The following is a 212,795-nucleotide window of genomic DNA, read 5'->3' as shown; positions in this document are numbered from 1 at the left end:
CAGCAGCCCAGGAGGTTCAAGCCTCCTGCTCCACTGCACTTTGCGCACACCGCGCAAACAAAAAGGCCTGAGATCACCCCTCAGGCCTTTTGCTTTATCCGGCGACTACAGAGCACAGGCCAATCAACGATGCCTTGCAGCCGTCTCCGGGGGTGCTATCTATTTGCAAGCCAGCTCCCACGCGCTGCAACGCCTTGTGAGCCCAGGCCAAGCCCATACCCAGGCCTTCAAACTGCGCCTTGTGGTGCAGACGCTGAAACGGGGGAAATGCGACGTCCAGGGTGGCGATGTTGAAACCGACACCGTTATCGCGCACCGTCACCACGACAGCATCCGTCCCGGCATCAACAGACGCCACGACCTCAATCACGGGCGATTCCTGTGACCTGCTGAATTTGACCGCGTTCCCCAGCAGCTGTGCCAGCGCAAGGCGCAGCAAGGCCGCATCCGCCTGCACCGTGGGCATGGCGGGCGCGATTTTCCATACGATGGGATTGCTGGAATGGCCATGCTCTACATCAGCCACCACGTCTTGCACCAAGGCTTGCAGTGGCACCGCTCCCGGCTGCAAAGGCGCCGTGCCGATACGCGACAGCTCCAGCAGCGCGTCCAGCATGGCGCCCAGATGCTTGGCTGAATCCGTGATGGTGGCCAAAAATCCCTGCACCTCTGCATCCAGTTGTGGGCCCGCGTCTTCCTGTACCAAGTGCGCGTACGACACGATGTGGCGCAGCGGCGCACGCAGGTCGTGCGATACCGCGTAGGTGAAATCGTGCATCGCGCGCCGCGCCGCGGCGAGCTCAGCTTCCAGTTCGGTAATGCGTTCCTGGGAGTCGGACATACGAAACGGAATCAGGCCTTGGGCTGTTTGGCGGGCCGCGTCCAGTTGGCAATGCTCACCTGCTTGCCACGCGCCACGCTCAGGGCGCCGGGCTCCGTATTCTTGGTGATGGTGGACCCACCACCCACCGTGCCGCCTGCGCCGATGGTGACTGGCGCCACCAGCACACAGTTGCTGCCCACATGCACGTCAGCCTCGATGACGGTGCGGTGTTTGTTGGCACCATCGTAGTTGGCCGTAATGCTGCCCGCGCCGTAGTTGACACGCTCGCCTACTGTGGCGTCGCCCAGGTAGGCCAGGTGATTGGCCTTGGCGCCCTTGGCCAGCGTAGAGTTTTTCACTTCCACAAAATTTCCAATGTGCACCTCGGCACCCAGCTTGGCACCAGGCCGCAGCCGGGCAAACGGGCCAATCAGTGCGCCCGCACCTACGGTTACGCCCAATTTCTCGCCGTCAATATGGGTAAATGGATGGATTACTGCACCCGCCTCGATCACCGCATTGGCAATCACACAGTGGGCACCGATGGACACACCCTCGCCCAAGCTTACCTGGCCCTGGAAAATGCAATTGATGTCGATGCTCACGTCGTGCGCGCAGAGCAGGTCGCCGCGCACATCGATGCGCGCCGGGTCGGCCAGGCGCACGCCCTCTTCCATCAGGCGGTGGGCCTGGCGCAACTGGTAGGCACGCTCCAGTTCAGCCAGCTGCACCGGGCTGTTGACGCCCGCCACCTGCACCGCGTCGTCAATCTTGTGCGCCACCACCCCCACCCCGTCGGCCACCGCAAATTTCACGATGTCGGTCAGGTAGAACTCTTTTTGCGCATTCTGGTTGTCCAGGCGCGCCAGCCAGCGCTTGAGCTGGGCCGCGGGCACGGCCATGATGCCGCTGTAAATCTCGGTAATCTGGCGCTGTGCGTCGGACGCGTCCTTGTGCTCCACGATGGCCTGCACCGCGTCGCCCGCCCGCACGATGCGGCCGTAGCCCGTGGGGTCGCGTTGCTCCAGTGTCAGCAGCGCCAGCTTGTCGCCGCCACAGGCCGTGATGAGGTGAAACAGGGTGTCGGGCTGGGTCAACGGCACATCGCCCGACAGCACGACCACCACACCATCGTCAGCCAGCGCAGGCACGGCCTGCTGCACCGCGTGACCCGTACCCAGTTGCGGCTCCTGGCGCACAAAATTCAAATCAAAATCGGCTGCAGCCCCCGTATTCATTGCGCAAGCTGCTTCCACTTCGATAGCACCATGGCCGGTGATGACCACCACCTTACGCGCCAGCAACTGGGCGGCCGTGTCCAGCACATGCTGCAGCAGCGGGCGTCCGGCCAGCGTGTGCAGGACCTTGGGGGTCTTGCTCTTCATGCGCGTGCCTTTGCCCGCCGCCATAATGACCACGTCCACAGCGGCGCGCTGAGCCATTTGCCCGGAACTCTGTCCGGAAACCTGAAAACTAGAAGTCACAACATGCCCCTGCTGATGTCTGCATTGCCAAACGATAGCCGCCAGCCGTTGCGTTTCAACGGCCGCCGCTGGTGCGCCATTATCGGGCTGGTCATGGGGCTGTTGAGCCTGAGCGGTTGCAGCGCCGTGCGCTTGGCCTACAACAACGCGCCCGACTTCACCTACTGGTGGCTGGACGGCTACTTCGATTTTGACGGCGCCCAAAGTGTGCGGCTGCGCAACGACCTCCACAGCCTGCAGGACTGGCATCGCCAGGGCGAACTGCCGCAACTGGCCGAGACCCTGAAGAACCTCAACACCGTCGCGCCCCAGCCTGTGGCGCCAGAGCAGGTCTGCAAACTCTCCACGTACCTGGAGGAACGCATACAAACCGTGCTGGACCGGGCCGCGCCCACCGCCGTGGCGCTGGCGCCCAGCCTGACCGCGACACAGCTGGACCATCTGGCCCGCGCATTGGACAAGCGCAACCGCGAGTGGCGCGAAGAGTGGCTGGACGGCACGCCGGAGCAACGCAACGAACGCCGCCTGAAAAAGCTGGTGGACCGCGCCGAAGGCTTTTATGGCCGCGTGAGCGACGAGCAGCGGGCACTGTTGCAAAGCCAGCTGGACGCATCCGCCTTCGACGCCAGCCTGCAGTACCGGGAAATCCTGCGCCGCCAGCAGGATGTGCTGCAAACCCTGCGCACCCTGCGGGCCAGCAATGCAGCAGACATCCACGTCCAGGCGGAAGTACGTGCCCTGGTGGCGCGCAGCCTGCAGTCGCCTGACCCGGTGTTCAAACAGTACACCGACCGGATGCGCACCCAGGCCTGCGGCGCCATTGCGGCCTTCCACAACAGCACCAGCGCCAGCCAGCGCAACAAGCTGCAACAAACCCTGCAAGGCTACGAAGCCGATATCCGCGCGCTCATGGCGCGCAGCTAACCCACCGACGACACCATGGCCATCCAGAACCCCGACTTCGCCGACTACTGCTGTGAGCTGCTGAGCGGCTTGGGTCCCTGTGTAGCCAAGCGCATGTTTGGTGGCTGGGGCATCAGTGTGGACGGGCTCACGGTGGCCATCCTTGCCAACCTGGGGGGTGGCGACACCCTATGGCTCAAGGCGAATGACGAAACGGCACCGCGTTTTGTGGCCGAGGGTTGCGAACGCTTCAGCTACGGATCCAAGACCGGCACGCGCGGTATCAACTATTACAGCGCCCCGGCAGATGCCATGGAGTCCCCCGCCTTGATGCTGCCCTGGGCCCGGCTGGCCCTGGAAGCGGCGCTACAGGCCAAGAAACCCGCGCCCCGGGCCAAGGCGCCTGCCAAGAAAAAAACTACAGCACCTAAATTGGCCAAACAATCCCGTGGTCGTTGAGGATGGTGTCCAGCGGCATGTCGTGCGGCTCAGGCTCAAAGTCATCGACAAAATCGGTGCCAAAGCCCAGCCCTACGGTAAAGGGCTTGGGGTCCAGGCTGCCCAGCATGCGGTCGTAAAAGCCACCACCATAGCCCAGCCTGTAGCCACCCGCGCTGTAGCCCACGCAGGGGACAAACAACAGCGTGGGCACGATGAGCTCGGTGTCCTTGGGCTTGGGAATGCCATAGGCATCCTCTTCCATCGGGCAGCCCGGGTACCAGGCGTGGAAGGTCATCGTCTTGTGTTCGCGGTTCACCACGGGCAAGCCAATGCGGCGCGGCTGCGGCTGGTCGATCAGCTCGCCATCTTCCTTCCAGCGGTGCAGTGCCGGCAGGGGGTCAAATTCGCCCTTGATGGGCCAATAGGCACCGATCACGGCGTCGGGCCGGCCCACCAGCCAAATGCGCATCACGCGCTGCAAAAGATCGGCCCGCTGTAGGCGGTCCGGCAGGTTCAGGCGTTGTTCCAGAAGCACCTTGCGAAGGGCTTTCTTTTGTGCGGCTTTGCTATCGTCTGAGTTGTCCATAATCCCCACATGCAGTTTTCAGTCATTCTGACATCCCTGGCGCTCAGCGGCGCGTTGGTGTCCTCCGTTCTCGCACCAGCATACGCGCAGGCGCGCGACCTTCCCCGCGATCCCACCCGTGCCGATGAAGTGCTGCTGGACATGGCACAAGCCTACAAGCAGCGCGACCGCAAACGCCTCACCGCACTACTGCCCCAGCTGCGCACTCACCCCCTGGAGCCCTGGGCCGCCTACTGGGAACTCTCGGCCCGGCTGGACGATGCCAGCACCAACGACATCCAGGACTTTTTCTCCCGCCACAGCGGCACCTACCAGGAAGACCGGCTGCGCGCCGAATGGCTGCAGCAACTGGGCCGCAATCGCGACTGGGATACCTTCAACCGCGAGTACCCGCTGTACCGCATGAGCGACGACCGCTCGATACGCTGCTATGGCCTGTTCGCCAGCTATGCCACCCAGGGCGCCGACATCACCAATGCCGTGCAGGACAACTGGCTGGCGCTCAAGGATGCTGACGATGCATGTGCCAGCGCAGCGGGCCAACTGATCAAGGACAAAAAGCTCAACCCGCATATCGCCTGGGTGCGTGCGCGCCTGGGCATGGAAAACGACAAACTGCGCATTGCCACCCAGGCCGTGGGGCTGATGGACCCGGACTGGGTCAAGACCGTCAACAACATTTACCTGAACCCCGGCAAATACCTGAACGACAAGCTGACAGCGCTGCGCCCGCAAACGCGCGAACTGGTGTCGTTGGCGCTGATCCGCCAGGCCTTTCTGGAGCCACTGGATGCCGCGGTCGAAGTGGAAAAACTGCGCTGGAAAGCCCAGCTCACCCAAGAGGAACGCAGCTGGATCTGGGGCGTGATTGGCAAGCGCGCGGCGCAAAAACTTTCGGACGATGCTCTGGGCTACTTTGCCAAGGGCCAGTTTGCGCAGATGCATGAAGACCACTTGGTCTGGGCCGCACGCGCAGCGCTGCGCGCCGGTCGCTGGGCACAGGTGGCCGACGCCATTGCCGCCATGCCAGAGGGGCTGCGCAACGACCCTGCCTGGGTATACTGGCGTGCCCGTGCCCAACTGGCCCGCGCCACCACCGATGTGGCCCGCACCGAGGCCTTGCGCCCACTGGAGAGCATTGCCAGCATCAAAGGCTTTTATGAAATGCTGGCACTCGAAGAACTGGGCTACAAGGTCGTGGCCCCAACCCGGCCCCTGCCCCTGACCCCTGAAGAAAAAGACACGGCCAAAGCCAACCCCGGCCTGGCACGCGCGCTGTACGCCATCCAGATCGGCCTGCGCACCGAGGGCGTGCGCGAGTGGAACTACACCACCAACCTGCACGTACGCGGCGGCATGGACGACCGCGGTCTGCTGGCCGCCGCCGACCTGGCCTGCAAAAACGAGGTCTGGGACCGCTGCATCAACACCAGCGAACGCACCAAGGGACTGATCGACCTGGAACAGCGCTTCCCCATGCCGTTCAAGTCGGCCGTCATGGCCCGCACCCAGATGATTGGCCTGGAGCCCGCCTACGTGTACGGCCTGATCCGCCAGGAGAGTCGTTTCATCATGGACGCCAAGTCGGGCGTAGGTGCCTCCGGCCTCATGCAGGTCATGCCCGCCACCGCGCGCTGGACCGCCAAGAAGATTGGCCTCACCGACTTCCAGGCCCACCAGATTACCGACCGCGACACCAACATCGCCATCGGCACCGGCTACCTCAAGCTGGTGCTGGACGACTTTGGCGGCTCCATGGCCATGGCCGCGGCCGCCTACAACGCGGGCCCCGGCCGGCCACGCCTGTGGCGTGGACAGACTGGCAGCCCTACGCTGGAGGCTGCCATCTGGGCCGAAAACGTGCCGTTCACAGAGACCCGTGACTACGTGAAAAAGGTGCTGGCCAACACCACCCTGTATGCCGCCCTCATCACCGGCCAGCCCCAGTCGCTGAAAGCGCGCCTGGGCACCGTGGGCCCCCGCGACACCTCCACACCCGACCCCGGTCTGGAACTGCCCTGAACCTGGCCCTGGAGGCGCCCTCATCAATGGGCGCCCTTTTTTTCATCAATGAAAATACCGGGGTCTTTTACGATGGCAGACCCGTTCACAACCAAGGTGCCCCATGCCCCAGCTCTACATCGGCAACAAAAACTACTCCTCCTGGTCCATGCGCCCATGGGTGCTGATGAAGCAGGCCGGCATTGCGTTTGACGAGGTGATGGTCCGCTTCGACTCGTTCGACAACGACTCGCAGTTCAAGGCCACCTTGCGCAGTCTCACCCCCACTGGCAAGGTACCGCTGCTGGTGGACGGCGATCTCGCTGTGTGGGACACACTGGCGATTGCTGAATACGTGGCCGAACAGTACCCCGACAAGCAGCTCTGGCCGCAGGACAAGGCGGCCCGTGCCCGCGCGCGCAGCGTCTGCGCCGAGATGCACTCCGGCTTCACCGCGCTGCGCGGCAACTGCCCCATGAATGTGGAGGCCAACCTGGCCCAGGCAGGTGCGCTGATCTGGCGCGACAAGGCCGGCGTGCGGACCGACGTGGCACGCTTGGTCGCCATGTGGGAAGGTCTGCTGGACCAGTATGGCGGCCCGCTGCTGTTTGGCCAGTTCAGCGTGGCCGATGCGTACTTCGCGCCCGTCTGCACGCGCCTGAAAACCTACGCCCTGCCGCTGCCGCCCAAGGCTGCCGCCTATGTGGACCGCGTGCTGGCCCTGCCCGGCGTGAAAGCCTGGACCGACGCGGCGCTGGCAGAAAAAGACTTTCTGGACTTTGAAGAGCCCTACCGGCTGACGCCATGAGACACCCATGAGCACCGCGCGCACGCCCCTTGCCATCCCTGGCCAGACCTACCTGGTAGGCGGCGCCGTGCGCGACGCCCTGCTGGGCCTGCCGGTGAAAGACCACGACTGGGTGGTGGTGGGCGCCACGCCGCAGGCCATGCTGGATGCCGGCTTTGTGGCAGTGGGCCGCGACTTCCCGGTTTTTCTGCACCCGCACAGCAAAGAGGAATACGCGCTGGCACGCACCGAGCGCAAGACCGCCCCCGGCTACCGCGGCTTTGCGGTGCACGCGGAGCCCGGCGTGACACTGGAAGAGGACCTGGCACGGCGTGACCTTACTATCAATTCCATAGCTACTCGCGCAGATTTCACGGGGGCCAATGGCCTGTTTGATGTTCAATCTCTGGTGGACCCGTTCAACGGCAGGGCCGACATTGCGAACCGCGTGTTGCGCCATGTGACGCCCGCCTTCCGCGAAGACCCGGTACGCATCCTGCGGCTGGCACGCTTTGCGGCCCGCTTCACCGACTTCACCGTGGCGCCCGAAACCACGGCACTCATGCAGACCATGGTGAGCGAGGGCGAGGTGGACCACCTGGTGCCCGAGCGCGTGTGGCAGGAGCTGGCCACCGGCCTCATGGAGGTCCAGCCTGCGCGCATGTTCGAGGTGTTGCGCAGCTGCGGCGCGCTGGCACGCCTGCTCCCCGAATTGGACCGCCTGTGGGGCGTGCTACAGAGCCCTCAGCACCACCCCGAAGTGGACACCGGCGTGCACGTGATGCTGGTGCTGGACCGCGCCGCCCAGCTGGGCGCGCCATTGGCCGTGCGCTTTGCCTGCCTGGGTCACGACCTGGGCAAGGGCACCACGCCAGCCGATGTACTGCCCCGGCACATCGGACACGAAGAGCGCAGCGTGCGCCTGCTCAAGACCGTGTGTCAGCGCTTGCGCTTGCCCACCGATTGCGCCGAACTGGCCGAGGTGGTGGCGCGCGAGCACGGCAACATCCACCGATCGGGGGAACTCAACGCCGCCGCAGTAGTGCGCCTGCTGGAACGCTGCGACGCCTTCCGCAAACCAGGCCGCTTTGCCCAGGTGCTGCAGGCCTGCCAGTGCGACGCCCAAGGCCGCCTGGGGCTGACCGACACCCCCTATCCGCAAGCCGACCGCCTGGCCGCGGCACTGCAACGCGCACAGGCGGTTGCTACAGATTTGGTAGCTGCCCGCGCAATATCCACGGGGGCTAGCGGTCCAAAAATAGGCCAAATGATCCAGGCGGCGCGTACCGAAGCGGTTGCCGCTGGCCTGTAAACCGCGCGCTTTCCCCCTCCCTGCGGCACCGGCTGCCTTGGTATGCTCGGCCCATGGCCCATTTACTGATTGTTGAAGACGACGAATTGCTGCGCGACGGCCTGTGCGCGCAGCTGGTCCACGCCGGTCACAGCGTGAGCAGCGCCAGCGATGGCGCGCAGGCCCAAAGCCTGCTGGAAGGCAACCGCTTTGACGGCGTGGTGCTGGACCTGGGCTTGCCGCTGATTGACGGCATCAGCGTGCTGCACTGGATACGCCAGCGCCTGACCGCCCTGCCCGTACTGGTGCTGACCGCACGCGACGGCGTGGACGACCGCGTGCAGGGCCTCAACGCCGGAGCCGACGACTACCTTACCAAACCCTTCAATATGGCCGAACTCCTGGCCCGACTGCAGGCCATGCTGCGCCGCTCGCGCCTGCCGGCCTTTGGTGGCTCGCTGGAGGTGCAGAGCAGCACCCACGCGAACCTGCGCCTGGACCCGGTACTGCCGCTGGCCTGGCTGGGCGAGGAGCCCATGGACCTGACACAACGCGAGTGGTCTTTGCTGTCCCTGCTGGTGAACAACATGGGCCAGGTGGTAGGCCGTGAAGACGTGTTGGCCGTGTGGCAAACCCAGCCGCAAGACGGCGCCGCGGTGGGGTCCAACGCGCTGGAGGTCTATGTGCACCGGCTGCGCCGCAAGCTGTCCGACAGCGGCCTGAACATCCGCAACGTGCGTGGCTTGGGCTACATGCTCGAAACCGACGGCGCATGAGCGCGCCGGGCCGCTTCTCGCTCAAACGCCAGCTACTGGTGTGGCTGCTGCTGCCCCAGTTGGTGCTATGGCTCATGGGCGGGGTGCTGGCCTTTCGCGTGGCGCTGACCTATGCCGAGAAAACCATAGACCAGTCCCTCACCCAATCGGTGCGCTCACTGGCGCGCCAGGTCAAGCCGCTGGGTTCGGGTCTGTTGATCGATTTCCCGCGTGCCGCCCAGGACATCATGGAGCAGGACCCCAGCGACCGTGTCGCTTACATGGTGTCTTCACCACCGGGCAGCTTTTTGCTGGGCAACACCAAGATTCCCGCCATGCAGCCGGACCTCTATATGCCCGACAACGAACCACGGCTCTACGAAGTGGTGCTTGACGGCAAGCCCATGCGCGTGGCGACCATGGACCTGAGTTTTGGCGATGGCTTTACCGACCAGCGCATGCGTGTGCAAGTGGCCAAGAGCCTGGTGGTGCAGCAGCGCATTGCGCGTGAACTGGTGCGCGATGTGCTGTTTCCGCTGCTGCTGCTGGGCGCCGTGCTCAGCGTGCTGGTGTATGAGGGCATACGCCGCGGCCTGGCCCCGCTGGAACGGCTGGAGGCGCAGCTGGCACACCGCACCACGGCATCCCTCTCGCCCATCGAGATGACGCAGGCGCCCGAAGAGGTGCATTCACTGGCGAACGCACTGAACCAACTGCTGACCACGCTGCGCCGCAGCCTGAGCCAGGAAAAGCGCTTTCTGAACGACGCTGCCCACCAGCTGCGCACGCCGCTGGCCGGGCTCATCAGCCAGACCGAACTGGCCATGCAGGAAAAAGACCCCGAGGCCCTGCAACAACGTCTGGCCAAGGTACACACCGGCGCTCAGCGCAGTGCCCACTTGGTGCACCAGCTGCTGTCCCTGGCGCGTACCGAGGCCGAGGTGACACTGCACCCCGTAGACGCCGCCGCACTGGCACGCGAGGTGGCCCGCGAATGGACGCCACGCGCCATGACCGCAGGCGTAGACCTCGGCTACGAAGGCGAAGACAGCGTGGTGGTGCCCGCCGACAAGCTGCTGCTGCGCGAGGTGCTGAGCAACCTCATCGACAACGCACTGCGCTATGCGGGCAAGGGCAGCAACGTGACGCTGCGCACCGAGGTGCGCGACGGTTGGTGCTTTCTGGAAGTAGAAGACAACGGCCCCGGCCTCACGCAGGAACATCTGGAGCGCGTGTTCGAACGCTTCTGGCGCGCCAGCGAACTGCCCGGCGGCTGCGGCCTGGGCCTCTCCATCGTGGCCGAAATTGCCAAGCGCCACCGCGGCACCGCCACAGCGCGCACCACGCTACCGCATGGATTGACGATCAGCTTGCAGTTGCCATTGCAGGGGTGACGGATAACTGTTTTGCGGCGGAAGCGGTCTTCGAAAAGAGCTATCTCTTTGAGAAGGAAGGAACTTCAAAATGCACAATATCTCAGCGAGTACTAAATTTTCCGGCATTCACTCAAATGGGGAAAAAATTACCATCCATCTTGAGATTGGTGTGCCATATCTCAGAACGAAGAATGGTCACGATGACTGGGCCTGCCCAATCTCGCTCACACCGTTGTATGAAAATTTAGCTGATATCGCCGGAGTGGACTCATTTCATTCACTGTGCCTTGCAAGCTCGTTGGCGCTCGATTTATTGCGAGGATTCATAGACGACGGGGGGCGCGTTTTGCATGAGGATGGGACCGAAGTGGAATTCCAAGCCTATAAATAACCCAGACGACTGCTTTCAGTCTCAAGCCAGCGTCTAACTTTCAAAACATGGTGAACAGAAACCAACCCAATTGATACGCGCAGGGGGCTTTTAGTGTTCAAAAAATATACGATGACGCACGAAAACGGCAGGGCGTTGAGACTTAACTCAGGATTCAGCTTGCTTGGTTTTTTGATTCCGCAGTTTTGGGCGCTTGTGAATGCCCAATGGCGTCTTTGGGCAATCAGCCTCACCCCAATTCTCCTCGTGAATCTCGGAAGCATGTTTCAAGAATACTGCGACAAAACTGGCAAGACTGCAGTACATCAATGCAGTCTGCCAACTGATAGTCTGGTACTTCTCGCACTCGCCACGCAAGCCCTGCTTATGGGTATTTACGGCTTTAGTGGAAGTTCGATTTTGTTCAAAGACGCAATCAGACTTGGCTTCAAATTGCATGAATAACGGAGACTATGAGTTCAGCGTAAATGCCTTCTTCATTCAGTCTTTTGAAAAAGACCGCTACCAACTATTTAACTGATAGCGATTGCATTCACTTTGCAGTCGGCATCACAAACTCGGCGCCTTTGCCGATGCTCTCGGGCCAACGCTGCATGATGGACTTTTGCTTGGTGTAGAAGCGAACGCCCTCTTCACCGTAAGCGTGCATGTCGCCAAACAGGCTCTTCTTCCAGCCGCCAAAGCCGTGCCAGGCCATGGGCACAGGAATCGGCACGTTGATGCCCACCATGCCCACCTGCACGCGGCGGCTGAATTCGCGCGCCACGTTGCCGTCGCGCGTGAAGCAGGCCACGCCGTTGCCGAACTCGTGGTCGTTGATGAGCTGCAACGCCTTGGCAAAGTCGGGCACACGCACACAGGCCAGCACGGGGCCGAAGATTTCTTCCCTGTAGATGCGCATCTCGGGGGTCACGTGGTCGAACAATGTGCCGCCCAGCCAGAAACCGTCACCACATCCCTCGCCGGCCTTGTTGCCGTCAAAGCCGCGGCCATCGGCCAGCAGCTTCGCGCCTTCTTGCACACCGAGGTCGATATAGCCGCTGATGCGGGTATGCGCAGCCTTCGTGACGATAGGGCCCATCTCGGCCGCCAGGTTGGTACCGTTGAGCACCTTGAGCGTCTTGGTGCGCTCCAGCAGCTTGGGCACGACCTTGTCGGCCACATCACCCACCAACACGGCCACGCTGATAGCCATGCAGCGTTCTCCGGCAGAGCCGTAGCCCGCGCCAATGAGTGCGTCCACCACCTGGTCCACATCGGCGTCGGGCATAACCACCATGTGGTTCTTGGCGCCGCCCAGAGCCTGCACGCGCTTGCCTTGGTGGGCGCCGGTCTCAAATATGTAGTTGGCAATGGGCGTGGAGCCCACGAAACTCACGGCCTTGACATCGGGGTGTACCAGGAGTGCGTCCACGGCTTCTTTGTCGCCCTGCACGACGTTGAACACGCCATCCGGCAAGCCGGCTTGCTTCAGCAGGTCTGCGATGAACAGGCTGGGCGACGGGTCGATCGGGCTGGGCTTGAGCACAAAGGTGTTGCCCGCAGCAATGGCCACAGGGAACATCCATGCCGGCACCATGACCGGGAAATTGAACGGGGTGATGCCCGCCACCACGCCCAGCGGCTGGCGCAGGGTCCAGTTGTCGATGCCGGTGGAGACCTGGTCGGTGAAGTCGCCCTTGAGCAGCTGCGGAATGCCGCAGGCGAATTCGACAATGTCGATGCCGCGGGACACTTCGCCCTGCGCATCGGTGAACACCTTGCCATGCTCGGCGGTGATCATACGGGCCAGCGCGTCCTTGTGTTCATTCAGCAGCTGCAGGAAGTTGAACATGGTGCGCGCACGGCGGATCGGTGGCGTGTCCGCCCATTTGGGGAAAGCGGCTTGCGCGGATGCTACAGAGGCGTTGACTTCAGCCACATTGGCCAGGGCCACCGAGCCGGTGACCTGGCCGGTGGCGGGGTTGAAGACATCCTGGGCGCGGCCGCTGGTGCCGGGTGTGACCTGGCCGTGGATGTAGTGGGCGATGGAAGTTACGTGGGACATGCAGTGTGTTTCTAATAAAGGTTCAGGTGCCAGCCGCCGGGGCCAGCATCCATTCGTGGGCCGGGTCGTTCTTGAAGACCCAGAAGCGGTTGGGGCCCGCCATCACATTGAGGTAGTACGAGTCATAGCCATGCGGGGCCACCACCGGGTGGTAACCGCGCGGAACCATGACGACGTCATGGTTCTCCACTGCGCAGGCCTCGTCGATGCTGCGGTCATCGGTGTAGACGCGCTGAAAGGCAAAGCCCTGCGGCGGGTTGAGGCGGTGGTAGTAGGTTTCCTCCAGCAATGTTTCCACAGGCGGCTGCTCCACGTCGTGCTTGTGGGGCGGGTAGCTGCTGCTATGGCTGGCGGGGGTCATGACCTCCACCACCAGCAGGTGGGCGGCCGTGGGGTCGTCGTGCGGCAGGATGTCGCACACATAGCGGGTGTTGGTACCCTTGCCGCGCACGCTGCGGCGCATGCTGGTGGGGTCGATGACGCGCACGGTGCGCTCTTGTGCGTCGGTGGGTGCGGTGCACAGGCCGACTTCGGCATTGCGCACACCGCGCAGCGTGACCGTTTTGCCGGCGGGCACATAGACGGCGGCGGGAGACTTTTCGTCAAACACGCTGTCGCGGGTGCCGAGGTTGGCATAGGTGGTGCCATCCACCGTCACATCTACAGAGCCTGTAAGAACCACCACGCACAGTTCACGCGCGCCGGTAGCTACGATTTCGATATCACGAGCTTCGAGGCGCACGGCGCGGAAGCCCACGTGCGTCCAGCCCGCACGCTCGGGAGTGACGTTGACAATCTCGCGACCCGACGGCGCGGCCTTGGCTAAGAGGGGGCTGACCATGGTGATGTCCTTTGCAGATCAAGTGAGGCTTTTGACCAAGGCATTCAATGTTTCGTAGCCCTTCTTGGCGTACTGATAGCTGGGGGCGACTGCAGGGTCTTGCTCGGCTTCGACCACCAGCCAGCCTTCATAGCCGGCGTCGCGCAGCACTTTCAGGGCGGCGGCGTAGTCGATGGTCCCGTCACCGGGCACGGTGAAGGTACCGTTGAGCACGCCGTGCAAAAAGCTCCAGCCGTCGTTGCGAGCTTGCGCAATCACGGGAGTGCGCACGTCTTTACAGTGCACATGCACCACGCGCTTGACGTGTTTCTTCAATAGGGCCACGGGGTCGGCGGCGCCACCAAAGTAGGCGTGGCCGGTGTCGTACAACAAGAGGACCTTGGCGGGGTCGGTGAGCGTCATCAGCTTGTCGATATCGGCCGGGGACTCCACATAGGCGCCCATGTGGTGGTGGTAGGCCAACTTGATGCCGTAGGTTTGGATCAGGTGTTCGCCGAATGCATTCAGGCGCTCGGCATAGCCTTGCCAGAGGGCTTCGCTGGCGAACTGGGGGCGCTTGTTGACCGGGGTGTCCATCTGGCCTTGCACCGTGCCTGCGCACTCGCCATAGACCACCACGTTCACGCCGTTGTATTGCAGCTTGCTCATGTGCGCTTTGCAGCGCTCTATTTCGGCAGCCACGGCGTCGGCATTGCTTTGGCCGGGTACTACTTCGGCCAGAAAGCCGGAGTACCAACCGGAGACACAAGCCAAGCCGTATTCATCGAGCTTGGCTTTTAGCGAGGGGCCGTCTTTGGGAAATTTGTTGCCCAGCTCAAAACCGACGTAGCCGATTTCCTTGCCTTCGCGCAGCGCGGTTTCCAGCGGTGTTTCTCCACCTAGCGAGGGCATATCGTCGTTGAACCAAGAGATGGGGTTGATGCCGATGCGGACATTCCAGGTCATACCAATGCTTCTTTCAAAATCAATTAATCAAACACGTTGTTCTTGCTTGCCAGCCACATAGCGGGCGTGGGCGTCCAGCACCTCGCTGCGCGCAGACACTTCGGGAATCGCCACCTCCCACCAGCAGCCACCCTCGGTGGTGCGAGTGTGGGTGGTGTCAATCACCAGCACCTGGCTGCGTTTGGCGGCGCGGGCTTGGACCATGGCGGCCTTGAGCTCGGCCACATTGGCCACATGCACGGACTCTGCGCCCATGCTGCGGGCGTGCATCGCGAAATCGATGCTGCTGGCCTCGCCGCCCTCGCCAATGCAATCGTCCAGCAGGTTGTTGAAGGCGGGACTGCCGGACGCGGTTTGCAGGCGCTGGATGCAGCCATAGCCCCGGTTGTCCAGCACCACCACGATGATCTTTTTGCCCAGCATGACCGAGGTGGCCAGCTCGGAGTTCATCATCATGTAGGAGCCATCACCTACCATCACGATGACTTCCTGTTCGGGTCGGGCCATCTTCACGCCCAGGCCGCCTGCAATCTCGTAGCCCATGCAGGAGTAGCCGTATTCCATGTGGTAGTTGCCAGGTTTGCTGGCGCGCCAGAGCTTGTGCAGCTCGGCCGGCAGGGTGCCGGCGGCGCAGATGGCCACGTCGTGCACACCACTGTCACCACCCGCATCGTTGAGCGAGTCGCGCACAGCGCCAATCACTTCGGCGTCGTAGGGCAACACGCCGGGCTGGGGGGCTGCTGTGGTGAGCTCGGTGACCCGTGCGTTCCACAGCGCTGCTTGTTGTTGGGCGCGTGCAGTCCAGGCGCTGTCTGCCGCCCATGTGCCGAGAGCGGCGCTCAGGGCTTGCAGGCCCACCAAGGCGTCGGCCACCAAGGCGGTACCGCTCCACTTGCTGGCGTCAAAGCTTTGGACGTTGAGGCTCAGCAACCTGGCGTTGGCAAACAGGGCGTGCGAGCCGGTGGTGAAGTCTTGCAGGCGTGTGCCCACGGCAAACACCACATCGGCCTCGCGGGCCAACACGTTGGCGTTGGGCGCACCGTCCACGCCGATGGCGCCGAGATTCAAGGGGTGGTCCCACGCCAGGCTGCTCTTGCCGCCATGCGACTCGACCACAGGCACGCCATGCGCGTCAGCAAAGGCACGCAGCGCCTCGCCCGCGTGGCTGTACAGCACACCGCCACCGGCCACGATCAAAGGGTGCTTGGCCGCCTTCAGGAGCGTGACGGCCTTTTGCAGCTCGCGCGCATCGGGCGGCGGGCGGCGGAACTGAATCAGCTCGGGGTGCAGGAAGCTTGTCGGGCAATCAAACGCATGGGTCTGAATGTCCTGAGGCAGCGCCAGGCACACCGGGCCGCACGCGGCAGGGTCCGTCATGATCTGGATGGCGCGGGGCAGTGCGGTGAGGATTTGCTCCGGGCGCGTGATGCGGTCAAAGAAACGCGTGACGGGGCGGAAGCAATCGTTGGCGCTCAAGTCGCCCTGCTGAAAGCTCTCGACCTGCTGCAGCACCGGATCCGGCGCGCGGGAGGCAAAGGTGTCGCCGGGCAGCAGCAGCACAGGCAGGCGGTTGACCTGCGCTACCGCTGCGGCGGTGACCAGGTTGGTGGCGCCGGGGCCGATGCTGGTGCTCACCGCCATGATGCGCTGGCGCATCTGCGCCTTGCTGTAGGCGATGGCCGCGTGCGCCATGCCCTGCTCGTTGTGGGCACGGTAGGTGGGCAGGGCTTGGCGCTCGGCCCAGAGGGCTTCGCCAAAGCCGGCCACATTGCCGTGGCCAAAGATGGTGAATACCCCGCTGCAATAGGGCTGGATGCTGCCGTCAAACATTTCCACACGCAGGGCTGCCAGGTGTTTCACCAGTGCCTGCGAGAGCGTGAGTCGTTGGGTTGTAGTCATGGTTGGGGTTCTACCGAAATTTCAGGCTGCAGCACGCACATGGGCGTGGCGATTGCGCCAGGCATCCACCAGGATGGTGAAGTTACGCGCTACCTCGCCCACAAAGGTCTGGTCGTCAATGTCGCCGGCCAGCCAGCGCAACGAGGCATCGGCCCATAGGCTGCGGCCCACCATGAAGCCTTTGACAACCGGGTTGGTGGCATCGCAGAAGCTGTCCACCAAATGGGCGATGGGCTGGTTCAGGCCCAGAATGACGGCACCGCGGCAATAGGGGTCGCGTTCGGCCAGCAGGGCCTCCAGGGTAGCCCAACCCTTGGGCTGCATGGGGGCCAACTTCCACCATTCAGGCTTCACACCCAGGTTGTAAAACCGCTTGACGGCACGTAGCACCGCGTCGTCCTCCGAGCCGGTCACTGTCAAGGCCTTGGGCAGAATGATTTCGAGCAACAACTCGTTGCCGCTGGCGCGGGTGGCTTCCCACAACTCCAACACTTTCTGCTCCTGCTCCAGGCGCAGGACATAGTGGTCGTCCGGGTGGTAGTGCACCAGGCACTTCACCACTTGCTCGGAGGGCCAGTGGATGAGTGCGCTGCCCACGGAGCGGGTACCGTCAAAACGCAAGGGGCGCGACCCCGGAAGCTCCACCGGGCGGCCGACCCACCAGCCGCGGCCGGTGGCACTGGCCAAGGCATCCGCGCCATAGCTGCCACCATCTACCAGCACGCCGGTAGCTCCTTGCAGCCGTGATTGCGCCTCCACTTGCGCAGCCGCTTGCACCAGCAACTTCTTGAGTGCCGGAATGCGCGCTTCAGACGCACCAGCCTCCACGCACAGGTCGTAGAACTGGCTGCGGTGGTCGAACGCCATCACACACAGCTCATTCCAGACGGGACGGGCAGCACTCACGCGGTGCAGGTGGGCGAGTTGCGCGTCGGCGTCCACCTTGGGATTGCGGCTGCCACCAAACCAGTGGGCCAGCTCCGCCGGAGTGGGCATGGCGTCGGAACACGCGTGGCGCGACACCACGATGGCACCACAGGCGTTGGCGGTCTGGGTGGCCTCTGCCCAGTCCTTGCCTTGCAGCAGGCTGGCCATCAGGCCCGACAAAAATGCATCGCCCGCGCCCAGCACGTTCAGCACCTCTACGCGTTCGCCCTGGAAGGTGGGTGCGTCGTCAATGGCTGCAGGAATCGCACCTTCAATCACCGTGCAGCCGGCCGCGCCGCGCTTGACCACCAGCACGGCGTGACTCAACCCACGCACCGCGCGCAGGCTGGCCATCAGGTCGTTGGGCACGCCGCCGGCAATGAAGAACTCTTCTTCGGTGCCGACCAGCAGGTCGAACTGCGGCAACATCTCTTGCAGCTGCTGTGTCACGGCCGCATCGGGCACATAGCGGTTCTCGCCTGCGCCGCGGCTGGTCAGACCCCAGAGTACCGGGCGGTAGTCGATATCCAGCACGCGCACCACGCCGTGCTTGCGGGCGAACTCCAGGGCACGTGTGGACGCCGCACGGGTACCCGGGGTGGAGAGGTGGGTGCCGGTGATGGCCAGAGCGCGGCAGCGGGTGATGAAGGTCTCGTCGATCAGCGACGCATCGATGGCCATGTCGGCGCAGTTTTCTCGCACGAACAGCAGGGGGAAAGTGTCGCGGTCCTTGATGCCCAGCAGCACCAGGGCCGTAAGGCGCTGGGGGTCCACCTGCACCTGGCTGATGTCACAGCCATTGGCCTGCAGGGTCTCGGTCAGAAAGCGCCCCATCTGCTCATTGCCCACCCGCGAGACCATGGCGCTGCGCAGGCCCAGCCGTGCCACGCCAAATGCCAGGTTGGCAGAACTTCCGCCCAGGTACATGGCCATGCTGCGGGCGTCTTCCAACGCGCTGCCAAACTGCTCCGCATACAAATCGACCGCAAGGCGGCCCAGACAGGCCAAATCAATGTCGCGCCCTTGTGGAAATTTCAAGTGTGTCATGGTGTCTTTAGATCGTTACGCCTTCAAGGTCGGCCATGAGTTTTTGCATTTCCTCACCACCGGCCATCATGTCCAGCACTTCGTCTTTGCTCACATCTTTTTTCAGGTAGGTGCCCAATGACTTGCCGCGGTTCAACAGTGTGAAGCTGTCCGCAATCGGGTAGGCATGGTTCACATTGTGGGTAATGAAAATAACCGAGATGCCGCGGGCCCGCGCCGTGGCAATGAGCTTGAGCACATTGGCCGACTGCTTGACGCCCAGCGCTGCCGTCGGCTCATCCAGAATCAGCACCTTCGCGCCAAAGTGGATGGCACGCGCAATAGCCAGGCATTGCTTTTCACCACCGGACATGGTGCCGACCATCTGGTTGGCATCGCGGATGCGGATGCCCATGTCGCGCAACTTGTCGCCCGCCGTCTGGGCGGCCAGGGTGTGGTCCATGACGGGAAGAAAACCGAACAGCTGTTTGATGGGCTCACGGCCCATGAAAAAGTTGCGGGCCACGCTCATCAGGGGCACCAGTGCCAGGTCCTGGTACACGGTACCGATGCCCGCATCCAAGGCCTCACGCGGAGACGCAAAACGCACCGGCTTGCCTTCCAGGAGGTATTCGCCCTTGTCGGGCGTGTGCACGCCGGCCAGGGTCTTGATCAGTGTGGACTTGCCGGCACCGTTGTCGCCCAGCAGGCAGTGCACTTCGCCGCGGCGCAGGCGCAATGTCACACCACCCAGCGCGATGACGGGGCCAAAAAATTTGCTGATGTCTTCCAGCTGAAGAATGTAGTCGCTCATGGTGAATTCGGTAGGGGGTTAGCGGCGGCCGCCTGCGAAGCGGGAACGGATGTAGTTGTTGAACAGCACCGCAATCAGCAGCATCAGACCGAGAAAGACGCGGTACCAGTTGTTGTCGATACTGGTGTAGCCGATGCCGATCTGCACCATGCCGAAGATCAGTGCACCAAACGCCGCACCAATCACCGAGCCGTAACCACCGGTAAGCAGGCACCCCCCAATCACTGCAGCAATGATGGCTTCAAATTCCTTCTGCAAGCCGCGGTCCGCCGCTGCAGAACCCGCATCGGCCACCTGCAGCACGGCAAACACGGTGGAGCAAAAAGCCATGGCGATGAACAGGCTGATCTTGACCTTGGCCACCGGGATGCCCACGTTCTTGGCAGCGTTCGCATCACCACCTACGGCCTGGATCCAGTTGCCCACGCGGGTACGCGCCAGCACAAAGGCACCTGCAGCCGTGAGTGCCAGCCACCAGACCACGGCTTTGGGAATGCCGGTTGCCAGCGCCGTACCGTCGTCTCGGGCTGCAATCACGCCCATGTGGGCCAGGCCATCAAATACACCGGTCAGGGTGTAGCCGTTGAACAAAAAGGAAATCACAGGGTCCTGGGTGAACATGTCTCGCAACACCAGATCGCCGTTGCCACTCAAAATCGTCTTCCCCGTGAAGATGACCGATACGGCAAGCGACAGGCCGCGCAGGATGAAGAAGAAAGCCAGCGTCACGATGAACGAGGGCAAGCCGGTGCGCACGACCAGCCACCCGTTGAGCCATCCCAGACTCATCGCCACCACAAACGCAAACACCACAGACAGCCAAATGGGCCAGCCCCAGTACAACGCGGGGATGGCCAGCAGCATGCCTGCAAAGCCGATCATGGAGCCCACTGACAAGTCAAACTCACCGGCAATCATGAGCAGGGCCGCGCCCACGGCCAGCACGCCCAGATACGCGGCCACCGTGCTCCAGTTGATGATCCCTTCGGGATTGAACATGCCGGAGCCGCCGGCACTGAACGCAAACATGGCAAAAACCAGCAAAGTGCCAGCCAGCGCGCCGAATTCCGGGCGTGCCATGAGCTTGCGCAACAGGCTGACCTCACGAACCCGGTCGTCGACGGGGGCTTTGGAGGCAAGAGGGGGGGCGATGGGGGTCATAAGAATCACACTGGAGTACAGGGAAAAACGGGAGTCCGGCAACCGGCAGGGAGCGCATGCTCCCCGCCTGTTGCCATTTGCAAGTGCTTAGCGGTACTGGCCTGCGTACTTCTCGACCTTGCCGATGTTGTCCTTGGTGACAAAGCCCGGGCCGGAACCAATGTGGCGAGGACCGTAAGCCGGTGCCAGACCGTATTCGGTGAAGCGCGCCGTGGTCTTGGCATTGCCTTTCACCGCGGCAGACACTGCGGCCAGGTCTGTGCTCTTCATGGACTTCATGGTAGCCAGCACGGCAACCGGGATATAGCCCTGCAGGTACGGCTGCTGGTCGATACCGAACTTGATGGAGCCGTCCTTGATGCCCTTGGAAATTTCGTCTGACAGGTCAAAGGTGGCCATCCACATCTTTCCCTTGAGACCAGCTTTTTCCAAGGCCTTGAGCGTGGGGTGTGCCGAGGTGGGGCCCAGGGTCAGCACGGCACCGGTGGTCGGGTTCTGGCGCAGATAAGCAGACACCTTGGCTTCAATGCCGGTAGGGTCATCACCCGAGTCGATGGTGCTCTTCTTAAAGTCCGCACCGATGGCCTCGGCAAAACCGCGGCAACGTTCAAACGATGCAGGGTTGGTAGCGTAGTGGTTCACACACAGGAAGGACTTCACACCATCGGCCTTGGCGCGCATGCCGGCGCCCTTGCCGGCTTCGTACTCAGGCTGGCCCACATGCATCACGGCGCCGAGCTTTTCGCTCTGCTCAATGGTGCCGGAATTGATGGTGATAACAGGAATCTTTTTGTCGACCAGCTTTTTGATGGAGCTTTGCAGCACGTTGTAGTCGGCAATCGTCACCACTACCCCGTCGTAGCCCTGGGCTGCGGCCTGTTCAATCAGGCGGGCCATGTCGGCCAGGTCGCCGTTGGGCGGGTTGCGGTAGTCCACCTGCACGCCATAGTCTTCGCCGGCGTGCTTGACGGAGTTCTTGATGGTGTTCCACCAGGAATCAGAGTCGGGCGCGTGGCTGATCAGCGCGATCTTGGACTGCGCAGCGGCCATGCCGCTCACAGCCAACAGGGCGCTCAGCAGCACGGTTTTTGCGAATGTCTTGCGGGACAACTTCAGGTTCTTCATACGGTCTCCAATTTTTTAATGTCAGTCGGGGAAGGTGAAAACTTCACTGCAAAGCAGCGGACGCAGGGCTTGCCGGCATCTGCAAAGAAGTTTATCTATTCCGACTCAAAATAGAAATATATTTCTAATAGGTGAAAACCCTAGAACAAATTTTCGTTCTATAACGCACCTCTGACGGATAATTTGTTCTAGAAACTACCCGTACGGCATGAGCACATCCCCCCCACCCCACGCCCCCGAAAGCGAAGAAGCCCTGATTGCCGCCATGGCCCGCGAGTACCCCTGCCTGAGCCGGCAACTCAAGCAAATTGGCACCTATGTGGAGCAGCACCGCGGCCAGTTGGGCATCCAGTCCATCCAGCAGGTGGCCGAGCTCTGCGAAGTTCAGCCCTCCGCCGTGGTGCGGTTTGCCAAGCATTTCGGCTTCAGCGGATTCACCGAAATGCAGAAGCTGTTTCGCGACGGACTGGCCAAGCAGATTTCCCCCAGCCGGGACTACCAGTCGCGCATCCGGGGCGCCATCGAGTCCGGCGCCAAGGATCTGAGCAGTTCCGACATCGTGCATGCCGTCATTGGTGGCGGCATCGCCGGCATGGAAGAGCTGCAACGCAGCCTGCAGGAGCCCGCGTTTGAAGCGGCGGTGGATTTGCTGTTCCGAGCCGACACAGTGTGGCTCATGGCTTCGCGCCGCTCGTTTGCCATTTCCACCTACCTGACCTATGCGCTGCAGCACACCGAAAAGCGCGTGCAGCAGATCACCGCCATGGGCAATATGCAGGACGGCCAGTTGCGCGGTCTGCGCCCCGGCGATGTGATGGTGGCGATTTCGTTCGCCCCCTACGCGCCGGAGACCGAGCACATCGTGTCCGAAGCCCATGCGCGCGGTGCACGCGTCATCTGCATCACCGACAGCAGCCTGAGCCCGATGGCGCGCTATGCCCACACCTCGATTCTGGTGAACGAAACCAGCGTCTTCGGCTTTCGCGCACTGACCAACACCATGGCCGTGGTGCAAAGCCTGTTCATGGCCCTGGCCTACCGGCTGGAGCTGCAGTACCAACCCACCCGTCCCCGCCAGTCTTGAGACTGGACTCCATTTCCCATCCCTGAACTGACATCCTCATGAAAAAAGTAGCCCTCTTTGGTGCCGGCCGCATTGGCCGCATCCACGCCGCCAACCTCGCCGCCATGCCCGGCATTGAACTCACCGCGGTGAGCGACCCCATGGCCACCAACGCTGCCGCCTTGGCACAAGAACACGGCGCCCGTGTGGACAGCGTGGAAGCCATCTTTGCCGACACGTCGATTGACGCCGTCGTCATTGGCAGCCCCACCACCACGCACAGCGACCTGATCACGCGCGCTGCCCAGGCGGGCAAGCACATCTTTTGCGAAAAACCGGTGGACCTGTCGGCCGAGCGCGCCCGCGCCTGTGCAGCCGTAGTGGCCCAGGCCGGCGTGGCCTGCATGATCGGCTTCCAGCGCCGTTTCGACCCCACCTTCAACGAGGCCAAGACGCGCCTGGACCGTGGCGACATCGGCAACCCCGAGATGCTGGTCATCACCAGCCGCGACCCCGGCGCGCCACCCGTCGAATACATCCAGCAGTCCGGCGGCATCTTCCGCGACATGCTGATCCACGACTTTGACGTGTTCCGCTGGATTCTGTGTGGCGACGGCGACAAGGCTGCGTGGCTCAGCGCCACCGGCTCTTGCCTCACCGACCCCGCCATTGGCAAGGCCGGCGACTTTGACTGCACCGCCGTCACCATCAAAACCGTCAAAGGCCGCCTGTGCCAGATCAACACCACACGCCGCGCCGCCTACGGCTACGACCAGCGCTTTGAAGTCATCGGCTCCACCGGCATGCTGCAATGTGGCAACCACAAGCCCAGCGAGGTGACCCAAGCCACGGCCCAAGGCACCTCGCAGGACAACCCCGAAGCCTTCTTCCTGCAGCGCTATGCCGCGGCCTACCGCCTGGAGATAGAGCACTTCTTCACGCAGTTGCAAAACGGCGGCAGCTTCCGCACCACGGTGCAGGACGGTGTGGATGCGCAAATCCTGGCCGATGCCGCCGCCCAAAGCGCTGCCAGCAACCAGATCATCACCTTCTGAGACACCGCATGACCACCTCTTTACGAATCGGCATCGTCGGTCTGGGCCGCCTGGGCCAACGCCATGCACAAGCCCTGGCCTTCAGCACCCGCAACTGCACCCTCACCGCCGCCTGCAGCCCGGTCGAATCCGAGCGTGTCTATGCCACGGAACAACTCGGCATCGCCCAGGTCTATTCCCGGTATGAAGACCTGCTGGCCGACCCCAACATCGATGCCGTGGTGCTGGTCACGCCCACCTCCCTGCACGCCGACCAGGCCATTGCAGCCTTGCAGGCCGGCAAGCACGTGTTCGTGGAAAAGCCCCTGGCCCTGAATGTGCCCGACTGCGAACGCGTGCTGGCGGAAGCCGCCAAGCACCCGGAGCTGGTGGCCATGGTCGGCTTTGTGCGCCGCTTTGACCCCAGCTACCGTGCGGCCCAGGCCAGCATCGAAGCGGGTGAGATCGGCCGCCCCTTCCTCGTGCGCTCGCAGACCTGCGACCAGAACGACCCCGACGGCTTCTTTGTGCGCTTTGCGCCCACCTCGGGTGGCATCTTCATGGACTGCAGCGTGCATGACATTGACCTGGCGCGCTGGATGCTGGGCCGCCCCAAGGCCCTGCGCGCCTACGCCACCGGCACCATCGCCCTGCACCCCGGCCTGGCCGAGTTTGGCGATGTGGACAACGGTCTGGCCATTGTGGACTTTGAGGGCGGCTCCAAGGCCGTGTTCTACGCCTCGCGCACCATGGCCCACGGCCACGAGACCACCACGGAAGTCATTGGCACTGTCGGCAAGCTGCTGGTGGGCGAACATGCGGCCCGCGACCGCGTGGTACGCAGCGATGCCCACGGCGTGCGCCACGCGGTGCTCAAGGACTTTTACGAGCGCTTTGAGACGGCCTTTGCCGCCGAGATGGGCGACTTTGTGGCGGCCTGCCGCGGTGAGCGTGCCCTCACGCTCACGCTGGACGACGCCATGGAAGCCACGCGCATTGGCCTGGCCATCTCCCGCTCCCTAGCCAGCGGCATGCCGGAGCTGATTGCAAATGTCCACACAGACAGTGGCAAGGGGAAGATCAACGCAAGCTAACCGTACTGCCTTTCCAGACTGGGTCCTGCCAGCGATAGAAGACGCTCAAGCTTCCGGGCTTGTCGGCCTGCTTCTCCACCTCCAGCGTGGCAATGCGCAGCACCTCAAAGCTGCTTTTGTAGCGCCCGTCTATCCTGGCCTCGCGTGCGGCCAGCATCTGGGTGCTGCCGGGTACCCAGCCGGCAAATTCCACATAACCCAGGCCCGGGTTGTCGAGCGCGGGCGGGGCCACGTCGGCAGTCCAGCCGCCAGGGCCTTGCTGGAAAACCCACATTTCGCGCCAGGTGTCCTGCTGCTGCACGGCAACCGCCAACGCCGTGCCCTGCCGGTTCGTGGTGATGGAGGCGGGCCACACCACGCCATAGGTGCAGCACGTCAGCAGCGGATTTTTCAGGTCGTGTTTCGCATCCACCAGGTTCATGCAGGTCTGCCCCGGCTGGCCTGTGCTCAGGCGCAATGACAACTTGGTGATGGCCTGGTCCACAGGCGCAGGTTCGGCGGCCCAGCGGGATGCGCCCACGCGCACGGCGGCGTCGCTGTAGGCAAAGGCGTCGTAGTCGCCCAGTTCATTTTTGTTGATGCTGGCAAGCTCCTGCACCGCGCGGCTGGCCGCGGCTTGCACCGCAGCGGGCGCTGTGTCGGTACGGCGTGCGCGCTGGTAGGCCAGGCTGGCCCAGACACCGGCCTTGCGCAGGTGCAGGCGGTTCTTCGTCACCTCGGGCAGGTCACGCATCTCCACACGCTCCAGCACCTCGGCGCGCCAGTTGTCCAAAGCAAAGCGCTCCACCGGCGTCAGACTGGGCGCCACGCAGTCGTGGCGTGTCAGCGCCAGGGCAGCGGTGGCCTTTTGCACGTTGGTGGACGGCAGGGCCAGCACGCGGCGGAAGGCGTCACCGTTGTAGCAGAGTTGCACCTGGCCATCACGCTCAAAGCTGGTCATCTCCACGCCATAGCCAGCAGCCACCTCCAGGTGCGCCGCCAGCGTGTCGCCAGCGGCCTTGCCCTGGCGGGCCGAGGCGCGGCGGGCCAGCCGCTCCGACATGGCACCCAGCGCGTCAAATGCCTCGCCGTTGATGGCTTCTGGCGGCGCGGCACGCAGGTAGGCCGCGGCATAGCCAATGCCCAGGGCTTCGGACCCCGGTGTGTCGCGCAGGAAACGTACGACGGACAGCAACTCCGGTGCGGCCTCGGGCTGGAGCGACTGGCTGCGCACCTGCACGACGCGCACATAGCCGGCGCGTTCGCGGCGGTGGTCGTATACCTGAAGGTAGTCGCCCTTCTGGCCGCGAATCTCCAGGCTGTCGCCCTGCGACAGCGACACCTGCTGGGGCGCCGATTCACGTGGGGCGGAGCGCAGGGCCGACTGATCCTGGGTGACGATGGCCATCACCAACAATGCAGTGCTCAACATGTTACTGGGCTCCTTCGCCGGTAGCTTGTGCAGCGTCATCTGCATTGCGCACAGGCTGGAGGGATGCCTGCTTATCACTGCCCAACAAACCTGAGCCAATAAAACCACCACTCACCGAGGGCGGCGCGATAATCACGGTGATCTTGTCGGACAGCTTGTCGGCCATGGTCTTCTGGATGAGCAACGGGTTTTTGGAGATCAGCGCGCCATCGCGCGCCAGTTGCTCGCTGGTGATCTTGCCGATGCGGTCCTGGCGATACGCTTCCGCATCCGCCAGGTTCTTGCGGGAATCGGCTTCACCCGACGCTTCGATGCGGCGGGCCTGGGCCGTGCCCTCGGCGGTCTTGATGCGCGAGACCTTGTCGGCCTCCGCCTCCAGCGCACGTTGTTCAATCTGCTTTTGCTTGAAGGGCAGCACGTGCTTCATGGCCTCGGCCTGGGCCTTGGCCGCAATGATCTGCTCTTCGCCCGCGGCCTGGGCCGAGGTCTCGCGGCGCACCTTGTCGGCCTGGGCTTCCAGCTCCGTCTGCTTGACCTGCTTTTCCTTCAGCTCCAGCGTGTAGCGCATCTTCTCAGTGGCCAACTCTTCGGCCAGCAGGTTTTCCATGCCCGCCTTGTAGTCGCGGGGCAAGTCCACCTTGCCCATGGTCACGGCGGTGATCTTGATGCCGTCCTGGGCCAGACGGGGTTTGAGTTCGGCCTCGATCAGTTGCTGGATTTCGGGGCGCTTGCTGGAGAAAATTTCGCGCACGGTGTAGCGTGCCAGCGTTTTGTAGAGCACGCCCTGCACCACGGGCTGGACGATTTCGCCGTTGATGTCATCAGGCAGGTCCCGCGCCATGGTGGCAATTTTCGAGGGATCCAGCGCGTAGCGCACCGAGATGTCCACGCCAATGGACAGGCCCTCCACCGATTGGAAAGGCGCAGTGCCGCTGGCACTGGTGTTGTCAGTGGGGCGGTACACCTGGTCGCGCAGCGAGAAGCGGCGCAGCGTGTGCAAGCCAGGAATGATGAACACGGCACCGTCACGCACCTCGGTGGAGGAACCCGTGAGCTGGTTCAGGCGCATGCCCACTTCGCCGCGGCCAATGCTTTGCATGGGTGGGTGGGCGTACAGCGCGTAGCCACCTGCGGCCAGCAAGCCCAGTGCAATCAGGGTGCCGCGCCCGGGCAGGCAGGCCACGGTTTTGCGGCCCACCGACCCCACGCCTGCCGCCACGCCCGCGGAAACTTTGCGCAGTGCGCCGCGGAAACCGTTGACGAGATGCTGGACACGATCCGACATGAAGAACTCCTTGGTTGTTGAGGCCTCTATCGTGTTTCCGGGGGGCAGAACCAATCAATGCCGCCGCAGGGCGGGATTGCACACGGGGTGTGAATAAACGCTCACAGGCCACACATGCGGTGGCAGCGCAGACAGGAGATACTTGCCGCATGAAGGACGCTCCCCCACCCAAGGTTGCGGTCATCGAAGATGACCTCCCCACCAGCCAGCAGCTCACCGAATGGATACGCGCGGCGCGCCCCGGCATCCAGGTGGACACCTGGTTCACCCGTGACGAGGCGGAAGCCGCCATTGCCCGTGAGGCCTATGACATGGTGGTGCTGGACATTGAACTGGGGCGGGAGCGCAGCGCAGGCATTGCCATCATCAACGCCATCAACAAGGGACGCCAGGGTACGCCGGTGCTGGTGGTATCTGCCATGCCGGCGGCCATTTACCGCAGCATCATGAAGGCGCTGGATGCGTGGGACTACCTGCAGAAAACCACCTTTGCCGAGAGCGATTTCGTCGACACTTTTCTGGAAATCCTGCGTGCCACCCGCGACCGCGGCGTGCCGGAGGCGCCGGCACCGGCGGGCGACGAGCTGTCCATTGACCCGCTGCGCCAGCGCAGCGCGCTGTGGCGCGGCAAGCGCATCAACCTGCCGCTGACGGCGCAGCGCATTCTGGCCGCGCTCTACCAGCAGCGTGGCCAGGTGGTGTCTTACGACGCGCTGTTTGACGTGGTGAAAAGCGGGCGCAACCGCGACAACATCCGCAAGCACATCAGCACCATCCGCGAAGCCTTCCGCGAGTTGGACGAAAGCTTTGACCGCATCGAAAACATTCCCATGCGCGGCTTTCGCTGGTCAGATGTAGCGCTGCCGAGCAAGGCGGCATGAACACGGCTGCGCGCGCGGCGTGGGTCTGGCTGGCGTCGTTCCGCCTGCGCCTGCTGTTCAGGGCCGCCTTCCTATTCCTGGCGCTGGCCACACTGGTCATGGCGGTCTATGTGCTGCAGGAGGAAAAACAGCGCAGCTACGACCACTACCAGCAAAGCTTTGCCAAGACCCAGCAGCAGATTGCGGCCCAGCTGCGCCACCCCACGGGCCAGCTGGCCCTGCTCAACCCCACCGACGGGCTGGCCCCGGTGACGCCGCTGCACCCTGTGCTGCTGCCCTTCTCGGCCATTGACTTCGACGACCAAACCAAGGTGCGCAATGCGGTGGAGATGACAGGCTGCCTGGTGCAGTACCCGCATTACGGCAGCCTGTGTGTGGCCATTGGCAACAACCCCTGGGCGGGTGGATTCATCTATGCCGCCGGCACCTTCGCCAGCCCGGCCCTGGTGGCACATTCCATCGGCGACAAGTACCTGGACACGGCACACCGCCTGCGGGTGGAGGTGAGGCTGCGCGGACAGACCTACCGCTGGATTGCCCCGTTCGAGCATCTGCCCGTCACCAGTGACCCCAAGCGCGAGGGCACGCGCGGGCGCTTCACCGGCTATGTGGACATTGGCAGCCGTGACTACACCGGCGCGCGCACCGTGCGCGACTTCCGCGGCTGGGTGTGGCAAGGCGGCAAATGCCTGGGCGGTGAAGCAACCGACGACGACTGCGAGAAAAAATCCTTTTTCTCATTGCGCCTGCCGGTGGACGTGCTGCGCGACGCCCTGTTCCAGAAAACCGAGCCCGTCTGGCCGCCCGCCGACCTGGCGCAGATGCAGGTGCGTGTGGAGGTGCTGGCACCTGGTGACGACACGGTGGTCTTCGACAGCAATGCCGAGGGCGCCGTGCCGCCGTTTGCGCTGGGCGACCTGCGCACGCAGCTGCTGCCGGGCGAGACCCTGCGCATCCGAAAGAGCGGTACACACCTGGCAGGCGACCTGGTACGCCTGAGCGGTGCGGAGTCGTCCGCCGCAGAGTCGTCCCCTTTGCTGACCCGCCTGATACGCCGCCTGCCGGTGGACAGCTATGACGCGCCCCTGGCGCTGCAGGAAGAGGTGGCGACGCCCCTGGGCAACTACACCATTGCCCTGCAGGGCGACGCGCGCAGCGTGAACAAAAGCCTGAGCGCCGTGGCCACGCGCCTGTCGTGGTTTGTGGTGGCCATGCTGCTGGCCATCGGCCTGGCCTGGCTGGTGATTGAGATGGGCATCATCCGGCGCATTGCACGGCTGACACGCCGCTCACGCGAGTTGTCCAAAACCGTGAAGACCACGGTTGGCCTGGAACACTTTGACCTGGCAGACCTGCGCGGCAACGACGAATTGGGTATTTTGGCCAATGGCCTGAACGACCTGCTGCGCAGGGTGAAGGAAGATGCCGAGCGCGAAAAAATCCGCGCCGAGCAGGAGAAAGACATGTGGCACGCCGTGGGCCACGAGATCATGTCGCCGCTGCAGTCGCTCATGGCGCTGCACCGGGACGATGCCGACCCCAGCCTGCGCTACATCCACCGCATGCAGCAGGCCGTGCGCATTCTGTACGGCAGCGCCAGCCCCAGCGAGGCGTTTCAAAGCAGCACGCTGGCGGTGCAGACGGTAGATGTGAACGCGTTTCTGGCCACCGTGGCCGCCAACTCCGCCAGCGTGGGCATTGCGCAGGTGGAGTACGCCAGCGAGCCCGACGCCGTGTGGGTGCGTGCCGAGGAGTATGCGCTGGAAGACGTGGTGACCCACGTGCTGCACAACGCCAACCGCCACCGGGTACCTGGCACCCCCATCCGGCTGCTGCTGCAGGCCACCGAAACCGAGGCCACCGTCACCATCCACAACACCGGCCCGCACATAGCGCCCGAGCTGCTGGAGACGATTTTTGAATACGGCGTGTCAGACCAACCCGAGTCCGCAGCCCATGGCAACCGCGGCCAGGGCCTGTTCGTGGCCAAAACCTATATGGCAAAGATGGGCGGCACCATCGCTGCGCGCAATGAGGGTGACGGGGTGACGCTGGTGCTGAGTCTGCAGCGAGCGGGGCCCCTATGACGCAGCACCAGCTGCCAACAGGCACGTCACTCCATATCGCCACCGGCCATGACGCAGAAGCGATTGCCGAGGTGCACGTTCACACGTGGCAGCATGCCTATGCCGGCATTCTTCCTGCTGATTTTCTTGCTGGTCTCTCCATACCCCAGCGCGCAGCCATGTGGAAGGAGTCGATCGCCGGGGGACATTCTCAGGTGCTCATTGCCGAAGTCGCAGGGCAGCTCGTTGGCTTTTCAGCATTGCAGGATGGGGAGCTGCTGGCTCTGTACGTTTCGCCGCACTACTGGTCACAGGGAGTCGGGCGTGCACTCTGGCTCTCGTCACGCCAGCATGCCATCGCACACGGGGCAACCCGCGTCAGCCTTTGGGTTCTTGCACAAAATCCACGGGCCATCGCCTTCTATAGGGCTGCGGGATTTGACGCCGTGAAAAACTCTTCCAGGACGTCCGAACTGGGCGGTATTGCCGTGGAAGAGCTGCGCTACGTCCACCCACTTACCGACTGAGGTCTCACGCCAGCTCAGACTGAATGTGGATCTCACCACTGAGCAATTTGTGGATCGGGCAGCTGTTGGCGATCTCCAGCAGGCGCTGGCGTTCCGCATCGGTCACGTCGCCTTCGATGAAGAGGCGGCGCTGCATTTGGTAGCGCACCACACCCTGCGCATTCTTGTCTTCCACATGGTCGATGGTTACGCGCAAATCGGTCACTGGCATTTGTTTGCGGCGGATGTAGAGCTCTAGTGTCAGGGTGGTACAGGCGGCCAGCGCAGAGTCCAGCAGATCGTGCGGGCCTGGCGCTCGGTCCTCCGACCCCAAGGCCTTGTCCACATCCGCATTCCAGACGTGGCGGCCATTGCTCAGTGTGGTGAGTGCGCCATTCGCGCGGTGCAACTTGGCTTCAATCGTCATAGGGTGTCCTCTCAGGGTGAATGTTCGGCAGCGGCTGCACGGTAGAAGCTCTTGAGCATGACGACGAACAGCCGGTGCGCACCCATGGTACCCACCGGACTAGCCATTTGCGGAATACCGGGGCCGTCATAGCCAATGACCACTACGCGGTTCTTCAGCGCAGACACCGGCAGGCTCCCATCCAGCAGGTCGCTGACGTCGAAGGTGGTGAGCGCACTGCCCACCTCCAGCGTGAGCGAGACCTGGTTCGACGCATTCAGAGGTAGCGCTTGGTGGCCCAAGGAAATGTCTTGTGCCGAACGGATGCTGGCCTTGCGGCCCGCGGCCAGTTCTGCAGCACAGACGAGCAAGGACTTCACAGTCTTACCCTGGTAGGTTTCGACCACCGGCACGGGCAACGCGTTGAAGTCCACGAAACATACATCGTGGGCTGGCGCGGCAAATTCCGGCAGTGGAATCCACCCGCTGCGACCGGACACGGCCGTTGGCAGAGCGGCACCTGCCTGGGTGAATCGTGCATCCAGCGGATTGGGCGTCTTTTCAGCATCGTCCATCCGCGCCTGCAGCACCACGGGGAGCCGCGACAGCGCGGCTGCAAGGCGCCGGTCTCCTTCCGGCACTCTGGGCAGATCGAGAAAGAATTTGAGAATGACACCCTTGGCACCCGCGTCCGCGGCCTTCTCGATCGCCTGTGCCACGAGGGCGCGGTCCAGCGGAAAGCGTCCGTGTTTCGCCTCCGTCGCCGCAGTGATGAACACCACGGCGAAGTCCTGTTCAAAGTCTCCACACCAAGCGACCATGGGCAGAGACAAGAGCAACAGAAGCGCCCAGTGCAAACGCGGCTTCATGGTGTCAGCGGCTCAGCTCTTCTCGACCTGCTGCTTGGCGTACCCTGCCCCAGGTCCATTCGGTGCCAGCTCCAGGTAGGTGGAGAAGGCTTTCTTCGCCTTGTCCGCATTGCCTGCCTTGGCATGGGCGTCGCCCAGGTTCAGGTAGGCCACGGCGCGGGACGGATCGATCTTGACGGTGTTCTCGAACCAGCGCGCGGCTTCGGCAAACTTGTCTTGCTTGTAGTACACAAAGCCCAAGTTGTTGGCGGCCAGCGCAAAGTCAGGGCGCAGTTTCAGCGCCTCGGTGAACTGGGCTTCGGCCTGTGCGTACTGCTTTTCCTTGTAGAGCTGCAAACCACGGTCATTGGCGCGCTGCGCGAGTTGGCGGGTAGACGAAGGAACCGCCACAGGGGTGACGATTTTCTGCTCGCCACCCTGCAGGTCTTTCACCACCACCGTGGTCGTGGCCGGTGCGGCAGCAGGCTTGTCGCCGCTGGCCGGCACCGCTGCCGGGCGCGTAGCGTCCAGCTTGCTGTTCAGTGCAATGGCGTCGCCCGACAGCTGGGCCGTCTGGCCGCTCAAGAACTCTCCATCGGCCGGCAGTTCAAACACAAAGTCACCGCCCTCCGAGCCAGGCAGGCTGCCGAATGCCGGTGTCTGGCGCGACACGGCCGCCACGGCCGGGGCCACATAGGCAGCCAGCTCGGTCGCCGTAATCAGACCATCACCATTCAGGTCACCCTTGCCAGCCAGGCCTTGCAGCAGCGTCCAGGTAAAAACCGAGTGTCCGTTGGGCCCACCGTCGGCCACCAGCTGGTCCGCACCGCCGGCGGTCAGCATCTGGCGGCCCATGCGCTTGGCGTTGTCGCGCAGAAAGTTACCCGAACCACCGCCGCGCGTCAGCCCCAGGCCGCTATAGCAAGCGTCCATCACAAACAGCGCGTGCTTGGCGGTCAGGCTCTCCGCAATGTTTTGCAGCTCGGTCATGGGGATGGCATCGGTGGCGATCTGGTTGGGGTCCGAGTCCACGGGAATGATGTAGCCCAGATCACGGCCCGAGCTGAGCTGGCGCGTGGCGCCATGCCCCGCAAAGAACACGAACAGGCGGTCGTTCTTCTTCATGCCGCTGTGGGCCAGCTTGTCATGGAAGGCCGCGAGGATGCCGGTGCGCGTGGCTTCCTTGTTGGTGAGCGACACGATGTGGTCCGTGGGGAAGTTGAACTTCTGGATCAGGGTCTCGCGGATGGCCTGGGCATCGCGCGCGGCGTACTGCAGCTTGGGCCACTTGGCGTAGTCGTCGATGCCGATGACGATGGCCCACGAGTCGCTGTAGCCGGGGCTGACGGCCACCGGTGCCGGTGCCGGCGCAGGTGCCGTGCCCTTGGCCACCACGAAGCCATTGCCGTCCCAGCCAGCAAATTGGTAGCCCTCTGCCACCAGCCGGTCCAGCACGGCGGGCAGGGCCTTGACCGTGCGCTCGTGGATGTCATGGAACAGCACAATGCCGCGCCCTTCCTTGGCCACGGTTTGCAACACGCGGTCGGCAATGGAGCTGGGCACCGGGTCCGCCCAATCGAGCGAGTCGATGTTCCACATGATGGAGCGCAGATGCGCCGTGGCCAGCAAGTCCAGCCCTTCCTCGTTGCGCGCACCGTAGGGAAAACGGAACAGGGCCGAGCGGCGCGCGTCCACCGCGGTGAGCAAGGTGTCGGTTCCCAGAATCTCGGTCTTGAGCGCATCGCCGCTGCGCTTGGACAGCTGGGCGTGCGTCATGCTGTGGTTGGCCAGCGTGTGGCCGGCGTCCAGCAGCTTGCGGTCCACGTCGGCCGATTTGGCGTTGAGCTTGACCTTGCCATCAGCGCCCACGGCGCCCAGGTTGCTGCCCACCTGGAAGAAGATGGCTGGCGCGTTGTACTGCTTGAGGATGGCAGCGATCTCGGCGGTGTAGACGCCGTGCGGGCCGTCGTCAAAGGTGAGCGCGATGGTCTTGGGCGGCAGGCTGTTGCCGAACACCTCACCCTCATCTTCATTCTTGCTTTTGCGGGTCACTTCCTTGGGCGCCGGGTACGGCAGCACCACGCCATAGTCCTTGAGGATTTTTTCGCGGCTGTAGAGCTTCTTCAGGCTGGCCAGGTAGTCTTCCCAGCGTTCACGCTTCAGATCGATGGCGCGCGTATCAAAACGGCCAAACACCAGGCGGATTTCCTTCTCGTAGTTACGCTCGATTTCGGCCATGGCATCCAGGTCTTCGGCCATGCGCTTGTGCAGTTTGATGGCGGGCAGCGACGAATCCCGCGCCACGCTGGCCTGCAGGCTGCGCAGCAGCTCTTTGAAGGCCAGGCGGTCCGCATCAAACAGTCCGGCACCGCTCTCCACATAGTCCAGCACACTGGCTATCGCGTCAAAGCGCTGTGGGCTGCCCGAGTTCGCCCACGCCTCCCAATGGGTTTCCATGTCCACCACGCGCTGGCGGTTCTCATGAAACAGGCCCTGCCCCACCTGGTTGGCCACCGTGCGCTCGGCCGGGCTCAACGTCTTCTCGTCGGCAAACAGCACGATGATCTTGCGGTAGGCCGCCAGCACATCTTGCACGCCCGCCATCACGGCCTGGGTGTCCAGCGGTGTGGCGGTGACTTCGGGCGTTTTGGCGGCCGGCGCCTCCCTCGGCGTGGCCCTCCAAGCCCACCCTGCCGCCAATGCCAACGCCACCAATACCACCGCGGCGCCACCCCAGATACGTGCAGATTTCATCGTGCGATCGCCTCAGCCGAATGACGCCACCGGAGTTGGCAAGGCATCGTCCAGGTACAGCTCGTACTCGTCCCACTCGCCCGGGCCAAAGTTGTCGTCGCATTGCTGGGCGGTTTCCTCAAAGGAGACGAACTCCGTGCAGAACATCAAGGTGCTGAACACCCGGCTGAAGGGGCGGCCTGCCTCGTCCCGCAAATCGCCCTTGGGGTGCATCAGGATCTGGCAGCAATGCACCCAGACATATTGCCCCGCCAGCGCACGCTCCACCTCCAGTGCGCTGAGTGCTTCTGCATGTTCGGCATCGTCGCCGGCAAACCGGCTCAGGCGGTAGGTCCGGCCATGGCAGGGGTGGTGCGGGTCCAGCTCCAGGTCAATGGTTTGCCAGTCGGGGGATATCTGGTCGGCCACTTCGCGAAGTTCCTGCTGGGTGATGTCACCCTCCCAGTACACATCGGTGATGTGGATAGACGTGCCAACGTCGCCAAACCAGAGGCTGGCCTTGTGTTTCATGGTGTCAGGATGCATGCGTGGGCTCCAAAGTACGTGGAGCTGACTGTACCGCCGTTCCCATCGCTCAGTGAAAGTCCCGGCTGGTGGTGATCAGCTCGCCCAGCAGGGGCGTCAGGTCCACCAGGCGCTTGGCGACCACGTGGCGCACCTGGCCGCCGCTCTCATCATCGCGCTGCCAGATGCCATAGACGGCCATCAGCCGCGCGCGGTACACCTCCTGGCGGAACTGCTCGCGCACGCTTTTCCACACGATCACGTTCACGCTGCCGGTCTCGTCTTCCAGCGTCACAAAAATCACACCCTTGGCCGTTTGCGGGCGCTGGCGCATGGTGACGATGCCGCAGGCCCGCACCAGCCGGCCACTGGGGTAGTCACGCATTTGCGCGGCCGTCAGCAGCTTCTTTTTTGATAGCTGCTCGCGCAATAACAGCAAGGGGTGGGAGCGCAAGGTAAGCCCCACCGCCGCATAATCAAAGGTCACTTCTTCGCCCTCGCCAGCGGCGGGCAGTTCCAGCTCGGTTTCTGCGATGGGCACGCCCTGCAGCAGTGCGGGTGCGGGCAACAGGGCCGATGCGTCCCACACCTGCTGGCGGCGGTGGCCGCTGAGCGACTGCAGCGCGTCTGCACTGGCCAGGGCCTTGAGATCGCCCGTGTCGAGCTGGCAGCGCAGGGCCAGGTCTTGGGTGCTGGTGAAGGGGGCCAACTGGCGTTGGTTCATGATGCGCTCGGCAACCGCTTTGGTGAGCCCACTGACCAGGCGCAGGCCCAAACGCACATCATCCGCCTCGATCCTACAGTCCCAGTCGCTGCACATCACATCCACCGCACACACCGTCACACCGTGGCGCTGTGCGTCCTGCACCAGTTGCGCAGGGCCGTAAAAGCCCAGCGGCTGGCTGTTGAGCAGGGCGGCCAGAAAGCAGGCCGGTTCGTGCCACTTGAGGTAGCTGCTGATGTAGACCAGGATGGCAAAGCTGGCCGCGTGGCTTTCGGGAAAGCCGTACTCACCAAAGCCCTCCATCTGCTTGAAGATGGCCTCGGCGAACTCCAGCGGGTACTTGCGCTCCACCATGCCGCCCACCAGCCGGTCATGGTACTGGCTCACATTGCCGTTGCGCTTCCACGCGGCCATGGAGCGGCGCAGCGCATCGGCCTCGCCCGGCGTGAAGCCGGCGGCCAGCACGGCAATCTGCATCACCTGCTCCTGGAAGATCGGTATGCCATGTGTTCGGTGCAAGGCTTCTCTCAGCGCGGGATAAGGAGATTCCGTTTTGACCGGGGCGTTGCGCGCCTTCAGGTAGGGATGCACCATGCCGCCCTGAATCGGCCCCGGCCGCACGATGGCCACCTCCACCACGAGGTCGTAGTAGGTGCGCGGTTTCAAGCGCGGCAGCATGCTCATCTGCGCGCGGCTCTCGATCTGGAACACGCCCACGGTATCGGCCGCGCAAATCATGTCGTAGGTGGCCTTGTCTTCGCGCGGAATGTCTTGCATGCGCATCGGCGCTGCCAAGCCGCGCCGATGCGTCACCAGCTCCAGGCAGCGGCGGATGGCGCTGAGCATGCCCAGGGCCAGCACGTCCACCTTCATCAGGCGTGCGGCCTGCAAATCGTCTTTGTCCCACTGGATGATGGAGCGGTTCTCCATGGCCGCGTTCTCCACCGGCACCAGGCGCGTGAGCGGGCCCTGCGTGAGCACAAAGCCGCCCACGTGCTGGCTCAGGTGGCGCGGGAAGCGCTGCAACCCGATGCTCAGTTCCAGCCACAACTGCAGCCGCCTTTCAGAAGGAAATTCAACGCCCACCCCCGTACTCCCTGCGCCATCAGCTACTCTTTTCATAGCGTCCTGCAGTCGCCCGGCCAGCACTTCGCGGCTGTACATGCCGGGGTGCTCCTTGGCCATGGCAGTGATCAGGTCCTCGGGGATCTCCAGCGCATGGCCCACATCGCGCAGCGCGCTGCGGGGGCGGTAATGGATCACCGTGGCCGCAATGGCGGCGCGCTCGCGGCCGTACTTGGCGTAGATGTACTGGATGACTTCTTCACGCCGCTGGTGCTCAAAGTCCACGTCAATGTCGGGCGGCTCGTTGCGCTCGCGGCTGATGAAACGCTCGAACAACAGCGAGGTTTCTTCCGGGTTGGCCTCGGTGATGTGCAGGCAGTAGCAGACCACCGAATTGGCCGCCGAGCCGCGGCCCTGGCACAGGATGTGGATGCTGCGCGCAAAGCGCACGATGTCGTGCACGGTGAGGAAATACATCTCATAGCGCAGCTCGGCAATAAGCGCCAGTTCGTGCTCCACGCGTGCGCGGATTTCTTCCGGCATGCCGGCCGGGTAGCGCTCCCGCGCGCCCTCCTCCACATAGTGGCGCAGGGTCTGCGCGGCCGTCTGGCCCGGCAGCACCGCCTCCAGCGGGTAGTGGTAGGCCAACTCGTCCAGGCTGAACGTGCAGCGCTGCGCCACGGTCAGCGTGTTCGCCAGCCACTCGGGCGGGAACAGCGTGGCCAGCCGTGCGCGCGAACGCAGGTGGCTTTCGCCATTGGCCTGCAGCGCAAAGCCGCAGGCCGACACGGGCCGGCCCAGGCGCACGGCGGTCAGCACATCGTGCAACGGCTTGCGCGAACGCACATGCATGCGCACGCCGCCCGTGGCCAACACCCGCAGGCCGCTGAGCGCCGCAATCTGCTGCACGCGCAGGCGCTGCGTGGCCTCGCCCGCCACCATCCCCACGCTGGCCGCCAGCCAGCAATGCATGCCAAACAGGCACCTGGCCCGCATGGACATTGCGCAAGCAGCTTCTGTTTTGATAGCAGACGGAAAGGCCAGCAGCACCTCGCAGTCTGCCAGCAGGGCCCAAGGCGACTCGGCCCAGCTGGTGCGGTACTGCCCCTTGGGCGCGGCCATGCGCGCCTGGGTGATGAACTCGCACAGGTTGCCCCAGCCCTGCAACGAGTGCGGCAATGCCACCAGCGTGAAGTGCCCGCCGTCCGCCAGCGCTACCGAAAACTCGGCGCCAGGCAGCAGCTGCAGGCCCAGCTCCTTGGCCCGGACATGCGCGCGCACCACGCCGGCCACCGAGCATTCGTCGGTGATGGCCAGCGCGCGGTAGCCCAACGTGTGGGCGCGCGCCACCAGCTCTTCCGGCTGCGAAGCGCCGCGCTGGAAGCTGAAGTTGCTGAGGCAGTGCAGCTCGGCATAGGCCGGCGCACGGCGGTCAGGGGGTGGGGCGGAGGCCATGAATACTGTTTAAATAAACAGTATATCAACTCCCCCCATGGTTTGCCGGTGTTTAGAGCGCCCTGGGGTGGAAGTAGGGGTCGCCTTGCACCGCGCTCAGCGGTAGCACCAGGGTTTTGACCGGCTCCATGGGCGGCGGGCCGTCACGGGGTTCGTCCTCGTCATCCGGGTCCACCGGCCGCGCGCGCGGCTTGCCGGGCAGCAGCACGGGGGAGACGCAGACGTTGCGGATTTCGTCCACCAGCGCTTTGGGCAATACATCGCGGCTGCCAAAGCGCTGGCCATCCACCTTCAGCACGCCCTCCTTGATCTGCGCCACCAGGTTCAGCGGCGGGCGCGCCTGCTGGGTGTTGAAGCCCATGCGCACCAGGCCCTGGTCCGCGGGCAGTTGGTACTGCGTCACCCGCAACTGCAGCGGCTTGCCTCGTGCGTCCATCTCCACATGGCCGATGTAGAAGTAGCGCGCCGCCGCACGCGCCATGGGCGGGAGCTTGTAGCTCTCGGCCCAGCTGTGGTTGTCATCGCCAAACAGCGGGCGCAGTGTGCGCGGAGGCTCGGCCGTGGTGGATACGCCAAACACTGGCGTGTTGGCCTCGCCCAGCGTGTAGCCATGAAAATCAAACACCACCTCCTGGCCTTCTGCGTGTTTGGAGAACGCGGGGAAGATCGTCTTCTGCGGAAGGCGCACCTCCTGGATCTGCACGCCTGCGTCCTTGCCCGGCAGGGCCTTCCAGCGGCCGGCCACCATCATGTCCAGCGCACCGCCCATGAAGCGAAAGCAGAAGGTGTTGTCGTCCAGCAGCATGAGCTGGCTTTGTGCGTCGGTGGAGCTCTGGGTGTAGCCGCCCATATAGGCGCGCTCGGCCGGGGTGAGCGCATGGGCGCCCCCGTGCAGCACCAGCAGCAGCAGCCCGAACAAGCAGGCACCCGCGGGTCGTTTCATCATAGTTTTCTCCCGGTTAGAGAGGGCTGACTATAGGTGACGCCATACCCATCTTGCCCGCGCAGGAAAGGCGTGCGCGCACGACGCCGTGGAATAATGGGTGATGCATTTGTTCAAGCTTCCGGCCATCCCGGTGTCCCCTGCGCTGCACGCTGAAATCGAGGCGTTGCTGGGCCCGCACGAGTCCCTGGCCGGGTTTGTTCAAAGCGCCATTGAAGAGAGCCTGGCGCGCCGCCGCCAGCAACAGGTCATCGACCACGCGCAGGCCGCGCTGGCCGTGGCCGCCCTGCCCTTGAGCGTGCTGGTGGTGGACGACGATGACTTCAGCCACGCGCTGCTGCGCGAGGTGCTGACCAGCTTGGGCGTGCATGCCGTACACAGCGCCATGGATGGACGCAGTGGCGCCGACGTGCTGGACCAGATGCAGCGTGCGCCCGACTTTGTGATTTGCGACATGCTGATGCCCGAGACCGATGGCATCGACTTCCTGGGCCACCTGGCCAAGCGCCAGTACCAGGGCGGGGTCATTTTGCTCAGCGGGGAGGACAGCCTGATGCTCTCCATTGCCGCCGAGGTGGCCGTGTCAGACGGCCTGAAGGTGCTGGGCTCGTTCTCCAAGCCCCTGCGCCGCCAGGACCTGGCTGACCTCCTGGGCTTGGCCCACGAGGCCTGAAGCCTTGGCTAGACGGCCGAAGCGCGCCAGCGTTTGAGGGCCTGCACGATGGCCGGGCCGTACATGATCATGGCCAGTGCGCCGCCAATCAGCGGCAGTGCCAGGAACACCCAGCCCGTGAGCAATTCCTTGCCAATCACCACACCCACCACCAGCGCCACGGCGGGGTTCACAAACGAGTAGCTGCCGGCTACGGCGGCCGTGGTGTTTTGCAGCAGCCACAGGTAGGCGTTGAGTGCCACCAGCGTGCCAAACACCAGCAGATACCACCAGGCCAGCCAGGCCTCATGCGTGACATTGCTCAGCGCCCCCTGCGGCTCCACGAAGTACGCGGCCACCACGCCCATGAGCCCGCCCGCCAACCATTCGGTGGCCGAGGCCATGGCCGGCCCCGGCAGGTCCAGCTTGCGGGATGCGTACGAGCCCACGCTCCAGCACAGCGGTGCGCCAAAGGCCGCCAGCGCGCCCAACCAGCTGGCCGAAAAATCGCCTTCCAGCGCGAGCAGCAGCGCACCGGCCACGCCCAATACCAGGCCCACCCAACTCGTCACGGGCACGCGCTCGCCACCCAGGCGGGTCCACAACGCCAGCCACATGGGCATGGTGGTGATCACCGTGGCCATCAGGCCCGAGCCAATGCCCTGCTTTTGCGCAAACACCACCAGGTTCATGGCCATGAAGGCCATGAACCCGCCCACCAGCGCCGCATTGCGCCACTGGCGCCAGCTGGGCAGCTTCTCGCCACGCCACAGCGCCCAGGCCAGCATGATCACGCCAGCCAGCGTGAAGCGCGTGGCGTTCATCCACAGCGGGGGAAAGCTGTGCACAGCAATGCCGATGGCGAAGTAGGTGGTGCCCCAGACGATGTAGACCAGCCACAGCGCCACCATGAGGCGCCAGAACGGCGAAAGTCGCCACGACTGCTGAATATTGATAGTCGAAATCATGAATAGTCCGTAAAATTTACGGCAACCAGCGCCGTCAGGCGTGATATTACTAAAAAATCCACCCAATGCAAGTAATTGTTCAGACAGACGCCATCGACGCCAAAATTCTTACGGCCTTGGGGGAAGACGGCCGACGTTCTTACGCCGAGGTTGGGGCCGAGGTGGGCCTGTCTACCGCCGCCGTGCATGAGCGTGTGAAAAAGATGCTGGAGCGCGGCGTCATCCGACGCTTCTCCATCAGCGTGGACCCGCTTACCGTGGGCCTGAACTTCACGGCGTTTGTGGCCATCCGCAACGACGGCGGTGCCCACTGCCGCGAGATGGCCGCCCAGTTGCGCAAGGTGGACGCTGTGCAGGAGCTGCACAGCGTGGCCGGTGAATACGATTTGCTGGCCAAGGTGCGCACGGCGCATGCGCGCGACCTGGAGGCCGTGCTGCTGCAGATCAAGGCCATCCCAGGCGTGGCGCGCACCACCAGCACCGTGGTGCTGAACACCGAGTTTGAAGACCAGCCGCTGCGCTTGAACGACTAGCGCCGCAACATCAGATCAGCCACTGCTGCATGTCCAGCGTGTTGCGATGGCCGACTGCGCTGGCGTGTGCAGTGAGCCATTGCTGGCCGCGCAGCAGGCCCTGCTCATGCAGCAGGTTCAAGAACGGCGCGTGCGCCAGCATCTTGGTGTCGTTGCGCTGCAGGCTCTCCAGCTGGCTGGAATCAATCATGTGAAAGCGCAGGCCCTGCAGCCGCTCTTCCAGCGGGCCGGGCTGCGGCGCGCTGTGGGCCAGGCTTTGCACGCGGGCGAACATCTGCATCTCGCGCATGAAGTGGGCCTTGAAGCCCAGCTCCTCCAGGCGCGTGTCAATCTCGTCCTTGGTGTGCGGCGTGCTTTCGCGCTTCAGCGGGGCCAGCAGCACCAGCAGCACATCGCCCGCCGTGCAGTCGTAAAACAGCGGGAACACCGCGGGGTTGGCCGCAAAGCCGCCGTCCCAGTAGGGCTCGCCATCAATCTCCACCGTGTGGTGGATCTTGGGCAGGCAGGCCGAGGCCAGCAGCATGTCCAGCGTCAGCTCGTGTTCGCGGAACAGGCGCAGCTTGCCGGTGTTCACCTGCGTGGCGCCCACAAACAGCTTGAACGGGCTCTCCGCGCGCAGGCGCTCAAAGTCGATCTGGCGCTTGAGCACATCGCGCAGCGGGTTCAGGGCCAGCGGGTTCAGCTCGGTGGGGGAGAAAAAGCCGGCCCACTGCGCCAACATCTTGGTGGCCGGTGAGAGGCTGATCGCATCGCCCCCGCCCGTGGTCAGCATGACCCAGGGCAGCTGCTGGCTCACCTCGGTCCAGAACTGGGCCAGCGCGGCGCGTGCGCCCTCGCGCCCACCCACCATCCAGCCCTGCGCCATGACCACCGCGTTCATGGCCCCCGCGCTGCTGCCGCTGATGCCGTCAAAGTGCATGCGCGGGTCTTGCAGCAGCGCGTCCAGCACGCCCCAGGTGAAGGCACCATGCGCCCCGCCGCCCTGCAGCGCCAGGCTGAGCCGGGCCGGTGTGGCCGCGGCGGGCGTGCGCCGGCTGCGCCACAGGCGCTTGAACAGGCGGCCGCTGGCCGAGGGCAGCAGGCGCCGGACGGAAAGGGGGAGCTTGATCACAGGGGTCCTTTCGGTGCACAAGAGGACATGCAGTGCGGACCAGTATAGGGTTCCCCCCTAGGTTGTGCCGCCCTGGCGCGTCTGGCGGAACTTCTGTTCCAGCTCCTGGCGCAGTTGCTTGCGCATCTGCGCGGCCTCAAAACGGCGCTTCTCGTCATCGGTCTCGGGCTGCAGCGGCGGCACGGGCGCAGCCTTGCCATGGTCGTCCACCGCCACCATGGTGAAGAAGCAGCTGTTCACATGGCGCACTTCCTGGGAGCGGATGTTTTCGGCAATCACCTTGATGCCGATTTCCATGGACGACTTGCCGGTGTAGTTGACGCTGGCCAGAAAGGTGACCAGCTCGCCCACATGGATGGCCTGCAGGAACAGCACCCGGTCCACACTGAGCGTGACCACGTAGCGCGAGGCATAGCGACTGGCGCAGGCGTAGGCCACTTGGTCGAGCAGCTTGAGGATGGCGCCGCCGTGCACATTGCCGGAAAAGTTGGCCATGTCGGGCGACATGAGCACGGTCATGCTGAGTTGGTGGGTGGGGAGGTTCATAGGCAAGAGTGTAAAAGAGCGCCATGCCGGTGTACCCTTGTTCCAGCGTGAGGGACTTGCATGAAGACTCGGTGCTATCTGCTGCTGGTGAGCGCGGCCTGCGTGCCTTGGGCCGCCTGGGCCGACGCAGGGCCACCGCCAAACGAAGAGGCACTCTGGGTCAATCTGGGCGGTTTCTCCAGCCATGTGAACCGTGACAAGGGCTACAACGAGAACAACGTAGGCCTGGGCATGGAGTACCGGCTGCAGCCCGAGGTGGCGCTGATGGCCGGTGCCTTCAACAACAGCATTCGACAGACCACCACCTATGCCGCTGTGAGCTGGCAGCCCCTGTCGCTGGGCGGATGGAAGCTGGGCGCGGTGGTGGGCGTGATGAACGGCTACCCGGCCATTGAAAACGGTGGGGTCTTCTTTGCAGCGTTGCCCATGGCGACCTACGAGGGCACACGCTTTGGCGTGAACCTGGGGCTGATCCCCAATGTGGACAAGGTGGACGGGGCGCTGGTTGTGCAGTTCAAGTTCCGGCTGCGCTAGGCCGGCTCAGGCAAACAGCCCGTGCAGGTACCACGCCTGAGCACCCATGCGTTCGCGAAACACCCACACCAGCCCGGCCTGCGGGCTGCGCGCCACAAAGTAGTCGCGCAGCGCGGGCGCGCCCTCCAGCCAGCCGGTCTCCAGCCGCTGCGGGCCGGCCAGCAGCGTCAGCGGCCCCTGGTACTGCGGGCACTGCTGGTGCACCACCAGGCGCTGCGGCTCGGGCAACAGCCAAGTGGGGTACAGCGCGGCATCCTCGCCCAGCAGCTTGGAGTCAATTTGGCCTCTAGCCCCCGTATTTATTGGGCTAGCAGCTCCTGATTTAGGAGCACCCTTGTTTGCCTGCGGCGCCTGCCAGGGCACCCAGCGTTGCATGTGCTCGGGCCGGTGGTCGGCCAGCGGCAGGGCGCAGAGCACCTGGTCGGCGCCCAGCCGCGCGCCCAGGCGCTCCAGCGTCTGGTGCAGGCTGTCGCCCTTGCGCAGGTCATCGGGCAGCAGGCTGTGGCTCTCGCCCGTCAGCGGCTGCGTCTGCAGGCTGCGCAGGCGCAGGGTGAGCACGGGTGCGGGCAGGGTCACGCGCGCCAGTTGCTCACCCAGCAGGCGCTGCAGGTGGGCCATGTCCTGCGTGGCGTGGGCGGTGCGCAGTTCCAGCCGGCCCTGCTGGCCGCCCGTGTGGTGGGCGTCCACATGGCGGGTGTTAGCGCGGCGCGCATCCAGATCCCACCGCAGTTCCAGCGCCAGCACACCGCGCTGCCGTGCGCGCAACCACGCCAGCAGCTGCGCCAGCAGGCGGCGCGCACCAAACAATAGCGCCGGAGCGGACTCCACGCTGGCGGCCAGCTCCAGCGGCGCGTCGAACACCTCGGGCAGCATGCACCAGGGGTAGACCTCGGGCCGCTGGCCATAGGCGCGGTCCAGCGCGTCCACCAGCTCGGCGCCAAAGCGGCGCACCAGCCCGCCGCGCGGTAGCGCCCGCAGCTGGCCCCAGGTGCGCACGCCCAGACGCGCCAGCGTGGGCAGGTGCGGCCGCGTGGCGGCCAGGGTGTACACCGGCAGGGCGTCGGGCGCGGACTGGGTTTGACTCCACAGCCGTGCCATTGCTATCAAAGAAGTAGCGCCTTGCGCATATTCGACGGGGTCCAGCGGCTCATTGGGCATTAAAAACTGCTGCAGCAGTGCTATGCGGCCGCCAAATAGCCGCTCACTGCCCGAGACCTCCAGCACCAGCGTGTCCTCCACCTGCGCCACCTGCGGCGTGAAGCGCAGCGCCCACCAGGTGAGTGCGGCCAGCGGGTCGCTCAGCGCCGCGGTGTCGGGCGTGGCGGCTGCGTCAGGCAAGGGCCGCAATGCGATCCAGTGCATGGTCTGCCTCCATCTCCACATCGGGCACTGCGGCCTCTGCTGGCACCTGCACGCGCTGGCTGGCTGCCAGCCACACGGCCAGGCGCGCCGGGCGGGCCTGCACGCACACGGGCTGCGTCAGCGGCGGGCCACGCCGCTTGAGGATGCGCACGGCCAGGGTGTCGATGCTCGCGGCCTGCGCCGGCGTCTGCGGGGCCAGCTGCAGACGCAACAGCGCGGGCGAGGCATCGGCCTGCGCCTGCTGGGCGCGCATGACAAACAGCAGCTTGTGGTGCTCGGCCGCGGCCATTTGCAGGCGGCGCAGCTGGTCGCCCCGGGCTTGGGGCAGCCAGGCCAGCACCGCATCCACCTCGGCACAGCGCAGCGCCTGCTCAGCCGCCCACAGGCGTGCGGCGCCCGCCTGCGCCGTCACCCACACCAGGCGCGACACGGCCAACCCCTGCGCCGCCAGCGCGGGCACAAACGGCGGCTGCGGCGCGCCCACCAGCACCACCGGCCCCTGGCCGCTGCGCGCCAGCGCGGGCAGTAGCAACCGCCATTCGCTGTGCACCCCGGCGGGCTGCAGTAGCTCCACCAGCGCGCCCACGGGCCAACCACCACCGGGCAGTTGCGCATCCAGCAGCGCCTCGCCCGTGGGCTGCACGGCCTGCGGACTGCCCGCCAGGGCGTGCGCATGCCAGACATCGGCGTGGATGCCTTGCAGGTCCGGAAATTCGGAGGAAATGCGCGCAGCGCTAGCCATGGCAAGGGGTTTTCTTGATAACTGTATTTATAAACAGTATATGGAAAACGCCCTTGCTATCAAAATCGAGAACAGGGTTTCAAGCCCCCGCGGGGCTGCAGCACTCCTGGCTTTTGGTGGCTTTGCTAGAGTGGGCCGCATGACCACCCTGCCCGCTTTCTTTACCTCCGTTCCACTCGACAAAGCCTACCGCCTGCTCAACCACGGCCCCACCGTGCTGGTGTCATCCGCCCACGCGGGCCAGCACAACGTCATGGCCGCCGCTTGGTCCATGCCGCTGGACTTCAACCCACCCAAGGTGACCGTGGTGATCGACAAGGCCACGCGCACGCGCGCACTGGTGGAAGGCAGCGGCTGGTTTGCGCTGAACGTGCCCAGCCGCGCCCTGGCCCAGGCCACGCTGGGAGTGGGCAGCGACAGCGCCGCCCACACGCCCGACAAGTTGCAACGCCATGGCATGAAGACCTTTGCCGTGGAAGACAGCGCGCTACCGTTGGTGCAGGGCTGCGTGGGCTGGTTGCTGTGCAAGGTGCTGCCCGAACCGCACAACCAGCAAACCTACGACCTGTTCATTGGCGAAGTGACCCAAGCCTGGGCCGACAGCCGCGTGTTCTCTGGCGGGCGCTGGCATTTTGAAGATGCGCCGGATGAACTGCGGACGCTGCACTATGTGGCGGGGGGACAGTTCTATGTGATTGGGGAAGGAGTGAAGCTAGGGGAGTGAGGGGCGACAGCAAAACCGTGTTCGGGTCAGGCTCGGTCACTCGTCAAGGACCACTGTCGAGAATATGACAGCCATGTCATGAAACGTCGCCAACACTCCGGGGCCTATATTTCTCAAATCACTGAGAGTCGCTCATGAACTTCCGCTTCTGCCGCGAACCGGAGACGTCTAAAGACTGGAAGCGCTCTTTCGCAGCGCTCCAAAGCGGTCGTTAACATCGTAGTAAGTGAACTGCAGAGGCGCGCATACCTTTGAATAATGTCGACCCGACTGGCTGCCAGTACGGGTGCATTCGAAGAACTTGTTAGCGCCCAGGATCATTTCAACTTGGTTACCAGATTAGGAACACCAGGGCAACACCCAAAACCAGCGCACCTCCAATCGAAACAAGCTTTCGCGGCCATGCCGTTACGTCCCGTTGGACCCAACAATAGACAACGGAGGATGGCAAGAAACACAACATACCAATACCCCAAGCCCACTGTCTATTACCTAGCGCTGTTAGCACCGCCACCAAGGATCCGACAAACCAAAGAGCTAATCCGACCGAAAGCATCAATACAACCAAGACTGTTATAAAAGTTTCCATATCTTGAGCTTTACCGTTCGCGCTCAGCGCTCCCATTGAATTGATTGTGTATTCTGCACCCGCCTCATTTTCTAGCGATATCAGAATGGACAAGCCCTGCAACTACCTATGACTGGATGGTATTTTGGATGGTTGCCTTCGCCTCCGAGTAGAGACGTCAACAGACTGGAAGCCGACTTACATTTCGCTCCTAAGCGGATACTCTTGTGCTGCGCTGGTGTTCGAAGCAAAGCGTGGCACTCTGGCCTCTCATAAACCAGTTATGTATCACGTAGCAGCCACTCAACTGCCTCCACGGTAGGTCCAACTGGGGAAAAAACGCTAACGCAACCGTTTCCGGTGACCACAAGCCACTCTCGGCGGCGGTTCTCGTAATGCTGTAACACAGCTTCCTCATCGCACCAGCCGCCTGACACAACTTCCAGCACCGGATAACCGCGCAGGAAACCTTCAGAGCTCCAGTACCTCGCTAGGTCGAGCTCATCGAGATAGCGGAAGGCGGATGCGCCAGGAAACGAAATATCCAATCCACCAACCTGCCCCTCCTTGCTGATTTCACACGCAACGCGCACGGTCAGCCCTTTTGATGAGAAATTCAAACTTTCAACATCAGAGCCCCAGTGGATTTCAGCGGGCGGGTCGTAGGCGCGGGTCTTAAAACTCATAAATAGTTGGGCTGTGAGTGACTGCTATCGCCGTCTAGCTGAGGCGTCTGCAGACTGATAGCCGACTTTCATTCTGCTTCAAAGCAGTCGTTAACGTTTGAGCTGATCGGACCACGGAGGCAAGGCGCCTTGCCGGAGAGGGGCCACTCGAGCAAAGTGTTAGGCATCGCTGCCCTGTTGACTGTCACTTGCGCACGAGGAACGTGAATCCAGTACCCAACAAGACGAACGAAAAGACGGACTGTGCAATCAAGACAAGCTCCGCCAAGAAATGGTTGGGGACAATTTGCGTGTAAGTGCCGAACGCAACAAGATTTGCCACTGAGAGATAGACGGGTGTGACAAACGGAGTGAACGGCGCTCCGTTTGCGAGCTTGACGCCCTCTGTGACAACCAAGATCCAGTAGAGGACCGAGAAGACGCCTAGGGATGCAAGCAGCCAGACAAACCATTGTCGTGCACTGGTGCCGTAGCCAGTCACTCCACGCCATACCGACATTACGTGCCGAATAGGACTGCGCTGAAGATGCATCTGCCGCCGAAAAAGTTCCTGCTGCAACCGGTGTGTCGAACTGGACTCATCGTCCATGCCAATGGCGGCGAACTGGGCCTTTGCTCGGCCTGCCGAGCGAAGTGCAAGCGACAAGACCTTATCAACGCGCTCGCGCTCCGCGTCGTCGGGCGGGTACTGGAGTGGCAACTCGTTGAACGCTACGGCAGCGGCTGCGGCATAGCACTGCGCAGACTTGTCGAGAGCATCCACGCTTCGAAGGTCATTTCCCGCGCGGTGGTAGCAATCGGCCCGCGACAGGCTGGGTGGCCTATGCTCGCCTTGAGCAAGTCGCAGGTATGTGCAACCGGACTTGGCTTGGCTGTCCCGTCCCTTGCCGCGCAACTTCTCGAGTTCCTCCAACACCGTGTTGAGGTTGTCCTTGCTGATGTCGAGCGCGTCCGGGCTCACCATGTAGCGTTGAATCGACTTGTCCGTGAAGTCGGCGAGGGGTTTGACGGTTGGGGTATCCCAGCCAAAGATCGAGTTCATGCATGCCTCGTTGAAGAAGACGATGGTATGGGACGCACTATAGACCACGGGCCTATGCGGCCGTAAGACCGCTATAGCCGCGAAGCCGAGGCGCCTACAGACTGACTGCGGACATTCCCTCTTCTCCAAAGCAGAAGTCCAACACTAGGATTTCCAGTACTGTTCTAGCTGATCCATTGATAGTGGCGTTTCACCCTGCGCAGCTACTACGATAAATCTTCTGCTCGACACCCAAGTGAACAACTGTCGCGCCATCGCTAGTCCCTCGGCACCTGCCGGAAAGTGCAGCCAAGCGAGCGGTTGTCCAAACGCATATGCCAGAAACCGACCAGCACTTAGAGGGGCGTGTCGATCGTGCAAAAGATTGTGTTTTGCACAAAATTCTTGAAACGCTTGTGTGGCGACTTCACCGCGCGAAATTGAAATTTCAAGATTTGTTATGTCCGTGGCATCGGGAATGAAATTCAGCCCAAGCACAACGTCGTCGGGAAGACCGGTTGATGTCCTGCACTCTTCAGCAATGAGCTTTCCGTCAAAGGGCATCTGCGCCTCAAGTGGGAGTGACCACAGCTCAAGGTCGACGATACGCTTCATGCTTGTTTACTCCTTCTCAATGTTTGAGGCGTCTACAGACTGACTGCAGACATTCACGCTGCTCTAATGCAGTCGTTAAGGTTGTGGAGTTGACCGGAAGGTGCGCCGCAGGCGCTGAACGCCTTGGGCGTCCGTGTCGAATGACCGGCTAGCCCTCATACTCTCCCCAAGAGTTGATCTTGCAACTTTTCGTGGAATTCATTTAATCGAAATCGAGCGTCGTTGATGAAGTTGACGTCATCCTCCAAACGCACTACGTCGAATTTACGATAACGGTGAACCACGCCCGTCGTCTTTGAAAGTGACTTCACTCGAACGAAACGTTCCGTTCGGACTCCAATCCAGTCACCGTGCGCGTATTCATTCCGGCGAGTTGCGCACTCATTGAGCATCGTTTCAATCCGTTTCACGTCTTCGTGCGTGTACTTGCCGGGTTGAGTTGAAATAATTTGGGCGTAAAGTTGGATCAACGCGCGACTCTTCGCTGCGAACATCATTTCACACAGAAAGGGCTCCAAGCGCTCGTCTTGGTACGGATCGCGAAGAACGACTTCACGAATGAAATCAGCGACGTGGTCTTCAAGGGAATTGAAGTACACGACGATCCAGCCAATCGAGGAAACGACGGACTTCAAATAGTCATCAAGCTCAGGTCCATCCACAAACTCTAGTTCATGATATTCGTTGTGGCCAACGGTACGTTCGGACATGAGGGCTAATGTTGGATGCCACCGGTACGCAGCAACTGCAGCTCAACGGCAACCTGCTGCTGCGTGTCCGTGTGGGCCGACCCGTTAGGTGTGCTTGTTCGTAACAAAACCAGTCTCCCAGTGATCCATATTGAGATGGCTCTCATCAATATTGAAGCCATGTCTTGGTGGACTTGCAGCATGGTCAATCATATTCGGGTGCGCTGAGAAGCCTGGCAACTTCTTTGCTCGGTCAATTGCGGCCAATGCATCTGTTCGAGTGCGATAGATGCCTATTCGCTTCCAATCTTCTTCTCCATCATCTTGGGTATGAAGGTGTTCCACTACAAATACTGTTTCCATGCTCAACCCAATTAACGTAGAAATGACCGGCGTACATTGGAAGGTGCGGCCAAAAGGAGCGGTCACACTCGTGCATCCGTGTCGGTTGCCAAGTTAAATCTCATGAGACGTCTCCACCCAGATTCGCTCGCCCGGATGATGCTCTTCGATTGTCTGCATAGCGTCAGCCATTACGGCTGCATCTGAGCCGTCGATGGGATAAACGAACCGACTGAGATTGCTGTCAGCTCGCGCACGGTCTTCGTCTTCTGAAATTGCGTTGGAACCACACCAAACAGCGCCGCCGACAGGACCCGCCAGTTGCAGCGCCTCTGCAAGGCCTTCTTTAGAAATCGCAAGAAACACCATGGTTAGATTTAACGAATAATGTACTTAAGCGCCAGCGCAATCGTATCAAACTAGGCCTTGCGGCGGGAAGTCCGCTACCGCCGCATTCCGGCTGTCCATCTTACCCACCTAGCGTTCCAGTCTTAAATGTCTGCTATCCGGCTATGAGTCCTAAGCCACCGAATTCCGCTTTAGGTCAACCGCTGCTAGGGATCAATTCCGAGTGTTCACGAATGACCGCACTGCAGCATCTAGCGCCGGCCTGATTTCACTCGACCTACGCGATGCCCGCTTTAAGCTACGAACTCATTTCTTGTCTAAAGGTGCAAATTTCGTCCAATACCTCAAAGCTGGACGTTAGTGCGAAGCAACGCTGTTCTCAACTCGCGGTTGGCTGGTTTTGAAACATCCACGCCCTGCACCGCAAGGTCGAACTGTGAGCCGGGTCTGATACTGGTTGGGACTATTTTTTTCACGGGGTTCGTCATGGGGTACTTGCTATCCGCAGGGCACATGCGAACAGAAAACCCGAATTCGTCAAGTACACCTTTCGCGTACAACTCCACCAATTGCTGAAACGACACGAATGTTGAACGTTTCACTTCTTTAGCGCCTGGCTCGCGGATGCCACGAACGATCTCGAACTTTCCAAGCGAATCTCGTTGCGTATTGGTAAAGGGATGCAGCAGCAACGTGACACGCTGCCCCCCCTTTGGGAGAACCAGTGTGTGCTCAACAGCGATATCCGTTAACAACATTTTTTCCTCGTAATCCAATAAGGCACCGTTGATCCAAGCACACCGGTCTTCATCCCCCCAAGTGTCAGCTCGCGTTTATTCAGACAGTCACAACATGCTGCCCAATTTCCGGCCACTTCCGCCGGATAAACACCCAAGCCCCCAGCCCCAGACACATCATCAGCACCGATGAAGCAGCCAATGCCACGGTGGAGTGCATAACCAGCGGCGAGATGACGCCGGCCACGATGCCGTTGGCCGTGGATCCCACAAACATCTGCAGGCTGGACGCCATGCCACGCCGATCGGGGTGCAGGTCCAGCACCAGCAGGGTCACCACGGGCACCATCATGGCCCAGCCGAACGCGAAGATGCCAATGGGGAACAAGGCCCAGCTCACGTGCGCCTTGAACAACAGGTTGGCCCCCAGATTGACGACACCGATCAGCAGCATGATGAGGAAACCATTGCGGATCTGCCGCTTGGGGGTAACCTTGCCGGCCACGCGGCCGCTGACAAAAGCACCGCCCATGATGCCGCTGATGGTGAGAATGAAGAACCAGAAGAACTGCTGGGGCTGCAGGCCCAGGTGGTCCCCCAAAAACACGGGCGCACTCAGCACATACAAAAACATGCCGTTGAATGGAATGCCACTGGCCAGCGCCAGCAGTACAAAGCGTGGGTCCGAACCCAGCTTCCAATAGCCGGCCATCAGGTTCTTGATGTGAAAGTGCTGGCGCTGCGTGGCGTGCAGGGTTTCGGGCAACAAGAAGAAATTGGCCACCCACAAGAACACGCCCACGCCGGTCAGGAACCAGAAGATGCCGTGCCAGCTAGCGTGCACCAACAGCCAACCACCCACCATGGGAGCAATGGCCGGCGCCACGCCAAAGAAGATGGTGACCTGGCTCATCACCTTTTGCGCTTGGGATGGGGGGAACACATCACGAATGACGGCACGTGACACCACAATGCCTGCGCCGGTGGACAGGCCCTGCATGGCGCGGAAGAAGATGAGCTGCCCAATGCTTTGCGCCAGTGCACAGCCGATGGAGGCGATGGTGAACGCGGCCAGCCCCCACAGCACCACGGGGCGACGGCCAAAGCTGTCTGAAAACGAGCCGTGGAACAGCGCCATGAAAGCAAAGCCAAACAAATAGGCCGACAGCGTTTGCTGCATCTGCACTGGCGTGGAGCCCAGCGACTGGCTGATGCCCGCAAACGCGGGGATATAGGTGTCGATGGAGAACGGGCCCAACATGCCCAGCAGGGCCAGCAGGATGGAAAACGCCCACTGCGGGGCGCGCCAGAGTTTGAGGGCGTCGGGGTTCATGAATGGGTAGCGGATGTGGCCAAAAAAGCAGCATACTCCGCAAAGTTGGAAATCTACCGAACCCACCATAACGAAAAGAATGGAATGAAACGATTCATATCCGCCGTATTGGGTCTGACATGCGCCGTTGCAGCCTGGTCTGCAGACATCACCATCTACGGTGGGGACAACTCTGCGCCCAAAATGTTTTTGCAGGACGGTCGGCCCCGCGGCATTCTGATCGACATCCTCAAATACGCTGACCAGGAGCTGCGCGACGACAGTTTCAGGATTGAGCTATACCCTTGGGCCCGCGCCTACCGCTATGCCAGCGGTGGCATTGGTGGCATCGTGGGCTTGTCATGGACACAGGAGCGCGCAGCACTGTTTGACTACTCCGACCCGGTGTACGTAGACGATGTGGTGATCGTGGTGCACAAGGGCAAGGAATTCAGCTTCAAGGAGATGGCCGACCTGCGCGGCAAGCGTGTAGGCCTGGGGCGCGGTGGTAGCTATGGCGAGGCATTTGAAAAAGCCGTGGAGGCTGGCGTGTTTACGGTAGATGGTGACGGCGGAGCCGTGGAGCGCCTGAACAAGCTGGTGCTCGACCGTATTGACTGCGCGCTGTTCAATGCGGGCAAGGCCGGATTTGAGGAAATTCTGCGCGCCAACAAGGGGCTTGACTCCTTGCGCGATGCGCTGGTGGTACTACCCGTGCCGCTGCGCAGCGACCCCAACTTCTTGGCCTTCCCCAAAAGCATGCAGATGAAAAACTGGCTGAACGACTTCAACCAGATCATCAAAAAAGGCTACGGACGCGGCGAGATCCAGAAGCTGATCGCGCAAAACCTGGGCCCCTGAACCCGTCACCGCACGGCGTGGCAACTGGGTATCGAAAGATGCCAGCGCAATACGCACGCCATTGGCTCCAAGTTCGATACTGGAATGCATAGCTTCGGCTGCAACCTCATGTATTTCTGGAGAATATTTGTGGTGAAGAGACTTATAAGTATCTGGTTGGGACTGTCGTTGGTCACCTCTTCTTCTGTCTGGTCTGCCGACATCAGGGTGTTTGGCAGCGACAGCACGCTGCCCAAAATGTTTCTGCAAGAGGGGCAAAGCCGCGGCATCCTCATCGACATCCTGAAGTACGCCGACGAGGCACTGCCCGACAGCAGCAATGTGAAGGTGGCGCTCTACCCGTGGCTGCGCGCCTACCGCTATGCGGCGGCCGGCGTGGGCGGCATTGTGGGCCTGTCGTGGAGCCAGGAACGCACCAAGACGTTTGACTTCTCTGATCCGCTGTACGTGGATGATGTGGTGATCGTGGTGCTCAAGGGCTATGAGTTCCCGTACAAGGAACTGGCTGACCTGCAGGACAAGCGCGTGGGCCTGGGCCGGGGGGACGGCTATGGAGAGGCGTTTGAGAAGGCGCGTGCGGACGGCATATTCACGACCGAGGAAGACAACAGCGTAGCCAACCGCCTGAACAAACTGATTCTGGGCCGCGTGGACTGTGCGCTGTTCAACGCGGGCAAAGAGGGCTTCGAAGAACTATTGCGCCACCACCAGATTCCGGCTGCCATCCGCGATGTGCTGGTGGTGCTGCCGGTGCCTCTGCGCAGCGAGCCGAACTTTCTGGCATTCCCCAAAACCATGCAGATGAAGAGCTGGCTGACCGAGTTCAACCAGATCATCAAGCGCGGCTATGCCAGTGGCGACATTCCTAAAATTATTGCCCAGAACCTCGGCGTGCCGCCGCCGGTGCGCAGCGTTGCCACACCCGCCGAAAATCCCGCGCAGAGCCAAAGCCACACGCCTGCGCCAAGCGCTCTTGCGACAGCGTGGGGTTGTGCGTCAGCATCTCCTGCGCCCGCGCGATGCGCAACTGCTGCTGGTAAGCCACCACGCTGATGCCGGTGTGCAACGCAAACAGCCGGCTCAGGTGGCGGGCGCTCACGCAGGCCACGGCTGCCAACTCTTCCAGTGTCCAGGCTCGCTCGGGTTCGCGGGCCACGGCGTCTTGCGCGCGGTGCACGGCGGGGTGCATGTGGTTGCGGTGGGCCAGCCAAGGGGACATCTGCGGGTCGTGCGCGCTGCGGCGCTGGTACATGACCAGGCGGCGCGCCACGCGGGCTGCCAGCTCGGGACCCGCTGCCTGCTCCACGATGTAAAGCGCGAGGTCAATGCCTGTGGTGATGCCGGCGCTGGTCAGCACACGGCCATCGTCCACAAAGATGCGGTCGGTTGCCACCTGCGCAGTGGGGGCGTGGGCGCGCAGGGCCTCGATCAGCGTGTGGTGGGTGGTGCAGTGCCGCCCGTCCAGGCAACCCGCCTGCGCCAGCAGCAACGCGCCGGAGCAGATGCTGGCCAGCCGTGTGTCAGCCTGTGGGGCGGCCTTGAGCCACTGCACCACAGCGCGAGCGGCGTCAGTGGCGTAGTCCTCCGCTTCATTGCTGTTGCCCACGATGAGCACAAGGCTGCTTGGCGGCAGTTGCGCAGGCAGCGGCTCCAGCCCCGACAGGCTGGTGGCCAGTGAGGTGCTGATATGCGCCTGCGGCCCACAGGTATGCAGTGTGATGGGGGCGCCCATGTCGCGCGCCATGCGCAGCGCCTCGGCCGGGCCGGCGTAGTCCAGCATCAGCACATTGGGTGTGAGCACTAGGTAGATGGAAAGTGTTAGGTCTTCCACGCAGCTCCTTTTAGGCGCGCAAACAGCGGGGCACCGAATACATTCACCAGCAAGCCCGCCATGAGCAGTGCGCCGCCCGCAAAGTGGATGGGGCGCAGTGCTTCACCAAAGACCACCCATCCCGTCGTCAACCCCACCAGCGGCACCAGCAGCGTGAACGGGGCCACGCGGTTGGTGGGGTAGCGCGACATAAGGTGCGTCCACAGGCCATAGCCCAGCAGCGTGGCGGCCCAGGCCAGATAGGCGATGGCACCCACGGCAGCCAGGTTGATGTGCTGCAGAGCCTGCAGCATCGCGTCTGGACCTTCCAGCCAAGCGGACAGGCCCAGGAACGGCAGCGGCGGCACAAGGCTGGCCCAGACCACAAAGGCCAGTTGGTTCATAGGGCCGTAGCGCCCGACAGCGCGCGTGACGATATTGCCGCAGGCCCACATGACCGCGGCGGCCACGGTGAGCAAAAAGCCCAGCAGCGGCATAGAGACACCCTGCGCACCGCCATGGGCGCTGCCAATCAACAGCAGCCCCGCGGCGGCCAGCACCAGGCCCGCCATCTGGTTGGCCTGCCAGCGCTCTCTCAGCCACCACGCCGCCAGCAGCAGCGTGAAGAAGGACTGCGACTGCAGCACCAGCGAGGCCAGGCCCGAAGGCATGCCCACATGGATTGCGCTGAACAGAAACGCAAACTGCCCCACCGAGATGGTGAGGCCATAAGCCAAGTACAGGCGCAACGGTACCTTGGGCGGCTTGAGGAAGAGCAGCGCAGGGAACGCAGCCAGCATGAAGCGCAGCGCACCCAGCAGCAGCGGCGGAATACCCACCACGCCGACCTTGATGACTGCAAAGTTCACCCCCCAGACCAGGATAACCAGCAGCGCCAGCCCCAGGTCCTTGGGTCGCATGGGCAGACCCGTACTCATGCGCTCACCGGTGCAGGCTGTGGCTCCGTGGCGCAGCCTTGCGGCTTGAACACGCGCGTGGTGGACGGCGGGTTGTTTGCCAGCTTGCCCGCAGGGCGGATGGGGCGTGGCACAAAACCCCCGCCGCAGTTAGGGCACACGCCCAGCAGGCGCGTGTCCACACAGTCCGCACAGAAGGTGCATTCAAAGGAACAGATGCGGGCGTTCGTGGCTGCCGGAGGCAGGTCCACATTGCAGCATTCACAGTTGGGGCGCAGTTGCAGCATCGCAGTTCCTTGATGTTCAGGCGGCCAGTCCGTCCAGGCAGGTGTCCACATCCACGATACGCGCAAAGCGATCCGCCAAGACCAGCTCGGTGCGGGTCGTGATCTCTTCGGCGCTGAAGGTGCGGCCGGTGCCGGCGTGGGTCATGGGGAAAGTGAGCGTGGCTTCGGACACAAAGTCCACCGCGTAGCCCAGGTCAGAGCCCACGCGGGCCGTGGTTTCACAGCACTGCTCGGTGCGGATGCCGCTGATAAGGAGCTTGGTCACCCCTTGGCGGCGCAGCCAGAGGTCCAAGCCGGTGTCAGTGAACGCGTTGTGGGTGTGCTTGTCAAAGCGCACGGAAGGGTTGCCGGGCAACCATGGCAGCGGTTTGATGAAGCCGGACTCGGGCAGGAAGGGCCCTGCACGCCCCACGTGGTAGATGTGCACCACGGGCACGCCAGCGGCGCGAGCACCGGCGTCCAGCTTCAGCAGCGCCTGTTGGAAAGGGGCGTGGATGCCCTGCTCCCAGAACGGCATCTGGGCGAAGGACTCCTGCACGTCGATGATGATGAGGGCGGACTTGGATGCGTTGGTAGAGGACATTTTTTGAAACACTCGGTTGGTTGCGATGTCCGTACTTTAGCCCTCACCAGTATGTCCGAAAAGGTCCGCAATCGCCAACTAGAGGACAAAAAATGCCAACCATATTGCAATAGGTTCAAATCAGGCCATTGGCCTGCAGCTCGCGCTTGGCATAGGCGTAGTACAGCGGCGCGGCCACCAGCCCGGCCACACCAAAAATCGCCTCACCGACAAACATCACGGTAAGCAGCTCCCAGGCCGAGGTGCCGGTGCGCTTGCCCACCACCTTGGCATTGATGAAGTATTCAAACTTGTGGATGGCCACCAGAAACAACAGGCAAGCCAGCCCCACTGTGGGCGAGATGGATACGCCAGCCAGCGTCAGCACGCTGTTGCACAGCAGATTGCCGACGATGGGGATCAGTCCTGCAAAAAAAGTGAGCGCCACCAGCGAGCTGGCATATGGCATGTCCACGCCGAACTGGGGCAGCGCCACCATCAGGAACACGCCGGTGCACACGGCATTGAAAGCCGCAATCCAGAACTGGGCAATCACGATCTGGCGGAACGACTCCATGAAATGCGTGGCACGGTCGCGCATTTGCAGCCGCAAGGGCGCATAGCTGATCGCAGATGGCGTGCCCACAATGAGCGCCCCAATCACCAGCCCCACATACACCAACAGGCCACCGTGCAAACCCGCCGAACCGATACCTGTGAGGGCATGGGCCTGGGACTGCAGATAGCTGGCAAGCCAGGTTTGCGCAGCTACCAGTTCGTCGGGCAGATGGCTGGCCAAGTCGGGCGGAAGTTTTTGCCGAATTTCGAGCACTGTGCCGGCCAGGTGGCGCAGCAGCGCCTGGTACTGGGTCACGGCGCCAAACACCATGCCTTTGGCGTTGGCCATAAAGAACCCGATGGCCACAATGGGCATGAGGATGACCAGCGTTGCGGCCCAAATGGGCGACAAACGCAAACGCCCCACGCCGCGCCAACGGGTCAGCGCAGAGGTAACCAGGAACCCCACGCACACCGCCAGCAGGCCCGGCAACAGCCCATAAATCAGCACCGCCACACACAGCAGTGCGGTCAGCACCAGGCTGGAGACCTTGACGACGGGAACGGAGACGTTGGGGCGATAGGCGTTGGCTGTGGGTTTGGGCATGCGTGGCTTAGAGAGGACAGAAGCTGCGAATCTAACCGACCGCAGGGGGTCAACTGTCCCAATCGCTGGAGCCGCTGTCCATGGAGCCGGCATCATCCCAAGCATTGCCATCAATGACACCAAAATCCTGCCCCCCCATATCGGCGTTGCCCGTAAGGGGTTGGTAGTCATCAACCGACAGCCTGTCTGGCGCTAGCGCCGTATGGCGCTCACCCATCAGGTTGCGGCCAATCGCCTCTGCCGCCATCACGCCTGCGCCCACGGCCAAACCGGTGGCCACCCCACCCAGGATCTTGCCGCCCAGGCCACTTCCACCGGGCTGATCGTAGGGCGTGGGGCCATAGGTGGGCGACATACCTGCGCCGTTGCCAAACGACTGGGGACCGTTCAAACCCGCCCCGTAACCCGCGGCCTGCACAGGGGCGGCCGGAGGACGACGGCGAAAGATAAAGAAACCTACCACCAGCACCAAGCCCGCCAACAACGCAGGCAAGAGCCATCCTGCCTGCCTGGCAGGTGCAGCGACACGGGTTTGCAAGGGGTTGGTGGCTGCAGCCATGGCAGGAGACGCCAGCTGCGCACGCAAGGACTGCACCGCCTCGGGCTTGGCAAAGGGCAGGCCCGGGGCCAAGGACTCAGCCTTTGCCAAAGATTCCTGCGCACGCGCACGGTTGCCTTGGCGGGCAAACAACTCGCTCTGCACAAAGTAGGCCTTGGCACTGCCGGGATGTGACACCAGCACCTGCTGCATCATGACCTGGGCTTGATCGATCTTGCCGGCCTGGGCCGTGGCATAGACCTCGTTGAGGGTTGGCTCTGCCTGGGCCATGGCCAGGCCTGTGCCGAGGCACAGGGCGATGACCAAGCCTCTAATCACACGTTGAACCAAGGAGATGTATTGCATGGACGTTCCTCACAGAGTTGGCGGGTTTCCACCTGCCAAATGACGGTCTGCCCTGAAAATTCAAGCCACGAGGCGGTGAAGCTTGTGTAAAGCCCGCGGGTATCACACGGGTTGGGCCATCGCATCCATGTGCGCAGCAATAGCGCCCGGCGTCGTAAACCAGATATCACCCCGGTCGCGCGCGCGGGCCAATTGGGTGAGTGCGGCACGCAGGTGTCGCAACCGGTAGGGCTGCCCCACGATATAGGGATGCAATGCCACGCCCATCACCAGGGGTTGCGCAGCTGACTGCACCAGCATTTCGTCAAAGTTGTCGACAACCAAGGCAGCAAAATCCTTGGCGTCCATGAGCCGCCCCACGATCATGGGAATGTCATTGAGCTCTTGTGGATAGGGCACAGACCAGATTCCACGGCCATCACGCGTGCGCATGCGCACGGGCTGGTCATCGTGGCACCAGTTCAGGGTGTACCCGTAGCCCGTTTCAGCCAACAGATCGGGGGTAAGGCGACTCTCGGAAATCCAGGGCGAGAGCCAACCTTGCGGCGTCTGTCCGCTCTCGTGCTGCATACGCGCACGGCAACTGTGCAGCAAAGCACGTTCCTCCGCCTCGGTCAAAGTGCCTTGCCGCTCGGCATTGCTGTGGCCGTGGCCAATCAGCTCATCACCACGCGCGACACAGGCTTGCACGAGCTCGGGACAGTGGTCGTACAAAGCGGTGTTGATCAGTGCCCCCGTGGGCAGGTCCAGGGTATCGAAGAGCTCCAGGCAGCGCCAGGCACCCACGCGATTGCCGTATTCGCGCCAACCGTAGTTCAGCACATCCGGCTGTGGGGACGCAGGTCCTATGCACGCGCCCAGGCCTTCGCCAAATGCGAAATGCTCCAGGTTGAAGCCCAGGTAGACCGCAAGCCGTGCGCCGTTGGGCCAGACAAAATCCGGACGATGCGTGATGGGCTGGTAATCAAATCGGTGGTGGTGCGGGAGCAGACCGGGCCAGGAAGTAGACACCGACGCGGTGGATGAAGGCATGGGGTTTCACTCTTTCCAGAAAACGCGGCATTCAACAGGTGCACCGCATCCAAAGGCCAGCAACATGCATGCCACGCCTGTAGGCAAAAGCAACCTGGCATGCGGTTTGCGTCCCGCTTGGCATGACCTCCGTTCACCCTCGCAACGCCGTCTCCTCCCGTGGCATGGTGACCAGCCCCCACGCCCTCGCAACCCAAGCAGGATTGGACGTGTTGGCCCAGGGCGGCAACGCCATTGAGGCTGCTATTGCCATTGCCACCTGCCTGTGCGTGACTTACCCCCACTTTGCCGGGTTGGGAGGCGATGCGTTCATGCTACTTGCAGACAAAGACGGGGCGGTGCACAGCATTTCGGGCATTGGCCAAGCACCGCTGGTGTTGCCCAGCACCAGCGGTGGCATTACCCAGCGCAGCCCGCAGTCCATGCTGACCAGTGCAGCGGCCGTGGATGTGCTGGGGCAGGCCTTCGAGATGAGCCGCGACATATGGGCAGGGCAGCTCAGTTGGGAGCATCTGCTCACCCCCGCCATTGCGCTCGCACGTGACGGGTTTCCGATAACAGAGTCCGAACGCTTTTGGCTGAACTTTCGGCTGCCACAGGCAGCCCTGCTGCCCGATGTCTACCGCCACTTTATGGCTGGCGAGCAGGTGCCCGCACCGGACACAATGCGCCGACAGCCGCAACTGGCCAGCACGCTGGAGACGCTGGCGCAACGCGGCTACCGCGACTTTTACGAAGGCAGATTGGCCGCACGCATTGCCCAAGGCTTGGCACAGGCCGGCTCCCCCCTTACCGCAGCAGACCTGGCACGCACACGGGCGCGCATGGAGGTGCCGCTGCAGGTGCCCTACCGCGGCGGCACACTGGTGGCACATCGCCCGCCGACCCAGGGCGTCACCACGCTGGAGATCATGGGCATTCTTGACCGCTTTGATGTAGGCGGCGTGGCCGAAGGCAGTGCCGATCACTACCACCTAATGGTGGAGGCCGTGAAGCAGGCGTTCAACGACCGCAATCGCTATGTGGCGGACCCGGAGTTTGCTGCCGTACCTGTGGAAAGGCTGCTCTCGCCCGCGCATCTGGACGCGCACGCCCGAGCCATCCGCATGGACCGCGCCCTGCCCTGGCCACAGCCATTTCAAACCGGGGACACGGTCTACATCGGCGCAGCCGACGGTGCCGGCAATGCGGTTTCCATGCTGGCTACTATTTATTTCGACTGGGGCAGTGGCGTGCTGGTCGGTGACACGGGCATGCTGTGGCACAACCGGGGAGCGGCGTTTTCCGCGGACCCGCGGCACCCCAATTGCCTGGCGCCCGGCAAGCGCCCATTCCACACGCTGAACCCCGGTATGTACCTGCAAGACGGCAAGCCAAGCATTCTGTACGGCACACAAGGTGCGGACGGCCAACCGCAGACGCTGGTCGCCGTCCTTACCCGCATGATCGACTACGGCATGGACCCGTACACGGCGTTGGCACGGCCCCGCTTTCTGCTGGGCAAGACGTTTTCCGACGCCGAGGATTCTCTCAAGCTTGAGGGTGACGTGCCGCCGCGGGTGCGCCATGAACTGACAAGTCGGGGCCACGTCATCAGCAGCATCCCCGCGCAAAGCCCCCTCATGGGTCACCCAGGTGCTATCCGCCTGGATCGACACACGGGTACCATGCAGGGCGCCCACGACCCGCGCAGCGACGGGTTGGCGATGGGCCTGCCGGACTTTGCCCCTACCCCACCCGCACCATGACACGCTCCCGTTTTCTCCCCGACAACTTCACCTTGGCCTTGCTCGCCGTAGTCGCCGTTGCCAGCGTTTTTCCCGCTCAGGGCCAGGTCGCTCACGGCTTTGAGATCCTGACCACCGCGGCCATCGCGTTGCTGTTCTTTCTGCACGGCTCCAAACTGTCGCGGGCGGCAGTCGTGGCGGGCCTGAGCCACTGGCGGCTGCACCTGCTGGTACTGCTGTGCACGTTCGCAATGTTTCCCATCTTGGGGCTGCTGTTGCGTCCGGCGTTCAACCTGGCCCTGACGCCAGACATCGCTACCGGCATGCTGTTTCTCTGCGCGCTGCCGGCCACCGTGCAGTCCGCCATCGCATTCACCGCCTTGGCCCGCGGCAACGTATCGGCTGCGGTGTGCAGCGCTTCGGCATCCAGCCTTATAGGTGTTTTCGTCACACCCTTGCTGGTCGGATGGCTGGTGGTTCCCGGTGGCGTATCAAGCGCCAGCGAGCTGGATGCTGTCGTCAAAATCATGCTGCAGCTGATGCTGCCTTTTGTCGCTGGGCAAGTGCTGCAGCCGTGGGTCGGCGGTTTTGTAAAACGCCACGCCGTCGGGTTGAAGTTTGTGGACCAGGGATCCATCTTGCTGGTGGTCTACACAGCATTCAGCGCTGCGGTGATCGAGGGCCTGTGGAAGCAGGTGCCGCTGCCTGTTTTGGCAGGCCTGGTGGTGGCGTGCTGCATCTTGCTGGCCTTGTCACTCGCTATGACCACGTGGGCCAGCCGCGCGCTGGGCTTCAACAAGGAAGACGAAATCACCATCGTCTTTTGCGGGTCCAAAAAGAGCCTGGCCAGTGGCGTGCCCATGGCCAAGGTGCTGTTTGCCGCGCCCGTTGTGGGCGTGATGTTGCTGCCGCTCATGCTGTTCCATCAGATTCAGCTCATGGTGTGCGCCGTGCTCGCGCAGCGCTATGCCAAACGGCAAAGCTGAGCCCGGAAACTGCCTGCCCTGCACTTTGTGTCAGAATTTCACTCACCCCTTTATTTTTCTGGAGTATTAGATTGAACAAAGCTGGATTGATTGAAGCCCTGGTCAAAGAGACCGATGTGTCCAAAGCCGCCGCAGGCCGCACGATCGATGCCCTGGTGCAAATCATCACCAAGACCGTGGCCAAGAAAGAAGACGTGCAGCTGATTGGCTTTGGCACCTTCAAGGCGACCAAGCGCGCCGCACGCAAGGGCAAAAACCCCCGCACCGGCGAAGCCCTGAAGATCGCGGCTGCCACTGTGCCAAAATTCACCGCCGGCGCCGCCTTCAAGGCCGCGGTGAACAAAAAGAAGTAAGCCGGTCCGTTACCAACAGAGAGGCGGCAGTGGTCCATCACCACTGCCGCCTTTTCTTTTGATGGCCTCTCGTATTGTTTCAGGACTACCATCTTTTGTATGAGCTCATTGATCAACTCCCTCAAGTCTGAAATCGCCCGCGTGGCGCGCAAAGAGCTCAAGGATGAGCTATTGGCGTTGCGCAAAGCGACAACCACCCATCGATCGGAAATTGCCGCCTTGAAACGCCAGGTCAAATCGTTGGCCTCTGCGCTCAAGGCGACCGCCAGGGCGGCCAAGGCGAACGGCAAGGAAGTCTCCGCAGCGGACGCGCCGACCACACCCGGCATTCGCTTCAGTGCCGCCCGGCTGGCGGCCCTGCGCGCCAAGTGGGGAATCACCCAAGCCCAGATGGCGGCCGTGCTGGATGTGTCCTACCTGTCGGTACACAAGTGGGAGGCCGGGGCTGCCAAGCCCCGGGCCGCACAGCTGCAGAAGATTGCCGCCGTCATGAAGCTGGGCAAGCGCGAAATCCAGAAGAAACTGCAGGGATAACTGCGCTACAGCGTTACGGGCATTCATGATCGACAAGGCTGTTCAGCCCTCTTCCGGACAAACGCATGTAGGGGCACTGCTCCTGCTGACGGCCGCCGCGATGCTTGGTGGGTTAACAGGATGCTCCAGCCCGCCCCAGCAGACGGTTGAAACGAGGCCGCCAAGCACCGTTAACTCCAGGCTCACGACGGAACAGGCCAACGAGGTCACACTCATGGCTATCGGACTTGTGGGCACACCCTACCGGTATGGGGGCAACACACCAGCAGGCGGATTTGACTGCAGCGGACTCATTGCGTACGTCTACAAGCACCGGGGTGGGGTACTCGCTCCGCGCTCTGTTGCTGCCCTTGTGGGCTGGGGACAGGCAGTGCCGGCAGACTCCATCCGCACCGGAGATCTGACCATCTTTACGGAGGGTGGTCGCGCCACCCATGCAGGCATCTACGTGGGCGAAGGTCGCTTCGTGCATGCCCCGTCCACTGGGGGAGAGGTGCGGCTGGACCAGTTGCAGTCGAAGTACTGGTCCAGACAGCAGGTGAGTTTTCGCCGGCCTTGACCCTGTTCAGCTCAAGGCTATTGCTGTCACAAAGCCTGCTTTGACAACCAGCCAGGTCAGCAAGACCAACAGCCAAGTCTTCCACTTCACACGCGGGGTGTTGAACTTGTTTTCACAGACGGTGAAAACCACGGCCGCAACCACGCCAAACAAGATGCCGAGTGCCGCCTGAATGGCCTTGAGCTCCCAGTACTGGGAGGGGTCTTCTTGCACCGGTTGGAACAAGCCCACCACAATGCCAAACACCAGCCAGCGCACGAGATAGCCCCACCAGCGGGTCCATAACCCTGTGCCAACCTGTGGCCAGTGTTCCTTGCTTGCATCTGCGTTATTCATGGGCAGAGTCTACAAAATGCAATCGTTGAATGCGTGACCCCGCAAGCAAAAAAATCCAATACTTCTTATAATTCGTGCATGACCGCTATCAAAGATTTGATCCTCACCTAGCCTTACCGCTCTGTCGGCAAGGCTATACGTCTTGCCGGTCTTTGACCCCAAACCCCGGCAGTTTTTCTGTGCGGGGTTTTTTGTTTTTTGGGAGTATTTCCTATGCGTACCTTTGACAAGCTGATTGCCACAATTCATTCACACCAGTGGATGGTGGGCTTGCGCTCGTCCATTGGTGCCCCCGCCTCAGCGCAAGACTTGAGCCCCTAGTTCGGGGTTTTCTCAATGGGCAGATTGCCAAAGCAATCGCCCCAGAAAACCCTGGTTCGCACACACAACGACCAGGGTTTTTGTCTTTTAGGAATACAACTATGACCAAGCGACAACTTCGCAACATCGGCATCATTGCGCACGTGGATGCCGGCAAGACCACCGTCAGCGAACGGATCCTCTATGTCACGGGTGCCATCCACCGCACCGGTGAAGTCCATCTGGGCACTACCACGATGGACTACGACCCGCAGGAACGCGCACGCGGCATCACCATCAACAGCGCGGCGACCACGGTGGCGTGGCGCGCGCACCAGATCAACCTGATCGACACACCGGGCCACATCGACTTCAACATCGAAGTGAACCGCTCTTTGCGGGTGCTCGACGGAGCGGTTGTGGTGTTTGATGGCGTTGCCGGCGTGGAGCCGCAGACGGAAACCAACTGGCGCCTGGCCGACCAATATGGTGTGCCGCGCATTGCCCTGATCAACAAGCTGGACCGCACCGGTGCGGACTTCGCGCGGGTCGTGGCAATGATGGCGGATCGCCTGGGCGCCAAGCCTCTGGTCATGCAACTGCCTTTGGGGCATGAGGCCGAGTTTGAAGGCGTGATTGACCTGGTCAGCATGCAAGCGCTGCGTTGGCCGCGCAATGCGCACGGCCAGCCCGAGCTGACGCGCGGTGCCATACCCGAGCACATGGTGTTAGCCGCACAGGCGGCGCACGACGCTCTGGTAGACACTGCGGTGGAGCAAGACGACACGGTACTGGCCGCGTATTTGAATGGCCAAGACGTGTCAGAGGCGCAGCTGCGCGCGTGTATCCGCCTGGGAACCTTGAAGCAGGCGTTTGTGCCGGTGTTTGCAGGCTCCGCGCTGAAGAACAAGGGTGTTGAGCCTCTGCTGGATGCCGTAGTGGACTACCTGCCGGCACCGGAGGACCGCGCGCAGGCGCTGGGTGACGGTGACGGCTTTGCTGCGCTGGTGTTCAAAGTGGTCCATGACGAACATGGGGCACTGAGCTACTTGCGTGTGTACCGTGGGCAGGCGCAGGCCGGCAGCATGGTGCTCAACAGCAGCACTGGTCATAAGGAACGCCTGTCGCGCGTGGTGCAAATGCATGCCAACCAGCGTGAAGAGCTGACGCACGCCACGGCCGGCGACATTGTGGCTGTGGCCGGGCTCAAGGCGAGCAAGACGGGGCACACCCTGTGTGATCCAGAGCAGCCGTTGGTGCTGGAGGAAATTCACGCACCCGAGCCCGTCATCACGATGGCGGTGGAGCCCCTGGCCCGCGAGGACCAGGCCAGCTTTTCCAAGGGACTGCACACCTTGGTGGACGAAGACCCCAGTTTGCGTCTGGGCCAAGACAACGAGTCTGGGCAAACCCTGCTGTCAGGCGTGGGCGAGCTGCAGCTGGAAGTCACGCTGGAGAAGCTGCGCAGCCGCTTTGGCGTATCGGTGCATACAGGGCAACCGCAGGTCGCCCTGCGTGAAACGGTGACCCGGCAAGCCCAAGTGCGCTATGTGCACAAGAAGCAGTCAGGTGGACCTGGCCAGTTTGCGGAGGTGGCGCTGCGTCTCGAACCTTTGCCACGTGGCGAAGGCCTGCACTTTGCGAGTGAAATCGCCGGAGGAGCAATCCCCCGAGAGTTCATTCCCAGCGTGGAGGATGGGGTTCGGCGCGCGGCGCGCGCAGGCGTACTGGCGGGCTACCCGGTGGTGGATGTGCGGGTGGTTCTGGAAGACGGCAGTTTCCATGACCGTGACTCGTCCACACTGGCCTTCGAGTTGGCGGGCAGTGCGGCCTTTGCGCAAGCGCAAAAGGCGGCGGGGTCCGTCATGCTGGAGCCGGTGATGGCAGTGCAGGTCACTACGCCGCTGGACTATGTGGGCGACTGTATTGGCGACCTGAACCGCCGGCGGGCCCTGGTGCGCCAGCAGGAACAGCTGGGCAATGCGGCAGTCATCCACGCGATGGTGCCGCTGCAAAACCTGTTTGGCTACATCGGCAGCTTGCGCGCCTTGACTTCGGGGCGGGCCAGCTACTCAATGCAGTTTGACCACTATGCAGAAGCGCCCAGGGCGCTAGCTGCCGCGGCCTAAGGCTATGGGTGAAGGGCGAATCCGTTGGATTCGCCCTTTGTTCTTGCCTCTCAGCCCTGCTGCAACAGCGCTGTAGTCGCGGCTGCCAGAACTTTACGGGTCAATCCGTCGAGCAACGACGACGTCGCACGGGCCTGCTGCCAGTACAGCGGAACGTCCATGGCACTGTTGGGAACCAGTTCAACCAGTGTCCCGTCCTTGAGGTGTTCATGGACCAAGGCTTCGGGGTGCAGGCCCCAACCCATACCGGCAACGGACGCGGCGACGAAGGCATGCGATGAAGGCAAGGTGTGCCGCGGCAACTCCACATCCTGGTGACAAAAGCGCTGCACCCAGCGCGACTGCAATTCGTCTTTGGAATTGAACAAGAGACTGGGGGCCAGCGACAAACTTGGTGCGCCAACCCCTGTGGCGAAATATCGCGCCACAAACCCCGGGCTGGCGGCTGCCACATACCGCATGGAGCCCAATGACCGCACATTGCAGCCCGAGGAGGGGCGTGCAGTGCCGGTGACTGCGGCCAGTACCGCGCCCGTGCGCATCCATTCTGCGGTGTGGTCCTGGTCATCGACTGCGACCTCCACAAGCACAGGCGCATCGGCCGCAAAGGCGGTCAATACGGGGGCAAACCAGGTTGCGAGGCTGTCGGCATTCACGGCAATGGGCAAAGGTACGCGCGCACCGCCCTCTTGCTCCAGCGTGGGCAGCTCGCCATGCAACTCGTGCTCCAGCAAACGTACGCGGTCCACATGCTGGCACAGCCGCCGCCCCGTTTCCGTGGCGCGGCAAGGCTGCTCCCGGATCACCAGTGCGCAACCTACGCGCTCTTCCAGCAAGCGGATGCGCTGCGAGACCGCGGAAGGCGTGACATGCAGGGCGTGGGCGGCACGCTCAAAGCTGCCTTCGCGCACCACGGCGGCCAGCGCCGCCAACGAGGCATAGTCGAGCATAGGTTAGAAATTCTTAATTAAATGAAGCAAAGATAGTTTGCCTTCATTTCGGTGTAGCGGCAAGCTTGCGGCATGACGAATCTGCCCTACACCCTTGCAAATGTTTTGCCTGTGTTTATTCAAGGCCTGGGCCTGAGCCTGGGACTCATCGTGGCCATAGGCGCCCAAAACGCCTTTGTGCTCCGGCAAGGTCTGCGCCGTGAACATGTGGGAGCGGTCGTGCTGTTTTGTGCCTTGGCGGATGCCCTTCTCATCACCGCGGGGGTGATGGGTATGGCGCAGGCGCTGGGAGAACGCCCGGACGTCGCACGTGCGTTGGCACTGGCGGGAGCCGTATTTTTGGGCACCTATGGATGGCAAGCCTTGCGACGTGCGCAACACGCCAGCCAGTTGCGCGCGGCGGAAACAGGGGCCCTATTGAGTCTGGCCGGCGCCATGGCTCAGGCCGCAGCATTCACACTGCTCAACCCCCATGTGTACCTGGACACCGTACTGCTGGTGGGCAGTATTGGCGCACAGCAGTCCATAGCGCTGCGCCCCTGGTTTATCGCGGGCGCCAGCCTTGCCAGCCTGTTCTGGTTCGGCCTGCTGGGGTTTGGGGCACGTTGGCTGGCGCCCTGGTTTGCGCGGCCCAAAGCCTGGCAAATACTGGATGGACTGATTGGGTTAACCATGTGGACCATTGCTCTTTTGCTGGTGCGGCAGGTGTGGGCCGGACTCTAGTACCGGCGCAAGCGCACGCAGCACCAAAACTTTACAAAAAAACATCCTTTTTCTATCCAGGACATTGAACCAAGCAATTAGCACTCAACTCCTACGAGTGCTAATATTTGGCCTACGAACACAAGGAGGTTCTGAATGTCCGCTTTGCTTGCTACCCCCCAAACCGCTGTGGCCGTGGCCAATCCGTGGTCGCTGGTACCGCCGCTGGGGAATCTGGACGCCTATATTTCCGCCGCCAACCGCCTGCCCATGCTCACGCTGGAAGAAGAGCAGGAGTTTGCGCGCAAGTTCAAAAATGATAACGACCTTGAAGCTGCCGGTAAGTTAGTGCTCTCTCACTTGCGTCTGGTGGTGTCCGTATCCCGCCAATACCTCGGTTATGGCCTGCCCCACGGCGACCTGATCCAGGAAGGCAATGTGGGCCTGATGAAGGCGGTCAAGCGCTTTGACCCCGACCAGGGCGTGCGCCTGGTGAGCTACGCGCTGCACTGGATCAAGGCCGAGATCCACGAATACATCCTGAAGAACTGGCGCATGGTCAAAGTGGCCACCACGAAGGCCCAGCGCAAGCTGTTCTTCAATCTGCGGTCCATGAAGCAGCGCTTCAAGAGCGACGACGCGGCTGCTGACCTGGGCACGCACCGCGACACCATGAACCCCGAGCAGATCGACGCGATGGCGCGTGAGCTGAACGTGAAGCCCGAAGAAGTCATCGAGATGGAAACCCGGCTATCGGGCGGCGATGTGCTGCTGGACCCCTCTCCGTCTGACGACGGCGAAGACGCGTTTGGCCCCATCGCCTACCTGACCGACACCAACCACGAACCTGTGGCCATGATCGAAGCGCGCCAGCGCGACGTGCTGGCCACCGATGGCATTGCCACTGCGCTGAACAGTCTGGACGAACGCAGCCGCCGCATCGTCGAAGAGCGCTGGCTCAAGGTCAATGATGACAATTCCGGTGGCATGACATTGCATGACCTGGCGGCCGAATACGGTGTCAGCGCCGAGCGCATCCGCCAGATTGAAGTGGCCGCCATGAAGAAAATGAAGGCTGCGCTGGCCGAATACGCCTGAGCACACCGGCGCGACACCCCTGTGTCACGCGCTTGGTAGACAATGCCCCCTGCCGGCTTAGGCCACAGGGGGCATTTTTCCGACTGGAGACTTTTTTCATGCGACGCAACGCCGCCAAGATTGCTACACTTTTAGTAGCTGCCTGCGCAATATCGACGGGGGCTATAGCCCAAAACAACACAGATACCAACGCGCCGTGGCCGAACCGGCCGCTGCGCATCATCGTGGGCTTTCCCGGTGGCTCATCACCTGACCTGACCGCCCGTGCCTTTGCCGATCCGCTGTCCAAGGCGCTGGGCCAGCCGGTGATTGTGGAAAACAAAGTGGGGGCGGCCGGCAACATTGCCGCCGACTACGTGGCCAAGGCCACGGACGACCACACCATCGGTTTGATGATCAACGGCAACATGACGATTGCCAAGCTGCTGAACCCCAAGCTGCCCTATGACCCGCTCAAGGACCTGCAGCCGATCAGCCTCATCGGCGTTTCGCCGCTGGTGTTGGTGGCGCCCCTGAATGCGCCAGGGAATAACGCCGCCGAGTTTCTGGCCGCGGCACGCAAGTCTGGCGACAAATGGAACTATGGCACGCCCGGCGTGGGCACGGTTGGCCACCTTGGCATGGAGCTGCTCAAGACCAAGGCAAAAATAGCCCCCCTGCACGTGCCATACGCTGGCTACCCACAGGTGGCGACGGCTCTGATCGCAGGTGACCTGCAGCTCAGCCTGCTGCCACCGGCGTTGGCGAATGCCCAAATCAAGGCCGGCAAGCTCAAGGCCATTGGCGTCACCGCGAGTGTGCGCAGCCCATTGGCGCCCGAGATCCCAAGCCTCTCAGAGGCCGGGGTGAAAGATTTCAACTTGGAGATCTGGAATGCGGTGGCCGCGCCCCTGCATCTGCCCAAGCGCGAAGCGGTGCGGCTAGCCAGCCTTTTCAGCGAGATTGCCCGCTCGCCGGAAATGCGGCAGAAGCTGTTTCAGCAGGGCTGGACGGTGCTGGGTACCTCGGCCGAAGGCTTGAGCAACCGCGTAAAAGGCGACACCGCCGTGCTCGGCAGCATCATCACCAGCCAAAAAATCTCGGTCGATTGACACCTCAGCCGCCGTTTCAGGCTGCCAAGGGCATGGGCAAGAGGCGGCGGTACTCTTTTTGGGCCGCGGCATAACACTCGCAGGCCTGGTGCTCCAGGCGGTGGCGGTCCAGCACCACAATATGGCCCCGGTGGTAGCGGATCAGCCCAGCCTCTTGCAGCTTGTGGGCGGCGATGGTAATGCCCTCACGCCGCACCCCCAGCAGGCTGGCCGCCAACTCGTGGGTCATTTCCATTTCGTCGGAATACGAACGGTCCAAGCCCAGCAACAAGCGTCGGCAGAGTTGCTGGTCGATCGAGTGGTAGCGGTTGCACACCGCCGTTTGGGCCACTTGCCCCAGCACTGCCTGGGCGTAGCGCAGCATGAGCTTGGCGATGGCCCCCGAGCGCTCCACCTCACTTTTGAAAAACGCGGCACTGAGCCGTAGGGCCCGGCCCGCGCTCTGCACCACCGCTTCGCTCGGCGCGGAACCGCCCCCCAGCAGCAGGGACACCCCCACCACACCGTCGTTACCGACGACCGCCACTTCGGCCGAGGCGCCCTCTTGCGTCAGATACACCAGCGAGACAATGGCGGTAGTGGGGAAGTACACATACTCCGGCGTACTGCCGGCCGCGCACAACACCTGGTTCAGGGACAGCTCCACCGGTTCCAGCTGACCGCGCCACCGGTCCAAATCGGCTTGGGGCATGGCGGCCAGCAACTGGTTGCGTTGTAGATCGCCAAAGTGGCGGTAGGTCGATGTCATGGGGCGCTCCCTGTAAGGATGGATGCCTCCATGGTCCCGCATTCGGGTTTCTACGGATATCAGCGTTGACCGCTTGCTGGGGTCGGTCCAGTCCTACAAGGTGGGTGCGCTAGCGCACATTCACGATGTCTGCTTGAACAACTGGGCAATATCCGCCGCCAGCACCTTGGCACCGCTGCCGTAGCGGGTGAACAGGCGCAGGCGGCCCTGTGTGTCATACACGTAGCTGCCTGCCGAGTGGTCCATGGTGTAGCTGGTAGGTGTCTTGCCGTCCACTTTCTTGTAATAGACCTTGTAGTCCTTGGCCAGCTCGGCCAGCTTGTCGGGCGTGGTGTACAGCGCCAGGAAGGTGGGGTCGAAGTTGCCCATGTAACCCTTGAGCACCTCGGGCGTGTCACGTGCAGGGTCTACCGTGACGAACAGGCCCTGGAGGCGATCACCGTCCTTGCCCAGCAGTTGCTTCACTTCGGCCAGCTCGGCCATGGAGGTGGGGCACACATCGGGACACTGGGTGTAGCCAAAGAACATGACCACCACCTTGCCCTTGAAATCCGCCAGGTGGCGCAGCTGGCCATTGTGGTCAGTCAGTGCAAAGTCCTGGGCATAGTTGGCACCCGTCACATCAATGGACGAAAACGAGGGTTTCTGCTCCGAGCATGCAGAAAAGAGGCCTGCAGCCCCCGCAATCATTGCGCTAGCAGCTACGAATTTAATAGCATTTCGTTTATTCATCTCAGGCTCACAAGAGGTAATGGTCCAACAGCAGTGCAGCAAACAGCACGCTGAGGTGGATCAGGGAGAAGCGGAAGGTGGCGCGTGCCAGCGTGTCTGAGTAGTTGCGCAGCAGGCGCACGGCATACCAGCAAAAACCCAGGCTCAGCACCACAGCCACCACCAGGTACAGCCAGGAGCTCATGCCATACACAAACGGCAGCAGGCAGGCCGCCAGCAGCATGAAGGTGTAGAGCAGGATTTGCAGGCGGGTGAACTCGCTGCCATGGGTCACGGGTAACATGGGCAGGCCGGACTTGCGGTAGTCCTCGACCCGGTACAGTGCCAGCGCCCAAAAGTGCGGCGGCGTCCACAAGAAGATGATGAGGAACAGGATCAGCGCCTCGGGGCCCACATCGCCCGTCATCGCCGCCCAGCCCAGCACCGGTGGCATGGCGCCTGAAGCGCCGCCGATCACGATGTTTTGTGGCGTCAGCGGCTTGAGGATCACGGTGTAAACAACGGCATAACCCACAAAGGTGGCAAACGTCAGCCACATCGTCAGCGGGTTGACCCAGACATAGAGCAGCACCGAACCCGCAATGCACAACGCGGCGGAGAAGATCAGCGTCTGTGTATCGCTGAGCTCACCGCGCGCCGTGGGACGCCAGGCGGTGCGCTTCATCTTCGCGTCAATACCTTTTTCCACAATGCAGTTGAAGGCCGCGGCCGCACCGGCCACCAGGTAAATGCCCAGGCAGGCCACAGCTGCCAGGCCGATCTGCGGGAAGGTGGGCACACCGGGCACAGCCAGCACCATGCCAATCAGTGCGCAAAACACGATGAGCTGGATCACCCGGGGTTTGGTCAGCGCATGGAACTGGCGCAGCACCGAGGGAGGGGCAGGAGAAACATTCACAGTCATTCAGAAATTCCAGTTGAAGGGGCCGCGGCCGCCCGGGTGCAAATCCACACCAGCGTAACCAGCAGGGCACCGGCGCCCCCGGTGTGCATCACGGCAGCCACCAGCGGCCACCCCAGCACCACATTGCTCAATCCCGTGGCCAGTTGCAACAGCAACAAACCACCCAGCCAGCGCGCCGGACGCTGCAACGCCACGATGCCGCGCAGCCGCCACGCCAAACCTCCCAGCACCAGCACGGTGGCCCCCGCCAGCAGGCGGTGCGCCCAGTGGATGGCGGTCAGCGCCTGGAAGCTGATGGGCTCCCCGCCCTGCGACAGACCTAGGGGGCGCCACAGCGTAAAGCCGCTGGCGAAATCCATGTGCGGCCACCAGCTGTTCTGGCATCGGGGAAATTCGGTGCAGGCCAACACCGCATAGTTGGTGCTGACCCAAGCGCCAGACGCAGCCTGCAGCACCAGCATGCCCAACGCCATCCAGGCCGCCGGCGCCACCCAGGACGGAATGCGCCCAGACACCATGGCACTACCGCGTGCCACCTGCAACGTCAGCAAGGCCAGCAGCACATAGGCGCCCAACAGGTGCAGGCTTACGATGGCGGGAAACAGCTTCATGGTGACGGTGAGCGCACCAAACGCGCCCTGCACGCAGACCCACACCAGCGTGAGCGTGGGTAGCCAGGGCCCCGGCGTGGACCACAGGGGACGCGTGCGGCCCAGCCAGGCCGTCAGTGCCAGCACCAGGATCAACCCGCCCACGCCCGTGGCGAGATAGCGGTGCACCATCTCGATCCAGGCCTTGCTGTGCGTCACCGGCCCGGTGGGCATGGCCTGCTGGGCGTTGGCAATGTCGGCATGCGCACCCAGCGGACTGGCGCTACCGTAGCAGCCAGGCCAATCGGGGCAGCCCAGACCACTGTCGGTCAGGCGGGTGAAGGCGCCAAACAGCACCAGGTCGAAGGTCAGGAACAGCGTGATGATGGTGAGCGCCTGAAAGCGCCCGACCGGACTGCTGCGGCCGTGGCGCAATAGCACCCACAGCAGCGGGCCCGAAGCCAACAAGGCACCCACCAACAGCACGCGCAGCAGGGGCGAAAGGTCGTACAAAGAAGCTTGCATGCGGGGTTCAGGCGCTATTCAACGGCCAGCTTTGTCCCACGACGCCGCGGCACGCAACAGGCGGTCCAGATCGCGCTTGGCCTGGGGCGCGGTCTCTGGCGTCAAGTTGGGCGGGAAACGCATCATCAGATTTCCCATCGGGTCCACCAGATACAAATGTTCCTGCAGCTGGGCGCCGTCTTGCGCGGGCAGCCATTGGGCCAATGCGTCGGCCGGTAACCGCAGCACAGTGGCACCCTGCAGGGCGGGACGCAGGGCATCTGGCACAGGCGCCGCGTCGTTGACCAGCCAGACCCAATCCACGCGGTCTTTGTCCTTGCCCAGGGTCTCGCGCAACTGGCGCTGGAGGTACAGGCGCTGGGCGCACGCATCGTCGCAGGCGGCACCGGCCACGCTGATGAACAGCCATTGGCCCTTGAGGTCGCGCAGGTTCACGGGCTTGCCATCCAGGGCCGTGCCCACCAGATTGGGCAAGGGCCGCTGGGGTTCGATCAGCGCACCAAAGTTGCGGCGGCCTTCCGGGCGTACCACGTAGTAGCTGAAATACGAGGCCACCACTGGGGCCGCACACACCAACATCACCAGCACCATCTTCCAGCGGCCCAGACGGGTACGCGCGACGGCCTGGGTCAGCCCCTGGTCGGCCATCGGCATGGAGTGCACAGTCATCCCCAGTGGGTGGTCGTCTTGGGGGTTGGCGCTAGACATGGGAATCCTTGATCTTTTGAAAAAACGGTCGAATTTGAAACCAGGCGAACAGCACCACAATCAGCACGGCCAGCGCAAACCATTGCGCCGCATAGCCATAGTGCTTGTCCACACCCAGGTTGATGGCGGGCCAGTCGCGCAGCAGCCCTTCGCTGGCGGCACCGGTCTGCTGCAACGTGATATCGGTGCGCAGGGACAGGCCGGTCTCGGTGCGGAATTGGTCCAGGTCGAGATTTTGCCGGATTGCACCCAACGCGGGCGCGCCGGGTTCGTAAAGCTTGGACGGCGGGGGGGCAATACGCCCCTGGACCTCCACCGTGCCTGCCGGCGTCAACAGGTCAGGCAATTTGGTGCGATCTTCAAAATTACGCGGCAACCAGCCACGCTGTACCAGCACAACCGTGTCCGTACCGGCCAGTCGCAGCGGCGTGAGCGCAAAGAAACCCACGCGGGCCTGCATCTGCCGGTTGTCCAGAAATACGGTGTGCTGGGGCACCCAGGTCCCGGTGAGCACGGCAGAGCGGTGTACCAAGGCCTGCACCTCCGGGCCAGGGCGGGCAGCCAGCAACTGGGCGGCGGGCAGCGGTGCCAGTGCACCCTGCTGCTGGATGGAAGCAGCCAGTGCCTCTTTTTGTGCGGCGCGGTCCAATTGCCAGCGCCCCAACGACACGGTCACGCCCACCCCCAGCAAAGCCGCCAGGCCTACCAGCAGCAACCGACTGCGCGTACTCATCCGATAATCCTGTTCATGACCTACCTCGTAATCTTGGCGTTCATCGCCATTCTGGGCAGCCTGGCCACCGCGCTGTACTTCATGCTGCGCGGTGGCCAGACCGCAGCATCCAAATCCCGCGGTATGGCACGTGCACTCGCGCTGCGTGTGGGATTTTCCATTCTGCTGTTCGTCTGCATCCTGGTGGCGTGGAAGCTGGGCTACATCCACCCCACCGGCATTCCGCCAGGCCGGTAAAGCCGAAACGCCCCGCCCCACAAACCTGCATTAAAAAAGGCACCGCAAGCGGTGCCTTTTTGGGTTGTGCCGTTGGCAGCTTAGAACCAGTACACCAGGATGTACAGGCCCAACCACACCACGTCCACAAAGTGCCAGTACCATGCCGCGCCTTCAAACCCGAAGTGCTTTTCGGATGTGAAGTGGCCTTTTTGCAGGCGCAGGGTAACGAACAACAGCATCAACATGCCCACGAACACGTGGAAGCCGTGGAAGCCCGTCAGCATGAAGAAGGTGGAACCAAACACACCAGAACTCAGCTTGAGGTTCATCTCGGTGTAAGCCTCGTGGTACTCATAGCCCTGCAGGCAGAGGAACAGCACGCCCAACAGCACGGTGGCCCACATGAAGCGGATGGTCTTGCTGCGGTTGCCATCGATCAGCGCATGGTGGGCGATCGTGAGCGTCACACCGGAGGACAAAAGCAACGCCGTGTTAATGGTGGGGATGGGCCAAGGGCCCATGGTCGTGAACGACTCCACAATGCCGCCAGGCGAGGCAGTGGCTCCGGCAGCCAGACTAGGCCACACGGCCTTGAAGCCAGGCCACAGCAGCGCATTGTCCAGGCTGCCCAAAGCAGGAACCGAGTGCGAACGTGCCCACCACAGTGCCGTGAAAAAGGCACCAAAGAACATCACTTCAGAGAAGATGAACCAGCTCATGCTCCAGCGGAAGGAGATGTCGATCTTGCGACCGTACTGACCGCCTTCGCTTTCGCGGATCGCATCGCCAAACCATTGGTACAACACGGCCAGCCACCAGACCAGGCCCAGTGCCAGGGAGTACTTGCCCCAATCGGCGCCGTTGACCCATTGGCCGGCGCCCAGAATCACAAAAAACAGTCCGGCAGCCGCCATGACCGGGTGACGCGAAGGACCCGGTACAAAGTAGTACGGCGTGCCACCATGTGTTGTAGAACTCATTTTTGCTCCATTCCTTCTCTAATCCAAATCTCTGAAATCGGGCGGGGGCTCACTCAGGAGGCCACGGCCCATTTCGCCAAAGTAATCAATAGAACCACCAGCAGCAACGCACCCACGATGCCCACCACCACCACATGCATGGGATTGACCTTGGCCAGGTCATCCCGGTAGCCCTTGTTGCTGCGTATGCCCAAAAACGACCACGCCACCAGCTTCACACTGTGGAGGAAAGAGGCCTTAGGGGGCACCTTGGGCTCCATCACGAACCTGCACTTTCCGCGGTCGGCATTTTCACGCTGGCCACCGGAGCCGCAGGCGTTTTGCCACCCACCTCAAAAAAGGTGTAAGACAGCGTGATGGTGCTCACGTCCTTGGACAACTTCGGGTCAATCACAAACACCACAGGCCATGCCTTCTTCTCACCCGGATCCAGCGTGTACTGGTTGAAGCAGAAGCACTCCAGCTTGTTGAAATGCGCAGACGCTTGCAGCGGCGCATAGCTGGGGATGGCCTGCGCCGACATGCGGCGGTTCTGAATATTTTGGAACTCGTACATCACGGTGGTGATTTCACCAGGATGCACCTGTACCGAACGCTGTGCGGGCTTGAAATCCCAGGGGCCCCGGGAGTTCGCATCGAACTCCACGGTGATGGTGCGCGAAGTGTCCACCTGGGTGTTCACCACATTGGCTTTTTGCCCGGACACCACCTGCTCGCCCAAGGCCAGGATGTTGATCCCGGTCATCTCGCAAATGCTTTTGTATATCGGCACCAGCGCGTAGCCGAAGGCAAACATGCCAACGGTGACCACCGCCAGCTTGCCCACCATCCGTGAGTTTTCGCGCTTCAAGCCCATGTATTACTTTCCGAGGAACACCATCTTGGCCATGAAACCAATGAAGAACACCGCTGCCACCGAGGCCAGAATCAGGCCCAGGCGCACATTGGCTTTCTTTTGCTCCGGCGTAGACATCAGCCAATCACCTTGGTGGCGGTTGCGTCCAGCTTGGGCGGGTTCTCGAAGGTGTGGAACGGTGCAGGCGAAGGCACTTCCCACTCCAGGCCTTCAGCCGCTTCCCAAGGTTTTTGTGGGGCTTTTTCACCCTTGCCCAACATGATGGGCAACACCACGAACAGGAAGAAGTACACCTGTGCCAGGCCGAAGGCGAAGGCGCCTACCGAAGCCACGGCGTTGAAGTCAGCGAACTGCATGGGGTAGTCGGCGTAGCGACGGGGCATACCGGCCAGACCCAGGAAGTGCATGGGGAAGAAGGTCACGTTGAACGCGATCAACGACCACCAGAAGTGGATCTTGCCGCGGGTTTCGTTGTACATCACGCCAGTCCACTTGGGCGACCAGTAGTAGAAGCCGGCAAACATGGCATACAGCGAACCTGCCACCAGAACGTAGTGGAAGTGGGCCACCACGTAATAGGTGTCCTGCAGCTGGATATCGATGGGGGCCATCGCCAGGATCAGGCCGGTGAAGCCGCCCATTGTGAACACGAAGATGAAGCCCACCGCAAACAGCATGGGGGTTTCAAACGTCATGGAGCCTTGCCACATGGTGGCGATCCAGTTGAAGATCTTCACGGCGGTCGGCACGGCGATCAGCATCGTGGCGTACATGAAGAACAGCTGTCCGGTCACGGGCATGCCGGTGGTGAACATGTGGTGGGCCCACACGATAAAGGACAGGATCGCGATGGAGGACGTGGCGTACACCATGGAGGCGTAGCCAAACAGCTTCTTGCGGGCAAAGGCGGGCACGATTTGGCTGATGATGCCGAAGGCCGGCAAGATCATGATGTACACCTCGGGGTGGCCAAAGAACCAGAAGATGTGCTGGTACATGACGGGGTCACCACCACCTGCGGGGTTGAAGAAGCTAGTGCCAAAGTGGCGGTCCGTCAGCGTCATGGTGATCGCGCCAGCCAGCACGGGCATCACAGCAATCAGCAGGTAAGCGGTGATCAGCCAGGTCCACGCGAACATGGGCATCTTCATCAGCGTCATGCCAGGCGCGCGCATGTTCAGGATGGTCACGATGATGTTGATCGAGCCCATGATGGACGAGGCACCCAGGATGTGCATGGCAAAAATACCAGCATCCATGGAGGGGCCCATTTGCAGGGTCAGCGGCGCGTACAACGTCCAGCCGGCAGCGGGTGCTCCACCAGGCATGAAGAACGAGCTCACCAGCATCAGCGCCGCAGGAATCATCAGCCAGAAGCTGAAGTTATTCATACGGGCAAACGCCATATCGGACGCACCAATTTGCAACGGGATCATCCAGTTAGCAAAGCCCACGAAGCCCGGCATGATCGCGCCGAACACCATGATCAGACCGTGCATCGTGGTCAGCGAATTGAACAACTCAGGGTTCACCAGTTGCAAGCCGGGCTGGAACAGCTCAGCCCGGATCAGCAAGGCCAGAATGCCGCCGATGATCAGCATCGTGAAGCTGAACAGCAGGTACAGGGTACCGATGTCCTTGTGGTTGGTCGCAAACACCCAGCGCTGCCAGCCCGTAGGGGCATGGTGGTGGTCGTCATGGGCGTGATCGTGGTGGTCTAGTACGGCGCTCATTCTGCTGTCCTTCTCAATTCTCTTCGTTCAGTCTGGGGAACATTACTTGCGCAATGCCAACACGTCGGCTGGCTGCACCAGTTGACCCGTCTTGTTAGACCAGTTGTTCTTGGTGTAGCTGATAACCGCCGCGATGTCGGTGTCGCTCAAGGCCTTCCAGGAAGGCATGGCACCGTTGTTCTGGCCATTCAGCAGAACCGCGATTTGTTTGTTCTTGTCAGCGTCGAGCACCACAGCAGCACCGTCCAGGGGCTTGACCGGGCCAGCGCCCTTGCCGTTGGCCTGGTGGCAAGCGGCGCAATTCTGTGCGTACACTTTTTCGCCACGCTTGGTGATGTCGTCCAGTGTCCAGACCTTGGTGGGGTCATCGGCCTTGGCAGCCATTTTCTTTTGCTCCACAGCTACCCACGCCGAGTAGTCTTCTGCAGACAACACCTTCACGTGGATGGGCATGTAGGCGTGCTCCTTACCGCACAGCTCGGCGCACTGGCCGTAGTAGTCGCCCACTTTTTCAGCACGGAACCAGGTGTCACGCACAAAGCCGGGAATGGCATCCTGCTTGATACCGAAAGCGGGCACCATAAAGGCATGGATCACGTCGTTGGCGGTGGTGATGATGCGGACCTTTTTGTCCACAGGAACCACCAGCGGGAAATCAACCTTCAGCAGATAGTTATCGACCGACTCGCCCTTCTTGGGGCCGCCGGCGTCGGACATGGCGCGCTGGTCGCTGTCCAAGGTGGATACAAAGCCGATGCCTTCGCCTTCGCCCTTGAGGTAGTCATAGCCCCATTTCCACTGCATGCCGGTGGCCTTGATGGTCAGGTCGGCGTTGGTGGTGTCTTTCATGGCCACCACCACCTTGGTGGCGGGCAGCGCCATCAGGATCACGATGACGAAGGGAACAATGGTCCAGATCACTTCAACGGTGACCGACTCGTGGAAAGTGGCGGCTTTATAGCCCTGGGATTTGCGGTGCTTCCAGATGGAATAGAACATCACCGAGAACACGGCCACGAAGATGACCGAGCACACGATGAGCATGAACCAGTGCAGCCATTGCTGCTCGCGGGCGATGTTGGTGACCGCAGGGGCCAGGTTCAACTGGTTCACAGCCGGCCCGCCGGGCAGGTCGTTGACGGCATGCGCCAGGGTGAATGCTGCAGTGCCAGCCCATGCACCTGCTGCCAGCAGCAGTGAAGCCAATTTGTTCAATATGCTCTTCATCGTGTTCACTTTTCTAAGCCCCAAAAATACCAAATGCGCAGCGCGGGCACGCCCTTCAGGCGGCACGCAATGCAAGCCGGATTTCACGGGCCAGCAGCGGTCGCAGCTCTGGCCGGATAAAACGCCCTACCCGGATGGTTCGCCCCCGCCCAGACAACTCGATCAACGACCCGTCGCCCGCACGCGGCTCCACCCTCACCCAATCCCTCTGAAATTCGGCCCGTTCGAGTTTGCCCGCACTCTCCAACTCAACCACCAGCTGCCCCTCCTGCAAGGAGATGCGCTCGCCGTCGGTGGCATGCCGGGCATACACCACAAACGCCAACCCCACTGCCATCAGTTCGAGTGATGCAAAGGGCATCACCAGCGTTGCGCCCTGGGACCAGAAGAAGATTCCGATGCCCAGAGAGACCACACACAGTGACACATACAGCCAGACCAGTTGGGTGGGCGTGACTGAACAGTTACGCCTGAGAAACCACTGAACGTGCCGCCCTTGTACCGTCGCAAAGCGAAAAACCAGATTCGTCATGCGTCTTGCCCGAAATGGCCCAGCCATTCACTGGCCGAGTCGAGACTGCAGGGGAAATGCCTTACCTCTAATCCACGCATTGTAGTCGAGCCGGCTTCTGAATCTGCCCCCAAAAGGCAAAACTGCGCCCCGGATTCGTCGCTCAGGCGCCCGTTTTGGCGCCTGTTGGGCCGTGCTTGAGAACGGATCGCATCTGTTCCAGCGACACCGTGGTCTCGGCTTGCACTTTCAGCCGGGGCCGGGGTTTGAAGGCGTGTCCATAGACAATTTCGAAAGTCACCTGCAAGCGACCATCGCCCGCAGACGTTGCCAACCCTTGCGACAGGGCCGCATGCAAACGCCCGAGCCAGGCGCGCGAACGCAGGCCGGCAAAACGCTTCGGGTGCAAATTGCGCCCCAGGCCTCGCAGCTCAGCCAGCAGGCTTTGGGGCGTGGAGTAGGTCAGCGTGATGCGCTCCATGTCCATCACCGGCTCGGCAAAACCGGCATGGACCAACATGTCGCCCCAATCGTGCATGTCGGTGAACTCATGGCCGGGCACCGGCCAACCCATGCGGGTGTACACCGCATGCAGCTCGCGCAGGGTGTCGGGCCCCAGACAGGAAAACATCGCAAACCCCTCGACCGCCAGCAAGCGGTGCCACTCGCCAATCAGGGCCTCGGGGTCAGCGGCCGTGTGCAGGGCCATGTTCGCCCACAGCATCTGCACCGGCTGCGCAGGCGCGGCAAAGTGCAGCTTGGGGCCGCGCCAGCGGGCCGGTTGCCACCAGGGCTTTGCTATCAAATCATGAGCGGCCTGCGCACGTTCTGCGGGGGCTTCGAGCACAAAACACTCGGAATCGGGATAGCGCTGGCTTAACAAGGCCTGGGCTTGCACGCCGCCTTGCAACGGGCCCCAGTGCACCCATTGCCGGGGTTTTTGCACGATCCATTGCAAGCGGTCTTCCATGCGGCGTGCCACTTCCTCATGCAACCAGGGCGACGTCTCTCCCGGTGCCGGGCGCCGCTGGGCCCAACGCGTGGCGGCAACGGGGTCGATGGTAGGGGGGCGCTGGGTGCTCATGGAGGTGGTACAAAAGGCGGTCGCGAGTATATTGCCTGCATGTTCCGCGAGCTGCTTCAGGGGGTATCGCAGCGCCTGCCCAGCCGGTGCGCTGTCTGCCATGCTTGGCCCGCCCAGGCCGTGTGCGAGGACTGTGTGACGCAGTTCGCCCAACCCGTGCACCGCTGTAGGCACTGTGCCCTGCCCCTGCCAGCGGGCATGCCGCGCTGTGGCGCCTGCATCAGCTCCCCGCCGCCATGGGATGCCGCTTTGGCCGCGGTGGCTTACGCCTACCCCTGGTCCGGACTGGTGGTGGATTTCAAATTCCAACAGCATCCGGCCTGGGCCAGCACGCTGGCCACCCTGCTGCACAGCGCGCCATGGGTCGAGCCCGCGCTGGACGCTGCCGACCTCGTGCTGCCCCTGCCCTTGTCACGCCAGCGGCTGCAGAGCCGGGGCTTCAACCAGTCGCTGGAGCTGGCGCGCCGCCTGGCCCCGCACAAGCTGCGCACCGACCTGCTGCTGCGCGTGAAAGACACACCACCCCAAAGCAGCCTGCCACGCAAGGAGCGGTTGCACAGCGTGCAGGGCGCGTTTGCGGTGGAGCCACTGCGCGTCCATGCGCTACGGGACCGCCGCGTGGTGTTGGTGGACGATGTGATGACCAGCGGCGCCTCGCTGCACGCGGCCAGCACGGCGTTGCGCGGTGCCGGCGTGGCGCACATCACGGTGCTGGTGTTTGCGCGCACGGAATAGGCCCATGCCCGCGCGACAATAGCGGCCATGTTTCATATTGTTCTGGTTGAACCCGAGATCCCGCCCAACACGGGCAATGTCATCCGTCTGGCCGCCAACACGGGCTGCACGCTGCATCTGGTGGAGCCGCTGGGGTTTTCCATGGACGACAAGCACATGCGCCGGGCCGGCCTGGACTACCACGAGTACGCGGCGCTCAAGCGCCATGCAAACTGGCAGGCATTTCTGGACACGGAGCAGCCTGCCGTGGACCGCATGTTCACGCTGACCACCCGCGGCACGCGCAGCCCCTATGCGGTAGCGTTTCAGCCTGGCGACTGGCTGGTGTTTGGCTCAGAAACCAAAGGAATCTCGGACACGGTGCGCGCCCAATTCGACGGTGAACGCAGCCTGCGTCTGCCCATGCTGGCGGGGCAGCGCAGCCTGAACCTGTCAAATGCTGTGGCCGTAACGGTGTTCGAGGCCTGGCGACAGCAGGGCTTCGCCACCCCCGACGTTTAGGGGTACTGGCGCGCCAGCGATTCGGCCACGCAGACCGGTTTGGGCGCGCCTTCGCGCTCCACGGTCACTTCCCAGGTCTGCTGGCGGCCTCCGTTGTCGATGGGGTCGCTGGCCAGCAGCTTCATGTGCGCGCGCAAGCGGCTGTTCACGGGCACCGGCGCAATGAAGCGCACCTTGTTGAGCCCGTAGTTCACGCCCATGCGCGCTTCGGTCACGGTCAGGGCGCTCTCAAAAAAATGGGGAATCAGCGACAGCGTCAAAAACCCGTGCGCGATGGGTGCGCCAAACGGACCCGCCTTGGCGCGCTCCACGTCCACGTGGATCCACTGGTGGTCGCCCGTGGCCTGGGCAAACAGGTTGATGTGTTCCTGGGTGACGGTGGTCCACTCGCTGGTGGCCACGTGCTGGCCCACCAGGGCGGAGAGTTCGGCAAGGGTGGCAAAGGTTTTCATGCCGCCCACTGTAGCCAGCCGCGGCGCACCGGCGTGTCCGCCGCGTGACAAACCGGTGCCGTAGTTACTTTGCGTCCAGCCACTGGCAGATAGGCTGCCACTGTGCCAAGTCGCGCTCCACCCGACCTGGGGCTACGTCAAATACCGTGAGCCCGCGGGCCGCCAGTTGGATGTAGTTCTGCGTGTCGCGCACAAAGCCCAGCACCGGCAGGCCCAAACTCTGTACAAAGGTATGCAGTTGGTCTGCCGCACGGGTGCGCTCGTCCACGCGCATGCCCACGATGCCGATTTGCGTCTTGGCAGCTTGGGTGCTGGCGGCCAGTTCGTCCAGGAATGCGCGCGTGGCAAAGATGTCGAATACGCTGGGCTGCAGCGGCACGACCACCTTGTCGGCCAGCTTCAGCACTTCTTTCAGGCGCTTGCCATGCAGGCCGGCGGGCGTGTCCAGCACCACGTGGGTGGTGCCCTTGGGCGGCTTGGCCATCTGGTCATCGCCCACATCCCAGCTTGCAATGGGCCGGGCCGCCGTGGGCCGCAGCGTAAGCCAGAGCCGGGAGGACTGTTGCCGGTCGGCATCCCCCAGCATGACAGCATGCCCCTGGGAGGCAAAGTAGCCCGCGATCTGGGTGGACAGGGTGGACTTGCCCACCCCGCCTTTGGGATTGGCGACAACAACCACGGGCATACACGACTCCTCGGAGGGTGGAACTGCGCTATGTTATCGGGATGGACACCGAACACCAAGCACCGCCCGCCACAGATGCGCCTGCCCGACCCCGCCCCATCTACGTGGTCGCGGCCCACCCCAACTGGCGTGAGTCCCGGGTCAACCGGCGCCTGCTGCAGGCCGCGCACGCCGCCGACACGGCCACGGTGTGCGACCTGTACGCACATTACCCGGACTACCACATTGCAGTGCCTACCGAGCAGGCTCGACTGCAGGACGCCCAACTGGTTGTGCTGCTGCACCCGGTGCAGTGGTACTCCATGCCCGCGCTGCTCAAGCTCTGGCTGGACGATGTGCTGGCCCATGGCTGGGCCTATGGTGGCGGCCACGCGCTGCAGGGCAAGGACCTGTGGCTGGTGGCCACCACGGGCGGGACCGAAGACTCCTACCACCCCCAGGGCTACAACCGCTATTTTTTCGACGCCTTCATGCCGCCCTATGAACAGACCGCCGCACTCTGCGGCATGCGCTTTTTGCCCCCCATGGTGCTGCACGGCGCGCACAGCGTGGGCACGGCCGAAGTGGATGCCCACGTGGCCATGTTTGCCGAGCGCCTGGCCAGCTACCCGCAGTGGCCCGAGTTGGACGATATGGAAAGCTGCATCGCCTGCGTGGTGCCCGACAGCGACCGCCCCACCCATGACACCGTGGAGGCCAAAGTCTGATGGAACACGCACCGACCTGGCTGATCAACAGCTTTATCTACCTGAGCGCGGCGGTGATCGCCGTGCCGCTCTCCAAGGCCGTGGGCCTGGGTTCCATCATCGGCTACCTGGCCGCCGGCATTGCCATTGGCCCCTGGGGCCTGGGCCTGGTGACCAATGTGGAAGACATCCTGCACTTTGCCGAGTTTGGCGTGGTGCTGATGCTGTTCCTGGTCGGCCTGGAGCTGGAGCCGCGGCGGCTGTGGAACCTGCGCCGCTCCATCTTTGGCTGGGGCAGCATGCAGGTGCTGGGCTGTGCGCTGCTGCTCACCGTAGTGGCCATGGCCTGTGGCGTGGGCTGGCGCCTGGCGCTGGTGGCCGCACTGGGCCTGGCCTTGTCCAGCACCGCCATTGCGCTGCAGGTGATGGACGAACGCAACCTGTTACCCACCGGCAGCGGGCAGGCGGCGTTTTCCATCCTGCTGTTCCAGGACGTGGCGGCCATCCCCATTCTGGCGCTACTGCCCTTGCTAGGCGTGGTTTCTACAGGAAGTGAGGCCTCAGCCCCCGTGGAATATGCACAAGCAGCTATCAAAATCGTAGTAGTCATCGCCGGCATCGTGCTGGGTGGCCGGCTGCTGATGCGTCCACTGTTCCGCTGGATTGCGCGTTCCAAGACGCCCGAGATCTTCACCGCCACGGCACTGCTGCTGGTGGTGGGCATTGCGGGGCTGATGCAGTTTGTGGGCCTGTCCATGGCGTTGGGCGCCTTTCTGGCCGGCGTGCTGCTGGCCGAGAGCGAGTACCGCCGCGAGCTGGAGACCGACATCGAGCCCTTCAAGGGGCTGCTGCTGGGCCTGTTCTTTATCGCCGTGGGCATGAGCATTGACTTTGGTGTGCTGCTTGCATCTCCTGGCCTCATGGCACTGGTGGTGGTGGGCTTTCTGGCCATCAAAGCCGTGGTGATCTACGCGCTGTCCCGGCATATCGAGCTGCCCTTTCAGGAGCGGCCGGTGTTCACGCTGCTGCTGGCGCAAGGGGGCGAGTTTGCGTTTGTGGTGTTTCAGGCCGCGGCCGGGGCCAATGTGTTCCCGGCACAAACGGCTTCGCTGCTCATAGGTGCGGTTGCTGTGTCCATGCTGCTCAGCCCGCTGATCCTGGTGGCGGTGGACCGGCTGGTGCTGCCGCGGTACGCCCACTGCGGTGTGCCGCAATTGGAGGAAATCTCCGAGCAGCAAGAGGCGCCCATCGTGATTGCCGGTTTCGGCCGCTACGGGCAAATCATTGCGCGCGTGATGCTGGCCGAGGGCATTCCCGCCACCGTGCTGGACCACGACGCCGAGATGATTGAGGTGGCACGCAACATCGGCTACCGCGTGTACTACGGCGACGCCACCCGACTGGACTTGCTACGCACCGCGGGGGCTGCCACCGCCATGGTGCTGGTGGTGGCGGTAGACGATGTGGAGCAGTCGCTGGAGATCGTGGACCTGGCGCAGGCCCACTTTCCGCAGCTGAAGATCGTGGCGCGTGCGCGCGACGTGATCCACTGGAACAAGCTGCGCGATCGCGGCGTGATGCTGGTGGAGCGCGAGCTGTTCGAATCCAGCCTGCGCAGCGCGCGCAGCGTGCTGGAGCTGCTGGGCCAGGAACCCCACGCCGCACGCCAGACCACCATGCGCTTTCGCCAACACAACCTGGAGCTGTTCGAGAAACTGCACCCCCATTACAAGGACAGCTCCCAGTTCATCGCCGGGATCAAGCAGGGCCGCCAGCAGCTGGAGGAGCAGATGGCGCAAGAGCGTGCGGAACGCGACAAGCGCGCACCGCACCGCTGGGACCAATAGTGGCATCGCACGGGTGGACTCAGACCAGCCCGTCCCACAGCAACTTCACGCCGGTCAAAAACATGCCGGCATATAGAAAGCGATAAAACAGTTTCTGGCTGATGCGCCGCGCCAAGCGCACACCGATCCACACGCCCACCGGAGCAATGGGCAGCAGCACCAGGCTGGTGGCCATGTTGCGCATGTCCAGCAGGCCCAGCAGGCCATAGGGAATCCACTTGCTGAGGTTCACCACAAAGAAGAAAAACGCCATGGTGGCGGTGAACTTGACGGGGCTGAGCTTGAGCGGGATCACATAGGCGTTGATGGGCGGGCCACCCGCATGGGCAATGAAGCTGGTGAAGCCCGAGGTGGTGGTGAGGATGGCACCCAGCCAGCGCGGTGGCGGTGCGCTGTCGGGCTTGGGCGGAAACAGCAGGCGCTGCGCCAGAAACAGCAGCGTGAAGCCGCCCACCATGGCCGCCACCGTGTGTGCATTCAGCACCTTGAACAGCAGCGCGCCAATGCCTATGCCCAGCATGCCGAAGGGAATCAGAAACTTCAGCAACGTGAGGTCAAAGTCCTTGCGAAACGCCGCCATGCCCAGCACATCCATCACGAACAAAATCGGCATCAGGATGGCCGCTGCCTCGGGCACGGTCACGGCCAGCGCCATCATGGGCACGGCCAGTGAGCCAAAGCCCGCGCCAAAGCCGCTTTTGCTGATGCCCAGCAGCAGCACGGCGGGAATGGTGACAGCGTAGAAAAACGGATCGGAGATCAGCGGAAAGTTCATGCACGCTCCAGCACCACTGCGATGCCCTGCCCCACTCCTATGCACATGGTGCACAAGGCGTAGCGCCCGCCCAGCGTGTGCAGCTGGTTCACCGCCGTGGTGGCCAGGCGCGCACCGCTGGCGCCCAGCGGGTGGCCCAGCGCGATGGCACCGCCCCAGCGGTTCACGCGCGCATCGTCGTCAGCCAGCCCCAGCAGGCGCAGCACCGCCAGGCCCTGGGCGGCAAAGGCTTCGTTCAGTTCGATCACGTCCATCTGCGCCAGCGTGAGCCCGGTTTGCGCCAGCACCTTCTGCACCGCGGGCGCCGGGCCTACGCCCATGACGCGCGGCGCTACGCCGGCCGTGGCCATGCCCACCACGCGGGCGCGGGGTGTCAGGCCATGGCGTGCGGCCGCATCTTCGCTGGCCAGCAGCAGCGCGCAGGCGCCGTCGTTCACGCCGCTGGCATTGCCGGCCGTTACTGTGCCGCCAGGGTGGACGATGGGCTTGAGCTTGGCCAGCACCTCCAGCGAGGTGGCGCGCGGGTGTTCGTCCTGGCGCACCACCACAGCCTCGCCTTTTTTGGCTTTCAGGGTGACTGGCGTGATTTCGGCGTCGAAATACCCGGCCTGCTGCGCGGCCAGCGCTTTTTGCTGGCTGGCCAGCGCAAAGCGGTCTTGTGCCTCGCGGGTGACACCGTGCTCGGTGGCCACGTTCTCCGCCGTTTCGGGCATCGAGTCGGTGCCGTACCGCGCCTGCATCTGCGGGTTGATGAAGCGCCAGCCAATCGTGGTGTCATAGACGGCGTTGCTGCGGCCAAATGCGACGTCCATCTTGGGCATAACGAACGGGGCGCGGCTCATGCTTTCCGCGCCACCCGCTATCAAAAAGCTAGCTTCACCCGCTTTAATGGCGCGGGCTGCAGTGCCAATAGCATCCAGACCCGAGCCACACAGGCGGTTCACCGTGGCGCCGGGCACATCCAGCGGCAGGCCCGCCAGCAACGCCGCCATGCGCGCGACGTTGCGGTTGTCTTCGCCGGCCTGGTTGGCGCAGCCCAGCAGCACTTCGTCCAGTTGCATCCAATCCACGCCGGGGTGGCGCGCCATCAGCGCCTGCAGGGGCGCGGCCGCCAGGTCGTCGGCGCGCACGCTGCTCAAGGCGCCGCCGTAGCGGCCAATGGGGGTGCGGATGGCGTCACAAATAAAAGCATGGGGCATGGCAATCGTCCGGCAACAAGAGGTGCCCGCACTGTACCCAAGGACACGCCCACTAACTGACGCCGATGTGGCAGGCCCGTGCTAACCTTGGCCCATGTTCAGTCCCTCTCAAGAAGACGTCCGTCGATTCTTTTGCTCTACCTATGCCAAAGCCCGCACGGGCGTTGCGCTGGAAGCTATTGAAACCATAGCAGCCCAATGGATGGACGAGCACCCCGAGTACGCAGCTGACTTTGCCGATGTGGACACCGCGCTAACCACCATGTACGAAGCGACCGAGGGGCGCACCAACCCGTTTTTGCACCTGAGCATGCACCTGTCGATCAGCGAGCAGTGCAGCATCGACCAGCCGCGCGGCATCCGCCAGGCGGTGGAGCTGCTCACGCACAAGCGCAATTCGCTGCACCAGGCGCACCACGAGGCCATGGAGTGCCTGGGCACCATGCTGTGGGAAAGCCAGCGCGCCGGTCGCCCGCCGGACGGCGATGCCTACATCGCCTGCGTACAGCGGCACGCCACCAAGGACTAAGGCCTCAGGGCGCTGCCAACAGGCCCTGCAGCCAAGTGTGGGCCACCTCAACCGTCTCAAACACCTGAAACGCTGGCCAGCCCGCATCGGCATAGCTTTGGGCCAGGAGCGCAGGCATCACATGGCTGCCCTCGACCTCGGGCGCAATGACAAAGGCCGTGCCCCGCGGCGCCAAGCCAGCCTGCACCAGTTGCCGCAGCCCCTGGGCCAGCGCTGCTAGCACTTCAGGCCCCGCCATGGCGCTCCCCTGCACCACCACTAGCTCGGCACACGGGCCCTGCGCCGTGAGCTCGGAAAACGCCTTGTGCAGAATCGGCCCCACCAACTGAGCCAGTTCCTTGTTGAAGGGCCCCTCCACCTCGCTGCGCAGCAACTGGCCATCGATGTGCCACTGCACCCGGCCATGCGGCGGAAACAGGGGCGAGCCCAGGCCCTGGGTGGAAAAAGTGGGCAAGTCGTCGTGCATGGTCCGTGCAGTGTAGGAGCGATGCCCCGCGCCTACAAGCCGGGTTACGCGCATGAAAAAAGCCGCTCAAGAGCGGCTTTTCGGAGGGTGCCAGAGATCGGCTCAGCGGAAGCGGCTTTGCGGCACGGTCTTCAGCTCGCTGGGCAGGCTGCCCATGTAGTTGGCCAGCTCTTTCAACTCGGCGTTGGAGAACTGTTTGGCGACGCCGCCCATGATGGCGTTGCCGCGGCCGATATTGGCGTTACCTTCTGTCTTGTAGGCCTTCAGCGCGACATAGAGGTAGTCGCTGTGCTGGCCAGCAATCTTGGGGTAGGTGGGGTCGATAGGCTTGCTGAACGAGTCGCCGTGGCAGGAAGCGCAGTTGCCCTTGGTCAACAAAGCATTCACTTTGTCGTTACCAGCAGCGGCCTTTTCCAGGGCGGGGGCGCCCTGCACAACACCACTGGCTTCGTAGTAGGCAGCCAGGTCGGCGATGTCCTGGTCAGACAGCGAATCGGCAATACCGCGCATGGTGGGGTGCTTGCGGTCGCCTTTTTTGTACGCGTTCAGCGCGGAGGCAATGTACTTGCCGCCTTGGCCCGAGATCTTGGGAACCTTGTGAACTTCAGGGAAGCTGGCCTGGTAACCCACAATGCCGTGGCAGCCAATGCACATGGCGTTCTTCTTTTCGCCAGCCTTGATATCTCCTTGGACGCCCTCGGCGTGGGCAGCGAAAACGGTCACAGAGGCGACAAGCGCAGCGGACAGGGACAAGAGGAATTTGTTCATTTTGCGGGGACAATCAAGACGGTGATTGGTATAAATCAGCTAGCCGATTATATCGACCGCCACCTGCGCCCTTTGCAGCCTTTCTGCATTGTTTGGTCCGACCACCCATTGCCCTGCCCGCCCAAGCCATGAAATTCCACGGAACCAAGAACTACGTCGCTACCCAGGACCTGATGCTGTCGGTCAACGCGGCCATCACGCTGCAGCGCCCGCTGCTGGTCAAAGGCGAGCCCGGCACCGGCAAAACCATGCTGGCCGAGGAAGTGGCGCAGGCGCTGGACATGCCCCTGCTGCAGTGGCACATCAAGTCGACCACCAAGGCCCAGCAGGGCCTGTACGAGTACGACGCGGTCAGTCGTCTGCGCGACAGCCAACTGGGCGATGAACGCGTCAAGGACATCCACAACTACATCGTCAAGGGCGTTCTTTGGCAGGCGTTTACCGCGGACAAGCCCGTGGCGCTGCTGATTGACGAGATCGACAAGGCCGACATCGAGTTTCCCAATGACCTGCTGCGTGAAATCGACCGCATGGAGTTTTACTGCTACGAGACGCGTGAACTCATCAAGGCCAAGCACCGCCCACTGGTGTTCATCACCTCCAACAACGAAAAAGAGCTGCCCGACGCGTTTTTGCGCCGCTGCTTCTTCCACTACATCAAGTTCCCCGATGCCACCACCATGCAAAGCATTGTGGAAGTGCACTTCCCCGGCCTGAAAAAAGAACTGCTGGCCGCGGCCATGAAGACCTTCTTTGAGGTGCGCAGCCTGCCGGGGCTGAAGAAAAAACCCTCCACCAGCGAGCTGTTGGACTGGCTCAAGCTGCTACTGGCCGAAGACATTCCGCTGGAAGCGCTGCAAAGCAAGGACGACAAGATGGCCGTGCCCCCACTGGTGGGCGCGCTGCTGAAGAACGAGCAAGACACCACGCTGTTTGAAAAGCTGATGTTCATGCAGCGCAACAACCGCTGAGCCCCACCCCATGAACAAGCTGTTGGCAGAAGGGTTGTCCGACGCCGTAGGATTCGTGGGCGGTGCCCTGGTCGGATTCTGGGTGGGCCGCCTGCTGGGCCTGGACATTTTTGCCGCCGGCTACGGCAATGCGGCCATTGGCGGCATTCTGCTCACGGGTCTGGGTGGCGGCGGTGGCCTGCACCTGGCACGCCGCTGGCAAGTGGCCCGCAATGCGGCCAAGAAAGAAGACTGAACCATGGCATTTGTAGACCCCGTCACCCTGTCCGCCCGCGGCGTGCAGCTGGTACCGCTGGCACTGGAACACGAGGCCGGCCTGCGCACCGCCGCCGCCGATGGCGAGCTCTGGAAGTTGCGCATCACCTCGGTGCCCGAGCCGGAGCAAACCCGCAAATACATCGAAGACGCACTGGCCATGCGCGAGGCCGGCAACCGCTTTGCATTCGCCGTGACCGACGAGGCCACGGGCCGCGTTCTGGGCTGCACCAGCTACCACGACATCGTGCCCGCGGTGAAGCGCGTGGAAATTGGCTGGACGTGGTACGGCAACGCCAGCCAGCGCAGCCACGTCAACACCACCTGCAAGCTGCTACTGCTGACCCATGCGTTTGAAACCCTGGGCTGCCACGTGGTGGGCTGGCGCACCGACAACTTCAACTTCAAATCCCAGGCCGCCATCGAGCGCCTGGGCGCCAAAAAAGACGGCGTGATCCGCGGCCACGCGCTGCGCCGCGACGGCACCATCCGCGACACCGTGATGTACAGCATGCGCAGCGGCGAATGGCCCGAGGCCAAGGCGCAGCTGCTGTACCTGCTGGACAAGCCGCGCGCCTGACGCGCCAAGGAGCCCGCCATGCTGCTGGACTTTTTCTACACCCTGCGCTCTGCCAAGCTGCCGGTCTCGGTCAAGGAATACCTGACCCTGCTGGAAGCCTTGCAAAAAGGCGTGGTGGGGCCAATGACGCCGCAGCCTGACGATGCATCCGAGCCCAGCGGCTACACCATTGACGACTTCTACTACTTGAGCCGCACCACGCTGGTGAAGGACGAGAAGCACTACGACAAGTTCGACCGCGCCTTTGCCGCCTACTTCAAGGGCGTGGAGATGATTGCGGACTTCACCAAGGACATTCCACTGGAATGGCTGCGCAAGAACCTGGAACTCAACCTCAGCCCCGAAGACAAGGCCAAGATCGAGAAGATGGGCTGGGACGAGCTCATGGAGACGCTGAAAAAGCGTTTTGAAGAGCAGAAAGAACGCCACGAGGGCGGCAGCAAATGGATAGGCACCGGCGGCACCAGCCCGTTTGGCGCCAATGGCTACAACCCGCAGGGCGTGCGCATCGGGCAGGACAAGGGCCGCAACAAGAGCGCGGTGAAGGTGTGGGACCAGCGCGCCTACAAGGACTACGACGACACCCAGGAGCTGGGCACGCGCAACATCAAGGTGGCACTGCGCCGCCTGCGCAAGTTTGCGCGCGAAGGCCATGAGGACGAACTGGACCTGGACGAAACCATCAGCAAAACCGCAGCCAACGCGGGTTACCTCGACATCAAGATGCGCCCCGAGCGCCACAACAATGTGAAAGTACTGCTGCTGATGGACGTAGGCGGCACGATGGATGAGCACATTGCGCGCGTGGAAGAGCTGTTCAGCGCGGCCAAGACCGAGTTCAAACACCTGGAGTTCTATTACTTCCACAACTGCGTGTACGACTACATGTGGAAGAACAACCGCCGCCGCTTTGCCGAGAAGTTCAATACCTGGGACATCCTGCGCAAGTACAACAAGGACTACAAGCTGATCTTTGTGGGCGACGCGACCATGAGCCCCTACGAGATCCTGCAGCCAGGCGGCAGCGTGGAATACAACAACGAAGAGGCCGGCGCCGAATGGCTGCAGCGCCTGACCAGCACCTTCCCCAAGTTCGCCTGGATCAACCCCGAGCCGCAGGGCGTGTGGCAGTACCGCCAGAGCATCAGCGTGATCCAGCAGCTGATGCACAACAAGATGTACCCGCTGACCCTCAAGGGACTGGAAGAGGCGATGCGGCAGCTGACCAAGTAGCGCAAACCGCGGCCCTTACAATCGCCGCTCGCTGGTCTTCGTAGTTCAATGGATAGAACGGCCCCCTCCTAAGGGGCAGATACAGGTTCGATTCCTGTCGGAGGCACCAGCCCCCTGCCCCCTCAAAGCGACACCGTTTCGGCCAAATGCCGAAACACCGCAGACACCCGCCGCAAGTGTCGCGATTCAGGATGCGTGAGCAGCCAGAGTTCCGTCTGGCATTCGTCCAGCGGCTCCGTCAGCTGCACCAGATCGGACCGCGTCTGCGCCAGAAACAGCGGCAACACGCCGACCCCCAGGCCCGCGGCCACCAACTCCATCACGGTCAGGATGCTGCCCACGCGGTAGCGCGGCATCACCTTGGGGAAGTGCCGTTTGCGCCAGACCACGGAGGGGTGTTCAGGCAAGCCATCGTCGGGCCCGATCCATGACGCTTTACCCGCCTCCACATCAGCATAGTTGCGCGCAGGGCCCTTCTTGGCGCCATACAGCGCCACCCGAATCGGCCCCACGTGCTTGCCCACCAGGTGCTGGGGCGGCAGCTTGGTGGCCCGCACTGCAATGTCAGCGTCGCGCCGCGTCAGGCTGGTGAGTTCATTGCCCGCGTGCAGCTCATACGTCAGCAGGGGATGGAGCGTGTCCAGCGTCCTGAGCGCGGGCGCAATCAGGCCGTGCAGCAGCGTGTCCGTGGTGGTGATGCGCACCATGCCCGACACCAGCTCTGGACTGGTCTGCGCCGCGGAGCGCGCGCGCTCCAACTGGGCCTCCACCTGCTCTGCATGCTCGGCCAGCGACTGCGCCAACTCGGACGGTGCGTAGCCCGCGCGGGAGCGTTCAAACAGGCGCTGCCCCACGCCCCGCTCGATACGGCGGATGGACCGGAACACTGTGGAGGCATCCACCCCCAAGCGTTCTCCAGCTGCCGCCAGGTTGGAAGACCGCACCATTGCCAGCACCGTCTCCAGATCCGTGGCGCTGAGTTTGTATTGCATATTTGCAACCATTGAATGCACCTTTTCCTATTTTCATTGCATTCTGACAAAACTACAGTCGTGGCATCGCAACCGCAACTGGAGACCCCATGCAACCGCACTTCATTTTGATTTCGCACACCTTGTGCCCCTATGTGCAGCGCGCTGCCATCGTGCTGGCCGAGAAGAACTTGGCGTTCGAGCGCCGCGACATCGACCTGGCCAACAAGCCCGACTGGTTCCTGCGCATCTCGCCCCTGGGCAAAACGCCGGCGCTGCTGGTCAACGATGACCCGATTTTCGAATCCGCCGTGATATGCGAGTTTCTGGACGAGACGACGGCCCCACGCCTGCACCCCGAAGAAGCTTTGGAACGCGCGCGGCACAGGGCGTGGATGGAGTTTGGCTCTGCGTTGCTCAACACCATCGCCGCGTTCTACAGCGCCAGGGATACGGTGGGCCTGACGACCCAGGTGAAGCAAATCCGGCTGCGCCTGCAACAACTGGAAGAGGTGCTGGGTGCGGGGCCGTACTTTGCGGGCAACCGGTTCAGCCTGGTGGATGCCGTGTTCGGCCCCGTATTCCGCTACTTTGATGTGTTTGACGCCATCCAGAACTTCGGCTTCTTCGATGGCTTGCCCAAGGTGGGGGCCTGGCGCGAACAACTGGCTGCACGCCCCTCGGTGCACCAGGCTGCACACGCGACGTACCCGGCGCTGTTGCGCAGCTTTCTGCGGGCCAGGCAGTCGGCCTTGTCGACGCTGATGGACAGTGGGGTGCCCGCCTGATCAACACCCTTATCGCTGGCAATTGCTATAAAAAAAGAAGCACAAATACCAATAAATACGCGGGCTAGAGGCTTAAATCACCTCGCAAGTCCACAATAGCCTGGCGCAAATCCGTGGCCCAGGCCCGGCGGTCGCGTCCATCGGCCGTTTGCGCGGTACCAAAACTCACCACGGCCTGTAGATTCTGCGTCTTCAGCGTGCGCCACAGCGAATCCAACAGCGTGTCGTCGCCGATGTAGCACGGTGCAAAGCTGACCTGGCCGCTGGCGGCATCCGAAAAATGCAGGGCCACCGGCTGCACCGGCGCATGGGCCGAAATGGCGGCTTGCAGCATGTTGGCGTGGAAGGGCTGCACCGTGCTGCCATCACCCGTGGTGCCTTCCGGGAACACAGCAAGTACATCACCGGCCGTCAGGCGCTCGGCCATGTGGTGCACCACGCGCATGGCGTCGCGGCGCGATTCGCGTTCGATGTAGAGCGTGCCCGCGCCATTGGCCAGCGTGCCCACGATGGGCCAGTGCTGCACCGACGCCTTGGAGATAAAGCGGCAGTGGCGCGCAGCGTGCATGACCACGATGTCCAGCCACGAGATATGGTTGGCCACCAGCAGCACCGGACCGCCAGCGGGCGGCGTGCCATTCACTATCAATTTGATAGCTAGCCGCGCAAGCATTTCGCGGGCCCAGGCCTGAACCTGGGCATCACGCTCGGGCTGCGAGAGGCCCGGGAACACCCTGCGGATACGCCACGCACCCGCCAGCACATGGAGCAGCACCCGCCACAGCCGCCAACAGGCCTGAATGCGCCGCATGTCAGGCCGCAAACGCTAGGCGCCCGGCCACCAGCGTGGCGCGCACGCGGCCGGGCAGCTCGTAGCCGCTGAACGGGGTGTGGCGGCCCTGGCTGCGCAACGCAGCGGGCTCCACCACCCAGTGGGCATGGGGATCGAACACGCAAACATCGGCCACGCCACCCACGGAAAGCTGGCCTACCTGGTCCCCCTGCGGGCCGCCCAGCACCTTGGCGGCCTGGCTGGTCAGCACCGCCAGCGCATGGGACAGACCCAACTGGTGGTCCGTCGCCCATTTGAGCGACAGGCTCAGCAACAGCTCCAGCCCGGTGGCGCCGGGTTCGCTTTCGGCAAAGGGCAAGGCCTTGGCATCGTCATCGACGGGTGTGTGGTCCGACACCAGCGCATCGATGGTACCGTCGGCCAGACCTGCGCGCAGAGCGTCGCGGTCGCGCTGCTGGCGCAGCGGCGGGTTCACGCGCATGCGGCTGTCAAAGTAGCCCATGTCCACATCGGTCAGGTGTAGCGAATTGATACTCACGTCGCACGTGATGGGCAGGCCATCGGCCTTGGCCTGGCGGACCAGCGCTACACCCGCGGCACTGCTGATGCGGCACAGGTGCACGCGCGCCTGCGTAGAGCGCACCAGCTCGAAGATGGTGTGCAGGGCAATCGTTTCGGCGGCCACCGGCACGCCAGCGAGGCCCATGCGCGTGGCCAGCGGGCCACTGGCGGCCACGCCCTTGCCCAGGTGGTATTCCTGCGGGCGCAGCCAAACGCTGTAGCCAAAGCTGCTGGCGTACTGCAGGGCACGCTGCAACACCTGCGTGTTCACCAGCGGCACCTCGGCTTGGCCAAAGCCCACGCAGCCAGCATCGGCCAATTGCTGCAGGGGCGAGAGCACCTCACCTGCCAGCGCACGCGTGAGCGCGCCCAGCGGCAGCACACGCGGACCACCCTGGATCTGGGTGCGGTAGTGCAGCATTTCCACCAAGCCAGCTTCGTCCAGCACAGGCGCAGTGTCGGGCGGGCAGACCAGCGTGGTCACACCACCCGCTGCGGCAGCCGCACGTTCGCTGCTGAGCTGGCCGGGTCGGGGTTGACCACCCTCGCGCAGGCGAGCGCACAGGTCCAACAGGCCGGGCGCGACCACCAGGCCCTGGGCAGCCACCGTCTTCTCGGGCACAAAGCTGGCGGGTACTTCGCCAATAGCGAGGATGCGGTCATCGACAATGGCCACATCGGCCACGCGGTCTGTGCCGCTGGCGGGGTCCACGACACGGCCGCCTTGAATCAACAGGTTCATCTTGTTTTCCTCTCTCAGCGCGGGTCGGCGTCATTGCCCGCCACAATGCTCATCACCGCCATGCGCACGGCGATACCAAAGGTCACCTGCGGCAGGATGACGCTCTGCGGCCCGTCCACCACCGCAGAGTCAATCTCCACGCCGCGGTTGATGGGGCCGGGGTGCATGACGATGGCGTCAGGCTTGGCCAGTTGCAGCTTCTCAGGCGTCAAGCCGAAGCTCTTGAAATACTCTTGGGTGGACGGCAGCAGGGCACCGCTCATACGTTCGTTCTGCAGGCGCAGCATGATGACGACGTCGCAATCCTTGATGCCCTCTTCCAGCGTGTGGCAGACACGCACGCCCATTTGCGCCAGGTCGCCGGGCACCAGGGTTTTGGGCCCCACTACGCGCACCTCCGCCGCGCCCAACGTGGTCAGCGCGTGAATGTCGGAGCGTGCCACGCGCGAGTGCAGCACGTCGCCCACGATGGCGACGGTGAGGTTGGAAAAATCCTTCTTGTAGTGCCGGATGGTGTACATGTCCAGCAGGCCCTGCGTGGGGTGGGCGTGGCGGCCGTCACCGGCGTTGATCACATGCACGTGGGGCGCCACGTGCTGGGCGATCAAATAGGGCGCGCCGGACTCGCTGTGGCGCACCACGAACATGTCGGCGGCCATGGCGCTGAGGTTCGCAATGGTGTCCAGCAGCGATTCGCCCTTGGAGGCGCTGGAGCGTGCAATGTCGAGGTTGATGACGTCGGCACTGAGGCGTGTGGCCGCAATCTCGAAGGTGGTGCGGGTGCGCGTGCTGTTCTCGAAGAACAGGTTGAACACGCTCTTGCCGCGCAGCAGCGGCACCTTCTTCACTTCGCGGTCGTTGACGGAGACGAAGTTGGAGGCTGTGTCCAGAATATGGGTCAGGATGCTTTTGGGCAGGCCTTCGACGGACAGCAGGTGCACCAACTCGCCGTGCTTGTTGAGTTGGGGGTTGCGTTTGTACAGCATGCGTCAGGCCTCCTGCACGTCAAAAGAAAACACACCCGTTTCGCTACGCGCCAGCGCCAGCGACTGGGTGGGCGCCACGCTCACGCGTGCTGCGGCGAAGTCGGGCTGGATAGGGAGCTGGCGGCCGCCACGGTCCACCAGCACGGCCAGCTGCACAGAGGCAGGGCGGCCAAAGTCAAACAGCTCGTTGATCACCGCGCGGAGCGTGCGGCCGGTGTAGAGCACATCGTCCAACAGCAAAATCTGCGCCCCGTTCACATCGAACGGCAGCTGCGTTTGCCCGCCCGACGACAGGCCACGCTGGGCAAAGTCGTCGCGGTGCATGGCCGATGAAATGGTGCCGGCCTTGCCGGGCAGCTTCAGGTCGGCCTGCAGGCGCTCGGCCAGCCAGGCCCCGCCCGAGGTAATGCCCACCAGGCGGGTATCAGCGTTGCACAACTGCTGCACACCGCGCAGCAGCTCGCGGTAAAGCGCCTCCGCATCCAGAGCCAAAGTACTCACGTCAAACTCCTCAAAAACTGTTCCAGGATGATGCAGGCCGAGGCCGCATCGGCATCCTTCGCCCCACTGCTGATGGCTTCGGTGGTGCTGTAGCGCTCGTCCACCTCAAACACCGGCAGACCGAAACGCCCATTCAACTGGCGCCCAAATTTCTTCGCCCGCGTAGTGTTTTCGTGCGCCGCGCCATCGGGGTGGTAGGGCACGCCGATCACGATGGCGTCAGGCTGCCATTCTTTGAGTTTGGCCGCCACGCCGTCAAACCGCGCGTTGCCCTCGGCGTGGATGGAACCCTGGGGCTGCGCGCTTTTCAGCAGCCGGTTGCCCACGGCCACGCCGGTGCGCTTGAGGCCAAAATCAAAAGCAATGAACGTGGTCAGGTGGGCCGGCACAACCGCAGCCGCAGCGCTCATGCGTGCCCCGCTTGGGTTGAAATCATCCAGGCCTGCAGCCCCAACAGGGCCAGCGCCTTGTCATAACGCTGCTCAATCGGTGTGTCAAAAATAATGGCCTGGTCGGCATCCACAGTCAGCCAGCTGTTCTCGCCCAGCTCGGTTTCCAGTTGGCCCTCGCCCCAGGCGGAATAGCCCAGCGACACCAGCACCTTGCGCGGGCCGGACCCGCTCGAAATGGCTTCCAGCACGTCCTTGGAGGTGGTCATTTCCAGACCGCCGGGAATGGTCATGGTGGAGGCGTACAGCGCCTGCTCGGGCTCGGTGTTGTCGGCCCAGATGGCTTCGTGCAGCACGAAGCCGCGCTCGGTCTGCACTGGCCCACCCTGGAATACGGGGTTGCCGTTGAGGTCCGCACGGGTCAGCGGCAGGTCGATCTTGTCGAACAATGCGTCCAGGTTGATGTCGGAGGGCTTGTTGATCACCAGCCCCAGCGCACCACGGGTGGTGTGCTCACAGACGTAGACCACACTTTTGGCGAACATGGCGTCCTCCAGTCCGGGCATTGCAATCAAAAAGTGGTTGGTCAGATTGATGGGTGCAGAATCGCCGGACATAGCTTGATTTTAACGGGTGCCATGCCAACACAATTCACAACCGGACTGGTCTGGTTTCGCCGCGATCTGCGCGTGCACGACAACACCGCCTTGCACACGGCCTTGCAGCAATGTGACCGGGTCGTCTGCGCCTTCGTTTTTGACGCCGACATCCTGTCACCACTGCCGCGTGCCGACCGCCGGGTGGAGTTCATCCGCGACTCCTTGGTGGAGTTGGACGGACGTCTGGCGGGCAAACTGGTGGTACTGCAGGGCAGGCCCGCCTCTTGCATTCCTGCGCTGGCCCAGGAAACAGGAGCACAAGCCGTCTATGCCGCCCGGGACTACGAACCCCAGGCCATCGCCAGGGATGCCGAGGTGCGCGAACATCTGCGTGCGCTCGGAACAAGCCTGGTACTGGTCAAGGACCATGTGATTTTTGAAGAGCGCGAAGTGCTCACGCAAATGGCCAAGCCCTATGGCGTATTCACCCCCTACAAACGCGCCTGGCTCGCCCGCCTCGGACAGGCCCCGCTGGTCGAACACGACTGCACCGCGCTGCTGCACAAGCTGTCAGACAAGCCCGCCGGCCACGCCAAGGCCGTTCCCACGCTGGATGTGCTGGGATTTGCGCCCACCAACCTGAAGCAACTCAGCATTCCCACGGGGGAATCGGGGGCCCGGCAGCTGCTGGAGAATTTTGTGGATCGCATGGGCCGCTATGACCAGACCCGCGACTTCCCCGCGGTCAAGGGCCCCAGCTACCTGAGCGTCCACCTGCGCTTTGGAACTGTCTCGATACGCCAACTGGTGATTCTGGCCCAGGCGCATGCTGTGCAAGGCAGCCCCGGCGCGGCCACGTGGCTGGGCGAACTGGTATGGCGCGACTTTTACTTTCAAATCCTGGCCAATTTCCCGCAAGTGGCAACACAGGCCTTCAAGCCCGAGTACGACCAGATTGCCTGGGAACAGGGCGAACACGCCCAGCAGCTTTACAGCGCGTGGTGCCAGGGCCGAACAGGCTACCCGCTGGTGGATGCGGCCATGGCGCAGTTGAACCAGACTGGCTACATGCACAACCGCCTGCGCATGGTGACCGGCAGTTTTCTGGTGAAGCACCTGGGTTTGGACTGGCGTTGGGGCGAACGCTACTTTGCCGAGCAGCTCAATGACTTTGACCTGTCAGCCAATAACGGCGGCTGGCAGTGGGTGAGTTCCAGCGGCTGCGATGCCCAACCCTACTTCCGCATCTTCAACCCCATCACGCAGAGTGAGAAGTTCGATGCCGAGGGCAAATTCATCCGCCGCTACTTGCCAGTCTTGGCTGGATTGGGCCCCAAGAGCATCCATGCTCCCTGGCTAGCCAAACCTCTGGAACTTGGCGGCGCAGGCATCACGCTTGGGACCGACTATCCGCTTCCCATCGTCGACCATGCCAAGGCGCGTGCTCGCACGCTGCAGCGCTATGGCATCGTCAAGAAGCCGGACTCAGACAGTTAGTGCCGCGCTGCAGTAGCTGCGCACCAGGCCCAACAACTCGTCTTCGTTGTAGGGCTTGCCCAGGTAGTGGTCCACACCCAGTTCGCGTGCGTGTTCGCGGTGTTTCTCCGCAATACGCGAGGTGATCATGATGATGGGCAGGTGCTTGAGCTTGTCGTCGCCACGGATGTTGCGCGCCAAGTCAAAACCATCCATGCGCGGCATTTCAATATCGGACAACACCACGGCAGGAATCTCTTCCTGAAGCCGCTCGAGAGCCTGCAAACCATCATTGGCCAGGGCCACGCGGTAGCCTTCACGCTTGAGCAGACGCTGGGTCACACGGCGTACCGTGATGGAATCGTCCACCACCAACACCAGTGGTAACTGGTCTGCTGCGTCCATGGCCGACGACCCACCGCCATCCGACGCAGAGGTGACTTCATCCGTTGCAGGCTCTTCCGATACTGCTGTACCCAAGGCGCGCGCCTGCTCCCCGTACACTGCAGCCAACGCCACAGGGTTGTAGATCAGCACCACGGCACCAGACGCCAGCACAGACATGCCCGCCAAACCAGGCAAACGCGCCAGCTGGGGACCCAAATTCTTCACCACCACTTCGCGGTTACCCAGCACTTCGTCCACGTGCACGGCCAAGCGCTGGCCCGCGCTGCGGAACACTGCCACGGGCATGGTCTTGCTCTTGGGCTCGCGGCTACGCGCGGACACCTGCAGCAGCGCTCCCGCCCAGAAGAACGGCAAAGCCTGCCCCGCCATGTCAAAGGTCTGGTCAGCGTAGGCCTGATCCAGCTTGTCCGCGGGCACCCGCAGCACCGTTTCCATGATGTTGGCGGGCACACCCACCGAGAACTCGCCCATACGCAAAATCACCACCTGCGTCACCGCAGTGGTCAGCGGCAGGACCAGCTTGAAGGTGGTGCCCTTATCGGGTTCGGTCTGGGTTTCGATGCGGCCGCCCAAGGCATTGACCTCGGAACGCACCACGTCCATGCCAATCCCCCGGCCCGCCAACTCGGTGACTTGGTCCGCCGTGGAGAAGCCCGGCATGAAAATCAGGTTTGCCGCGTCACTGTCGCTCAGTTCAGCATCGGCAGCCACTACGCCATTGGCGATGGCTTTGGCGCGAATACGGTCCAGATGCAAGCCGCCACCGTCATCACTGAAGGACACCGAGACGTCATTGCTTTCCTGGTGCACCAGAATGTTGATGGTGCCCACCGCCGGCTTACCGGCAGCAGCCCGCGCTTCGGCCGACTCAATGCCGTGGGCCACCGCGTTACGCAGCAAGTGCTCAAACGCGGGCGCCATGCGGTCCAGCACGCCACGGTCCATTTCAATGGAGCCACCCGTGATATCCAGCTTGACCTGTTTGCCAGCATCCTTTGACGCTTGGCGGACCACCCCGTACAAGCGGTCCGAGATACCCTCAAACTCCACCATGCGCGTACGCAACAGGTCACGCTGCAGCTCGCGGGCCTGACGGCCTTGGGCAATCAAGTCATCTTCCGTGCCTTCCACCGAGCGCTGCAGATTACGTTGCACCGTCGCCACGTCGTTCACCGACTCGGCCATCATGCGGGTCAATTCCTGCACACGGGTAAAGCGGTCAAACTCGAGCGGATCAAACGATTGCGCAGAGTCCTTGGTTTGCGCCAGGCGCGACTGCATTTGCGACTCGGCCTGCAACTCCACGTCGCGCAGCTGCTGGCGCAAGCGGTCCAGGTTGCCGCCAAGCTCGCCCAGCGAAGAGCGCAGTTGGTTAAGACGCGCATCCATGCGTGAGCGCGTGATCATGACTTCGCCGGCCTGGTTCACCAACCGATCCAACAAGTGCGAGCGCACCCGCACCGACTGGTTGCTGCTGGCCTTGGGCAAAGCCGTCAGCGGAGCATGTGCAATGGGCTTGATCTGCAAAGGCACGGGGGCCGCGGCCTCTGCATCGCCTTCTGTCTCCGAATCAACGGTCGCGGCGACCATTGCCGTCGCCGCCACCTCCTCAGCCTCTGGCTTGCCCAGTGCGGCAAATACTGCCTGCAGTGAGTCAAAACGTGTCAGCAAGGGCTCCAGCTGCACGGCTTGCAACGCCTCTGTGCCGACCTGTTCAATGGATGACTCCATGCGGTGGGCCATTTCGCCCAAGCGCATGGCACCTGCCAAACGGGCACTGCCCTTAAGGGTGTGCAGCAAGCGCAAAATTTCGTTGCGTGCACCCATATTGTCTGGCCGCGCAACCCACTGGCGCAGTGCCGTACCCAATTGGGGCATCAGCTCGGTAGCTTCTTCTTCAAAAATGGGGAGCAGATCGTCGTCCAGACGGTCTTCCGCGTCGATGTCCTCGTCTTCGGCATCCACGATGGTCAGCGGTGCAGCACCCAACGAGGGCACGTAGACCGGCTCCGACACCACTGCTGCAGGCGCATCTTCTTCGAGCACCGAATCAGGGGCGTCGATTACAGAATCTTCCAGCCCAGTATTCACGGCACTCTCCAGTGCTGGCGCAGGGAATTCGGTTTCAGTAATGGCGTGCAGCGCCGCCAACACGGAAGCGTCCGCATCCTTGAGGAAACCCGCCGCAAACTGATGCAACAGGCGCCGAATGTCTTCCGCTGCGTCATTGAACACAGCGGCCTGCTCTGCAGAGCCCTGACGGTGCAACTGCACATGCTGCAGCGCCTGCTCCAGAGCCCGGGCCATATCGGACAGGGCGGAAAAGCCGACCGTTGCGGAACTGCCCAGCAGGGAATGCGACAGAGCAATCACCGAGTCCGGCACCGTCTTGGGCAACTCCAAAGCCCATTCGCTCAGTTCGGTCTGCAAACGGCGCGACCATTCGTCGGCCTCGTTCAAATACACGTTGTACAGAGGAATGCTCAGTCGTAGGGGGCCGATGATCTTCATGCCATCATCGGGCTCCATGAGCGGTGGCTCAACAACTGGCGCCTCTTCCACGGGCTCTGCAGGCAACTCGACCAAGTCAGAAATCACAGTGTCCGGGCCCGCGTCTGGCTCGACGTCGTCTTCCGGGTGAGCCTCTGCGACTTCCGCGGCGGGCTGAGCGGGTGCAGCCGGCGCATCAAAACTGCCAAAGTCGAAATCGCCCAAATCCACTTCACTGACCTCGGTGCCGCCATGGGCGTCCATCGCATCCGCCTTCGGGGCGGGCACTTCCATGGCCTGCGTGGCATCAAAGCTGAAGACCTGGGTAGACGCAAAATCTGGCTGCGACGCAGCAGGAGACTCCGGCATATCCAGCCCCGAAAACAACTGGGTGGAAGCAAAGTCAGCCTGTTGGGGCTCAGGCTTGGAGTCCAGTGACAGGCCATCCGCCAATTGCGTAGAGGCGAAGTCTGGCCATGCCGCCTCAGGCTCTGCCACAGGTGGCAATGGCGCGCTGGCAGCTTCGACAACATCTTCGATCAGCGTCGGTGCAATGACCACCTCAGCGCCCGGCGTTTGCAAAGGCACCAATTCATTGTGCAGGCGCAGCGCTTCCGCGGTTTTGCGGAACTCTTGCGCACTCCAAGGTACGTCGGCGCCTCTGGCGATGTCTTCGACCCAACGTCCAAACGCTTGCATGGCGTCACTCGACGCGGACACGAGAGCGTCGCTGGCGGGGCGTTGTTCGGCCAAGGAGGTGTTCAGCAGTTGCTCAAACGACCAAGCCGCCTCGCCAAACTCATTGAGCCCCACCATACGAGAACTACCCTTGAGGGTGTGGAACGCGCGCCGCAGGCTGGTTTGGTCGGCAAGGTTGGTAGGATCTGCGCGCAACGCCTCCACGGCCGCCAAGCCGTTCTGCACCACCTCACGCGCTTCTTCCAGGAAGATATCGCGCAACTCTGCATCGTCGTCCGTGTCTTCTGCAGGTGCAGGGGCTACAGCGGTTGCCACGACAGCTGGCGCAGACACTGCCACAGGTTCCTGCGGCACGGCTACTGGCTCCGCTGGCGCTGCGGTCAGCATTTCCAGCGCTGCAACATCCGAGTCGATCTCGGCCTGCGACACAGGTTCCGCCTCTTGCACGGCCGCGCGCTCACGCCCCATCAGCGGCTTGAACTCGCCCAGTTCCTCGTCATACACGAACAAGGTCTTGGCCAAGGCCCGTTGGTAGCTCAGCATGTCGATCAGAAAGCCCATGGCCCCGAGGCTGTTACCAATCTTCTCGAAAATTCCGGTGCGTGCAGTCGCTTCATCGATGTCATCCACCAGGAACTGCTCTACGCTGGCCCGCATGCGGATGGCTGCAATAGACGGCTGATCGAGCCCCAGCACCGAGAACACACCACGCATTTGCGCCAGCTGGCTGGGCACTTCGCGCAGAGGCGATTTGTCGCGCGGGTCGCGGAAGAACTGGTCCAGTGATTTTTCCACCTCGGCCAGATTGGTTCGCAACTCGTCCACCACGCTTCCCATGGTTTGGCGATCGCTGACCCGGCGGTACAGCTCTTCCATCCATGACTCGAGCGGCTCGGGATCGCCGCCTGCGCTGACATGCTCCAGGCGTTGCGCCAAACGGGCGCTGCGGTCCGCCATCTGGCTGTCCGTGGGGTCCAGATCCTCATAGGCCGCTTCAAGGTACAAGACCGAGGTAGCCACTTCCATGGCAACAGCGGGCGCCGGGGCAGCCCCCGAGCGAACCGTGGACTCGATGGCACGGGACAGAGCCCGGGCCAGATCACCACTTTCCGCATGCAGCTTCACCACAGCATCGGCGACGGCGGCAAACTGTTCGCCTGCAGTTTTCAAGCGGTTGGTGTCGCCTCCAGCCAATGCAGACCAGGTCTCCGCAGCAGACGCAATGCGCTTGCGCGCCAAGACCAAAAGCGCCGGGTCAAAGCGACCAAACTGCTCTGTGTCGTAGTCCACCGGCTTGGTTCGCGTCAGTCCATAGGCCTTGCGAACCGCCAGCAAACTTGGCGAAGACACAGCGTCTTTAGGAGTCGCCCGTGAGCAGAAAAACACCAAATCCTGGGCCAAACGTTCGGACACCGACGCACCACCCTTGGCCAAGGCAACATACTGCTGCAAGATGCGCGAGGCAGCGCGCTTGGTGTACACGTCGCCGGCGAACAAGCCTTGGGCCATGGCCTCAAAATACCCCGCGCACACCATCCAAAAAGTCTTGGATTCCAGTTCTGTCGCCGCGGCCGCAAAGCCATGGCTGATGTCGCGCAGTCGCTGTGCAGCCTTCACATCACCGTTCTTGACCAACCGAAGTACCGCTTGGTCCATGTCGCGACGCACATCGGGGCCGTAGGCCAGTGGAGGCACACCAGCAGGTGCGGCAATCGCCACCCAGCGCCATTCGGGCGGCCACAAATCGGCGGGATGGATACGGTCAGCCCCGGCCAACTCTTGCAAGGCCCGGTACTGCGGAAACAAGGCCACGGACGACGCTGTTTTTCCCTTGAGTACGCCTTCGAGGTACTCCGTGAGCGCAAAGCTTGCGCGCTCCATGCGGTTGGCGGCGTCATCGCTGCACAACTCAGGACGCTGCACAAACTTTTGAGCCAACGATTCCATCGATCGTAAAAACTTGGCTGGTGCTACCAACCCGACCATCTCCAGCGCACCCACCGCTTGGTGCAACTGCTGTCGGGCTATGCGCAGATGGCTGGCATCCAGCTCCGTCAAATCCGAACCGCGGGCCAATTCGGCATCACGCACGAACCGGCGCATCGCCTTGGTCGCCCCGTCTAGTGACTTGCGCAGCTCATCAAGCACCCAGGCCAAAGGCCCAAGATCATTGACCGCTAGTTCGTTGTCGCCGGGAGCGGCTGTGTTCGATGACATGGGTTCAAGCTCTCCAGGATCTCACGGGGCGGGGTGAATGCGAAGCATGGCCTATCAGGCGATCTTGAATCGGGACACCGACTGGCGCAGCTCTTCCGCCATACGGGAAAGTTCACGCACCTGGTTGGCGGTGGCGCGCGTACCTTCACCGGTCTGCTCGGTCACTGCAAAAATGTGCTGGATGTTGTCGGCCACCACGTTGGCCAAACCGGCCTCCCGGGATGCAGAGTTGGAAATCTGCTCAATCAGGTCAGCCACACGGCGTGACACGCGGTCAATTTCTGTCAGCGCCGTACCTGCGTTGTCGGACAGCTTGGCCCCTTCCACCACACCCTGGGTAGAACGCTCCATAGCGCCGATGGCATCCTGAGTGTCGGTCTGAATGGCCTTCACCAGCGCTGCAATCTGCCGCGTCGCATCGGCAGAACGCTCGGCCAGACGCTGCACTTCTTCCGCCACCACCGAGAAGCCTCGACCGGCTTCACCGGCCGATGCAGCCTGAATGGCGGCGTTCAAGGCCAGCACGTTGGTTTGTTCGGTAATGTCCGAGATCAGTTCGGTAATTTCACCAATCTCTTGCGAAGATTCGCCCAGACGCTTGATGCGCTTGGAGGTTTCCTGGATCTGGTCGCGGATGGAGTTCATACCCCCGATGGCGTTCTGCACGGCCTGCAGGCCAGACTCAGCGGCTTGCAGCGATTGGCGCGCCACTGCCGCAGATTCCTGCGCTTGGGCAGACACTTCGTTAATACGTCCGGCCATATCCACCACGGACTTACCGGTTTCACGAATCTCATGCAGTTGCTCGTTGGAGGCCGCCAGCAGTTCGGTCGACGTGGCATCCACATCCGCCGTCGTCTGGGCCACGCGGGCCGCCGTATTTTGTACGTTGGACACCAGAGAGCGCAGTTCCTCCACCGTGTAGTTCACCGAGTCGGCAATGGCGCCAGTGATGTCTTCCGTCACCGTGGCTTCCTGGGTCAAATCGCCTTCAGCCACTGTTTGCAGTTCGTTCATCAGTCGCAAAATGGCGGCCTGGTTGGCGTCGTTCACGCGCTTGGCCTCTTGCTCTTGACGTTCAGCTTCCAGACGCTGGTCTTCGGCCATGACCTGACGCTTGCGGCTGTCTTGCAGTTGCACGTAGGACAAGCCGCCAGCGCAAAGCAGCGCAAAGGCAGCAGATGCGGCCAGCAAGGCCAGCGACGCGCCACCGATACCTGCCTGGCCAGACAGCTTGGCTTGCAGTTCTTCCAGGTTGCGGCGCAGCGGTTCACTGTCGGCAATGATGGCGCCCTGGGCTTCACGCGCGGATACCAGCCCCTGCAAGTTGCCCAAAATGGCACCGGCTTGCACACGGGTCTCTTCGTACATCTTGATCAGGGCTTCCAGCTGTTCGCGAGTGGCAGGGTCCTTGGTTGCGCTCAGACGCAGCTCGGTGCTACCGGACAACAGGGCTTCAGAAATTTCCTTGAAGGTGTTCAAGTCCTTGCCCAGCAAGAACACCGCTTCGGGGCTCACACCCTCAGCGGTCAGGAATTCATTGGAAGACTTGCCGATACGCTGGGTCAGCATCACCAGCTGGCCCACGGCGGAAATCTCCACTGCAGGTGCGTTTTGCTGCAACTTCAAGGACGCCACCGTTTCGGCGATTTCCAGCAAGTCAGACGACTGGCGGTTAATCAAACGCAGCGCAGACCCGATCTGGGTCAGCATCTTTTGTTGGCCCATCACTGCCTTGGCATTTTTTTCAGCACGCTCGACCAGTGGAGCCACTTTGGACAGCTCAGGTGCGTAGTTTTCGTCCAGCGCGTTGATGCGCATTTCATCGTCACCAGACTGCAAACCCTTGATCGACTTGCCCAAAATACCCGCACTCTCCGACACGTCAGGGAACGCCTGTGCACTACCCACCACCGCCTGCGATACCGACTTCGCCAGACGTTGCGACTGCATCAGCGATTGCCCCGTTGCACCCAGCTGCTGGGCGACCCGGTCTGACTGGTTCAGTGCCACAAAGGTCACACCCGCCAGCACGATCAGCGCACCGCCCAGCAGAATGGACAGAGTGCGCTGGTGCTGCACCACGGTGCGTCGGCCCAAGCCAGGGATGGAGATCAGGTCTGCCTCATTCACCTGCGGCTCGGCCGCCGCTTCTTTCGCTGGCTCGGCCGGCGTGGCTTGTAGCGGCGAGTTTTGCGACGGCGACTCTTGCAAGGTTTCGTTGCCACCGCTGTCCACTGCGGCGTCCGGCATGGCCAAACTAAGACGCGAATCCAGTTCGGACTCTGGCGGCTTTTTGGAGAACAGGTTTTTTAATTGATCGACAACAGACATGATGGGACCTTACGGGTGAACTAAGCGCTGATGCTCAAAAACTGGGGACTGAGGGACAGGGTACGCAAATTGATTTCTTGCCAATGCTCGCCAGCCGAGTCGACAAACTGGTTGCCAAAGAAAGCGGGGGCGTCGGCTTCGGGCGGCTTAGAAGAGGTGAACGCATCCGGGCCACGCAGCCCCGCCAACACATCTACCTGCAAGGCGCAATTGACTTCCAGTGCGGCGTTCATGGTGACCACGCTGGGCTCCGCCACTGCAGGCTCCAAGCGTTTGGCAGCGCCGCAGGCCGTCACAAACGCGGCGAGATCCACCACACCAAACAGGCCACCGCGGATGTTGAGCACGCCGCGAAACCAGTCCAGTGCATAGGGCACGGGCTGTAAATGGTTTACGGGGACGATTTCACCCGACTGCCCCAAAGGAAACAGGTAATTGTTGCCCCCCGCTCGCACCGCGAGCCAGGCCACAGACATGCCCTCGGAACGGGCCGCTTGCAAGCGGCTCGCCAAACGGGCTTGGAGTTCTCGAAGTGCTTCTCTGTTGGCCATGGAGCGAGCGAATCAGTCCAGAGCCTTGATTTTGGCGAACAGCTCGGCGGCATCCACCGGCTTGGTGATGTAGTCCTTGGCGCCCTGGCGCATGCCCCACACCCGGTCGGTTTCAAGGCTCTTGCTGGTGCAGATGATGATGGGGATCTCGGAGTATTCGGGGGTGCGGTTGATGGCACGGGTCAACTGGAAGCCGTTTTGACCAGGCATCACCACATCCATAAGGATGAGGTGGGGCTTGTCTTCGGCCAGGCGCTTGAAGGCTTCGTCTGCGTTCTCGGCAGAGCGCACAGTGAAGCCGTTCTTCTGCAACAGTTCGGTCAAAAACATCAACTCGGTTTTCGAGTCGTCCACGATCAGTACTTTAGTTATTGCCATCAAATAGCTCCTTGCAATACGGCCCCGAACTGCTGCACAGCCTGCAGCAATTGGTCTTTGGTAAAGGGTTTCGTCAAATAGTCCTGCGCGCCGACCATGCGACCACGCGCCTTGTCAAACACCCCGTCCTTGGAGGACAGCATCACCACCGGAACCCCGGAAAACTTGGCGTTGCGTTTGATGATGGCGCAGGTCTGGTAACCGTCCAGACGCGGCATCAGGATGTCGCAAAAAATGAGGTGTGGCTGGTAGTCGTTGACTTTGGCCAACGCGTCAAAGCCGTCTTCAGCCAGCATCACCTCATGGCCACCTTGCTTGAGAAAAATCTCTGCACTGCGCCGGATGGTGTTGCTGTCGTCGATAACCAGAACTTTGAAGGTGGGTGCTGTCGTGCTCAAGGGGCGTTGCTCCAGTACTAGCGTGGACGGTCAGGATGAGCCGTTGTCGCAACGGTGGTGCATCAAATCTGCACCATTTCAAAATCTTCTTTGCGCGCGCCACATTCGGGACAAGTCCAATTCATGGGTACATCCGCCCACAAAGTTCCTGCTGCAATTCCGTGGTCGGGCGCGCCGGTGGCCTCGTCATAGATCCAACCGCAAATCAAGCACATCCAAGTTTTAGTATCGGTCACAGCTTATAGGGCCTTCAAATAGAATGCAACGATTGTATAGAGCAGCTATTGCCAAAAAGCACGCCGCCCGCTGAAAGATCGCCATTCTGCATGAAGACAAACCCCAATACAGGCCTCTAGATGTCGGCAACCCCCGCCCCCGCTACTGAAGAAGAAATCGACGACGATGGCCCTTCCGCCTGCGTCATGGCGTTCAACGCCAACGACCCCAGCGGAGGCAGTGGCACCGCCGCCGACCTGAGCGCCATCGCGTCCGTCGGTGCCCATGGATTGCCGGTGGTGACCGGGGCCTATGCCCGCGATACCTCAGAGATCGTGGACCATTTCCCCTTTGACGACGAGGCCGTAAGCGAACAGGCGCGCGTCATCCTGGAGGACGTTCCTGCCCAAACTTTCAAGGTCGGTTTTGTCGGCACGCCGGAGAACCTGAGCGCCATCGCCGAGCTGGCTTCGGACTATGCGGACGTGCCGCTGGTGGCCTACATGCCCGACCTGTCGTGGTGGCAGGAAGACCAGATTGACCTGTACCAGGACGCCTGTACCGAGTTGCTGTTGCCCCAAACCACGGTGTTGGTTGGAAACCACAGCACCCTGTCCCGCTGGCTGCTGCCGGACTGGAGCTCGGACAAAAGCCCGACGGCACGCGACATCGCCAAGGCGGCCAACGCCTTCGGTGTGCCCTACACCCTGGTAACCGGCATTCCCCTTCCCGACCAGTTCATTGACAACGTGTTGTGCTCGCCCACTGCCGTGCTGTGCAGTGAAAAGTTTGAGCGCTTCGAGGCCGTGTTCACCGGCGCAGGCGACACCCTGTCGGCCGCACTGGCCGCCCTGATTGCCAGTGGCACCGAGCTGACCGAGGCCGTGACGGAAGCGCTGAGCTACCTGGACCGTTGCCTGGAAAGCGGCTTCCGCCCCGGCATGGGCCAGATCATTCCCGACCGCCTGTTCTGGGCCCACCCCGACGCCGAGGGCGAAGACGCCCCCGAAGAAACCGACTTTGAAGTACCGCCGCATGCCACCCGCCATTAACACCGCCCCCGCAGACCGTAACCAACAACTCTTTGACCGTGCCAAGCGCGTCATCCCAGGCGGCGTGAACTCGCCCGTGCGTGCCTTCAAGGCCGTGGGCGGCACGCCACGCTTTGTGCAGCGCGCCCAGGGCGCCTACTTCTGGGATGCCAATGGCAAACGCCATATTGACTACATCGGGTCTTGGGGGCCCATGATCCTGGGCCACGGCCACCCTGCCGTACTGGAAGCCGTGCAGAAGGCGGCGCTGGACGGTTTCTCGTTTGGCGCCCCCACCGAGCGCGAAGTCGAGCTGGCGGAAGCGATCCTGGAACGCGTGCCCAGCATGGACATGGTGCGCTTGGTCAGCAGCGGAACCGAAGCCGGCATGAGCGCCATCCGCTTGGCACGCGGCGCCACGGGCCGAAGCAAGATTCTCAAGTTCGAAGGCTGCTACCACGGCCATGCCGATGCGCTGTTGGTGAAAGCCGGCTCGGGTCTCGCCACCTTTGGCAACCCCACCAGCGCCGGCGTCCCGCCCGAAGTGGTGCAGCACACGCTGGTGCTGGAGTACAACAACATCCAGCAACTCGAAGAAGCCTTTGCGCTGCATGGCAAGGAACTCGCCTGTCTGATGATCGAACCGATCGCCGGCAACATGAATTTTGTGCGTGCCAGCGTGCCGTTCATGAAACGTTGCCGCGAGTTGTGCACCCAGTATGGCGCGCTGTTTGTGTTTGACGAGGTGATGACAGGCCTGCGTGTGGCCTTTGGCAGCGCCCAAAGCGTCTACGCCCGCAGCATTCCCGGTTTCGAGCCCGACATGACGGTGCTGGGCAAGGTCATTGGCGGTGGCATGCCGCTGGCGGCCTTTGGTGGCAAACGCGCGGTGATGGAGCAACTCGCGCCACTGGGCCCGGTCTACCAGGCCGGCACCCTGTCGGGCAACCCTGTGGCTACCGCCTGCGGCTTGGCAACCCTGAAAGAAATTGGCAAACCCGGCTTCTACGAAGACCTGGGCCGCAAGACCCAGTTGCTGATCAGCGGTCTGCAAGCCGAGGCCGACAAGGCCGGTGTGGACTTCTGTGGCGACAGCGAGGGCGGCATGTTCGGCTTCTTCCTGTTCAAGGAGTTGCCCCAGAACTACGCCAAGGTGATGACCACCGACAACGCCCGCTTCAACACCCTGTTTCACGGTCTGCTGGACCGTGGCGTCTACATCGCCCCGGCGCTGTACGAGGCCGGCTTCATGAGTGCGGCACACACCGATGCAGACATTGCCGAAACGGTGGCCGCGGCGGGCGAGGTTTTCAAGCTGCTATCAAAATAGAAGCTGCTTGCGCATATTCCACGGGGGCTACAGGCCCATTTCATATAAAAAGGCCACCAAAGGTGGCCTTTTTTTTATTTCACACAACGGCCTAAGGTATTTAGTGGCGGAAGTGGCGCACGCCGCTGAACACCATGGACACGCCGCGCTCGTTCGCCGCATCAATCACTTCCTGATCGCGCATGGAGCCGCCGGGCTGGATGACACAAGTGGCGCCGTGGTCCACAACCACATCCAAGCCATCGCGGAAGGGGAAGAAGGCATCGCTGGCCACCACCGTGCCTGCCAGGGACAGGTTAGCATGGCCGGCCTTGATGGAAGCAATGCGGGCCGAGTCCAGGCGGCTCATCTGGCCAGCGCCCACGCCCATGGTCATGCCACCCTTGCAGAAGACGATGGCATTGGACTTGACGTACTTCGCCACGGTCCAGGCAAACAACAGGTCGTTCAACTCTTCGGCCGTGGGTTGCTTGGTGGTCACGACCTTGAGGTCGCTCAAGGCCAGCTCGTGGTTGTCCGCCGTTTGCAGCAGGATGCCGGAGCCGATGCGCTTCATGTCCATGAGGTTGCGGCCCTGGTCCCACGCGGTCGTTCCGCCTTTCGGCAGGTCGATCTGCAGGATGCGCACGTTCACCTTGCTCTTGAACACCTCCAGCGCGGCGGGTGTGAAGCTCGGAGCCATCAGCACTTCCACGAACTGCTTGGAGATTTGCTGCGCTGCGGCTTCGTCCAGCTCGGTGTTCAGCGCGATGATGCCGCCGAACGCGGACGTGGGGTCGGTCTGGAAGGCCTTGCTGTAAGACTCCAACGCGTTGGTACCGATGGCCACGCCGCAGGGGTTGGCGTGCTTGACGATCACGCAAGCGGGCGTAGTGAAGCTTTTCACACATTCCCAGGCCGCATCGGCGTCAGTAATGTTGTTGTAGCTCAGTTCCTTGCCCTGCAGTTGCTTGGCGGTTACCAGCGAGCCGGGTGCGGGATACAGGTCGCGGTACAGCGCGGCTTGCTGGTGGCTGTTTTCCCCGTAGCGCAGGTCTTGCACCTTGACGAAGCGGCCGTTGCTCTGGCCGGGGAACAGGTCCAGCGTGGGGGCCTTTTCGCCCGCGGGCACATCGTCACCGATCTGTATGGCAGACAGGTAGTCGCTGATGGCGCCGTCGTACTGGCTGATGCGGTTGAAGGCGGCAATGGACAGGCCCAGCTTGGTCTTGTCGCTCACTTTGCCACTCGCCTTGAGTTCAGCAATCACCGTGGTGTATTGCGCGGCGTCGGTCAGCACCGCGACGTCCTTCCAGTTCTTGGCCGCGCTGCGCACCATAGCGGGGCCGCCGATGTCGATGTTCTCGATCGCGTCTTCCAGCGTGCAACCGGCCTTGGCCACGGTGGCTTCAAACGGGTAAAGGTTCACCACCAGGAAGTCGATGGTGTTGATCTGGTGTTCGGCCAGCGCTGCCATGTGCGCGGGGAAGTCGCGGCGCGCCAACAGGCCGCCGTGCACGCGGGGGTGCAGTGTCTTCACGCGGCCGTCCAGCATTTCGGGGAAGCCAGTCATCTCGGCCACTTCGGTCACGGGCAGGCCCTTCTCGGCCAGCAGCTTGGCGGTGCCGCCAGTGGACAGGAGCTTGACGCCTTGGGCGTGCAGGGCTTGGGCAAGTTCGACAATGCCAGTCTTGTCCGAGACGGACAGCAGTGCAGTTTTTTGTGCGGTCATGGTGCGGGAGTGAAGTTAAAAGCGGAAAGCGATGCACCAGTCCCGCCACGGCGGGGCCTGGCAGGGAGGATCAGGAGAGCAGTTTGTGCTCGACCAGTTTCTTGCGCAGGGTATTGCGGTTCAGGCCCAGCCACTGGGCGGCCTTGGATTGGTTGTGGTCGGCCTGGGCCATGACCACTTCGAGCAAGGGTTTCTCCACGGCGCGCACCAGCATGTCGTACATGCCATCGGGCTCGGTACCGCCCAGGTCGGCGAAATACAGCTCCAGGCTCGCGCGTATGCACTCATCAATGTGCTTCTTGCTCATGCTGCCAGTTCCATCATGTCATGTCCCCTTGCCAGACTGGACGCGTGCTCCCGGCGCGGGATGCGGTCCATTTTTTCGTTCAATTGATCCAAATAGTCTTCCACCGCGGCCACCTGCGCCGTACTGTCCTCGATCAGGTTCATGCGCTGGCGGAAATCTTCCCCGCCGGGCAGTTCCCGCAGGTACCAGCCAATGTGTTTGCGGGCTGAGCGCACGCCGATGAACTCGTCGTACAGACTGTAGTGGTCGTACAGGTGGTCCACCAGCAGTCGCTTGACCTCGCTCACCAGCGGCGGTGCAAGGTGCGTGCCAGTGGCCAGGTAGTGCGCCACCTCGCGAAAGATCCACGGGTAGCCTTGGGCCGCGCGGCCAATCATGATGGCATCGGCGCCCGTAGCGGCCAGCACCTCGCGTGCTTTTTCAGGCGTGGTGATGTCGCCATTGGCCACCACCGGAATCTTGAGCGCGGCCTTGACCGAGGCAATCGTGTCGTACTCAGCCTGACCCTTGTAGCCCTGCTCGCGCGTGCGGCCATGCACGGTGACCATCTGCACACCGGCGGCCTCGGCGGCGCGCGCCAGCACCACGGCATTTTTTTCGGTCTGGCACCAGCCGGTGCGCATCTTCAGCGTGACCGGAACGTTGCGCGGCGCACAGGCCTGCACCACGGCTTCCACGATCTCGATGGCCAGTTGCTCGTCCTGCATCAGGGCCGAGCCGGCCCACTTGTTGCAAACCTTCTTGGCGGGGCACCCCATGTTGATGTCGATGATCTGCGCGCCGCGGTCAATGTTGTAGGCCGCGGCTTCAGCCATCATGGCGGCCTCCGTACCCGCAATCTGCACCGCGATGGGGCCAGGCTCACCCTCGTGGTTGGCGCGGCGCGAGGTCTTGAGGCTGTTCCACAAGTCCTTGCGCGAGGTCACCATCTCGCTCACCGCGTAGCCTGCGCCCAGGCGCTTGCACAGCTGCCGGAACGGGCGATCCGTCACCCCCGCCATGGGCGCGACAAAGAGGTGATTCGCCAAAGCGAACGGGCCGATGTGCATGGACTACGAGTGGAATGGGAGTGGCTAGAAAAGACAGCGGCCCCAGGTCATTGGGGCCAAGCCCAATTCTACCTGCTCAAAATTTCAGCAATTGAAATTTACCTGCTGCACCGCAGCGAACCCCACCATGCCTATACTGCGCTCGCCATGGACGCTTGGATACCCACCCTTCTTCATCTGCTTGCACTGCCTGAGTACAGCCTGTCCACAGTATTTGTGGTGTCCTTTGTATCCGCGACGCTGCTGCCCATGGGCTCTGAGCCGCTGGTGCTGGGCCTGGTGGAGCTGAATCCTGCGCTGTTTTGGCCGGTGATCGGCGTGGCCACACTGGGCAACACCCTGGGGGGTGCGGTGACTTGGTGGATGGGCTACGGCGCCCACCGCGTGGCCGACAAATACGGCGCATCAGCCCTTCACCTGCGGGCACTGGACTGGCTGCGTCGCCTTGGCCCCAAAGCCTGCCTGCTAGCCTGGCTGCCACTGGTCGGAGACCCGCTGTGTGCCGTCGCAGGCTGGCTCAAACTGCCGTTCTGGCCCTGCATCGCCTACATGGCTGTGGGCAAGCTGGCCCGCTACATCCTGATGACCGCCGCGCTCACCGGTCTGCTGCGTCTCTGGTGACGGTGCGCGGCAGCGCAGTGCCCGAACGCTATTCTTTTGTGAGCGCCTTGCGCAATATTGACGGGGGCTAGCGCACCAAAACTAGTGCAGTCCCGACCACGGTACAGGCGGCGCCCCACCAGGCACCACGCGCTGGCGCGCGCCCCAAACGCCACCACAGCAGGGGCAGCACCAGCACCGGGGAAACCGACGACAGAATACCCACCATGCCCACATCGCCGTAGCGCAGCGCCAGCAGAATCAGGCTCATACCCAGCCCCATACCAATCATGCCGCTTAGCGCCACCCAGGCCAGCACACGAACCGAGAGCGCGTTGTGCGTGCGCGCCACGCCCGCTCCGGCCCACAGCAAAATCAGATGCGCAACGCACGTCGCCCCTACGCGCACCACCGTCGCGGCCACCGGGTCCACGCCCGAGGCCATGATGGGTTTTGCAATCAGCGACCCCAGTGCCTGGCACAAGGCAGCCAACAAGCCTAGCGCCACGCCCAGCGGCCAATGGCCCCGCGTGACCTCCAGCGCATGCGATTCGTTTTTGTGGGTGCCCAGTGCGACGGCCATCATCACACCGCCCACCACCAGCGCACCACCGAGTTGGGCGGCAAGGCCCATGTGTTCATTGAGCAGCAGGAAACCCAGCAAGGCACTGAAACAGGCATGGGTGGCAAACAGCACGCCAGTGCGGCGGGGCCCCAGCCGGTTCATGGAGGCGAACAGCGCGGTATCACCCACAAAAATGCCGATCAAACCGCTGAACGCGAGCACGCCCAAAGAAGCCCAGGACAGCGTGCGCCAGCCCCCGCTGAACACCACCACCGGCAACAGCATGAGGAACACCAGCCCCATGCGCCAGCGCGTAAATGCAAACGCGCCCAGATGGCGCGCTTGTCGGGCCGACAGCAGCCCGGTGACGGCCCAGCAGGCCGCAGCCCCCAGGGCCAGCCAGTCGTAGGACTGGTGTCACAGAGAGGAAGGAGAAATCAGGAACTGAACAGGAAGTTCATCACGTCGCCATCCTTAACGACATAGTCCTTGCCTTCAGCGCGCATCTTGCCGGCATCCTTGGCACCCTGCTCGCCCTTGAAGGCGATGAAGTCGTCAAACGCAATGGTCTGGGCGCGGATATAGCCCTTCTCAAAGTCGGTGTGGATCACACCTGCCGCTTGCGGGCCAGTGTCGCCCACATGGATGGTCCAGGCGCGAACTTCCTTCACACCGGCCGTGAAGTAGGTCTGCAGGCCCAGCAGGCTGTAGGCAGAGCGGATCAGACGGTTCAGGCCAGGCTCGCTTTGGCCGAGCTCTTTGAGGAATTCCAGACGGTCGGCATCGTCCATCTCGGAGAGTTCGGCTTCCATCTTGGCGCAAATGGCCACCACGGGGGCGCCCTGGGCCTTGGCAAAGGCGCTCAGGCGGTCCAGCAGCGGGTTGTTCTCAAAGCCGTCTTCAGAGACGTTGGCCACAAACATGGCGGGTTTGGCGGTGATCAGGAAAAACTGCTTGAGCAGGGGCAACTCTTCTTTGCTGAAGTCCAGCGTGCGCACGGGCTTGGCTTCGTTCAGCGCAGCCTGGCACTTCTCCAGAATCGCTACCAGCTTGATGGACTCCTTGTCGCCCGAGCGGGCCAGCTTGGTCACACGGTGCAGGGCTTTGTCGACGGCGCCCAGGTCGGCCAGGCAGAGTTCGGTCTGGATGACCTCGATGTCGGCAATCGGATCGACCTTGCCGGCCACGTGGATCACGTTGTCGTCTTCAAAGCAGCGCACCACATTGATGGTGGCGTCGGTCTCGCGGATGTGCGCCAGGAACTTGTTGCCCAGGCCTTCACCCGTGCTGGCACCCGCCACCAGACCCGCGATATCGACGAACTCCACAATCGCCGGCACGATGCGCTCGGGCGTGATGATGTCGGCCAGTTGCTGCAGGCGCGTATCAGGGACTTCCACCACGCCCACATTGGGCTCGATGGTGCAAAACGGGTAATTTTCTGCAGCAATGCCCGCCTTGGTCAGCGCGTTGAACAGGGTACTTTTCCCTACATTGGGCAGGCCTACAATGCCACACTTCAAACTCATAAAAAACCTCTAAAAACTGGGTGACAAGTGTATGCCATACCTGCTTTCGCGCCCGTTGCTGGCCTTGGCACTGTGGCTTGTGACCTCCTTGACGCCGGGCTGGGCGGCCACCACGGCCAGCATGGACGCCGTGGTTTTGGGCAATGGCAACACCCAGTTCGAACTGGATGAACCGGTCCCCACTTGGCTGGACAGCGGCCAGCACGCCACGGTGCAAGAGGCGGCCAGCAACCCCAAGAACTTTGTCCCCACACCCGCGTTGCAGCGCCACGCGCTGACGCCCAACAATGCGCTGTGGATCCATTTGCGTCTGGTCCGTGCCGCAGGCAACGCCGAACGCTGGACCCTCAATATCCCGCTGCCCTATGTAGACCAGGTCACGCTGTACCAGCGCCGCAGCGATGGCAGTTGGGCGGCCCAGTCTGCTGGCGACCAGTTGCCCCAGTCCGCCTGGGCCAGGCGCGGCTTCTATCCTGAATTTGAACTGGACTTGCCCAGCGGGGTGCCGCAGGACCTGTACCTGCAGGTGCGCAACTTCAAACACGTGAGCATTCCGATCCGGCTGGCCACTATTCCCGAGCGCGAAGCCCAGCGTTTGCTGGAAATCACCTGTCTGGGGCTGATGCTGGGCACCCTGGTGACTCTGGCCGTGCTGTCCATCATTCGCCACCTGGAATACCGCAACCGTTTTGACATGACCGCGGCACTGTACGGCCTGCTCATCGCGGCCTCGGTGGCGCAAATCAACGGCGTGCTCAATGCGCTGCTGTGGACCAGCATGACCACCTGGGCCGACTACGCCAACAGCGTGATGCCGGCCATGGCCGTGGGCAGCTCGCTGCTGTTTGTGCGCAGGCTGTACGCACTGTCCACCCACTTTCACCAGTACGACAAGGTGCTGGGCTTCATCGCCTGGACCACCCTGGGCTCGGTGCTGACCTATGTGGTGCTGGATCGCCCGCTGGCCGACCAGATGGGTGCCGCCGTGCTGTGTGTAGCCACCACCGCCGGGTTGGGGGCCACGGTACTGAGCTGGCGCGGTGGCTCGCCCATCGGTACTTGGCTGCTGGTGGCCTACATACCGCAGTTCTTGGTGTTGCTACGCCTGGTCCTCGAAGCGTTTGGCCTGGTACCAACTTGGTGGGAAATGCGCTACCTGATGTCGCTGGGTGTAGCACTGTCGGTGCCCGCGCTCAGCTACGCGCTCAGCCGCGCCACCCACGACCGCAAGGAACTGGCACTGCGCGCCGAACAGCTGCCCACGCAAGATGCACTGACGGGCCTGCTCACCGAGCAGACCTTCCAGTCCCACCTGGAAGACGCCTACCAGCGCGCCGTGGATAACCGGGAGCCCACAGCACTGGTGCTAGTGAGCGTGATCAACCTGGAGCACATCCGCGCCAGCATGGGCGACCCGATTGCCGAGCAGTGCCTGCTGCGCGCGGTGATCAAGCTGCACCGCATCCTGCGCGATGTCGACCCGGCCGCGCGCGTGGGCACCGACCGCTTTGCGATGCTGCTGGAAGGGGTGTCCAACCGCCAGGCACTGACTGAGCGCCTGGTCAAGCTGGTGGCCTCGGGCCTCGTGCCACTGCAGGGCTTGCAGCCCGAGGTGACATTGCAGTTCCAGGCCGCTTGCGTGCTGCTGCATGACAACCCGGTTCCCGCAGACCGTGTAATGCAGGACCTCTCCGAAGTGCTGGCCGGCATCTCGCCCCGCACACGCCGCCCCATCCGCTTTCTGGAGCCGGTGCCCACCTTGGCCGCCCCCTTGGGCGACCTGCCCGAAACCGCATGACGCTGTTTTCCCTCGCCCCCCTTCGCATACGCACTTTGCTGGTGACCGCCTTGTGGGGGCTGTTGGCGGCAACGCCCGCGCTACAGGCAGCCACCGCACCGGCCGAGGGGTCCGTGGTGCAGCTCAACAGCACCGACACCACGCCCCAGGTAGAGGGCACGCTGGAAATCCTGATGGAAGCCGACCCCAGTGTGGGCATAGACGCCGTCGCCCGCAAGGCGCGGGGCAGCTTCTCGCCTGCGCCCGCGGACACGGTGTTTGCCCTCACCGAGGGCAAGACCCTGTGGATACGCCTGCGCCTGCAACGCGACAGCATGGCCGCACCTGACTGGACACTGCATATCCCCCTGCCCTACCTGGACCACGCGGCGCTGTACCAACTGGACCGCCATGGCAGCTGGGTTGCGCAAATCGCGGGGGACACCAACGCCGTGGAGCGCTGGAGCCGCCCCTCGCTCTACCCGGACTTCACCATCAACCTCGGCGAACCCGGAGTACAAGAACTCTATCTGGAGGTGCGCAACTTCAAGCCCGTAGCCCTGCCCCTGCTGCTGGCCACGGCCGCAGCGCGTGACCGGCAGCACGAAGTGGAATACGTGGCATTGGGGGTGCTGATGGGCGCGTTGCTGATGCTCATTGGCCTGTGCGGCATCCACTACCTGCAGACGCGCAGCCGGGCTGAGGGCTGGTACACCGGCTATGCCACGCTGGTGCTGTTGGTCGTAGGCACCACCACCGGCCTGGCTGGCATGTGGCTATGGCCTAGCTCGCCCATATGGGCCAACTATGCGCACATGGCGCTGCCCATTCTGGGTGTGGGGAGCACCGTGCTGTTTGTGCGGCACATGTCTTCCTTGGACGTGGGCTTTCCGCGGCTGGCGCGCACGCTCTACGCATTTGGCCTGGCCGGCCTGCCCCTGGCCCTGCTGTGTGCCGCCATCGACCGGCGCATTGCTGACCATTTCAATGCCGTCTACATGGCGGCGGGCCCCATCCTCGCGGTGACGGCCACGGCGCTGGCATGGCGGCGTGGCTACGCGGTGGGCAAGTGGCTGTTTTGGGCCTACCTGCCGCAGGGCCTGGCGGTCTTGTTCATGGCAGCACAGGTACTCCACGTGGTGCCTGCCTGGTGGGAGGCCCGCTATGTGATGGTGCTGTGCATTGCACTCGCCGTGCCCTTGCTGCAGCAGGCTTTGCACACGCGTGCCCGCGAGCGCCGCGAGGCGCAGGACCGCGCGGAGGCCCTGCCCACGCAGGATGCGCTGACCGGTCTGCTGACTGCCCCCTTGTTCCAACAGCAGGTGGAGACCGCGCTGAACCGCGCCAAGCACGACCGCGAGCCCTCCGCCATCGTGCTGGTGGACGTGGTGAACTTCAAGTACCTGCGCGATTCGTATGGCGATGCGGTGGCCGAGCAATGCCTGCTGCGCGCCGCCGTCAAGCTGCACCGCGTGCTGCGCGATGTGGACCCGGCCGGCCGCGTCGGCACCTCGCGCTTTGGCATGGTGCTGGACGGGGTGACCAGCCGACAGGCGCTGACCGAGCGCATGGTGCGCCTGATCGCCTCGGGACTGATCCCGTTGCCGGGCCTCAAGCCTGAAGTGACATTGCAGTTCCATGTGGCCTGCGTACTGCTGACCGAGCTGATCCCCGACAGCCAGCGTATCCTGGGTCAATTGGGCGAGGTACTGGAAGGCATTTCGCCGCGCACGCGCCGGCCCATCCGCTTCCTGGACCCGGCCATGACATCCCCCTCGCCACTGAGCCGGCAAATGGGATCGGCCAGCGAGCTGCCGACTCAGCCGAAGGCGTAGCCGCCCTGCACCGCCTGGCCCACACGCAGCACGGTGCCCGCCCCCCGGGTGACGATGGCATTCATGCCAAAGGTGATGGCACCGCCCACGCGCGTGTCCTGCCGGTAGGCCTGGAGCGCATCGCCCACGCCGGGATGGCTTTCTGCGGTTATCGGGTCAATGTTGGGGATGGGACAGCGCGCGCAGGGCTTGACCAACTGCAGCCGGGCCGCCACGCCCCCCTCGTTGTTCAACACCTCCACCGGGCCCAGATGGTCTTCGTCGTGTGCGGGCAAGCCCGCCAAGACCAGGTTGGGCCGAAACCGGCGCATCTCCACTGCAGGGTGGTCCATGGCCGCCAACCGGTTGTTGAGCTCGTCCATGGCGCTGTCGGTGGTGACCAGCACCGGGTAGCCGTCGGCAAAGTGGGTGGAGGCAGCAACCCCCTGGGTCCATTTCGTGCTGCAAGCGCGCTGCGCCACGGGATCAAAGCGCACCAGACGGTGGGCCGGGGCGCCCAGAAAGGCCTGCAGCCACTGCCCCACGGCAGGCCCCATGTCCAGCGCATCCACCGTGTCATCCCACACCTGCACGCGGGTTGGCGCGCCCACCGCCGCCAGGGGCACGGACACAGCGGCCATACCGGGAGCATGCAATACCAGCGCATCCGCCCGCAACTCGGGGCGCACCAGCGCCATGCGCGCGCATTCGCGCTGGGTCACGAACAGGCCGTCGTCATCCACCACCATCCAATGGCGGTCCCATTGCAGGCCGGTCTCCAGCAGCACGGCCTGCTCCACCGCCACGCCGGCAAAAGACTTCACGGGGTAAATCATCAGTTGGGCAATCTGCCCGTTCACATCGTTGGCGTCGTCGCTCATCGGGGCATCCTTGTGGCTCAGCGCGCCATTGTGCACGGCCTCCTACAATCGCTGCATGGCCCAAACCTATGACATTTGCATCCGCGGCGCCGGCATTGTGGGGCGCACGCTGGCCCTGCATCTGGCGGCAAAACGCCTGCGCGTGGCGCTGTGTGCCACACCCGCCTCGGCCAGCCCCGCGGCCTCTGATGTGCGCGCCTATGCACTGAACCAGCCCGCGCGCGCGCTTCTCGAAGCCGTGCGCTGCTGGCCAGCCGAGGCCCAGGCCACCCCTGTACAGCGTATGGAAGTGCATGGTGATGATGGCGCCACCGTGGTGTTTGACGCCGCCGACCAAGGCGTGGCCGCACTGAACTGGATTGTCGACGTGCCCGCACTGGAAGCCCAGTTGGCCGAGGCGGTGCGCTTTCAGCCCTTGATCGAGCTGGTGCAGACGCCTGCACCCGCCACATTGACCGTGGTGTGCGAAGGCCGGGCGAGCCGCACGCGCGAAGAACTGGGTGTGGACTTTGCCATCACGCCCTACGGCCAGACGGCCCTGGCCGCCAGGGTGGAATGCGCCCAGGGCCATGGCCAGGTGGCGCGCCAGTGGTTTCACCAGGGCGAAATCCTCGCTTTTTTGCCGATGGGCGGCCCGGGGGGGAACTTCTGCGCCGTGGTGTGGTCAGTCAGCCCTGAGCGCGCCCACACCTTGCAAGCCCTGCCCGATATGGAATTTTCCGAGACCCTGCACGCAGCCAGCCATGGAGCCCTGGGCAGCCTGACGCTGACCAGCCCGCGCCACACCTGGCCACTGCAACATGCGCTGGCTGCCCGCTGGAGTGGCTTCGGCATCGGAGGCGCTGCAGGCACGTGGGTATTGGCCGGCGATGCGGCCCACAATGTGCACCCGCTGGCCGGCCAGGGCCTCAACTTGGGCCTGGGCGATGTGGCCGAGCTGGTGCGCGTGCTGGACAGCCGCCCCTACTGGCGCAGCGTGGCCGACCCCAAACTGCTGCGCAGCTACGAGCGCGCGCGCAAGGCCGACTTCGCCCTGGTGGGTGGTGCCGGGGACGCGCTGCAGCAGCTGTTTGCCCACCCCCATGCCGCGGCCCAAGGCCTGCGCAACTGGGGCATGAACCAGTTCAACACCCTGGGGGCCGTCAAACACTGGGTGGCCCACCGCGCCATGGGCACCCGCCCGCAGTAAATGCGCCCACCATCCTGCATTTCTTTTTGAGTACCTCTCCATGAAAAAAATCCTTTCCCTGCTCACATTGGCCCTGACCCTGGGAGGCCTGGGCGGCAGTGCGCTCGCCCAAGAAGCGGCAATCCGCGACGCCATCGGCAAGCGCATCCCCCAACTCAAAGCGGTTGACGAAATTCGCAAGACCGACATCCCTGGCATCTACGAGGTACGGGTCAATGGCACCGAGATTTACTACACCGACGCCAAAGGCGACTACCTGTTCCAGGGCAACCTGTTTGCCACCAAAGGCAAGGACCTGCGCAACCTGACCGAGGAGCGCATCAACAAACTCACCGCGGTGAAGTTCGAAAACCTGCCTTTCAAGGACGCCTTCACCATCGTGCGCGGCAACGGCTCGCGCAAGATCGCCGTGTTTGAAGACCCCAACTGCGGCTACTGCAAGCGCTTCGAGCGTGACCTGCAGAAGGTGGACAACGTGACCATCTACATGTTCCTCTACCCCATCCTGGGGGCCGATTCGGGCGAAAAATCCAAGGCACTGTGGTGCTCCAAAGACAAGGGTCAGGCCTGGCAGGACTGGATGCTGCGCGAGCAGATGGCGCCGCCGGCAGCCGCCATGTGCGATGTGGCCGCGCTGGGCCGCAACGTGGAGTTTGGCAAGACCTACAAGATCCAGGGCACGCCCACGCTGATCTTCCAGGACGGTAGCCGCGTCCCCGGCGCCATCGACGCCGCCCAGGTCGAAAAACACCTGGCCGCCACCAAGGGCTGACCCGGCACCGCATTCGGGGGATAGAGCCCCACGCCTTACTCCTGTTTTTATAGCTGCTTGTGCAGTATCCACGAGGGCTAGCGGCCTGTTTGACATGAAGAACCCTTCGACACCCCGCAAACCCATCGCCCCCCTCCACTATCAGGTGGAGGTGCGGGACCCTGCCACCCACCTGTTCCAGGTCACGCTGACCGTGCCCGCCCCCGCGGCCACGCAAACCCTGCGCCTGCCGGTCTGGATTCCGGGCAGCTACCTGGTGCGCGAATTTGCCAAACACCTGCAGAAACTGGAAGCCCGCCAGGGCGGTAAGCGCGTGGCGGTGCAGCAATTGGACAAGGCCAGCTGGGAGGTGCATTGCACACCCAGCACGCCGCTACAGGTGCAGTACGAGGTGTACGCGTTTGACAACTCGGTGCGCACCGCCTGGCTGGACGACACGCGCGGCTTTTTCAACGGCACCAGCCTGTGCCTGCAGGTGGCCGGGCAAGCCGACGCCCCGCACACGCTGGCACTGATGGCCAGCGAGGCATTGAAGGGCTGGAGCGTGGCCACGGGGCTGGAGCCGGTGCGCGTGAGCAAGGCCGGCTTTGGCCTGTACCGTGCCGACAACTACGACACCCTGGTGGACTGCCCGGTGGAGATGGGCCCGTTGTGGAGCGGCAGCTTTGTGGCCTGCGGCATTCCCCACCGCTTTGTGGTGGCCGGTGCACCGCCCAGCTTCGACGGTGCCCAGCTGCTGGCCGACACCCAGGCCATTTGCGAGGCCGAGTTGCGCTTCTGGCACGGCGACGCGGTCAGCACAGACATCAAAAAAGTGAGCGCCTCGCGCAAGAAAGACGAGGGCCAGAGCCCGATTCCCTTCAAAAACTACGTCTTCATGCTGAATGCCGTACACGACGGTTACGGCGGCCTGGAACACAAAAACTCCACCGCGCTGATCTGCAACCGCAAGGACCTGCCACGGCAGCCGCGCGGCACACTGGCCCCCACCACGCACAAGCAGCCCGAGGGCTACACCACGCTGCTGGGCCTGATCAGCCACGAATACTTCCACACCTGGAACGTCAAGCGCCTCCGCCCCATCGAGCTGGCTACGTACGACTACACCCAAGAAAACTACACGCAGCTGTTGTGGTTCTTCGAGGGCTTTACCAGCTACTACGACGACCTGCTGTTGCGCCGCGCCAAGCGCATTGACAACGCTGCCTATCTGAAGCTGCTGACCAAGACCATCAACCAGGTCAACCAGACCCCTGGCCGCTTGGTACAAAGCGTGGCGCAAAGCAGCTTTGACGCCTGGGTGAAGTACTACCGCCAGGACGAAAACACCGCCAACGCGACGGTGAGCTACTACACCAAGGGATCGCTGGTCGGCCTGTGCCTGGACCTGACGCTGCGCGCCGAAGGCAAAACCACGCTGGACGCCGTGATGTGCGGCCTGTGGGCACGCTGCGCCGGGGGCCCCATGGCCGAGTCCGACTTGCTGGCCGTACTGCAAGAGCTGGGCGGCCGTTCGTTTGCCAAAGAGATTGCGCACTGGGTACACAGCACCAAGGAACTGCCCGTGGCCGAACTGCTGGAACAGCACGGCGTGCAGGTGAACCGCGAACCTGACCAGGTGGCGCAACAGCTGGGCCTGCGCGTGAAGGAAAACGGTGGTCTGTTCATCCAGCAGGTCCTGCGCGATAGCGCGGCGGAAAAGGCCGGCTTTGCCGCCGGTGACGAATGGATTGCGGTGCAGACCGAGGGCGAGCCCTGGCGCATGCAGGTACTGGACGACCTGACGCTCTACACCGGCAAGGCCAAGAAGGTCAGCGCGCTGGTGTCACGCGACAAGCGCCTCATGAACCTCACCTTGACCCTGCCGGCCCCCAGCACAGCCGTGCGCCTGTCGGTTCGCGATTCGGCGGCCGTCGCAAAATGGCTGGATGGTGGCGCTTAACGTCCTGTGAACCTGGGTGCGCGCTTCTCACGGAACGCGCGCACTCCTTCCACATAGTCGTCGGTCCGCCCCATGGCGCTTTGGGCGTCGCGTTCGGCATCCAGTTGCTGGTGCAGGGTGCGGCTGGCCCCATCCCGTAGCAGATGGCGCGTGGCCACCAGCGCTTGCGTCGGCATGGCGGCCAAGCGCTGGGCCATGGCCATAGCCGCCGCCACACAGTCATCGGCTACGTCCCAAATTAGCCCCCATTCCTTGGCCTGTGCGGCCAGAAGCTTGTCGCCCGTCATGGCTAGCGCCAACGCGCGCGGCATGCCCAGCCGCTGTGGCAGAAACCAGGTGCTGCCCGCGTCGGGGATCAGGCCAATTTTGCTGAAGGCCTGGATGAAGCTGGCGCTAGGTGCGGCAATGGCGATGTCACAGGCCAGCGCAAACGACATGCCCGCCCCGGCTGCCACACCATTTACCGCAGCCACCGTGGGGAGGCGCAGCGCCTGCAGCCGGCGGGTGGTGGGGTTGAAGGCCTGCTCGATGCTGACGCCGGGATCGGGTCGCCCGGCCGGATGGGCGTCCGGCCCCAGCTCACCGGTGTTGAGGTCGGCCCCCGCGCAAAACCCACGCCCCGCGCCGGTCAACACCACCGCACGAATGGCGGGGTTGGCTTCGGCCCGCTCCAGCGCCGCCCACAACGCGTGGTGCATCTCGCGCGTAAAAGCGTTGAGCGCGGCGGGGCGGTTCAGCGTGAGCAGGGCCACGGCGCCGTGCTCGGCGTACAAAACAGGCGTTTCTGGAGTGGCAGTCGTACCGGTGTCAGTCATGTGCAAACCCTCTTCGCTATAGTGCCAAGACGCAAAAATCTGGAGACCCCATCATGAGCTACGAATGCATCACCACCCGTATCGAAGGCGACAAGGTTGCCGTCATCACGCTGAATCGCCCCAAGGCGCTGAACGCGCTGAACGACCAGCTCATGGACGAACTGGGCGCAGCACTCAAGGGCTTTGACGCCGACCCGGCCATAGGCTGCATCGTGCTCACTGGCAGTGAAAAGGCCTTTGCCGCGGGCGCCGACATCACGGTCATGGCCAAGTTCAGCTTTGCCGACGCCTACAAGGGCGACTTCATCACCCGCAACTGGGAAACCATTCGCTCCGTGCGCAAGCCGGTCATCGCCGCCGTGAGTGGCTTCGCGCTGGGCGGTGGCTGCGAGCTGGCCATGATGTGCGACTTCATCATTGCGGCCGACAACGCCAAGTTCGGCCAGCCCGAGATCAAGCTGGGCATCATCCCCGGCGCCGGCGGCACCCAGCGCCTGCCGCGCGCGGTGGGCAAGGCCAAGGCCATGGACCTGGCGCTGACCGGCCGCATGATGGACGCCACCGAGGCCGAGCGCGCCGGACTGGTCAGCCGCGTGGTGTCGCTGGACAAACTGCAGGACGAGGCGCTGGGCGCCGCGCTGCAGATCTGCGCCTTCTCGCAGGTGGCCACGATGGCCGCCAAAGAGGCCGTGAACCGCGCATTTGAGGGCACTTTGGCCGACGGCATCGTGTTTGAGCGTCGCCTGTTCCACGCCCTGTTTGCCACCGCCGACCAGAAGGAAGGCATGGACGCCTTCGTCAACAAGCGCGCAGCCCACTTTACCCACCAATAATTTTTGGTCTATAATTCTGGGCTTCGGTCGTATAGCTCAGTTGGTTAGAGCGCAGCATTCATAATGCTGATGTCGGTGGTTCAAGTCCACCTACGACCACCAGATTGAGAACCCGCAGTGCGCAAGCCCTGCGGGTTTTTCTTCGGCCCCACACGCCCTGCGTCGGTAAAATCGCAGTTTCTCCACAGCCTCTGGATACACACCATGAACCGCTGCGCTTCTCTCTCCATCCTGGCCCGCGCCTGCTGCCTGGCCGCTGCCATGGCTGCCACCGCCGGGCCGGCGCTGGCCCAGACCACGGCCGTGGTCGCCATCCGCCAATTCCCGCCCAAGGCTGTGCGCGGCACCCTCAAGGTGGTGGCGCCGCCCGAAGTGGTGATGGACGGCAAAGCCGACCGGCTGTCCCCAGGCTCGCGCATCCGCGGCTCCAACAACATCATGGTGATGTCGGGTGCGCTGGTGGGGCAGACGGTGGTGGTGAATTACACCCGCGAGCCCACCGGCATGATCCACGATGTCTGGATCCTCAGCGCCGACGAGATTCGCCTGCTGCCGGTGCCAGCACCGGCGCCCGCCCTGCCCGTCACCACGCAGTAAGCGCACCGCGCTACTTTCACGCCAAATCGGCCTCCAGCCCCCGCAAAGATTGCGCAAGCTGCTCCTGTATTCATAGCATTCCCCGGGTACGTCATGTCCAAAAAAGTCTTTATCAAAACCTTTGGTTGCCAGATGAACGAGTACGACTCGGACAAGATGGTGGACGTGCTGGGCGCGGCCCAAGGCTACGAGCCCACGCAGAACGTGGACGAGGCGGACCTGATTCTGTTCAACACCTGCTCGGTGCGCGAGAAGGCGCAGGAGAAGGTGTTTTCCGACCTGGGTCGCATCAAGCACCTGAAGAAAAAAGGCGTGCAGATTGGCGTGGGCGGCTGCGTGGCCAGCCAAGAGGGCGCCGAGATCATCAAGCGCGCGCCCTATGTGGACGTGGTGTTTGGCCCGCAAACCCTGCATCGCCTGCCGGAGCTGCTCAACGCCCGCAAGGCGCTGGACAAACCCCAGGTGGACATCAGCTTCCCAGAGATTGAAAAGTTCGACCATCTGCCTCCCGCCAAGGTGGACGGTGCATCGGCCTTCGTGAGCATCATGGAAGGCTGCTCCAAGTACTGCAGCTACTGCGTGGTGCCCTACACGCGCGGTGAGGAAGTGAACCGCCCGTTTGAGGACGTGCTGGTGGAGATTGCCGGCCTGGCCGACCAGGGCGTGAAAGAGGTGAACCTGCTGGGCCAAAACGTGAATGCCTGGCGCCACACGATGGGCGGCACCAACGAGATGGCTGACTTTGCGACGCTGCTGGAATACGTGTCTGACATTCCCGGCATCGAGCGCATCCGCTACACCACCAGCCACCCCAACGAGTTCACGCCCAGCCTGATTGCGGCCTACGACAAGTTACCCAAGCTGGTGAGCCACCTGCACCTGCCCGTGCAGCACGGCAGTGACAAGATCCTGATGGCTATGAAGCGCGGCTACACCGCCATGGAATACAAGAGCACCATTCGCAGGCTGCGCGCCATCCGACCCGACATGAGCATCAGCTCGGACTTCATCGTGGGCTTCCCCGGCGAGACCGACGAGGACTTTGCCAAGATGATGAAGTTGATCCACGACATCGGCTTTGACAACTCGTTCAGCTTCATTTTCAGCCCCCGTCCCGGTACGCCCGCGGCCAACCTGCATGACGACACCCCACACGAAGTGAAGCTGGCCCGCCTGCAAGAGTTGCAGGCCGCCATCAACGCCAATATCGCCACCATCAGCAACCAGCGCTTGGGCACCGTGCAACGCATCCTGGTGGAAGGCATGAGCAAGCGCGACAACGGCGAACTCATGGGCCGCACCGAGTGCAACCGCGTGGTGAATTTTGCCGGCCAGCCGCGCCTGGTGGGGCAACTGGTGGATGTGCGCATCACCGAGACCCGTAGCTACACGCTGCGTGGCGAGGTGCTGACCCAGGAGTTGGTGGGCGTTTGACGGCGTAACAACTCTTTACAAAAGTCCATGCGGCGCATAGGCCGAAAGCACCATGGCGCGCGGTGATGCCAAAGCGTTTCTTGAAGATACTCAGCTTTCGTTTTAAGGGAGCTTTTCGTATGTTCAAAAAAATCGCTGCTGGCGCCCTGCTGGCTGTCACCTTGGCCGCCGCACCTGCTTACGCAGCGGCTGTGCATGATGCCAACCTGTTCACCACCAACACGCTGGACCGCAATGACGACGGCTACACCGGCCTCGTGTCGCTGGGCTTCAACGTCAACTTCTTTGGCCAGAGCTTCAGCAACCTGTATGTGAACAACAACGGCAACGTGACGTTCAACCAGCCACTGGGCACCTACACACCGTTCAACCTGTTGACCACCAGCAAACCCATGCTGGCTCCCTTCTTTGCCGATGTGGACACGCGCGCCCAGAACAGCGGTGTCACCCAATATGGCCAAGGCACCCTCAACGGTCACAACGTGTTCGGCGTGAACTGGCTGAATGTGGGTTACTACAACAGCCAAGCTGACAAAACCAACAGCTTCCAGCTCATCGTAACCGACCGCTCCGACACGGGAGCCGGCAACTTTGACTTCCAGTTCAACTACGACAAGATCACCTGGGAAACCGGCAGCGCCAGCAATGGCTCCAACGGCTTCGGCGGCTACTCCGCCCGCGCAGGTTGGTCCAACGGCACGACGTCTTCGTTCGAACTCGCAGGCTCTGCCATCAATGGCGCCCTGCTCAACTCTGGCGCCAATGCGCTGGTGTCCCATAGCCTGAACTCCAACATCAATGGCCAGTACAACTTCCAGGTGCGCAACGGTGCGGTGATTCCCTCGGTGCCCGAACCTGAAACCTACGCCATGCTGCTGGCCGGTCTCGGCCTGATGGGTGCAGTGGCACGCCGTCGCACCAAAGCCAGCAAGGCCTAATGACCCTATCGGCTTAGGCGCTGTGCGCTGACAAAAAAGGGCTCCCGCGGGAGCCCTTTTTGCATGGGGGGATGGCTACGACGCTTACTTCGCGGCCTCGGCCTTCTTCTCCATAGCCTTCTTGCCGTGGTGCTTGGCCTTCTTCATCTTCTTGGCAGGTGTGGCCGCAGGGGCTTCCTTGGTGTCTTTTTTGGCTTCGACTTTGGCGGGAGCCGTCGACGCGGCTGGAGCTGCTGCGGGTGCCTGAGCAAATGCACCCACAGAAATCAAGCCAGCGATCAGGGTTGCGAGAACTTTGTTCATGTCAGTAGCCTTTCAGGTTTTGAGATTCGCTCCAGTGCATCTGGATGCCCTCCCACAACGGCTGCCACGTACGCGTGTTGACCGCTTGCGTGTGAAGATAGGTAAAGCTGGGCACGCTACACGCGCACAGTGGTCAGATCAATGCTCCGGTGGCTCTGCGGAGACACGGCCCTCATGGGCGGTGAGCAAAGCGCCTGCAGCGCCACAGATCGCGATCATCACCATGCCTACCAGTGACCAGTGGTCCGGCACGTGGGAGAACAGCAGCCACCCGCCCAACATGGCAAAGCCAATCTGCGCATACATGTAGGGCATGAGGGTGGCCGCAGGCGCACGCTTGAAGGCCTGGATAAAGATAAAGTGACCCAGGCTTCCCATGAAACCCATGAACACCAAGCCGGCCCACACCGCCGGCGAGCCAATCGGCGCCCAGAAAAAAGGGCCCGCACACAGGGCCACCACGGCCCCGGTCCAACCTGTGTAGAACTGCATGGTCATGGGGTTTTCCGTGCGGGCCATGCGGCTGGTCAGCAATTGAAAACCCGCGTTGGCCAGCACTACGCCGATCGGAAAGAGCAAGGCCCAGTTGAAGTCGGTCCCTTCAGGCCGCACGATCACCAGCGTTCCGATGAAGCCCCCCACCACCAGCAGCAGGCGCAGGCGCGACACTTTTTCGCGCAGCATGCGCGCGGCCGCCAGCGTCACGACCAAAGGCGTCAGCAGCACGATCGCGGTGAATTCGCCCACAGGCATGTGTTTGAGGCTCAGAAACGCCAGCACGCTGGTAAGCAACAACAGCAACCCGCGCAGCAGGTGCAGGCGCAAGTATTGCGTCTCCAGCAACGCCCGCCCCTGGCGCGGCCACTCCAGGGCCGTAGTGGCCAGCGCCTGAAAACCGTAGCGAAATAGCATCGCCACCATCAGAGGTGCACTCAAGGACACCCATTTGGTCGTGGTGTCCAGCACCGCGAAGCAGGCCATGGCCAGCACCGCCAAGCCTATGCCGGCCAACCTGCGAGAGCGTTCAGGGGCGTTCAAAACGGCATCTTGGGCATGCCCTTCATGCCGCCCAGACGCTTCATCATCTTCATCATGCCGCCGCCCTTCATCTTCTTCATCATGTCCTGCATCTGCTCAAACTCCTTGAGCATGCGATTGACCTCTTGCACCTGCACACCGGCCCCCGCGGCGATGCGGCGCTTGCGCGTGGCCTTGATGAGATCAGGCTTGCGGCGCTCCAGCGGCGTCATGCTGTGGATGATGCCTTCCTTGCGCTTGATGTCTTTCTCGGCCTTGTCCATGTCCACCTGGCCAGCCTTGGCCGCCATGGCGGCCGGCAGCTTGTCCATGAGGCTGGAAAGACCGCCCATTTGCTTCATCTGCTGGATCTGGGCCAGAAAGTCGTTCAGGTCAAACCCGCCGCCGCTCTTGACCTTGTCGGCCAGCTTCTTGGCGGCCTCAATGTCGACGCCAGCGGTGACCTGCTCCACCAGCGCCACGATGTCGCCCATTCCCAGAATGCGACCTGCATGGCGCTCGGCATCGAACACTTCCAGGCCGTCAAGCTTTTCGCTGGTACCGGCGAATTTGATGGGAGCACCGGTCACCTGGCGCACCGACAGCGCCGCGCCGCCGCGCGAGTCGCCATCGGTCTTGGTGAGAATGATGCCGGTCAGCGGCAGCGCTTCCTTGAAGGCTTTGGCGGTGTTCACCGCGTCCTGGCCCTGCATGGCATCCACCACAAACAGCGTTTCCACCGGATTCAGCGCGGCATGCAGGTTCTTGATTTCCAGCATCAGCGCTTCGTCAATCGCCAAACGGCCCGCGGTATCGACCAGCAGCACGTCGAAGAAATGCTTTTTGGCATAGTCCAGCGCCGCGCGGCCAATATCCACCGGGTCCTGGTCCGGCGTGGACGGAAACCATTCGGCGCCGGCCTGGGCCGTCACCGTCTTGAGCTGTTCAATCGCGGCGGGGCGGTACACGTCGCCCGACACCGTCAGCACCTTTTTCTTGCGCTTCTCGATCAGGTGTTTGGCCAGCTTGGCCGTGGTGGTGGTTTTACCGGCGCCTTGCAAGCCCGACATCAGGATGACGGCGGGCGGCTGCGCGGCAAGGTTGATGTCGCTCACGCCTTCGCCCATGGTGGCTGCCAGCTCGCGGTTCACGATGCTGACCAGCACCTGGCCGGGCTGCAGCGAACCCAGCACTTCCTGGCCCAGGGCCTTGTCTTTCACCCGGGCGATGAAATCGCGCACCACGGGCAGGGCCACGTCGGCCTCCAGCAGGGCCATGCGCACCTCGCGCAGCATGTCGGTCACATTGCTCTCGGTGATGCGGCCTTGACCTCGCAGATCTTTGACGAGGCGTGAGAGTTTGTCGGTAAGGGCGGAGGCCATAAGACGTATTCCGGCTGGCGGAACCTGTGGTGAAGGCCAGCCGGGGAGCTGGCAGGGAGCAAAACGCTAAACTGTGGACATGATTTTAGCCAGTGCGTCCCCCACCAGCCTGACCCTGTCGGTTTTGGCAGCCAGCGCCTATGCGTGGCCTGCCTTGCGCGCGCGTAGCCTGTCAGCACAAACCGCACGCGCCTGGGTGGCAGTGGCCTGGTTACTGCACGGTAGCGCGCTGGCCTGGAGCCTGTTCGGTGAGAGCCCGCACTTTGGCTTTGCCCCGGCCTTGTCGGTCACGGCCTGGCTGGTGGCCGCGGTCTATGGTGTGGAAAGCCAGGTGTTCCCACAACTGGAGACCCGCTGGACGCTGGCGGCCGTGGGCTCCGTGGCGGTGCTGCTGGCCTGGGTATTTCCAGGCGCCAGCCTGGCCGCAACAGCTTCGGTATGGTTGCCTGTGCATCTGGCGTTTGGCGTGGCCTGCTACGGGCTGTTCGGCACCGCCGTGGTCCACGCCTGGTTCATGACGCGGGCCGAGGCCCGCATCCGCAAGGCGGCCGACCCCCACAGTGGATTGCCATTGCTGACCCTGGAGCGTCTGACCTACCGTTTTGTGGCGGCGGGCTTTGTTCTGTTGACCATCACCCTTGCTGTAGGCTACTGGTTTGGTGATGTGGTGTATGGCCCCACGCATGCTTGGCGGTGGGACCACAAAACCGTGTTCTCGCTGTTGTCTTGGATCACCTTTGCCGTGCTTCTGGTGGGACGTACACAGTTCGGCTGGCGCGGCAAGCGCGCCGTCGGTGTGCTGTACACGGGCTCGGTGCTGCTGTTCTTGGCCTATGTAGGCTCGCGGTTTGTCATGGAAATCATCCTGGGGCGGGTGGCGTGAAATACTTGCTTGTCTTCCTCGTGGTCTTTGTGGTGGCTTGGCGTTGGCGCAGTGCCCGCGGGCTGGAACACCAGACCCGTGCCCATCGCAAAGCAGCACAGCTGGCGGAGCCAGCCGCCATGGTGGCCTGCCGCCGTTGTGGCGTTCATCTTCCGGAGCAAGATGCCGTGGCCGGCGCGCATGGCAGCTACTGCAGTGCCGCACACCGCGCTGCCGCTGAAGCCTGATGCCCACCCACGACCCTGAGCATTCCTGGTTTGGCCCGGCCGCACTGGAAGCCGGGCCGCTCGTCGACGGACAGGAAGACACGCAAGAATTCGGCAGACTGTGGCAGGGCTTCATGACGGCCCGCCTCACGCTGGGCGTGGTGCTGCTGGTGCTGCAAAGTGTTCTCTACGCCAGCGGCAATGCCCACAGCAAGGCATTGGTAGCGGTCAGCATTGCTTACTTTGTGGGGACGCTGGTGGCGCGGATCTTTGCCCGCCCTCGCCCACTGGGCCAGGCCTTCAACCGCGCCTGGGGCGTATTGATTGGTTTGGACGTGCTGGCGTTTTCCGCCATGCAGCTGTTGCAGGGCAATAGCCTCAACTACACGCCCCTGTTTGCACTGCCGATTCTGCTAGCCTCGGTATTGGGGTCTTTGCGCCTGGCTCTGGGCACTGCCGCCGGTGTGACCATGCTGTTGCTGGGCGCCACCTTGTGGACCTACCTCTCCAGCCCTGTCGATGCCACGCCCTACCTGGTGCAAGCGGCCCTCAGTGGCGCCGGTTACTTCGTGATTGCCTTGCTGGCCCACCAACTGTCATCGCGGCTGGTCAGCGCAGGCAAACGCGCACGTTTGAGCCAGTTGGCCGCCAACGTGCAACGCCAGGTCAACGAACTGGTGATTGAAGCCCTGCCCGATGGGGTGATGATTGTGGACAACCGCGGCAGCGTGCGAGCCGCGAACCCTGCCGCCCGAGCCCTCCTGGGGACGCAGCAGGCCCTGCGCGCCACCCTCTTTGACCTCAAGAGCGAGCCGGCCTGGCACGCCCTGCTGCAGCTCACGCGCCTGAGCATGGGCACCGGGCGCGGCCAACAGGCCGAGATCACCATTCGCCATGAGGGTGATGGCCCACGCCGCGTGCTGGCGCGCACACAGCTGGCTGCACCCCAGGGAAATGGCCATGAAAGCCTGTGCGTGCTGTTCCTGCAAGACCAACGTGAGCAGGAGGCCCGGCTACGCACCGAGAAGCTGGCCAGCATGGGGCGACTGTCCACCGCCGTTGCGCATGAAATTCGCAACCCGCTGGCCGCCATTGCGCAGGCTAATGCGTTACTAGACGAAGACATTACCGACCCACGGCAAAAGAAACTCACAACCATGGTGGGTCAAAACGCTAAGCGCCTGGAAAAAATTGTGGACGACATCCTGAATGTGTCCCGCGTGCGGGGTTCAGGCCCGTTGCTGCAGCCCGGAGCCGTCTTGCTCAATGAACTGGTTCACCGCATTACCACCGACTGGGCAACCCAAAACGGCCTGGATACGCTGGTGCAAATCCGCTTGTCAGAGCAAGCGACCTGGGTGCGCTTTGATGCCGACCACCTGCGCCAGGTTCTCGTGAACCTGCTGGACAACGCACGACGCTATGCCAGCAAGCGCACTGGCAGCATCCAGGTGTTGACCTGTGTGCAAGCGCAGGCCTGCAGTGTGTCGGTATGGAGCGACGGTGCCCCCATGGACCAATCGGTCCAGCGCCACCTGTTTGAGCCCTTCTTTTCTTCCGAAAGTCGCTCCAGTGGCCTGGGGCTATATATCTGCCGCGAGCTCTGCGATCGCCACGGGGCGAGCCTGGGTTACCAGCGAAGCCCGCAGACGCTGGAGGGCGCCACGACAGAGGGCAACGAATTCGTGATCGCGCTGGCCCTTCCCGAGCCGTCCGTACCGCAGGACAATACCGACACACCATGGCAAACCACCCTGTATTGAGCGACGCGCGCATTCTGGTTATCGACGACGAACCAGATTTGCGCACCCTGTATGAACTCACGCTGCTGCGCGAGGGCTACCGGGTAGAGACTGCCGGTACGGTGCAGGACGCCAAGGACCAATTGGCGCTGCAGCGTTTCGACGCCGTCATCACCGACATGCGTCTGCCAGATGGCCTGGGAACCGACATCTTGGGTCAGTTGCGCGCGGAGCAACGCTCCGAGCGCTGTATTGTGATTACCGCCTACGGATCTGCCGAGAATGCGGTCGAGTCGCTCAAGGCCGGTGCATTTGACTACCTGACCAAGCCCGTGGACCTCAAACAGTTTCGCAACGCCGTGGCGAACGCATTGCAGGGCGTTTCGTCCAACGCATCCTACGCGGCAAACGCCAAAGCCGCTACCGCGAGGGGAGCGAGCACTGCGGCACTGCCAGCCACCGGCCAGGCCGCGTTGAACCGCTTGGCCGGCAGCTCCGCCACCATGCAGAGCGTGAAAGAGCGCATCGTCAAAGTAGCCCGCAGCATGGCACCGGTATTGGTGCGCGGCGAGTCGGGCACTGGCAAGGAGCTCGTGGCCAGTGCGGTGCATGCGAACAGCCACCGCGCCAGCGGCCCCTGGGTGGCGGTCAACTGCAGCGCAATCCCTGAAAATCTGATGGAGGCCGAATTTTTCGGTGCACGCAAAGGTGCCTACACAGGCGCGACACAGGACCGGGGCGGCTTCTTCCAGGCGGCGCATGGCGGCACCCTGTTTCTCGATGAAATTGGGGATTTGCCACTGGCCATGCAATCCAAGCTGCTGCGAGCTATCCAGGAGCGGCATGTACGTCCCCTTGGCTCGCAACAGGAAGAGGCGGTGGATGTACGCATCGTCAGCGCCACCCACAAAGACTTGGTCGCCGAGGTTCAAGCCGGGCGCTTCCGCCAGGATTTGTTCTACCGCCTCAACGTGATCGATCTCTACATCCCGCCGCTACGGGAACGCTGCGAGGACCTGCCTGCGCTGTGCGATGCGCTGCTCGCGCGCATCGCACAGGAATCTGGCACCTTGCCAGCGCAGCTATCCCCCTACGCGGCAAACCAGCTCGTCCAGATGCCTTTGCTGGGTAATGTGCGCGAACTCGAAAATCTGCTACACCGGGCGGTAGCGCTCTCAGACGGGGCCATGCTGGAACTGGATACCCACCCCTTGGCCACGACCCCGACTCCTCTACAAGCGGACGATACACCTGCAGCACCTCCGCCCCTACAACACGCGAACGTGCCAGCCCCGCCTGTTGCGCCGCCCATCGAAATTCCGAAGGACTTGCAGCGCCATCTCGATATGCAGGAGCGGGAAATTTTGGTACGTACCCTCAGAGAAACCCGCTACAACCGCACAGTCGCGGCCCAGCGGCTGGGCATCAGCCTGCGGCAAATCCGCTACCGCATGGCGCGCCTGCAGATCGACGTACCCAACGCATCAGACGAAACACCCGATGCCTGAGCCTCACACGCCACTGTGGAACAACGGGTGGTACCGCTTTGCGCATCGCCTGGGGTCGCCTAACTTTGGTCCTCGCCCCCCTGCCACACAGGTGGACCTGATCGTGCTGCATTCCATCAGCCTACCCCCAGGTCAATACGGTACCGGCCAAGTGCAACGGCTGTTCACCAATACCCTGGACTGGAACGCACACCCTTATTTCAAGAGCATCCAGGGCATGCAGGTATCAGCCCACTTTTTTGTGCAGCGCAACGGTGATATCTGGCAGTTTGTAAGTTGCGACGCCCGCGCCTGGCACGCCGGCGTGTCCCGTTACCGCGGCAGGGACAACTGCAACGACGATTCCATCGGCATTGAACTCGAAGGCCTGGAAGGCCATACCTTTGAACCTGCGCAATATGAAGCCCTGCAAGCTTTATGTCCTGCCATCGCCCAGCAATATCCCATTCAGCACATTGCGGGCCATGAGCACGTCGCTCCGGGGCGCAAAGCCGATCCGGGGCCTGGTTTTGCCTGGTCAGAGCTGCAGAAAATTCTGGGATTGCCAACCGAGTGTTTTCCCTCGGGAAGCACGACGCCGACAACGCCATAAAAATATTTCGTAACTATTTGGCGCGCCTGCAGAGTTCGCTAGCGCACCTGCCCGCCACGGCTGGTGCAGCAACCATGCGCCTTTCAAGGGCAAATCACTCCAAAAAGCGCACCAAATGGCGCTGAGCTGCCGAAAAAGCCCATCTGGCAAGGGCTTGCGATTGCGCGCCAAATATCGCCTGCCACCGGGCCCCAGCGGCACGACCACACAAGCAGGCGGTACACTACCGGTAGTGGCTTGTAACCACCCCAGACCCCAGATATAGTGTGCACTGCTGAAGTCGCACACCGACGGATCCAACCACTACAGCGCCAGCCGACGGGTCACCAGGCACACATAAAAACACTGATTTAGACGAGGAAATCATGCAATCCATTTCTACCGTAAGCCCAGCATCCTCTGCCACCCTGCTGACCGTGCACAGCACGGCCGCTGCAGAAGGTGGTGCGGTCAATACCCTGGCCCACTACCAAATCATTCGCCGCAATGGCGCAGTGGTCCCCTTCGAGCCCAACAAAATCGCCGTGGCCCTGATGAAGGCTTTCTTGGCGGTGCATGGCACCCAAGGTGCCGCATCCGCCAGCGTGCGCGAGACGGTGGACGGCTTGACCCAACAGGTCATCCGCGCGTTGATGCGTTCGCGCCCCGGTGGCGGCACCTTCCCTATTGAAGACGTGCAAGACCAAGTGGAATTGGGCTTGATGCGTGGCGGCCACCACGAGATTGCCCGTGCCTACGTGTTGTACCGCGAACGCCGCACCCAGGAACGTGCCAAGCAGGTTGCACAAGCCGCACCTGCTCTGCCCACCATCCATGTGCTGGAAGACGGTCAACGCATTGCGCTGGACCTGAACCAGCTCAAATCTCGCATTGAAGCGGCATGCACGGGACTGGGCGCGGATGTCAAGGCTGATCCTATCGTCGCCGAAACCATGCGCAACCTGTATGACGGCGTACCGATGGACGAGGTGTACAAGGCTTCGATCCTGGCTGCCCGCACCCTGATCGAAAAGGATCCGGACTACACCTACGCCACCGCACGCCTGTTGTTCCATACCATTTCCCGTGAAGTGCTGGGCCGTGATGTGGCCCAAGCCGACATGCAGGAAGCCTATGCCGACTATTTCCCCGGCTTTATCAAGCGCGGTGTGGATGCCGAGCTGCTGGATGAAAAACTGCTGCAGTTCGATCTGAAGCGCCTGGGAGCTGCCGTCAAGGCCAGCCGCGACCTGCAGTTTGACTACCTGGGCCTGCAGACCCTGTATGACCGCTACTTCCTGCACGAAGGCAAGACCCGCATCGAACTGCCCCAGGCTTTCTTCATGCGCGTGGCCATGGGCCTGTCCCTCAATGAGATCGACCGCGAAGCCCGCGCCATCGAGTTCTACGAAGTGCTGTCCAGCTTCGACTTCATGTCCAGCACGCCCACGCTGTTCAACAGCGGCACGCTGCGTTCGCAACTCTCCAGCTGCTACCTGACCACCGTGCCCGACGACCTGGACGGCATCTACGAATCCATCAAGGAAAACGCCCTGCTCTCTAAATTTGCGGGCGGCCTGGGCAATGACTGGACCCGCGTGCGGGCCCTGGGCTCCCATATCAAGGGCACCAACGGCGAATCCCAGGGCGTGGTTCCTTTCCTCAAAGTGGTGAACGACACCGCCGTTGCAGTGAACCAGGGCGGCAAGCGCAAGGGCGCGGTGTGTACCTACCTGGAAACATGGCACCTGGACATCGAAGAATTTCTGGAACTGCGCAAGAACACCGGCGACGACCGCCGCCGCACGCACGACATGAACACCGCCAACTGGATCCCTGACCTGTTCATGCGCCGCGTGATGGAAAAAGGCACGTGGACCCTGTTCTCGCCCTCCAACGTTCCTGACCTGCATGATCTGTTTGGCGCCGACTTCGAAAAAGCCTACGTGGCCTACGAAGCCAAGGCCGCACGCGGTGAAATCAAGCCCTCGCGCACCGTGGAAGCCAGCGACCTGTGGCGCAAGATGCTCACCATGCTGTTTGAAACCGGCCACCCATGGATTACCTTCAAGGATGCCTGCAACGTTCGCTCGCCCCAGCAACATGCCGGCGTAGTGCATTCGTCCAACCTGTGCACCGAGATCACACTCAACACCAGCGACACCGAAACCGCCGTCTGCAATCTGGGTTCGGTCAACCTGCGCCAGCACTTGAAAGACGGCAAGCTGGACCACGACAAGCTCAAGCGCACCATTGGCACTGCCATGCGCATGCTGGACAACGTGATCGACATCAACTACTACGCCGTCAAGAAGGCGCGTGACTCGAACATGCGCCACCGTCCCGTGGGCTTGGGCGTTATGGCCTTCCAGGACAGCCTGTATGCCCTGCGCATTCCTTACGCGAGCGACGCCGCTGTGCAGTTTGCCGACGAGTCCATGGAAGCCATCAGCTACTACGCCTATTGGGCGTCCACGGAATTGGCCCGTGAACGCGGCCAGTACTCCAGCTTCAAGGGTTCTCTGTGGGACAAGGGCATCCTGCCACCCGACACCCTGGACATGCTGGCCCAGGCCCGCGGCGGCTATGTGGAAGTGGATCGCTCCGCCACCCTGGACTGGGATGCCCTGCGCAAGAAGATTGCACAGGACGGCATGCGCAACTCCAATTGCGTGGCCATTGCGCCTACTGCCACCATCTCCAACATCATTGGTGTGGACGCCTCCATCGAGCCGTGTTTCGGCAACCTGTCGGTGAAGTCCAACCTGTCGGGCGAGTTCACCGTCATCAACAGCTACCTGGTGCGGGACCTCAAGGCCTTGGGTCTTTGGGACGACGTGATGGTGATGGACCTGAAACACTTCGACGGATCACTGAGCCCCATCGACCGTGTGCCCCAGGAAATCAAACAGCTTTATGCCACCGCATTTGAAGTGGAAACACGCTGGTTGGTGGAAGCCGCGGCACGTCGCCAAAAGTGGATTGACCAGGCGCAGTCTCTGAACATCTACATGGCCGGCGCATCCGGTAAGAAACTCGACGAGACCTACAAGCTGGCATGGCTGCGGGGTCTGAAGACCACCTACTACCTCCGCACCATGTCCGCTACACACGCCGAGAAATCCACGGTGACAGCAGGCCGCATGAACGCTGTGTCTTCGGGCAACGACGCACAAGGCTCCACCAAGATGTCCAGTGCCTTGGAAGCCGCTGCTGCCGCGGCGAATGCGCAGATGGAGTTGGCGACCAATGCGGCCACCGACATCAAATTCTGCGGCGTGGACGACCCTACCTGCGAGTCCTGCCAGTAACAAGAGAGGTGCATCGCAAGTGACATTGCGATGCTATAGAGCAACACAAATGGGCAGCGAAATGCATGACTTCTTTTCATTTCATTTCGCTGCTCTCATAATCCGCTGATTGGAATCACCTATGTTGACCTGGGACGAAGAAGTCAAGCCCACATCGCCGAGCAACTTTGCGCGCAACCCGTCTGAACAGCTGTCGGTTGCGCAGGCACCAGTCACCCCTGTGTCCTTGCAAACTCCCGCGGCTGTAGCCGCCGTGATGCAAACTGGAACACCGCGCCGAATCCGCGCTGACGACAAGCGCATCATCAATGGCCAGACCGATGTGAACCAGCTGGTCCCCTTCAAGTACAAGTGGGCTTGGGAAAAATACCTGGCCACTTGCGCCAACCACTGGATGCCGCAAGAAGTCAACATGACGCGCGACATTGCCTTGTGGAAAGACCCCAATGGTTTGACAGAAGACGAGCGTCGTATTGTCAAACGCAACCTCGGTTTCTTTGTCACCGCTGACTCGCTGGCTGCCAACAACATCGTGCTGGGTACCTACCGTCACATCACGGCGCCCGAGTGCCGCCAGTTTCTGCTGCGCCAAGCCTTTGAAGAGGCTATCCATACCCACGCCTACCAGTACATCGTGGAATCATTGGGCTTGGATGAGAGCGAGATCTTCAACGCTTACAACGAAGTCCAGTCCATCCGTGACAAGGATGAGTTCCTGATCCCGTTCATCGCGGCCATCATGGACCCGAACTTTCACACGGGCACTGCAGAAACCGATCAGACGCTGCTCAAGTCGCTCATCGTGTTTGCCTGCCTGATGGAAGGTCTGTTCTTCTACGTGGGCTTCACCCAGATCCTGGCTCTGGGTCGCCAGAACAAAATGACAGGCGCGGCCGAGCAGTACCAGTACATCCTGCGCGACGAGTCCATGCACTGCAACTTCGGCATCGACCTGATCAACCAGCTCAAGCTCGAAAACCCGCATCTGTGGACGGCCGAGTTCAAGGCCGAGATCCGTGGCCTGTTCGAGAAAGCCGTGGAACTGGAATACCGCTACGCGGAGGACACCATGCCCCGCGGCGTGCTGGGTATGAACGCCTCCATGTTCAAGGGCTATCTACGCTACATCGCCAACCGTCGTGCGACACAGATCGGTTTGGAGCCGCTGTTCCCGAACGAGGAAAACCCCTTCCCCTGGATGAGCGAAATGATTGACCTGAAGAAGGAGCGCAACTTCTTCGAGACCCGCGTGATCGAGTACCAATCCGGCGGCGCGCTGTCCTGGGATTGAAGCGCTCGTTGATGATGTTTTCTAGAATTTCACGCCCTCAGCATCGCAGCACAGACTGCGGAATGGGAGCGTGTCACCGCGTTCATGTTGCTGGGATTGCGCCCAACAACATGAATCGCTTCTTGCACCCAACTGGCAAGAAGTGCTCTTTGTAAATTGATCAAGGAGAAAATCATGGCAACTGCAAAAAAACCGGCCGCAAAGAAGGCCGCTCCCGCGAAAAAAGCTGCACCCGCTAAGAAAGTAGCAGCAAAGAAGGCAGCTCCTGCCAAGAAAGCCGCTCCCGCCAAAAAGGTAGCAGCGAAGAAGGCAGCTCCTGCCAAGAAAGCCGCTCCCGCCAAAAAGGTAGCAGCGAAGAAGGCAGCTCCTGCCAAGAAAGCCGCCGCGAAAAAGGCTCCAGCGAAGAAAGCCGCTGTTGCCAAGAAGCCTGCAGCGAAGAAGCCCGTAGCCAAAAAAGCAGCGAAGAAGCCCGCTGCGAAGAAAGCCGCGAAAGCACCCGCTGCCAAAGCTGCCCCTGCAGCCCCTGCGGCGCAAACTACGCTGAACCCGCAAGCGGCTTGGCCGTTTCCGACTTCCAGCAAGCCCTGAGCGTTTACGCGATAGGCACCAAAGCCCGATACCGCAAGGTCTCGGGCTTTTTTACGTCTGCGATCAGACAGGCGTCGTCAGGGATAGAACGCCAGCAGGCGGTAGCCAGAAATACGCTCCGCACTACCGCTGGTTTTGACATTGATGGGCAGGGACGCCGACACCTCGCCCCCAGCATCCAGCGTGTCTTTTTTGAATCCGAGTTCGGTGGGCTGCAGGACGCGTCGAATCACGGGCTGGTCCTGCATATCCGTCAAGGTCAGTTCCAGTGAAGGCATGGCCAAGGTGGTAGCGGCCGTGCTCTTCAACGAGAAGTTCAGGCGGTATACATCCGCACGCACTTTGGTGAAGGCAGAGCTGTCGATCACCACCGCATCGATCTGGCGCAGCGGCATCACCTTACATGCCATCCAGTCACACAATGCCGTCAGCGCCTCACGGGTCGCCGGTTCGGTCGCCGCTATGCGGTCACGCTCATGCACCACGACCTGCAGTCCCAAGGCCCCCACAAGCAACAGACTCAATAGCGACAAACCCACGCGCACCGTGGTTCGCTGCCAGAAACCAATGCGACTGGCATGGCGCATGAAAGAGAGCTTGGGAGCATCCGCAACATCCACCGTCTTGACACCGGCCTGCACATACCGTGGCTCGGATGCATCCGTACTTTTGGAGGTCGCTTTGACTTCCACTGTCTGGGCCAAGGTCTTGTCATGCACAAACTCGCCAGGGCGGTGGTCCAGCAACGAATCCACTGCAGGAGAAACCGCATCGAAATCAATGGCCTCCACCTCACCCTCGCGCATGACTTCCGACATTTCGCGCACCACGGCATCAAACGACTCGGGGGCTGGAGGAGGACTGTCGTGCGAATGCGTTGGTGCATCCTGGGAGGCAACACGCAGTGAGGAAGCCCAATCCTGATCAGCTTCCACGCTGTCAACAATGGCTTCCGCCATCGCAAGACTGGCCGGGGGCTCTGTAGCCACCGGAACCTCGGTGGTACCCTCCACATCCTTGACCATTTGGGCGTTCGCATCGAACACCTCATCACACTGGCCGCAACGCACCCAACCATCCGAGATGCGCAATTGGTCTGGCACGACCTTGAACATCGTGGCGCAGGCTGGGCATTGGGTAATCAGGCTCATCGCGTCACATTGTAGGGCCCGCACCCACCGGTTTTAGAGCGTGGCAGTCATCAGAATCCAGCCGTCTTCATGGTCTGCCACGGACAGCTGGCAGTACGGCGCATAGGCTGCTTTCAGTTCTTCTTCCTGGCGCGCCAGGATACCTGCCAACACCAGGTGACCGCCCGGCTGCACATGGGAGCACAGCAGCGGCGCCAACACCTTGAGAGGCGTGGCGAGGATGTTGGCCAGCACCAGCTCATGCACACCCGTGGCTAGCTCGGGCAAGCCCGCTTGCAGGCGCACGTTGTTGGCTTCTGCATTCAAATGGGTGGACTGCACGGCGGCATCATCGATATCGACCGCCACCACCTGCTGCGCACCAAACTTGGCGGCACCAATGGCCAGAATACCGGAGCCACAGCCATAGTCGAGCACGCGGGCCTGACCAGGGTGCTGCGCAATCCAGCGCAGGCACATGCGGGTGGTGGGGTGCGTACCGGTACCAAACGCCAGACCGGGATCCAAGCGGATGACCTGCCGAGCCTGCTCGGGCGGTTCATGCCAGGTAGGAACAATCCAGAACTCGGGCGTAATCTCGACGGGCGCGAACTGGGACTGCGTCAAACGCACCCAATCCTGGTCCGCCACGGCAGCAACACCGAGCACCTCACAGCCGTCAAAGAAGTCCTGTGCCTGCAGCAGGCGCGCAGCATCGTCCGCCAACGCCTGGTCCGCAAAGAGCGCAATCACGCGGGAACGCTGCCAGCCTTCCTTGGGCGGCGGCATGCCGGGCTCACCAAACAAAGCTTGCTCGGCATCGGTCTGAGCGTCCGCGTCTTCCACGCTCACGCTCAACGCATCCAACGCATCCAGCGCATCGCTCAGGCTCTCCACCCGATCCTCGGGACACATCAAACGCAATTCAAACATGCCAGCCCTTAGCGCTTGTGCTGTTCCAGCCAATGTTCCAGGTAGTGGATATTGGTTCCACCGTCCATGAACTTGGCATCCACCATGAGTTCACGGTGCAGCGGAATATTGGTGTTGATGCCTTCGACCACGGTCTCGGCCAACGCTGTGCGCATGCGCGCCATGGCCTGCTCGCGGGTGTCGCCGTGCACAATGATTTTCCCAACCATGGAGTCGTAGTTGGGCGGCACAAAGTAGTTGGTGTAGACGTGCGAATCCACACGCACACCAGGACCACCAGGGGCGTGCCACATGGTCACGCGGCCGGGCGAGGGGATGAACTTGTACGGATCTTCGGCGTTCACACGGCATTCAATCGCGTGGCCGCGCACCTCGATCTGGCGTTGTGTGAAGGGCAGTTTTTCGCCGGCTGCCACCATGATCTGGGTTTTCACAATGTCAATGCCCGTCACCATTTCGGTCACCGGGTGCTCCACCTGCACACGGGTGTTCATTTCAATGAAGTAGAACTCGCCGTCTTCGTAGAGAAACTCAAACGTGCCGGCGCCGCGGTAGCCAATCTTCTTGCAGGCGGCGACACAGCGCTCGCCAATGCGCTCGATGAGTTTGCGGTTGATGCCTGGCGCAGGCGATTCCTCGAGCACCTTCTGATGGCGGCGCTGCATAGAGCAGTCGCGCTCGCCCAGGTAGACCGCATTCTTGTGCTTGTCCGCGAGGATCTGGATTTCGATGTGGCGAGGGTTCTGGAGGAACTTCTCCATGTAAACCTCGGGATTACCAAAGGCCGCGCCTGCTTCGGCCTTGGTCATGGCGACCGCATTTACCAGCGCCGCTTCGGTATGTACGACACGCATACCCCGACCACCGCCGCCGCCGGCGGCCTTAATGATGACGGGATAGCCAACGGCTTTGGCAATGCGGCGAATCTGTACGGGGTCGTCCGGCAATGCGCCTTCCGAGCCGGGCACGCAAGGCACACCGGCCTTGATCATGGCCTGCTTGGCCGACACCTTGTCACCCATGATGCGGATGGACTCGGGCGTGGGGCCAATGAACTGGAAGCCACTTTTCTCGACGCGCTCGGCAAAATCGGCGTTTTCGCTCAAAAAGCCGTAGCCGGGGTGAATCGCTTCCGCATCCGTCACCTCGGCAGCCGAGATGATGGCCGGCATGTTGAGGTAGCTCTGCGCAGACGGCGCAGGACCGATGCACACGGCCTCTTCGGCCAGCTTGACATACTTGGCTTCGCGATCCGCCTCGGAATAGACCATGACAGCCTTGATACCCAGCTCGCGGCAAGCGCGCTGGATCCGCAAGGCGATCTCGCCACGGTTGGCGACCAGGATTTTCTTGAACATGGATGCGTGTGCTTATTCGATGGTGAACAAAGGCTGGCCGTATTCGACCGCTTGTCCGTTTTCACACAGGATCTGGGTCACGGTACCAGACTTGTCGGCTTCGATTTCATTGAGGATTTTCATGGCCTCAATGATGCAAATGGTCTCGCCTTGCTTGATGCTGTCGCCCACTTCCACAAAAGGCTTGGCACCAGGGGCAGAAGAGCGGTAGAACGTTCCCACCATGGGCGACTTGACGGCGTGGCCTGCAGGAGCGGCTTCAACCACGGGAGCCGCAGCAACCGGCGCGGGCGCTGCAGCGGGGGCCTGGGCAGGAGGGGCCGCGTAGACCGGTGCAGCTGCGTAGCCTTGCACCATGGCGCCTCCACCCTTGACGATACGAACCTTACCCTCGGCTTCGGTGATTTCCAGTTCCGAGACATTGGAATCAGACACCAAATCGATCAGGGTTTTGAGTTTGCGTAAATCCATGGAATCTCCAACAGCCGATATTTGCGAAGCGGCGAATTTACCGCAAAAATACCGTGATTTGCTGATAATTTTTATTATCTCTGCGTAAAATCGGCGATTTCCGCATATTGAAATCGCCAATCCGGTTTTCGAACCGGGACGCAACTGCAAGCTCAACTAGGCAGAGCGCTCTATTTTAACCCAGCCCATGCCGCGAGGTCCTCGGGCAGCAGTCGGCCCATTTTGCGCTGAATCACCGAACCATCGGACGCCACGGCCACTGAAAACGGCAGGCCACCCGTCAGGTTTCCCAGCTCGCGGCCAAGCTCCGTCCCCGCCAAACCGGCCAAGGCCACGGGAAAATCCAGTGACATTTTCTGCAAGAATTTCTGCACGGGTTCTTTTTTGTCGATGGCCAATCCCAGCACTTGCCAGCCATTGCCTTTGTTTTCGCGGTAAAAGCGATTGATAAGGGGCAACTCGTCCACACAGGGCGGGCACCACGTGGCCCAGAAGTTCACGAGTAACGGGCGCCCCTTGAAATCCGCTAGCGACACCACCTTGCCGTCCGGCGCTTCCCAACGGTGCGCCCAAAAGCCCGGCACCGGCTCGGCGACGGCTGCGGCAGGGACCGTAGACTGCCGCCACACCGCAGCACCAATGCCCGCCAGCGCGGCCCCCACCGCCACCCCACCCAACAGTGTGCGGCGTGAAACCGGTTCCGGCTCGGGGGAAGAGGATGGCAGCTCAGTCATGGGCTACATCATGCAACAAACGTCGCAAGGCCGCCGCATCACCCCGCGGGCGTCTGCCACGCGCATCGGGCTGCAAAGCACCGCGCACATCATCCAGGTCATAGACCAGCAGGTGCACGCCCACCTGTTCATTCAGTGGCCGGCACAAGGCATGCACACTCAGTGCATCCACCATCTCGCCATGCAGCCCGGGTACGGAACGGACATCAAATCGAACGCCACGGTCAATGAGTGCGATTTCAGCGGATTTGGGGTCATCACAAAACAACTGCAGATAAATGTCAGAACGGCGTGTAGCCGTGCCATTCCAGACTGCGCCGCCCACATGGGGGCGAAACGGGGCCAAACGCTCCATCCACTCCAGTGCCAGCTCTCGCAGGGCCCGCAGCTCCTGCGGCTGGGTGTCCGCACAAAACAGGGCGATGTAGTCTTGCACCGCCGCTTCCAACTGGTCGTTGTCGGGCAGGGCCGCGCGGGTCGACAGGCCCAACTGCTTGACCGCACGGCGCTTGGCGGCGCCGTATTCCAGGCCCTCCTCCACCACCATGCGGGCGGCTGTGGCTGCGATTTCTTCTTTCAAGTCATCCATGGCGCCATTGTGCCGCGCACCTTGCACCCCTCTCAGCCTCACGGAATTGCTGCGATTTTGATAGCTGCTTGCGCACAGTTGATGGGGGCTGGAGGCCTGAAAGGCTTGATCGCGACACTGTGGCTGCCACGTAAAATAGCCCCATGCATATTCATTTTCTTGGTATTTGTGGCACTTTCATGGGCGGTTTGGCTGCCCTGGCCCGCGAGGCCGGCCACCGCGTCACCGGTTGCGACGCGGGCGTCTACCCCCCCATGAGCGACCAACTGCGCGCCCTGGGTATCGAACTGATCGAGGGCTTTGGCGCCGACCAGATGGCGCTCAAACCTGACATGTTCGTCATCGGCAATGTGGTGAGCCGCGCACACCTGGCGGACGGCACGCCGAAGTTCCCATTGATGGAAGCGATTCTGGACGCCGGCGCCCCCTACACCAGCGGCCCCCAGTGGCTGGCCGAGCATGTGCTGCAAGGCCGCCATGTGCTGGCCGTGGCCGGCACCCATGGAAAAACCACCACCACCGCCATGCTGAGCTGGATTCTGGAAAGTGCGGGCCTGCAGCCGGGTTTTCTGGTCGGCGGCGTGCCCATGAACTTTGGCGTATCTGCCAAATTGGGCGGTGGCAAGTACTTTGTGATTGAAGCCGACGAATACGACACCGCCTTCTTCGACAAGCGCAGCAAATTTGTGCACTACCGCCCCCGTACTGCGGTGCTGAACAACCTGGAGTTCGACCACGCCGACATCTTTGACAACCTGGCCGCCATTGAGCGCCAGTTCCACCACCTCATACGCACCGTGCCCAGCACCGGGCGCGTGGTGGTCAACGGCGTGGAAGAAAGCCTGGCCCGCGTGTTGCACCAGGGCTGCTGGAGCGAGGTACGCAGCTTTGGTGCCGCCGTGAGCGACTTCACCGCCGTGGGCGAGCCCCATGACTTTGCGGTGCACTACCAGGGCAGGCCGGTGGCCCAGGTGCAATGGGCACTGGGCGGCGTGCACAACCAGCTCAACGCACTGGCCGCCATCGCCGCGGCCGACCATGTAGGTGTGAACCCCTCCGTGGCGGCCAAGGCGCTGGCCAGCTTTGAAAACGTGAAGCGCCGCATGGAAGTACGCGGCCAGGTCAGCCTGCGCAGTGGCGGCGCGCCCGTCACCGTGTACGACGACTTTGCCCACCACCCCACTGCCATCCACACCACCGTCAATGGCCTGCGCCGCAAGGTAGGCACGGCGCGCATCCTGGCCGTGTTCGAGCCGCGCTCCAACACCATGAAGCTGGGCGCGATGAAAGCCCAGTTGCCCTGGAGCCTGGAAGAAACGGACCTCGCGTTTTGCCACAGCGGCGGCCTGGGTTGGGATGCGGCCGAGGCGCTGGCACCCATGGGCGTGCGCGCCGTGGTGTCGGACTCCATCGACGACCTGGCCCGCCAGGTGGCTACCCAGGCGCGTCAAGGCGATCACATCCTGTGCATGAGCAACGGGGGGTTTGGTGGCATCCACGCCAAGCTGCTGAGCTTGCTACAAGAAAAGTAGCAGTCAGCGCAGTGGATACGGGGGCTAGACCCCCAATATCCTTTCAAACCCGGGGATGCGGGCGCACCGCCAACTGCTGCGCCGCAACAAAAAAGCACGACCGTGCCCGCTAAGATGCACCGCAAGGACCGCCGCTTTCCAGTTTGCCCCATGCCGAACGACACCCTTCCGAAGAGCAGCACCAGCCAGATCAAGACGTCGCAGTTCACCCCGCATGGCGTGGTGGATCTCTGGATGGAAGGCCGCCTGATGCACTACGAGGCCACCGGCCCGTTCAACACGGAACTGGTGGACTGCCTGGCCATCGCCCAGCGTGACTACCTGCTGGCAACGCGACCGCAAGGTGCGTGGGTCAGCGTGTGCACCATGGTTGGCAACGCCATGACCAGCCCCGACGGCATTGCACGCTACGCCGAGATCATGGCGGCGCCCAAGCCCGACAACATGATTCCCGTGGCTACGGCCTTCGTCATAGGGCCAGAGGTGGAAGGTGGCCGCATCATGGCGCCGCTGTACACCCAGATCTACCGGGACATCGGCCGTCCGTTCCAAATCTTTGAAACCATGGCTGCTGCCCAAGCCTGGGCCGACGCCATGATTGAACAGGCCGGCACGGGCAAGTCCGTGCCGGCCTGATCGCGACTTACTTCAGCGCGCGGCGCGCTTTTACCGCGGCCGACAACACGTCCAGCGACTCGATGGAATCGTCCCAGCCCAGGCAGGCATCGGTGATGCTCTTGCCGTACTCCAGCTTCGCAGCATCGTCCTTGCCGGGGGTGAACTTCTGGGCACCGGCATTCAGGTGGCTTTCCACCATCACGCCAAAAATGCTCTTTGATCCACCGCTGATCTGACCGGCGATGTCCTTGGCCACGTCAAGCTGTTTCTCGTGTTGCTTGCTGCTGTTGGCGTGGCTGCAGTCCACCATCAGGGTCTGGGGCAGCTTGGCCTTGGCCAAGTCGGCACAGGCGGCGGCCACATTGGCAGCGTCGTAGTTGGGCGTCTTGCCGCCGCGCAGGATGACGTGGCAGTCCGGGTTGCCATTGGTTTGCACAATCGCCACCTGGCCATTCTTGTGCACCGACAGGAAGTGGTGCCCACCCGCAGCAGCCTGGATCGCGTCGGTCGCGATCTTGATATTGCCGTCGGTGCCGTTCTTGAAGCCAATGGGGGCAGAGATGCCGGAGGCCAGTTCTCGGTGCACCTGGCTCTCCGTGGTGCGCGCACCAATCGCGCCCCAGGAGATCAGGTCGCCCAGGTACTGCGGAGAAATCACGTCCAGAAATTCGCTGCCGGCGGGCAGACCCAGGCGGTTGATCTCGATGAGCAGCTGGCGTGCAATGCGCAGGCCTTCGTCGATGCGGAAGCTCTCATCCAGGTAGGGGTCGTTGATCAGGCCTTTCCAGCCTACCGTGGTGCGAGGCTTTTCGAAGTAGACGCGCATCACGATTTCCAGCGTGTCCTTGTACTTCTCGCGCTCGGCCTTCAGGCGGCGCGCGTAGTCCAGTGCGGCGGCGGGGTCGTGGATGGAGCAGGGGCCGATGATGACCAGCAGGCGGTCGTCCTTGCCGGCCATGATGTTCTGGATGGCACCGCGCGTATCGGAGATCAGGGATTCCACCTGCGTGCCGCGGATGGGGAAGAAGCGGATGAGGTGCTCAGGAGGTGGCAACACGGTGATGTCCTTGATGCGTTCGTCGTCGGTCTTGCTGGTGCGGTCGGCGGGATGGGATTGGCCGTACCAGTCACCGGTGGCCGTAGCTTTTGCGTTCATGGGTCGCTCCTGAGGTCAAAGTGGAAAAGAAAAGGGCATAAAAAAACCGCCGGGGGTGCCGGCGGTTTTTGGGAAGATTCAGGACGTTTCTTGTGGGTACGTTCAGATCTCTCGACCGCCGGATGCGCGTGAGAACCAAAAGTAGCTAAAAAAGAAACGTGCGGAATGCATGGGGCTCAATGTAGCACAGGTTTCTGACAAGCGCTTACGCCGTGCCACCCACGGTCAGTCCGTCGATGCGCAAGGTGGGCTGGCCCACGCCCACGGGAACGCTCTGGCCTTCCTTGCCGCAGGTGCCCACGCCGCTGTCGAGCTTCATGTCGTTGCCAATGAGCGAGACGCGCTTGAGACACTCCGGGCCACTACCCACCAGCGTGGCACCCTTGACGGGATACTGGATCTTGCCGTTCTCCACCCAATAGGCCTCAGAGGCCGAGAACACGAACTTGCCGCTGGTGATGTCGACCTGGCCGCCGCCAAAGTTGACCGCGTACAGGCCCTTCTTGATGCTCTTGACAATTTCTTCCGGTTCCTTGTCGCCACCCAGCATGTAGGTATTGGTCATGCGCGGCATGGGCACATGGGCATAGCTTTCGCGTCGGCCGTTCCCCGTGGGCGCCACGCCCATGAGACGCGCGTTCATGCTGTCCTGGATGTAGCCTTTCAAGATGCCGTCTTCGATCAGCACATTGCGCTGGCTGGCGTTGCCTTCGTCGTCCACATTGAGCGAGCCGCGGCGGTCGGCAATCGTACCGTCGTCCAGCACGGTCACGCCCTTGGCGGCCACGCGCTGGCCAATGCGTCCGCTGAAGGCGCTGCTGCCCTTGCGGTTGAAGTCGCCCTCCAGCCCATGGCCAATGGCCTCGTGCAGCAGGATGCCGGGCCAGCCCGAACCCAGCACCACGGTCATCTCACCGGCCGGGGCGGGGCGCGCATCCAGATTGGTCAGCGCCGCGTGCACGGCCTGGTTCACATACTCTTCAATCTGCGTGTCGGTGAAATAGGCCAGGCCGAATCGGCCGCCGCCGCCGCTGGAGCCGACTTCGCGCCGGCCCTTCTGCTCGGCAATCACGGTCACGCTCAGGCGCACCAGCGGGCGCACATCGGCGGCCAGCGTGCCGTCGGCGCGCGCCACCATCACCACGTCGTATTCGCTGGCCAGGCCCGCCATCACCTGGATGATGCGCGGGTCCTTGGCACGGGCCAATTTTTCCACCTTGCCCAGCAGCTCCACCTTAGTGGTGCTGTCCAGGGTGGCAATCGGGTCCAGACCTGCGTACAGCTTGCGGCTGCTGGCGATCTTGGTGTTCGGGGTCTTGGTCCGCTTGGACTGGGCCGCGCTGGAGATGGTGCGCACGGTGCGCGCCGCGTCCAGCAGGGACGCTTCGGAAATGTCATCGGAGTAGGCAAAGGCGGTTTTCTCGCCACTCACCGCGCGCACGCCCACGCCCTGGTCGATGCTGAAAGAGCCCGTCTTCACGATGCCCTCTTCCAGGCTCCAGCCTTCGGAACGCGTGTACTGGAAGTAGAGGTCCGCCTCGTCCACCTGGTGCGCCTTGATTTCGTTCAGGGCCTTGGTGAGATGGCTCTCATCCAGCCCAAACGGGGTCAACAGCAGGGACTTGGCCGTGGCCAAGCGTTCGATGGTGGGTTCGCGGGTGATCATTCGGACATTTTAGGCCGCTGCAGAAACTCCAGCAGGGCGCCGTCATCCAGCCCTTCCAGCCCTGCGGCTACTGCGGCGGCAAACACCGCGCTGGCAGTGGCGCCCAGCGGTCCCGCAAAACCGGCGTGTGCCGCAGCTTCCTGTGCCAGGCGCGTGTCCTTGGCCAGCAGGGTCATGTGGGCGCGCGGCGCCAGGTCACCCGCAATGGCACGGCGCATGCGGTCGCTGCCGATCCAGCTCTGGCCGCTGGACTGCTCCACCACATCCAGCGTGCGGTTCAGGTCCAGCCCCAGGCGGCCCGCCAGCGCCATGACCTCGGCCGCCCCCACCAGGTTGATGCCGGCCAGCAGGTTGTTGACCAGCTTGGTGCGCGCGCCGTCGCCCACGCGCTGGCTGATGCGAAACACCTTGCCAGACAGCACATCGAGCAGCGGCTGCACGCGCGCCACGGCAGCATCCTCCCCCGCCACCATGAGGCTCATGCTGCCGTCGCGCGCACGTGCCGGACCGCCGGACATGGGGGCATCGATGGTGTGGATGCCGCGCTCGGCCAACTGGGCGGCGATGGCTTCCACGTCTTGCGGGGCGATGGTGGGGCACAGCAGCACCACATGGCCGGCGGGCAGGCGCGGCGCCAGGCCCTGGGGGCCGAAAAGCACATTGCGGGTTTGCGCGGTGTCGACCACACAGACGATGGTTGCTATGGATTTGCTAGCTGCTTGCGCAACATCGACGGGGGCTAGAGCACCCAAAGGCACTAAACCTTGCACCTTGGTAGCGTCGATGTCATGCACCCACGGCGCCCAACCCAGACTGCACAGGCGCTGCGCCATGGCGCCGCCCATATTGCCCACGCCGATGATGCCGACGCTGAAACTCATGTCACGACTGCACGAGCCGCTTCGAGTTAGAGATCGACATCAGAATGCCCAAAGCCAGCCCCAGCGTCACCATGGCGGTACCGCCATAGCTGATGAAGGGCAGCGGCACCCCCACCACGGGCAGGATGCCGCTGACCATGCCCATGTTCACGAAGGCATAGGTGAAGAAGATCATGGTGGCCGCCCCGGCCAGCAGGCGCGAGAACAGCGTGGGCGCCTCCAGTGCAATGGCCAGGCCGCGCAGCACTAAAAAGATGAAGGCGGAAATGAGTGCCAGCGTGCCGATGAGGCCAAACTCCTCAGAAAAGGCCGCGAAGATGAAGTCGGTGGTGCGCTCGGGGATGAACTCCAGATGGGTCTGCGTGCCCTTCATGAAGCCCATGCCGGTGACGCCGCCCGAGCCGATGGCGATCATGCCCTGGATGATATGGAAGCCCTTGCCCAGCGGGTCGCGCGTGGGGTCCAGCAGCGTGCAGATGCGCTGCTGCTGGTAGTCGTGCAGCACGGGCCAGCGCACGCCGTCGGCGCACAGCTGCGGCTCAAACAGCACAATAAGCACAATGCCCACCAGGCCAATGGCCACGGGCGGGATCACCAGCTTCCAGCTCATACCGGCAAAGAAGATGACCGACAGGCCCGCCGCCAGCACCAGCAGCGCGGTACCCAGGTCGGGCTGTTTCATGATCAGGCCCACCGGCACGGCCAGCAGAATGCCGGCCACGCCAAAGTCCAGCGGGCGCAGCTGGCCCTCGCGCTTCTGGAACCACCAGGCCAGCATCAGCGGCATGGCGATCTTGAGAATTTCGCTGGGCTGGATGGTCACGCCCACATTCAGCCAGCGCCGCGCACCCTTTTTGGTGATGCCGAAGATGGCCACCGCAATCAGCAGCGCCACGCCCACGGTGTACAGCGGCACGGCCACGGCCATCAGGCGCTGCGGCGGGATCTGGGCCACCACAAACATGATGGTGGCGGCGATCAGCATGTTGCGGCCATGGTCTTCAAAGCGGGTGCCATGGTCATAGCCTGACGAATACATGGTCAGCATGCCCGCGCAGGCCAGCAAGAACACGGCAAACGCCAGCGGCCCATCAAAACCCGCAAACCAGGGCGCAATGCGGTAGCGCAGGGGGACTTTTCCGAATTGGTACGACATCCGTGAATTATCCCGCCAACTATCATGGCCCCATGGCCTCCACCCCCACGATTGCCCCCACCACCCACCTGCTTTACCTGCACGGCTTCCGCTCCTCCCCCCAATCCACGAAGGCACGCACGCTGGCCGCTCACATGGCCACCCACCACCCGCAGGTGCACTGGTGGTGCCCGCAGCTGCCGCCGTCCCCCAAGACGGCGATGGAACTGCTGCTGCAGGGCATTGCCGCCTGGCCGCGGGAGAGCATGGCGGTAGTGGGCTCCAGCCTGGGCGGGTTTTATGCCACCCACGTGGCAGAACACACGGGGTGCCGCGCCGTGCTGGTCAACCCCGCGGTGGACCCGGCGCGCGACCTGGCCAAGTACATCGGCGAGCAAACCAGCTGGCACGACCCCGAGGAGCGCTTTTTCTTCCGGCCCGAGTACGTGAACGAGCTGCGCGCCCTGGCCTGCGGCCCACTGGCCCACCCGGAGCGCTATCTGGCCTTTATTGCCAAGGGCGACGAGGTGCTGGACTGGCACGAAATGCATGCGCGCTATGCGGCCAGCCCCATGCGCCTGCTGGAAGGCGGCGACCATGCGCTGAGCGACTTTGACGATCACCTGAGTGAACTGCTACGGTTTATCGGGCTGGAGTAAGCTGGCTGCCACCTGCCCCCCCACCACCACCCCCTTGAAAGGACGCACCATGACCTCCTCCCTGTCCCGTGTCTTGCTGGGCCTGGCCACCGCGGCCGCACTGGCCGGCTGCGCAACCCCGCCGCCGCCCAGCCTGTACACCCGCTTGGGCGGCAAACCTGCGATTGATGCCGTGGTGTCCGAGATGATCGACCGCACGGTGGCGGACCCCGCGACAAAACGCACATTTGAGGGCGTGAAACTGGCCCCGCTGAAGGCCAGCATTGCAGAACAGGTGTGCCAAGCCAGCGGCGGCCCCTGCGTCTACAAGGGCGACAGCATGAAGCTGGTGCACAAGGGCCTGGGCATTACCACCGCCGAATTCAATGGCCTGGTGGGCCACCTGGTCGCGGTGCTGAACAAATACAACGTGCCAGCGGCAGAGCAAAAAGAGCTGCTGGGCGCGCTGGGCCCCATGGCGCCGGACATCATTGAAAAGCCCTGATTCGCACGGATACAGACGCCCGGCCAGAGCCGGGACGTTTTGCGGGGACAATCAGTCCCCTATGTTTGTACTGTTTGAAGAAGCCGGAAAGTTCATGGCCGGTCGGGTGCTGTCAGAGGCGGAAGCCTCTGCACAGGTGGAGCTGGATTCCGGCAAACGCGTCAAGGTCAAGGGCGCCAACATCCTCATCAAATTCGAGAAACCCGCCCCGGCGGAGCTGATTGCGGCCGCCCAGGCGCAGGCGCAATCCATCGAGTTGGAGATGGCCTACGAGTTCGCGCCGGACGAAGAATTCGGCTTTGCCGACCTGGCCAAAGACTATTTCTCGGCCCAGGCCACGCTGACCGAGCAGGCCGGCATGCTGTTCAAGCTATTCGACACGCCCCACTATTTCCGCCGTGCGGGCAAGGGCCGCTTCAAGAAGGCCCCCGCCGACATCATTGCGCAGGCACTGGCCGCGATTGAAAAGAAACGCGTGATTGCCGAGCAGATCGCCCAGTGGGCGACCGACCTGGGCGAGGGCAGCTGTCCGGCCCCGATCAAGGATCAGCTCTACAAGATCCTGTTCAAACCCGACAAGAACGCACCCGAATACAAGGCCGTGGTCGAGGCCAGCCGCGCCACCCACATGGCGCCGCTGGAGTTGCTGCAAAAGGCCGGCGCCATTGCCTCGCCCTACCAGTTCCATTGGAAGCGCTTCTTGCTGGAGAACTTCCCCAAGGGCACGGGCTTTCCTGCCATCTCTGCGCCCCCCATTGCGGACGAGTTGCCACTGGCGCCGGTGCAGGCCTTCTCCATCGACGATTCGCAGACCACCGAAATTGACGATGCGCTGAGCCTGCAAGGCCTGGGCAGTGGCACGGTCACCATCGGCATCCACATCGCCGCGCCCGGCCTGGCCGTGCAGCCCGGCAGCCCGGTGGACGTGCTGGGCCGTGCCCGCCTGTCCACGGTCTATATGCCCGGCTACAAGGTCACCATGCTGCCCGACGACGTGGTGCAGACCTACACGCTGCAGGAAGGGCGCGACTGCCCGGCCGTGTCGCTGTATGTCACATTGGATGAAGCGACGCTGGAGATCAAGACCAGCGAAACCAAGCTGGAACGCGTGCCGATTGCCCACAACCTGCGCCACGACCAGCTCGATGCGGTGGTGACGGAGCAGTGGCTCACGGACACCACGTTTGAACATCAAAGCCCTGTCCAGCCCGCGTTGTCATTGCGCGAGCAGCTATCATTTTTATACCGCCTGGCGCGTGACCTGAAGGTCAAGCGGGAGGTGGTGCGCGGCAAACCCGAGACCTTCAACCGGCCGGATTACAACTTCCGCCTGCAGGGCAACGACGGTGCGGAGCCGCAGGGCGACGAGACCGTGCTGATCAGCATTCGTCAGCGCGGCGCGCCGCTGGACCTGATCGTGGCCGAGGCCATGATCCTGGCCAACAGCACCTGGGGCAGCTGGATGGCCGAGATGGGCGTGCCCGCCATCTACCGCAGCCAGGCCAGCCTGGCGCCCGGCGTGAAGGTGCGCATGGGCACCAAGGCACTGCCACACGCGGGCATTGGTGTGAAGAGCTACGCCTGGGCCACCTCGCCGCTGCGCCGCTACACCGACCTGGTGAACCAGTGGCAGATCATGGCCTGCGCGCGCCACGGCAAGGCGGCCGCACTCGTCGCACCCTTCAAGCCCAAGGACGCCGAGCTGTTCGCCATCATTTCCGCCTTTGACACAGCCTACAGCGCCTACAACGGCTACCAGGGCGCCATGGAGCGCTTCTGGACCCTGCGTTATGTGCAGCAACACGGCATCACCGAGCTGGTGGCCACGGTGTTCAAGGAGAACATGGTGCGCGCCGACGACCTTCCACTGGTGCTGCCGGTGATGGGCGCCCAGGGCCTGCCGCGCAATGCCAAGGTGCGCATCAAGCTGGGCGAAATGGACCTGATCACACTGGATGTGCATGGCACGGTGGTGGAGCGCCTGGACGTGGCTGCCGAGACACCGGCAGATGCTGACGAGGCTGAAGACGATGAGGACGTGGCCGGCCCGATTGCGATTGCCGTAGACGTGAACGACGCGCCCGAGGGCGGCAGCGATAATTCCGCCTCGTGAAGCTGCGCAACATCACCACACTCCAATGGGCCCTGGGTGCATCCGTCGCGGTGCACGCGGCGCTGCTGACCGTGCGCTTTGTGGACCCCGAGGCGTTCAACCGCGTCTTTGAGGACAAGCCGCTGGAAGTGATTCTGGTGAATGCCAAGAGCAACGAGAAGCCCGACAAGGCCCAGGCGATTGCCCAGACCAGCATGGCCGGTGGCGGCGATGTGGAAAAAGGCCGGGCCACCAGCCCACTGCCGCCGTCTGCGCTGATGGATGTGGGTGACTCGCTGGAAGAAGCATCGGCCCAGAAACTGCAGACCCTGCAGGAGCAACAAAACCTGTTACTGGCCCAGGTGAAGAACCAATTGGCCGCCCTGCCCCCGCCCGACCCCAGCGTGATGGCCAACAAGGCCGAGCAGGCCGACCGCGAGGAAAAGCGCAAGCAGCTCATCAAGCTGCTGGCTGAGATCGAGCGACGCATCAACATGGAAAACGCGCGGCCCAAGAAGCGCTATGTGAGCCCCGCCGTGCGTGAAGAGGTCTACGCCGTGTACTACGACGCGCTGCGCCGCGCCATCGAAGACAAGGGCACCGAAAACTTCCCGCAAAAGGGCGGCAAGAAACTCTACGGCGAGCTGACCATGGTGGTCACCGTGAACCATGACGGTAGCGTGCTGGCCACTGAGGTGGTGCAAAGTTCTGGCAACAGCACGCTGGACAAGCAGGCAGAGGCCATTGCCCGCACGGCTGGTCCGTTCGGCGCGTTCAGCACGCCCATGCGCCGCCAGGCGGATCAGATTCTGGTGGTCTCGCGCTTCAAGTTCACGCGCGAAGAGACGCTGGAAGCCAAGGTGTCGGCCTCGCAATGAAGCAGGTTGCGCGTTGGCTGGTGCTGTGCGCGGTGGCCCTGCTGGCCCTGCAGCTGTACTTTGTTGGCCGCATTGCCGCCATGGCCGTGGTGGCGCCGCAGAGCACGGCGTTTGAGCGCTCCGAGGCCTGGCGCATCACCACCGAAAAAGGCGAGCTGCGCTGGCGCCAGGAGTGGGTGGACTACGCGCAGATTTCCGACAACCTCAAGCGCGCGGTGATTGCATCGGAAGACGACGGTTTCAGCCAGCACGACGGCGTGGACTGGGAAGCGCTGGAGAAGGCCTGGGCCAAGAATGCCAAGGCGGAGCAGCGCGCTGAACTGCGTGCCCCTACCGGCAAGGCCCCGGCCAAGCCCCCCAAGATTGTGGGCGGCTCGACCATCACGCAGCAGTTGGCCAAGAACCTGTTTCTCTCGGGCGAACGCACGCTGGTGCGCAAGGGTCAGGAGTTTGTGCTGACGCTGTTGCTGGAACACCTGCTGAGCAAGGAACGCATTCTGGAGATTTACCTCAACAGCGTGGAGTGGGGTGAAGGCGTGTTTGGCGCCGAGGCCGCCGCCCAGCACTATTACCGCAAGCCCGCCAGCAAGCTCACGGCCTATGAGGCGGCCCGACTGGCCGTGATGTTGCCGCGGCCCAAGTACTTTGAGAAGGTGCCCAACTCGGGCTACCTGGCCAGCCGTGCGGGGACTATCGTGGCGCGGATGCCTGACGCGCAGCTGCCTTAGTTTTTTTCTTTCGCTCGGCGGGTTTTCTTTCGCCCGCAGCGGACCAGGGGTAAGCCCCGCCGCTCGTGTCCCCCGGCCTGCGGCCTCCTCCTTGACCTCGCTTTGGGGCTCACCCCTGATCCACTGCTCGGGTTGCGCGCGCATTACGGCCCACCCCATCACCCGGCTCCGGCGGGTGGGGTGCTTCCCGCAGTGAGGTCAAGGAGGAGCCCGCACAGCGGGCGGGGGACACGAACGGAGGGAAGTACCCCGCCCACCGGAGCCAGCGCGCACAAACCCGTAGCGCCACACTGGTATTCGGTAGGTATCATCCCCGCCATGCTAGCCAAGATGATGAGTTACTTTCTGCTCGGTTTGATCCGGGTGCTGACCGGTGCGCAAGCGCGCTGGCATGGTTGCCCGCCCAAGGCCGAACAGCGCATTTACTTCGCCAACCACCAGAGCCACGCCGACCTGGTGATGATCTGGGCCGCGCTGCCGCGGGAGCTGCGCCACATCACACGCGCCATCGCCGCCAAGGACTACTGGACCAAGACGCCGTTCAAACAATGGCTCACCACCGAAGTGTTCCACGTCATCTACGTCTCACGCGACCGCAGTGCCGCCGAAGACCCGCTGGAGCCACTGGTCGAGGCGCTCAGCAATGGCGACTCCATCATCCTGTTTCCCGAGGGCACACGGGGCCACCTTGAAGAGCCCCAGGCCTTCAAGGCCGGGTTGTACAACTTGGCAACCAAGTTTCCCAACGTGGTGCTGGTGCCCGCGTGGATCAACAACGTGCAGCACGTGCTACCCAAGGGCGAAGTGGTACCGGTGCCCGTGCTGTGCTCGGTCACCTTTGGCGCGCCCATGCAGGTGGAACCCGGTGAAGAGCGCCGCGCGTTTCTGGACCGGGCTCGCGGCGCCGTGATGGCGCTGCGCGAGGTGTAAGCGATGTATTTTTATCTGAAGAACCTCACCGCCACGCAGCAGATCGGCGCGCTGTTTCTCATTGTGTTTGGCCTGCTGCTGCTCTCCAGCATCGTCGCTTTCGTGCTGTCCATCCGCGAATACGGTGACGATGCCGCGGGCGATTTGCGCCGCAAGGAACTGAAAAATCTGGATGGCGTGATCCGCACCAGCTGGCTCATGATGTTTGTGTTCTGGGTGGGCTGGGTCGCGGGCGACTGGGTGGCGCTCACGCTGTTTGGCCTGGTGTCGTTCTTCGCGCTGCGCGAATTCCTGACGCTGTCTCCCACCCGGCGCGGTGACCACCGCAGCCTGGTGCTGGCCTTCTTTGTAGTGCTGCCACTGCAGTACTGGTTGGTGGGTAGTGAGCACTTTGACATGTTCGCGGTGTTCATTCCGGTCTACGTGTTCCTGGCCTTGCCGCTGACCAGTGCCCTGGCCAACGACCCACTGCGCTTTCTGGAGCGCAATGCCAAGCTGCAATGGGGCATCATGGTCTGCATCTACGGCATGAGCCATGTGCCGGCGCTGCTGATGCTGAACTTCCCCAACTACAACAACAAGAACGCCTTCATGGTCTTCTTCCTGGTGCTGGTGGTGCAGACCTGCATGGCCGTGCAACACCTGGTCTCGCGCAAGCTCAAGCGCGACCCTGTGGCCCCCGCCATCAGCCAGAGCTTCAACTGGCCCAGTTGGTGGATTGGCATTGGCGTGGCCAGCGTGTTCGGTGCGCTGTTGGCCGGCATTACGCCCTGGGTACCTGGCACTGCGTTTGCCTTCAGCTTCATTGCCTGCGTGGCGGGCTCCATGGGGCACTTTGTCATGAAGGCCCTGAAGCGCGACCGCGGCATCCCCAGCTGGGGCAGCGAGGGCAACGGGGTGACCGGCGCTGGCGGACTGCTGGACCGGGTGGATGCGCTGTGCTTTGCCGCCCCCGTCTTCTTCCACTCCGCCAGGTGGTATTTTGATATCTAGCCCCCGTGGAATCTGCGCAAGCAGCTCCTGAATTCATAGCATGCGAATTCTTGGCATTGACCCCGGCCTGCGCACCACCGGCTTTGGCGTGGTGGATGTGGTGGGTGCCGACGTGCGCTATGTGGCCAGCGGCACCATCGGTACCCAGCACCTGGACACGCGCGCCCTGCCCGAGCGCCTGAAGGTGCTGTTTGACGGCATTGGCGAGGTAGTGCAGCGCTACCAGCCCACCTGCGCCTCCATCGAAATCGTCTTCGTCAACGTCAACCCGCAGTCCACCCTGCTGCTGGGCCAAGCACGCGGCGCACTGATCACAGCGCTGGTCACGGCCAACCTGCCGGTAGCGGAATACACCGCGCTGCAAATGAAGCAAGCTGTGGCCGGCCATGGCCGCGCGCACAAGGACCAGATCCAGGAGATGGTGAAGCGCCTGCTGGGCCTACCCGGCCTGCCGGGGCCCGACGCGGCCGACGCGCTGGGCTTGGCCATCACCCACGCGCACGCGGGCAAGGCCATGGCCAGGTTGGCCGCCGCAGACAGCCTGGGCGGCAACGGCAAATCGTCATACCGCGCCGGGCGAAGCCACTGACAACGGGATAAACCGCGCCCCACACAACCCCGTGTTTCCGCTAAGCGCCGTGTCAGACAAGGTTTGTAAGATACTTTTACAAATTACACGCTTTGCCGTTCCATGCTGACCACCGCTCCCCGCGCGCTTGCCATCCGGCTGCGTGCCGCCATCACGGCACTGCTCCTGATCTCGCCCCTGTTGGCGCAAGCCGCCGCCGATCTGGTGGCCTATACCGAAGAATGGCCGCCCTACAACTACCAGGAGAACGCCGAGGTCAAGGGCATCTCTTCGGATGTGCTGCGCGCTGCCTGCGAGATCGCGCAGCTGCACTGCAGCCTGCACCTCGTGCCGTGGGCCCGCGCCCACAAGATCGTGAGCAACACCCCCAACACCGTGCTCTACACCACCGCCCGCAAGCCCTCGCGTGAAGCCCTGTTTGCGTGGGTGGGCCCCATCCTGCCGCGCAGCACCTGGATCTATACCAAGGCCGAGCACGGTCTGGCACTGAAAGACCCCAAAGACCTGGCCAACTCGCGCGTGGGCGTGGTGCGCGAAGAAGCCGCGCAGGCCGACCTGCTGCAGGCCGGCGTGCCTGCGACCGCGCTGGTTGAGGAAAGCTCCAACGCTGCAGTGCTGCGCATGCTGTTGGGCGACATGGTCGACGCGATGGTGGACACGGAAATTGGCATGGCCTGGAACCTGCGCAGCATGGGCCGCCCGGCCAGCAGTGTGAGCAAGCAGTTGAAACTCAGCGAAGACGGGGCGTACTACTTTGCGCTCAGCCTCAAGTCCGATCCCGCCAAGGTGCGCAAGCTGCAAGCAGCAGTGGACAAACTCAAGCGGGATGGACGCCTGGAGGCGATTGTGCGCAACTACGAACCCGGCATGTAGCGCCTGGCCCTGCGGCGCAGAGGGAGTTCAGGCTTTGGTGTCCAGCAAGGCACCAGCCATCTTGTTGCTGGTTTTGAAGACGGCCAGGTTGGCCATGAAGCTGTGCTTGGCCTGCAACTGCGACACCACATCAGTCTCCAGCGCATTGCCCGCGGCCTCCGCTCGCCGCACGGACGCCTTGACGCCGCCACCGGACTGCTCGGTCTGCACGGTTTCCTGGCGTTTGAAACCCTCAGTAGCCAGGTTGGCCACGTTGTGGGCGGTGGTATCGAGCTTGGTTTGGGCCGCGTTCATGCCCGAGAGGGCAATCGAAGACAAGGAGTTCATGGGGCAATCCTTTCGCAGCGGGGCCAGAAGCGGCTAGCTGTATTATGCAACCCGCTCCAGAATCAGCACGGTGAAAAATCCCCCTGCGGCCAGCAGGGTCCATTTCAGGGTTGTCCAGCCGTAGCGCTTGAAGCGCGGATGCCCGGTGCCCACATAGAAGGCAAAGCAGACCGCTGCGCCCAACAGGCACAGCATGATCAACCAGCGGAACAGCAGCATGGTGAGCGGGTACTTACCAAGCCCGGGCGGGCTGGGCAAAGCCCACGGGGGCCTGCTTCACGTCTTCGAAGGTCACCACCTCCCAGCATTCGGGATGGGCCTGCAGCTCGCGCAGCAGCTTGTTGTTCAGCGCATGGCCCGAGCGGCGTGCGCTGTAGGCGGCCAGCAAGGGCTTGCCCACGATGTAGAGGTCGCCCATGGCATCCAGGATCTTGTGCTTGACGAACTCGTCGTCGTAGCGCAGCCCGTCGGCGTTGAGCACCTTGTAGTCATCCATCACGATGGCGTTGTCCAGACCGCCCCCCAGGGCCAGGCCGTTGGAGCGCATCATCTCCACGTCTTTGGTGAAGCCAAAGGTGCGGGCCCGCGCAATGTCGCGCGAATACGAGCCCGTGCTGAGGTCAAACTCCACGCGCTGGCCGGTGGAATCCACCGCAGGATGGTTGAAGTCGATCTCGAAGCTCAGCTTGTAGCCGTGGTACGGGTCCAGTCGCGCCCATTTCTCAGAAGGGCCACTGCCCTCGCGCACTTCCACCGGCTTGGTCAGGCGGATGAAGCGGCGCGGCGCGTTCTGCATCTCAATGCCCGCACTCTGCAGCAGGAACACGAAAGAGGCAGCCGAACCGTCGAGGATGGGGATTTCCTCGGCCGTGATGTCCACAAACAGGTTGTCCACCCCCAGGCCGGCACAGGCCGACATCAGGTGTTCCACCGTGTGCACCTTGGCATTGCCGCAGGACAGCGTGGACGCCAGGCGCGTGTCGGTCACCGCCTCGGCCGAGACCACAATGTCCGGCGCATTCGGCAAATCCACCCGGCGAAACACGATGCCCGTATCCGGCGCCGCAGGTCGCAGTGTGATTTCCACACGCTGGCCGCTGTGCAGGCCCACGCCAACGGCGCGGGTCAGGGATTTGAGGGTTCGTTGTTTCAGCACAGGCTGGATTTTACCGGGGCGCCAAATCACCTTCAGTCCGCTTGCTTGCGCAGGAACGCAGGGATTTCGTAGTCATCCATGCCGCCGCTGGACAGCGCGTCGACCTTGGCCGCCGCTTGCGTGCGGTTGGTGCGCCATACGCTGGGAGTGGCCATGCTGCCGTAATCGGGCTGGGCCACACCTGCGCTCGCGCCACCCAGGGCCGTTGCCGCGCCAGAAGGCTGGGCAATGGTGTTGAGCGTGGGCACATGGAAAGGCACGTTGTCGGTACCGGTGCGCAGCACCTGCAGCGGAGGGGCCGTGCGACGCGCGCCCTGGCGGCTCAAACCGGTGGCCACCACGGTCACGCGGATTTCCTCGCCCAGCGAGTCGTCGTAGGCGGTGCCGTAAATCACGTGCGCATCGGGCGATGCGTAGGCGCGGATGGTGTTCATCGCCAGCTTGGACTCGGACAGCTTCAGGCTGCCCTTGGCCGCAGTGATCAGCACCAGCACGCCCTTGGCCCCCGACAGGTCGATACCTTCGAGCAGCGGGCAGGCCACGGCCTGTTCGGCGGCAATGCGGGCGCGGTCCGGCCCCTTGGCCACGGCGGTACCCATCATGGCCTTGCCAGGCTCGCCCATCACGGTGCGCACGTCTTCGAAGTCGACGTTCACGTGGCCGGGAACGTTGATGATTTCGGCAATGCCGCCTACGGCGTTCTTCAGCACGTCGTTGGCATGGGCAAAGGCTTCGTCCTGGCTGACGTCATCGCCCAGCACTTCCAGCAGCTTTTCGTTCAGCACCACAATCAGCGAGTCGACGTTGGCTTCCAGTTCGGCCAGACCGGCATCGGCATTGGTCATGCGGCGGCCGCCTTCAAAGTCGAAGGGCTTGGTCACCACGCCCACCGTCAGGATGCCCATTTCCTTGGCCACACGTGCGATCACGGGCGCAGCGCCGGTGCCGGTGCCACCGCCCATGCCGGCGGTGATGAACAGCATGTGCGCGCCTTCGATGGCGGTGCGGATGTCGGCCTCGGCCTGGTCGGCGGCCTCGCGGCCCTTGTCGGGCTTGCTGCCAGCGCCCAGACCGCTGCCACCCAGCTGGATGGTCTTGTGGGCGGTGCTGCGGGACAGGGCCTGCGCATCCGTGTTGGCGCAGATGAATTCCACGCCGCCCACTGCCGTCTGGATCATGTGCTCGACAGCGTTGCCGCCGCCACCGCCCACACCGATGACCTTGATTTGGGTGCCTTGGTTGAACGCTTCTTCTTCGATCATTTCGATGGCCATGTTGTTACTCCTGAAAAACTATTTGAATGAATGAAAACTGGTGAAAACTGGGGTTGGGAGGTACGTGTTCATTTATGAAGGCGGACTCCCCCGTGCGAGCCAAAGTCTGTGTTTCATGGTTAGAAGTTCCCCACGAACCAGTCCTTGACGGAACCGAATGCTGTTTTCATCGAACCGGCTTTCTGCGCCACCTTGTAGCCGCGCATGCGGGCCAGGCGGGCTTCTTCCAGCAGGCCCATGACGGTGGCCGCACGGGGCTGCGCCACCATGTCGGCCAACGCGCTGTTGTATTTGGGGATGCCGCGGCGCACGGGTTTGAGGAAGATGTCCTCGCCCAGCTCGACCATGCCCGGCATGATGCAGCTGCCACCTGTGAGCACAATGCCCGACGACAACACTTCTTCGTAGCCCGACTCGCGCATCACCTGGTTCACCAGGCTGAAGATTTCCTCGATACGCGGCTCGATCACGCCGGCCAGCGCCTGGCGGCTCAGCATGCGCGGACCGCGGTCGCCCAGACCGGGCACCTCCACTTGGGTTTCGGGGTCCACCAGCAGCTGCTTGGCGTGACCGCTTTCGACCTTGATGTCCTCGGCGTCTTTGGTGGGCGTGCGCAGCGCCATCGCAATGTCGCTGGTGATCAGGTCACCGGCAATCGGGATCACTGCGGTATGGCGGATGGCGCCGTTGGTGAAGATCGCCACGTCGGTGGTACCGGCGCCAATGTCCACCAGCGCCACGCCGAGCTCGCGTTCGTCCTCGGTCAACACGGACAGCGAAGATGCCAGCGGATTCAGCATGAGCTGCTCCACCTCCAGGCCGCAACGGCGCACGCATTTGATGATGTTTTCGGCCGCACTCTGCGCACCGGTCACGATATGCACCTTGGCTTCCAGGCGGATGCCGCTCATGCCAATGGGCTCGCGCACGTCCTGGCCGTCGATGATGAATTCCTGCGGCTCCACCAGCAGCAGGCGCTGGTCGGTCGAGATGTTGATGGCCTTGGCGGTCTCGACCACGCGGGCCACATCGGCCTGCGTTACTTCGCGGTCTTTCACGGCCACCATGCCGCTGCTGTTGATGCCGCGGATGTGGCTGCCTGTGATGCCGGTGTAGACCCGCGTGATCTTGCAGTCGGCCATCAGCTCCGCCTCTTTCAGGGCTTGCTGGATGCTGGCCACCGTGGCGTCGATGTTGACCACCACACCGCGCTTGAGGCCGTTGCTGGGCGCCACGCCGAAGCCTGCGAGCTTGAGTTCACCACCGGGCATGACCTCGGCCACCACCGCCATGACCTTGGCGGTTCCGATGTCCAGCCCGACGACGAGATCTTTGTATTCTTTAGCCATAGTTACACCTGGTACTTCTGTTATCGCTACTTTTTGGGAGCATCCGCTGCCAGCGTGGTCACGCCGCGCAGCCGGATGGCATACCCGTTCTCATGCCGCAGGTCCGCCGACTCCACGGCCGTCAGCGGCCGTGCATAGCGGGTGGTGACCTGCGTCAGGGTTTTCAAAAAACGGTCCACGCGGGCGGTCACTTCGTCCGCATGGCCACGTCCCAGCTCCAGCACGGCGCCACTGTCCAGGCGGGCACGCCAGCTGCCACGGCCGGTCAGCTCCAGCTGCTCCAAGGGCAGCTCCATCTTGTCGAACTGCGGCGCCAGCACGCGGTACAGCGCCAGCACCTCGGCGCTCTGCCCCTCGGGGCCGTTGAGGCGTGGCAGCGCTTCCTGCTCCACCTCGCCCACGTTGGCCTCGAACACCTCGCCGTAGTTGTTGATGAGCCGCAATTCGGCATCGGCGCCCCAATAGGCCACCGCCTGGTGCTCCTGCAGATCCACGCGCAAGCGGTTGGGAAACTCGCGCCGCACCACCGCATGGCGCACCCAGGGCACGGCTTCGAAGGCGGCGCGCACGCGGGCCAGGTCCACGGTAAAGAAAGTGCCCGAGAGGCCCGGCGCCACATTGGCGCGCAAGGTCAGCGGGTTGTTGTGGTTCATGTCGCCCGTCACGCTGATCCCCTGCAAGTCAAACACCGGCAGGCGCGAGACCCAGCGCCCAGTGGCCACCAACGCCAGGCCGGCAAACGCCAGGAACAGCACCGCAGCGGTGGTGTTCATGAGTTTGACGTCCAGCGGTGTGGCCACAGAGGAGTTCACGCGTGGGCCTTCCCATCGGTGTTGGTGCTTTGCAGCAGGCGCACGCACAGGTCTTCATAGCTGATGCCGGCCGCGCGGGCCGACATGGGCACCAGCGAGTGGCCGGTCATGCCGGGCGAGGTGTTGATCTCCAGCAGGTAGGGGGTGCGGGTCTTCGCATCGATCATCACGTCGGCTCGTGCCCAGCCGCGGCACCCCAGTACCTGGTAGGCCTTGCACACCATGGCCTGGATGGCGTCCTCTTCCCCCGCGGGCAACTCGGCGGGCACCAGGTACTGCGTCACATCGGTGAAGTACTTGTTCTGGTAGTCGTAGTTGCCGTCCGGCGCAACGATGCGGATTACCGGAAGCGCTTCAGGCGCGTCGGTGGGACCCCAAATCGGGCAGGTCACCTCGTCACCCGCAATGAACTGTTCGCACAGCACCACGGCGTCGTGCTGCGAAGCCAAGGCATAGGCCGCATTGCACTGATCGGCGCTCAGCACCTTGGTGAAACCGATGGAAGAACCTTCGCGCGCGGGCTTGACGATCATCGGGGCGCCCAGGGCCGCAAAGGCGGCATGCGTCTGCGCGGCACTGGTGACCTGTTGCCAGGCGGGGGTGGACAGGCCCTCAAAACGCCAGATGCGTTTGGTCATGACCTTGTCCATGGAAATGGCCGAGGCCATGACACCGGAGCCGGTGTAGGGAATGCCCAGCAACTCCAGCGCGCCCTGCACCGTGCCGTCTTCGCCATGGCGGCCATGCAGCGCGATGAAGCAACGGTCGAAGCCCTCGCGCTTGAGCTCATCCAGCGGACGCAGGGACGGGTCGAAGGCATGCGCATCCACGCCCTTGGACAGCAATGCCTTGAGCACACCGCCGCCCGACATGAGCGACACCTCGCGCTCTGCCGAGGAACCGCCCATGAGCACCGCGACTTTTCCGAGTGTTTTTACATCAAATTGGCTCATAGCCCTCATCCACGCTGCGCAAGCAGCTCCTGTTTTTGTAGCATGTCGGCAATCTTCCCGGGGACCGCGCCAATCGACCCGGCGCCCATGCACATCAGCACATCACCGTCGCGCGCGTTGTCGATTGCGGCCTGCGGCATGTCGGCAATGTCGTCCACAAAGATGGGCTCCACCTTGCCGCCAATGCGCAGCGCACGTGCCAGCGAACGGCCGTCTGCAGCCACGATGGGCGCCTCGCCCGCGGCATACACCTCGGCCAGCAGCACGGAGTCGGCGCCTGCGCCAATCACCTTCACAAAGTCTTCAAAGCAGTCGCGCGTGCGCGTGTAGCGATGCGGCTGGAAGGCCAGTACCAGGCGGCGGCCGGGGAAGGCGCCACGCGCGGCGGCCAGCGTGGCGGCCATTTCCACAGGGTGGTGGCCGTAGTCGTCGATGACAGTGACCGTGCCACCTTGCGGTAGGGCCAGGTCGCCATAGCGCTGGAAGCGGCGACCCACACCCTTGAACTCCGCCAGCGCCTTGACCACGGCGGCGTCTGCAATGTTGAGCTCCACCGCCACGGCAATGGCCGACAGCGCGTTGAGCACGTTGTGCAAGCCGGGCAGGTTGAGCACCACGTCCAGGTCGGGCAGCACCACGCCGTTGCGGCGCTGCACGGTGAAGTGCATCTGGCCGCCCACAGCGCGCACGTTGGTGGCACGCACTTGTGCCTCGTCGTTGAAGCCATAGCTGGTAATCGGGCAGGTCACCTGCTCGCAGATCTCGCGCACGGCCGCGTCATCGGTGCAGAGGATGGCCGTGCCGTAGAAGGGCATGCGGTGCAGGAAGTCGACAAAGGCTTTCTTGAGCTTGCCGAAGTCGTGCCCGTAGGTTTCCATGTGGTCCGCGTCGATGTTGGTCACCACGGCCATCACCGGCAACAGGTTCAGGAAGGACGCGTCAGACTCATCCGCCTCCACCACGATGTGGTCGCCGCTGCCCAGGCGCGCATTGGCGCCTGCGCTGTTGAGGCGGCCGCCGATGACAAAGGTGGGGTCCAGCCCGGCCTCGGCCAGCACGCTGGCCACCAGGCTGGTGGTGGTGGTCTTGCCATGGGTGCCAGCAATGGCAATGCCTTGCTTCAAGCGCATGAGTTCGGCCAGCATCAGTGCACGCGGCACGATGGGGATCTTCATCTCGCGGGCACGAATGACTTCAGGGTTGTCGGACTGCACCGCCGTGGAGGTGACCACCGCATCGGCGCCTGCCACGTTGTCGGCCGTATGGCCCACATAGGTGCGAATACCCAGGGCCGCCAGGCGCTGCGTGGTGGCGTTGTCCGCCAGGTCGGAGCCCGAGATGCTGTAGCCCAGGTTGCTGAGTACCTCGGCAATGCCAGACATGCCGGAGCCGCCCACGCCGACGAAATGGATGTGCTTGATCGCGTGCTTCATGTGGCAAGCTCCTCGCAGGCTGCCACCACCGCTTCGGTGGCTTGGAGTTTTTGCATCTTTTTGGCTTCCAGCCCCCGTTGAATCAGTGCGGGGCGCTCTGTTTTTTGTAGCAATTTTGCCAGCACCTCGGGCGTCATATCCGCCTGGGGCAGCAACCAGCCGCCGCCCTGATCGACCAGGAAGCGGGCATTGAAGGTCTGGTGGTCGTCCACCGCGGCAGGGAAGGGCACAAACACCGCCGCAGCACCCACCGCTGCAATTTCAGTCACGGTGCTGGCGCCGGCGCGGCAGATCACCAGGTCGGCATCGGCAAAGGCCTGGGCCGTGTTGTCGATAAACGGCGTGAGCGTGGCCTGCACGCCAGCGGCGGCATAGTTGGCGCGCAGTTCGTCGATCTGCTTCTCGCCGGCCTGGTGCGTCACGACCGGGCGCTGGGCCTCGGGAATCAGCGCGAGGGCCTGCGGCACGACGGTATTGAGCGCACGTGCGCCCAGGCTGCCGCCGACCACCAAGACATTGAGCGGACCAGTGCGGCCAGCAAAGCGGGCTTCGGGTGCGGGCTGGTTCAGGAATTCTGTGCGCAGCGGGTTGCCCACCCACTCGGCCTTGGCCAGCACCTTCGGGAAGGCGGCAAACACGCGGTCGGCCACACCGGCCAGCACCTTGTTGGCCATGCCGGCCACGGAGTTTTGTTCGTGCAGCACCAAAGGCTTGCCGCAGAGCACGCCCATCATGCCGCCGGGGAAGGTGATATAGCCCCCCAGGCCCACCACCACATCGGGCTTCACGCGGCGCACCACCTGCAGGCTTTGCCAGAAGGCGCGCAGCAACTTGAAGGGCAGCAGCGCCAGCGTCTTGAGCCCCTTGCCGCGCACGCCACCAAAGTCCACCAACTCCAGCGGAATGCCACGGGCCGGCACGATGCGGCTCTCCATGCTGCCGGGCGCGCCCAGCCAGTGCACGCGCCAGCCCTTGTCCAACAGGGCTTGCGCCACGGCCAGGCCCGGGAAGATGTGGCCACCCGTGCCACCGGCCATGATGAGTGCGCACTTCTGTGTCATACACGGCCTCCGTGCATCAGCAGCCGGTTCTCGTAGTCCACGCGCAGCACCACGGCAATCGAAATCAGGTTGAGCAGAATGGCCGAGCCGCCATAGCTCATGAGCGGCAGGGTCAGGCCCTTGGTGGGCAGTGCGCCCAGATTTACGCCCATATTGATGAAGGCCTGAAAGCCCATCCAGATGCCCACCCCCTGCGCCACCAGACCGGCGAACACGCGGTCCAACGCAATGGCCTGGCGGCCGATGTGCATGATGCGGCGGGTCAGCCAGAGAAACAGGCCGATCACCACCACCACGCCCACCAGGCCGAACTCTTCACCGATCACGGCCAGCAAGAAGTCGGTATGCGCTTCGGGCAGCCAGTGCAGTTTCTCCACGCTGCCGCCCAGCCCCACGCCGAAGATCTCGCCGCGTCCGATGGCGATCAAGGAGTGCGAGAGCTGGTAGCCCTTGCCCATGGAATAACGCTCGTCCCAGGGGTTGAGATAGGCAAAGATGCGCTCACGCCGCCAGTCCGACAGTGCAATCATGAGCCCGAAGGCGACGACGATGACCGCCGCAATCAAGAAGAACATGCGGGCGTTGACGCCCCCCAGGAACAGGATGCCCATGGCGATCACAGCAATCACCATGAAGGCACCCATGTCGGGCTCGGCCAGCAGCAGCAGGCCGATGATGGCCACGGCCAGCGCCATGGGGGCTACAGCGCGGAAGAAGCGTTCTTTCACCTCCATCTTGCGCACCATGTAGTCGGCCGCGTACAGCAGCACGGCAAACTTCGCCAGTTCGGAGGGCTGGAAGTTCATGATGCCCAGCGAGATCCAGCGGCGCGCGCCGTTCACACCGCGGCCAATGAAAGGCACCAGCACGGCAATCAGCAACACCAGCGACAGCACGAACAGCCAGGGGGCGTACTTCTCCCAGGTTTGCAATGGAATCTGGAACGCAATCAGCGCCGCCACAAACGCCACCACCAGAGAAACCACGTGGCGCGTCAGAAAGTGGGTGTGGGCATAGAGCGCGAACTTGGGGTTGTCCGGCATGGCAATCGATGCCGAATACACCATCACCAGCCCCCACATCAGCAGCGCCACGGTGACCCAGACCAGCGGCTGGTCAAAGCCCTTCACCTGCGCGGGCGTGGGGCTTGTAGCGGCAAACGAGCCGCGCCCGCCCAGGCGCACGGGCAGTGCCCCGGTCGAGGCTTCGGCTTCCGCGCCGAACCAGCCGGCCAGACGTTGGCGCAGCGCGCTCATGCCCTGTGCTCCATGTCCACCCCATTGGCCAGGGCCAGGGCGCGCACCGCGTCGCAGAAGACCTGGGCGCGGTGTTCGTAGTTCTTGAACATGTCAAAGCTGGCGCAGGCCGGCGACATGAGCACCGCATCGCCCGCATGGGCACGCGTGTTGGCCAGGGCCACGGCCGACTCCATCGAATCGGCATCCAGCAGCGGCACCTCGGCCGAGGCAATGGCCTCGCGGATCAGCGGCGCGTCGCGGCCGATGAGCACCACGGCGCGCACATAGCGGGCAATGGGCGCGGCCAGCGGCGTGAAGTCCTGGCCCTTGCCCTCGCCGCCCAGGATCACCACAACCTTGCGGTCGGCACCCAGACCCTGCAGGGCGGCCACGGTGGCGCCCACGTTGGTGCCCTTGCTGTCGTCAAAGAATTCGACCTCGTTGAGGATGCCCACGGGCTCGACGCGATGCGGCTCACCACGGTACTCGCGCAGGCCAAACAGGATGGGGCCCAGCGCGCAGCCCGCTGCGGCGCACAGCGCCAGCGCGGCCAGCGCGTTGCTGGCGTTGTGGCGGCCGCGGATGCGCAGCGCGTCGGCCGGCATCAGGCGCTGGATATGCAGCTCTTCCACATCATCACGGCGCTTCTTGCGCGTCTCGTCGGCTTCCAGCGCACGCACCAGCCAGACCATGCCGTTGACCTCTTCCAGGCCAAAGTCACCGGGGCGCTGCGGCATGTCGCTGCCAAAGGTGGCATGGGCACGTTCCTGGGGGCGCTGCAGCTTCACGCGCACGGGTTCGGGCAACATGGCCATCACGGTGGCGTCATCACGGTTCAGCACCATCAAGCCCTGGCCGAAGATGCGCGCCTTGGCAGCAGCATAGGCTTGCATGCTGCCGTGCCAGTCCAGGTGGTCCTGCGTGACGTTGAGCACTATAGCGGCCGTGGGCTCAAAACCCACCACACCGTCGAGCTGGAAGCTGGAGAGCTCCAGAACCCAGACCTCGGGCAGGGTATTGGCATCCAGATGGCCGCCCAACGTGTCCAGCAGCGTGGGGCCGATGTTGCCGGCGACAGCCACGCGCTTGCCCGCGTGCTCCACCAGCTGGCCGGTCAACGAGGTGACCGTGGTTTTACCATTGGTGCCGGTGATGGCCAGCACGGCGGGGACGTAGGCACGGGCCGTGCGCAGCGCCTGCAGCGCCATCGCATACAGATCCAATTCGCCACCAGCCCTCACACCCTCTGCACCAGCCGCTACCAAAACAGGAGCGATTTCCGCAGGACTCAAACCCGGCGAACGGTACACGGCGCTCAAGTTCTGGCCCTCTACCAGCGCGGCACTGAAGGCGCCCGGCACAAAGCGCACCTGCGGCAGTTCCTGTTGCAGCGTGGCCAATTGGGGCGGCGCCATGCGGGTGTCCGCCACGGTGATCTGGGCCGCACCGGTACGTGCGCACCAGCGGGCCATGGCCAGGCCGGAGGCGCCCAGGCCCAGGATCAGAATATTCTGGCCCACCAGGGGTTCAAAGGGCATTTCGGCCTGTGGCTCGGCCTCTGCAGCGTCCTCGGCCACGGCCGGGGCCTCATCGGCCTGCACCACGGGTTCGGCCTTCTCGGCCTGGGTGTCAGCAAAGATCTGTGCGACAAAGGCCGCTGCATCGGCCGCCGCGGTCAAGGTGGTGGGCAGGCTGCGTGCGTCCTTGGGGACGGGAGCCGGCTCTGCAGGCCGCTCGAGATCCGCTTCTGCCACGGCATCCGCCAGCGGCAGATCCTCGGGCACGTCTGGCAGCACCGCCGACACGTCATGCTCGAGGGGCTCCACGGCCTGCGCCTCAGGCGCAGACGGCTGCACCCCGCCGTCCGGAATGGACGCTGCGGGGTGTTCGCCGGGGAGGTGCTCTTCGTGTTCGTTCATCGCAGTTTCAGGGTGGACAGGCCCACCAGGCACAGCAGCATGGTGATGATCCAGAAGCGGACCACCACCTGGGTTTCTTTCCACCCCGATTTTTCAAAGTGGTGATGCAGCGGCGCCATCTTCAGCAGGCGGCGGCCTTCGCCAAATTTCTTCTTCGTGTACTTGAACCAGGTGACCTGCAACATCACCGACAGGGCCTCGGCCACAAATACGCCGCCCATGATGGCCAGCACGATTTCCTGGCGCACGATGATGGCGATGGTGCCCAAAGCGCCCCCCAGGGCCAGCGCGCCCACATCGCCCATGAACACCTGGGCCGGGTGGGTGTTGAACCACAGGAAGGCCAGGCCGGCACCGGCCATGGCCGAGCAGAAAATCAGCAGTTCACCCGAGCCGGGGATATAGGGAAAGAACAGGTACTTGGAATACACCACACTGCCGGTCACATAGGCAAAGACGCCCAGCGCCGAGCCCACCATCACCACCGGCATGATGGCCAGGCCGTCCAGACCGTCGGTCAGGTTCACCGCATTGCTGGAGCCGACAATCACCAGGTAGGTCAGCACCACAAAGCCGAGCACGCCCAGTGGGTAGCTCACCTCCTTGATGAAGGGCAGCAAGAGACCGGCCTTGGGCGGCAGGTTCACGTCAAAACCCGAGCGCACCCAGTTGAAGAAGAGCTCGATCACACGCAGGTTGGAACTCTCGGAAATGCTGAACACCAGGTACAGCGCTGCCAGCAGGCCGATCAGCGATTGCCAGAAATACTTCTCGCGCGAGCGCATACCCTCGGGATCCTTGTGCACCACCTTGCGCCAGTCGTCGGCCCAGCCAATGGCCCCAAAACCCAGGGTGACCAACAACACAATCCAGACAAAGCGGTTGGACAGATCAGCCCACAGCAAGGTGGAAGTGGCAATGGCCAGCAGGATCAGTACCCCGCCCATAGTGGGCGTGCCACTCTTGCTTAGGTGGGTTTCCATGCCATAGCCGCGAATCGGCTGGCCGATCTTGAGCTCGCGCAGACGGCGGATCACCAGTGGACCTGCCGCCAGACCGATCAACAGCGCCGTCAGAGCAGCCATGACCGCACGGAAGGTGAGGTACTGGAACACGCGGAAAAACCCGAACTCGGGCGACAGGCTTTGCAGCCATTGGGCCAGGCTCAGCAGCATGAAAACTCTCCAAACAGATCAGGCCACATGGGATGCGACCTCCGGGGAAACAGGGGGAGCCGAGAGCGCCTCGACCACGCGCTCCATGCGCATGAAGCGTGAGCCCTTGACCAGCACGCTGGCCACGCGGGGCAACAGGGCCAGTGCGGAATCGTTGAGCTCGTGTACGTCGTTGAAATGGCGGGCTACGGCACAGGTCTGCACCACATGCACGCTGAGCGCGCCCAGCACCAGCACATGGTCGATGCCGCGGGCCTGGGCGTAGGCGCCGGCTTCGGCATGGAATTCGGGGCCCTGCTCGCCCACCTCGCCCATGTCGCCCAGCACCAGCAGGCGCGGGCCCGGCAGGTCAGCCAGCACGTCGATAGCGGCACGCACGGAATCGGGGTTGGCGTTGTAGGTGTCGTCGACCAGCGTGGCGTCCACGGATGCCGCGGACAGCTGCATGGCACGGCAACGCCCCTTGACCGGGAGAAAGGCATTTAGCCCCTGCTCCACCGCGGCCACGGGCACACCGGCCGCCAACGCGCAGGCGGCAGCAGCCAACGAATTTTTCACGTTGTGGCGGCCTGCAATCGCCAACCGGTAGTGCAAGGCACCCTGCGGTGCGCTGGCCTGCACCTGCCAGGCGCCTGCTAGCCACTGGGCCTGCTGACCCACCACCTGGGCGGTGGGCGCGTCGACGGCAAACTGGCTGCTGGCGCGCACACCTGCCAGCCCCTGCCACAGCGGGGTAAAGGCGTCATCAGCGGGGAACACCGCCGTGCCGTCGGTGGGCAGCGACTGAATCACCGACCCGTTTTCCCAAGCCACGGCTTCCACGGTTTGCATGAACTCCAGGTGTTCGCGTTGGGCGTTGTTCACCAGCGCCACGGTGGGTTGCACCATGGCCGCCAGCACCGGGATCTCGCCGCGGTGGTTCATGCCCAGCTCGACCACGGCGATGCGGTGCTCGGCGCGCAAGCGCAGCAACGTCAGGGGAACGCCAATGTCGTTGTTGAAATTGCCCTTGGTCGCCAGGGCCGCACCGTTGGGTGCGTGGGCATCCAGGATGCTGGCCAGCATTTGGGTCACGGTGGTCTTGCCGTTGCTACCGGTCACGGCAATCACGGGCAAGCTGAATTGGGCTCGCCACTGGGTAGCCAGTTGGCCCAGAGCGGTCTTGGTGTCAGCCACTTCCACACGGGGCAGACCGGCGGGGTAGGCGGCTGCGTCCAGGCCCGCATGGCACAGCACCGCTGCCGCACCCTGGGTTTGGGCGTCCTGTAGAAAATCGTTCGCATCAAAGCGCTCGCCGCGCAGTGCCACAAACAAGTCGCCGGGCGCCAGCGTGCGGGTGTCGGTGTGCACACGCTGGATCGTGGTGCTGGCATCGCCCACAACCTTTCCACCCGTCCAAGCAGCCAATTGGGCCAGCGTCATCATGTCGCTCATACGCGCGCCTCCAGCGCTGCGGCCACATGGGCTCGATCGGAAAACGCGTGCTTGGTACCGGCAATGTCCTGTGTGGCTTCATGGCCCTTGCCGGCGACCAAGATCACGTCCTGGGGCTGTGCACCCAGCACCGCCTGGCGAATCGCCTGGGCACGGTCCACTTCCACATCCACCCCCTTGGCCTCGACCATGCCCAGCAAGATTTGGGAGAGGATGGTTTCCGGCTTCTCGCTGCGCGGGTTATCGCTGGTGACCACGACACGGTCCGCCTGCTGCACAGCAATGGCGCCCATCAGGGGCCGCTTGGACGCATCGCGATCGCCGCCACAACCAAACACGCACCAGAGCTGACCACCGCGTTCCCGTGCAATCGGGCGCAGCGCCAGCAGGGCCTGGCCCAGTGCATCGGGGGTGTGTGCATAGTCCACTGCGACCAGAGGGGCATGCGCCCCGCCTAGGCATTCCATGCGCCCGGGCACAGGTTGCAGCGTCGCACACGCCTGGACGGCGGCGTCCAGCGCCACACCCAGGCAGCGCATGGTCGCGATGACGCCCAACAAATTCGAAACGTTGTAGAGGCCCACGGCCTGGGACTGCAGTGTGCAGGTTTGGGCCCCCTCCACCACATCAAACACCATGCCCTGCGCGTTGTGGCGCACGTTGCGCGCCTGCAGGCGCGCGGACTGTTGCACCGAGGTGGTCCATACGTCCAGTGCGCTGTCCGCCAGCTCATCGGCCAGCAGCAGGCCCTGTGGGTCATCGATGTTGAGCACCGCATGCGCCAGGCCGTGCCACGCAAACAGCTTGCGCTTGGCCTGCCAGTAAGTCTGCATGCTTCCGTGGTAGTCCAGGTGGTCTTGGGTGAAATTGGTGAGCACGGCTACGCGCACCGCCATGCCCTGCAGGCGATGCTCCTCAATGCCGATGGACGAAGCCTCGATCGCACAGGCACGCAACCCATCGTCCACAAACCGGCGCAGGGTTTTCTGCAACAACACCGGGTCAGGGGTAGTCAGTCCGGTGGACTCCACGTGGGGGGGGCGACCCACACCCAATGTGCCGATCACGCCGCAAGGCAGTGCCTGGCCGGACGGCAGCGCCGACAAGGCCTGGGCCAACCACCAGGCGGTGCTGGTCTTGCCATTGGTGCCAGTAATCGCCACCATGGCGAGAGCCTGCGAAGGCTCGTCATAAAACGCCGAGGCGATGGCGCCGGTGTCGGCTTTCAGGCCTGCATAGCTGCCCACCGCATCGGTCGGCAGGTCAAACGCAGTGGCACCGTCTTGCTCGACCAAACACGCCAGCGCGCCTTGGGTCAGCGCTTGCGGCACAAAGCGGCGCGCATCCACGGCAGCGCCCGGCCATGCAATAAAGGCATCACCCCCGGTCACGGCGCGGCTGTCGGAAGCCAGGGCCGTGCAACCCTGGCTGCGCAGCCATTGCACCGCATCCAGAGGCGTGCTGAGCGTGTGCATCAGAAGCTCTCCTCCACGGTGTCGGCCTGGATTTGCGGGCGCACGGCCATGTCCGGTTGCACACCCAACATGCGCAGGGTCTGCTGCACCGTTTCGCTGAAGACGGGAGCCGCCACATCGCCACCGAAGTACTTGCCATTGCTGGGCTCGTCCAGCATCACGCCCACAATCACACGCGGCTGGTCGATGGGCGCCATACCCACGAACCAGCTGCGGTATTTGCGGTTGCCATCGGTGCCGTAGCCCTTGCCCACCTGCTTGTAGGCCGTGCCGGACTTGCCGCCGACCGAGTACCCAATGGTCTGCGCCTTGGGGCCGGTCCCGCCAGGGCCGGCTGCCATTTGCAGCATGTGGCGAATCTTGGCTGCAGTCTGCTCCGAGAACACGGGCACGCCCACTGCGGGCTCGCTGGTCTTGAGCAGGGTAGCCGGAATGATGTTGCCCCCGTGCGAAAACACGGTGTAGGAACGCACCATCTGGAACAACGAGGCCGACATGCCGTAGCCATAGGAGATGGTGGCCTGCTCGATGGGGCGCCACGATTTGTAGGGGCGCAGACGGCCGGAAACCGCACCCGGAAATTCGATCTGCGGTTTTTGGCCAAAACCGGCCGCGGAGAAGGTTTGCCACATCTCGCTGGCGGGCATCTGCATGGCGATCTTGGTGGTACCCACGTTGCTGGACACCTGGATCACCTGTTCGACCGTCAGCGCGCCATGCGGGTGTGAATCATGGATGGTCGCTCCTGTGATGGTGACGGAGCCTGGTGCGGTGTCGATGATGGTGGAAGGTTTGACGCGTCCGGTTTCCAAGGCCAGACCCACGGTGAAGGGCTTCATGACCGAGCCGGGCTCAAACGTGTCGGTCAGCGCGCGGTTGCGCAGCTGCGCCCCGGTCAGGTTCTGGCGCTTGTCGGGCGTGTAGCTGGGGTAGTTGGCCAGGGCCAGCACCTCCCCCGTGATCGCATCCATCACCACGACGCTGCCAGCCTTGGCCTTGTTGCTCAACACCGAGTCACGCAACTTCTGGTAGGCAAAGAACTGGATCTTGCTGTCGATGCTGAGCTGCAGATCGCGCCCCGCCACGGGCTGCACCACCTCACCCACGTCTTCCACGGCGCGGCCCAGGCGGTCCTTGATCACATGGCGCATGCCGGGGCGGCCCAGCAGCTCCTTGTTGAACATAAGTTCCACGCCCTCTTGGCCGTTGTCCTCCACATTGGTGAAGCCCACAATGTGGGCGGCGGACTCGCCCTCAGGGTACTGGCGCTTGTATTCCTTGCGCTGGTAAATGCCCTTGATGTTGAGGTCAGCAATTTTTTTGGCGACGTCGGCGTCCACCTGCCGCTTGAGCCAGACGAAAGATTTGTCCTCATCGTCGAGCTTCTTGGACACATCAGCCACGGGCATTTCCAGCAGCTTGGCCAGTTGGGCCAGTTGGCCCTTTTCCAGCTCCACGTCCTCAGGGATAGCCCAGATGCTGGGTGCGGGTACGCTGGAGCCTAGGATCAGGCCATTGCGGTCCAGAATGCGACCGCGGTTGGCAGGCAAGTCGATGGTGCGGGCAAACCGCACCTCGCCCTGGCGCTGGAAGAAGTCATTGGCAAACACCTGGATATAGGCCGCACGCGCCACCAGCCCCGAGAAGCCCAGCGCAATCGCACCCACCACAAACTTGCTGCGCCACACCGGCGTGCGGCTGGCCAACAAGGGGCTGGAGGTGTACTGGATCCCGCGGCGTGTCATTTGCTGCCCTGCCCGGCGGTTGCATTGGTTGCCACACTGGCTGCCGCTTCGGGAGCGCTGTAGGTCACATAGCTGGTGATGGCGGGGGTTACCTGGCGCATTTGCAGCTTCTCGCGCGCCAGGCGCTCCACGCGGGCGGAGGTCGCCTGCTCGCGCTTTTCCACCTGCAGGCGGCCGTACTCTGTCTCCAGGCGGCGCGCGTCAGCGCGGGATTTGTCCAGCTCAGTGAACACGCGACGTGACTCGTACTGCACGCCCACCAAATACAAAGCGCTGGCCACCACGGCCAGCACCAGCACCAGGTTGATGCGCATCATGCCGCCATCCTTTGCGCCACGCGCAAGATGGCACTGCGCGAACGGGGGTTGCCCGCCACCTCGGCGGCACTGGGCTTGATACGGTCCAGCGCCTTGAGCTTCATGACCTTGGGCACGGCAAACGGTGCACGGCGGTCGTACTCTTCCTTGGAGTGCTTGGCGATGAACTGCTTGACGATGCGGTCTTCCAGCGAATGGAAACTGATGACTGCCAGGCGCCCCCCCACTTCCAGCACGTCCAGGCTGGCGTCTAGCGCTTGTTGCAACTCCTCAAGCTCGGCGTTGATGAAAATCCGAAGAGCCTGAAATGTGCGCGTTGCAGGGTTCTGGCCCTGCTCGCGGGTTTTGACCGTGTCAGCCACGAGTTGGGCCAGCTCGGAGGTGGTTGAAATTGGCCCCCGTTCCTGTCGGCGAGCAGCAATCGCCTTTGCAATTGGCCCAGCAAACCGTTCTTCACCATATTCACGTATCACCTCCGCGATTTGATTGATCTCGGCCGTTGCCAGCCACTGGGCCACACTCTCACCGCGCGTGGTGTCCATGCGCATATCCAGAGGACCTTCAAAGCGGAAGCTGAAGCCCCGCTGTGGGTTGTCGATTTGGGGGGAGCTCACGCCCAGGTCCATCAGCACGCCAGCCAGGCTGGCCGCGGGCAACTCCCCCAAATGGGAGAAGCCTTCGTGGCGGATCGAGAAACGGGGGTCGGTGATGCTCGCAGCCTGCGCCACGGCATCGGGGTCGCGGTCAAAGGCCACCAGACGGCCTGCAGGGCTCAGGCGCCCGAGAATGCTGCGCGAATGACCGCCCCGACCAAAGGTGGCATCCACATAGGTGCCATCGGCCGCACCCGCATAGGCCTGCCCGTCGTTGCTGAACAATGCGTCTACTGCTTCGTTCAACAAGACGGTGGTGTGGGTCCAAGGAGCTTCCACCGTCACACCTTAGAAAGAAAAGTCTTTGAAGACATCGGGCATCTCGCCCTGCATGGCCTTGGCCTCTTGGGCGTCGTAGGTGGCCTTGTCCCACAGCTCAAAGTGGTTGCCCATGCCCAGCAGCATGGTGTCTTTGGCGATGCCTGCCGCCTCACGCAGTTCTGGAGACACGAGCACACGCCCGGTGGCGTCCATTTCCACATCCATGGCGTTGCCCAGGAAGATGCGCTTCCACCACTGGGCCGACATGGGCAGGGCCGCAATGCGCTCACGGAACTTCTCCCACTCGGGGCGGGGGAACACCATCAGGCAACCGTGGGGGTGTTTGGTGATCGTGAGTTGGCCGGCCGCCGTCGCGCTCAAGACGTCACGATGCCGGGTCGGTACTGACAACCGACCTTTCGCATCCAGACTGAGAGACGAAGCCCCTTGAAACACGCTACAACACCCTTTTTCTACTGTGACAGCTTGAAATAGCAATTACGCGGCACTTTTCACCACTAAATTGCACTTTTTTGCACTGTATCAGCAAAAGCCATGTTCGCAAGAGGGCTTGCGCGAATTTTTTCCAATGAAATCAAGGACTTAGAAGCGATTTCGCAGGCGACGAACGCCTGAAAATCGTTCTAAATTAAGCACTTAGCGCACCTTATGAAAGTGATGCTTGAAGCGCCGAGTCGAATACCGCCCGTCCGACAGGGGTTACAGGATGTAACGCGAAAGATCCTCGTTCTGGCTGAGCTCGCCCAAACGGGCATCCACATACGTTGCGTCCACCACCACGGTTTGCCCGGCCAATGCCACTGCGTCAAAGCTTACTTCATCGAGCAGACGCTCCATCACCGTAGACAGGCGCCGGGCACCGATGTTTTCCGTGCGCTCGTTCACCTCGAAGGCGATCTGCGCCAGACGTGTGATGCCCTCGGGCGTGAAGGACAAGGTGACTTGCTCGGTTGCCAGCAGTGCCTGGTATTGCTTGACCAGCGAGGCATGGGTTTGTGTAAGGATGGCTTCAAAGTCCTGCACCGAGAGGGACTGCAATTCCACGCGAATCGGAAACCGGCCTTGCAGCTCCGGAATCAGGTCACTGGGCTTGCTCAGGTGGAATGCGCCAGAGGCGACAAACAGAATGTGGTCGGTCTTCACCATGCCATATTTGGTGGACACCGTGGTGCCCTCCACCAGCGGCAACAAGTCCCGCTGCACGCCCTGCCGCGAGACTTCGGCACCGCTGCCTTCGCTGCGAGATGTCACCTTGTCGATCTCGTCAATGAACACAATGCCGCTTTGCTCCAGCAAGTGCAGGGCTTGGCTCTTGATGTCATCTTCGTTGACGAGCTTGGCCGCTTCTTCGTCTACGAGCAGCTTCTGGGCTTCGCTGATTTTCAGTTTGCGGGTCTGCCGTTTGTTCTGACCCAACTGCCCAAACATGCCACGCAACTGCTCGGTCATTTCCTCCATGCCGGCCGGCCCCATGACCTCCAGCTGGGGCGCGGGGGCCACTACGTCAATTTCAATCTCACGGTCCGCCAGAGCACCCTCGCGCAGCTTTTTACGAAAGGTCTGACGAGCAGTGCTTTCCGGTGCATCCGCAGCCGCCGCGAAACCAAATTCCGTGCGTGGCGGTGGCACCAGGATGTCCAGAATGCGCTCCTCCGCCGCGTCCGCAGCGCGTTCGCGCACCTTGGCTTTTTCGCCTTCGCGGGTTTGCTTGACGGCAATGTCCGCGAGGTCACGAATGATGGAATCCACGTCCTTGCCCACATAGCCCACCTCGGTGAACTTGGTGGCCTCCACCTTGATGAAGGGAGCATCCGCCAGGCGCGCCAGGCGACGGGCGATCTCAGTCTTGCCCACACCGGTGGGACCAATCATCAAGATGTTCTTGGGCGTGATTTCGCTGCGCAGCGCAACATCCACCATCTGCCGGCGCCAGCGATTGCGCAGGGCAATAGCCACGGCGCGTTTGGCCTGAGCCTGCCCAACGATGTGTTTATCAAGTTCGGCAACGATGTCTTGGGGAGAAAGGGAATGCATGGTCTCAAAGCGTTTCAATGGTGTGGTGCATATTGGTGTAGATGCACAACTCGCCGGCAATTTCCAGCGAGCGTTTCACGATGTCTGCGGCGGGCATTTCGGTGTGCTGCAGCAGCGCCACCGCAGACGCTTGCGCGTAGGCGCCACCCGAACCAATGGTCACAATACCGTTCTCGGGCTCCAGGACGTCCCCATTGCCGGTGATGATCAGGGACGCGTCCTTGTCAGCCACGGCCAGCATGGCCTCCAAGCGGCGCAATACACGGTCGGTGCGCCAGTCTTTAGTCAGTTCGATGGCTGCGCGTACCAAGTGCCCCTGGTGCTTGTCCAGCTTGGCCTCGAAGCGCTCAAAAAGAGTGAAGGCATCGGCCGTGGCACCGGCAAAACCCGCCAACACCTTGCCATGGTGCAGCTTGCGCACCTTGCGGGCTGAGCCCTTGACGACGATATTGCCCAAGGTGACTTGCCCATCCCCGCCGATGGCGACCTGGTCGCCCTGCGGAGTTTTGCGGCGAACGCTGATGATGGTGGTGCCGTGAAATTGTTCCATGCTGTCTGACATGCGGTGGTTGGCGCCAATTTCAAGCCGCAGCAGCAGCCACGGCCCTTACTCAAATGGCGCGTGGGATGACACGGGCATGCTCATTGATGCCGATGACGTTGAAAAAGGCGGCCACCAAACGGTGTACGTCCTGGAACTGCACAAGGCAGCCCTCCGACTCGCGCATGGCCACCCAATTGAGAATACTGCCCGCGGCCGAAAAGTCTACGCGGATCAGATGCCGGCAGGACACCGCAATACGGCCGCCGTCTTCGCGGGCAGCATCCAGCCCTGCCAAGGCCTGCGTCGCATCGCCCAGCACATCGCCGCGCAGCTCCAGCCCGGCAACCTGCGGGTTGTCCAGGCCCATGGGGACGGTCGCGGCCTCAAAGCCACGCCCGCCGTCCGGTGCAGCAGGGCTGCCAGCGGAAGAACTACCGCCCACTGCCGCGTAGGTGCACTGTGCGGGCTCCCATGCCGGCGGAGAGACCTCATACGTCACGCAATAGTCCAGCGCGACCAACTCAAATTCGTCGAGCATTTCCATCGCGCGCAATGCGTTCAGGCGTACCCCCCACCAGTCTGCGTCTACGCTGCGATCGCCGGAAGGCGTGATGCTACGCAAGGCTTGAACCAGACTATCGGCACCACTGAAGCCCAGCGATACCGGTTCGTCACAGAGGCTGGCAAAGAGCCCCCCCAACAAAGGCATGGCCTGGGGATCGATACGTGTCAGGCGGGACCAGCCTATGACCCAGGGCGGCGGCTGGAAGGACATGGCATCGCGCAGATCTTCCATGGCCTGTACGGTGAGCTCTGCAGGACTATGCCAGATGGCATCGACCTGGGCATCGGCCGGTGATGCAGCCAAGGGGGCTGACGACGTAAGGCTCGCGTTCTGCGTGGCACTTGGCAAAGATTCCCAACTGGGAATGGCCGTACCCCACCATTGGGCAAACTCCACCACCGCCCAATCGAAGCGCTCGCGGTTGTTGGTCGCCCGGTACAAATCCAGCAACGCGGCGGCCCACGACAAAGCCACGTCCGGCACCGGTGCATTGCCGCGCAAGGCCATCAGCAACCCGCTTTCTGCACCGCCATCGTCCCCATTGGCGAAGCGGATGGCCGCCTCTTCCAGCTCGGGATCGGTCGCCATGTCATCCACCTCAATGGCAAACAGCTTGGACGTGGAGAACGACAGGTCCGAGTTTTCATCCCCGGTCAAACCCTGCCCCGCCGGTGGCATGGGCATCGGAGTCCGCGTGCGAGGCACCGCATGCAGGGGTACATGGGACGACATGGGAGGTGGCATGCCCGCCCCCATTTCGGTCGGGGCGTACTCCGAAAGCTGGCCGCTGGGCGGGTTGGATCCGAGGTCCGAAGACTCTGTGGCCTCAAAATGGGACGACAGTGTGGCAGGCACCGTGGGCGCAGACCCCGGATGCGGCTGCATGGGCAAGGACAGGTCAGCAGAAGCGCCAGCGTCTGGAACGGCAGAGACGCCATTGGCCGCAGAGGCGGCAGCATCCTGCTTGCCCTTCCACCACTGCTTGGACATCTGTGCCTCGATCTCGTCGATTTTCTTCAACGTGACGGCGCGGCCATCCGGATCGGTGGGAATACTGGTCTGGAAAAACGAGGGGCGTGCCAGCCCTGCGGCGGCAGACGGATCACGGTTGCGCAGCTTGCGCAACTGGTCGAATTCGCGCTTGCGAACAAAATCGTTTTGCCGCTTGCGTTCGATCATGGCCTTCAGGGCCTGCTTGTCATAGCCACTTTCCTGCTCTGGCTCGGTTCGGTCCAGTTCCGACCAGTCTTTGGTCGGGTTGCGGACAAACATCGCCACCTTGGACAACAAACCGGGTCGATCGTCTTTGGTCGCCATAGAGTAATGAAAAGGGCTGGTTCAGCGCTGGCGTGATCAGTCGCCAAACATCTTCTGCTTGAGCTCACGGCGCTGCTGTGCTTCGAGCGACAGCGTTGCCGTAGGACGCGCCAGCAGACGGCCCACACCAATGGGTTCGCCCGTTTCGTCGCAGTAGCCATAGTCGCCCGCATCAATGCGCGCGATGGACTGCTCGATTTTCTTCAGCAACTTGCGTTCGCGGTCACGCGTGCGCAGTTCCAGAGCGTGCTCTTCCTCAATGGTGGCGCGGTCTGCGGGATCAGGCACCACGGAAGTGTCTTCACGCAAATGTTCGGTGGTTTCACCGGCGCTGTTCAGGATGTCGCGCTTGAGGATGGAGAGTTTGAGGCGGAATGCAGCCAGCTGCACATCGTTCATGTACTCGGAGTCGGGCATGGCCAACAACTCAGCATCGGTCAACTCAGCAGCAGGCTTGGACTTCCAGTTGTTGGCAAGCTTGGCGTCCTTCTTGGCAATGGACGGGATAACGGGAGCAATCACGGGGGAGGACATGGTAAGGGTGTAAGTGGCTTTGGCGGCTGTGGATGCCACAGATTGCGCCATGGATGGCACGGTGAGTTGCGCCAACCGGGAAGACGGGCGTCCTGATTTCGCAGGGACCGCGGGCACTGGCGCCACGGCCACCACAGCAGCCGCTTTGGCGGCAGTGGGCTTGCTGGCAACAGGCGTCGGCGCCTTGGCGACAGACTTGGCCACCGGCTTCTCGGCAGGTGCCTTGATTTTAACTGCTGGCTTGGGCGCGGCCTTGGGGGCCACCTTCGCAACAGGTTTGGCAGCGGCCTTGGCCACTGTTTTCGCTGGGGTCTTGGCGGCCGCTTTCACGGGGGCCTTGGCCACAGGCTTGTTGGCCTTCACCATTTTGGCAGCTGGCTTGGCCACAGCTTTGGGCGCGGCCTTGGCTGCGGGCTTGGCCGCAACCTTCGCGGACGCCTTCACTGCCGGCTTGGCAGGTGCTTTGGCACTGGGTTTTGCGCTGACCTTGGCTTTGGCGTCCTTAGCTTTGACGGCTTTGGCTTTGGTATCTTTCCCGGAATTCGCTTTCACTTCTTGTCTCCTGGCAGTACTCGCCTGCGCATGGTCCCTGGTGGCTGCAACCCCTCTCGCCGCCTTTGCAGACAGTGAAACGGGGGTTTCTTCGGCGCGCGAGTGTACAGGTTTCCCCATCGGGAAACCCATCAGTTGCAAAAGCGAGACAAACATTTGAGAATCAGACCAAGGATTGCTCCATGCCCTGCAGGAATATGTCTTTGGGCAGATCAATGCCGATGAAGACCATTTTGCTGGACTTCTGCTCGCCCTCAGCCCAGGCAGGCCCCAAATCGCTGCCCATGAGCTGGTGCACGCCCTGGAAGATCACCTTGCGCTCGGTGCCCTTCATATAGAGCACCCCCTTGTAGCGCAGCATGCGCGGGCCATAGATATTGACCACGGCGCCCAGAAAATCTTCCAGCTTGGCCGGATCGAAAGGCCGGTCGGACTTGAAGACAAAGCTCTTCACATCGTCATCGTGGTGATGGTGGTGCGCATGGTCATGACCATGGTCGTGCTGGTGCGAGGGGTGGTCGCAGTGCTCGCCATGATCATGATCATGGTGGTGTCCATGGTCGTGGTCGTCGTCCTTGAGGAAGTCGGGGTCGATGTCCAGTTTGGCATTCAGGTTAAAGCCGCGCAGGTCAAACACCTCCTTCAGCGACACATCGCCAAAGTGCACCGCCTTTTGTGGCGCACGCGGGTTCATGTGCTTGATGCGATGCGTCAGGGCATCGAGCTCTTCCTTGGACACCAGATCCGACTTGCTGATGAATATCTGGTCGGCAAATCCGATCTGGCGGCGCGCCTCCTGGCGGTCATTGAGCTGCTGGTCGGCATGCTTGGCATCCACCAGCGTCAGGATGGAGTCCAGCAGGTAGGTTTCGGCAATCTCGTCATCCATAAAAAAGGTCTGCGCCACCGGGCCGGGGTCGGCCACACCGGTGGTTTCGATCACCACGCGCTCAAAGTCGAGTTCGCCCTTGCGCTTCTTCTCGGCCAGGTCTTTCAGGGTGGTTCGCAGGTCTTCACGGATGGTGCAGCAAACGCAGCCGTTGCTCATCTGGATGATCTGCTCGGTGGTCTCGCTGACCAGGATGTCGCTGTCGATGTTCTCTTCACCGAACTCGTTTTCGATGACGGCGATCTTCTGGCCATGGGCTTCGGCCAGCACGCGCTTCAAAAGCGTGGTTTTACCGGAACCGAGGAAGCCGGTCAGGATGGTGGCGGGAATCAGGCTCATCGTTCAATCCAAAAATGGTGCAGTGCAAAAAGAAGACAACTGCGAAGTGTAGTCAGCAATTCAAAGTTTGGCAGGGCCCGGTGTTGATAGGGTTACAGGGCGCGCCGCATCACTACCAGGCCTTTGAGGTACTCCCCCTCCGGGAAGGCAATGGTCATGGGATGGTCGGGGGCACCGCCCATGCGCTCCGTGATATAGCCGTCCACCCCGGCATCCGAGCCGGCCCCGGCAATGATTTTGTGGAACAGGTCGGCACTGATACCGCCCGAGCAGCTGTAGGTGAACAGCACGCCGCCGGGCTCCAACAGCTTGAACGCGAGACGGTTGATGTCCTTGTAGGCACGCGCCGCGCGCTCGGCATGGGCCACGGTGGGCGCAAACTTGGGTGGGTCCAGGATGATGGCGTCAAAGGTGCGGCCCTCGGCCCCAAACGCCCGCAGGCTGGCGTTCACGTCGGCGTCCATGAAGGTGGCACGGCTGGCCTCAAAGCCATTGAGCGCCACGTTGGCGGCGGCCTTTTCAATCGCTGGGCCACTGGAGTCAATGGAGGTGACATGCCCCGCCCCGCCGGACAGGGCCGCTACGGTGAACCCCCCTGTGTAGCAATAGCAATTGAGCACGCGCTGGAAGCCCAGGCGACGCGTGGCGTCGGCAAAACGCTTGCGGCTGTCGCGCTGGTCCAGGTAGAAGCCGGTTTTGTGGCCCTCGGCGATGGACAGGGCCAGCTTCCACTCGTGCTCCTGCAGCACCAGGTCCGTGGGCCCCTCGCCGCGCAGCCAGCCCGTGGCTTCAGGCAGGCCTTCCAGGGCACGGCTGCTGGCATCAGAACGCTCATAGAGTTTGGTCAGGCCCGTAGCAGCCAAGAGTGCGTCGGCAATCACGTCCTTCCACTTCTCCACGCCGGCCGAGGTGAACTGGGCCACCAGCGTGTCGCCGTAGCGGTCCACGATCAAACCGGGCAGGCCATCGGACTCGCCATGGACCAGGCGCACGCCGTCGCTTTTTATATCAAATCGGGCTCTAGCCCCCACAGACGCTTCGCAAGCAGCTATGAAAAAGCTAGCATCGATACGTTGGGCTTCGTCAAAACTCCAGACCCGGGCGCGGATCTTGGACTGCGGACTGAAGGCCGCCCAGCCCAGAAACTGGCCCTCCACCGATTCCACGCGCACGGTCTCGCCACTGTCGCCGCCGCCCTTGGCGATGGCGGACTCGAATATCCAGGGGTGGCGGCGCAACAGGGAGCGCTCTTTGCCGGCGCGCAGACGAATGGTTTTCATAGCCGGGTATTGTCGCTTGCGAGCGCGCCGCCTGTGGAGTGGGCCCGCGGGCGGCCGATTTCTGCGCGTTGGGCAGTATGAGGCCGCCCGCAGGCCCTCTCCACAGGCTCGGAGACTCGGCAAGCGAAGAGGAGTTAGGACCCCTTTTTCAACTTCGCGCGCGGGTGGGCCGCGTCATAGGCTTTGGCCAGATGCTGGAAGTCCAGCCGCGTGTAGACCTGCGTAGTGGTGATGTTGGCGTGGCCCAGCAGCTCCTGCACGGCACGCAGGTCGCCACTGCTTTGCAGCACGTGGCTGGCAAACGAATGGCGCAGCATGTGGGGATGCACCGGAGTGTTGAGCCCGGCGAGCTGGCTGCGGCGCTTCAAGCGCTGCCAGACGCTCTGGGCAGTCAGCCGCGTGCCATTGCGCCCGGTAAATAAAGCGGCGGCATCGGCCTGCGTGGCGGCCGTAGGCGCCCCGGTGGCCGTGCCCAGCGGGCCGCGCAGTTCCAGCCAACGTGCCAGCGCCTCCAGCGCGGTGTGGCCCACCGGCACGGTGCGGCGCTTGCTGCCCTTGCCCAGCACATGGGCCTCGGCGGCCTGCAGGTCCACCCAGCCTTTGGCGTCCTTGCCGGCCACCACGTCCAGCCCCACCAGTTCACCCACACGCAGGCCGCTGCCATAGAGCAGCTCCACCATGGCCGCGTCGCGCGCTTCCAGCCAGGCGTTGTCATCGCTCTCAAAGTCGGCAAACTGCACCGCGTCGTCCACGGCCAGCGCCTTGGGCAGGGGTTTGGGGGCCTTGGGGGAGCGCACGTCCTGCACCGGGTTGCTGTTCACCAGGCCCTGCCGGCCCAGCCAGGTGTAGAAACCGCGCCAGCCTGAGAGGATGAGCGCAATGCCACGGCCGCTGCGACCGCCGCTGTGCATCTGCGCCACCCAGCGGCGGATGTGGTTGTTTTTCACCTCGACCAGGGCCACGGGCACCTTGGCCGCGTTGGCGCTGAGCTTGCCCAGGTCCAGCGCGTACAGCTCCACCGTGCGCGCCGCCAGGCGCTTTTCTACACGGACGTACTCCAGGTATTTTTCAACCAGCGAGGCATCATCCGTGTGCACGGCCAGAGGGGCTTAGCGCAGGCGCGAAAGGGCCGCGCTGGCTAAGTCGCCAATGCGGGCCAGGAAGTCGGTGCCCATGCCGCTGTTGAAGCGGTGCGCGTCGCTGGAGGCCAGCACCAGCAGGCCAAACACGCCGCTCTCACCGCGCAGGGGAATCAGCGCCAGCGAGCTGACGTGGGCCGCATCCTCCAGCCAGCCCACGGCTTCAAAGCCGGTGTTCAGACCGCAGAAGGGCTCGGCCAGCGAGGCGGCGAACACCTTGGCGTCGTCGCTCACACCTTGGGCAAAGGGCAGACCTGCGTATGGCGCCGCCACATCCCACACACGCAAACCCACCTGGGGCACGGCGAACTGGTCCTGGATTTCCTGCACGATTTGAGCGGGCAGGGTTTGCACATCCGTGGTGAGAAACAGCGTGCGCGCCCAACGCAGGATCTTGTCCGACAGCATGACGTTCTCGTTGCCGTTGCGGATCATTTCCATGATGCGCTGCTCCAGCAGCTTGATCTTCTCGCGCAGCATCTCGGCCTGGCGCTCCTGCAGGCTCACCGCGCGGTGGCTGTGCGGGCTGGTGAACTGCACCGTGGCCAGCAGCTCTGCATGGCGCTGGAAGAAGTCGGGCGTGTTGGCCAGGTAATTGGCGATGTCGTCTTCGGTAATGGGGTTGGCCAGGGCCTGGTTCACGGGTGTAGTCATGGTGCGATCGTTGGGGTTATTCAGGAAGGTCAATTTCGCCGTGGAACACGGTGGTGGCGGGGCCGGTCATGAACACCGAGGCGTCGCCGCCGGCCCATTCGATGGTGAGCACGCCGCCATGGGTTTGCACCTCCACGCGGGCGTCCAGCAGGCCCAGGCGAATGCCGGAAACCACGGCCGCACAGGCACCCGTGCCACAGGCCAGGGTTTCGCCCACGCCGCGCTCATACACGCGCAGGCGCACATGGCTGCGGTCCACCACCTGCAGAAAGCCCACGTTCACGCCTTGCGGGAAGCGCGGGCTGGCCTGCACGGCCGGGCCCAGCGTCGCCACGGCGGCGGTGTCCACGTTGTCCACCAGCGTTACCGCATGGGGGTTGCCCATGGATACCGTTGCTACCAAAAGAGGAGCTGCCTGCGCGCTATCCACGAGGGCTAGCGGCCAATTTCCCCATGTACCCATGGACTGCAACGTCAGACCGTTGTCATCAAACGGAATCTCGGCGGGCGTGAACACGGGGGCGCCCATGTCTACGGTGACGCGGCCATCGGCGTTCAGGCGCGGTTCGATCACGCCCTTCATGGTCTGCACGCGGATGCGGTCCTTGGTGGTCAGGCCCTTGTCGTGCACAAAGCGGGCAAAGCAACGCGAGCCGTTGCCGCACTGCTCCACCTCGTTGCCGTCGGCGTTGTGGATGACGTATTCGAAGTCGATGCCCTCCGCCGGCGAGGGGCGCACCGTGAGGATCTGGTCGGCACCCACGCCAAAGTGGCGGTCGCCCAGAAAGCGGTAGTGGGCCTCGGTGAGGCCCAGGCGGCCACGCGTTTCGTCGAGCACGACAAAGTCGTTGCCCGCGCCCTGCATTTTGGTGAACGGAATTCGCATGGCCGAATTATCCGCGTTTGGCCGTACCATCCAGCGCATGGCTAGACCCACCCACATCCTGTCTGCGGATACTCTTCCCGCAGCCGCCTCGCTGATCGACGCTTGGCAAACCGACCGCCCCGTGCCCTTGCTGCGCAACGTGCTGCGCCTGACCGCCCCGAATCCGGGCGTGATGACTGGCCCCGGCACCAACAGCTACCTGGTGGGCGAACCGGCCACCGGCTTTACCGTGATCGACCCCGGCCCGGCCGATGCCGACCATTTGCAGCGCCTGTGGCAGGCCGCGGCGTTTGAAGACGGCAGCGGCGGCAATATCCTGCGCATCGTCTGCACCCATTCCCACCCCGACCATTCGCCGGGTGCAGCACCGCTGCAGGCCCTCTGCCAGGGCGGCCCGCCTATTCTGGGGCTCCCGTCTGCCCCCACGGCGCGCGCAGCCAGCGACTTCACCCCGGACCGTCCGCTATTAAATCAGGAGCTGCTTGCGCATATGCTGCCGAGGCTTGACGTGCAAAGTGCATTGAAACCCGTGCACACGCTGCAGGTGATTTATACGCCCGGCCATGCGGCCAACCACATCTGCCTGCTGCTCGAAGAAGATGGCCTGCTGTTCAGCGGCGACCACATCCTCAACGGCAGCACCACGGTGATCGACCCGCCCGATGGCAACATGCGCGATTACCTGGATTCGCTGGACGCGTTGACCGCGGCCTGCACCGAACTGGGCGTGCAGTACATCCTGCCGGCGCATGGCCATGTGATCGACGGTGCGCTGGAGGCGATTGCCAAGCTGAAAGCCCACCGCCTGGCGCGCGAGGCCAAGATTGCCGCCGTAATGAAGGCCCATCCGCTGGGCAGTCTGGACGACTGGCTGCCGCTGGCCTATGACGACGTAGACCCGCGCATCTGGCCCGTGGCCAAGCGCTCGTTGCTGGCGCATGTGGAGCGCATTTACGCCCTGGACAATCCGGGAGCCCCAAAAAACCAAGAAGGCCAGCCATGAGCACCTCGGACTCCAAACCCCCACGCCCCACGCTGCGCAAGCCCGTCAAACCGCCGCGCACGGTAGTGGCACCGGCACCTGTGGCACCCAGACCCAGCCCGGTGGCCGCGGCACCCGGGCCAGCCCCCTCGACCAAAAAGCCGCGCTTTCGCAAACCGCGCAAGGAAACCGTGACAGAGGCTGCGCCGGCGGCCACGACTGGCGAGCGTCTGTCCAAGCGTGTCATGGCGATCAAGGAATGCTCCCGCAAAGAAGCGGAGCAGTACATCGAGGGCGGCTGGGTACGCGTGAATGGCGTCGTGGTGGAAGAGCCCGCCCACCGGGTGGGCCATGAGGCCGTCACCCTGGACCCGGAAGCCAGCCTGCTGAACCTCAGCGATGTGACTTTGCTGCTCAACAAGCCAGCCGGCTACACCGACGGCACGGAGGAGCTGCCTCCCGCACGCGGACGCAAGGCCACGCCCGACGCACGCAGCCTGCTGACCCCGCAAACCCACTGGCAACACGACCCTACCACCACCCCGGTGCTGAAGCGCCATTTCAACCACCTGGAAGCCGATGTCGAACTCGAAACCGGTGCCACGGGCCTGGTAGTGTTCACCCAGGACTGGCGCACCACGCGCAAGCTGACCGAAGACATGGGCACCATGGAGCACGAGTTTCTGGTGGAGGTGAAGGGCGAGGTCGCGCCCGACGCACTCAAGCCCATTGCTTACGCGCTGAAGGACGAACGCAACAACCTCCCGCCTGTCAAAGTGAGTGTGAACAGCAGCACACCCGAAATGAGCCGCTTGCGCTTTGCCATCAAGGGCTCACACCCGGGTCTGGTGGCTTATCTCTGTGCCGAGGCGAAGCTGGAAATTCTGGCCATACGCCGCATCCGCCTGGGACGGGTCACGATCGCCGATGTGCCCGTGGGCCAGTGGCGCTTTCTGGCCGGCTACGAGAAGTTTTAGGAAGAAATGTAGTTCTGCAGCTGGCTGATGGTGAGCTCGCGGTCCTTGATGATGTTGTCCATCAGGTCACGGATCGAGATCATGCCCAGCACCTTGCTGCCGTCCACCACGGGCAAGTGGCGGATCTTCTTCTGGCTCATGAGCGTCATGCAGTCGTCAGTGGAGGTTCGGGGGGTAACCGTGAGCACCTGGGCGGTCATGATGTCGCGCACCTTGGTGTCTTTGGAGGATCGGCCCGCCAGGGCAATTTTGCGGGTGTAGTCACGTTCGGAGAACACGCCCACCAGCTTGTCGCCCTCCATCACCATCAGGGCCCCCACATTGCAATCGGCCAGCATTTCGAGGGCGTTGTACACGCTGTCCTCGGGGCTCAGGCTCCAGATGGAGCCACCGTGTTTTTCCAACAGTTCAAGAATCGGTCGCATGGTCCCATCTCCCAATGACTGTGAAGACCCAACCATACAACAAAAAAAGTGTGAAGCCCACCGATAAGCCGGATTCTGTGCACGGGGGTTTCCCCCCATGTGACCACCATTACTCTGGGCCGCTGGTCACCCAAACGGCTCGATGCTACCTACCCGCCAACTCCGGGGGCCCCGTCAACGTTGGCCTACTTGGTATTGCTGCGCGTAGAGATTGCCCGTTTCACCCGCACTAAAGCGGCTCGTCTCTGTTGCTCTAATCCTCACCTTAGGGCCATGCACTTGCGTGCACAGCTTGTCAGTGGACAGTCGTTAACTGCTACGCTGCCCTATGCAGTCCGGACGTTCCTCCAGTGCCTGGTTTCCCAGATTGCACCAGCGGTGGTCTGGCGGGCTTCACCCCCCGATTATCGGTCCTGCGCGCACGGGGCATATCCATATGCCCAAACTGTCGTTCGCCGGTCATGCATTTGGCAGAGAATGCTTGCGTTCCTTTCCCACTCCGGAGACCCCTCATGGCTTTCGACAACGTCCTGCAAACCATCGGCAACACCCCCCATATCCGCATCAACAAGCTGTTTGGCAACACGCACCACGTGTATGTGAAGAGCGAGCGCAGCAACCCCGGCGGCTCGATCAAAGACCGGATTGCCCTGGCCATGGTGGAAGACGCCGAGAAACGCGGCGCCCTGAAGCCCGGCGCCACCATCATCGAGCCCACCTCGGGCAACACCGGCGTGGGCTTGGCGCTGGTGGCTGCTGTCAAGGGCTACAAGCTGATCTTGGTCATGCCCGACAGCATGTCCATCGAACGCCGCCGCCTCATGTTGGCCTATGGCGCCACCTTTGACCTGACCCCGCGCGAAAAAGGCATGAAGGGCGCCATTGCCCGCGCCCAGGAACTGGCTGAGCAAACGCCGGGCGCCTGGATTCCGCAGCAGTTTGAAAACCCGGCCAACATCGACGTGCATGTGCGCACCACGGCGCTGGAAATCTCCAATGACTTCCCCCAGGGCGTGGACGTCATCATCACCGGCGTAGGCACCGGCGGTCACCTGAGCGGTGTGGCCCAGGCACTCAAGGCCAAGTGGCCCAAGCTGAAAGTGTTTGCGGTGGAACCCAGCGCGTCGCCCGTGATCAGTGGCGGTGCGCCCTCGCCCCACCCCATCCAGGGCATCGGCGCGGGTTTCGTCCCCAAGAACCTGAAGACCGAGCTCCTCGATGGCGTCATCCAGGTGGAAGCCGAGGCCGCCCGCGAATATGGGCGCCGCAGCGCACGGGAAGAAGGCCTGCTGGTGGGTATCTCCAGCGGCGCCACGCTCGCCGCCATCGCGCAAAAGCTGCCTGGAATTCCGGCCGGTGCCACGGTGCTGGGATTCAACTACGATACGGGTGAACGTTATCTCTCTGTAGAAGGATTTCTTCCCACATGACCACATTCACTACCCGCTGGATGGTTGCCGCCGCACTGGGAATGGCCGCCTTGATGCCTGCCCATGCACTGGATGCCGGTGACGCGCCCAACCTCAAAGCGGGTGCCACGTTGGCCCTGCCGGCGGTCGGTGGCAATGCGGCAAGCACCCTCAAGGTGGCCCATGTCCACCCCGTGCGCAGCGACGATGGCGTCTGGTACCAAATCCTCGGCAGTTCTGCCGATGGCCAGGAGCAACTGGTCTATGCCGACCTGTCGGCCAAACCGCCCAAGGTAGAAGTCATGCTCAAGCGGGTCAACCTGCGCAAACTGGTGGACCGCCCGCGCAAGTTTCTGGACGCCGTGGAAGACGATGAAAAAGGCGAGCTGACCCTGGACGGCGTGGTGTACCGCTACAACGACAAAGAGTCCGACGAAGGCTCCCTGGAGCCGGACGGCAACGCCGCGCAGGCCCAGCCGTTCAATTACCTGGTGTTCACCTCAACCCAGGACCCCAGCCTCAGCATCCAGGTGATGCGCTGGTCGGAAGAGAAGTTTGACGCCTACCTGATCCAGCAAGTGGCGGCGTCTGACGCCAAGCTCCAGTAACTCAGGCACCGCCAAAGCGCGCGGCAGAGCGGGCTTTGGCCCGGGCCGCCTCCACCTCGCGGTTGCGCGGTTCCGCACTGGTAACCAGCGAGGCGATTAGCGTGCGCGCCACGTCCGCCACCTGTTCCACGGCCAGATTGAACGCCTCGGCATTGGCCTGTGAAGGCACATTGAAACCACTGAGCTTGCGCACAAACTGCAGGGATGCATCGCGGATTTCCAGCTCGGTGGCGGGCGGTTCAAAGTTGAACAGGGTCTTGATGTTGCGGCACATACGCAGGCTCCGGTGGCAGTTACGGCGGCATCTTACGTCTGCCGCAACCCCAATGCCACGCGGGCTTAGCGCAGCAGGAAATTGCCCTGCGCTGCGACCTGCACCCGCGCGCCGCCGTCTGTCTCGTCCTTGAGGTCCACGCCCGAGAGCTGGCGCTGGCGTGCCTGGGTCAGCAGGTAGCGCAACTTGAAGGCGGCTTCCTCATACGCCAGCCCCGCGGGGCGCACGTTGGAGATGCAGTTGCGGCTGGCATCGGTCAGCCCCAGGCGCGGCATCCAGGTCAGGTACAGGCCCATGCTGTCCGGCGAACTCAGGCCCGGGCGCTCGCCAATCAACACCACCACGGCCTTGGCACCCAGCGCCTGCCCGATCTCATCGCCAATGGCCACACGGGACTGCTGGGCGATACACAGCGGCGCCACGCGCCAGCCCTCGCCCTCCATGCGACGGTGCAAGGCCTGCAAAAACGGGGCAGCGTTCTGCTCGATGGCCAAGGCGGAAAGACCGTCCGCCACCACAAAGGCCAGGTCATAGGGGCGGTCCTGCAGCACGTCATCCGCAGGCGCGGGCCGGTACAGCTGCGACAGCAAGTCCAGAGAGGCCGCATCCAGACGGCGCCCCAGGTCCGGGCGCTGCAGGTAGTGGTTGCGATCGATGGCCGCGCTATGCAGCAGCACACAGGGCGGCGGTGCATCGGGCCAGGCCGCGGCCAGCGCATCGGCCAGGAGGGGCACGTCCAGCCCGCGGTGCACGGCGTCACGCGCACGGGCATGGGCCAGCTGGAAGGCCAGGTGTGCACCGGTCGGCAGGCTCACACCCGAACGCCCCAGCGCAATGCGCGCATCGGTGAACTGGCGCAGCACCGACCAGGGATTGGCGGTCACGGGGGACGGGGTTTCACTCATAGGGCTCAGGCCAGTTGCAGCAGGGCTTTGTGGAACGCCGGGGGCAGCGTGGGGTGCAGGGCAAAGGCCGGACCCGCCTCGCTGAAGATTTGCATGCGCTGCAGCCAGGCCTCGAATTCGGGCGCGGGCCGCAGGCCCAGCACCCGGCGGGCGTAGAGCGCGTCGTGGAACGAGGTCGTCTGGTAGTTCAGCATGATGTCGTCCGACCCCGGAATGCCCATCACGAAGTTGCAGCCCGCGGCCCCCAGCAGGGTCAGTAGCACGTCCATGTCGTTCTGGTCCGCCTCGGCGTGGTTGGTGTAGCAGACGTCGCAACCCATGGGCAGGCCCAGCAGCTTGGCGCAAAAGTGGTCTTCCAGCCCGGCGCGGATGATTTGTTTGCCGTCAAACAGGTACTCCGGGCCAATGAAGCCCACCACGGTGTTGACCAGCAGCGGCTTGTAGTGGCGCGCCACCGCGTAGGCACGGGCCTCGCAGGTCTGCTGGTCCATGCCATAGTGCGCATTGGCCGACAGGGCGCTGCCCTGCCCGGTCTCAAAATACATGACGTTGTCGCCCACCGTGCCGCGCTGTAGCGACAAGGCCGCACTGCGCGCCTCGGCCAGCAGCGCCAGGTTCAGGCCAAAGCTACTGTTGGTGGCCTCGGTGCCGCCGATGGACTGGAACACCAGATCCACCGGCGCGCCGCGTTCAATGGCCTGCATGGAGTTGGTCACATGCGTCAGCACGCAGGACTGGGTGGGAATGTCGTACCGGCTGATGATGTCGTCCATCATGTGCACCAACTTGACCACCTGGGTCACGTTGTCGGTGGCGGGGTTGATGCCGATGACCGCGTCCCCACTGCCGTACAGCAGGCCGTCCAGCAGGCTGGCAGCAATGCCTGTGGTGTCGTCGGTGGGGTGGTTGGGCTGTAGCCGGGTGGCCATGCGCCCGGCCAGGCCCAGGGTATTGCGGAATGCGGTGACCACGCGGCATTTTTTGGCCACCAGAATCAGATCCTGGTTGCGCATGAGCTTGCTGACCGCGGCCGCCATCTCCGGTGTGATACCCGGTGCCAGCGCGGACAGCGTGGCGCTGTCCACCGCGTCGCTGAGCAACCAGTTGCGAAAATCCCCCACCGTCAGGTGACTCACCAGGGCAAAGGCCGCGGCGTCGTGGCTGTCCAGGATGAGGCGCGTAACCTCGTCCGCTTCGTATGGCACCAGGGCCTCGCTCAGGAACCGGCGCAGCGGCACCTCCGCCAGCGCCATCTGGGCCACGGCCCGCTCTTCGGCGCTGTGCGCCGCCACGCCCGCCAACACGTCGCCCGAGCGCAGCGGCGTGGCCTTGGCCATCAGGTCTTTGAGATCGCGAAAGCCGTAGGTGCGGGGACCCAGGGTGTAGGAGTAGGAATGGCTTGGCACATGAATACCCAAGCAATCAACGTGCCTGGACACGCCACACCGGCACCGCATTTAAAATTGCGGTCTGCTTGATAACCACGAGCCCACCCCATGATTCGCCTGACTGAACTCAAACTCCCCCTGTCCGCCCTGCCCGTGGAAGCGCGCCGTGCCGCGGATGCCCCGACCGAGACCGACGCCGACCGCGCGCCCGTGGCGCACCCGATTGACGCGCTGAAACGCCTGTGCGCCCAGGCGCTGGGCATGGATGTCGCGGCCATTGCCGACCTGCACGTGTTCAAACGCAGCTTTGATGCGCGCAAGGCGGACCTGCTGGCGGTCTACATCGTGGACATCACGCTGGTCGATTCCGCGCAGGAGGCCCCGCTGCTGGCTCGCTTCCCGAATCACCCGCACATCAGCGCCACGCCCGACATGGCTTACCGCTTTGTCGCGCAGGCACCCAACAACCTGCCAGAGCGCCCGGTCGTTGTGGGTTTTGGGCCCTGCGGCATGTTTGCGGCGCTGGTGCTGGCGCAAATGGGCTTCAGGCCCATCGTGCTGGAGCGTGGGAAACCGGTGCGTGAGCGCACCAAGGACACCTGGGGCCTGTGGCGCAAAAAGACGCTGAACCCCGAGAGCAATGTGCAGTTTGGAGAAGGCGGCGCCGGAACGTTCTCCGACGGCAAGCTCTACAGCCAGATCAAGGACCCGCGCTTTTTGGGCCGCAAAGTGATGCACGAGTTTGTGCAGCACGGCGCCCCGGCCGAGATCCTCTACGAGGCGCACCCGCACATCGGCACCTTCAAGCTGGTGAAGGTGGTGGAAGGCATACGCGAGCAGATCATTGCGCTGGGTGGCGAGATACGCTTTGAGCAACGCGTCACCGACGTGCTACTAAATCAGGAGCTGTCCGTGCAATCCCTCCGCGGGCTAGAGATCGAAAACCTTCAAAACGGCAGCCGCTACGTGCTGCCTGCCAGCCACGTGGTGATGGCACTGGGCCACAGCTCACGCGACACCTTTGCCATGCTCTACGAGCGCGGCGTGGCCATGCAGGCCAAGCCGTTCTCGGTGGGCTTTCGCATCGAACATCCGCAGGGCGTGATCGACCGCGCGCGCTGGGGTCGCCATGCGGGCCATCCCCTGCTGGGCGCGGCCGACTACAAGCTGGTGCACCACGCAGCGAATGGGCGTGCGGTCTACAGCTTCTGCATGTGCCCGGGTGGCACCGTGGTGGCGGCCACCAGCGAACCGGGCCGCGTGGTTACCAACGGCATGAGCCAGTATTCGCGCAACGAGCGCAATGCCAATGCGGGCATGGTGGTGGGCATAGACCCGCCCGACTACCCGGACGATGTGACCGCCTTTGTGCACGCCTTTGGTGAAGAGAAAGGCCAGCGCTACGCGGCCGAAGCGGCGGCCATGAAGGCCCGGGACCCCAAGGCCGCGCACCCCATGTCCGGCATTGCCTTCCAGCGCCAACTGGAGAGTGGTGCCTACACGCTGGGCGGCGGCACCTACGAAGCGCCGGGCCAGTTGGTGGGCGACTTCATCGCGGCCAAACCTTCCACCGCGTTTGGCAGCGTCACCCCCTCGTACAAACCCGGCGTAAAGCTGGGCGACCTGGCCCCCAGCCTGCCCGGCTATGCCATTGCCGCGCTGCGCGAGGCACTGCCTGTGTTTGGCAAGAAGATCAAGGGCTTTGACATGGCCGATGCGGTGCTGACCGGTGTGGAAACCCGCACCTCCAGCCCCATCAAGATGCCGCGTGGCGAAGATCTGCAAAGCACCAACGTGCGCGGTCTGTACCCGGCGGGAGAGGGTGCCTCGTATGCGGGCGGTATTTTGTCGGCGGGGGTGGACGGCATCAAGGTGGCTGAGGCGCTTGCACTGGCCATGTGTTCAACTTCTTAGCCTCGCTCAAAACAGAGAAGGTATTCATCGGTAATTTCTATACTGACGGACCCATTCAGCGCCAAGGATTTTCATGAAAGCAGTGGTTTACGAAGCCTTTTCCGCACCGCCCCAACTCCGGCAGGTGCCTGACCCTTCGCCGCAAAACCATGGGGTGGTCATCCAGGTGATGGCCACGGGCGTCTGCCGCAGCGACTGGCATGGCTGGGTGGGCCATGACTCGGACATTCGCCTTCCCCACGTTCCGGGCCATGAGTTTGCGGGCATCGTCCAGGCGGTAGGCAAGGACGTGAAGCAATGGAAGCGGGGCGATCGCGTCACGGTGCCGTTCGTCGCGGCTTGCGGCCATTGCCCCGAATGCCATGCGGGACACCACCAGGTGTGCGACCACCAGTTTCAACCAGGCTTTACCCATTGGGGTTCGTTTGCCGAGTACGTGGCCATCGACCAGGCCGACATCAACCTGGTGGCACTGCCCGACACCCTGGATTTCGCCACTGCAGCCAGCCTGGGTTGCCGTTTCGCCACCTCATTTCGTGCGGTCGTCGACCAGGGCAAGACATCGGCCGGACAGTGGGTGGCCGTGCACGGCTGCGGCGGTGTGGGCCTGTCGGCGATCATGATTGCCAACGCCGTGGGTGCCAACGTCATTGCCATCGACATTTCCGACGACAAACTGCAACTGGCCCGCGCGCTGGGGGCCGTTGCCACGGTGAACGCCACGCAGGTCGCCTGCGTGGTCGAAGCCGTACGCGACATCAGCCAAGGCGGCGTACACGTGTCGCTGGACGCCCTGGGACATCCCACCACCTGCTTCAACTCCATCAGCAACCTGCGCAAGCGCGGCAAGCACATCCAGGTAGGGCTGATGCTGGGCGAGCACACCACACCTGCAGTCCCCATGGCCAAGGTCATTGCCCACGAGCTGGAAATCCTGGGCAGCCACGGCATGCAGGCCTACCGCTACGATGCCATGCTGGCGATGATGCTATCGGGCAAGCTGGCGCCCGAGAAACTGGTAGGGCAACGAATCAGCCTCGCCCAGTCGATTGATGCGCTCATGAACATGGACAAGTTCGAGGTGGCTGGTGCCACCGTGGTGACGGAGTTCTGACCGTGGCTGCGCTCTAGCGGAACACCTGAAACAGCGTGAGCGCATCCGGGTTCAGGGACTGAATCACGTAGCCCACGACGCCACACACCACCATCAGCAGCACACCGGCCAACCACGTTTTGCGCAACATGATGCCCCAGTAGTCTTCGAGCGCACGGGGCTTGAGGACCCGGCGTGCAATGATCGCGCCGATCACGAACTCCAGCACCACCTCTGCCAGAAAACTGGCAAAGGCGTCGGTCGCAATGACCGGCAGGTAACCCATCAGCAGCAACAGGATGACGGCCAGACCCAGGAGCATCAACACGGCCAGCACAGCGCTGAGGGGATCGTCCCCCAGAGAACCAAAATCACCAACCCAGTCGAACCACTCGAATTTCTTGCGCGCAGCCTCTTCGGTTTGTTGGTATTCCAGCACTTCTGCGGTGTTGGCATGCTGTGGCATGTCTGCGGTCAGGCCACGCTGGGCATTCCACCATTTGGCATACCACCAGCCGCCGAGAACGAAGCCCAGGAAGTACACCGCCCCTGCACCCAGCGTGTAGCGCAGGGCCAGGGAATGCACAGCACCGGCATGCAACAGCGCGGCACTGGTCGCAAACCCTACGCTGACTGCCCAGGCCATGAGCAACCATCCATGCAACCGCAACACGCCCCGGCTACGCGGTGCGATATGGGCGATTGACATAGCCGCCCCCAGACTCAGCCCTGGCTGTTTTGCAGCGCGGCGATGCGCTCTTCAATCGGCGGGTGGGTGGAGAAGAGTTGGCCGATGCCGCCCGTGATGCCAAACGCGGCCACGCTCTTGGGCAGCTCGCCGGGCGTCATGCCGCCCAGACGGGCCAGCGCGTTCATCATGGGCTGCTTGCGGCCCATGAGTTGGGCGGCGCCAGCGTCTGCGCGGAACTCGCGCTGGCGGCTGAACCAGGCCACCACGATGGCGGCGGCAAAGCCGAGCACGATGTCCAGCACGATGGTGCTGATGTAGTAGCCAATGCCGGGGCCGCTGTCGCGGTCATCGCCCTTGCGCAGGAAGCTGTCCACCGCGTAGCCAATCACGCGGCTCAGGAACACCACAAAGGTGTTCATCACACCCTGAATCAGCGTCATGGTGACCATGTCGCCGTTGGCGATGTGGGCCACTTCATGGCCGATCACGGCCTCGATCTCTTCACGCGTCATGCCTTGGAGCAAACCAGTGCTTACGGCGACCAGGGCCGAGTTCTTGAACGCACCGGTGGCAAAGGCGTTGGGGGCGCCTTCAAAGATGCCGACTTCAGGCATGCCAATGCCCGCCTTGTCAGCGAACTTGCGCACGGTCTCCACAATCCAGGCTTCGTCGGCGTTTTGCGGTTGCTCGATGACCTGCACGCCCGAGGTCCACTTGGCCATGGGCTTGCTGATCAGCAGGGAGATGATGGCACCACCAAAGCCCATCACCAGGGCAAAGCCCAGCAGAGAACTCAGATTCAGGCCATTGGGTGCGAGGTAGCGGTTCACCCCCAGCAAGCTAGCCACAATGCCCAACACGACCACGACAGCCAGGTTGGTCAAGACAAACAAAAATATGCGTTTCATGGTTTCTTTCGGAATGCGACCGTGTTCCAGTCGTTGCCCCGGATGGTAGGGGCGATGGCCGTGTTTTCAAGCTTTTTGGGCCTTGAGCCCACGAAGTTTATGGGCATTTGCGCGGTGCACGGAACACGCTGCTGTCGGCGTAAAACGCCGCATCTTCATTTTGCGCCCACCAGCCTGGCACGCCCAGCACCGGCAGGTGTGCAAACGGCTTGGCCGCCAGCATGGGCGCCGAAAGGGTGGCCGCCAGCCAGGCGTCCAGATCCGCTATCGAATTGCTAGCTGCTTGCGCACGGAATACGTGGGCTGTGATAGGTTTTCTCGGTGAAACCAGTTTTTCCAACAGCGCGTGGCCAAACAGCAGCAAGGTGGATTCGGCCCAGAGCGGACGCAGGCTGCCAAACACCGCCTGCCAGTCCTTGGCCGCCAGCGCCTGCCAAAGCGCGTCGGGCGCCAGCAGCAGCGCAGCATTTTCGTCAAACACGGTGAGCGCATCGCGCGCCGGTCCGCGCACGGGCTGGATGCCGGTTTGCGTAATCTGCTCCGCCTGCAACTGGTTGAGCTTCTTTTTGGCCAGCGGGAAGTGCATCCAGCACAGGCCGTTGAAAAAGTCGTGCAGGCCGTCACGCGTGGGCACGCGGCCCGTATCGAAGATGTGCTGCTCGTAGGCGACGCCGGCAGGCAACTCGGCCTGGGGCACAAACTGCACCGGGGCGCGTTGGGCCGCGTTCAAGGCCTGCGCCACCGCCGTGCCACCGTTCACTTGGGCAGCCACCGCCTCTCCCACTGCACGCCATGGCGCCAACCAGGGCACGTCCCAGTCAACCGTCTCTAAACCATGCGCCACTGCAATGCTTCGCCCGCGGCCAAGGGTTTAAGGGAGGTCTCGCCAAATGCAAAACTCTCGGGCGGCGTCCAGCTTTCGCGCTTCAGCGTCAGGGTGCCCGTGTTGCGCGGCAGGCCGTAGAAGTCTGCACCGTGGAAGGACGCAAAGCCTTCCAGCTTGTCCAGCGCACCCGCAGCGTCAAAGGCCTGGGCGTAGAGCTCCATGGCGGCATGGGCGGTGTAGCAGCCCGCGCAGCCCGTGGCATGTTCCTTGAGGTGTGTGGGGTGCGGCGCGCTGTCAGTGCCGAGGAAGAACTTGGTGCTGCCACCGGTAGCCGCCTGCACCAGCGCCTGGCGGTGCGTTTCGCGCTTCAGCACGGGCAAGCAGTAATAGTGCGGGCGAATGCCGCCCGTGAAGATGGCGTTGCGGTTGTAGAGCAGGTGGTGGGCGGTGATGCTGGCCGCGGTAAAGCGGTCGCTGTCGGCCACGTATTGCGCGGCTTCCTTGGTCGTGATGTGCTCGAAGACGATCTTGAGCTCGGGGAAGTCGCGGCGCAGCGGAATCAACTGCGTGTCGATGAAGACGGCTTCGCGGTCGAACAGGTCGATGTCGCTGCTGGTCACCTCGCCGTGCACCAAGAGCAGCAGGCCGGCCTTTTGCATGGCCTCCAGCGTCTTGTAGGTCTTGCGCAGGTCGGTCACGCCGGCATCGCTGTTGGTGGTGGCGCCTGCGGGGTAGAGCTTGGCGGCGACCACGCCGGCGTCCTTAGCCCGTGCGATCTCGTCGGCGGGCAGGTTGTCGGTCAGGTACAGCGTCATCAACGGCTCGAAGCGCATGCCCGCGGGCACCGCGGCCTGGATGCGCGCCTTGTAGGCCAGCGCCTGCTCCGCGGTGGTGACCGGCGGTTTCAGGTTGGGCATGATGATGGCGCGCGCAAACTGGGCGGCGGTGTGGGGCACCACGGTGTTCAGGGCGGCCCCGTCGCGCACATGCAGGTGCCAGTCGTCGGGGCGGGTGATGGTGAGGGTGTTGGTGGCGTGCGTCATGGGCCCTATTGTCCCAAAACGGCCAGGTGCGCCTGCGCCGCCCTAGAACGGGACAAAGTCGGTGGGGTACTTCCAGAAGTCCTTGAGCAGGTAGCTCACGGGCAGGTTCAGCGGCTTGTCATTGGGCGGGATCGCCTTGAGGAACCAGCGGTCGTAGATCGGCTGGATTTCCTTGCTCACGATCAGGCGGCGCATTTCTTCGTCGATGAGTTTTTTGAACTCGGGGTCGTTCTTGGGCAGCATGATGGCCAGCGGCTCGGTGGTCAGGAACTTGCCCACCACTTTCAATGCCTCGGGATGGGGCCGGTTGGCTGCCAGGCCGTAGAGCAGCACATCGTCCATCACAAAGGCGTCGGCCTCGCCGCTTTCCACCATTTCCACGGCCTTGGCGTGGTCGGGGGCCTCCAGAATGGTGAGGTGCAACAGGCGCTCACGGTTGGCTTGTTCGGCCGCTTTCAGCGGCGTGGTGCCCTTGGTGGACACCAGCTTCTTGCCATACAGGTCTTCAATGCGTTCGACCTTGCTGTCGGCCCGCACCAGCATGCGGGCACCGGTGATGAAATGGGGAATGGTGAACGCCACCTTCTGGCGCCGGTCGGCATTGTTGGTGGTGGAGCCGCATTCCATGTCGGCCTTGCCCTCTTCAATGGCCGCAATGCGGTTGGCCGGAGTTACCTGCACAAACTCCACCTGCATGCCCTTGGCTCCGGTCTTTTTGCGCACGGCCTCAGCCAGCTTCAGGCACAGGTCCATGGCGTAGCCCACGGGCTTTTTGTCGTTGTCCAGGTAGGAGAAAGGGATGGACGATTCGCGGTGCGCCACGACCAGCTTGCCGCCGGCCGCCACGCGCTCCAGCACGGCGCTGGCCTGCGCATGCATGCCCCAGAAAACGCAGGCGATCAACGCCCCACCACGAACCCACTGTTTGGTTTGCATACCCACTCCAACGACACGTTTTCCACCCTGGGCGCGACTCTAGCCACGCCGGGCAGCGACCGCCAATGCTGATTCATTCGCGCGGTATGCAAAATGGGAATGCAATGTCTATGCCACGGCGCCCTGGGTCAGCAGGTAGTCCCACAGCGCTTGGGCCGATCCCTTGGGTGTGCGGGTTTGGGCACGCTGGGCGGCTGTCAGGCCGCGCGCAGCCTCTTTGCCCGAGAGGCGCTCGCGGTAGGCGCGCACCTCCATGGTGATCTGCAGGCCCTTCATGTGGGGCGGCAGTGCGCTCACCAGTTTCTTGGCGCGCAGGTCCTTCTTCACCGCACTGAACGGCAAAAACGCCACGCCGTGGCCTTCCAGCGCCATGGCTTTCAGGCCCTCGGCCATGTCGGTCTCGTACACACGGTCAAAGTGGATGGCCACGTCAGCCTGCTTCAGGATCAGCTCCACCATCTGCCCCAGGTAGGCGCCCGGCGCATAGCCCAGGTAGGGCAAGGGCTGGCCGGCCTTGCCCGGCAGCGTGAACATCGGGTGACCCTCTGCATCCGGCTTCACATAGGGCGCCACCACCTCTTCACCCAGACTGACCATTTCGTAGCGGTCGGCATCGAGCTGGTAGGGCTGGGACGGGTGGTGGTAAGCGATCAGCAGGTCGCAACTGCCTTCCACCAGGCGCAGCACGGCGTCGTGCACATTGAGCGCAATGAGGCGGCTTTTGAGTGGGCCAAATTTTTCGCGCAGGCCGGACACCCAGGCTGGAAAGAAGGTGAACGCCAGCGTGTGCGGCACTGCGAACTCCACCACGTCCTGCGCCGCGGTGGTATGCCCACGCAGCATGGCGCGCGTGCTTTGCAGGGCCTGCAGCACTTCCAGCGACTGGTCGTAAAGGGTTTCGCCCGCCGGGGTCAGGCGCGTGGGGTAGCTGCTGCGATCCACCAGATCGGTGCCCGCCCAGGCCTCCAGCGACTGGATGCGCCGCGAGAACGCGGGCTGGGTGACGTGGCGCAATTGCGCGGAGCGGCTGAAACTGCGGGTCTCAGCCAGAGACACAAAGTCTTCAAGCCATTTGGTTTCCATGGGCCGCGATTATGCGCGGATTGCATGGGTTATGCATCCGGGCGCGGTACGACCCCACGCCGGGCCATCATGTCCTGCGCCATGGCATGCAACGCGGCGCCCGACAGCACGGCCTGGGCGGCCGGGTAGGCCAGGCCGTCTTCGTGCACCATATGCTGGCCATACAGTGCAGCAAACCGGTTCAGGCTTGCGGTCTGCACCGGACTCAGAGTCAGGGCACCCGTGCCCTCATTGGCCACTGCCAACAGCACCACACGCGCTGCGGCCCATGCGGTTTCCATGTCGCGGTGGTCTTGCATGAGCTGGCGCACCAGGCTGCGCAGCGCGGCATCAGCCTCCAGCAGCAGCGGGGGGAACACGTGCAGCTCTTCGTCCTGGTGGTGCAGCGGGGCGGCCACGTCAAAGTAGCGCAACACGTCGTGTGCGGCCTGGCGGGCGGTGTCGTCACAGCCCACGTCCACCAGATGCCGCTGCAGGCGCTGCAGCAGCGCCAGACTGCGGTGCACACGTTCGTGGCAAGCCGCCAACATCTCAAACGGGGCTTCAAACCCCGCCTGAGGTGCAGGGTGTGCGATCAGAGGGAGCGGAGAACGGGCCATGGCCGCATTATCCGGCGCACCGCACAATATGGCCCCATGCGTGTATCGACCTGGCTCCGCACTATTGCCCCGCTGGCCCTCCTGTCCACTGCCCTGCTCTGCGGCAGCGCCTGGGCACAGACGCGGCTGGACGAAACCCTGCTGCACCTGAGCGAAGCCGAGCTGCAGGCTCGCCTGCCCGAGCTGCGCCGCAATGCCAAACCGTTGGTGGGGCCGCGCGGTCTGCGTGGTACCTGGACCGCGCCCGGCGCGCGCCTGCAAGGGCTGGCGCTGGACACCACGTTTTACGTGCGCGCCAAAAGCGTGCAGCGCATCGAACAGCGCTGGGCCTCAACCTCGGCACGGGACTGCACACCACAGCTGGAGCAAACCTTGGCCAACGACCTGGAAACCCGTTGGGGCCCCCATGTGTCCACCACCGAAGACACGGGCACGCCCGAGTGGCAGCGCGCCACGCTGTGGACCCAGGGGGACTCCGAAGCGCGGCTGCTGTTCTCGCAAACGGGCGGGCAATGTGCGGTGATGCTGGTGTACGCGCCCTATCTGCCCAAGGACGCCGCCGCGCTGTAAACGCGTGGTCGCGCTGTCGGCTTAGCCGCGGACCAGCGCGGTATACCCCGCTCGCGTGGCAGGCGACACCGAGGCCAGCACCTGTGCGTAGGGCGTCTGGTGGCGCGCCAGCAGGCGGGCCGAGGCCACGCTCTTGGAGCGGCAAAACCAGTGGCAGCTGTGTTGCATCAAGAACAGCTCGGCGGACAGCATGAAGGCCTTGCGCTTGGGGCTGAGCTGCTGGGCGTTCTCCACCACCTGGGCCAGGCCTTGTGCATGGATGGCAAAGGCGCGGCGCAGGTCAAACGTGGCCGCGGGCA

At 62.9% G+C, this 212,795-nt stretch carries 211 protein-coding genes, 2 tRNA genes, 1 other RNA gene and 2 pseudogenes (1 of these 216 only partly in view); 82 read left to right on the top strand and 134 right to left on the bottom strand.

The annotated features are described in order from the left end of the window. Positions 1-94: 94 nt before the first annotated feature. Together AC07OE_RS12610 and glmU are read right to left on the bottom strand one after the other, a co-directional pair. On the bottom strand, positions 95-841 hold the full coding sequence (locus AC07OE_RS12610) for a sensor histidine kinase (RefSeq protein ID WP_495070906.1): 747 nt from the start codon (positions 839-841) through the stop codon (positions 95-97). An 11-nt stretch (positions 842-852) separates the two neighbouring features. Continuing rightward, on the bottom strand, positions 853-2,265 hold the full coding sequence (gene glmU, locus AC07OE_RS12605) for a bifunctional UDP-N-acetylglucosamine diphosphorylase/glucosamine-1-phosphate N-acetyltransferase GlmU (protein ID WP_495070905.1): 1,413 nt from the start codon (positions 2,263-2,265) through the stop codon (positions 853-855). Positions 2,266-2,322: 57 nt separating this feature from the next. Between glmU and AC07OE_RS12600 the strand changes: the two genes are divergently transcribed. Further along, positions 2,323-3,231, top strand: coding sequence for a DUF6279 family lipoprotein (locus AC07OE_RS12600; RefSeq protein ID WP_495070904.1), 909 nt, complete (start codon positions 2,323-2,325; stop codon positions 3,229-3,231). A gap of 15 nt (positions 3,232-3,246) precedes the next feature. After that, a complete protein-coding gene (locus AC07OE_RS12595; RefSeq protein WP_495070903.1) occupies positions 3,247-3,669 on the top strand; it encodes a TfoX/Sxy family protein in 423 nt (140 codons plus the stop codon). On the opposite strand, the gene AC07OE_RS12590 is transcribed toward AC07OE_RS12595, so the two are convergent. Continuing rightward, entirely contained in the window at positions 3,638-4,237 is a 600-nt protein-coding gene (locus AC07OE_RS12590; RefSeq protein WP_495070902.1) for a 5-formyltetrahydrofolate cyclo-ligase, read from the bottom strand. The genes AC07OE_RS12595 and AC07OE_RS12590 overlap by 32 nt on opposite strands. Before the next feature lie 9 nt (positions 4,238-4,246). Here AC07OE_RS12590 and AC07OE_RS12585 point away from each other — a divergent pair, with 9 nt between their 5' ends. From AC07OE_RS12585 to AC07OE_RS12555, 7 genes are all read left to right on the top strand, one after another. Then, positions 4,247-6,259 (top strand): lytic transglycosylase domain-containing protein, encoded by a 2,013-nt coding sequence (locus AC07OE_RS12585; RefSeq protein WP_495070901.1) that lies wholly within the window; start codon positions 4,247-4,249, stop codon positions 6,257-6,259. Between the two features lie 103 nt (positions 6,260-6,362). Further along, positions 6,363-7,046, top strand: coding sequence for a glutathione S-transferase family protein (locus AC07OE_RS12580; RefSeq protein ID WP_495070900.1), 684 nt, complete (start codon positions 6,363-6,365; stop codon positions 7,044-7,046). A gap of 7 nt (positions 7,047-7,053) precedes the next feature. Next, a complete protein-coding gene (locus AC07OE_RS12575; RefSeq protein WP_495070899.1) occupies positions 7,054-8,337 on the top strand; it encodes a multifunctional CCA addition/repair protein in 1,284 nt (427 codons plus the stop codon). A gap of 53 nt (positions 8,338-8,390) precedes the next feature. After that, entirely contained in the window at positions 8,391-9,092 is a 702-nt protein-coding gene (locus AC07OE_RS12570; protein WP_495070898.1) for a response regulator transcription factor, read from the top strand. Beyond that, positions 9,089-10,465, top strand: a complete 1,377-nt coding sequence (locus AC07OE_RS12565; protein ID WP_495070897.1) for a sensor histidine kinase — start codon at positions 9,089-9,091, stop codon at positions 10,463-10,465. Before AC07OE_RS12570 ends, AC07OE_RS12565 begins: the two co-directional genes overlap by 4 nt. A 70-nt stretch (positions 10,466-10,535) precedes the next feature. After that, positions 10,536-10,838, top strand: coding sequence for a hypothetical protein (locus tag AC07OE_RS12560; RefSeq protein WP_495070896.1), 303 nt, complete (start codon positions 10,536-10,538; stop codon positions 10,836-10,838). A 111-nt stretch (positions 10,839-10,949) separates the two neighbouring features. Next, positions 10,950-11,282 (top strand): hypothetical protein, encoded by a 333-nt coding sequence (locus AC07OE_RS12555; protein WP_495070895.1) that lies wholly within the window; start codon positions 10,950-10,952, stop codon positions 11,280-11,282. Positions 11,283-11,370: 88 nt separating this feature from the next. Here AC07OE_RS12555 and AC07OE_RS12550 read toward each other — a convergent pair whose 3' ends face one another. The 8 genes from AC07OE_RS12550 to AC07OE_RS12515 form a co-directional block, all read right to left on the bottom strand. Further along, positions 11,371-12,885 (bottom strand): CoA-acylating methylmalonate-semialdehyde dehydrogenase, encoded by a 1,515-nt coding sequence (locus AC07OE_RS12550; RefSeq protein ID WP_495070894.1) that lies wholly within the window; start codon positions 12,883-12,885, stop codon positions 11,371-11,373. Between the two features lie 22 nt (positions 12,886-12,907). Continuing rightward, complete coding sequence (iolB, locus tag AC07OE_RS12545; protein ID WP_495070893.1) at positions 12,908-13,726, bottom strand: 5-deoxy-glucuronate isomerase; 819 nt, start codon at positions 13,724-13,726, stop codon at positions 12,908-12,910. A gap of 18 nt (positions 13,727-13,744) precedes the next feature. After that, positions 13,745-14,671, bottom strand: a complete 927-nt coding sequence (iolE, locus tag AC07OE_RS12540) for a myo-inosose-2 dehydratase (RefSeq protein WP_495070892.1) — start codon at positions 14,669-14,671, stop codon at positions 13,745-13,747. A 27-nt stretch (positions 14,672-14,698) separates the two neighbouring features. Continuing rightward, on the bottom strand, positions 14,699-16,570 hold the full coding sequence (gene iolD, locus AC07OE_RS12535; protein WP_495070891.1) for a 3D-(3,5/4)-trihydroxycyclohexane-1,2-dione acylhydrolase (decyclizing): 1,872 nt from the start codon (positions 16,568-16,570) through the stop codon (positions 14,699-14,701). Between the two features lie 21 nt (positions 16,571-16,591). After that, a complete protein-coding gene (locus AC07OE_RS12530) occupies positions 16,592-18,544 on the bottom strand; it encodes a bifunctional 5-dehydro-2-deoxygluconokinase/5-dehydro-2-deoxyphosphogluconate aldolase (RefSeq protein ID WP_495070890.1) in 1,953 nt (650 codons plus the stop codon). 7 nt (positions 18,545-18,551) lie between these two features. Continuing rightward, the gene (locus AC07OE_RS12525; protein ID WP_495070889.1) at positions 18,552-19,337 is read right to left on the bottom strand and encodes an ATP-binding cassette domain-containing protein; all 786 of its coding nucleotides are present in this window, start codon (positions 19,335-19,337) and stop codon (positions 18,552-18,554) included. A gap of 18 nt (positions 19,338-19,355) precedes the next feature. Then, positions 19,356-20,498 carry an ABC transporter permease gene (locus AC07OE_RS12520; protein ID WP_495070888.1) on the bottom strand — a complete coding sequence of 381 codons (1,143 nt, stop codon included), beginning with the start codon at positions 20,496-20,498 and terminating at the stop codon, positions 19,356-19,358. A gap of 87 nt (positions 20,499-20,585) precedes the next feature. Continuing rightward, positions 20,586-21,623 (bottom strand): sugar ABC transporter substrate-binding protein, encoded by a 1,038-nt coding sequence (locus AC07OE_RS12515; protein WP_495070887.1) that lies wholly within the window; start codon positions 21,621-21,623, stop codon positions 20,586-20,588. Between the two features lie 208 nt (positions 21,624-21,831). On the opposite strand from AC07OE_RS12515, the gene AC07OE_RS12510 reads away from it, so the two are divergent. The 3 genes from AC07OE_RS12510 to AC07OE_RS12500 are packed head-to-tail and all read left to right on the top strand — an operon-like array spanning position 21,832 to position 24,814. Beyond that, complete coding sequence (locus AC07OE_RS12510; RefSeq protein ID WP_495070886.1) at positions 21,832-22,707, top strand: MurR/RpiR family transcriptional regulator; 876 nt, start codon at positions 21,832-21,834, stop codon at positions 22,705-22,707. A 38-nt stretch (positions 22,708-22,745) separates the two neighbouring features. Continuing rightward, the gene (gene iolG, locus AC07OE_RS12505; RefSeq protein WP_495070885.1) at positions 22,746-23,741 is read left to right on the top strand and encodes an inositol 2-dehydrogenase; all 996 of its coding nucleotides are present in this window, start codon (positions 22,746-22,748) and stop codon (positions 23,739-23,741) included. Positions 23,742-23,749: 8 nt separating this feature from the next. Then, positions 23,750-24,814: a Gfo/Idh/MocA family oxidoreductase gene (locus AC07OE_RS12500; RefSeq protein ID WP_495070884.1), complete on the top strand. Its 1,065-nt coding sequence runs from the start codon at positions 23,750-23,752 to the stop codon at positions 24,812-24,814. Here the strand turns inward: AC07OE_RS12500 and AC07OE_RS12495 are convergent. Together AC07OE_RS12495 and AC07OE_RS12490 are read right to left on the bottom strand one after the other, a co-directional pair. Further along, on the bottom strand, positions 24,801-26,225 hold the full coding sequence (locus AC07OE_RS12495) for an SH3 domain-containing protein (protein ID WP_495070883.1): 1,425 nt from the start codon (positions 26,223-26,225) through the stop codon (positions 24,801-24,803). The genes AC07OE_RS12500 and AC07OE_RS12495 overlap by 14 nt on opposite strands. 1 nt (position 26,226) lies before the next feature. Then, positions 26,227-27,510, bottom strand: coding sequence for a prohibitin family protein (locus tag AC07OE_RS12490; RefSeq protein ID WP_495070882.1), 1,284 nt, complete (start codon positions 27,508-27,510; stop codon positions 26,227-26,229). Positions 27,511-27,659: 149 nt separating this feature from the next. Between AC07OE_RS12490 and AC07OE_RS12485 the strand changes: the two genes are divergently transcribed. From AC07OE_RS12485 to AC07OE_RS12475, 3 genes are read left to right on the top strand one after another with little or no spacing between them, the layout of a single operon-like run. Further along, on the top strand, positions 27,660-28,391 hold the full coding sequence (locus tag AC07OE_RS12485; RefSeq protein ID WP_495070881.1) for a response regulator: 732 nt from the start codon (positions 27,660-27,662) through the stop codon (positions 28,389-28,391). Next, entirely contained in the window at positions 28,388-30,478 is a 2,091-nt protein-coding gene (locus tag AC07OE_RS12480) for a sensor histidine kinase (RefSeq protein WP_495070880.1), read from the top strand. The genes AC07OE_RS12485 and AC07OE_RS12480 overlap by 4 nt, the downstream gene beginning before the upstream one ends. Beyond that, complete coding sequence (locus AC07OE_RS12475) at positions 30,475-30,984, top strand: GNAT family N-acetyltransferase (protein ID WP_495070879.1); 510 nt, start codon at positions 30,475-30,477, stop codon at positions 30,982-30,984. Before AC07OE_RS12480 ends, AC07OE_RS12475 begins: the two co-directional genes overlap by 4 nt. A gap of 4 nt (positions 30,985-30,988) precedes the next feature. Here the strand turns inward: AC07OE_RS12475 and AC07OE_RS12470 are convergent, their stop codons facing one another. From AC07OE_RS12470 to AC07OE_RS12445, 6 genes are read right to left on the bottom strand one after another with little or no spacing between them, the layout of a single operon-like run. Next, positions 30,989-31,390: an OsmC family protein gene (locus AC07OE_RS12470; protein WP_495070878.1), complete on the bottom strand. Its 402-nt coding sequence runs from the start codon at positions 31,388-31,390 to the stop codon at positions 30,989-30,991. Positions 31,391-31,401: 11 nt separating this feature from the next. Further along, a complete protein-coding gene (locus tag AC07OE_RS12465; protein WP_495070877.1) occupies positions 31,402-32,238 on the bottom strand; it encodes a CHASE2 domain-containing protein in 837 nt (278 codons plus the stop codon). Positions 32,239-32,250: 12 nt separating this feature from the next. Beyond that, positions 32,251-34,971, bottom strand: a complete 2,721-nt coding sequence (locus AC07OE_RS12460; RefSeq protein ID WP_495070876.1) for a polysaccharide deacetylase family protein — start codon at positions 34,969-34,971, stop codon at positions 32,251-32,253. A 12-nt stretch (positions 34,972-34,983) separates the two neighbouring features. Beyond that, a complete protein-coding gene (locus tag AC07OE_RS12455; RefSeq protein WP_495070875.1) occupies positions 34,984-35,496 on the bottom strand; it encodes a hypothetical protein in 513 nt (170 codons plus the stop codon). A 49-nt stretch (positions 35,497-35,545) separates the two neighbouring features. Further along, the gene (locus AC07OE_RS12450; RefSeq protein WP_495070874.1) at positions 35,546-38,719 is read right to left on the bottom strand and encodes an error-prone DNA polymerase; all 3,174 of its coding nucleotides are present in this window, start codon (positions 38,717-38,719) and stop codon (positions 35,546-35,548) included. A gap of 52 nt (positions 38,720-38,771) precedes the next feature. Further along, a complete protein-coding gene (locus tag AC07OE_RS12445; protein WP_495070873.1) occupies positions 38,772-39,665 on the bottom strand; it encodes a hypothetical protein in 894 nt (297 codons plus the stop codon). A 100-nt stretch (positions 39,666-39,765) separates the two neighbouring features. Between AC07OE_RS12445 and AC07OE_RS12440 the strand changes: the two genes are divergently transcribed. Continuing rightward, positions 39,766-40,335, top strand: a complete 570-nt coding sequence (locus tag AC07OE_RS12440; protein WP_495070872.1) for a YlcI/YnfO family protein — start codon at positions 39,766-39,768, stop codon at positions 40,333-40,335. A gap of 8 nt (positions 40,336-40,343) precedes the next feature. Here the strand turns inward: AC07OE_RS12440 and AC07OE_RS12435 are convergent, their stop codons facing one another. Next, positions 40,344-41,282, bottom strand: a complete 939-nt coding sequence (locus AC07OE_RS12435; protein ID WP_495070871.1) for an EamA family transporter — start codon at positions 41,280-41,282, stop codon at positions 40,344-40,346. A gap of 65 nt (positions 41,283-41,347) precedes the next feature. On the opposite strand from AC07OE_RS12435, the gene AC07OE_RS12430 reads away from it, so the two are divergent. Further along, positions 41,348-41,815, top strand: a complete 468-nt coding sequence (locus AC07OE_RS12430; RefSeq protein WP_495070870.1) for an Lrp/AsnC family transcriptional regulator — start codon at positions 41,348-41,350, stop codon at positions 41,813-41,815. A gap of 10 nt (positions 41,816-41,825) precedes the next feature. Here the strand turns inward: AC07OE_RS12430 and AC07OE_RS12425 are convergent, their stop codons facing one another. Together AC07OE_RS12425 and AC07OE_RS12420 are read right to left on the bottom strand one after the other, a co-directional pair. Further along, positions 41,826-42,926: a patatin-like phospholipase family protein gene (locus AC07OE_RS12425; protein WP_495070869.1), complete on the bottom strand. Its 1,101-nt coding sequence runs from the start codon at positions 42,924-42,926 to the stop codon at positions 41,826-41,828. A gap of 57 nt (positions 42,927-42,983) precedes the next feature. Beyond that, positions 42,984-43,472 carry an acyl-CoA thioesterase gene (locus tag AC07OE_RS12420; RefSeq protein WP_495070868.1) on the bottom strand — a complete coding sequence of 163 codons (489 nt, stop codon included), beginning with the start codon at positions 43,470-43,472 and terminating at the stop codon, positions 42,984-42,986. A gap of 60 nt (positions 43,473-43,532) precedes the next feature. On the opposite strand from AC07OE_RS12420, the gene AC07OE_RS12415 reads away from it, so the two are divergent. Then, positions 43,533-44,006, top strand: coding sequence for a hypothetical protein (locus AC07OE_RS12415; protein ID WP_495070867.1), 474 nt, complete (start codon positions 43,533-43,535; stop codon positions 44,004-44,006). 6 nt (positions 44,007-44,012) lie between these two features. Here the strand turns inward: AC07OE_RS12415 and AC07OE_RS12410 are convergent, their stop codons facing one another. Both AC07OE_RS12410 and imuA read right to left on the bottom strand, forming a co-directional pair. Next, entirely contained in the window at positions 44,013-45,368 is a 1,356-nt protein-coding gene (locus AC07OE_RS12410) for a Y-family DNA polymerase (RefSeq protein ID WP_495070866.1), read from the bottom strand. Then, a complete protein-coding gene (gene imuA, locus AC07OE_RS12405; RefSeq protein ID WP_495070865.1) occupies positions 45,337-46,110 on the bottom strand; it encodes a translesion DNA synthesis-associated protein ImuA in 774 nt (257 codons plus the stop codon). The genes AC07OE_RS12410 and imuA overlap by 32 nt, the downstream gene beginning before the upstream one ends. Positions 46,111-46,249: 139 nt before the next feature. On the opposite strand from imuA, the gene AC07OE_RS12400 reads away from it, so the two are divergent. Beyond that, the gene (locus AC07OE_RS12400; RefSeq protein ID WP_495070864.1) at positions 46,250-46,834 is read left to right on the top strand and encodes a flavin reductase family protein; all 585 of its coding nucleotides are present in this window, start codon (positions 46,250-46,252) and stop codon (positions 46,832-46,834) included. A gap of 849 nt (positions 46,835-47,683) precedes the next feature. On the opposite strand, the gene AC07OE_RS12395 is transcribed toward AC07OE_RS12400, so the two are convergent. The 8 genes from AC07OE_RS12395 to AC07OE_RS12360 all read right to left on the bottom strand — a co-directional run bounded on the left by AC07OE_RS12395 (position 47,684) and on the right by AC07OE_RS12360 (position 53,173). Next, positions 47,684-48,088 (bottom strand): hypothetical protein, encoded by a 405-nt coding sequence (locus tag AC07OE_RS12395; protein WP_495070863.1) that lies wholly within the window; start codon positions 48,086-48,088, stop codon positions 47,684-47,686. Positions 48,089-48,272: 184 nt separating this feature from the next. Continuing rightward, complete coding sequence (locus tag AC07OE_RS12390) at positions 48,273-49,130, bottom strand: hypothetical protein (RefSeq protein WP_495070862.1); 858 nt, start codon at positions 49,128-49,130, stop codon at positions 48,273-48,275. 144 nt (positions 49,131-49,274) lie between these two features. After that, a complete protein-coding gene (locus AC07OE_RS12385) occupies positions 49,275-49,724 on the bottom strand; it encodes a hypothetical protein (protein ID WP_495070861.1) in 450 nt (149 codons plus the stop codon). A gap of 155 nt (positions 49,725-49,879) precedes the next feature. After that, positions 49,880-50,434, bottom strand: a complete 555-nt coding sequence (locus tag AC07OE_RS12380) for a hypothetical protein (protein WP_495070860.1) — start codon at positions 50,432-50,434, stop codon at positions 49,880-49,882. A gap of 84 nt (positions 50,435-50,518) precedes the next feature. After that, positions 50,519-50,842 (bottom strand): hypothetical protein, encoded by a 324-nt coding sequence (locus AC07OE_RS12375; protein ID WP_495070859.1) that lies wholly within the window; start codon positions 50,840-50,842, stop codon positions 50,519-50,521. A gap of 27 nt (positions 50,843-50,869) precedes the next feature. Continuing rightward, on the bottom strand, positions 50,870-51,124 hold the full coding sequence (locus AC07OE_RS12370) for a hypothetical protein (protein WP_495070858.1): 255 nt from the start codon (positions 51,122-51,124) through the stop codon (positions 50,870-50,872). Between the two features lie 323 nt (positions 51,125-51,447). After that, positions 51,448-51,861 carry a hypothetical protein gene (locus AC07OE_RS12365; RefSeq protein ID WP_495070857.1) on the bottom strand — a complete coding sequence of 138 codons (414 nt, stop codon included), beginning with the start codon at positions 51,859-51,861 and terminating at the stop codon, positions 51,448-51,450. Between the two features lie 79 nt (positions 51,862-51,940). After that, a complete protein-coding gene (locus AC07OE_RS12360; protein WP_495070856.1) occupies positions 51,941-53,173 on the bottom strand; it encodes a multidrug effflux MFS transporter in 1,233 nt (410 codons plus the stop codon). Between the two features lie 84 nt (positions 53,174-53,257). On the opposite strand from AC07OE_RS12360, the gene AC07OE_RS12355 reads away from it, so the two are divergent. After that, positions 53,258-54,013, top strand: a complete 756-nt coding sequence (locus tag AC07OE_RS12355; protein WP_495070855.1) for a substrate-binding periplasmic protein — start codon at positions 53,258-53,260, stop codon at positions 54,011-54,013. Positions 54,014-54,097: 84 nt separating this feature from the next. Next, positions 54,098-54,841: pseudogene (locus tag AC07OE_RS12350) on the top strand (substrate-binding periplasmic protein); the annotation flags it as partial. Between the two features lie 43 nt (positions 54,842-54,884). Here AC07OE_RS12350 and AC07OE_RS12345 read toward each other — a convergent pair. The 7 genes from AC07OE_RS12345 to AC07OE_RS12315 all read right to left on the bottom strand — a co-directional run bounded on the left by AC07OE_RS12345 (position 54,885) and on the right by AC07OE_RS12315 (position 60,690). Next, complete coding sequence (locus AC07OE_RS12345; protein ID WP_495070854.1) at positions 54,885-55,844, bottom strand: GlxA family transcriptional regulator; 960 nt, start codon at positions 55,842-55,844, stop codon at positions 54,885-54,887. Further along, on the bottom strand, positions 55,832-56,743 hold the full coding sequence (locus AC07OE_RS12340; protein WP_495070915.1) for an EamA family transporter: 912 nt from the start codon (positions 56,741-56,743) through the stop codon (positions 55,832-55,834). Before AC07OE_RS12340 ends, AC07OE_RS12345 begins: the two co-directional genes overlap by 13 nt. A 14-nt stretch (positions 56,744-56,757) precedes the next feature. Then, entirely contained in the window at positions 56,758-57,027 is a 270-nt protein-coding gene (locus AC07OE_RS12335) for a DUF1272 domain-containing protein (protein WP_495070853.1), read from the bottom strand. 16 nt (positions 57,028-57,043) lie between these two features. Beyond that, positions 57,044-57,610 (bottom strand): isochorismatase family protein, encoded by a 567-nt coding sequence (locus tag AC07OE_RS12330; protein WP_495070852.1) that lies wholly within the window; start codon positions 57,608-57,610, stop codon positions 57,044-57,046. A 115-nt stretch (positions 57,611-57,725) separates the two neighbouring features. Next, entirely contained in the window at positions 57,726-58,754 is a 1,029-nt protein-coding gene (locus tag AC07OE_RS12325; RefSeq protein ID WP_495070851.1) for an AI-2E family transporter, read from the bottom strand. A gap of 49 nt (positions 58,755-58,803) precedes the next feature. Further along, positions 58,804-59,658 carry a hypothetical protein gene (locus AC07OE_RS12320; protein ID WP_495070850.1) on the bottom strand — a complete coding sequence of 285 codons (855 nt, stop codon included), beginning with the start codon at positions 59,656-59,658 and terminating at the stop codon, positions 58,804-58,806. Positions 59,659-59,760: 102 nt separating this feature from the next. Beyond that, positions 59,761-60,690, bottom strand: coding sequence for a polysaccharide deacetylase family protein (locus tag AC07OE_RS12315; protein WP_495070849.1), 930 nt, complete (start codon positions 60,688-60,690; stop codon positions 59,761-59,763). 122 nt (positions 60,691-60,812) lie between these two features. Here AC07OE_RS12315 and ggt point away from each other — a divergent pair, with 122 nt between their 5' ends. The 5 genes from ggt to AC07OE_RS12290 all read left to right on the top strand — a co-directional run bounded on the left by ggt (position 60,813) and on the right by AC07OE_RS12290 (position 64,849). Then, the gene (gene ggt, locus AC07OE_RS12310; RefSeq protein WP_495070848.1) at positions 60,813-62,438 is read left to right on the top strand and encodes a gamma-glutamyltransferase; all 1,626 of its coding nucleotides are present in this window, start codon (positions 60,813-60,815) and stop codon (positions 62,436-62,438) included. Continuing rightward, positions 62,435-63,403 carry a bile acid:sodium symporter family protein gene (locus AC07OE_RS12305; RefSeq protein WP_495070847.1) on the top strand — a complete coding sequence of 323 codons (969 nt, stop codon included), beginning with the start codon at positions 62,435-62,437 and terminating at the stop codon, positions 63,401-63,403. The genes ggt and AC07OE_RS12305 overlap by 4 nt, the downstream gene beginning before the upstream one ends. Before the next feature lie 71 nt (positions 63,404-63,474). Continuing rightward, positions 63,475-63,756, top strand: coding sequence for an HU family DNA-binding protein (locus AC07OE_RS12300; RefSeq protein WP_479596640.1), 282 nt, complete (start codon positions 63,475-63,477; stop codon positions 63,754-63,756). 99 nt (positions 63,757-63,855) lie between these two features. Further along, positions 63,856-64,290 (top strand): helix-turn-helix domain-containing protein, encoded by a 435-nt coding sequence (locus AC07OE_RS12295; protein WP_495070846.1) that lies wholly within the window; start codon positions 63,856-63,858, stop codon positions 64,288-64,290. A gap of 214 nt (positions 64,291-64,504) precedes the next feature. Next, entirely contained in the window at positions 64,505-64,849 is a 345-nt protein-coding gene (locus tag AC07OE_RS12290) for a C40 family peptidase (RefSeq protein WP_495070845.1), read from the top strand. A 6-nt stretch (positions 64,850-64,855) separates the two neighbouring features. Here AC07OE_RS12290 and AC07OE_RS12285 read toward each other — a convergent pair whose 3' ends face one another. Continuing rightward, entirely contained in the window at positions 64,856-65,185 is a 330-nt protein-coding gene (locus AC07OE_RS12285) for a hypothetical protein (RefSeq protein WP_495070844.1), read from the bottom strand. A 422-nt stretch (positions 65,186-65,607) separates the two neighbouring features. Between AC07OE_RS12285 and fusA the strand changes: the two genes are divergently transcribed. After that, the gene (gene fusA / locus AC07OE_RS12280; RefSeq protein ID WP_495070843.1) at positions 65,608-67,614 is read left to right on the top strand and encodes an elongation factor G; all 2,007 of its coding nucleotides are present in this window, start codon (positions 65,608-65,610) and stop codon (positions 67,612-67,614) included. A gap of 50 nt (positions 67,615-67,664) precedes the next feature. Here the strand turns inward: fusA and AC07OE_RS12275 are convergent, their stop codons facing one another. Then, on the bottom strand, positions 67,665-68,564 hold the full coding sequence (locus AC07OE_RS12275) for a LysR family transcriptional regulator ArgP (RefSeq protein ID WP_495070842.1): 900 nt from the start codon (positions 68,562-68,564) through the stop codon (positions 67,665-67,667). Between the two features lie 72 nt (positions 68,565-68,636). On the opposite strand from AC07OE_RS12275, the gene AC07OE_RS12270 reads away from it, so the two are divergent. The 3 genes from AC07OE_RS12270 (at position 68,637) to AC07OE_RS12260 (ending at position 71,455) form a co-directional block, all read left to right on the top strand. Further along, positions 68,637-69,287, top strand: coding sequence for a LysE/ArgO family amino acid transporter (locus AC07OE_RS12270; protein WP_495070841.1), 651 nt, complete (start codon positions 68,637-68,639; stop codon positions 69,285-69,287). 135 nt (positions 69,288-69,422) lie between these two features. After that, the gene (rpoH, locus tag AC07OE_RS12265) at positions 69,423-70,364 is read left to right on the top strand and encodes an RNA polymerase sigma factor RpoH (protein ID WP_495070840.1); all 942 of its coding nucleotides are present in this window, start codon (positions 69,423-69,425) and stop codon (positions 70,362-70,364) included. Positions 70,365-70,462: 98 nt separating this feature from the next. After that, a complete protein-coding gene (locus AC07OE_RS12260; RefSeq protein ID WP_495070839.1) occupies positions 70,463-71,455 on the top strand; it encodes a Bug family tripartite tricarboxylate transporter substrate binding protein in 993 nt (330 codons plus the stop codon). Positions 71,456-71,471: 16 nt separating this feature from the next. On the opposite strand, the gene AC07OE_RS12255 is transcribed toward AC07OE_RS12260, so the two are convergent. The 6 genes from AC07OE_RS12255 to AC07OE_RS12230 form a co-directional block, all read right to left on the bottom strand. Next, positions 71,472-72,203: a Crp/Fnr family transcriptional regulator gene (locus AC07OE_RS12255; RefSeq protein ID WP_495070838.1), complete on the bottom strand. Its 732-nt coding sequence runs from the start codon at positions 72,201-72,203 to the stop codon at positions 71,472-71,474. A 120-nt stretch (positions 72,204-72,323) separates the two neighbouring features. Then, complete coding sequence (locus AC07OE_RS12250) at positions 72,324-72,935, bottom strand: SCO family protein (protein ID WP_495070837.1); 612 nt, start codon at positions 72,933-72,935, stop codon at positions 72,324-72,326. Positions 72,936-72,942: 7 nt separating this feature from the next. Then, entirely contained in the window at positions 72,943-73,839 is an 897-nt protein-coding gene (gene cyoE, locus AC07OE_RS12245) for a heme o synthase (protein WP_495070836.1), read from the bottom strand. After that, on the bottom strand, positions 73,836-74,954 hold the full coding sequence (locus tag AC07OE_RS12240; RefSeq protein WP_495070835.1) for a COX15/CtaA family protein: 1,119 nt from the start codon (positions 74,952-74,954) through the stop codon (positions 73,836-73,838). Before AC07OE_RS12240 ends, cyoE begins: the two co-directional genes overlap by 4 nt. An 18-nt stretch (positions 74,955-74,972) precedes the next feature. Continuing rightward, complete coding sequence (locus AC07OE_RS12235) at positions 74,973-75,662, bottom strand: redox-active disulfide-containing membrane protein (RefSeq protein ID WP_495070834.1); 690 nt, start codon at positions 75,660-75,662, stop codon at positions 74,973-74,975. Next, a complete protein-coding gene (locus tag AC07OE_RS12230) occupies positions 75,655-76,395 on the bottom strand; it encodes an SURF1 family protein (protein WP_495070833.1) in 741 nt (246 codons plus the stop codon). Before AC07OE_RS12230 ends, AC07OE_RS12235 begins: the two co-directional genes overlap by 8 nt. A gap of 15 nt (positions 76,396-76,410) precedes the next feature. On the opposite strand from AC07OE_RS12230, the gene AC07OE_RS12225 reads away from it, so the two are divergent. Continuing rightward, on the top strand, positions 76,411-76,632 hold the full coding sequence (locus AC07OE_RS12225; protein ID WP_495070832.1) for a twin transmembrane helix small protein: 222 nt from the start codon (positions 76,411-76,413) through the stop codon (positions 76,630-76,632). Between the two features lie 80 nt (positions 76,633-76,712). Here AC07OE_RS12225 and AC07OE_RS12220 read toward each other — a convergent pair whose 3' ends face one another. The 8 genes from AC07OE_RS12220 to AC07OE_RS12185 all read right to left on the bottom strand — a co-directional run bounded on the left by AC07OE_RS12220 (position 76,713) and on the right by AC07OE_RS12185 (position 83,005). After that, positions 76,713-77,594, bottom strand: a complete 882-nt coding sequence (locus AC07OE_RS12220; RefSeq protein ID WP_495070831.1) for a cytochrome c oxidase subunit 3 — start codon at positions 77,592-77,594, stop codon at positions 76,713-76,715. Between the two features lie 53 nt (positions 77,595-77,647). After that, the gene (locus tag AC07OE_RS12215) at positions 77,648-77,842 is read right to left on the bottom strand and encodes a DUF2970 domain-containing protein (protein WP_495070830.1); all 195 of its coding nucleotides are present in this window, start codon (positions 77,840-77,842) and stop codon (positions 77,648-77,650) included. Between the two features lie 11 nt (positions 77,843-77,853). Next, a complete protein-coding gene (locus AC07OE_RS12210; RefSeq protein ID WP_495070829.1) occupies positions 77,854-78,450 on the bottom strand; it encodes a cytochrome c oxidase assembly protein in 597 nt (198 codons plus the stop codon). A gap of 3 nt (positions 78,451-78,453) precedes the next feature. After that, positions 78,454-78,567, bottom strand: coding sequence for a cytochrome oxidase small assembly protein (locus AC07OE_RS12205; RefSeq protein ID WP_495070828.1), 114 nt, complete (start codon positions 78,565-78,567; stop codon positions 78,454-78,456). Further along, positions 78,567-80,183, bottom strand: coding sequence for a cytochrome c oxidase subunit I (ctaD, locus tag AC07OE_RS12200; protein ID WP_495070827.1), 1,617 nt, complete (start codon positions 80,181-80,183; stop codon positions 78,567-78,569). Before ctaD ends, AC07OE_RS12205 begins: the two co-directional genes overlap by 1 nt. A 42-nt stretch (positions 80,184-80,225) precedes the next feature. Beyond that, positions 80,226-81,410 (bottom strand): cytochrome c oxidase subunit II, encoded by a 1,185-nt coding sequence (coxB, locus tag AC07OE_RS12195; protein ID WP_495070826.1) that lies wholly within the window; start codon positions 81,408-81,410, stop codon positions 80,226-80,228. 55 nt (positions 81,411-81,465) lie between these two features. After that, positions 81,466-81,942 (bottom strand): DUF2244 domain-containing protein, encoded by a 477-nt coding sequence (locus AC07OE_RS12190; RefSeq protein ID WP_495070825.1) that lies wholly within the window; start codon positions 81,940-81,942, stop codon positions 81,466-81,468. A 142-nt stretch (positions 81,943-82,084) separates the two neighbouring features. Beyond that, positions 82,085-83,005, bottom strand: a complete 921-nt coding sequence (locus AC07OE_RS12185; protein ID WP_495070824.1) for a class I SAM-dependent methyltransferase — start codon at positions 83,003-83,005, stop codon at positions 82,085-82,087. 39 nt (positions 83,006-83,044) lie between these two features. Between AC07OE_RS12185 and AC07OE_RS12180 the strand changes: the two genes are divergently transcribed. After that, positions 83,045-83,740, top strand: a complete 696-nt coding sequence (locus AC07OE_RS12180; protein ID WP_495070823.1) for a ComF family protein — start codon at positions 83,045-83,047, stop codon at positions 83,738-83,740. Between the two features lie 27 nt (positions 83,741-83,767). After that, complete coding sequence (trmL, locus tag AC07OE_RS12175) at positions 83,768-84,241, top strand: tRNA (uridine(34)/cytosine(34)/5-carboxymethylaminomethyluridine(34)-2'-O)-methyltransferase TrmL (protein WP_495070822.1); 474 nt, start codon at positions 83,768-83,770, stop codon at positions 84,239-84,241. On the opposite strand, the gene AC07OE_RS12170 is transcribed toward trmL, so the two are convergent. Together AC07OE_RS12170 and AC07OE_RS12165 are read right to left on the bottom strand one after the other, a co-directional pair. Next, entirely contained in the window at positions 84,238-84,693 is a 456-nt protein-coding gene (locus tag AC07OE_RS12170; protein WP_495070821.1) for a MaoC family dehydratase, read from the bottom strand. The genes trmL and AC07OE_RS12170 overlap by 4 nt on opposite strands. 64 nt (positions 84,694-84,757) lie before the next feature. Further along, positions 84,758-85,378 carry a nucleotide-binding protein gene (locus AC07OE_RS12165; RefSeq protein ID WP_495070820.1) on the bottom strand — a complete coding sequence of 207 codons (621 nt, stop codon included), beginning with the start codon at positions 85,376-85,378 and terminating at the stop codon, positions 84,758-84,760. 41 nt (positions 85,379-85,419) lie between these two features. Here AC07OE_RS12165 and kefF point away from each other — a divergent pair, with 41 nt between their 5' ends. Together kefF and kefC are read left to right on the top strand one after the other, a co-directional pair. Next, positions 85,420-86,085 (top strand): glutathione-regulated potassium-efflux system oxidoreductase KefF, encoded by a 666-nt coding sequence (gene kefF / locus AC07OE_RS12160; protein ID WP_495070819.1) that lies wholly within the window; start codon positions 85,420-85,422, stop codon positions 86,083-86,085. Beyond that, complete coding sequence (gene kefC, locus AC07OE_RS12155) at positions 86,085-87,911, top strand: glutathione-regulated potassium-efflux system protein KefC (protein WP_495070818.1); 1,827 nt, start codon at positions 86,085-86,087, stop codon at positions 87,909-87,911. Before kefF ends, kefC begins: the two co-directional genes overlap by 1 nt. A 19-nt stretch (positions 87,912-87,930) precedes the next feature. On the opposite strand, the gene AC07OE_RS12150 is transcribed toward kefC, so the two are convergent. Beyond that, on the bottom strand, positions 87,931-88,686 hold the full coding sequence (locus AC07OE_RS12150) for a sulfite exporter TauE/SafE family protein (RefSeq protein ID WP_495070817.1): 756 nt from the start codon (positions 88,684-88,686) through the stop codon (positions 87,931-87,933). After that, complete coding sequence (gene pcaF, locus AC07OE_RS12145; RefSeq protein WP_495070816.1) at positions 88,683-89,885, bottom strand: 3-oxoadipyl-CoA thiolase; 1,203 nt, start codon at positions 89,883-89,885, stop codon at positions 88,683-88,685. Before pcaF ends, AC07OE_RS12150 begins: the two co-directional genes overlap by 4 nt. Positions 89,886-89,979: 94 nt before the next feature. Between pcaF and AC07OE_RS12140 the strand changes: the two genes are divergently transcribed. After that, positions 89,980-90,414: a DUF1841 family protein gene (locus tag AC07OE_RS12140; RefSeq protein WP_495070815.1), complete on the top strand. Its 435-nt coding sequence runs from the start codon at positions 89,980-89,982 to the stop codon at positions 90,412-90,414. A 4-nt stretch (positions 90,415-90,418) separates the two neighbouring features. Here the strand turns inward: AC07OE_RS12140 and AC07OE_RS12135 are convergent, their stop codons facing one another. Both AC07OE_RS12135 and AC07OE_RS12130 read right to left on the bottom strand, forming a co-directional pair. Further along, positions 90,419-90,880, bottom strand: coding sequence for a hypothetical protein (locus AC07OE_RS12135; protein WP_495070814.1), 462 nt, complete (start codon positions 90,878-90,880; stop codon positions 90,419-90,421). Positions 90,881-90,982: 102 nt separating this feature from the next. Further along, positions 90,983-91,648, bottom strand: coding sequence for a c-type cytochrome (locus AC07OE_RS12130; RefSeq protein ID WP_495070813.1), 666 nt, complete (start codon positions 91,646-91,648; stop codon positions 90,983-90,985). A 128-nt stretch (positions 91,649-91,776) separates the two neighbouring features. Here AC07OE_RS12130 and AC07OE_RS12125 point away from each other — a divergent pair, with 128 nt between their 5' ends. From AC07OE_RS12125 to AC07OE_RS12105, 5 genes are all read left to right on the top strand, one after another. Next, complete coding sequence (locus AC07OE_RS12125; protein ID WP_495070812.1) at positions 91,777-92,619, top strand: AAA family ATPase; 843 nt, start codon at positions 91,777-91,779, stop codon at positions 92,617-92,619. A 10-nt stretch (positions 92,620-92,629) separates the two neighbouring features. Next, the gene (locus AC07OE_RS12120; RefSeq protein WP_495070811.1) at positions 92,630-92,854 is read left to right on the top strand and encodes a hypothetical protein; all 225 of its coding nucleotides are present in this window, start codon (positions 92,630-92,632) and stop codon (positions 92,852-92,854) included. A gap of 3 nt (positions 92,855-92,857) precedes the next feature. Beyond that, the gene (locus tag AC07OE_RS12115) at positions 92,858-93,454 is read left to right on the top strand and encodes a GNAT family N-acetyltransferase (protein WP_495070810.1); all 597 of its coding nucleotides are present in this window, start codon (positions 92,858-92,860) and stop codon (positions 93,452-93,454) included. 18 nt (positions 93,455-93,472) lie between these two features. Continuing rightward, a complete protein-coding gene (locus AC07OE_RS12110; RefSeq protein WP_495070809.1) occupies positions 93,473-94,687 on the top strand; it encodes a vWA domain-containing protein in 1,215 nt (404 codons plus the stop codon). Between the two features lie 34 nt (positions 94,688-94,721). Then, a tRNA-Arg gene (locus tag AC07OE_RS12105) sits at positions 94,722-94,796 on the top strand. 13 nt (positions 94,797-94,809) lie between these two features. Here AC07OE_RS12105 and AC07OE_RS12100 read toward each other — a convergent pair. Further along, the gene (locus AC07OE_RS12100) at positions 94,810-95,691 is read right to left on the bottom strand and encodes a LysR family transcriptional regulator (protein ID WP_495070808.1); all 882 of its coding nucleotides are present in this window, start codon (positions 95,689-95,691) and stop codon (positions 94,810-94,812) included. A 77-nt stretch (positions 95,692-95,768) separates the two neighbouring features. On the opposite strand from AC07OE_RS12100, the gene AC07OE_RS12095 reads away from it, so the two are divergent. Beyond that, a complete protein-coding gene (locus tag AC07OE_RS12095; RefSeq protein WP_495070807.1) occupies positions 95,769-96,446 on the top strand; it encodes a glutathione S-transferase family protein in 678 nt (225 codons plus the stop codon). A gap of 64 nt (positions 96,447-96,510) precedes the next feature. Here the strand turns inward: AC07OE_RS12095 and AC07OE_RS12090 are convergent, their stop codons facing one another. From AC07OE_RS12090 to AC07OE_RS12065, 6 genes are read right to left on the bottom strand one after another with little or no spacing between them, the layout of a single operon-like run. Beyond that, positions 96,511-97,257 (bottom strand): lysophospholipid acyltransferase family protein, encoded by a 747-nt coding sequence (locus tag AC07OE_RS12090; protein ID WP_495070806.1) that lies wholly within the window; start codon positions 97,255-97,257, stop codon positions 96,511-96,513. A 1-nt stretch (position 97,258) separates the two neighbouring features. Next, entirely contained in the window at positions 97,259-98,542 is a 1,284-nt protein-coding gene (locus tag AC07OE_RS12085; protein ID WP_495070805.1) for a dihydroorotase, read from the bottom strand. Positions 98,543-98,556: 14 nt separating this feature from the next. Then, complete coding sequence (locus AC07OE_RS12080; protein WP_495070804.1) at positions 98,557-99,528, bottom strand: aspartate carbamoyltransferase catalytic subunit; 972 nt, start codon at positions 99,526-99,528, stop codon at positions 98,557-98,559. Between the two features lie 3 nt (positions 99,529-99,531). Further along, on the bottom strand, positions 99,532-100,029 hold the full coding sequence (gene pyrR, locus AC07OE_RS12075; protein WP_495070803.1) for a bifunctional pyr operon transcriptional regulator/uracil phosphoribosyltransferase PyrR: 498 nt from the start codon (positions 100,027-100,029) through the stop codon (positions 99,532-99,534). Further along, positions 100,026-100,439 carry a Holliday junction resolvase RuvX gene (ruvX, locus tag AC07OE_RS12070; protein WP_495070802.1) on the bottom strand — a complete coding sequence of 138 codons (414 nt, stop codon included), beginning with the start codon at positions 100,437-100,439 and terminating at the stop codon, positions 100,026-100,028. The genes pyrR and ruvX overlap by 4 nt, the downstream gene beginning before the upstream one ends. Continuing rightward, positions 100,436-101,035 carry a YqgE/AlgH family protein gene (locus AC07OE_RS12065; RefSeq protein WP_495070801.1) on the bottom strand — a complete coding sequence of 200 codons (600 nt, stop codon included), beginning with the start codon at positions 101,033-101,035 and terminating at the stop codon, positions 100,436-100,438. The genes ruvX and AC07OE_RS12065 overlap by 4 nt, the downstream gene beginning before the upstream one ends. A 21-nt stretch (positions 101,036-101,056) precedes the next feature. Here AC07OE_RS12065 and AC07OE_RS12060 point away from each other — a divergent pair, with 21 nt between their 5' ends. Beyond that, a complete protein-coding gene (locus AC07OE_RS12060) occupies positions 101,057-102,514 on the top strand; it encodes a cryptochrome/photolyase family protein (protein ID WP_495070800.1) in 1,458 nt (485 codons plus the stop codon). Here the strand turns inward: AC07OE_RS12060 and AC07OE_RS12055 are convergent. The 6 genes from AC07OE_RS12055 to AC07OE_RS12030 form a co-directional block, all read right to left on the bottom strand. Then, a complete protein-coding gene (locus tag AC07OE_RS12055) occupies positions 102,503-108,307 on the bottom strand; it encodes a hybrid sensor histidine kinase/response regulator (protein WP_495070799.1) in 5,805 nt (1,934 codons plus the stop codon). The two genes, AC07OE_RS12060 and AC07OE_RS12055, sit on opposite strands and share 12 nt — an antisense overlap. A gap of 54 nt (positions 108,308-108,361) precedes the next feature. After that, on the bottom strand, positions 108,362-110,641 hold the full coding sequence (locus AC07OE_RS12050) for a methyl-accepting chemotaxis protein (RefSeq protein ID WP_495070798.1): 2,280 nt from the start codon (positions 110,639-110,641) through the stop codon (positions 108,362-108,364). A gap of 20 nt (positions 110,642-110,661) precedes the next feature. After that, the gene (locus AC07OE_RS12045) at positions 110,662-111,192 is read right to left on the bottom strand and encodes a chemotaxis protein CheW (RefSeq protein ID WP_495070797.1); all 531 of its coding nucleotides are present in this window, start codon (positions 111,190-111,192) and stop codon (positions 110,662-110,664) included. A gap of 12 nt (positions 111,193-111,204) precedes the next feature. Further along, complete coding sequence (locus AC07OE_RS12040; RefSeq protein WP_310340219.1) at positions 111,205-111,570, bottom strand: response regulator; 366 nt, start codon at positions 111,568-111,570, stop codon at positions 111,205-111,207. Continuing rightward, the gene (locus AC07OE_RS12035) at positions 111,570-111,968 is read right to left on the bottom strand and encodes a response regulator (protein WP_310340220.1); all 399 of its coding nucleotides are present in this window, start codon (positions 111,966-111,968) and stop codon (positions 111,570-111,572) included. Before AC07OE_RS12035 ends, AC07OE_RS12040 begins: the two co-directional genes overlap by 1 nt. A 62-nt stretch (positions 111,969-112,030) precedes the next feature. Then, positions 112,031-112,204: a rubredoxin gene (locus tag AC07OE_RS12030; RefSeq protein ID WP_479596569.1), complete on the bottom strand. Its 174-nt coding sequence runs from the start codon at positions 112,202-112,204 to the stop codon at positions 112,031-112,033. Between the two features lie 120 nt (positions 112,205-112,324). On the opposite strand from AC07OE_RS12030, the gene thiD reads away from it, so the two are divergent. Both thiD and hemL read left to right on the top strand, forming a co-directional pair. Further along, positions 112,325-113,236: a bifunctional hydroxymethylpyrimidine kinase/phosphomethylpyrimidine kinase gene (gene thiD, locus AC07OE_RS12025; protein ID WP_495070796.1), complete on the top strand. Its 912-nt coding sequence runs from the start codon at positions 112,325-112,327 to the stop codon at positions 113,234-113,236. Further along, complete coding sequence (gene hemL, locus AC07OE_RS12020; protein ID WP_495070795.1) at positions 113,220-114,545, top strand: glutamate-1-semialdehyde 2,1-aminomutase; 1,326 nt, start codon at positions 113,220-113,222, stop codon at positions 114,543-114,545. Before thiD ends, hemL begins: the two co-directional genes overlap by 17 nt. A 100-nt stretch (positions 114,546-114,645) precedes the next feature. Here hemL and purH read toward each other — a convergent pair whose 3' ends face one another. The 3 genes from purH to dusB form a co-directional block, all read right to left on the bottom strand. Beyond that, positions 114,646-116,256, bottom strand: a complete 1,611-nt coding sequence (gene purH / locus AC07OE_RS12015) for a bifunctional phosphoribosylaminoimidazolecarboxamide formyltransferase/IMP cyclohydrolase (RefSeq protein WP_495070794.1) — start codon at positions 116,254-116,256, stop codon at positions 114,646-114,648. Positions 116,257-116,326: 70 nt separating this feature from the next. After that, a complete protein-coding gene (locus AC07OE_RS12010) occupies positions 116,327-116,563 on the bottom strand; it encodes a Fis family transcriptional regulator (RefSeq protein WP_495070793.1) in 237 nt (78 codons plus the stop codon). Then, positions 116,560-117,612 carry a tRNA dihydrouridine synthase DusB gene (dusB, locus tag AC07OE_RS12005; protein WP_495070792.1) on the bottom strand — a complete coding sequence of 351 codons (1,053 nt, stop codon included), beginning with the start codon at positions 117,610-117,612 and terminating at the stop codon, positions 116,560-116,562. The genes AC07OE_RS12010 and dusB overlap by 4 nt, the downstream gene beginning before the upstream one ends. 147 nt (positions 117,613-117,759) lie before the next feature. Between dusB and AC07OE_RS12000 the strand changes: the two genes are divergently transcribed. Further along, the gene (locus AC07OE_RS12000) at positions 117,760-118,233 is read left to right on the top strand and encodes a YqaA family protein (RefSeq protein WP_495070791.1); all 474 of its coding nucleotides are present in this window, start codon (positions 117,760-117,762) and stop codon (positions 118,231-118,233) included. Positions 118,234-118,300: 67 nt separating this feature from the next. Here AC07OE_RS12000 and AC07OE_RS11995 read toward each other — a convergent pair whose 3' ends face one another. Beyond that, positions 118,301-119,176 (bottom strand): DMT family transporter, encoded by an 876-nt coding sequence (locus tag AC07OE_RS11995; protein WP_495070914.1) that lies wholly within the window; start codon positions 119,174-119,176, stop codon positions 118,301-118,303. A 38-nt stretch (positions 119,177-119,214) separates the two neighbouring features. Beyond that, positions 119,215-120,306 carry a redox-regulated ATPase YchF gene (ychF, locus tag AC07OE_RS11990; protein WP_495070790.1) on the bottom strand — a complete coding sequence of 364 codons (1,092 nt, stop codon included), beginning with the start codon at positions 120,304-120,306 and terminating at the stop codon, positions 119,215-119,217. Between the two features lie 31 nt (positions 120,307-120,337). Between ychF and AC07OE_RS11985 the strand changes: the two genes are divergently transcribed. Further along, positions 120,338-122,104, top strand: a complete 1,767-nt coding sequence (locus tag AC07OE_RS11985) for a sensor domain-containing diguanylate cyclase (protein ID WP_495070789.1) — start codon at positions 120,338-120,340, stop codon at positions 122,102-122,104. Next, on the top strand, positions 122,101-123,918 hold the full coding sequence (locus tag AC07OE_RS11980; protein ID WP_495070788.1) for a sensor domain-containing diguanylate cyclase: 1,818 nt from the start codon (positions 122,101-122,103) through the stop codon (positions 123,916-123,918). Before AC07OE_RS11985 ends, AC07OE_RS11980 begins: the two co-directional genes overlap by 4 nt. On the opposite strand, the gene AC07OE_RS11975 is transcribed toward AC07OE_RS11980, so the two are convergent. Beyond that, positions 123,903-124,778: an MOSC domain-containing protein gene (locus AC07OE_RS11975; RefSeq protein WP_495070787.1), complete on the bottom strand. Its 876-nt coding sequence runs from the start codon at positions 124,776-124,778 to the stop codon at positions 123,903-123,905. The genes AC07OE_RS11980 and AC07OE_RS11975 overlap by 16 nt on opposite strands. A gap of 55 nt (positions 124,779-124,833) precedes the next feature. Here AC07OE_RS11975 and AC07OE_RS11970 point away from each other — a divergent pair, with 55 nt between their 5' ends. From AC07OE_RS11970 to AC07OE_RS11960, 3 genes are all read left to right on the top strand, one after another. Further along, positions 124,834-125,967, top strand: a complete 1,134-nt coding sequence (locus tag AC07OE_RS11970; RefSeq protein WP_495070786.1) for an FAD-dependent monooxygenase — start codon at positions 124,834-124,836, stop codon at positions 125,965-125,967. 40 nt (positions 125,968-126,007) lie between these two features. Beyond that, on the top strand, positions 126,008-126,739 hold the full coding sequence (locus AC07OE_RS11965) for a DsbC family protein (protein ID WP_495070785.1): 732 nt from the start codon (positions 126,008-126,010) through the stop codon (positions 126,737-126,739). Positions 126,740-126,833: 94 nt separating this feature from the next. Beyond that, positions 126,834-128,681 carry a M61 family metallopeptidase gene (locus AC07OE_RS11960; RefSeq protein ID WP_495070784.1) on the top strand — a complete coding sequence of 616 codons (1,848 nt, stop codon included), beginning with the start codon at positions 126,834-126,836 and terminating at the stop codon, positions 128,679-128,681. Here the strand turns inward: AC07OE_RS11960 and AC07OE_RS11955 are convergent. Continuing rightward, complete coding sequence (locus AC07OE_RS11955; protein WP_495070783.1) at positions 128,678-129,496, bottom strand: enoyl-CoA hydratase-related protein; 819 nt, start codon at positions 129,494-129,496, stop codon at positions 128,678-128,680. The two genes, AC07OE_RS11960 and AC07OE_RS11955, sit on opposite strands and share 4 nt — an antisense overlap. Positions 129,497-129,549: 53 nt before the next feature. Here AC07OE_RS11955 and AC07OE_RS11950 point away from each other — a divergent pair, with 53 nt between their 5' ends. The 5 genes from AC07OE_RS11950 to AC07OE_RS11930 all read left to right on the top strand — a co-directional run bounded on the left by AC07OE_RS11950 (position 129,550) and on the right by AC07OE_RS11930 (position 133,298). Next, a complete protein-coding gene (locus tag AC07OE_RS11950) occupies positions 129,550-130,329 on the top strand; it encodes an enoyl-CoA hydratase (protein WP_495070782.1) in 780 nt (259 codons plus the stop codon). A 25-nt stretch (positions 130,330-130,354) separates the two neighbouring features. Beyond that, a tRNA-Met gene (locus tag AC07OE_RS11945) sits at positions 130,355-130,431 on the top strand. A 102-nt stretch (positions 130,432-130,533) separates the two neighbouring features. Further along, positions 130,534-130,926 (top strand): hypothetical protein, encoded by a 393-nt coding sequence (locus AC07OE_RS11940; protein ID WP_495070781.1) that lies wholly within the window; start codon positions 130,534-130,536, stop codon positions 130,924-130,926. 93 nt (positions 130,927-131,019) lie between these two features. Continuing rightward, positions 131,020-132,360: a tRNA (N6-isopentenyl adenosine(37)-C2)-methylthiotransferase MiaB gene (gene miaB / locus AC07OE_RS11935; RefSeq protein WP_495070780.1), complete on the top strand. Its 1,341-nt coding sequence runs from the start codon at positions 131,020-131,022 to the stop codon at positions 132,358-132,360. 119 nt (positions 132,361-132,479) lie between these two features. Continuing rightward, positions 132,480-133,298: a nidogen-like domain-containing protein gene (locus AC07OE_RS11930; protein WP_495070779.1), complete on the top strand. Its 819-nt coding sequence runs from the start codon at positions 132,480-132,482 to the stop codon at positions 133,296-133,298. 84 nt (positions 133,299-133,382) lie between these two features. On the opposite strand, the gene AC07OE_RS11925 is transcribed toward AC07OE_RS11930, so the two are convergent. The 3 genes from AC07OE_RS11925 to ffh form a co-directional block, all read right to left on the bottom strand. Beyond that, positions 133,383-133,601, bottom strand: a complete 219-nt coding sequence (locus AC07OE_RS11925; RefSeq protein ID WP_495070778.1) for a hypothetical protein — start codon at positions 133,599-133,601, stop codon at positions 133,383-133,385. 138 nt (positions 133,602-133,739) lie between these two features. Continuing rightward, the gene (locus AC07OE_RS11920; RefSeq protein ID WP_495070777.1) at positions 133,740-134,639 is read right to left on the bottom strand and encodes a DMT family transporter; all 900 of its coding nucleotides are present in this window, start codon (positions 134,637-134,639) and stop codon (positions 133,740-133,742) included. Next, complete coding sequence (gene ffh / locus AC07OE_RS11915; RefSeq protein ID WP_495070776.1) at positions 134,636-136,000, bottom strand: signal recognition particle protein; 1,365 nt, start codon at positions 135,998-136,000, stop codon at positions 134,636-134,638. Before ffh ends, AC07OE_RS11920 begins: the two co-directional genes overlap by 4 nt. A gap of 79 nt (positions 136,001-136,079) precedes the next feature. Here ffh and AC07OE_RS11910 point away from each other — a divergent pair, with 79 nt between their 5' ends. The 8 genes from AC07OE_RS11910 to AC07OE_RS11875 all read left to right on the top strand — a co-directional run bounded on the left by AC07OE_RS11910 (position 136,080) and on the right by AC07OE_RS11875 (position 146,100). After that, complete coding sequence (locus AC07OE_RS11910; RefSeq protein WP_495070775.1) at positions 136,080-136,883, top strand: cytochrome C assembly family protein; 804 nt, start codon at positions 136,080-136,082, stop codon at positions 136,881-136,883. Continuing rightward, positions 136,880-137,110: a PP0621 family protein gene (locus AC07OE_RS11905; RefSeq protein ID WP_495070774.1), complete on the top strand. Its 231-nt coding sequence runs from the start codon at positions 136,880-136,882 to the stop codon at positions 137,108-137,110. The genes AC07OE_RS11910 and AC07OE_RS11905 overlap by 4 nt, the downstream gene beginning before the upstream one ends. Continuing rightward, entirely contained in the window at positions 137,110-138,852 is a 1,743-nt protein-coding gene (locus tag AC07OE_RS11900; RefSeq protein WP_495070773.1) for a sensor histidine kinase, read from the top strand. The genes AC07OE_RS11905 and AC07OE_RS11900 overlap by 1 nt, the downstream gene beginning before the upstream one ends. After that, positions 138,831-140,339 carry a sigma-54-dependent transcriptional regulator gene (locus AC07OE_RS11895; protein WP_495070772.1) on the top strand — a complete coding sequence of 503 codons (1,509 nt, stop codon included), beginning with the start codon at positions 138,831-138,833 and terminating at the stop codon, positions 140,337-140,339. Before AC07OE_RS11900 ends, AC07OE_RS11895 begins: the two co-directional genes overlap by 22 nt. Continuing rightward, positions 140,332-140,931, top strand: coding sequence for a 1,6-anhydro-N-acetylmuramyl-L-alanine amidase AmpD (gene ampD, locus AC07OE_RS11890; RefSeq protein ID WP_495070771.1), 600 nt, complete (start codon positions 140,332-140,334; stop codon positions 140,929-140,931). The genes AC07OE_RS11895 and ampD overlap by 8 nt, the downstream gene beginning before the upstream one ends. A gap of 365 nt (positions 140,932-141,296) precedes the next feature. Then, positions 141,297-144,221 (top strand): ribonucleoside-diphosphate reductase subunit alpha, encoded by a 2,925-nt coding sequence (locus tag AC07OE_RS11885; protein WP_495070770.1) that lies wholly within the window; start codon positions 141,297-141,299, stop codon positions 144,219-144,221. 121 nt (positions 144,222-144,342) lie between these two features. Continuing rightward, a complete protein-coding gene (locus tag AC07OE_RS11880) occupies positions 144,343-145,512 on the top strand; it encodes a ribonucleotide-diphosphate reductase subunit beta (protein ID WP_495070769.1) in 1,170 nt (389 codons plus the stop codon). A gap of 174 nt (positions 145,513-145,686) precedes the next feature. Next, positions 145,687-146,100, top strand: a complete 414-nt coding sequence (locus AC07OE_RS11875) for a histone H1-like DNA-binding protein (protein ID WP_495070768.1) — start codon at positions 145,687-145,689, stop codon at positions 146,098-146,100. A gap of 77 nt (positions 146,101-146,177) precedes the next feature. Here AC07OE_RS11875 and AC07OE_RS11870 read toward each other — a convergent pair whose 3' ends face one another. The 6 genes from AC07OE_RS11870 to AC07OE_RS11845 all read right to left on the bottom strand — a co-directional run bounded on the left by AC07OE_RS11870 (position 146,178) and on the right by AC07OE_RS11845 (position 151,315). Then, positions 146,178-147,251, bottom strand: coding sequence for a zinc-ribbon and DUF3426 domain-containing protein (locus tag AC07OE_RS11870; protein ID WP_495070767.1), 1,074 nt, complete (start codon positions 147,249-147,251; stop codon positions 146,178-146,180). Positions 147,252-147,284: 33 nt separating this feature from the next. Beyond that, on the bottom strand, positions 147,285-148,163 hold the full coding sequence (gene prmA, locus AC07OE_RS11865) for a 50S ribosomal protein L11 methyltransferase (RefSeq protein ID WP_495070766.1): 879 nt from the start codon (positions 148,161-148,163) through the stop codon (positions 147,285-147,287). An 8-nt stretch (positions 148,164-148,171) separates the two neighbouring features. Next, on the bottom strand, positions 148,172-149,521 hold the full coding sequence (gene accC, locus AC07OE_RS11860; RefSeq protein ID WP_495070765.1) for an acetyl-CoA carboxylase biotin carboxylase subunit: 1,350 nt from the start codon (positions 149,519-149,521) through the stop codon (positions 148,172-148,174). 12 nt (positions 149,522-149,533) lie between these two features. Then, entirely contained in the window at positions 149,534-149,992 is a 459-nt protein-coding gene (accB, locus tag AC07OE_RS11855) for an acetyl-CoA carboxylase biotin carboxyl carrier protein (protein ID WP_495070764.1), read from the bottom strand. Positions 149,993-150,162: 170 nt separating this feature from the next. Beyond that, on the bottom strand, positions 150,163-150,726 hold the full coding sequence (locus AC07OE_RS11850; RefSeq protein WP_495070763.1) for a TlpA disulfide reductase family protein: 564 nt from the start codon (positions 150,724-150,726) through the stop codon (positions 150,163-150,165). Next, a complete protein-coding gene (locus AC07OE_RS11845) occupies positions 150,719-151,315 on the bottom strand; it encodes a hypothetical protein (protein WP_495070762.1) in 597 nt (198 codons plus the stop codon). Before AC07OE_RS11845 ends, AC07OE_RS11850 begins: the two co-directional genes overlap by 8 nt. Before the next feature lie 143 nt (positions 151,316-151,458). Here AC07OE_RS11845 and mpl point away from each other — a divergent pair, with 143 nt between their 5' ends. Both mpl and AC07OE_RS11835 read left to right on the top strand, forming a co-directional pair. Further along, positions 151,459-152,847 carry a UDP-N-acetylmuramate:L-alanyl-gamma-D-glutamyl-meso-diaminopimelate ligase gene (gene mpl / locus AC07OE_RS11840; protein WP_495070761.1) on the top strand — a complete coding sequence of 463 codons (1,389 nt, stop codon included), beginning with the start codon at positions 151,459-151,461 and terminating at the stop codon, positions 152,845-152,847. 150 nt (positions 152,848-152,997) lie between these two features. Next, positions 152,998-153,483 (top strand): hypothetical protein, encoded by a 486-nt coding sequence (locus tag AC07OE_RS11835; protein ID WP_495070760.1) that lies wholly within the window; start codon positions 152,998-153,000, stop codon positions 153,481-153,483. A gap of 7 nt (positions 153,484-153,490) precedes the next feature. Here AC07OE_RS11835 and AC07OE_RS11830 read toward each other — a convergent pair whose 3' ends face one another. The 4 genes from AC07OE_RS11830 to rodA all read right to left on the bottom strand — a co-directional run bounded on the left by AC07OE_RS11830 (position 153,491) and on the right by rodA (position 158,324). Further along, complete coding sequence (locus AC07OE_RS11830) at positions 153,491-154,621, bottom strand: 3-deoxy-7-phosphoheptulonate synthase (protein WP_495070759.1); 1,131 nt, start codon at positions 154,619-154,621, stop codon at positions 153,491-153,493. 205 nt (positions 154,622-154,826) lie between these two features. Beyond that, entirely contained in the window at positions 154,827-156,287 is a 1,461-nt protein-coding gene (gene tldD, locus AC07OE_RS11825) for a metalloprotease TldD (protein WP_495070758.1), read from the bottom strand. Next, on the bottom strand, positions 156,284-157,168 hold the full coding sequence (locus tag AC07OE_RS11820; protein WP_495070757.1) for an NAD(P)-dependent oxidoreductase: 885 nt from the start codon (positions 157,166-157,168) through the stop codon (positions 156,284-156,286). Before AC07OE_RS11820 ends, tldD begins: the two co-directional genes overlap by 4 nt. A 1-nt stretch (position 157,169) precedes the next feature. Then, positions 157,170-158,324, bottom strand: coding sequence for a rod shape-determining protein RodA (rodA, locus tag AC07OE_RS11815; protein WP_495070756.1), 1,155 nt, complete (start codon positions 158,322-158,324; stop codon positions 157,170-157,172). Positions 158,325-158,356: 32 nt separating this feature from the next. On the opposite strand from rodA, the gene AC07OE_RS11810 reads away from it, so the two are divergent. The 9 genes from AC07OE_RS11810 (at position 158,357) to AC07OE_RS11770 (ending at position 166,529) form a co-directional block, all read left to right on the top strand. Further along, positions 158,357-158,962 (top strand): YqiA/YcfP family alpha/beta fold hydrolase, encoded by a 606-nt coding sequence (locus AC07OE_RS11810; RefSeq protein ID WP_495070755.1) that lies wholly within the window; start codon positions 158,357-158,359, stop codon positions 158,960-158,962. Positions 158,963-159,011: 49 nt separating this feature from the next. Continuing rightward, positions 159,012-159,446 (top strand): group I truncated hemoglobin, encoded by a 435-nt coding sequence (locus AC07OE_RS11805; RefSeq protein WP_495070754.1) that lies wholly within the window; start codon positions 159,012-159,014, stop codon positions 159,444-159,446. Positions 159,447-159,507: 61 nt separating this feature from the next. After that, a complete protein-coding gene (locus AC07OE_RS11800) occupies positions 159,508-161,559 on the top strand; it encodes a ribonuclease catalytic domain-containing protein (RefSeq protein WP_495070753.1) in 2,052 nt (683 codons plus the stop codon). Beyond that, complete coding sequence (locus AC07OE_RS11795; protein WP_495070752.1) at positions 161,556-162,416, top strand: energy transducer TonB; 861 nt, start codon at positions 161,556-161,558, stop codon at positions 162,414-162,416. The genes AC07OE_RS11800 and AC07OE_RS11795 overlap by 4 nt, the downstream gene beginning before the upstream one ends. After that, a complete protein-coding gene (gene mtgA / locus AC07OE_RS11790) occupies positions 162,413-163,144 on the top strand; it encodes a monofunctional biosynthetic peptidoglycan transglycosylase (RefSeq protein WP_495070751.1) in 732 nt (243 codons plus the stop codon). The genes AC07OE_RS11795 and mtgA overlap by 4 nt, the downstream gene beginning before the upstream one ends. Before the next feature lie 318 nt (positions 163,145-163,462). After that, a complete protein-coding gene (locus AC07OE_RS11785) occupies positions 163,463-164,074 on the top strand; it encodes a lysophospholipid acyltransferase family protein (protein WP_495070750.1) in 612 nt (203 codons plus the stop codon). A 3-nt stretch (positions 164,075-164,077) separates the two neighbouring features. Then, a complete protein-coding gene (locus AC07OE_RS11780; protein WP_495070749.1) occupies positions 164,078-165,067 on the top strand; it encodes a phosphatidate cytidylyltransferase in 990 nt (329 codons plus the stop codon). Between the two features lie 40 nt (positions 165,068-165,107). Then, on the top strand, positions 165,108-165,656 hold the full coding sequence (gene ruvC, locus AC07OE_RS11775; RefSeq protein WP_495070748.1) for a crossover junction endodeoxyribonuclease RuvC: 549 nt from the start codon (positions 165,108-165,110) through the stop codon (positions 165,654-165,656). A gap of 102 nt (positions 165,657-165,758) precedes the next feature. Next, positions 165,759-166,529, top strand: coding sequence for a substrate-binding periplasmic protein (locus AC07OE_RS11770; RefSeq protein ID WP_495070747.1), 771 nt, complete (start codon positions 165,759-165,761; stop codon positions 166,527-166,529). 27 nt (positions 166,530-166,556) lie between these two features. Here the strand turns inward: AC07OE_RS11770 and AC07OE_RS11765 are convergent, their stop codons facing one another. The 27 genes from AC07OE_RS11765 to dapF all read right to left on the bottom strand — a co-directional run bounded on the left by AC07OE_RS11765 (position 166,557) and on the right by dapF (position 195,865). Further along, positions 166,557-166,856 (bottom strand): flagellar basal body protein, encoded by a 300-nt coding sequence (locus tag AC07OE_RS11765; RefSeq protein ID WP_495070746.1) that lies wholly within the window; start codon positions 166,854-166,856, stop codon positions 166,557-166,559. Between the two features lie 42 nt (positions 166,857-166,898). Further along, complete coding sequence (locus AC07OE_RS11760) at positions 166,899-167,075, bottom strand: hypothetical protein (protein WP_310340343.1); 177 nt, start codon at positions 167,073-167,075, stop codon at positions 166,899-166,901. A gap of 13 nt (positions 167,076-167,088) precedes the next feature. Beyond that, positions 167,089-168,012 (bottom strand): UDP-3-O-acyl-N-acetylglucosamine deacetylase, encoded by a 924-nt coding sequence (gene lpxC / locus AC07OE_RS11755; protein ID WP_495070745.1) that lies wholly within the window; start codon positions 168,010-168,012, stop codon positions 167,089-167,091. Positions 168,013-168,044: 32 nt separating this feature from the next. Next, entirely contained in the window at positions 168,045-169,286 is a 1,242-nt protein-coding gene (ftsZ, locus tag AC07OE_RS11750) for a cell division protein FtsZ (RefSeq protein WP_495070744.1), read from the bottom strand. Positions 169,287-169,405: 119 nt separating this feature from the next. Further along, the gene (gene ftsA, locus AC07OE_RS11745; RefSeq protein ID WP_310340352.1) at positions 169,406-170,635 is read right to left on the bottom strand and encodes a cell division protein FtsA; all 1,230 of its coding nucleotides are present in this window, start codon (positions 170,633-170,635) and stop codon (positions 169,406-169,408) included. Between the two features lie 26 nt (positions 170,636-170,661). Continuing rightward, a complete protein-coding gene (locus AC07OE_RS11740) occupies positions 170,662-171,447 on the bottom strand; it encodes a cell division protein FtsQ/DivIB (protein WP_495070743.1) in 786 nt (261 codons plus the stop codon). Beyond that, a complete protein-coding gene (locus tag AC07OE_RS11735; protein ID WP_495070742.1) occupies positions 171,444-172,400 on the bottom strand; it encodes a D-alanine--D-alanine ligase in 957 nt (318 codons plus the stop codon). Before AC07OE_RS11735 ends, AC07OE_RS11740 begins: the two co-directional genes overlap by 4 nt. 5 nt (positions 172,401-172,405) lie before the next feature. Beyond that, positions 172,406-173,833, bottom strand: coding sequence for a UDP-N-acetylmuramate--L-alanine ligase (murC, locus tag AC07OE_RS11730; protein ID WP_495070741.1), 1,428 nt, complete (start codon positions 173,831-173,833; stop codon positions 172,406-172,408). Next, positions 173,830-174,894, bottom strand: a complete 1,065-nt coding sequence (gene murG, locus AC07OE_RS11725; RefSeq protein ID WP_495070740.1) for an undecaprenyldiphospho-muramoylpentapeptide beta-N-acetylglucosaminyltransferase — start codon at positions 174,892-174,894, stop codon at positions 173,830-173,832. Before murG ends, murC begins: the two co-directional genes overlap by 4 nt. Continuing rightward, positions 174,891-176,150, bottom strand: a complete 1,260-nt coding sequence (ftsW, locus tag AC07OE_RS11720) for a putative lipid II flippase FtsW (RefSeq protein WP_495070739.1) — start codon at positions 176,148-176,150, stop codon at positions 174,891-174,893. Before ftsW ends, murG begins: the two co-directional genes overlap by 4 nt. After that, a complete protein-coding gene (gene murD, locus AC07OE_RS11715) occupies positions 176,147-178,051 on the bottom strand; it encodes a UDP-N-acetylmuramoyl-L-alanine--D-glutamate ligase (protein ID WP_495070738.1) in 1,905 nt (634 codons plus the stop codon). Before murD ends, ftsW begins: the two co-directional genes overlap by 4 nt. Further along, on the bottom strand, positions 178,048-179,226 hold the full coding sequence (mraY, locus tag AC07OE_RS11710) for a phospho-N-acetylmuramoyl-pentapeptide-transferase (protein WP_495070737.1): 1,179 nt from the start codon (positions 179,224-179,226) through the stop codon (positions 178,048-178,050). The genes murD and mraY overlap by 4 nt, the downstream gene beginning before the upstream one ends. Positions 179,227-179,244: 18 nt before the next feature. Continuing rightward, positions 179,245-180,651 (bottom strand): UDP-N-acetylmuramoyl-tripeptide--D-alanyl-D-alanine ligase, encoded by a 1,407-nt coding sequence (locus AC07OE_RS11705; protein WP_495070913.1) that lies wholly within the window; start codon positions 180,649-180,651, stop codon positions 179,245-179,247. A gap of 5 nt (positions 180,652-180,656) precedes the next feature. Then, positions 180,657-182,135, bottom strand: a complete 1,479-nt coding sequence (locus tag AC07OE_RS11700) for a UDP-N-acetylmuramoyl-L-alanyl-D-glutamate--2,6-diaminopimelate ligase (RefSeq protein ID WP_495070736.1) — start codon at positions 182,133-182,135, stop codon at positions 180,657-180,659. Continuing rightward, positions 182,135-183,880, bottom strand: coding sequence for a peptidoglycan D,D-transpeptidase FtsI family protein (locus AC07OE_RS11695; RefSeq protein ID WP_495070735.1), 1,746 nt, complete (start codon positions 183,878-183,880; stop codon positions 182,135-182,137). The genes AC07OE_RS11700 and AC07OE_RS11695 overlap by 1 nt, the downstream gene beginning before the upstream one ends. Continuing rightward, positions 183,877-184,197 (bottom strand): cell division protein FtsL, encoded by a 321-nt coding sequence (ftsL, locus tag AC07OE_RS11690; RefSeq protein ID WP_495070734.1) that lies wholly within the window; start codon positions 184,195-184,197, stop codon positions 183,877-183,879. The genes AC07OE_RS11695 and ftsL overlap by 4 nt, the downstream gene beginning before the upstream one ends. Then, complete coding sequence (gene rsmH, locus AC07OE_RS11685; protein ID WP_495070733.1) at positions 184,194-185,129, bottom strand: 16S rRNA (cytosine(1402)-N(4))-methyltransferase RsmH; 936 nt, start codon at positions 185,127-185,129, stop codon at positions 184,194-184,196. Before rsmH ends, ftsL begins: the two co-directional genes overlap by 4 nt. 9 nt (positions 185,130-185,138) lie before the next feature. Further along, entirely contained in the window at positions 185,139-185,567 is a 429-nt protein-coding gene (gene mraZ, locus AC07OE_RS11680) for a division/cell wall cluster transcriptional repressor MraZ (RefSeq protein WP_094482051.1), read from the bottom strand. Positions 185,568-185,831: 264 nt separating this feature from the next. Further along, entirely contained in the window at positions 185,832-187,166 is a 1,335-nt protein-coding gene (gene hslU, locus AC07OE_RS11675; protein WP_495070732.1) for an ATP-dependent protease ATPase subunit HslU, read from the bottom strand. A gap of 4 nt (positions 187,167-187,170) precedes the next feature. Then, complete coding sequence (gene hslV / locus AC07OE_RS11670) at positions 187,171-187,716, bottom strand: ATP-dependent protease subunit HslV (protein WP_495070731.1); 546 nt, start codon at positions 187,714-187,716, stop codon at positions 187,171-187,173. 61 nt (positions 187,717-187,777) lie between these two features. Then, complete coding sequence (locus tag AC07OE_RS11665; RefSeq protein WP_495070730.1) at positions 187,778-189,592, bottom strand: STAS domain-containing protein; 1,815 nt, start codon at positions 189,590-189,592, stop codon at positions 187,778-187,780. 36 nt (positions 189,593-189,628) lie between these two features. Then, complete coding sequence (dksA, locus tag AC07OE_RS11660) at positions 189,629-190,678, bottom strand: RNA polymerase-binding protein DksA (protein ID WP_495070729.1); 1,050 nt, start codon at positions 190,676-190,678, stop codon at positions 189,629-189,631. Positions 190,679-190,841: 163 nt separating this feature from the next. Next, on the bottom strand, positions 190,842-191,906 hold the full coding sequence (locus AC07OE_RS11655; RefSeq protein ID WP_495070728.1) for a CobW family GTP-binding protein: 1,065 nt from the start codon (positions 191,904-191,906) through the stop codon (positions 190,842-190,844). Between the two features lie 92 nt (positions 191,907-191,998). Next, positions 191,999-193,186, bottom strand: coding sequence for a class I SAM-dependent rRNA methyltransferase (locus AC07OE_RS11650; protein ID WP_495070727.1), 1,188 nt, complete (start codon positions 193,184-193,186; stop codon positions 191,999-192,001). Positions 193,187-193,320: 134 nt separating this feature from the next. Then, complete coding sequence (locus tag AC07OE_RS11645; protein WP_495070726.1) at positions 193,321-194,283, bottom strand: tyrosine recombinase XerC; 963 nt, start codon at positions 194,281-194,283, stop codon at positions 193,321-193,323. A 12-nt stretch (positions 194,284-194,295) separates the two neighbouring features. Further along, positions 194,296-194,979: a DUF484 family protein gene (locus AC07OE_RS11640; protein WP_495070725.1), complete on the bottom strand. Its 684-nt coding sequence runs from the start codon at positions 194,977-194,979 to the stop codon at positions 194,296-194,298. 16 nt (positions 194,980-194,995) lie between these two features. Beyond that, positions 194,996-195,865, bottom strand: coding sequence for a diaminopimelate epimerase (gene dapF, locus AC07OE_RS11635; protein WP_495070724.1), 870 nt, complete (start codon positions 195,863-195,865; stop codon positions 194,996-194,998). 103 nt (positions 195,866-195,968) lie between these two features. Here dapF and AC07OE_RS11630 point away from each other — a divergent pair. Then, positions 195,969-196,868 (top strand): annotated as a pseudogene (locus tag AC07OE_RS11630) (MBL fold metallo-hydrolase); the annotation flags it as partial. Continuing rightward, a complete protein-coding gene (locus AC07OE_RS11625; RefSeq protein ID WP_495070723.1) occupies positions 196,865-197,824 on the top strand; it encodes an RNA pseudouridine synthase in 960 nt (319 codons plus the stop codon). The pseudogene AC07OE_RS11630 and the gene AC07OE_RS11625, both read left to right, overlap by 4 nt. Here the strand turns inward: AC07OE_RS11625 and AC07OE_RS11620 are convergent. Both AC07OE_RS11620 and rnpB read right to left on the bottom strand, forming a co-directional pair. Further along, complete coding sequence (locus AC07OE_RS11620) at positions 197,821-198,249, bottom strand: CBS domain-containing protein (RefSeq protein ID WP_495070722.1); 429 nt, start codon at positions 198,247-198,249, stop codon at positions 197,821-197,823. The genes AC07OE_RS11625 and AC07OE_RS11620 overlap by 4 nt on opposite strands. A gap of 48 nt (positions 198,250-198,297) precedes the next feature. After that, positions 198,298-198,644: RNase P RNA component class A (rnpB, locus tag AC07OE_RS11615), an RNA gene on the bottom strand. Between the two features lie 117 nt (positions 198,645-198,761). Between rnpB and cysK the strand changes: the two genes are divergently transcribed. Both cysK and AC07OE_RS11605 read left to right on the top strand, forming a co-directional pair. After that, the gene (cysK, locus tag AC07OE_RS11610) at positions 198,762-199,679 is read left to right on the top strand and encodes a cysteine synthase A (RefSeq protein WP_495070721.1); all 918 of its coding nucleotides are present in this window, start codon (positions 198,762-198,764) and stop codon (positions 199,677-199,679) included. After that, a complete protein-coding gene (locus tag AC07OE_RS11605; RefSeq protein ID WP_495070720.1) occupies positions 199,676-200,266 on the top strand; it encodes a hypothetical protein in 591 nt (196 codons plus the stop codon). Before cysK ends, AC07OE_RS11605 begins: the two co-directional genes overlap by 4 nt. 1 nt (position 200,267) lies before the next feature. Here AC07OE_RS11605 and AC07OE_RS11600 read toward each other — a convergent pair whose 3' ends face one another. The 3 genes from AC07OE_RS11600 to AC07OE_RS11590 form a co-directional block, all read right to left on the bottom strand. Further along, a complete protein-coding gene (locus AC07OE_RS11600) occupies positions 200,268-200,540 on the bottom strand; it encodes a DUF2277 domain-containing protein (protein WP_495070719.1) in 273 nt (90 codons plus the stop codon). 65 nt (positions 200,541-200,605) lie between these two features. Then, positions 200,606-201,445: an ethanolamine ammonia-lyase subunit EutC gene (eutC, locus tag AC07OE_RS11595; RefSeq protein ID WP_495070718.1), complete on the bottom strand. Its 840-nt coding sequence runs from the start codon at positions 201,443-201,445 to the stop codon at positions 200,606-200,608. A gap of 5 nt (positions 201,446-201,450) precedes the next feature. Further along, positions 201,451-202,851, bottom strand: coding sequence for an ethanolamine ammonia-lyase subunit EutB (locus AC07OE_RS11590; protein WP_495070717.1), 1,401 nt, complete (start codon positions 202,849-202,851; stop codon positions 201,451-201,453). Between the two features lie 90 nt (positions 202,852-202,941). Between AC07OE_RS11590 and AC07OE_RS11585 the strand changes: the two genes are divergently transcribed. Together AC07OE_RS11585 and AC07OE_RS11580 are read left to right on the top strand one after the other, a co-directional pair. Further along, positions 202,942-204,747, top strand: coding sequence for an NAD(P)/FAD-dependent oxidoreductase (locus tag AC07OE_RS11585; RefSeq protein ID WP_495070716.1), 1,806 nt, complete (start codon positions 202,942-202,944; stop codon positions 204,745-204,747). Between the two features lie 73 nt (positions 204,748-204,820). Continuing rightward, on the top strand, positions 204,821-205,861 hold the full coding sequence (locus AC07OE_RS11580; RefSeq protein WP_495070715.1) for a zinc-dependent alcohol dehydrogenase family protein: 1,041 nt from the start codon (positions 204,821-204,823) through the stop codon (positions 205,859-205,861). Positions 205,862-205,874: 13 nt separating this feature from the next. Here the strand turns inward: AC07OE_RS11580 and AC07OE_RS11575 are convergent, their stop codons facing one another. The 7 genes from AC07OE_RS11575 to AC07OE_RS11545 form a co-directional block, all read right to left on the bottom strand. After that, positions 205,875-206,549: a hypothetical protein gene (locus tag AC07OE_RS11575; protein WP_495070714.1), complete on the bottom strand. Its 675-nt coding sequence runs from the start codon at positions 206,547-206,549 to the stop codon at positions 205,875-205,877. A gap of 14 nt (positions 206,550-206,563) precedes the next feature. Further along, complete coding sequence (htpX, locus tag AC07OE_RS11570; RefSeq protein ID WP_495070713.1) at positions 206,564-207,439, bottom strand: protease HtpX; 876 nt, start codon at positions 207,437-207,439, stop codon at positions 206,564-206,566. A 97-nt stretch (positions 207,440-207,536) separates the two neighbouring features. Beyond that, positions 207,537-208,211 (bottom strand): DUF3025 domain-containing protein, encoded by a 675-nt coding sequence (locus AC07OE_RS11565; RefSeq protein WP_495070712.1) that lies wholly within the window; start codon positions 208,209-208,211, stop codon positions 207,537-207,539. Positions 208,212-208,267: 56 nt separating this feature from the next. After that, positions 208,268-209,308 (bottom strand): dihydroorotase, encoded by a 1,041-nt coding sequence (gene pyrC / locus AC07OE_RS11560; protein ID WP_495070711.1) that lies wholly within the window; start codon positions 209,306-209,308, stop codon positions 208,268-208,270. Between the two features lie 42 nt (positions 209,309-209,350). Beyond that, complete coding sequence (locus AC07OE_RS11555; RefSeq protein WP_495070710.1) at positions 209,351-210,244, bottom strand: amino acid ABC transporter substrate-binding protein; 894 nt, start codon at positions 210,242-210,244, stop codon at positions 209,351-209,353. A 108-nt stretch (positions 210,245-210,352) separates the two neighbouring features. Then, complete coding sequence (locus AC07OE_RS11550) at positions 210,353-211,327, bottom strand: LysR substrate-binding domain-containing protein (protein WP_495070709.1); 975 nt, start codon at positions 211,325-211,327, stop codon at positions 210,353-210,355. 29 nt (positions 211,328-211,356) lie between these two features. Next, positions 211,357-211,926, bottom strand: coding sequence for a hemerythrin domain-containing protein (locus tag AC07OE_RS11545; protein ID WP_495070708.1), 570 nt, complete (start codon positions 211,924-211,926; stop codon positions 211,357-211,359). Between the two features lie 36 nt (positions 211,927-211,962). Between AC07OE_RS11545 and AC07OE_RS11540 the strand changes: the two genes are divergently transcribed. Next, positions 211,963-212,496 (top strand): hypothetical protein, encoded by a 534-nt coding sequence (locus tag AC07OE_RS11540; RefSeq protein ID WP_495070707.1) that lies wholly within the window; start codon positions 211,963-211,965, stop codon positions 212,494-212,496. 21 nt (positions 212,497-212,517) lie between these two features. Here the strand turns inward: AC07OE_RS11540 and AC07OE_RS11535 are convergent, their stop codons facing one another. Continuing rightward, on the bottom strand, positions 212,518-212,795 hold the 3' portion of the coding sequence (locus AC07OE_RS11535) for a hypothetical protein (protein WP_495070706.1). The gene runs 325 nt beyond the window's last position; 278 of the gene's 603 nt are visible here — the last part of the coding sequence; its start codon lies beyond the right edge, outside the window — the gene reads right to left on this strand; it ends in the stop codon at positions 212,518-212,520.

The sequence above is a fragment of the Rhodoferax sp. GW821-FHT09E07 genome, from assembly GCF_059416145.1.
This window is presented reverse-complemented; position numbering and strand designations above follow the sequence as displayed.

What these genes read in the sequence shown, in the direction of transcription:
- AC07OE_RS12610 (WP_495070906.1), bottom strand. Translation starts at nt 841, where the DNA reads ATGTCCGACTCCCAGGAACGCATTACCGAACTGGAAGCTGAGCTCGCC.
- glmU (WP_495070905.1), bottom strand. Translation starts at nt 2,265, where the DNA reads ATGGCTCAGCGCGCCGCTGTGGACGTGGTCATTATGGCGGCGGGCAAA.
- AC07OE_RS12600 (WP_495070904.1), top strand. Translation starts at nt 2,323, where the DNA reads ATGTCTGCATTGCCAAACGATAGCCGCCAGCCGTTGCGTTTCAACGGC.
- AC07OE_RS12595 (WP_495070903.1), top strand. Translation starts at nt 3,247, where the DNA reads ATGGCCATCCAGAACCCCGACTTCGCCGACTACTGCTGTGAGCTGCTG.
- AC07OE_RS12590 (WP_495070902.1), bottom strand. Translation starts at nt 4,237, where the DNA reads ATGGACAACTCAGACGATAGCAAAGCCGCACAAAAGAAAGCCCTTCGC.
- AC07OE_RS12585 (WP_495070901.1), top strand. Translation starts at nt 4,247, where the DNA reads ATGCAGTTTTCAGTCATTCTGACATCCCTGGCGCTCAGCGGCGCGTTG.
- AC07OE_RS12580 (WP_495070900.1), top strand. Translation starts at nt 6,363, where the DNA reads ATGCCCCAGCTCTACATCGGCAACAAAAACTACTCCTCCTGGTCCATG.
- AC07OE_RS12575 (WP_495070899.1), top strand. Translation starts at nt 7,054, where the DNA reads ATGAGCACCGCGCGCACGCCCCTTGCCATCCCTGGCCAGACCTACCTG.
- AC07OE_RS12570 (WP_495070898.1), top strand. Translation starts at nt 8,391, where the DNA reads ATGGCCCATTTACTGATTGTTGAAGACGACGAATTGCTGCGCGACGGC.
- AC07OE_RS12565 (WP_495070897.1), top strand. Translation starts at nt 9,089, where the DNA reads ATGAGCGCGCCGGGCCGCTTCTCGCTCAAACGCCAGCTACTGGTGTGG.
- AC07OE_RS12560 (WP_495070896.1), top strand. Translation starts at nt 10,536, where the DNA reads ATGCACAATATCTCAGCGAGTACTAAATTTTCCGGCATTCACTCAAAT.
- AC07OE_RS12555 (WP_495070895.1), top strand. Translation starts at nt 10,950, where the DNA reads ATGACGCACGAAAACGGCAGGGCGTTGAGACTTAACTCAGGATTCAGC.
- AC07OE_RS12550 (WP_495070894.1), bottom strand. Translation starts at nt 12,885, where the DNA reads ATGTCCCACGTAACTTCCATCGCCCACTACATCCACGGCCAGGTCACA.
- iolB (WP_495070893.1), bottom strand. Translation starts at nt 13,726, where the DNA reads ATGGTCAGCCCCCTCTTAGCCAAGGCCGCGCCGTCGGGTCGCGAGATT.
- iolE (WP_495070892.1), bottom strand. Translation starts at nt 14,671, where the DNA reads ATGACCTGGAATGTCCGCATCGGCATCAACCCCATCTCTTGGTTCAAC.
- iolD (WP_495070891.1), bottom strand. Translation starts at nt 16,570, where the DNA reads ATGACTACAACCCAACGACTCACGCTCTCGCAGGCACTGGTGAAACAC.
- AC07OE_RS12530 (WP_495070890.1), bottom strand. Translation starts at nt 18,544, where the DNA reads ATGACACACTTGAAATTTCCACAAGGGCGCGACATTGATTTGGCCTGT.
- AC07OE_RS12525 (WP_495070889.1), bottom strand. Translation starts at nt 19,337, where the DNA reads ATGAGCGACTACATTCTTCAGCTGGAAGACATCAGCAAATTTTTTGGC.
- AC07OE_RS12520 (WP_495070888.1), bottom strand. Translation starts at nt 20,498, where the DNA reads ATGACCCCCATCGCCCCCCCTCTTGCCTCCAAAGCCCCCGTCGACGAC.
- AC07OE_RS12515 (WP_495070887.1), bottom strand. Translation starts at nt 21,623, where the DNA reads ATGAAGAACCTGAAGTTGTCCCGCAAGACATTCGCAAAAACCGTGCTG.
- AC07OE_RS12510 (WP_495070886.1), top strand. Translation starts at nt 21,832, where the DNA reads ATGAGCACATCCCCCCCACCCCACGCCCCCGAAAGCGAAGAAGCCCTG.
- iolG (WP_495070885.1), top strand. Translation starts at nt 22,746, where the DNA reads ATGAAAAAAGTAGCCCTCTTTGGTGCCGGCCGCATTGGCCGCATCCAC.
- AC07OE_RS12500 (WP_495070884.1), top strand. Translation starts at nt 23,750, where the DNA reads ATGACCACCTCTTTACGAATCGGCATCGTCGGTCTGGGCCGCCTGGGC.
- AC07OE_RS12495 (WP_495070883.1), bottom strand. Translation starts at nt 26,225, where the DNA reads ATGTTGAGCACTGCATTGTTGGTGATGGCCATCGTCACCCAGGATCAG.
- AC07OE_RS12490 (WP_495070882.1), bottom strand. Translation starts at nt 27,510, where the DNA reads ATGTCGGATCGTGTCCAGCATCTCGTCAACGGTTTCCGCGGCGCACTG.
- AC07OE_RS12485 (WP_495070881.1), top strand. Translation starts at nt 27,660, where the DNA reads ATGAAGGACGCTCCCCCACCCAAGGTTGCGGTCATCGAAGATGACCTC.
- AC07OE_RS12480 (WP_495070880.1), top strand. Translation starts at nt 28,388, where the DNA reads ATGAACACGGCTGCGCGCGCGGCGTGGGTCTGGCTGGCGTCGTTCCGC.
- AC07OE_RS12475 (WP_495070879.1), top strand. Translation starts at nt 30,475, where the DNA reads ATGACGCAGCACCAGCTGCCAACAGGCACGTCACTCCATATCGCCACC.
- AC07OE_RS12470 (WP_495070878.1), bottom strand. Translation starts at nt 31,390, where the DNA reads ATGACGATTGAAGCCAAGTTGCACCGCGCGAATGGCGCACTCACCACA.
- AC07OE_RS12465 (WP_495070877.1), bottom strand. Translation starts at nt 32,238, where the DNA reads ATGAAGCCGCGTTTGCACTGGGCGCTTCTGTTGCTCTTGTCTCTGCCC.
- AC07OE_RS12460 (WP_495070876.1), bottom strand. Translation starts at nt 34,971, where the DNA reads ATGAAATCTGCACGTATCTGGGGTGGCGCCGCGGTGGTATTGGTGGCG.
- AC07OE_RS12455 (WP_495070875.1), bottom strand. Translation starts at nt 35,496, where the DNA reads ATGCATCCTGACACCATGAAACACAAGGCCAGCCTCTGGTTTGGCGAC.
- AC07OE_RS12450 (WP_495070874.1), bottom strand. Translation starts at nt 38,719, where the DNA reads ATGGCCTCCGCCCCACCCCCTGACCGCCGTGCGCCGGCCTATGCCGAG.
- AC07OE_RS12445 (WP_495070873.1), bottom strand. Translation starts at nt 39,665, where the DNA reads ATGATGAAACGACCCGCGGGTGCCTGCTTGTTCGGGCTGCTGCTGCTG.
- AC07OE_RS12440 (WP_495070872.1), top strand. Translation starts at nt 39,766, where the DNA reads ATGCATTTGTTCAAGCTTCCGGCCATCCCGGTGTCCCCTGCGCTGCAC.
- AC07OE_RS12435 (WP_495070871.1), bottom strand. Translation starts at nt 41,282, where the DNA reads ATGATTTCGACTATCAATATTCAGCAGTCGTGGCGACTTTCGCCGTTC.
- AC07OE_RS12430 (WP_495070870.1), top strand. Translation starts at nt 41,348, where the DNA reads ATGCAAGTAATTGTTCAGACAGACGCCATCGACGCCAAAATTCTTACG.
- AC07OE_RS12420 (WP_495070868.1), bottom strand. Translation starts at nt 43,472, where the DNA reads ATGAACCTCCCCACCCACCAACTCAGCATGACCGTGCTCATGTCGCCC.
- AC07OE_RS12415 (WP_495070867.1), top strand. Translation starts at nt 43,533, where the DNA reads ATGAAGACTCGGTGCTATCTGCTGCTGGTGAGCGCGGCCTGCGTGCCT.
- AC07OE_RS12410 (WP_495070866.1), bottom strand. Translation starts at nt 45,368, where the DNA reads ATGCACTGGATCGCATTGCGGCCCTTGCCTGACGCAGCCGCCACGCCC.
- imuA (WP_495070865.1), bottom strand. Translation starts at nt 46,110, where the DNA reads ATGGCTAGCGCTGCGCGCATTTCCTCCGAATTTCCGGACCTGCAAGGC.
- AC07OE_RS12400 (WP_495070864.1), top strand. Translation starts at nt 46,250, where the DNA reads ATGACCACCCTGCCCGCTTTCTTTACCTCCGTTCCACTCGACAAAGCC.
- AC07OE_RS12395 (WP_495070863.1), bottom strand. Translation starts at nt 48,088, where the DNA reads ATGAGTTTTAAGACCCGCGCCTACGACCCGCCCGCTGAAATCCACTGG.
- AC07OE_RS12390 (WP_495070862.1), bottom strand. Translation starts at nt 49,130, where the DNA reads ATGAACTCGATCTTTGGCTGGGATACCCCAACCGTCAAACCCCTCGCC.
- AC07OE_RS12385 (WP_495070861.1), bottom strand. Translation starts at nt 49,724, where the DNA reads ATGAAGCGTATCGTCGACCTTGAGCTGTGGTCACTCCCACTTGAGGCG.
- AC07OE_RS12380 (WP_495070860.1), bottom strand. Translation starts at nt 50,434, where the DNA reads ATGTCCGAACGTACCGTTGGCCACAACGAATATCATGAACTAGAGTTT.
- AC07OE_RS12370 (WP_495070858.1), bottom strand. Translation starts at nt 51,124, where the DNA reads ATGGTGTTTCTTGCGATTTCTAAAGAAGGCCTTGCAGAGGCGCTGCAA.
- AC07OE_RS12365 (WP_495070857.1), bottom strand. Translation starts at nt 51,861, where the DNA reads ATGTTGTTAACGGATATCGCTGTTGAGCACACACTGGTTCTCCCAAAG.
- AC07OE_RS12360 (WP_495070856.1), bottom strand. Translation starts at nt 53,173, where the DNA reads ATGAACCCCGACGCCCTCAAACTCTGGCGCGCCCCGCAGTGGGCGTTT.
- AC07OE_RS12355 (WP_495070855.1), top strand. Translation starts at nt 53,258, where the DNA reads ATGAAACGATTCATATCCGCCGTATTGGGTCTGACATGCGCCGTTGCA.
- AC07OE_RS12340 (WP_495070915.1), bottom strand. Translation starts at nt 56,743, where the DNA reads ATGCGACCCAAGGACCTGGGGCTGGCGCTGCTGGTTATCCTGGTCTGG.
- AC07OE_RS12335 (WP_495070853.1), bottom strand. Translation starts at nt 57,027, where the DNA reads ATGCTGCAACTGCGCCCCAACTGTGAATGCTGCAATGTGGACCTGCCT.
- AC07OE_RS12330 (WP_495070852.1), bottom strand. Translation starts at nt 57,610, where the DNA reads ATGTCCTCTACCAACGCATCCAAGTCCGCCCTCATCATCATCGACGTG.
- AC07OE_RS12325 (WP_495070851.1), bottom strand. Translation starts at nt 58,754, where the DNA reads ATGCCCAAACCCACAGCCAACGCCTATCGCCCCAACGTCTCCGTTCCC.
- AC07OE_RS12320 (WP_495070850.1), bottom strand. Translation starts at nt 59,658, where the DNA reads ATGCAATACATCTCCTTGGTTCAACGTGTGATTAGAGGCTTGGTCATC.
- AC07OE_RS12315 (WP_495070849.1), bottom strand. Translation starts at nt 60,690, where the DNA reads ATGCCTTCATCCACCGCGTCGGTGTCTACTTCCTGGCCCGGTCTGCTC.
- ggt (WP_495070848.1), top strand. Translation starts at nt 60,813, where the DNA reads ATGACCTCCGTTCACCCTCGCAACGCCGTCTCCTCCCGTGGCATGGTG.
- AC07OE_RS12305 (WP_495070847.1), top strand. Translation starts at nt 62,435, where the DNA reads ATGACACGCTCCCGTTTTCTCCCCGACAACTTCACCTTGGCCTTGCTC.
- AC07OE_RS12295 (WP_495070846.1), top strand. Translation starts at nt 63,856, where the DNA reads ATGAGCTCATTGATCAACTCCCTCAAGTCTGAAATCGCCCGCGTGGCG.
- AC07OE_RS12290 (WP_495070845.1), top strand. Translation starts at nt 64,505, where the DNA reads ATGGCTATCGGACTTGTGGGCACACCCTACCGGTATGGGGGCAACACA.
- AC07OE_RS12285 (WP_495070844.1), bottom strand. Translation starts at nt 65,185, where the DNA reads ATGAATAACGCAGATGCAAGCAAGGAACACTGGCCACAGGTTGGCACA.
- fusA (WP_495070843.1), top strand. Translation starts at nt 65,608, where the DNA reads ATGACCAAGCGACAACTTCGCAACATCGGCATCATTGCGCACGTGGAT.
- AC07OE_RS12275 (WP_495070842.1), bottom strand. Translation starts at nt 68,564, where the DNA reads ATGCTCGACTATGCCTCGTTGGCGGCGCTGGCCGCCGTGGTGCGCGAA.
- AC07OE_RS12270 (WP_495070841.1), top strand. Translation starts at nt 68,637, where the DNA reads ATGACGAATCTGCCCTACACCCTTGCAAATGTTTTGCCTGTGTTTATT.
- rpoH (WP_495070840.1), top strand. Translation starts at nt 69,423, where the DNA reads ATGTCCGCTTTGCTTGCTACCCCCCAAACCGCTGTGGCCGTGGCCAAT.
- AC07OE_RS12260 (WP_495070839.1), top strand. Translation starts at nt 70,463, where the DNA reads ATGCGACGCAACGCCGCCAAGATTGCTACACTTTTAGTAGCTGCCTGC.
- AC07OE_RS12255 (WP_495070838.1), bottom strand. Translation starts at nt 72,203, where the DNA reads ATGACATCGACCTACCGCCACTTTGGCGATCTACAACGCAACCAGTTG.
- AC07OE_RS12250 (WP_495070837.1), bottom strand. Translation starts at nt 72,935, where the DNA reads ATGAATAAACGAAATGCTATTAAATTCGTAGCTGCTAGCGCAATGATT.
- cyoE (WP_495070836.1), bottom strand. Translation starts at nt 73,839, where the DNA reads ATGACTGTGAATGTTTCTCCTGCCCCTCCCTCGGTGCTGCGCCAGTTC.
- AC07OE_RS12240 (WP_495070835.1), bottom strand. Translation starts at nt 74,954, where the DNA reads ATGCAAGCTTCTTTGTACGACCTTTCGCCCCTGCTGCGCGTGCTGTTG.
- AC07OE_RS12235 (WP_495070834.1), bottom strand. Translation starts at nt 75,662, where the DNA reads ATGTCTAGCGCCAACCCCCAAGACGACCACCCACTGGGGATGACTGTG.
- AC07OE_RS12230 (WP_495070833.1), bottom strand. Translation starts at nt 76,395, where the DNA reads ATGAGTACGCGCAGTCGGTTGCTGCTGGTAGGCCTGGCGGCTTTGCTG.
- AC07OE_RS12225 (WP_495070832.1), top strand. Translation starts at nt 76,411, where the DNA reads ATGACCTACCTCGTAATCTTGGCGTTCATCGCCATTCTGGGCAGCCTG.
- AC07OE_RS12220 (WP_495070831.1), bottom strand. Translation starts at nt 77,594, where the DNA reads ATGAGTTCTACAACACATGGTGGCACGCCGTACTACTTTGTACCGGGT.
- AC07OE_RS12210 (WP_495070829.1), bottom strand. Translation starts at nt 78,450, where the DNA reads ATGGGCTTGAAGCGCGAAAACTCACGGATGGTGGGCAAGCTGGCGGTG.
- AC07OE_RS12205 (WP_495070828.1), bottom strand. Translation starts at nt 78,567, where the DNA reads ATGTCTACGCCGGAGCAAAAGAAAGCCAATGTGCGCCTGGGCCTGATT.
- ctaD (WP_495070827.1), bottom strand. Translation starts at nt 80,183, where the DNA reads ATGAGCGCCGTACTAGACCACCACGATCACGCCCATGACGACCACCAC.
- coxB (WP_495070826.1), bottom strand. Translation starts at nt 81,410, where the DNA reads ATGAAGAGCATATTGAACAAATTGGCTTCACTGCTGCTGGCAGCAGGT.
- AC07OE_RS12190 (WP_495070825.1), bottom strand. Translation starts at nt 81,942, where the DNA reads ATGACGAATCTGGTTTTTCGCTTTGCGACGGTACAAGGGCGGCACGTT.
- AC07OE_RS12185 (WP_495070824.1), bottom strand. Translation starts at nt 83,005, where the DNA reads ATGAGCACCCAGCGCCCCCCTACCATCGACCCCGTTGCCGCCACGCGT.
- AC07OE_RS12180 (WP_495070823.1), top strand. Translation starts at nt 83,045, where the DNA reads ATGTTCCGCGAGCTGCTTCAGGGGGTATCGCAGCGCCTGCCCAGCCGG.
- trmL (WP_495070822.1), top strand. Translation starts at nt 83,768, where the DNA reads ATGTTTCATATTGTTCTGGTTGAACCCGAGATCCCGCCCAACACGGGC.
- AC07OE_RS12170 (WP_495070821.1), bottom strand. Translation starts at nt 84,693, where the DNA reads ATGAAAACCTTTGCCACCCTTGCCGAACTCTCCGCCCTGGTGGGCCAG.
- AC07OE_RS12165 (WP_495070820.1), bottom strand. Translation starts at nt 85,378, where the DNA reads ATGCCCGTGGTTGTTGTCGCCAATCCCAAAGGCGGGGTGGGCAAGTCC.
- kefF (WP_495070819.1), top strand. Translation starts at nt 85,420, where the DNA reads ATGGACACCGAACACCAAGCACCGCCCGCCACAGATGCGCCTGCCCGA.
- kefC (WP_495070818.1), top strand. Translation starts at nt 86,085, where the DNA reads ATGGAACACGCACCGACCTGGCTGATCAACAGCTTTATCTACCTGAGC.
- AC07OE_RS12150 (WP_495070817.1), bottom strand. Translation starts at nt 88,686, where the DNA reads ATGAACTTTCCGCTGATCTCCGATCCGTTTTTCTACGCTGTCACCATT.
- pcaF (WP_495070816.1), bottom strand. Translation starts at nt 89,885, where the DNA reads ATGCCCCATGCTTTTATTTGTGACGCCATCCGCACCCCCATTGGCCGC.
- AC07OE_RS12140 (WP_495070815.1), top strand. Translation starts at nt 89,980, where the DNA reads ATGTTCAGTCCCTCTCAAGAAGACGTCCGTCGATTCTTTTGCTCTACC.
- AC07OE_RS12135 (WP_495070814.1), bottom strand. Translation starts at nt 90,880, where the DNA reads ATGCACGACGACTTGCCCACTTTTTCCACCCAGGGCCTGGGCTCGCCC.
- AC07OE_RS12130 (WP_495070813.1), bottom strand. Translation starts at nt 91,648, where the DNA reads ATGAACAAATTCCTCTTGTCCCTGTCCGCTGCGCTTGTCGCCTCTGTG.
- AC07OE_RS12125 (WP_495070812.1), top strand. Translation starts at nt 91,777, where the DNA reads ATGAAATTCCACGGAACCAAGAACTACGTCGCTACCCAGGACCTGATG.
- AC07OE_RS12120 (WP_495070811.1), top strand. Translation starts at nt 92,630, where the DNA reads ATGAACAAGCTGTTGGCAGAAGGGTTGTCCGACGCCGTAGGATTCGTG.
- AC07OE_RS12115 (WP_495070810.1), top strand. Translation starts at nt 92,858, where the DNA reads ATGGCATTTGTAGACCCCGTCACCCTGTCCGCCCGCGGCGTGCAGCTG.
- AC07OE_RS12110 (WP_495070809.1), top strand. Translation starts at nt 93,473, where the DNA reads ATGCTGCTGGACTTTTTCTACACCCTGCGCTCTGCCAAGCTGCCGGTC.
- AC07OE_RS12100 (WP_495070808.1), bottom strand. Translation starts at nt 95,691, where the DNA reads ATGGTTGCAAATATGCAATACAAACTCAGCGCCACGGATCTGGAGACG.
- AC07OE_RS12095 (WP_495070807.1), top strand. Translation starts at nt 95,769, where the DNA reads ATGCAACCGCACTTCATTTTGATTTCGCACACCTTGTGCCCCTATGTG.
- AC07OE_RS12090 (WP_495070806.1), bottom strand. Translation starts at nt 97,257, where the DNA reads ATGCGGCGCATTCAGGCCTGTTGGCGGCTGTGGCGGGTGCTGCTCCAT.
- AC07OE_RS12085 (WP_495070805.1), bottom strand. Translation starts at nt 98,542, where the DNA reads ATGAACCTGTTGATTCAAGGCGGCCGTGTCGTGGACCCCGCCAGCGGC.
- AC07OE_RS12080 (WP_495070804.1), bottom strand. Translation starts at nt 99,528, where the DNA reads ATGCTGTACAAACGCAACCCCCAACTCAACAAGCACGGCGAGTTGGTG.
- ruvX (WP_495070802.1), bottom strand. Translation starts at nt 100,439, where the DNA reads ATGAGCGCTGCGGCTGCGGTTGTGCCGGCCCACCTGACCACGTTCATT.
- AC07OE_RS12065 (WP_495070801.1), bottom strand. Translation starts at nt 101,035, where the DNA reads ATGTCCGGCGATTCTGCACCCATCAATCTGACCAACCACTTTTTGATT.
- AC07OE_RS12060 (WP_495070800.1), top strand. Translation starts at nt 101,057, where the DNA reads ATGCCAACACAATTCACAACCGGACTGGTCTGGTTTCGCCGCGATCTG.
- AC07OE_RS12055 (WP_495070799.1), bottom strand. Translation starts at nt 108,307, where the DNA reads ATGTCATCGAACACAGCCGCTCCCGGCGACAACGAACTAGCGGTCAAT.
- AC07OE_RS12050 (WP_495070798.1), bottom strand. Translation starts at nt 110,641, where the DNA reads ATGTCTGTTGTCGATCAATTAAAAAACCTGTTCTCCAAAAAGCCGCCA.
- AC07OE_RS12045 (WP_495070797.1), bottom strand. Translation starts at nt 111,192, where the DNA reads ATGGCCAACAGAGAAGCACTTCGAGAACTCCAAGCCCGTTTGGCGAGC.
- AC07OE_RS12040 (WP_310340219.1), bottom strand. Translation starts at nt 111,570, where the DNA reads ATGGCAATAACTAAAGTACTGATCGTGGACGACTCGAAAACCGAGTTG.
- thiD (WP_495070796.1), top strand. Translation starts at nt 112,325, where the DNA reads ATGTCGGCAACCCCCGCCCCCGCTACTGAAGAAGAAATCGACGACGAT.
- hemL (WP_495070795.1), top strand. Translation starts at nt 113,220, where the DNA reads ATGCCACCCGCCATTAACACCGCCCCCGCAGACCGTAACCAACAACTC.
- purH (WP_495070794.1), bottom strand. Translation starts at nt 116,256, where the DNA reads ATGACCGCACAAAAAACTGCACTGCTGTCCGTCTCGGACAAGACTGGC.
- AC07OE_RS12010 (WP_495070793.1), bottom strand. Translation starts at nt 116,563, where the DNA reads ATGAGCAAGAAGCACATTGATGAGTGCATACGCGCGAGCCTGGAGCTG.
- dusB (WP_495070792.1), bottom strand. Translation starts at nt 117,612, where the DNA reads ATGCACATCGGCCCGTTCGCTTTGGCGAATCACCTCTTTGTCGCGCCC.
- AC07OE_RS12000 (WP_495070791.1), top strand. Translation starts at nt 117,760, where the DNA reads ATGGACGCTTGGATACCCACCCTTCTTCATCTGCTTGCACTGCCTGAG.
- ychF (WP_495070790.1), bottom strand. Translation starts at nt 120,306, where the DNA reads ATGAGTTTGAAGTGTGGCATTGTAGGCCTGCCCAATGTAGGGAAAAGT.
- AC07OE_RS11985 (WP_495070789.1), top strand. Translation starts at nt 120,338, where the DNA reads ATGCCATACCTGCTTTCGCGCCCGTTGCTGGCCTTGGCACTGTGGCTT.
- AC07OE_RS11980 (WP_495070788.1), top strand. Translation starts at nt 122,101, where the DNA reads ATGACGCTGTTTTCCCTCGCCCCCCTTCGCATACGCACTTTGCTGGTG.
- AC07OE_RS11975 (WP_495070787.1), bottom strand. Translation starts at nt 124,778, where the DNA reads ATGAGCGACGACGCCAACGATGTGAACGGGCAGATTGCCCAACTGATG.
- AC07OE_RS11970 (WP_495070786.1), top strand. Translation starts at nt 124,834, where the DNA reads ATGGCCCAAACCTATGACATTTGCATCCGCGGCGCCGGCATTGTGGGG.
- AC07OE_RS11965 (WP_495070785.1), top strand. Translation starts at nt 126,008, where the DNA reads ATGAAAAAAATCCTTTCCCTGCTCACATTGGCCCTGACCCTGGGAGGC.
- AC07OE_RS11960 (WP_495070784.1), top strand. Translation starts at nt 126,834, where the DNA reads ATGAAGAACCCTTCGACACCCCGCAAACCCATCGCCCCCCTCCACTAT.
- AC07OE_RS11955 (WP_495070783.1), bottom strand. Translation starts at nt 129,496, where the DNA reads ATGACTGACACCGGTACGACTGCCACTCCAGAAACGCCTGTTTTGTAC.
- AC07OE_RS11950 (WP_495070782.1), top strand. Translation starts at nt 129,550, where the DNA reads ATGAGCTACGAATGCATCACCACCCGTATCGAAGGCGACAAGGTTGCC.
- AC07OE_RS11940 (WP_495070781.1), top strand. Translation starts at nt 130,534, where the DNA reads ATGAACCGCTGCGCTTCTCTCTCCATCCTGGCCCGCGCCTGCTGCCTG.
- miaB (WP_495070780.1), top strand. Translation starts at nt 131,020, where the DNA reads ATGTCCAAAAAAGTCTTTATCAAAACCTTTGGTTGCCAGATGAACGAG.
- AC07OE_RS11930 (WP_495070779.1), top strand. Translation starts at nt 132,480, where the DNA reads ATGTTCAAAAAAATCGCTGCTGGCGCCCTGCTGGCTGTCACCTTGGCC.
- AC07OE_RS11925 (WP_495070778.1), bottom strand. Translation starts at nt 133,601, where the DNA reads ATGAACAAAGTTCTCGCAACCCTGATCGCTGGCTTGATTTCTGTGGGT.
- ffh (WP_495070776.1), bottom strand. Translation starts at nt 136,000, where the DNA reads ATGGCCTCCGCCCTTACCGACAAACTCTCACGCCTCGTCAAAGATCTG.
- AC07OE_RS11910 (WP_495070775.1), top strand. Translation starts at nt 136,080, where the DNA reads ATGATTTTAGCCAGTGCGTCCCCCACCAGCCTGACCCTGTCGGTTTTG.
- AC07OE_RS11900 (WP_495070773.1), top strand. Translation starts at nt 137,110, where the DNA reads ATGCCCACCCACGACCCTGAGCATTCCTGGTTTGGCCCGGCCGCACTG.
- AC07OE_RS11895 (WP_495070772.1), top strand. Translation starts at nt 138,831, where the DNA reads ATGGCAAACCACCCTGTATTGAGCGACGCGCGCATTCTGGTTATCGAC.
- ampD (WP_495070771.1), top strand. Translation starts at nt 140,332, where the DNA reads ATGCCTGAGCCTCACACGCCACTGTGGAACAACGGGTGGTACCGCTTT.
- AC07OE_RS11885 (WP_495070770.1), top strand. Translation starts at nt 141,297, where the DNA reads ATGCAATCCATTTCTACCGTAAGCCCAGCATCCTCTGCCACCCTGCTG.
- AC07OE_RS11880 (WP_495070769.1), top strand. Translation starts at nt 144,343, where the DNA reads ATGTTGACCTGGGACGAAGAAGTCAAGCCCACATCGCCGAGCAACTTT.
- AC07OE_RS11875 (WP_495070768.1), top strand. Translation starts at nt 145,687, where the DNA reads ATGGCAACTGCAAAAAAACCGGCCGCAAAGAAGGCCGCTCCCGCGAAA.
- AC07OE_RS11870 (WP_495070767.1), bottom strand. Translation starts at nt 147,251, where the DNA reads ATGAGCCTGATTACCCAATGCCCAGCCTGCGCCACGATGTTCAAGGTC.
- prmA (WP_495070766.1), bottom strand. Translation starts at nt 148,163, where the DNA reads ATGTTTGAATTGCGTTTGATGTGTCCCGAGGATCGGGTGGAGAGCCTG.
- accC (WP_495070765.1), bottom strand. Translation starts at nt 149,521, where the DNA reads ATGTTCAAGAAAATCCTGGTCGCCAACCGTGGCGAGATCGCCTTGCGG.
- accB (WP_495070764.1), bottom strand. Translation starts at nt 149,992, where the DNA reads ATGGATTTACGCAAACTCAAAACCCTGATCGATTTGGTGTCTGATTCC.
- AC07OE_RS11850 (WP_495070763.1), bottom strand. Translation starts at nt 150,726, where the DNA reads ATGACTGAGCTGCCATCCTCTTCCCCCGAGCCGGAACCGGTTTCACGC.
- AC07OE_RS11845 (WP_495070762.1), bottom strand. Translation starts at nt 151,315, where the DNA reads ATGGATGACTTGAAAGAAGAAATCGCAGCCACAGCCGCCCGCATGGTG.
- mpl (WP_495070761.1), top strand. Translation starts at nt 151,459, where the DNA reads ATGCATATTCATTTTCTTGGTATTTGTGGCACTTTCATGGGCGGTTTG.
- AC07OE_RS11835 (WP_495070760.1), top strand. Translation starts at nt 152,998, where the DNA reads ATGCCGAACGACACCCTTCCGAAGAGCAGCACCAGCCAGATCAAGACG.
- AC07OE_RS11830 (WP_495070759.1), bottom strand. Translation starts at nt 154,621, where the DNA reads ATGAACGCAAAAGCTACGGCCACCGGTGACTGGTACGGCCAATCCCAT.
- tldD (WP_495070758.1), bottom strand. Translation starts at nt 156,287, where the DNA reads ATGATCACCCGCGAACCCACCATCGAACGCTTGGCCACGGCCAAGTCC.
- AC07OE_RS11820 (WP_495070757.1), bottom strand. Translation starts at nt 157,168, where the DNA reads ATGAGTTTCAGCGTCGGCATCATCGGCGTGGGCAATATGGGCGGCGCC.
- rodA (WP_495070756.1), bottom strand. Translation starts at nt 158,324, where the DNA reads ATGTCGTACCAATTCGGAAAAGTCCCCCTGCGCTACCGCATTGCGCCC.
- AC07OE_RS11810 (WP_495070755.1), top strand. Translation starts at nt 158,357, where the DNA reads ATGGCCTCCACCCCCACGATTGCCCCCACCACCCACCTGCTTTACCTG.
- AC07OE_RS11805 (WP_495070754.1), top strand. Translation starts at nt 159,012, where the DNA reads ATGACCTCCTCCCTGTCCCGTGTCTTGCTGGGCCTGGCCACCGCGGCC.
- AC07OE_RS11800 (WP_495070753.1), top strand. Translation starts at nt 159,508, where the DNA reads ATGTTTGTACTGTTTGAAGAAGCCGGAAAGTTCATGGCCGGTCGGGTG.
- mtgA (WP_495070751.1), top strand. Translation starts at nt 162,413, where the DNA reads ATGAAGCAGGTTGCGCGTTGGCTGGTGCTGTGCGCGGTGGCCCTGCTG.
- AC07OE_RS11785 (WP_495070750.1), top strand. Translation starts at nt 163,463, where the DNA reads ATGCTAGCCAAGATGATGAGTTACTTTCTGCTCGGTTTGATCCGGGTG.
- AC07OE_RS11780 (WP_495070749.1), top strand. Translation starts at nt 164,078, where the DNA reads ATGTATTTTTATCTGAAGAACCTCACCGCCACGCAGCAGATCGGCGCG.
- ruvC (WP_495070748.1), top strand. Translation starts at nt 165,108, where the DNA reads ATGCGAATTCTTGGCATTGACCCCGGCCTGCGCACCACCGGCTTTGGC.
- AC07OE_RS11770 (WP_495070747.1), top strand. Translation starts at nt 165,759, where the DNA reads ATGCTGACCACCGCTCCCCGCGCGCTTGCCATCCGGCTGCGTGCCGCC.
- AC07OE_RS11765 (WP_495070746.1), bottom strand. Translation starts at nt 166,856, where the DNA reads ATGAACTCCTTGTCTTCGATTGCCCTCTCGGGCATGAACGCGGCCCAA.
- AC07OE_RS11760 (WP_310340343.1), bottom strand. Translation starts at nt 167,075, where the DNA reads ATGCTGCTGTTCCGCTGGTTGATCATGCTGTGCCTGTTGGGCGCAGCG.
- ftsZ (WP_495070744.1), bottom strand. Translation starts at nt 169,286, where the DNA reads ATGGCCATCGAAATGATCGAAGAAGAAGCGTTCAACCAAGGCACCCAA.
- ftsA (WP_310340352.1), bottom strand. Translation starts at nt 170,635, where the DNA reads ATGGCTAAAGAATACAAAGATCTCGTCGTCGGGCTGGACATCGGAACC.
- AC07OE_RS11735 (WP_495070742.1), bottom strand. Translation starts at nt 172,400, where the DNA reads ATGAGCCAATTTGATGTAAAAACACTCGGAAAAGTCGCGGTGCTCATG.
- murC (WP_495070741.1), bottom strand. Translation starts at nt 173,833, where the DNA reads ATGAAGCACGCGATCAAGCACATCCATTTCGTCGGCGTGGGCGGCTCC.
- murG (WP_495070740.1), bottom strand. Translation starts at nt 174,894, where the DNA reads ATGACACAGAAGTGCGCACTCATCATGGCCGGTGGCACGGGTGGCCAC.
- ftsW (WP_495070739.1), bottom strand. Translation starts at nt 176,150, where the DNA reads ATGAGCGCGCTGCGCCAACGTCTGGCCGGCTGGTTCGGCGCGGAAGCC.
- murD (WP_495070738.1), bottom strand. Translation starts at nt 178,051, where the DNA reads ATGAACGAACACGAAGAGCACCTCCCCGGCGAACACCCCGCAGCGTCC.
- mraY (WP_495070737.1), bottom strand. Translation starts at nt 179,226, where the DNA reads ATGCTGCTGAGCCTGGCCCAATGGCTGCAAAGCCTGTCGCCCGAGTTC.
- AC07OE_RS11705 (WP_495070913.1), bottom strand. Translation starts at nt 180,651, where the DNA reads ATGATGACGCTGGCCCAATTGGCTGCTTGGACGGGTGGAAAGGTTGTG.
- AC07OE_RS11700 (WP_495070736.1), bottom strand. Translation starts at nt 182,135, where the DNA reads ATGCACACGCTCAGCACGCCTCTGGATGCGGTGCAATGGCTGCGCAGC.
- AC07OE_RS11695 (WP_495070735.1), bottom strand. Translation starts at nt 183,880, where the DNA reads ATGACACGCCGCGGGATCCAGTACACCTCCAGCCCCTTGTTGGCCAGC.
- ftsL (WP_495070734.1), bottom strand. Translation starts at nt 184,197, where the DNA reads ATGATGCGCATCAACCTGGTGCTGGTGCTGGCCGTGGTGGCCAGCGCT.
- hslU (WP_495070732.1), bottom strand. Translation starts at nt 187,166, where the DNA reads ATGCATTCCCTTTCTCCCCAAGACATCGTTGCCGAACTTGATAAACAC.
- hslV (WP_495070731.1), bottom strand. Translation starts at nt 187,716, where the DNA reads ATGGAACAATTTCACGGCACCACCATCATCAGCGTTCGCCGCAAAACT.
- AC07OE_RS11665 (WP_495070730.1), bottom strand. Translation starts at nt 189,592, where the DNA reads ATGGCGACCAAAGACGATCGACCCGGTTTGTTGTCCAAGGTGGCGATG.
- AC07OE_RS11655 (WP_495070728.1), bottom strand. Translation starts at nt 191,906, where the DNA reads ATGAGCCTGATTCCCGCCACCATCCTGACCGGCTTCCTCGGTTCCGGT.
- AC07OE_RS11650 (WP_495070727.1), bottom strand. Translation starts at nt 193,186, where the DNA reads ATGAAAACCATTCGTCTGCGCGCCGGCAAAGAGCGCTCCCTGTTGCGC.
- AC07OE_RS11640 (WP_495070725.1), bottom strand. Translation starts at nt 194,979, where the DNA reads ATGACTACACCCGTGAACCAGGCCCTGGCCAACCCCATTACCGAAGAC.
- dapF (WP_495070724.1), bottom strand. Translation starts at nt 195,865, where the DNA reads ATGCGAATTCCGTTCACCAAAATGCAGGGCGCGGGCAACGACTTTGTC.
- AC07OE_RS11625 (WP_495070723.1), top strand. Translation starts at nt 196,865, where the DNA reads ATGAGCACCTCGGACTCCAAACCCCCACGCCCCACGCTGCGCAAGCCC.
- AC07OE_RS11620 (WP_495070722.1), bottom strand. Translation starts at nt 198,249, where the DNA reads ATGCGACCGATTCTTGAACTGTTGGAAAAACACGGTGGCTCCATCTGG.
- cysK (WP_495070721.1), top strand. Translation starts at nt 198,762, where the DNA reads ATGGCTTTCGACAACGTCCTGCAAACCATCGGCAACACCCCCCATATC.
- AC07OE_RS11605 (WP_495070720.1), top strand. Translation starts at nt 199,676, where the DNA reads ATGACCACATTCACTACCCGCTGGATGGTTGCCGCCGCACTGGGAATG.
- AC07OE_RS11600 (WP_495070719.1), bottom strand. Translation starts at nt 200,540, where the DNA reads ATGTGCCGCAACATCAAGACCCTGTTCAACTTTGAACCGCCCGCCACC.
- eutC (WP_495070718.1), bottom strand. Translation starts at nt 201,445, where the DNA reads ATGAGTGAAACCCCGTCCCCCGTGACCGCCAATCCCTGGTCGGTGCTG.
- AC07OE_RS11585 (WP_495070716.1), top strand. Translation starts at nt 202,942, where the DNA reads ATGATTCGCCTGACTGAACTCAAACTCCCCCTGTCCGCCCTGCCCGTG.
- AC07OE_RS11580 (WP_495070715.1), top strand. Translation starts at nt 204,821, where the DNA reads ATGAAAGCAGTGGTTTACGAAGCCTTTTCCGCACCGCCCCAACTCCGG.
- AC07OE_RS11575 (WP_495070714.1), bottom strand. Translation starts at nt 206,549, where the DNA reads ATGTCAATCGCCCATATCGCACCGCGTAGCCGGGGCGTGTTGCGGTTG.
- htpX (WP_495070713.1), bottom strand. Translation starts at nt 207,439, where the DNA reads ATGAAACGCATATTTTTGTTTGTCTTGACCAACCTGGCTGTCGTGGTC.
- pyrC (WP_495070711.1), bottom strand. Translation starts at nt 209,308, where the DNA reads ATGACGCACGCCACCAACACCCTCACCATCACCCGCCCCGACGACTGG.
- AC07OE_RS11555 (WP_495070710.1), bottom strand. Translation starts at nt 210,244, where the DNA reads ATGCAAACCAAACAGTGGGTTCGTGGTGGGGCGTTGATCGCCTGCGTT.
- AC07OE_RS11550 (WP_495070709.1), bottom strand. Translation starts at nt 211,327, where the DNA reads ATGGAAACCAAATGGCTTGAAGACTTTGTGTCTCTGGCTGAGACCCGC.
- AC07OE_RS11545 (WP_495070708.1), bottom strand. Translation starts at nt 211,926, where the DNA reads ATGGCCCGTTCTCCGCTCCCTCTGATCGCACACCCTGCACCTCAGGCG.
- AC07OE_RS11540 (WP_495070707.1), top strand. Translation starts at nt 211,963, where the DNA reads ATGCGTGTATCGACCTGGCTCCGCACTATTGCCCCGCTGGCCCTCCTG.